Source organism: Pseudomonas sp. HLS-6 (genome assembly GCF_002753995.1).
Lineage (GTDB): Bacteria > Pseudomonadota > Gammaproteobacteria > Pseudomonadales > Pseudomonadaceae > Aquipseudomonas > Aquipseudomonas defluvii.
Map to the genome: position 1 here is coordinate 4,700,858 of NZ_CP024478.1, position 229,445 is coordinate 4,930,302.

The window sequence follows — 229,445 nt, forward strand, 5'->3', positions numbered from 1 at the left end:
GCCCCAAGAGCACAGGCAGGGAAGTGTTTAACCTTCCATGGCTCAAGCACCACCTCAGCTCACAACCCATCCACAACGATGCCGACGTACAGGCCACACTGCTGGAGTTGACCGCACAAAGCATCATCAACTCACTGCAGGCAGCCCAACCGGGGACACAGGTACTGTTGGTATGCGGGGGCGGCGCGCACAACGACGTGCTGATACAGCGCTTGGCCAAGTTGCTTCCCGGTGCGCGGGTCAGCAGCACTGACGCTTGCGGCGTCGATCCGGACTGGGTAGAGGCGATGGCATTCGCCTGGTTGGCTCATTGCTGCCTGGAAGGCATTGCGGGCAATCGCCCCAGCGTCACCGGCGCCCGCGGCCCTCGGGTACTTGGCGCCATCTACTCTGCCTGAAGCGCAAAGCAAAACGCCGCGCAAGTGCGCGGCGTTAGCAGTAGACACCCGGCCTTAGATCGAAAACGAAGAACCGCAACCACAGGTGGTGGTAGCGTTAGGGTTCTTGATCACGAAACGCGAGCCTTCCAAACCTTCCTGGTAATCCACTTCGGCACCTGCCAGGTACTGGAAGCTCATCGGATCGACAACCAAGGCAACGCCTTCGCGCTCCACGACAGTATCGTCTTCGGCAACGTCTTCATCAAAGGTGAAACCATACTGAAAGCCGGAGCAACCGCCGCCCGTTACGAACACTCGCAACTTCAGACGATCATTACCCTCTTCATCGACCAGGGTCTTCACCTTGTGCGCGGCGCCCTGCGTGAATTGCAAGGCCGTAGGGGTGAAGGATTCGACGCTCATGCTGACTATCTCCCGGCGCTGTGCCGCCATAATGCGTGATGACAGGCATTATCCGCTTCTCCGAGAAAATTGGTCAAGAATTGAAGCAGACCCACGCCACACGTGAAACGACACTGCAAGCGTCTCCCACGTGTGGTTTCCCGCACTTTAAAGGTGATTAAGGCAACAGCCCCGCATGAGACAGACCCATGCGCTCGTCCAGGCCAAAAAGGATGTTCAGGTTCTGTACCGCCTGACCCGACGCGCCCTTGACCAGGTTATCGATGACCGAGAGCACTACGACCAGGTCACCACCTTGTGGCCGATGAACCGCAATACGGCAAACGTTGGCACCCCGCACGCTACGGGTTTCCGGGTGGCTGCCGGCTGGCATGACATCGACAAACGGCTCATCTGCATAACGTTTTTCGAACAGCGCTTGCAGGTCAACCGAGGTATCGGCAACGGTGGCGTACAGGGTCGAGTGGATACCCCGGATCATTGGCGTCAGATGCGGCACAAAGGTCAGACCGACATCACCACCGGCAGCACGGCGCAAGCCTTGGCTAATTTCTGGGAGGTGACGGTGCCCTTTGACCGCGTATGCCTTCATGCTTTCACCGGCTTCGCAGAACAGCGACCCTACGCTGGCGCCACGGCCAGCACCACTGACACCGGACTTGCAGTCGGCGATCAGGCGCGAGGTATCAGCAATGCCGGCCTCAAGCAGTGGCAGGAATCCCAATTGGGTAGCGGTTGGATAGCAACCTGGGACGGCAATCAGGCGAGCCTGGCGAATCTGCTCACGGTTGACCTCGGGTAAGCCATAGACCGCATCCTTGAGCAGTTCAGGTGCACCGTGTGGCTGGCCATACCACTTGGCCCACTCGTCAGCATCCTGCAAACGGAAGTCCGCAGAGAGGTCGATCACCTTGGTACCGGCTGCCAGGAGCTCCCCAGCCAGCGCATGGGCTACACCATGTGGCGTGGCAAAGAAGACCACGTCGCATGCTGCCAATGCCTTGCTGTCGGGCACGCTGAAGGCAAGGCCATCGTAGTGGCCGCGCAGGTTCGGGTACATGTCGGCGACGGCCAGCCCTGCTTCTGATCGCGATGTGATCACCGCCACCTCTGCCTGTGGATGCTGTGCCAACAGACGCAGCAGCTCGACACCAGTGTAACCCGTGCCGCCGACGATACCGACCTTGACCATAACGCGTGCCCCTTCTGAACGAACCGACTGTAGAGTGTAAAGCCAGCGATAATATGGGGCTGTCGCTTTGGTAACAACCGTTGAGATGACGGGGGCCACCCACAGCCACTACTATCCGACCACCGTGAACCCTGAAGGAACTGCAAAACATGCTTTATCTATGGATCAAGGCCCTACACATCGTCAGCGTGGTGTGCTGGTTTGCCGGGCTGTTCTATTTGCCCCGGCTCTTCGTCTATCACGCCCAGAGCCAGGACAGCATCAGCCAGGAACGTTTCGTGACCATGGAGCGCAAGCTGTACCGGGGCATCATGGGGCCGGCGATGATCGCCACTTTCATCTTTGGCATCTGGCTGCTTAGCTTGAACCCCGGCTTCATGAGCCAAGGCTGGATGCACGCCAAGCTGACACTTATCGTGCTGTTGACCGGCTACCACCATATGTGCGGCGCCCAGCTGAAACGCTTTGCACGTGGAGAAAACACTCGCAGCCACGTCTACTACCGCTGGTTCAATGAGGTGCCCGTGCTGATTCTGCTGGGTATCGTCATCCTGGTGGTGGTCAAACCGTTCTAAGCCGAACCTCGTCGGCTACTACCCGCACTGCAGGCGCAACGCCTGTACGTAGCGGTAGTGGCTGCGCCGACCCCAACCTGTAAACTACGCGCCTTGAACAACGCCCCCCCTGATTGGAGAACTGCATGACCCGTTACGCCATGATCACCGGTGCCTCCAGCGGCCTCGGCCTGGCACTGGCCGAAGCACTGGCCAGGCGGGGGCGCAACCTGATTCTGGTGGCACGACAACGCGACCTGCTTGAACCTGTCGCCATCGAACTGACTCAACGTTTCGGTGTAGAAGTTCTTTTCCGCGCCTGCGATCTCGGCGAGCCGCTGCGTCTGTCTGGCTTTCTACTTGAGCTCGAAGAAGGCGAACGGCAAATCGATCTGCTGGTGAACTGTGCGGGCATCCGCTCCTATGGTCCGTTCCTCGCTCAGGAATGGGCAGACGAGCAGGACCTGATCGAAGTGAACATTCTCGCCCTTACCCGCCTTTGCCACGCGCTGGGTAACGCCATGGCGGTTCAGGGCGGAGGGCAGATCCTCAACGTTGCCTCCCTCGCGGCGTTTGCGCCTGGCCCCTGGATGAGCAGCTATGCCGCAAGCAAGGCGTATGTTCTGCACTTCTCCGAAGGGCTACGCGAAGAACTCAAGCGCACCGGCATCAAGGTTTCAGTCCTCTGCCCCGGCCCGGTGCGCTCGTCCAGACGCCGTATTCCACGCCTGGACAACAGCAAGCGCTGCCTGAGCGCCGAGGAAGTGGCGCTGTATACCGTTCGAGCGCTGGAAAAAAACCGCGCTTTGATCCTTCCCGGTCGGCGCAATCGCTGGCTTGCATTCAGCCCGCGAATGCTCTCGCGCTGGCTCACACGCAAGCTGGCCGGTGCCATCAACCAACGCTATCGCCCAAGCAGAATCGAATAGAGGCTGGGCGGCAGGCCCTGCGCTGAGTACACTCAGGCCAGACTACCACCATGGAGCAAGCGTTGTGGAGACTCTCTTCACCAAGATCATCAACCGGGAGATCCCGGCCAAGATCATCTACGAGGACGACCAGGTTCTGGCCTTCCACGATATCGCACCACAGGCCCCCGTACACTTTCTGGTTATCCCGAAAAAGCCTATCCGTACCCTCAATGACCTGACCGAAGAAGACAAAGGCCTGGCTGGCCATATCCTCTTCACCGCTCAGCGCCTGGCCAAAGAGCTGGGCTGCGAAGACGGTTTTCGCGTGGTCATGAACTGCAATGAGCTGGGCGGTCAGACCGTCTACCACATCCATATGCACGTGCTCGGTCAACGCCAGATGCACTGGCCGCCGGGCTGATCCAACGCAAGCCGTGTCATCTGGATTGGGGTAAACTATCGGGCACATTCTTGCGGAGGTGCCCGATGGCTACCGAACGTCACTACTCGCCGCTCGACCGCTTGTTGCTGCAGGCCGACACTGCCATGCGCACCTTGCTGCCCTTCAGCGGCCAACCTTCCCGCCCGTCTCCGGCGATCATCCAGCCCGACAGTGACATGGACGACGAACAAACGCGCCATGTAGCGGGCCTGATGCGCATCAACCATACCGGCGAGGTCTGTGCTCAAGCGCTGTATCAAGGCCAGGCACTGACGGCAAAGCTGCCGCAGGTACGCAAGGCAATGGAACATGCAGCCGAAGAAGAAATCGATCACCTGGCCTGGTGCGAACAGCGCATTCGCCAACTTGGCAGCCACCCCAGTGTGCTAAACCCGTTGTTCTATGGCATGTCATTCGGCATCGGCGCAGTGGCCGGGCTGATCAGCGACAAAGTCAGCCTGGGGTTCGTCGCAGCTACCGAGCATCAAGTGTGCAAGCACCTGGATGAGCACCTGGAGCAAATTCCAGCCGAAGATGAGAAATCACGGGCTATCCTCGAGCAGATGCGCATCGATGAAGCACACCACGCCGAGTCCGCACTGGACGCTGGGGGCTTCCGCTTCCCTGCGCCGATCAAGTTCGGGATGAGCCTTATGGCAAAGGTCATGACTAAAAGCACCTACCGTATGTGACCATCATGGCTGACCGCTTCGATGCTCAAGATCTTGCCCGTGCCGTAGCTGCGGGGATTCTCCAGCCAGGCCAGGATCAGGCCCTGCTGGACTTTCTCAAGCAGCAACCGCAAGAGCGTGCCAGCTTCCAACTGGCGCATGTCGCCTATTACTTTGGCGCACTACTGATCATGGGCGCCATGGGCTGGCTATTGACCGAAGCCTGGATGAGTATCGGTGACAGCGCCCTGCTGCTGGTCGCACTGAGCTACATCGCCCTGCTCACCCTGGCCGGCAAGGCCATGCACCGCAGTGGGCAGGTAATCCCTGGTGGGCTGCTCGCTGCCGTGGCGGTGAGCATTGTGCCGTTGGCAGTGTTCGCACTCGAACGCCTTAGCGGTTTCTGGCCCATGGACGACAGCCAAGGTGACTACCAGAACTACTACCGTTATGTACAAGGTGGGTGGTTGTTGATGGAAGTTGCGGCAGTGGTTGCCGGCCTGCTGATGCTGCGCCTGGTGCCCTTCCCGTTTATTGTGATGCCAATGGCGATCGCCCTCTGGTTCATGTCAATGGACCTGACCGAGTGGGTCTACGGTGACGGATTCAGTTGGGATCAGCGTCGAGAAGTCTCGCTGTGGTTCGGCCTCGGTTTGCTGCTGGTATGCGTCTGGATTGATGGGCGCAGCCGCCAGGACTATGCCTTCTGGGGCTATCTGGCCGGGCTCGCAGCCTTCTGGGGCGGTTTGACATTGATGGACAGCGGCAGCGAATGGGGCAAGGCCATGTACTGCCTGATCAACCTTGGCTTGATGGCCGTGGCTCTTTTGCTGCGCCGCCCCGTGTTCATGGTGTTCGGGGCACTGGGTGTGGCGGCTTACCTGGGGTACCTGTCCTATGATGTGTTCGCTGACTCACTGCTGTTCCCGCTGGTACTGAGCCTGATCGGGATCGCGATTATTGGCCTTGGCGTGTTCTACCAGAAACACCGCGAGCGCTTGAGTACCGCCCTACGTACCCTGCTGCCAACTGCCATCGTGGATTTTCTGCCCGGATTGCGCCGCTAAATGCAGCGCAACAACCGGAGCAACTGACGAAAATAAAAAAGGGGCCCTCGCAAGGGCCCCTTTTTTTGCCTGGAAATTTACGCTGGCATGTTGCGAGCGTAAAAGATTTCCAGCATTTCGTGTTTTACACGCTCAGTCACCTGCGCGCGCTGTTCTGCAGACAAGTTGTTGGTCGCGTCGCCGAACAGGTAGTTGTCCAGTTCGAAGTCCTTGAGCAGCATCTTGGTGTGGAACAGGTTCTCCTGATACACATTGACGTCCGTCAACTGGTAAGCGGACTTGGTATCTTCAGAGAGGTAGTTCTGGATCGAGTTGATCTCGTGATCGATGAAGTGCTTCTTCCCTTCGATGTCACGGGTGAAACCGCGCACACGGTAATCCACAGTCACGATGTCCGAATCGAACTGGTGAATCAGGTAGTTGAGCGCCTTGAGCGGTGAAATAACCCCGCAGGTCGACACATCGATATCCACACGGAAGGTAGCGATGCCATCCACCGGATGAATTTCCGGGTAGGTGTGAACAGTGATATGGCTCTTGTCGAGGTGGGCCAGAATGGTATCTGGCAATGGGCCCGGCGACTCTTCGATCTGGCTGTCGGTCGGGGTGACCGGTTGTTCAGAGATCAGAATGGTCACGCTGGCGCCTTGTGGCTCGTAATCCTGACGGGCAATGTTCAGGATATTGGCACCAATGATATCAACCACATCGGTGAGAATCTGCGTCAGGCGTTCGGCGTCGTACTCTTGGTTGATGTACTCGACGTAGGCCTGCAGGTCCTGAGGGGACTCTGCATAGCAGATATCATAGATGTTGAAGCTCAAGGTCTTTGTCAGGTTGTTGAACCCGTGGAGCTTGAGTTTGCTTTTCACCGTTGAAAACTCTCTATATGTGTGCGGCCCGGCCGCGTGATCAAGCATGCCCGTCAGATGCGAACGACGCACCTGCGTAGGACGGTTAACACCTCTTCGCGATGGCGATTTTGGTTGTCTGGTCGGAGCAGGTCCGAGACAGGGCCAAAGCCCTGAAAAAGGGGCGCATTATGCAGACCTGAAGCCCGGTCTGCCAGAGTGTGCGCCGCTTTTATGATAGTTGAATGTCGACTCAACCCAGCTCGACGATTTCATAGGCGTGAGTAATCTCGACACCCGCACGCCCCAGCATGATCGAAGCCGAGCAATACTTCTCGGCAGACAGCTCAACCGCACGTTTGACCTGAGCCTCTTTCAAACCACGGCCCTTGACCACAAAGCGCAGATGTATCTTGGTGAATACCTTGGGGTCTTCACTCGCACGCTCAGCCTCCAGGAACGCTTCACAGCTTTCTACTGCCTGCCGCGACTTCTTCAAGATGCTGACCACATCGAAGTTGCTGCAACCGCCCAGACCCAGCAGCAGCATCTCCATCGGCCGAACGCCCAGATTACGCCCGCCACTCTCCGGCGGACCATCCATGACCACCACATGGCCACTGCCTGACTCGCCGAGAAACATGGCTTCGCCAGCCCACTGGATACGCGCCTTCATACCTGGACTCCATTAAACATGAAAAAGGCTGCCAGCTTAGACCCTGCGGGCACGTCGGAAAAGCTAAGCGTTCAAGGAAATGTGCCGATACAGGAACACGCGTCTGATAAGCTGACGCCAAATCACTGGCGCAAAAGCCAGGCTACTTACAAAAGTGTCCACGCATCGCTTCTTTCCGGAATTCAGCCATGGTTGCCTTGAACCTCCCAGCCAAGATCAAGAACATCGACAAGTTGCTTGCTCATTGTCAGCGTCGGCATTTCACCGCCAAGAGCAACATCATTTGCGCGGGCGACGAGGCTCATACCCTGTGGTACATCGTCAAGGGTTCGGTGACCATCCTGATCGAGGATGATGAAGGCCATGAGATGATCATCGCCTACCTCAACAGTGGCGACTTCTTTGGTGAACTTGGGCTCTTTGAACCCGAGGGCAAAGAACAGCAACGCAGTGCCTGGGTACGCGCCAAAAGCGAATGTGAAGTGGCCGAAATCACCTATGAGAAATTTCGCGAGCTGGCCCGCCAGGACCCGGACATTCTCTACGCGCTCGGCAGCCAGATGGCACAACGCCTGCGTAACACGACTCGCAAGGTAGGCGACCTGGCCTTTTTCGACGTCACCGGACGCGTAGCCCGCTGCCTGCTGGAGCTATGCAAGCAACCCGACGCAATGACCCACCCGGACGGTATGCAGATCAAGATAACCCGCCAGGAAATCGGCCGGATCGTCGGATGCTCACGGGAGATGGTCGGCCGCGTGCTAAAGGATCTTGAAGAACGCAGCCTGGTTCAGGTCAAGGGCAAGACCATGGTGGTCTACGGTACCCGCTAGTCTTTCGCGATACCCGCAAGCACCGCGCCATAGGCCTGCGCCAACTGTGTAAACAGTGGGGCCTCGGGTACCACTTCGTGCAGGGCAATGTGGCTATCGGCCAGACAACGTTGCTCCAGCTCGCAACACTCATTGAACCGGTTCACTGCGGCGACCATCGTTTCGCGCTCGTTATCCAGCAGCAGTGCACCGTGCACCAGCACGACAGGCCGCTTGCCATTGAGCCCCTGACGCCAGCGCTGAGCCGTACCGACCAGTTTGCGACCATTAAGGTTGACGTTGTAACGACCATCGCAGAACGCCCCCTCGATCTCTCCGACCGAAGCAACCCCGCCCCACTCACGCAGGGCCTCGCACAAGGGTTGGCAAAGTCGCTCATAGGCGCTTTCGATCCGCCCATGATCACCCTCACTGCGCGGCGCAACATAGACCAGGGCAATGTTGATGACCGCTGGTGATTGCGGTACAGGCTCGCCGCCAGTCTCTCGCAACAATATCGGCCAGCCGGCAATCGCCAGTTCCGCACAGGCCGCCTCGAAGCCCTCCAGGCGACTCATGCGCCGAGGCATGACCAAGGCCCGGTCAGTCGGGCGCCAGAACAACACACCATGGTCTTGCTCACCTCGACACACAGCGGCCAGCAAATCCTGCTCGGCACGCAGGCCAGCTTCAACGGTCACGGCAACAGGTTGATCGTTCATCGCATTAACCTTGTCGATACAAAAAAGCCGGCATCGCCGGCTTCAGGGGTTGATCAGTCCAGACCTGGAACCTGGTTCTGTGGCACACGCTCAGGAAAGAACAGACGCTGCAGTTCATAACCTGGATTGTCCGCGCGCATGAACGCTTCGCCGACCAGGAAGGAATACACCTCATTGACTTCCATCAGCTCGACGTCGGCACGGGTCAGAATGCCGCTTTCAGTAATTGCCAGACGATCACGCGGAATGCGTGGCAACAGGTCGAGCGTCGTTTCCAGGCTCACCTCAAAGGTGTGCAGGTTACGGTTGTTGACACCAACCAGCGGGGTATCAAGGACGCTCAATGCCCGATCGAGCTCATCACCATCATGCACTTCGACCAATACATCGAGGCCGACACCTTTGGCAGTGGCCGCCAGCTCAGCCATCTTCACGTCGTCCAACGCGGAAACGATCAGCAGTACGCAGTCAGCACCCAGGGCTCGCGCTTCGACGATCTGGTAAGGATCGATCATGAAATCCTTGCGGATAACGGGCAAGGCACAAGCCGCTCGGGCCTGCTGCAAATACACATCAGCGCCCTGGAAGTAGTCGATGTCGGTCAGTACCGACAGGCAGGTTGCCCCACCCTTCTGGTAACTGACCGCGATGTCGGCCGGAACGAAGTGCTCGCGAATGACACCCTTGCTCGGCGAAGCTTTCTTGATTTCAGCAATAACCGCTGGCTGCTTGCGTGCCGCCTGCTCGATCAGCGCCTTGGCAAAACCACGAGGCGCATCGGCGCTGGCCGCCAGACGCTCAAGTTCGGCCAGGCTCACCCGGGCACTGCGCTCAGCGACTTCTTCGACCTTGCGCGCGAGGATTTTTTCCAGAACCGTCGGCACACTCATCCTTCATTCTCCTGCTTGAATACAGCGGTAAACGCACCCAGCTCCTCAAGTTTTTCGCGGGCAAGACCGGTGTGCAGCGCATCATGTGCCAACGCGACGCCCTCTTTGAGCGAAGAGGCGTGGTCTGCGGCGTACAGTGCTGCGCCCGCATTAAGCACGATCATTTCTGCAGCCTTCTGACCGTTTTCAGTCTTGCGTCGGCCCAAGGCATCGCGAATCAGCTCCAGCGAAGCCGCCGGGCTTTCAACCGACAGCCCATGCAGACTCTGGCTTTTCATGCCAAGGTCTTCAGGCTCGACCCAATACTCGGTAATCTGGTCGTTCTTCAATTCCGCCACAAAGGTCGGCGCGGCCAGGCTGAACTCGTCCAGACCGTCCTTTGAATGCACCACCAGTACATGTTTGCTGCCCAAGCGTTGCAGCACTTCGGCCAACGGCCGGCACAGCGCTTGACTAAACACACCGACCACCTGGTGCTTCACGCCGGCAGGATTCGTCAGCGGGCCAATCATGTTGAACAGGGTGCGCAACCCCAGATCACGGCGAGGGCCGGCAGCGTGCTTCATTGCCCCATGGTGCGACTGGGCAAACATGAAGCCGATACCAACGCTGTCAATGCAACGAGCCACTTGAACCGGGGTCAGGTTCAGGTAGATACCGGCGGCCTCAAGCAGGTCGGCACTGCCACTCTTGCCCGAAACGGCACGGTTACCATGCTTGGCAACCGTGCAACCCGCCGCTGCCACCACAAATGACGAGGCAGTAGAGACATTAAAGATGTTCGCGCCGTCGCCGCCGGTGCCGACGACATCGACAACACCGGCAAGGGTGTTGAGTTCAACTTTATCCGCCAGCTCACGCATCGCCGAGACGGCACCGACGATTTCGTCAATGCTCTCGCTCTTCATGCGCAGCCCCATCATGAAAGCGCCGATCTGCGCTTCGGTGCATTGGCCGGTCATGATCTGACGCATGACGTCGCGCATTTCATCGGTGGAGAGGTCCAACTGACTGACGATACGGGCCAGCGCGCTCTTGATATCCATGTTCGATCCTTAGCGGTGGCCGCCGCTCTGCTTGAGGAAGTTGGCGAACAGCTCGTGGCCCTGTTCAGTGAGGATCGACTCAGGGTGGAACTGCACCCCTTCGATGTTCAGCGTCTTGTGCCGCAGGCCCATGATTTCATCGACAGAACCATCTGCCAGCGCAGTCCAGGCGGTGACCTCAAGACACTCCGGCAAGGTTTCGCGCTTGACCACCAGCGAGTGGTAGCGGGTTACGGTGAGCGGATTGTTCAGGCCCGCAAATACGCCGAGGTCGCGGTGGAACACAGGGCTGGTTTTGCCGTGCATCACCTGACGGGCACGCACCACGTCCCCGCCAAAGGCCTGGCCGATGGACTGGTGGCCCAGGCAGACACCGAGAATGGGCAGTTTCCCGGCAAAATACTTGATTGCCTCCAGCGACACACCCGCTTCAGTTGGGGTGCAAGGGCCGGGGGAAACAACGATGCGTTCAGGCTTGAGCGCCTCGATCTGGGCGATGGTCAGTTCGTCATTGCGAATGACCTTGACCTCTGCACCCAACTCGCCAAGGTACTGCACGACGTTGTAGGTGAAGGAGTCGTAGTTGTCGATCATCAGTAACATCTGGTCAACCTCTTGAGTCTGCTGACTCTGAATACCTGTCTTGCGCCGAAAAGGCGCCATCTTCACTGGCGTGGCGTCTGCTCGGCCAAGGCTACGGCCCGGAACATCGCGCGGCGCTTGTTGATGGTTTCTTCCCACTCCAGCGCGGGCACCGAGTCGGCGACGATGCCGCCACCGGCCTGGACATGCAACTCGCCGTCCTTGATCACCGCCGTGCGGATCGCGATGGCGGTATCCATGTTGCCGTTCCAGGCGAGGTAACCGACCGCACCGCCATACACGCCGCGCTTTACCGGCTCCAGCTCATCGATGATCTCCATCGCACGGATCTTCGGCGCACCCGACAAGGTACCCGCCGGAAGAATCGCGCGTAGCGCATCCATAGCCGAAAGACCTTCCTTCAGTTGACCAGTAACGTTAGAGACAATATGCATCACATTGGAGTAGCGCTCGATCACCATTTTCTCGGTGACCTTGACCGAGCCGGTTTCGGATACCCGACCGGTGTCGTTACGCCCCAGATCAATCAGCATCAGGTGCTCGGCGATTTCCTTGTCATCGGACAGCAGGTCTTCTTCCAGGGCACGGTCGGCTTCTTCGGTTGCACCGCGTGGACGAGTACCGGCGATTGGACGTACGGTGACCAGGTTGTCCTCGACGCGCACCAGTACTTCCGGCGAACTGCCAACGACGTGGAAGTCGCCAAAGTTGAAGAAGTACATGTACGGCGTCGGGTTGAAGCAGCGCAGCGCACGGTACAGGTCGATAGGCGCGGCACTGAAATCAATGGACATACGCTGCGACGGCACAACCTGCATGCAGTCGCCCGCCAGGATGTACTCCTTGATGGTATCGACAGCACGCTCGTAGTCGTCCTGCGTGAAACTGGAGCGGAATGCGGGCTCGGCAGCCTGCAACCCCTTGAAATCCAGGCCACGGCGCGGCGTGATCGGCTGACGCAGTTGCTCGAGTAATTGCTCGAGGCGCGCCTGACCTTCTTCGTAGGCGTTTTCCTGCGCCGGGTCGACCAGCACGATTGCATGGATCTTGCTGGCCAGGTTGTCGAACACCACGACGGCATCAGAAACCATCAGCAAAATATCCGGCACACCCAACGGGTCTGGATTCGGGCATTTGCCCAGGCGCTTTTCCACATAGCGCACGCAGTCATAGCCAAAGTACCCCACCAGACCGCCGTCGAAACGCGGCAGACCAGCGATCGTTGGCACCTTGTAGCGATCTTTGAAGGCCTCGACGAATGCCAACGGATCGTCGACATCATGCTGCTCGACTTCTACACCGTCATGGCTGATGCGAACCTGATAGTCATGCACACGCAACACCGTGCGGCACGGCAAGCCAATGATGGAATAACGCCCCCATTTTTCCCCGCCCTGCACGGATTCGAGCAGGTAGGAGTTGGGCTGGTCGGCCAGCTTCAGGTAAATGGACAGCGGCGTATCGAAGTCGGCCAGGGTTTCGCAGGCAAGCGGAATGCGGTTGTAGCCGGCTGCGGCCAGGCGCAGGAATTCTTCGCGGGTCATGATAGCCTCGTGGCAAGGAGCTATGGGTCGGGCAAGCAAACGTGCCGGGTCAAGCCGGCTAGATAGAAGTCAGGCGCGCCAACGCCAACGGGCCAGTGCCTTGATGACTTTCATCCAGAGTTTGCAGGTGACCACCACGATGGAATCTCTATCAGGGGGGGATTGAACGTCCGACATTAGCTCAGTGTCTGCTTCTAAGCAACCAGGCAAGAGTGCACGAAGGTCATCAATCACCAATGTGGGTGACTCCTCGGCTATCGGACGACCATGGTTATAGCCATAGCTGAGTGCAACACACTTGACGCCAGCAGCCTTCGCCGCCAGCACATCGCTGCGCGAATCACCGACAAACAGCGCGTTTTCTGGCGGCACATTCGCCATTTTCATAACGAACATCAGCGCTGCCGGGTCTGGCTTCTGCTGCGGCAAGGTATCGCCGCCGATGATCCAGCGAAAATAACGGCCGATTTTCATCTGGTCCAGTAACGGGCCAACAAAGCGTTCAGGCTTGTTGGTGATCAGAGCCATTTCCACGCCCTGCTTGCGCAACCAACGCAGCGTATCCTTCACGCCAGGGTAAACCGCCGACAGCGCATGGTTTTCAGCATAGGCCTGCATGAAAATCTCCAGGCCCTTCTCCGCCTCGTCTTCATCGACGGCGGAGTGATCCAGGCCACCGGCCAAGGCGCGGCGTACCAGTACCGCAGCGCCGTTACCGACCCATTGGCGTACAGCCTCAAGGCCAACCGGACGACGGCCCATTTCGAGCAGCATCTGGTCCACAGCGACCGCCAGGTCCGGTACGGAGTCGATCAGCGTGCCATCCAGATCGAACATTACCAGCCTGGGAAGGCTGCCCGGGAACAGCTGCTCGAAACCACTCATGGCCGTGCCAAAGCCAGTTCAGCATGCATTTTGGCGATGACTTCGCGGTAGTCCGGCGCATTGAAGATCGCAGAGCCCGCAACAAAGGTGTCAGCGCCAGCAGCAGCGATCTCGCGGATGTTGTTGACGTTGACGCCGCCATCGATTTCCAGACGGATATCGCGACCACTGGCCTGGATCAGCGCGCGAGCCTCACGCAGCTTGTCGAGGGTGCCGGGAATGAACTTCTGCCCACCAAAGCCTGGGTTAACGCTCATCAACAGGACCATGTCGACCTTGTCCATGACGTACTTCAAGGCATCGAGCGATGTTGCCGGGTTGAACACCAGGCCCGCCTTGCAGCCACCATCACGGATCAGTTGCAGCGAGCGGTCGATGTGCTGGGAAGCTTCTGGGTGGAAAGTGATGTACGTCGCACCGGCTTCAATGAAATCGCCAATGATGCGATCTACCGGGCTGACCATCAGGTGCACGTCGATCGGCGCGGTGACGCCATACTTGCGCAGCGCACTGCAGACCATCGGGCCGATAGTCAGGTTGGGGACGTAGTGGTTATCCATGACATCGAAGTGAACGATGTCGGCTCCGGCCTCCAGCACATTGTCGACTTCCTCGCCCAGGCGAGCGAAATCGGCAGAGAGAATGGAGGGGGCAATAGCGTAGGGCTGCATGGCGCACCTGTAGGGCAGAAATCACGGTGGTGCGCATTGTAGCTCAAGCGACCGGCCAAGGGCTGACCGGTATCAATCACAGCGACAAACAGGTACCAAGGCGTGCCCCCCAGGTTTTGCACCTGAGGGGCACAGGCATCAAGCCGGCTGCTGGGTGCGCAGTTTTTCGCTACGCCCACGCAACCATTCCAGGGTCAGCAGCAGGAGCACCGAGAATGCAATCAGCAAGGTCGCGGCCGCCGCAATGGTCGGGCTCAGGTTCTCACGGATACCGCTGAACATTTGCCGTGGCAAGGTCGCCTGCTGCGGGCCAGCAAGGAACAGGGTGACCACCACTTCGTCGAACGAGGTCGCAAAGGCGAACAAGGCTCCGGAAATGACGCCAGGTGCAATCAATGGCAGGGTCACACGGCGGAACGCTGTCAATGGCGATGCACCCAGGCTGGCCGCTGCACGCACCAGGTTATGGTTGAAGCCCTGCAGGGTTGCCGAAACCGTGATGATCACAAACGGCACACCCAGCACGGCATGCACCAGGATCAGCGAAATGAAGCTGTTTCCCATGCCCAGCGGTGCGAAGAACAGGTAGCTGGCCACACCGATGATCACCACCGGCACCACCATCGGCGAAATCACCAATGCCATCACCAGCGATTTACCAGGGAAGTCGCCACGGGTCAGGCCAATCGAGGCCAACGTACCGAAGACCATTGCCAGCACCATGGCCGCTGGCGCAACGATGATGCTGTTCTTCAGTGCGCGCATCCACTCCGCCGAAGCGAAGAAGTCCTGATACCAGTGCAGCGAGAAGCCCTGCAGCGGGTAGACCAGAAAACTGCCCGAGTTGAATGACAGTGGAATGATGACCAGCACCGGCAACACCAGGAACAGCAGGATCAGCCCGCAGAGGATACGCAAGCTGTAGAACCAGACCCGCTCGATAGGCGACATGTAAGGACTCAACATGGAAAGGCTCCTCAGCTCAGACGACGGCGGCTTGAACCGACCAGCCAGCTATAGATCAAGTACAACAGCACGGTGGCAAGCAACAGCAAACCGCCCAGCGCCGTGGCCATACCCCAGTTGATACTGGTGTTGGTGTAGAAGGCGACGAAGTAGCTGACCATCTGGTCGTTCGGGCTACCCAGCAACGCCGGGGTGATGTAGTAACCGATCGCCAGGATGAACACCAACAGGCAGCCTGCGCCAACGCCCGCATAGGTTTGTGGGAAGTACACCCGCCAGAAGCTGGCGAAAGGATGGCAACCCAGCGAGATGGCTGCACGCATGTAAGTCGGCGAAATGCCCTTCATCACGCTGTAAATCGGCAGGATCATGAACGGCAGCAGGATATGCACCATGGAGATATACACACCGGTCCGGTTGAACACCAACTCCAGTGGTTTGTCGATGATGCCGATCGCCATCAGTGCGCTGTTGATCAAACCACCAGACTGCAACAGCACGATCCAGGCGGCAACACGCACCAGGATCGAGGTCCAGAACGGCAACAGCACCAGGATCATCAGCAGGTTGCTCTGGCGGGTTGGCAGGTTGGCAAGCAGATACGCCAACGGATAGGCCAACAGCAGACAGATGCCAGTGATGACGAAGCCCATCCACAGGGTACGGGCGAAAATGTCCAGGTAGATCGCCTGGTCAGGGGTAGCCGGGGCCAGCTCGCCCAGATCGTCGATACGATGGTCCAGGGAAGCCAACAGGTAGAACGGGGTGATACTACTGGTGTTACGGCGAATCGCCTGCCAGTAGGCGGGGTCGCCCCAACGCTCGTCCAACTCCTGCAGCGCTTCTTTATAAGAAGCCGGCTCGGCCTTGAACGGAAGGGCACGGGCAGTCTTGGCCAACAGGCTACGGTAGCCAGCCAGCTCCATGTTCAAACGCTTGGACAGGTCGCCCAAGGTCTGGTTCTTGCGCGATTCGGCGAGATCGTCGGCCAATGCCTTGTACACCGGCTCGGCCGGCAGGCTCTTGCCATCCCACTCGCTGACCGCAACGACGGTACGCGGCAAGCCGCTGACCACCTCAGGGTTACCGACACTCTTGTACAACAGCGCAGCGATAGGCACCAGAAACACCAGCAGCAGAAACACTGCCAGAGGTGCGATCAATGCCTGCGCCTTCCAGCGGTTGACCCGCTCGGCATGCGCCAGGCGACGCTTGAGGGAAGGACCGGTGCCTTCGTTCAGGGGCACTGCGATGGCCATAGCGAACTCCGAAAAACTTGATCAAAAGGCGCGTCACCGGAAGGGTGACGCGCCATCAGCACGGCTTACTTGGCTGCCCACGCGTTGAAGCGTTGCTCCAGTTGCTCGCTATTGTCGGCCCAGAACGCCACGTCGATTTGCACCTGATTGGCGATGTTTTCCGGGGTGGTCGGCATGTCTTTCTTGATGCTGTCAGACAACAGGGCGACAGCTTTCGAATTCGCCGGACCGTAAGCGATGTTTTCGGAGTAGGTCTTCTGCTGCTCTGGCTTGACCGAATAGGCGATGAACTTCTTCGCCTCTTCAAGGTTTTTGGCACCCTTTGGAATGGCCCAAGCGTCGAAGTCGTAGATACCGCCGTTCCACACCACCTTCAGGTTGCTTTCTTTCTGAACGGCGGCGATACGACCGTTGTAGGCCGAGCTCATGACCACGTCACCCGAGGCCAGGTACTGCGGTGGTTGAGCACCGGCTTCCCACCACTGGATGCTTGGCTTGAGTTCATCAAGCTTCTTGAAGGCGCGATCCTGGCCTTCCTTGGTCGCCAGCACTTTGTAGACTTCCTTCGGCGCGACACCGTCGGCCATCAAGGCGAATTCCAAGGTGTACTTGGCGCCCTTGCGCAGGCCACGCTTGCCCGGGAATTTCTTGGTATCCCAGAAATCGGCCCAGCTGGTTGGCGCAGATTTCAGTTTGTCGGCGTTGTAGGCCATCACCGTGGACCACACGAAGAAACCTACACCGCACGGCTGAATGGCACCGGGAACATAGTCGGACTCATCACCGAACAGCGCCGGGTCGAGCTCCTCGAACATGCCTTCGTCGCAACCACGCGCCAGCTCTGGCGATTCGACTTCGACCAGGTTCCAGGACACGCTTTTGGTGTCGACCATGGCTTTGACCTTGGCCATCTCGCCGTTGTACTCACCCGCAACAATCTTGCCGTTGCCAGCCTTTTCCCAAGGCTCGTAGAACGCCTTGGTCTGGGCTGCCTTATTCGCGCCCCCAAAGGAAATCACAGTCAGATCGGCCGCCGCCATGGCCTGGGTTGCTGCGAACAGGCCCAAAGAAAGGGCGGTCAACTTCAAGTGCTTGAGCATTATTATTCTCTCCACAGTGCAGGGTTGGTGAAGCAAACCTCAATGGGCTTCCAGGATCGGATCGAGCGCGCGACCGTGCTCGACCTCCCAGCCCAGCGGTACCACATCGCCCACAGCCAGGGCTGGGTCGAGTTCGGCAATCGGCTGCTTCACGAAGAAATCGGCCTTGCCGCAGACTTCCAGGCGCACCCTTACGTGGTCACCCAGGTAGACGAATTCGGCCACGCGGCCGGAGAAACGGTTGACGCAATGTTCGCTATGGCCGTTGAGGCGCACGCGCTCAGGGCGAATCGAAAGGGTTACAGGCTCGCCCGGCTGACCGACGTTGACCGCCAGCGCCTCAATCTTCTCGCCACGCGCCAGTTGCACCTGGCAACGGTCACCGCTCTGGCTGAGCAAACGGCCATTGATACGGTTGTTCTCACCGATGAAGTTGGCAACGAAGGTGTTCTTCGGCTCTTCGTAGAGGGTGCGTGGGTCGGCGATCTGCTGAATCTCGCCTTGATGGAACACCGCCACCCGATCCGACATGGTCAAGGCTTCACCTTGGTCGTGGGTCACATACACCACGGTCACGCCAAGGCGTTGGTGCAGGTGTTTGATTTCCATCTGCATGTGTTCACGCAGCTGCTTGTCCAGCGCGCCGAGCGGTTCGTCCATCAGAACCAGCTGTGGCTCGAACACCAGCGCCCGGGCCAAGGCCACACGCTGCTGCTGACCACCGGAGAGCTGGCCCGGATAACGCTGGGCGAAGGCATCGAGCTGAACCATGTTCAGCACCCGCTTGACCCGCTCACTGATGTCGGTCTTGCTCAGGCCGCGCACGGTCAGCGGGAACGCCAGGTTCTCGGCAACGGTCATGTGCGGGAACAGTGCATAGTTCTGGAACACCATGCCGATGTCACGTTTATGCGGCGGTACATTATTGATCGAGCGACCCGCCAGTTGGATCTCGCCAGCGGTCGGGGTCTCAAAGCCAGCCAACATCATCAGGCTGGTAGTCTTGCCCGAGCCCGAAGGCCCCAACAAGGTGAGAAACTCGCCTTTGCGAATGTCCAGATTGAGGTCTTTGACGATTAGCGACTCGCCATCGTAGCTCTTCTGCACACCACGGAAGCTGACCAGCACTTCGCCGGTTGCAGCGCTCGAATTCACCTCACTCATACCCGTACCTTTTTGTTGGATGACTGCCGTAGCACAAGCCTAGTGAAGGCAAAAGGCAGCGCAAATCGGGGGTGGAGAGAGATTGACATCAGCCGGGTGGAAGGGTTGTTGTAGGGATTGCCCTACAAGGATGGCGTTTTTAGATATCCGCCGACGCTACTGGAGCCCCCCAACCAATGCCACCCCCGGCAGGACAGCGTGGGAAGGGCCCGATGGGCCGACGCAGGGTGTCGCATTCAGAACAGTCAGAGCAGCTTGTGCTCCATGGCGTACTTCACCAGCTCAGCCAGCGAGTTGACGTTGAGCTTCTGCATCAGCCGCGCCTTGTGCGTGCTGATGGTCTTGTTGCTCAGGGCCAGTTGCTGGGCAATGTCGTTGACATTGGCACCTTGGGCCAGACGCTCGAAGACCGAAAACTCACGTTCGGATAGCAGCGAGTGCAGGGGGCGAGCGTCCGTCAGGCCTACCTCAAAGACCATTCGGTCTGCCAGATCCGGATCAATGTAACGCCCCCCTGAAGACACCCGGCGAATCGCCGTCAGCAACAAGGCAGGGTCACTGTCCTTGGTTGCATAGCCGGCGGCGCCAATCTTAAGCGCCCGTGCAGCCATCTGTGCTTCGTCATGCATCGACAGCACCAGGATCGACGGCGGGTTGTTCAGCGCCCGGATACGCGGGATCGCCTCAAGACCATTGACGCCTGGCATCGAGATGTCCAGTAACACCACTTCGCACTCGGTATGACGCAAGGTATCGAGTAGCTGCTCGCCATTGGCGGCCTCGCCCACCACCTGCATGTCCTTGGCCAGGCCGATCAATTGTTTGATGCCTTCGCGCACAATGGTGTGGTCTTCAGCAACCAGTACTCGTATCACGGCCCTGCTCCTGTGTTAATCCAAGGGAATCCGCACGCTCAGGCTGGTGCCCTCGCCCGGTTCACTGTTGAGTGTCATGGTGCCGCCCAGCATCAGCACCCGCTCGCGCATACCAACCAGCCCGAAGGAACTCGGGCGACTATCGTGCATGGCGAAACCAATACCGTCATCACTGATGGTCAGGCATAGCTGCTGCTCATCTTCGGTCAGGCTTATCTCTACAGTATGCGCCTGGGCGTGGCGCATCACATTGGTCAACGCCTCCTGCAAGATACGGAACAACCCTATGGCCTTGGCATCGCTCAAAGGCGGCAGGTTTTCCGGCACCTCCACCAGGCAAGGAATCTGCGTACGCGCCTCAAAGCGACGCGCCTGCCATTCGATTGCCGATGCGATCCCGGCGTCGAGGATCGGCGGGCGCAATGCCGTCGCTACATCGCGCACCAGTTGAAAGAGCTGGGCAATCAGGCGTTTCATGCTCGCCAAGCGTTCATTCAAGCCGGGGTCGAGGTCGGCATAAGCAAGCTCGCACATCGATGTCTCCAGTTTCAGTACGGTGAGCATTTGGCCCAGTTCGTCATGCACCTCGCGGGCGATGCGGGCCTTCTCTTCCTCCCGGACGCTTTCCAGGTGCGCCGACAGCTCACGCAATTGCTCCTGCGAGCGCGCCAACTCCAGTTCGATCACCTTGCTCTGGGTGATGTCCCACACGATGCCGTCCCAGACCACACGCCCATCGCCCAGTGCCCGCGCGGTGGCCTTGATGTCGGCCCAGCGTATGTCGCCCTGACGCGTAACGATTCGCCCCTGCCAGGCCCAGTCACTGTCAGTCTCAAGTGCTCGGTCCTGGACCTGATGATAATGGGCACGGTCATCCGGATGAACCAGGCTGCGCAAGCCCATATGCGGGCGCTGGATTTCAGCCGGCGTATAGCCAACGAGTGCCTCACTGCCCTCACTGATGTAGGGGAACTCCAAGAGACCAACAGGCGGATCCCGCTCCAGGCGAAACACCAGGCCCGGGACGTTGGCGGCAATCCCCTTGAGCCGTGCCTCGCTTTCCTGTTGCGCCGCCAATGCACGGCGACGCTCGGTGACATCGGTCAGGAACACCACCAGGTACTCGGCATCACGAAAACGCAGGAAGCTCAGCGAAACATCCACCGGCAACAGTCGGCCATCAGCGCGCAGGCATTCGGTTTCAAAGCGTTGCGCCGCTTCGTCACAGGAACGCGCACGCTTCCACAGCGTCAACCAGCGATCCATGTGCAGATTGGGCTCGAAGTCGATCAATGGGCGTTCCACCACCTGCCCCGGCGCATAACCGAGCATCGCTTCAGCCGCGCGGTTGGCATAACGTACATGGCTGTCCCAGTTGACCCACAGAATGCCGACGGTACTTTGATCAATCGAAAACTGGCTCAAACGCAGCGCCTGTTCTCGCGCCAAACGCTGGGCAATATTGTCGCGCGCGGCGAGCAGGCTATGTTCCAGCGCATGCTGTTGACGCCGCTGCCAGAGCACGATGGCCATGGCGCTCAGCAGCAACGCCAGCAGCAGCAGGCTCAGGTTTTGCCAGAAACCCGGCGACTCGCTCAGGCGCGGGTACTTGGGCTGCAGCCAACGGTTGTGCAGTTTCTCGAGGTCTTTGGGCGGAATCGCCTGCAGCCCCCGCTCAAGTATTTCCGCCAACTGCGGCCAGTCACGTCGCGAGCCGATACGCAGCAACTGCGGCAAGCCAATATCACCGACCACCGCCAGCTCGCTGAATTCGTTCTCGCGAGACAGACGGCTGAGCTGGGCTTCATCCACCACCGCGTAGCGTGCCTGTTCAGTGAGCAACAGCTGTAAAGCCTGGCGCTCCAGTGGTACACCTTGCACATTCAAATTGGGATAGGTGCTGCGCAAATAATCGGCCACCGCACTAGGCATGCGCACAGCCACGCGGTCCGTACTGCTGAGCTTTTCCAGATCCACCGCTACGGCACCATTACGCGGGCCGACAATCAACTGCGGCACACGCATGTACGGGTCGCTGAACAACCATAAGCGCAAGCCCGCTGGCGTTTGGGTCAAGCCGGGGGCCATATCGATTTCGCCGCCCACCAGCGCGTGCTCAAGCGCCGACTGGTCAGGATAGTTACGCCATGTCAGGTCCAGCCCCAAGCGCTTGCCAAGCCAGTTCATCAACTCGACATTAACCCCCGAAAGCTGCTGAAGCCTGCGGTCGAACTGAGCATAAGGGGCTTGCAGTACCAAACCCACACGCAGGCTGCGATGTTCGTCCAGCCACTGCTGTTGAGCCGGATCCAGCTGCAGCGGCGGCGTTGTCGATGCCGGTGCGGCCCACACGATAAAGGGCAGACAAAAACAGCCGATAAACCACAAGCAGCGCAAACGCTTCATCTTGAATCTCGTCATAGAACGGACGGCCTCAGAGCATGGCCGTCCCGGACAAATACCTTTAGGCTGCCGGTAATAATCTGGCCTGGATAGATCCATGTTCCCACTGAATCGCACAACGCTTCCTGCGTTATGCCTGTCCTTGATACTACCTTGTACCCTACACGCCGCAGATGGCGAAACGCCAGAGCCGGCGAAAGAGGCACAGCCCGCGCCTGTGCAGCGCCAAGCCCTGAATGAACGCAGCCAGGACGATGCCTTGGCACTTGAGCGCCAAGCCCCAAAAGAAGAACAACAAACCCTGCAAGCCGGCAGCGAGAGCTTTCTGGCCCTCTGGAAGCCCGCCAATAGCGGCGACCCGGAAGGAGCATTGATCATTCTTGCGGGTGTCGGCGAAACCGCAGACTGGCCAAAGGCTGTTGGCCCACTACGGCGCAAATTTCCGGATGCCGGTTGGCACAGCCTTAGCCTGAGCCTGCCCGACCTGCTGGCTGACAGCCCGAAACCCCGGGCCGAACCACCGGCCAAGCCCGCAGAGCCCAGCGCAGAAGGCCAGCAGGCACCGGCCAAAGACACACCTGCCGACGCCAATGCCAGCGTTGAACAAGCCACGGCCGCCGAAGGCGAAAGTGCCGATAACAGCGAACCGGCACAAACGCCGGAAGCTCAAAGCAACGCCGATGCCGAACGGATTTTTGCTCGCCTGGATGCGGCCGTCGCTTACGCGCAGCAACAGAATTCCCGTAGCGTTGTACTGCTCGGACATGGCACGGGGGCCTACTGGGCTGCTCGCTACCTGAATGAACGCCAACCGGCGCAGGTACAAAAACTTGTGATGGTCGAAGCACAAACACCGGCCACTGCGGACCAGAACCTGACGGCCCTGGCACCGGGGCTGAAGCTGCCGACGGCCGATTTCTACTACAACCAGCCACGAGCCCGAAAGGCGGCCGAGCAGCGACTACAAGCCAGCAAACGGCTAAAAGGCAGCAACTACCACCAAGTGGTCCTCACTGCCATGCCCGGTAACCGCAACGCCGAACAGGAAAACCTGTTTCGCCGGGTCCGTGGCTGGTTGAGCCCCAGCCAGGACAACTAAAATCCCTGCCGCGTGCGGATGACCGAGTAAGCCTGATGCAGATCACGGGTGTACTCGGTCGCCTCCCGCACACGCTCAGGGCTCGCGCCACTACCCACTAATTTGTCGGGGTGGTGACGGCTCAACAAGCGCCGATAAGCACGCTTGATCTGCTCAGGCGCTGCGCCCACCTCGACACCCAGCAACTTCAGCGCATCCGGATACGCCAGGGTGGCACTGCCCAGCGCGGCTTTCTGAGGTTCATAGTCCTGCGTCAAGGCCTTCACCTTGGCGGCTGACCAGCCCAACGCCTGCCCCCATTGCACAATCAACTCACGTTCATGAGGGCTCGCCCGGCCATCGGCCCAGACCATCCGCAGACACGCACGCAAAACCCCTTCGGCAGCATGCGGTTGCTGTTTGAGGCGACGCAGATAGCGCCCGAGCCGCTCCCGTCCGTTCTTGCCCCGGTTGAACGCCGCAATCGCCCGGCGCCGCGCCGGATCGCTCATTTCCAGGCGCTGCATTTCCTGCCGTGCCTGCTGAATGTGCCCCTCCACCACTCGGCCGTCACTCTTGGCCAACCGCCCCAACAGCAGGAACAACACCTCATCGTCACGCAACACGGGGCGACCACCCAAGCGCTCACGCACGTGCGCCCAGCTATGCAACTGCAGACGGCGGTCCATCGCCTGACCAAGTAACGCCCCCAGCAAGGCCCCAGGAATGCTGGCAATGGCGAAACCCGCCCCAGCACCAATCACTGTGCTCGGCCACAACATCTCAGCGGCGCTCGCCAGTCATGATGCGTTCGACATCGGCAAGACGCTCAAGCGTGCCCACATCCACCCAATGGCCAGCGAAGTGCTCGCCGCTCACCTGCCCCGTTGTCATCGCCTGGCGCAACAGCGGCGCCAGTTTGAAGGCGCCTGGCTGGCAGTCGGCAAAAAGTGCCGGATCAAGCACGGCAATACCGCTGTAGGTCAGGGTGTCAGCCCCCGCCTCGGCGTCGAGCACCCGGCCATCGACCAAACGAAAATCACCCTTGCCGTGATGCCCGGGGTTATCCACCAGCACCAAATGCGCCAAACCCGCCAAGGGCTGACGCAAGCGGGAGAAGTCAAACTCGGTCCAGATATCGCCGTTAACCAGCGCAAACGGCGCATCACCCAGTAGTGGCAACGCCTTGTAGATACCCCCGCCGGTTTCCAGTGGTTCACCTTCCGCCGAGTACTGAATGCTAAGCCCCCACTGCGCACCGTCACCCAGGTAGTCTTCAATCTGCTGGCCAAGCCAGGCGTGATTGATCACGACATCCTTGAACCCGGCGGCAGCCAGTGCCTTCAGGTGATACTCGATCAACGGCACCCCCGCCACTGGCACCAAGGGCTTTGGGGTATGCAGCGTCAGCGGCCGCATGCGCTCGCCTTTTCCCGCAGCCAGGATCATTGCCTTCATGACCGCACTCCGGCTGCCTGCTGCAACTGCGTGATCAACTCACCGAGTTCAGCAAGCTCCGGACGACGGGCAACCACTGCATCTATATAAGCAAAGAAACGCGGCACATCACCCAGGTAGCGTGGTTTGCCATCGCGGTGGCAGATCCGCGCGAAAATGCCGATCACCTTCAGGTGGCGCTGCACGCCCATCAGGTCACTGGCACGGTGGAAACTGTCAAAGTCGCCTTGCACAGGGATGCCCCGGGCTTGCGCACGCTGCCAGTAATCACGCAACCAACCGGCTACGCGGGCCTCTGGCCAGCTCAGAAACGCATCTTTGAACAGGCAGGTGATGTCATAGGTGACCGGGCCATACACGGCATCCTGAAAATCCAGCACGCCCGGGTTCGGGGTACTGAGCATCAGGTTGCGCGGCATATAGTCGCGGTGCACCAGTACCTTAGGCTGATCCAGCGCACTGTCGATCAATAGACCGCTCACACGCTGCCAGGCCGCGTGTTGCGCCTCGCTGAAGGCAAGCCCCAGTTCCCGCCCCACGTACCACTCAGGGAACAACTCCAGTTCGCGGCGCAGCAGCGCGACGTCATAGCTGGGCAATGGCGCCGTCATGGGTAACCGCTGGAACGCTAACAGTGCGTCAACCGCATCATTGAACAAGGTGTCGGCATTGTCGACATCAATGACATCCAGGTAAGTCTGCTTGCCCATATCACTGAGCAGCAGAAAGCCACGCTGCAGATCCTGCGCATAAATGTTCGGGACATGGATGCCGGCACTGGCCAGCAAATGATCGATATCCACGAAGGGCTTGCAGTTTTCCTGGGGCGGCGGTGCGTCCATGACGATAAAACTGCGGCCATTGGCTTCCCAGCGAAAGTAGCGGCGGAAGCTGGCATCGCTGCTGGCGGCAGTCAGGCTGCCTTGCGGCACCTCGCCCCAGCCCTGGGCCTGGAACAGATTTGCCAGTTGTTCATCGAGCCAGACATTCAAGTGTTGCAGGCGTACATCGTGATCGGGCATTACAAGGGTCTCCGACGGCCCTAGCCGTCAAGCGGGTCATGCTTTATTATCCAGCATCTTTTTCAGACCATCGAGAGGCGTGCGGCCCCACACGCGGGCAGATGGCACGCAGGAAGCCCGGACTAATAAGATGGCATTGAAATCCCCCGCGTTTCGTAAAAAATTCCCGTTGCTGGTTACCGGCGGCTTGCTGGCCATGCAACCTCTGGCGACGTCGTATGTGGTCGCCGCAGAACAGTTCGACTGTCAAGTGTCTGCTGCCGGCGGTTGGGACTGCAAGCCCAAGACCACTACTGCCAACTTGCCTCCACGTCCTGTGCACCCAGGCGCCGCCGTCAGCTCGACCGACGAAACCTCGGCACCCGCTGCCGAAGCGGCTGAAGAGCCGGGCAAAGGCCCGATGCTCGTCACTGAAAGCAAAGGCCGTGTACTGAAATCGCGTAGCGCCGATTACAGCCATCTTGACTGGGTACCCCGTGACAAGCTGACCCCTGCACAACTGGCCGAGACCGGCCCGTATTGTGGTGGCGCCTATGTCGAGCCAACCCGCCCCGGCATGAACGACAGCACCCCGAAAGACGAAGCACCGACCTTCATTGGTGCCAAGGTTTCGCGCTATCAGCAGGAGCAGCAGATCGCTCAGCTCGCCGGTGACGTGGTGATGCGCCAGGGCAGCATGCAGGTCGAGGCCGATGAAGCCAACCTGTACCAGGCTGAAAACCGTGGTGAACTCAAAGGCAACGTGAAGATTCGCGACAACGGCTCGCTGGTGGTTGGCGATCACGCCGATATTCAGCTCGACACGGGCGAAGCCAAGGTCGACAACGCCGAATACGTGATGCACAAGTCGCACATCCGCGGTAACGCCCTGTATGCCAAGCGCGCCGAAAACGCCATCATCCGGCTGAAAGACGGTACCTACACCACCTGTGAGCCGAACAGCAACGCCTGGCAGCTCAAGGGCAACAACATCACGCTGAACCCGGCCACCGGTTTCGGCACCGCGACCAACGTCACCCTGCGGGTCAAGGATTTCCCGGTGTTCTATACACCGTACATCTACTTCCCGATCGACGACCGTCGCCAATCCGGCTTCCTGCCACCGTCGTTCAGCACCAGCAGCGACAGCGGCTTCACGCTGGTCACCCCGTACTACTTCAACCTGGCGCCGAACTACGATGCCACGTTGTACCCGCGCTACATGGCCAAGCGCGGCCTGTTGATGGAAGGCGAGTTCCGCTACCTGACCGAGTCCAGCGAAGGCCAATTCGGCGGCGCCTGGTTGAACGACAAGGAAGACGAACGCAAGCTGCAGTCCGACTACAAGGACCAGCGCTGGATGATCAACTGGCAGCACAAAGGCGGCCTTGACTCGCGCCTGATGACTGAAGTCGACTACACCGACATCAGCGATCCGTACTACTTCCAGGATCTGGAAACCGACCAGATTGGCGTTGAAAGCCGCGACTACGTGAACCAGCAGGGTGCACTCACCTACCGTGCCGAGGATTACACGGCGCGGTTGAACGTGCAGGCCTACGAGCTGGCGACGATCACCCGGATCACGCCGTACGACAGGTTGCCGCAAATCACCTTCAACGGGAAGCTGCCATACCATCCAGGCGGGTTGGACCTTTCCTACAAGACCGAGTTCGCACGCTTTGAGCGCGACCTGCGCACAGGCAACTTCATTGATGAAAATGGAAACTCCGACCCTTGGTATGACACTCGCGTTTCGGGCCTGGCACGTGCCAATGGTGACCGAATCAACCTGGCGCCACGAATCAGCCTGCCACTGGAAACAGGTTATGGTTTCCTGAAGCCATCGCTGACCTACGTCTACACCGACTACAGTCTGGACTTGGATCAACAAGGGAAGAACACGCTGGCCGATGGCGAGACCTTCAAAAGCTCGCAGAACCGTGGCGTCCCGATCTTCAGCGTGGATAGCGGCCTGTACTTCGACCGCAATACCCAATGGTTCGGCAAAAACTACCGCCAGACCCTGGAACCGCGACTGTTCTACCTGTATGTACCTTACAAAGATCAGACTGATATCCCAGTCTTTGACACTAGCGAAGGCACCTTCAACTATTCTTCACTCTTCCGTGAAAACCGCTTCAGTGGCTCCGACCGCATCGGCGACGAGAACAAGCTGTCGCTTGGCGTGACCAACCGCTGGATTGAAGATAACGGTTTCGAGCGGCAACGCTTCAGCATTGGCCAGGCCTTGTACTTCAAGGACCGCAAAGTCCAGTTGCCGCGTATTGACTGGCGTGATCGCGAAGATGCCCAAGCGAACGTTTCGCCCTACGCCCTGGAATACCAGTACCGCTTCAACCGTGACTGGCGCCTGAACTCCGACTTCAACTGGGATCCGGACAGCCGCAGCACCCGTTCGGGCAGTGCGATGTTCCACTACCAGCCTGAAGACAACGTCAACAAAGTGGTCAACCTCGGCTACCGCTACCGTAACGATACCGTCCGCTATGACCAGACCACTGGTAAATGGCAGGTGGGCGGCGGCGACTATGGCACACCGGGCAGCCCGAACTACGTCAAGGACTACTACAAGATCCAGCAGCATGACTTCTCTGTCATCTGGCCGGTTGTTCCCCAGTGGAATGCCATCGCTCGCTGGCAGCATGACTACAACCGCAACCGTACCCTGGAAGCCTTCGGTGGTTTCGAGTACGACAACTGCTGCTGGAAACTGCGTCTGATCAACCGCTACTGGATCGACTACGACGAGTTCAGCCAGGACGCACCAAGCAACGAAAAAGGCGACCACGGCATCTTCCTGCAGATCGTACTCAAAGGTCTCGGTGGCGTAGTGGGCAACAAGGTCGAGACGTTCCTCGACGAAGGCATTCAAGGTTATCGTACACGTGAAGACCAAGCTTATTGATTGTCTGCGCCCGCTGATGCTGGGCGCTGTATTGCTGAGTTCCGCAGTGCATGCCGCGGTACAGGAACTGGACCGCGTGGTGGCCATCGTCGATAACGACGTGGTCATGCAAAGCCAGCTGGACCAACGTGTGCACGAGGTGCAGCAAACCATCGCCAAGCGCGGTTCTGGCGTTCCGCCAGCCAGCGCCCTGGAGCCGCAGGTACTGGAACGCCTGATCGTCGAGAACCTGCAATTGCAGATCGGCGACCGTTCCGGCATCCGCATCACCGATGAAGAGCTGAACCAGGCCATTGGCACCATTGCCCAGCGCAATGGCATGAGCATCGATCAGTTCCGCGCAGCCCTGGCCCGCGACGGCCTCTCCTATGAGGACGCCCGCGAGCAGGTTCGCCGCGAGATGATCATCAGCCGCGTGCGTCAACGCCGTGTAGCCGAGCGCATTCAAGTGTCGGAGCAGGAAGTGAAGAACTTCCTCGCCTCCGACCTGGGCAAGATGCAACTCTCTGAAGAGTTCCGCCTGGCGAACATCCTGATCCCGACCCCGGAAAGCGCCAACTCGGCTGCAATCCAGGCTGCTGCCAAGCAAGCCGGCGAGGTGTACCAGCAGCTCAAGCAGGGTGCCGACTTCGGCCAACTGGCTATCGCCCGCTCCGCCAGCGAAACGGCACTGGAAGGTGGTGAGATGGGCTGGCGCAAAGCCGCTCAACTGCCGCCACCGTTCGACCGCCTGCTGAGTTCCCTGTCGGTCGGTGATGTTACCGAGCCAGTGCGTACGCCAGGGGGCTTCATCATCCTCAAGCTGCTGGACAAGCGTGGTGGCCAAACCCAGGTTCGTGACGAAGTCCATGTTCGTCACATCCTGATCAAGCCAAGCGAGATCCGCAGCGAAGCCGCAACCAAGCAGTTGGTGGAAAAGCTCTACGACCGGATCAAGGCCGGGGAAGACTTCGCTGAACTGGCCAAGAGCTTCTCGGAAGACCCAGGCTCGGCGCTCAATGGTGGCGACCTGAACTGGATCGACCCGAACGCGCTGGTGCCGGAGTTCCGCGAAGTCATGGCAAGCAGCCAGCAAGGTGTAGTGTCCAAGCCCTTCAAGACCCAATACGGCTGGCACGTACTTGAAGTGCTGGGTCGCCGCGCCACCGACAGCACGACTCAAGCCCGCGAACAACAAGCGTTGACCGTACTGCGCAACCGCAAGTACGACGAGGAGCTGCAGACCTGGCTGCGTCAGATTCGTGACGAAGCCTACGTTGAAATCAAGCTCCCCGGCGCGGCCCAGGCCGCCCAGTGAAACGCCAACGTTTCGCCCTGACACCCGGCGAGCCGGCCGGCATAGGTCCAGACCTGTGCCTGCTGCTCGCTGCACACGCCCAGCCTTACCCTCTGATCGCCATTACCAACCGTGACCTGCTCGCCGAGCGGGCCGCGCAGTTGGGCGTGGCCGTCACACTGCTGCCCGTGTCTGCCGATGCGTTCCCGGATACACCTGCCGACGCAGGCAGCCTGTATGTCTGGGATACACCGCTGCAAACCGCTGTGGTGCCTGGGCAACTGGATAAAGCCAACGCCGCCTTCGTGCTGGAAACCCTCACCCGTGCGGGCCAAGGCTGCCTGGATGGCCATTTCGCGGGCATGATCACCGCGCCGGTGCACAAAGGCGTGATCAACGAGAGCGGTATCGCCTTCTCCGGCCACACCGAGTTTCTTGCTGACCTCACCCACACCCAGCAGGTGGTAATGATGCTGGCGACACGCGGCCTGCGTGTTGCGCTGGTGACCACTCACCTGCCCTTGCGCGACGTGGCCGACGCCATCACCGAGGAGCGGCTGGAGCGCGTCACGCGTATCCTGCATGCCGACCTGGTGAACAAGTTTGGCATCGCCAACCCGCGCATCCTGGTCTGCGGCCTCAACCCGCATGCCGGTGAAGGCGGCCATCTGGGCCGCGAAGAAATCGACATTATCGAACCGACATTGGCGCGCCTGCGCAGCGAAGGCATGGACCTGCGCGGCCCACTGCCCGCCGATACCCTGTTTACCCCCAAATATCTGGAGCACTGCGATGCAGTGCTGGCGATGTACCACGACCAAGGCCTGCCCGTACTCAAGTACAAAGGGTTTGGCGCTGCAGTGAACGTGACCCTGGGCCTGCCGATCATCCGCACTTCGGTTGATCATGGCACCGCCCTGGACCTTGCCGGAACCGGCAAGATCGACACCGGCAGCCTGCAGGTCGCCCTGGAAACCGCCTATCAGATGGCCGAGACCCGTTTATGAGTGAGCAATACCAACACCGGGCGCGCAAGCGCTTCGGCCAGAACTTCCTGCATGACGCAGGCGTTATCGACCGTATCCTGCGTGCCATTCACGCTCGCCCAGGCGAGCGCATGCTGGAAATCGGCCCCGGCCAGGGTGCACTGACCGCAGGCCTGCTGGGCAGTGGCGCAGAGCTGGACGTGGTGGAACTGGACAAGGACCTGATCCCGATCCTCAACCACCAGTTCGCGGGCCGTGACAACTTTCGCCTGCACCAGGGCGACGCCCTGAAGTTCGACTTCACCAGCCTGGGGGCCGCCCCACACAGCCTGCGTGTCGTCGGCAACCTGCCGTACAACATCTCCACCCCGCTGATTTTCCACCTGCTGGATAACGCCGGGCTGATCCGTGACATGCACTTCATGCTGCAGAAGGAAGTGGTCGAGCGCCTAGCCGCAGGGCCTGGTGGTGGCGACTGGGGACGTCTGTCGATCATGGTTCAGTACCATTGCAAGGTCGAGCACCTGTTCAACGTCGGGCCTGGCGCCTTCAACCCGCCTCCCAAGGTTGATTCAGCCATCGTCCGCCTGGTGCCTCACGAAACCCTGCCGCACCCAGCCAAAGACCACCGGCTGCTTGAGCGCATTGTTCGTGAAGCCTTCAACCAGCGCCGCAAGACCTTGCGCAACACCCTCAAGGCGCTGCTCAGCAGCGAGGCGATCGAGGCGGCCAATGTCGATGGCAGCCTGCGTCCGGAGCAACTCGATCTCGCCGCCTTTGTCCGCCTGGCCGACAAACTGGCCGAGCAGAGCGGCGCCGAATAAGCCTCCCGCCGGTCAACCGTGCATTCACGGCTGGCCGGCCGCCCCGCCTTTGGCCTAGACTGAAGCAATTGCAGCATTCGCGTTTGCTTAAGGCCCTTTGCATGTCTGATCCTCGCTACCAGATCGACGTCAGCGTCGTCACCCGATTCCTTCCCGAGCAGTCCCAACCCGACAACGACCGTTATGCCTTCGCCTACACCATCACGGTGCAGAACAACGGCCAGTTGCCCGCCAAGCTGATGTCCCGGCATTGGCTGATCACCAACGGCGATGGCGAAGTCGAAGAAGTACGCGGTGCTGGCGTGGTTGGCCAGCAACCGCTGATCGAGCCCGGAGCCAGCCATACCTACAGCAGCGGCGCGGTCATCAGCACGCGTGTTGGCACCATGCAAGGCACCTACCAGATGTTTGCCGAAGACGGCAAACGCTTCGATGCGATCATCGCGCCATTCCGGCTTGCAGTGCCTGGGGCCCTACACTGATGGCGGTTTATGCCGTCGGCGACCTGCAAGGCTGCCTGCAACCCCTCAAATGCCTGCTGAAGCGCGTGGCGTTCAACCCTGCCGTCGATACGCTGTGGCTGGTCGGCGACCTGGTCAACCGTGGCCCGGAATCGCTGGAAACCCTGCGCTTCCTCTACGGCATGCGTGACTCACTGGTGTGCGTACTGGGCAACCATGACCTGCACCTGCTGGCGGCCGGGCACAATATCGAGCGTTTGAAAAAGAGTGACACCCTGCGCGAGATCATCGAAGCCCCAGACGCCAAAGACTTGCTCGACTGGCTACGCCAGCAAAAGCTGCTGCACTACGACGAGCAACGCGAAATCGCCCTGGTGCATGCTGGCATCCCGCCGCAGTGGAGCCTGAACAAGGCTCGGCGCCTGGCCGCGGAAGTCGAGGAAGTGCTGCGTGATGACACCCGTCTAAAGCCCTATCTGGACGGCATGTACGGCAATGAACCGAACAAGTGGGACAAGAGCCTCCACGGGGTGACGCGCTTGCGGGTTATCACCAACTACTTCACCCGCATGCGCTTCTGCACCAGCGACGGCAAGCTCGACCTCAAGGGCAAGGAAGGGGTCGATACCGCCCCGCCTGGCTATGCGCCCTGGTTCAGTCACAAGGAGCGACGCACCCACGGCCTGAAGATCATCTTCGGTCATTGGGCTGCGCTTGAAGGCCGGTGTGACGTACCCGGCCTGTACGCACTGGACACCGGCTGTGTCTGGGGCGGGTCCATGACCCTGATGAACGTCGACACCGGTGAGCGCTTCGAGTGCGAATGCAGCAGCGAAGGCAGTCTGCGCCCACAACCCTCAATGCCTGCAGCCTCTCAGATGGCTGATCACTCCTGAAGGAACCCCCATGAGCGAATTCAAACGCATCCCTCCCGAGCAAGCCCAAGCGCTGCGTGAGCAAGGTGCGGTCGTGGTCGACATTCGCGATCCACAGACCTACGCCGCCAGCCACATCACAGGTGCTCACCACCTGGATAACCAGTCGGTTGCCGACTTCATCCGCAATGCCGACCTCGATGCCCCGCTGGTGGTGGTCTGCTACCACGGTAATTCCAGCCAAAGCGCAGCGGCCTATCTGGTCAGCCAGGGCTTTTCCGACGTCTACAGCCTTGATGGCGGTTTCGAACTGTGGCGTAGCGTCTACCCCGAGCAAACCGCTCAAGGCGACGCCGAATAATTTTTTTCACGGTCCTCCAGCCCACGTCCCCTGTGGGCTGGCGCCAGATCTGACGAACGGTCGTGGCGAACTTATCACGCAACCACCCTTGACCTCCCCGATTCCGAACTATTCTTAGGCTCAGGCCATCCAAAAAGGGGAGAGCCGGTACACCGGCGTGCGGGTCATCGGTAGCGATTTTACAGGTGTTCTGGGGGGTATGAAGCAATCGGGCATCCGGTTGTTTGCCAGCATCAGCTGACTGATCCGGCGTCGGCTCCACGTATCGAGCGAGGTGACGTCATGAGTATTTTTAGCCACTTCCAACAACGTTTCGAGTCCACCCGTCAGGAAGAACTTTCGCTGCAAGAGTATCTAGAGCTCTGCAAGAAAGATCGCAGTGCCTATGCTTCGGCGGCCGAACGCCTGCTGATGGCTATTGGCGAACCAGAGCTGATCGACACTTCGCACAACTCGAGGCTGTCGCGGATTTTCTCCAACAAGGTCATACGGCGCTACCCGGCCTTTGAAGACTTCCACGGCATGGAAGAATGCATCGACCAGATCGTTTCCTACTTCCGCCACGCCGCTCAGGGCCTGGAAGAGAAGAAGCAGATTCTCTACCTGCTCGGTCCGGTCGGCGGCGGTAAATCGTCACTGGCAGAAAAGCTGAAGCAGTTGATGGAGAAAGTGCCCTTCTACGCCATCAAGGGCTCGCCCGTTTTCGAGTCTCCGCTGGGGCTGTTCAATGCCGCGGAAGACGGCAGCATCCTTGAGGAAGAGTACGGCATTCCACGGCGCTACCTGAATACCATCATGTCGCCATGGGCCACCAAACGCCTGTCCGAGTTCGGCGGCGACATCAGCAAGTTCAAGGTGGTCAAACTCTACCCCTCGATCCTCAACCAGATCGCGGTAGCCAAGACCGAGCCAGGCGATGAGAACAACCAGGACATCTCTGCACTGGTCGGTAAAGTCGATATCCGCAAGCTGGAGGAGTACCCACAGAACGACGCTGACGCCTACAGCTACTCGGGGGCATTGTGCCGGGCCAACCAGGGCCTGATGGAATTCGTCGAGATGTTCAAGGCGCCGATCAAGGTCCTGCACCCGTTGCTTACCGCAACCCAGGAAGGTAACTACAACAGTACCGAAGGCCTGGGCGCGATCCCCTACTCCGGGATCCTGTTGGCCCACTCCAACGAATCGGAATGGCACAGCTTCCGCAACAACAAGAACAACGAGGCGTTCATCGACCGGATCTACATCGTCAAGGTGCCGTACTGCCTGCGCGTCAGCGATGAGATCAAGATCTACGACAAACTCCTGTTCAACAGCTCCCTGGCCAAGGCCCATTGCGCGCCCGACACCCTGAAGATGCTTGCCCAGTTCACCGTATTGTCGCGCCTCAAGGAGCCAGAGAACTCCAACATCTACTCGAAGATGCGCGTCTATGACGGCGAAAACCTCAAGGACACCGATCCAAAGGCCAAGTCGATCCAGGAATACCGCGACGCGGCCGGGGTCGATGAAGGCATGAACGGCCTTTCAACCCGTTTTGCCTTCAAGATCTTGTCCAAGGTCTTCAACTTCGACCCGCACGAAATCGCCGCCAACCCGGTACACCTGCTGTATGTGCTGGAGCAGCAGATCGAACAGGAACAGTTCCCGGCTGAGGTGCGCGAGCGTTACCTGCGCTACCTGAAAGAGTACCTGGCGCCCCGCTACATCGAGTTCATCGGCAAGGAAATCCAGACCGCTTACCTGGAGTCCTACAGCGAGTACGGTCAAAACATCTTCGACCGCTACGTGCTCTACGCCGACTTCTGGATTCAGGACCAGGAGTACCGCGATCCGGAAACCGGCGAGATCCTCAACCGCATTGCCCTCAACGAGGAGCTGGAGAAGATCGAAAAACCGGCCGGTATCAGCAATCCGAAGGATTTCCGCAACGAGATCGTGAACTTCGTGCTGCGCGCCCGGGCCAACAACAACGGCAAGAACCCGACCTGGCTCAGCTACGAGAAGCTGCGTGTGGTCATCGAGAAGAAAATGTTCTCCAACACCGAGGACCTGCTGCCTGTCATCAGCTTCAACGCCAAAGCCAGCAAAGAGGATCAACAAAAGCACAACGACTTCGTCACACGGATGGTGGAACGCGGTTACACCGACAAGCAAGTCCGGCTGCTCTCCGAGTGGTACCTGCGGGTCAGAAAGTCACAATAACCCGCAACCGGAGCACCGGTTGTCGTTAGCCCAGAGCCTGTGTCAGCAATATCTGCTACACAGGCTTGAGGGAAGTTGTCGGAAAGCTGGCGGCGTGGTTCAGCCACACTCAGTGCGCACCCGAGCAGTCCGTTTCGGATGTTCTGGCCGATTGACCCGCCAAAGGTTTTCCAAGACGGCTTCATAAGGAGCAGTCATGAGCTATGTGATCGACCGACGTCTGAACGGCAAGAACAAGAGCACGGTTAACCGCCAGCGCTTCTTGCGGCGCTACCGCGACCACATCAAGAAAGCCGTCGAGGAGGCCGTAAGCCGCCGCTCCATTACCGATATGGAGCACGGCGAGCAGATCAGTATTCCCGGGCGCGATATTGACGAGCCGGTGCTGCACCATGGCCGCGGCGGCAAGCAGACCGTCGTCCACCCCGGCAACAAGGAGTTTACCGCTGGCGAACATATCGCCCGCCCTCAAGGCGGCGGTGGCGGCAGCGGACGCGGCAAGGCCGGTAACTCCGGCGAAGGCATGGACGAGTTCGTCTTCCAGATCACCCAGGAAGAGTTTCTCGAATTCATGTTCGAGGACCTCGAATTGCCCAACCTGGTCAAGCGTCACCTGGCCGGTACCGACACCTTCAAAACAGTACGCGCCGGTATCAGCAACGAAGGCAACCCGTCACGCATCAACATCATTCGCACATTGCGTTCTGCCCATGCACGGCGTATTGCCCTGTCTGGCAGCAGCCGCGCCAAACTGCGCGAGGCTCAGGAAGAACTTGCCCGACTGAAACAGGAAGAACCTGACAATTTCGGCGACATTCAAGCCATAGAAGCGGAAATAGAGCGGTTGAGTGCGCGCATTCATCGCGTCCCCTTCCTTGATACCTTCGACCTCAAGTACAACTTGCTGGTCAAACAGCCCAACCCAAGCTCAAAAGCCGTGATGTTCTGCCTGATGGACGTTTCCGGGTCCATGACCCAGGCGACCAAGGACATCGCCAAACGCTTTTTCATCCTCCTGTACCTGTTCCTCAAGCGTAACTACGACAAGATCGAAGTCGTGTTCATCCGCCACCACACCAGTGCCCGCGAAGTGGACGAGGAAGAGTTTTTCTATTCGCGGGAGACCGGCGGCACCATCGTTTCCAGCGCCCTGAAAATGATGCAGGAGATCATGGCCGAACGTTACCCGGCCAACGAGTGGAACATCTACGCCGCCCAGGCCTCGGACGGCGACAACTGGAATGATGACTCGCCGATCTGCCGCGAGATCCTCAGCAAGCAGATCATGCCCTTCGTGCAGTACTACACGTACGTCGAGATCACCCCACGCGAGCACCAGGCCCTGTGGTTCGAGTATGAGCGCATCGGCGAGTCCTTCCCCGACACATTCGCCCAGCAACAACTGGTATCGGCCGGTGATATCTATCCGGTCTTCCGTGAACTCTTCCAGCGCAGGTTAGTGACATGACCGCCAGAGAACAGAAGCGCCAACCCATTTCCACGGGGTCCGAATGGACGTTCGAACTCATCCAGGCCTATGACCGTGAGATCGGCCGCCTGGCAGAGCGCTATGCCCTGAACACTTACCCCAACCAGATCGAGGTGATCACCGCCGAGCAGATGATGGATGCCTATGCCTCGGTCGGCATGCCGCTGGGCTACCACCACTGGTCGTATGGCAAACACTTTCTCAGCACCGAGAAGTCCTACAGCCGCGGCCAGATGGGCCTGGCGTACGAGATCGTCATCAACTCCGACCCGTGCATCGCCTACTTGATGGAAGAAAACACCATCTGCATGCAGGCGCTGGTGGTGGCCCATGCCTGCTATGGCCACAACAGCTTTTTCAAGGGCAACTACCTGTTCCGCACCTGGACTGACGCCAGCTCGATCATCGACTACCTGGTGTTCGCCAAGCAGTACATCACCCAGTGCGAGGAGCGGCATGGCATTGATGCCGTGGAGGACCTGCTCGACTCCTGCCATGCCCTGATGAACTACGGTGTAGACCGTTACAAGCGCCCCTACCCGATCTCTGCTGAAGAAGAACGGCGTCGGCAAAAGGACCGTGAAGAACACCTGCAGAAACAGATCAACGACCTGTGGCGCACCATACCCAAGAACAGCGACAAGAACAGCGACAGAGACAACGCACGCTTCCCGGCCGAGCCACAGGAGAACATCCTGTATTTTATCGAGAAGCATGCACCGCTGCTTGAGCCCTGGCAGCGTGAAGTGGTGCGCATCGTGCGCAAGATCGCCCAGTACTTCTACCCACAACGGCAAACCCAGGTGATGAACGAAGGCTGGGCAACCTTCTGGCACTACACCCTGATGAACGACCTGTACGACGAAGGGCTGGTGACCGACGGCTTCATGATGGAGTTCCTCCAGTCGCACACCAGCGTGGTGTTCCAGCCAGGTTTCGACAGCCCCTACTACAGCGGCATCAACCCTTATGCCCTGGGCTTTGCCATGTACCGCGATATTCGCCGCATGTGCGAAAACCCCACGGAAGAAGACCGTCGCTGGTTCCCCGACATCGCAGGTGGCGACTGGCTCTCGACCATCAAGTTCGCCATGAGCAGCTTCAAGGACGAGAGCTTCATCCTGCAGTACCTGTCGCCCAAGGTCATCCGCGACCTCAAGCTGTTCAGCATCCTCGACGATGACCAACGCGACGACCTGCTGGTGCCCGCGATCCACGACGAAGCCGGCTACCGGACCATTCGTGAGACCCTGGCCGCCCAATACAACCTGGGCAACCGCGAGCCCAACGTGCAGATCTGGAGCATTGACCGGCGGGGCGACCGCTCGCTGACCCTGCGCCATCAGCAGCACGACCGAAAACCCCTGGGGGACTCCACCGAAGAAGTACTCAAGCACCTGCACCGTCTCTGGGGCTTCGATATCCACCTGGAAACCCTGCAGGGCGACCAGATCGTCAAAACCCACCATGTGCCGCCCAAAGGCGAACACTCGGACGGCGATTACGGTCGCCTCGACCTGGCCGTCGTACACCTGTAGCGAAGCCAGCCTCCGTTGCTGCCGGACAGGGTATCCTGTGGCATCAACGGAGGTTTTTTAATGCACATCTACAAGGTCGGCGGCGCGGTACGTGACCGCCTGCTCAACAGGCCCGTAACAGATATCGACTGGGTGGTAGTGGGCGCGACAGTCGAGCAGATGCAAGCCTTGGGCTATCGCCCGGTCGGCGCCGACTTTCCGGTTTTCCTGCATCCACGCAGCGGCGAGGAATATGCGCTGGCACGCACGGAGCGCAAGAGCGGGCGTGGCTATGGCGGGTTCACCTTTCACGCAAGCCCCGAGGTCACCCTTGAAGAAGACCTCATCCGCCGCGACCTGACCATCAATGCCATCGCCGAAGACGAACACGGCCAGGTGTTTGACCCCTACAACGGCATCCGCGATCTCGAAGCACGCATCTTACGCCATGTTTCCCCGGCGTTCGCCGAAGATCCCCTGCGCGTATTACGGGTAGCCCGTTTCGCCGCGCGGTATGCCTACCTGGGCTTCACGGTGGCTCCGGAAACCCTTGAACTGATGCGCCAACTCAGCGCCTCCGGGGAACTCCAGGCCCTTACGGCAGAACGCAGCTGGAAGGAAATCTCTCGCGCACTTATGGAAGACCAGCCACAGGTCTTCATTGAGGTGCTCCGGGCGTGTGGTGCGCTGAAGGAGTTGCTGCCCGAGGTCGATGCGTTGTTCGGTGTACCGCAGCCGGCTGCACACCACCCGGAAATCGACACCGGCCTGCACACCCTCGCCGTGCTGGAACAGGCGGCCGTGCATCAACAGCCCCTCAGCGTGCGCTGGGCTTGCCTGCTGCACGACCTGGGCAAAGGCCTGACCCCTGAAGCGCAATGGCCACAGCACATTGCCCACGAGCATCGCGGGCGGCCCTTGATCAAAGCGGTCAACCAGCGTTTCAAGGTACCGCGAGACTGCCAGGAACTGGCAATACTGGTCGGCGAGTACCACACCCACAGCCACCGGGCCCTGGAGCTCAAGGCGTCGACCCTGCTGGAGCTGTTGCAGCGCTTCGATGTGTATCGCCGCCCAGAGCGTTTTGAGGCGTTCATCGCGGCCTGCGAAATGGACGCCCGTGGGCGCCTTGGGCTGGAACAGCGGGCCTACCCACAAGCGGACTACCTGCGTGGTGCGGCTGCGGCAGCACGCGCGGTCGCAGTCCAGCCATTGGTGCAGCAAGGCCTGACGGGGCAAGCCTTGGGTGATGCGCTTAAATCAGAGCGGCTGAAGGCGCTGAAGGCCTACAAGGACGCGGCCGCACACTAGCACGCCTCATCAGCCTTGGCGGCGCCTGCATCGCCGCCGAGGCTGTCCTGACGCGTCAGTTGCTGACCGCGCCACTCGAACGGTACAGGCGCCAACACCTGTTCGATATGCGAGTCGGCCCACAACTGAGCCATGGTCTTACCGACTTCCACATGAACCAGTTCAGGGGCAATCAGCGACAATGGCCAGAGCACGAAGGCATTTTTCAGAATTTCGGCACGCGGCAGCACCAGACCATCGAAATTACCGACCAGATCGCCGTACAGCAGTACATCGATATCCAGCGGCAGGCCTTTGCGCTCAGGCGCATAGCGACCGTTGTCGGCCTCAATGAACTTCAAGCGACGATCCAGCTCCGTCAGCGGCAAATCGGTCTTCGCTACCACCACCAGATTGAAGAACGGGCCACTCTTGATGCCCACCGCCTGGCTCTCGAACACCGCTGAACAGTGCATGTCCACAAGGAACGATGCCAGCGCATCAAGCCCTGCGGTCAAATGCCGTTCTCGCTCGGTATTGCTACCAAGCCCAAGGTAAACCGTGGTCAGAGACATCCGCGCTCAATCTCCACACCCACCCCGCTGGCTTCCGGGACGGCGCCGGGCTTGGTCAGCTTGAGGTGCAGCCAGGGAATCTGAAATTCGTCCATCAGCACCTTGGCCAAGCGCTCGGCAAAGGTTTCCACGAGTTGGAACTGTGCCTGCTCGGCAAAGGCCTGGATGCGCGCCGACACGCTGGCATAATCGAGGGCCAGCGTCAGGTCATCACCTGCGGCTGCCGGGCGATTGTCCCAGGCGAATCGCAGGTCCAGCCGCAAGCACTGGCGAATACCGCGCTCCCAATCGTAAGCACCGATGACGGTATCGACTTCCAGCCCTTCGATGAACACTCTGTCCAAGCACTTTTCTCCGCTGCACGACAAGGGCGCCTTGCGCCGTTAGAATCAGGGCGTCCTCGCCCGGAATAGTTAGCATGTTTTGGTTACTGGCATTGCTCGCCTACCTGCTCGGCTCGCTGTCCTTTGCCATCCTACTCAGCCGCCTGAACGGCTGCCCCGACCCGCGCATGAGCGGTTCAGGCAACGCCGGCGCGACCAACATGCTGCGCCTGGCGGGAAAAAAACTCGCCATCCTGACCCTGCTCGGCGATCTCTGCAAAGGCCTGCTGCCCGTACTGATCGCGCAAGCGCTGGGCCTTGGCCTGCAACAACAAGCCTGGATCGGCCTGTACGCCGTCATTGGCCACCTGTTCCCAGTGTACTTTCGCTTTCGTGGCGGCAAGGGCGTCGCCACTGCCGCCGGCATGCTCCTTGGCCTCTACCCGCCGGCTGCTCTGCTGGCCATCAGTGCCTGGCTGCTTACCTTCCGCCTGACCCGTACCAGCTCGCTGGCCGCGTTGATCGCCACACCGCTCACCCTGCCCTTGCTGGCCTGGCGCGAACCTGAGGCACTGCTGCCGATAAGCGTGCTGACGATACTGATCGTCTGGCGCCATCGCGGCAATCTACGCGACCTTTTCGCCGGGCGCGAACGACACTTCTGAACCTGAAACATGAATGGCTTTCAGCTTCAAAGCGCTGGCAACTGCTCCATCGGCCAGCGCGCCTGCACTGTAATTGCCAGGCTTTCGTGCTGCCCGGCGGCCAAACGCTGGCAGCCGGCATAGGCGATCATCGCCCCGTTATCGGTACAGAACGCTGGGCGCGCGTAATACACATTGCCTTTGAGCCCGGCCAGCATCTCTTCCAACGACGCACGCAAGGCCTTGTTCGCGCTCACTCCACCGGCAATCACCAGCCGCTTGAGGCCGGTTTGCTTCAAGGCACGCCGGCACTTGATGGTCAAAGTCTCCACCACTGCCTGCTGGAAGGCCAGCGAGATGTCGCAACGGGTTTGCTCACCGTCGTCCCCAGCGCGCTGACACTGCTGCCAGGTGTTGAGCGCAAAGGTTTTCAGGCCGCTGAAGCTGAAATCCAGGCCCGGACGATCGGTCATAGGCCGCGGGAACACGAAGCGTCCCGGTACGCCCTGAGCGGCAAGGCGGGCAATCTCTGGCCCGCCCGGATAGTTCAGACCGATCAGCTTGGCAGTCTTGTCGAACGCCTCACCTGCTGCGTCATCCAGGCTCTCGCCCAACAGTTCGTAGCGACCGATACCATCCACCCGGACCAGTTGGGTGTGGCCACCCGAAACCAGCAAGGCGACGAACGGGAACTCCGGCGGCTGGGCCTCCAGCATCGGCGCCAACAGATGGCCTTCCATATGGTGTACGCCCAACGCCGGGATGCCCCAGGCAAACGCGAGGGCCTGGGCGCAGGAGGCACCCACCAGCAACGCACCGACAAGCCCGGGGCCTGCCGTATACGCGATGGCATCGATCTCGGTCGCGACACAGTCGGCCTCGGCCAGCACCTGCCGGATCAACGGCAGCATGCGCTTGACGTGATCACGCGAGGCAAGCTCGGGCACCACCCCGCCGTAGACACGGTGAAGGTCGATTTGACTGAACAGCGCGTCGGCCAACAAACCGCGTTCACTGTCGTATAATGCGACGCCGGTTTCGTCGCAGGATGTTTCCAATCCCAGTACTAGCATGGGTCTATGCCTTGTATAGGCTGAATTCGAAGGCGCGCATGATAGTCCCCGTACCCGATGCCGACCAGCGGTTTTCGATCAGAGGCTTTGCATTCCGAGCGTCTAAGGGTTAACATCCGCAACCCTTAAAAACCGACGTTCTCCAGCGCACATTTTTGCCACGAGTACGTTGCCCCGGTACTAAATGAAGGTAGCTCTGGATGCCAGCCGTCAAAGTTAAAGAGAATGAACCCTTCGACGTAGCTCTGCGTCGTTTCAAGCGCTCCTGCGAAAAAGCCGGTGTACTGGCTGAAGTTCGTAGCCGCGAATTTTACGAGAAGCCGACTTCCGAGCGTAAGCGCAAGGCTGCTGCTGCAGTTAAGCGTCACGCCAAGAAAGTCCAGCGCGAGCAGCGCCGCGCCGTTCGTCTGTACTAATACAGACGTTCGACCACGCTTCTGCCTAACCCGGTCTAAACGCCGGGTTGTCGGCAGATGATGTTTTACTCAGGCCTAAACACCTGAGCTGCAGAAACCGCTCGTCGGTTGAAGCAGGCCTTCCAATCGTCAGAACTGGCATCACGCCAGCTGTGCACGTCAACACTGACGAGTCCTCACGGGCTGCAGGCGAGCACACTCTTCCACACTTGTGTTATGAACATTCGACCACGCTCGAATGCGCAGCCGTTCCCGCAGCATTAGCGATTACACTGGTTTATCGCCTGATGATGAGAGTGCCATGGCCGGGCTGATACCCCAAAGTTTCATTGACGACCTCCTCAACCGCACCGATATCGTCGATGTGGTGAGCTCACGCGTCCAACTGAAAAAAGCCGGCAAGAACCTCACCGCCTGCTGCCCGTTCCATAAAGAGAAGACCCCTTCTTTCAGCGTCAGCCCCGACAAGCAGTTCTACTACTGCTTTGGCTGCGGCGCTGGTGGCAACGCCCTGGGCTTCATCATGGACCACGACAACCTGGACTTTCCCCAGGCTGTCGAGGAACTGGCCAAAGCGGCCGGCATGGAAGTGCCACGCGAAGAAGGCCAGCGCGGGCACAAGCCCCGGCAACCGACCGATTCACCGCTCTATCCACTGCTGGAAGCCGCCGCGGAGTACTACCGCCAGGCCCTGAAAAGCCACCCGACGCGCAAATCAGCAGTCGAATACCTCAAAGGGCGTGGCCTGTCCGGTGAAATTGCCCGCGACTTCGGCCTGGGCTTCGCCCCGCCCGGCTGGGACAACCTGTTCAAGCACCTCAGCAGCGATACACTGCAGCAAAAAGCCATGATCGACGCCGGGCTGTTGATCGAAAACGTCGAAACCGGCAAACGCTATGACCGCTTCCGCGATCGCGTCATGTTCCCGATCCGCGATAGCCGGGGCCGCGTCATCGCCTTTGGTGGCCGCGTGCTGGGGGACGACAAGCCCAAGTACCTGAACTCCCCGGAGACGCCTGTATTCCACAAGGGCCAGGAGCTGTACGGGCTCTACGAAGCGCGCAAGTTCAACCGCAATCTCGATGAAATTATCGTCGTAGAAGGCTACATGGACGTCATCGCCCTGGCCCAGCAAGGCCTGCGCAATGCCGTAGCCACCCTGGGCACAGCCACCAGCGAAGAACACCTCAAGCGCCTGTTCCGCGTGGTGCCCAGCGTGCTGTTCTGCTTCGACGGCGACCAGGCTGGCCGCAATGCCGCCTGGCGCGCACTGGAAGCCGCCCTGCCGAGCCTGCAGGATGGTCGCAAGGCACGCTTCCTGTTCCTGCCCGAAGGTGAAGACCCTGACACCCTGATTCGCGCCGAAGGCACAGACGCCTTCCGCGCACGGATCAACCAGCACGCTCAACCGCTTGCCGATTACTTTTTTCAACGACTGACCGAAGAGGCCGACCCGCGCTCGCTCGAAGGCAAGGCCCACATGGCCACCCTCGCCGCACCGCTGATCGACAAAGTGCCCGGTGCAAACCTGCGCGCCCTGATGCGTAATCGGCTGAAGGAAATTACCGGCCTCAATAGCGAGCAGGTCGAGCAGCTGTCGCAAAGTGCGCCCACCGAAGCGCCGCCCAGCTACGACACGGGCATCGACTACGGTGCGATGCCCGACTACACACCCGATTACAATGATTTTCATCAGCCCGAATACACGCCGCCACAGCAGCAGTGGACACCGAACAAGGGTGGCCAGAAAAAGAAGTGGGACGGCAAGCCATGGGACAAGAAAGGCAAGCCATGGGAGCGCAATGGCCGCAATCAAGAGGCGCCACCACGGGTACCGACCGCCGTCGAGCCACCCACGCTGAGCGCCCTGCGTACACTGCTGCACCACCCGCGACTGGCCAAAAAAGTCGAGGACGCCAGCCACTTCGCTGCCGAAGAGCACCATTACGCTCAGCTACTGGTGGCGCTGCTTGAGGCCTTGCAGAAAAATCCTGAGCTACGCTCATTACAGCTGATCGCACGCTGGCACGGCACTGAACAAGGCCGCTTGCTGCGAGCGCTGGCAGAAAAGGAATGGTTGATCGATGCCGACAACCTTGAACAACAGTTTTTCGACACTATAACTAGCTTGTCCGCTCGCCAACGCGAGCGCAGCCTGGAACATTTGCTCAGGAAAGCACGTCAAAGTGAACTGAGCGCAGAGGAAAAAAATCAGCTGCGCGACCTGTTAAGCCGTAATGTTCCCGCACAAAACCCGACCTCAACTGGCGCGTGAGGTCCATGCTCGGGTATAATCCTCGGCTTGTTTTTTTGCCCGCCAAGACCTTCAGTGGATAGGGTGTTATGTCCGGAAAAGCGCAACAGCAGTCTCGCATCAAAGAGTTGATCACCCGCGGTCGTGAGCAGGGCTACCTGACTTACGCGGAGGTCAACGACCACCTGCCAGAGGATATTTCAGATCCGGAGCAGGTGGAAGACATCATCCGCATGATCAACGACATGGGGATCAACGTATTCGAGAGTGCTCCGGATGCGGATGCCCTTTTGTTGGCCGAAGCCGATACCGACGAAGCCGCCGCCGAGGAAGCGGCCGCCGCGTTGGCAGCTGTGGAAACCGACATTGGTCGCACTACCGACCCAGTGCGCATGTACATGCGCGAAATGGGTACGGTTGAGCTGCTGACCCGTGAAGGCGAAATCGAAATCGCCAAGCGCATCGAGGAAGGCATCCGTGAAGTCATGGGTGCGATTGCCCACTTCCCGGGTACTGTCGACTACATCCTCAGCGAATACGACCGTGTAACCGCCGAAGGCGGCCGTCTGTCCGACGTGCTCAGTGGCTACATCGACCCGGATGACGGCATCGCCGCGCCGGCCGAAATGCCGCCACCGGTCGACACCAAAGCCGCTCCGGCTGCGGTCGCTGATGACGACGAGGAAGAGGCTGCCGAAGCCTCCGACGACGAGGAAGAGACCGAAAGCGGTCCGGATCCGGAAGTGGCTCGCCAGCGTTTCGGCGCAGTGGCCGAACAGCTCGAAGCAACGGTCAAGGTGCTGAAAAAGCACGGTCGCAACAGCAAGCAAGGCATCGCCGAACTGCTGCAACTGGCCGAGCTGTTCATGCCGATCAAACTGGTTCCAAAACAGTTTGAAGTACTGGTCGAGCGTGTACGTAGCGCCCTGGAACGCCTGCGGGCCCAGGAACGCGCAATCATGCAGCTGTGCGTACGTGATGCACGTATGCCACGTGCCGACTTCCTGCGCATGTTCCCAAGCAACGAAGTCGACCTGACCTGGAGCGGCGATCTTGCCAAGCGCAGCACCAAGTGGGCTGAAGCATTGGGCCGCCTGGACGCCGACATCGTGCGTTGCCAGCAGAAGCTGGTAGACCTGGAAGCAGAAACCGGTCTGACGATTGCCGAAATCAAGGACATCAACCGTCGCATGTCGATCGGTGAGGCCAAGGCCCGCCGCGCGAAAAAGGAAATGGTCGAGGCCAACCTGCGTCTGGTGATCTCCATTGCCAAGAAGTACACCAACCGTGGCCTGCAGTTCCTCGATCTGATCCAGGAAGGCAACATCGGCTTGATGAAGGCGGTGGACAAGTTCGAATACCGTCGCGGCTACAAGTTCTCGACCTACGCCACCTGGTGGATCCGTCAGGCGATTACCCGTTCCATTGCCGACCAGGCTCGCACCATCCGTATCCCGGTACACATGATCGAAACGATCAACAAGCTCAACCGTATTTCCCGGCAGATGCTGCAGGAAATGGGGCGCGAGCCGACGCCGGAGGAATTGGGTGAGCGCATGGAAATGCCTGAGGACAAGATCCGCAAGGTATTGAAGATCGCCAAAGAGCCGATCTCCATGGAAACCCCGATCGGTGACGACGAAGACTCGCATCTGGGCGACTTCATCGAGGACTCGACCATGCAGTCGCCAATTGATGTGGCCACTGTCGAAAGCCTCAAGGAAGCAACCCGTGACGTGCTCTCCGGCCTGACTGCACGCGAAGCCAAAGTGCTGCGCATGCGTTTCGGTATCGACATGAACACCGACCACACCCTCGAAGAGGTCGGCAAGCAGTTCGACGTGACCCGTGAGCGGATCCGTCAGATTGAAGCCAAGGCACTGCGTAAGCTGCGCCACCCGACGCGAAGCGAGCATCTGCGCTCCTTCCTCGACGAGTGATGACAAACCCCGGCCCTCGCGCCGGGGTTTTTCTTTTCATGGCATCTGCATTTAAGACTTTCGCCACTATCCCCTAGGCAAAAGCGCCGTCTACACTCGAATCAGACTACCTGTGTGACGAGGCCGCTATGCTCAGATTGCCGGCCATCCTGTTGCTGCTCCAGCTTCTCTGGAGTGCAACGGCCGGCGCCTTGACCCTGACAGACGAAGAACAAGCCTGGCTCAGTGCGCACCCGCAACTGCGCCTAGGCGTCGATGCTTCCTGGCCACCCTTTGAATACCGGGACCAGGAGGGTCGCTACCAGGGACTGGCCGCCGACTACATCACCTTGCTCGAGGATCGCCTGGGGGTCGCATTCAAACCGATCGAACCGATCAGTTGGACTGCAGTACTGGAGGAGGCTCGAAACGGCAAACTGGATCTGTTGCCAGGCATCATGTCGACGCCTGAACGACAAAGCTACCTGTCCTTTACGCGTCCCTACCTGGATTTTCCGATTGTCATTCTTGCCCATCAGGGCGGCGCGCAACCCCACGACCTGAAAGACCTCTATGGCCTGAAAGTCGCCGTGGTTGAGAACTACGCCCCCCACGAACTGTTACGCACCCATCACCCCGACCTCAATCTGGTCGCCCTGCCCAACGTCAGCTCGACCTTGCAAGCCCTGGCGACAGACCAGGTCGATGCGGTGGTCGGCGACCTGGCATCTAGTATCTGGAGCCTGCGCCAGCAGAAGCTGGAAGGCTTGTATGTCAGCGGGGAAACCCCCTATCGCTATCAACTGGCAATGGCCGTGCCCCGCGAGGAAAAAATACTCGTCGCAATCCTCGACAAAGTCCTGGCCGACATGAGCCCGGGCGAGATCAGCAATATCCAGGAGCGCTGGGTCGGCAAGGTGTTGGATCGCCGCACAGGCTGGTACGACCTGCTGATGTATGGCTTGCCAGGGATCCTGGTGCTGCTCACCATCCTGGCGGTGGTCATCTGGAGCAACCGCCGACTCAGCTCCGAGATTTCCAGACGCATCGCCCTTGAACAGGAGTTGCGTAGCAGCGAATACCACTACCGCGGCTTGATCGAGAGCCTTTCGGCCATCGCCTGGGAAGCCGACACCGAAGATTTCACCTACAGCTACGTCTCGCCCCATGCCGAAAACCTGCTGGGCTATCCACTCAGCGACTGGCTCAAGCCCGGCTTCTGGAACAGCATTCTGCACCCCGACGACGCGCTTTGGGCACAGGCCTACTGTGACAGCGAAACCGCTGCAGGACGCGATCACAGCCTCGACTACCGGGTGATCACTGCCGACGGGCGTAGCCTGTGGGTGCGCGACATCGTCAGCCTGATCGAACACGGGCACAAGCCGGTCATGCGCGGCTTGATGATAGACATCAGTGAAGCCAAGAATACCGAACTGGCCCTGCGCCTTTCTGAGCAAAAGTTCGCCTCAGTGTTCCAGCAGTGCCCAGACATCCTGGTTATCGCCCGCCTCAGCGACGGCTGCCTGCTTGAAGTCAACGAAGCCTTCGAGGAGCAGCTTGGCCTGAGCCCGGCACACGTCATCGGCAAGACCGCCACCGAGTTGAACATCTGGGGCATCGAAGGCATAGGCCCCAAATTACTGCGGCGCCTGCAGGCCGGAAAGGTGCGCAATCTTGAGATGCTGTTCAAACGTCGCAATGGCCAGGTGTTTACCGGGCTGACCTCGGTCGAGGCCTTCCAGCTGGATAGCACGCCTGCCCTGGTGGTGGCCGTACGCGACATCAGCCAACTCAAGGAAGCCCAGGATCAGTTGCAAACATCCGAAGAGAAGTTCGCCAAGGCTTTCCATGCCTCACCCGACGGGCTTCTTCTGTCGCGCCAGCGAGACGGCAGGCTGATTGAAGTCAACGAAGGGTTCTGCCGCCTGACAGGCTATGACCTGAGCGTGACGCTGGACCGCACATCGATTGACCTGGGCATCTGGGTTGACCTCAATGAACGCAAACGCCTGCTGGAACTGCTGGAAAGGGACGGCTTCGTGCGCGACTACACCTGCCATATTCGCCGCAGCGACGGGCAGATTCGCCTGTGTGAGCTCTCAGCGCGGCCACTGCCCATCGCCGGCGAAGAGTGCATGCTGACCATCGCGCGCGATATTACCGAGCGCCACCTGATGCAGGAAAAACTGCAACTGGCTGCCACTGTCTTCGAGAATACGGCCGAGGGCGTGCTGATCACCGATACCGAGCAGCGTATCAGTGCGGTCAACCGGGCTTTCAGCGAGATCACCGGCTACAGCGAATTCGAGGCGCTGGGCCAGACACCGCGCCTGCTCGCGTCTGGCCAGCACGACAGCGCCTTCTACGCGGCCATGTGGCACCAACTGACCGCCGAAGGCCACTGGCAAGGCGAAATTCAGAACCGCCGCAAGAACGGCGAAGTGTACCCAGGCTGGCTGACCATCAGTGCCGTACGTAATAGCGGCCGGGAAATCACCCACTTCGTGGCAGTGTTCGCCGACATCTCCAGCATCAAACATGCCCAGGCCAAGCTCGACTATCAGGCGCACCATGATCCACTGACCGGCCTGCCCAACCGTACCCTGTTTGAAAGCCGGCTACAGGCTGCCCTGAGTTGCACACAAACCTCCAAGGCTCAGGGCGCGGTGCTGTTTCTCGACCTGGACCGCTTCAAGCACATCAACGACAGCCTTGGTCACCCGGTCGGCGACCTGCTACTCAAAGGCATCGCCCATCGCCTGAAGGAGCAAGTGCGGGATATCGACACCGTCGCCCGCCTGGGCGGTGACGAGTTCATCATCCTGCTTCCCGGCCTGCACCAACCCAGCGACGCCGAACACATCGCCGCCAAGCTACTGAATTGCTTCAGTGCACCCTTCCAGGCGGGCGAACATGAGTTTTTTACCAGCGCCAGCATCGGTACCAGCCTTTATCCACAGGACGGCAGTGACGTTGCATCACTTATCCGAAACGCCGACGCCGCGATGTACCGTTCCAAAGCCAAGGGCCGCAACCGCGTCGAATCCTACACACGCGACCTGACCGCACAGGCCAGCGCGCGCGTTGCCTTGGAGCATGAACTGCGCAGAGCCATTGAGCGCGACGAACTGAGCCTGTACTACCAGCCTAAGTTCAGCCTGAAAACCCAAAGCCTGATTGGTGCCGAAGCCCTGATTCGCTGGAGCAACCCCACCTTTGGTGATGTTCCGCCCGAACACTTCATTGCGTTGGCAGAAGAGAACGGCATGATTCTGCAACTGGGCGACTGGGTGCTGGAACATGCCTGCCGACAAATGCAGCAATGGAAAGAGACCTACCTCGCCTTCGGCCCACTGTCGATCAACCTGGCGGGGGCCCAGTTACGTCAGCCCAGCCTGGTCAAACGTATTGAACAGTTGCTCAATACCTACCACCTCAGCGCGGGCGACCTGCAGTTGGAGATCACTGAGAACTTCATCATGAGCCAGGCCGAAGAGGCCCTGGCGATTCTGCACCAACTCAAACGCCTGGGCGTACAGTTGGCTATCGACGACTTCGGCACCGGCTACTCATCGCTCAGTTACCTCAAGCGCCTGCCGCTGGACATCCTCAAGATCGATCAGTCATTCATCCGCGGCCTACCGGACGACCCGCATGACGCAGCGATTGCCCGCGCCATTATCGCCCTGGGCCGCAGCATGCAACTGACCATCATTGCCGAGGGCGTAGAGAACCTTGCCCAACAACGCTTCCTCGCGGCCGAGGGCTGCGAACAGATCCAAGGCTACATCGTCAGCTTGCCATTACCACCCGAAGAGTTTGCCGCGACCTTTCTTCGTATAGCAGTTTCAGATCTTTCGGATGGCACAGCCTGGAAACCCTCGTTATAATCCGCGACCACTGAGGGCCTATAGCTCAGTTGGTTAGAGCAGGGGACTCATAATCCCTTGGTCGCAGGTTCGAGTCCTGCTGGGCCCACCACGTTCAAAGCCGCGCACTGCGCGGCTTTTTCGTATCTGCCCTAAAAAGCTCACGTCACGCCTGTCCGCAAACAGCACTGCCTCATTGTTGGACAGTGAGCCGAATAGCCGACACAATCGGCTCACACCATGAGCCGAATAAGCTCATGCCTGTGATGCAAGCACCGCGTAAATGCGGGCACCCCGCCGAATCCATCGCAGGCAAGCCTGCATCCCACAGAGGATGCAAGTGCCGTTAACCTGGCACCAAGGCCTTTCAGCCAGCCCAATAGCCCTGACCCAGGGCCTGTATCCGAGATACCCCATGCCTGAAACACGCGCTGCAGCCCTCGACGAAATCGACCGTCAACTCATCGCCCTGTTGCAGATCAACGCCCGTGAAGGCGTGGCCACGCTGGCCCGGCAGTTGGGCATCGCTCGTACTACCGTCACCTCACGGCTGGCTCGCCTTGAGAAAACCAAGGTAATCACTGGCTACGGTGTTCGCCTCGGGCAGCGAGTGATTGATGGCGGCTTGCAGGCGTATGTCGGGATTACCGTGCAGCCACGCTCCGGCAAGGATGTGGTGCGGCGGCTCAGTGCCATGGGCCAGATCCAGCAGTTATGTGCGGTGAGTGGCGAGTTTGACTATGTGGCCTGGCTGCGCAGCGACTCACCGGAGCAACTGGACCAGTTGCTCGATCAAATCGGCAACGTCGAAGGTGTGGAGAAAACCACCACCTCGATCATCCTCAGCAGCAAGGTGGATCGCGGGCAGCCGATTTGACCGCCTCGGCCGGCATGGCATGAGCCACGCCGGCGCCCACACAGATCGTCACTTTGTAGCGTATCGTCGTCTAAATGACATAAATAAGAGCATAACGACGACACTCTGCATCTTAATAACGAAATCCACACCCTCTAAAATGACCGCCAGGCAGTTTCCTATACTCAAGCTCCGCACTCCGCGCAGCCCTGGCAAGGTCAATCATGAACAAGAACAATCGCCACCCCGCCGATGGAAAAAAACCCGTCACTATTTTCGGCCCGGACTTCCCTTTCGCCTTTGACGACTGGATCGAACACCCCGCAGGCCTCGGCAGCATCCCGGCCGAGCGACAGGGTGAGGAAGTAGCGATTGTCGGTGCCGGGATCGCCGGCCTGGTGGCCGCGTACGAGTTGATGAAGCTGGGCCTGAAACCGGTCGTTTACGAAGCCTCGAGGATGGGCGGCCGCCTGCGCTCGCAAGCCTTTGAAGGCACTGACGGGATCATTGCAGAACTGGGGGGAATGCGTTTTCCAGTGTCCTCCACGGCGTTCTATCACTATGTGGACAAGCTCGGCCTTGAGACCAAGCCCTTCCCCAACCCGCTGACCCCGGCGTCCGGCAGCACCGTGATCGATCTGGAAGGCCAGACCCATTACGCTGAAAAACTCTCCGATTTGCCCAAGCTGTTCCAGGAAGTGGCCGATGCCTGGGCCGACGCCCTGGAAAGCGGCGCGCGCTTTGGGGATATCCAGCAAGCCATCCGTGACCGTGATGTTCCGCGCCTCAAAGAGCTGTGGAACACGCTGGTGCCGCTCTGGGACGACCGCACCTTTTACGATTTCGTTGCGACCTCAAAGTCGTTCGCCAAGCTCAGCTTCCTGCACCGAGAAGTCTTTGGTCAGGTGGGTTTCGGCACGGGCGGCTGGGACTCGGACTTCCCCAACTCGATGCTGGAAATCTTCCGTGTGGTAATGACCAACTGCGACGATCACCAGCACTTGATCGTCGGTGGCGTCGTGCAGGTGCCGCAGGGCATCTGGCGCCATGTTCCTGAGCGTTGTGCCCACTGGCCCGCAGGTACCAGCCTGAGCTCACTGCACCGAGGCGCGCCGCGGCCGGGCGTCAAACGTATTGCCCGGGCCAGCGACGGTCGCCTGGCGGTGACTGACAACTGGGGAGATACCCGTCACTACGCCGCAGTACTGACCACCTGCCAGAGCTGGTTGCTGACTACGCAAATCGAATGCGAGGAGTCGCTGTTCTCGCAGAAGATGTGGATGGCCCTGGACCGCACACGCTACATGCAGTCGTCGAAGACCTTCGTCATGGTCGACCGCCCCTTCTGGAAGGACAAGGACCCGGAAACCGGTCGCGACCTGATGAGCATGACCCTGACCGACCGCCTCACCCGTGGTACTTACCTGTTCGACAACGGCGACGACAAGCCGGGGGTAATCTGCCTGTCCTATTCATGGATGAGCGATGCCCTGAAAATGCTGCCTCAACCCGTGGAAAAACGGGTGAAACTGGCACTGGATGCGCTGAAGAAGATCTACCCGAAAGTGGACATCGCCGGGCACATCATCGGCGATCCGATTACGGTTTCCTGGGAAGCCGATCCGCACTTCCTGGGTGCGTTCAAAGGCGCTCTGCCCGGCCACTACCGCTACAACCAGCGGATGTACGCGCACTTCATGCAGCAGGACATGCCAGCCGAGCAGCGCGGTATGTTCATCGCCGGTGATGACGTTTCCTGGACCCCCGCCTGGGTTGAAGGGGCGGTACAAACGTCGCTCAATGCGGTGTGGGGTATCATGACCCACTTCGGTGGCCATACCCACCCGAACAACCCAGGCCCAGGCGACGTGTTCAATGAAATTGGCCCAATCGCCCTGGCCGACTGACGAGAGAACCGCCATGCGTATCGCCGTGTATCAGGGTGCGCCGCTGCCAGTGGACGTGCCCGGCAACCTGGAGCGCTTGCATCAGCAAGCGCAGGCCGCTGCTGCCCGGGGCGCCGAACTGCTGGTGTGCCCGGAGATGTTCCTGACGGGCTATAACATCGGCGCCGACGCTGTAGCACGGCTGGCCGAGGCCGAGGACGGCCCCTCGGCCATGGCCGTGGTGGAAATCGCCCAAAGCAACCGCATCGCCATCGCCTATGGCTACCCTGAGCGGGCCGATGATGGTCGGCTGTACAACGCAGTACAGCTGATCGACGCCCACGGCAGCAGCCTGTGCAACTACCGCAAGACGCACCTGTTCGGCGGCCTTGACCGGGCGATGTTCAGCCCGGGCCCGGACCACTTCCCGGTGGTTCAGCTCAACGGCTGGAAGCTTGGTCTGTTGATCTGCTACGACATCGAGTTCCCGGAGAACGCCCGACGTCTGGCCCTGGCCGGCGCCGAACTGATACTGGTGCCGACCGCGAACATGGTGCCCTACGACTTTGTCGCCCAGGTCACCGTGCGCGCCCGCGCCTACGAAAACCAGTGTTATCTGGTTTACGCCAACTACTGCGGTGCCGAGGACGCGATCCAGTACTGCGGGCAAAGCAGTATCGTCGGCCCGGATGGCAGCATCCTGGCCATGGCTGGACGCGAGGCCTGTTTGCTGGTCAGTGATCTGGATCGCCAACAGGTCGTACAGGGCCGGGCCAACACCCCCTATTTGCACGACCTGCGCCCCGAGCTGTACGGCGACCCGCGCAAAGGCTGAGTTATCCGCTAGTATGACGGTTCGCGTTTTGCTGGAGCCGTCATGCCTGCCACGTTTGCACACCATACCTTGGCCAACGGCCTGCAGCTCACACTGCGCCATGCGCCACACCTGAAGCGCTGCGCCGCCGCAGTGCATGTCGCTGCCGGTAGCCACGATGCTCCAACGGCATGGCCGGGGCTGGCGCACTTCCTTGAACACCTGTTTTTTCTCGGCAACAGCCGCTTCCCGGCTGAAGACGGCCTCATGCGCTATGTGCAACGCCACGGTGGCCAGGTCAATGCAAGCACGCGGGAACGGGCCACTGAGTTTTTTTTCGAAGTCCCGGTCGCGGCATTCAGCGGTGCCCTGGAGCGGCTGTGCGACATGCTTGCCCAGCCCCGCCTGGACGACCACGCCGCGCAGTTGCGCGAACGCGAAGTGTTGCACGCCGAGTTCATTGCCTGGTCCCGCGACCGCGCCTCGCAGGCACAATTCACCCTGCTTCAGTGCGTATCGGCAGGCCATCCACTGCGCGCCTTCCATGCCGGTAACCGCTACAGCCTGGGTGTACAGCAGGCCGCCTTTCAACGGGCACTGCAGGACTTCCACAAACGCTACTACCAGGCAGGGCAAATAACCTTGAGCCTGGCCGGGCCACAACCACTGACCGAGTTGTTGGCAATGGCCGAAGCCTGTAGCCAGGCCTTCGATCCCGGGCTGAAGACAGCCCAGGCACCCGTCACACCTCTGCAACTGTGCGGCGCACCGGCCCAACCGGCAGGCCTGCTGAACCTGTTGTTCGCCTGTGAACGCTTGCCTACCGGTAGCGAGGACGCAATCGCATTCCTCAGCACGTGGCTGACGGACAGCCAACCCGGCAGCCTGCTCGCACTGTTGCGCGAAAAAGGCTGGATAACGGGCCTCAGTTTCAAAACGCTGTATCAGTATGAGCAGCAGGCCCTGCTGCATGGGCAGTTCACCCTGACGGATGAGCAGCATCGCAGTGACGTTGAACGGCTGTTTTTTGATTGGCTGGCTTTTTTCAACAGCGCCGACCGGACGCCGCTGCTGGAGGAGTACGCCCGACTCCTGGCCTGCCAGCAAGGGCGTGCCGGCGCCCTGCAACTGGCACGTCAAGACAGCACGGGCAACCCACCCGGGACACCGGACAGTGCAGCGCTGAGCGCCCTGCTCAACCCGCTACTGGCTCGCACATGCCCGCGTCTCGAAACCGTCATGCCCTGGCAGCTGCCCGAGCCCAACCCATTCCTGGTGAACGCTGATGCCGCGACTCGGGCGTCGTCGGGCACCCCCCACATGGTCTACAACCCCGTCCTGCCAAGCACACGCCAGACCGGCATCCTGTACCTGCGCTGGCAACTCGACTCACGCAGCCACGATGACCTCTACGCACGGCTCAACGGTGCCTTGCAAAGGCTCATCGAACGGGCGGCACAAGCCTGTGTAGAACTGGAATTCAGCGCCTGCGCACACTACTGGCAGTTGCGCTGCGCTGGCGCACCCAGTGCCGTCAATGCTGTTGTCACGCAAGCCCTGGCGGTGCTGCGCAGCCCTCCAGCGAGTACCTGGCAGACGGCCACGACCCCAGCCCGGGAACCGACACTGATACCCATCCGCCAACTGCTACGGCAATTGCCGGAGGTTGTTCTGGGGGGAGGGAACACAACCCCGCAGGTGCAAACAGCCACCGACGCAGAGCTTCAGGCCGTGTGGAGCAGCGCACGCTGGCAAGGGCTGGCCACCGGCTTTGCGGCAACCGAACGGCAACCACTGGCGATTCCCGGCAGTGCTGGCAGCCACACCACGCCGCGCCTCATTCGCGGCAGGCAGTGGTACCACTCGACGGATGACAGCGCAGAGCAAGCCCTGTTGTTGTTCTGCCCGGTGGCCGATGAGGCTGCAGGACGCCTGCTGGCACACCTGATCCAGGGGCCTTTCTACCAGCGTCTGCGGGTCGAGCTGCAATTGGGTTATGCCGTGTTCAGTGCCTTCCGTCAGGTTCAAGGCCATGCTGGCCTGCTGTTCGGCGTGCAGTCACCGTCGGTCAGCAATAGGCAAATCCTCATGCACATCAACACCTTCATTGATGGGCCAGGAGTCTGGCTCAACACTCACGCCAGCGAACTGGAAGCACAACGTCAGGCCCTGGCGGCGCAGTTCGCTGAACCGAGCATGAGCAACAGCGATGTGGCCGAGTGGGCCTGGCAAGCGCAACTGGCCGGGCATCCCCAGCAGACACTGAAGCCGTTGCAGGCACGCATCAGGGCTGTAGACCTGGCAACACTCGAAGCCGCCGCCGAGGCGGTGCGCCGGGTTAACCAGGGTTGGCTATGCTTGGCCAACGGCCCAGCGCCGTCCGCCGCCTGGCAGGATGCATGCTGATTTTTACGCCCGCGGTAACGGCATTTATCTAAGATTTAACCTTTCAGCTCCGTATTTTTTAGTAAGATAGCGCAATCTTGGCCACCGAATCCCCTTCATTGCGAGGGTGGACTAAATAAGTAGCCACCAACCCCCAGACCTATCCGGAAGGAGTAATCCCATGTGGACCAAACCTGCATACACTGATCTGCGTATCGGCTTTGAAGTGACCATGTACTTCGCAAACCGCTGAGTTTGCTGTCAGTACAACGCCTCGGTCAGCCGGGGCGTTTTCATTTTCAGACGCAGCAGGAGTGGCCATGTACATCCAGATTCTCGGTTCCGCCGCCGGTGGCGGTTTTCCCCAGTGGAACTGCAACTGTGACAACTGCAAGGGCTTTCGCGATGGCACCCTGCGCGCCACGGCGCGAACCCAGTCGTCGATCGCCTTGTCCGATGACGGCGTCCACTGGGTACTCTGCAATGCTTCGCCTGACATCCGCGCCCAACTGCAAAGCTTTACCCCGATGCAGCCGGCCCGGGCACTGCGCGACACGGGCATCAACGCGATCGTCCTGCTCGACAGCCAGATTGATCACACCACGGGCCTGCTCAGCCTGCGCGAAGGCTGCCCCCATCAGGTCTGGTGCACCGACATGGTCCATCAGGACCTGAGCACCGGCTTTCCGCTGTTCAATATGCTCAGCCACTGGAACGGTGGGCTGGTCTGGAACCGTATCGAACTGGAAGGCAGCTTCGTTATAGACGCCTGCCCTAACCTGCGCTTCAGCCCGTTCCCGCTGCGCAGCGCCGCACCGCCTTACTCGCCACACCGCTTCGACCCACACCCAGGTGACAACCTCGGGCTGATGGTAGAAGACCTGCGCACTGGCGGTACCTTGTTCTATGCCCCAGGCCTTGGGCAAGTCGATGACGGGCTGATGGAGAAGATGGCCAGCGCCGACTGCCTGCTGGTCGACGGAACCCTATGGGACGATGATGAGATGCAGCGACGTGGTGTCGGCACCCGTACAGGCCGGGAAATGGGCCACCTGGCCCAGAACGGCCCAGGTGGCATGCTTGAAGTGCTGGAACACCTGCCGACGCAGCGCAAGGTGCTTATCCACATCAACAATACCAACCCGATCCTGGATGAAGACTCGGCCGAACGCGCTGAACTGAACCGCCGCGGTGTCGAAGTCGCCTTCGACGGCATGAGCATCGAGTTGTAGGAGCTGACATGAACGACGCCAAAGCGCTGTCCCCCGCCGAGTTTGAACAAGCCCTGCGGGCCAAGGGTGCCTACTACCACATTCATCACCCTTATCACGTGGCCATGTATGAAGGCCGGGCCAGCCGCGAGCAGATCCAGGGCTGGGTTGCCAACCGCTTCTACTATCAGGTGAATATCCCGATGAAGGATGCCGCGATCCTGGCCAACTGCCCGGACCGCGAGATCCGCCGCGAGTGGATTCAACGCCTGCTCGACCATGACGGCGCACCTGGTGAAGATGGCGGTATCGAAGCCTGGCTGCGCCTGGGCCAGGCCGTTGGCCTTGATCCCGAGCAACTGCGCTCTCAAGAGCTGGTGCTGCCCGGTGTACGCTTTGCGGTGGACGCCTATGTCAACTTTGCCCGACGAGCCTGCTGGCAGGAAGCCGCCAGCAGCTCCCTGACCGAACTGTTCGCGCCACAGATCCATCAGTCGCGCCTGGACAGCTGGCCGCAACACTACCCGTGGATCGACCCTGCCGGTTACGCGTACTTCCGAACACGCCTGAGCCAGGCCCGTCGCGATGTCGAACATGGCCTGAGTATCACCTTGCAGCACTACACTACAGTGGAAGGCCAACAGCGCATGCTGGAGATTCTCCAGTTCAAGCTGGACATTCTCTGGAGCATGCTCGATGCCATGAGCATGGCCTACGAACTGAACCGCCCGCCCTATCACACCGTCACCCGTGAACGGGTCTGGCACAAGGGGATTGCCCTATGAGCTTCGATCGCAACCTGACCCCGCGCTGGCGCCCGGGTTACCGCTTCCAGTTCGAGCCGGCACAGAAAGCCCATGTGCTGCTCTACCCGGAGGGCATGATCAAGCTCAACGAAAGCGCCTCGGCCATCGGCCGGTTGATTGATGGTCAGCGCACGGTCGCCGCGATCATCGCCCACCTGGACGAGCAGTTTCCCGGCGTACCCGAACTTGGGGATGACATCGAGCAATTCATGGAGGTCGCCCGTGTCGAACACTGGATCGAGCTTGCCTGAGGTACCCGCTACCCCTGAGGTCGGTCTGCCGCTGTGGTTGCTGGCCGAGCTGACCTACCGTTGCCCACTGCAGTGCCCGTACTGCTCCAACCCACTGGACTTCGCTGCCCAGGGCCAGGAGCTGAACACCGAGCAATGGTTCAAGGTGATGCGTGAAGCGCGGGAAATGGGCGCCGCGCAACTGGGCTTCTCCGGTGGCGAACCGCTGGTTCGTCAGGACCTCGCCGAACTGATCGGCGAAGGCCGCCGCCTGGGCTACTACACCAACCTGATCACCTCGGGTATCGGCCTGACCGAACAGAAGATTGCCGACTTCAAGCACGCCGGGCTGGACCATATCCAGATCAGCTTCCAGGCCAGCGACGAAGAGGTGAACAACCTGTTGGCCGGCTCGAAGAAAGCCTTTGCGCAGAAGCTGGAAATGGCCCGCGCGGTAAAAGCCCACGGTTACCCGATGGTGCTGAACTTCGTGACCCACCGGCACAACATCGACAGGATCGACCGCATCATCGAGCTGTGCATTGCCCTGGAAGCGGACTTCGTCGAGCTTGCCACCTGCCAGTTCTATGGCTGGGCGCACTTGAACCGGGTCGGCCTGCTGCCGACCCGCGCCCAACTGGAGCGCGCCGAACGCATCACCAACGAGTACCGCGAAACGCTCAAGGCTGCCGGCAACCCCTGCAAACTGATCTTCGTCACCCCGGACTACTACGAGGAGCGCCCGAAAGCCTGCATGAACGGCTGGGGCAGCGTATTCCTCACCGTCACCCCGGACGGCACTGCACTGCCCTGCCACGGCGCACGGCAACTGCCCGTGCAGTTTCCCAACGTGCGCGAACACAGCATGCAGCACATCTGGTACGACTCGTTCGGCTTCAACCGCTACCGCGGTTATGACTGGATGCCTGAGCCGTGCCGCTCCTGCGACGAGAAAGAAAAAGACTTCGGCGGCTGCCGCTGCCAGGCCTTCATGCTCACCGGCGACGCCAGCAAGGCTGACCCGGTCTGCGCCAAATCGGCCGACCACGGGATCATCCTCAACGCCCGGAAAGACGCTGAACACGCCAACCTCTCCATCGACCAGATGACGTTCCGCAATGATCGAAACTCCCGTGTCATCGCTCGCGGCTGATCGCTTCAGCGCCGAACAGGCGGTTGCCGCAGGCGCCGACTATGCCGAACTCAAGGTCGGCCCGCACGGGTTGTTCTGGAATGCCTTTCGTCCCCAGGACGGTGCTTGCCGGATCTGGCATTGGCACAAGGGCCGCAGCCGCTGCCTGACGCCCGATGGTTTCAGCGTACGCAGCCGGGTCTACGAGTATGGCGGCGGTGCATTCTGCCTCACGGCCAACGGCCTGGTGTTCGTCAACGAAACAGACCAGCAGCTGTATCGGCAAAGCCTCGATGGCAGCCAGCCGCAGCCGCTGACCCACGGCCATCGTCGTTACGGTGATTTGTGCTGGGCAGACGGCAAGGTCGTGGCCGTTGAGGAAACGCACACGCCGGATCAGGTCGAACACCGCTTGGTCGCCATTGGCCGGGGCTCACGGGAGGTACTGGCCGAAGGTGCGGACTTCTATGCATCTGCGACCGTAAGCGAGGATGGGGCCCGCCTGGCCTGGATCGAGTGGAACCGCCCCGACCAACCCTGGACCGCCACCCGCCTGCTGTGCTGCCAGCGTCAGGCCGATGGCCGCTGGAGCCCGGCGCAGTGCATTGCGGGTGACGGCGACGAACAGGAATCCCTGCAGCAACCGCGCTTCGACAGCAATGGCCGCCTGTATTGCCTGTCAGACCGTGAAGGTTTCTGGCAGCCCTGGGGTGAAACCGAACAGGGTTGGCAGGCACTCCCCGCCACGGCGGCCGACCACGCTGGCGCCCCTTGGCAACTGGGCGCCAGCACCTGGCGCCCCCTGGACCGTGGACGTTATCTGGCCAGTTGGTTCGAAGACGGTTTCAGCCGCCTGGGCGTGCGCCATCTCGACGGCACGCTAGAAGACTTCAGCGGCGCGTTCACTCGTTTTCGCTGCCTGGACCTGGACAACACCTACCTGTATGCCATCGCGTCGTCGGCCACCCACCCACCGGCTGTCATCGCCATCCACCGCCGGACGCACCATGTTCAGGTGTTGAGTGGCGGCGTACTTCCGTTACCGGCCGAACGCATCAGCCGGCCGCAAACCCTCCGTTACCCCAGCGGTGACGGTATTGCCCATGGTTTTTTCTACCCGGCCATGAACGGGACGTCGCGCCCACCGCTGGTGGTGTTCATCCACGGTGGCCCGACATCCGCATGCTACCCGGTGCTCGACCCGCGTGTTCAATACTGGACCCAACGCGGCTTTGCCGTCGCCGACCTCAACTATCGAGGCAGCAGTGGCTATGGCCGGGCCTATCGTCAGGCGCTGTGCGGGCGCTGGGGCGAAGTCGACGTGGAAGATGCCTGTGCCGTAGTCAGCTACCTGGCCGGGCAAGGCCTGGTGGACCCAACCCAGGCCTTTATCCGAGGCGGTAGCGCCGGCGGTTACACCACCCTGTGTGCGCTGGCCTTTCACAACGTGTTCCGTGCTGGCGCGAGCCTCTACGGGGTCAGTGATCCGCTGGCCCTGACCCGCGCCACGCACAAGTTTGAAGGCGACTACCTCGACTGGCTGATCGGCGACCCCGTGCGGGACATCGAGCGCTACCGACAGCGCACACCGCTGCTGCATGCAGCACAAATCAAAGTGCCAGTGATCTTCTTCCAGGGCGAACTGGATGCGGTGGTGGTCCCCGAGCAAACGCGCAGCATGCTCGACGCCCTGAAACGCCGTGGTATTCACGCCGAAGGGCACTTCTATGCCAATGAACGCCACGGCTTTCGAACCGCAGCCAACCTCGCCCATGCGCTGGAGGAGGAATGGAAGTTCTACCGCAAAGTCCTCAGCGCACCTTAGGACCCCAGGCGTGCCTTTGAGCAACTGACGGCAGATAAAAAAACGCCCCGAGCCAAAATGATCAGGCCCAGGGCGATGCGCAGGAACGCGAGACGGTTCGTAAAATTCGTTAGTGCAGAACGTTGCCAGAAAGGATCAGGTGGTCCAGTTGGTCGGCTACCAGCACTTGTTTGCCAGCGCTCAAGGCTTTTTCCAGCAGGCGTCGCTCGGCGTCACGCCAAGGCTCCTGCGGTTGCTCGGGCCCCAGGTCGATCAATAGATCGAAACTGTCCAGCCGTGGCATGCGGGCATGGGCATAGAGGTGGCAGATATGCACCGCTTCGGCGTTTTGCAGCAGCCAGCGGTTCAGTGGCCCATGACGCTGGGCGGGCGAATGTTGCAGGACAAGTACACGCATCTCAGGCACTAGCCTCGCGACGACGGTTCAGTTGCGCGGTATGGACCCGGGCGAATGCCCGTGCCAGGCGCAACAGCATTTCATCAATGTTGCCTTTGCTCACGGTCAACGCCGGCGAAAAACGCAGCACGTTCGCCTGCGGTGCGTTCAACAGCAGGCCTTCCTGCAGCGCAGCCTTGACCACCGCAGCCGCCGAGTCATCCGCCAGCTCCAGCCCCCAGAGCAAGCCCTGGCCGCGCACTTCACCCTGGCCGTAGCGTGCAGTCAGGCGCCCCAAACCATCGCGCAGGTGCCGTCCGGCCTCCTGCACATGGTCGAAGAACCCCGACTCCAATACCGTTTGCAGCACCGCCAGGCCAGCAGCGCTCATCAGCGCATTGCCATGATGGCTTCCCTCCAGCTCGCCCGGCTCGGCGCAACAGGCCGTGCCACGTGCCAGCAACGCGGCCAGCGGCACGCCACCGCCCAAGCCTTTGCCCAGGGTCAGAATATCGGCGCGTACGCCGTAGGTTTGCTCGGCAAGCAAAGCACCGCAGCGACCGATACCGGTTTGAACCTCATCAAGGATCAGCAGGATGCCCAGCTCGCGGCACAGACGCTCGACACCCTGCAAGTAGTCCTGGGTCGCCGGAATGACGCCAGCCTCGCCCTGGATAGGCTCCAGCATGATCGCAACCGTACGCGAGTCGACGGCGGCATGCAGGGCTGCAAGGTCGTTGTAGGGCACCTTGCTGAAACCTGGCACGCCAGGCTCGCAGCGGTTGCACGGCGACGGGTCGGAGGCCGACAACGCACCCAACGTACGCCCATGGCAGCTCTGGCTGGCCGTGATGATGTGGTAGGCACCGTTACGATGCAGTTGGCCCCACTTGCGTGCCAGTTTGATCGCACCTTCGCAGGCTTCGGCGCCACTGTTGAGCAGATAGGCCTGATCACTGCCGGTGCTTTCACACAGGCGATTGACCAGTTGCAACAAGCCACGGTTATGAAACCCTGCCCCCGGATTGATCAGCGCCTGAGCCTGGGCACCCAATGCCTGAACCAGTGCTTTGGGGCTATGCCCAAGGCTGTTGACCGCACAGCCCTGAGTAAAATCGAGGTACGCCCGCCCATCACTGTCCCACAGCCAGGAACCCTGACCCCGGACGAAGACTTGTGCCGGGCGCTCTGCCACTGGCATCAGGCATTCACGCGACAATGACTCGACCGGTGCAGTGGTCACCGGAGCAGGCTCGTGCTCCTCAAGGGGGGCCGGCGAACGACGCAGGTTGAACAGGTTCATGCGCGCAACCCTTCCAGTGGCAAGCCGAGCAGACGCGATGTCCAGTCTTCGACCTGGCCGGTACGTAGACGCCTCATCGCGATGTCGCGCCAGCGTGACGACAGGGCCGGACAATCCACCAGCTTTTTCAAACCTGCATGCTCCAGGGGTTCACGGAAAAAAGCATGTAACGCCCAGGCTACGGTGAGGCCTGGGTAGCTACGCTGAATCAACTCAAAAGGATCTTCGGCGCTGACAAAACCCGGCTTGAGCACCCGGTAGAACCAGCCGCAACGGCCCGTTTGCTGAGCCTGTTCAGGCAAGTCCAGCAGGCCCCAGCGGTGGCTGAGCCGATAACAGGGCGAGCGCGGCTGGCTGATCTGCAACAGCGCGCCCCCCCATCGAAACATGTCGCCCAGGCAAACGGATTCTTCGCTCATGCCGTGGGTCGACAGGTTTTCGCCAAATGCCGGTGCACACCAGTCGATCTGTGGATAACGTTTGCGCCAATAGGCGTAGTGCTCGGCGGGGTAGTGATGCAAGGCCCGTTCAGGGCCGGTATGGAAGCGTGGGTCGCCGTGTTCATCGCTGCCCAGTCCCTGTGGCCACAACCACAGCCTTCTTGCAACCTGTTCCTTATCAATGTCGGTCAATAAGCCATGACCGATGTTTTTAGCCTTGCCTATGTAAACACCATCCACATACACGGTATTCATCGCGCCCTATGGCCCTGTAAACCTTGTGAATACGGGATAGACTAGGCTTCTTGCAGGCTAACAGCCATTTCGTTTTTCGAGCTTTTTTGATAAGTATCTCTTATGGATTTTCGCCAACTGCGTTATTTCGTCGCGGTCTACGAAGAAGGTCATGTCGGCCGGGCTGCCGAACGCCTGTCACTGTCCCAGCCGGCGCTGTCGCAACAGATCCGCCAACTCGAACACAGCCTGGATGTCAGCCTGTTCGAACGCGGCAACAAGCGACTGCTGCCGACCCTGGCAGCACACACCCTGTACAACCACGCACTGTCCCTGCTCGACGGCCTGCAACGGGCGAGTGACGCCCTGCGTAACTTCAAGGGGCAGTCATTGCGTACCTTGGCCATCGGGGTACTGCAGACCGTACGCCCAAGCCTGGTACCACAGCTGCTCGACCGGGTACGCAAGGCGCAGCCACACCTGGTGGTACAGATCTACGAACTGTCAGGTATGGAAATCGAGCGACGCCTGCTAAACGGCACACTGGATATCGGCATCAGCTACCTGCCGCCGCGCCAGCCGGGCCTGCACGGCTTGATGCTCTATGAAGACGAACTGCAATTGGTGATCCCCAATACCCACCCGTTGCGCGAATTCAAGAAAGTCTCGCTGAAACAGGCCGCCGAGTTACCGATGCTGCTGCTGGGCGAAGAGTTTCAGGTGCGGCAGATCTGGCAGTCGCAGCTGGCCAACCTTGGCCGGCGCCCGCAGGTTCAGGCGGAAATGAACAACATGGGCGGGATTCTAGACAGCCTGCCACACACGTCGCTGGCTACCGTCTTGCCCGGCCGGGCCCAAGAGGTGACGGATGATCAGGAACTGCTCTGGAAGCCGTTGAGCGAGCCACGGGTGCCGCTGAAAGTGGGCTTGGTGTTCCGGGATGCGCAGCGCCAGCAAGCCTCGATCGAGTTGCTGCGTACGCTACTGGAAGAAGAGATCGACCCACGGCACATCGGCGTATCGCCGCTGGACGTGCTGGGCTGATTTAATTGCGGGCATAAGAAAACCCCGCCGAGGCGGGGTTTGCAGACTGTTTCCCTGACATCCATTTCACCCGCCATCCTGGCAGGAATCCTGCGTGTCCCTGTTCTGTACATTGCGCGTCCTGCGCGACGTCCATGTGGTAAAGATTAGCGATGGATCCAATCTTTAGATAGAGGCGAAAAGTCACCACGTCGTGTAAGCCTTTTCCTACACGACGCAGCGAAGCTTAAAACTGCTCGGCATTGAGCAGATAAAGCGACTCGCTACCGGCCTTCACGGCTGCGCTCAACGAGTGGATGCGTGGCAGCAATCGGGCAAAGTAGAACCGTGCGGTCCCCAGTTTGCTGGCATAGAAATCGTCCTGCCCCTGCTTGGCCAGCGCCGTACGTGCCATCAGCGCCCACATGTAGGCATAAGCGACGTAACCGAAGGTCTGCAGGTACTCCACCGACGCGGCACCGATCTCGTTCGGGTTGCTCTTGGCGCGGTCCAGTACCCAGGCGGTCAGTTCGTCGAGGCAACCCAAGGCTGCTGCCAGCGGTTTACTGAATTCGTCCAGCCCGGCGTCTGCCGAGGCGATGAACTGGCGGACCTCATCCGCGAACAACGCGTAATACGCCCCGCCGCTGCCCACGACCTTGCGCCCGATCAGGTCCAGCGCCTGAATGCCGTTGGTGCCCTCGTAGATCTGCGTGATGCGCACATCGCGCACCAGTTGCTCCTGGCCCCACTCTCGGATATAGCCGTGGCCACCGAACACCTGCTGACCATGCACCGTCGTTTCCAGGCCGAGGTCCGTGAGGAACGCCTTGGCCACCGGCGTCAGCAAGGCCACCAGGTCCTCGGCACGCTTGCGCACAACCGGGTCTTCGCTGTACTTGGCAGTATCCAGTTGCATCGCCACATAACTGGAGAAGGCGCGGCCACCCTCGTTAAAGGCCTTCATGGTCAGCAGCATGCGCCGCACATCAGGGTGAACGATGATTGGGTCTGCGACCTTATCTTTCGCTTGCGGACCGGTCGGCGCACGGCTCTGCAGACGGTCGCGGGCGTATTCGATCGCGTTCTGATAAGAACGCTCTGCCGATGCCAGGCCCTGAATACCGACGCCCAGGCGCTCGTAATTCATCATGGTGAACATGGCGGCCAGGCCCTTGTTGGGCTCACCGACCAGGTACCCTACCGCGTCGTCAAAGTTCATCACGCAGGTGGCAGAAGCCTGAATGCCCATCTTGTGCTCGATGGAGCCGCAATTGACCGGGTTGCGTGCGCCGAGGCTGCCGTCGGCATTGACCAGGAACTTGGGCACCAGAAACAACGAAATGCCTTTCGGCCCAGCCGGTGCGTCCGGCAGTTTAGCCAACACCAGGTGGATGATGTTCTCGGTCAGGTCGTGCTCGCCGCCCGTGATGAAGATCTTCGTACCACTGACCCTGTAACTGCCATCGGCCTGAGGTTCTGCACGGGTGCGGATGATGCCCAGGTCAGTGCCGGCATGGGGCTCGGTCAGGCACATCGAGCCGGCCCAGACGCCGGCATACATGTTTGGCAGGTAGGTTGCCTTGAGTGCTTCACTGGCGTGGGCATTGATCGACAGACAGGCACCGGCAGTCAGCATTGGGTACAGGCCGAAGGACAGGCTGGAAGCGTTGACCATCTCTTCGACCTGGGCAGAAATCACCTTGGGCATGCCCATGCCGCCGAATGCGGGATCACCGCCTACGCCCACCCAACCACCTTCGGCATAGGTGCGATACGCATCGATAAAACCTGCTGGTGTAGTGACGACGCCATTATCCCAACGGCAGCCCTCTTCGTCGGCACCACGGTTCAGCGGCGCGATGCTTTTGCTGGTGACCTTGCCGGCCTCCTCGAGAACGGCCATGGCCGTCTCTTCGTCAACGATATCGGCCAGGCCGGGCAGTTGAGCCCAGAGCCTGGCAACCTCGAAGACTTCATTGAGGACGAAGCGCATATCGCGCAAGGGCGCTTTATAGTCAGCCATGGCAACCTCTCACAGAACCAGTCAGGGGCAGTCCCGAGGGACCGATACTCAGTTAGAAAACCAGTGTACCTGAACAACTTTTGCGAGACATAGGGCCATCTTTTGACCGGATAGTCATATCCGGTCACGCCGTACGAACGGCCCCTCGCTTGTTTTGCAAACCGTAGGCGACCACGCAGTTACGGCCCGCGCCTTTGGCGCTGTAGAGCGCCTGGTCGGCCGATTTGAGCACTTCGTCAGGCGAGCGATGCTCCATCTGACGCTCGGCGACACCGATACTGATGGTCACCGACACACTGGCGGCCGCAGCAGCACCACGGCGCTGGCGCCCCTGAGTATCGTCCTGCGGGCGGCTATCCGGATTACGCAGCAAGATATTGTAGTTGGCGATCACCTCGCGCACGGCTTCCAGGTGTGGCATGCACTCCTCGATGCTCTTGCCGGCAAATACCAGGCAAAACTCCTCCCCGCCATAGCGGTAGGCACGACCACCACCAGTGACCTTGGACAACTTGCTGGCCACCAGACGCAGCACCTGGTCCCCGACATCGTGACCGTGGGTGTCGTTGAATTTCTTGAAGTGGTCGACGTCTGTCATCGCCAGCACATAGGTACGGCCCAACCGCTGCATCCGCTCATTCAATGCGCGACGCCCCGGTAGCCCGGTCAACTCGTCGCGGAAGGCCATCTGATAGGCTTCATGGGACACCGCTGCGGCAATCATCAACATCACCTGACTGCACATGATGTTGAGGGTAAACGGCAAGATGAACGTCTTTGGCAGCATCCAGAAAATGCCGATCAGGCCAATGATCTGCGCCGCATGCAGCGGTCGTGGCTGACGCAGGTACTGCACCACCAGCAAGCCGAAGGCGATCAGGAACACCGGGTACGCCATCTGGATCAGGCTCATCCATTGGCCATGCAACGATGGCCAACGAATCTCCGCCAGCCACGCCAGCAAGGGCTGCGGGAAGCTCTGCTCAAGCCCCAGGGCGACACTGCCAAAAGCCAGCAACACGGCAAAGCGCGCCACCATATCCTGGAACAGGTGCGTACGCTCCTGCCAGGCGCCAAACAGCCCGAACAGCAAGGGCAGTAACAGGCACACTAAATGGAAGACAACGGCCGCATCCTCACGGACCCGCCCATTGTCTCGATAAAAGTCAGTCTGAGTATCCAGCAGGAAGTAGGCGATATAGACCGTGACCATCAGAAACAGCTCACGCTGACGTCGGTAAACCGCGCAGTAGGCACCGCCAAGCAGCAACACCAAGGTTGGCAGCACATTGAACAGCGATGTGAAGAAAACACTCAGGTCCCGCACATAGGCCGCCGCCAGTCCGCAGAGCAGAAGGAACAGTGATGGCAGAAAGTGACTGAGGCGTACAGCAGATAAACGAAACAAGGGAATCTCCGACCCGGCAGATCAACAATGGCATTGTGCCTCTAGTGCATCGGCAACGCACATGAATAGATGAATGTTTACCTGCACTTTCATTTAACGGCAGCGCGAGATGGGGTTTAAGGCTTCCCTCCTGTTCGTCCACACAAAAAAAACCGCCTGCCGGTCAGGGCAGGCGGTTTTTCAGTTCAGCCACTCACTCAGTAAGCGAGGCCGAAATCTTCCTCTTTCATGTCCATCAGGTTATTGGCACCTGACAGCATGGCTTCAACATGAGCACGGGTACGCGGCAGGATGCGCTGGAAGTAGAAGCGCGCAGTTTGCAGCTTGGCGGTGTAGAACGCAGTTTCGCTGGTACCAGCGGCCAGTTTCTCAGCAGCCAAGCGCGCCATGTCAGCCCAGAAGTAAGCCAGGCAGGCATAACCGGAGTACATGACGTAGTCCACCGAAGCGGCACCAACTTCTTCACGGTCTTTCATGGCGGCCATCCCGACTTTCATGGTCAGCTCACCCCACTCCTTGTTCAGCTTGGCCAGCGGTTCAACGAACTCCTTGACCGCATCGTTGCCCTCCTGGCCCTGGCAGAACTTGTGGACGATCTTGGTGAAGCCCTTCAGGGCCTCGCCTTGAGTCATCAGCACTTTACGGCCCAGCAGGTCCAACGCCTGGATACCCGTGGTGCCCTCGTACAGCATGGAGATACGGCTGTCGCGCACGTTCTGCTCCATGCCCCACTCGGCGATGAAACCGTGACCGCCGTAGATCTGCACGCCATGGTTGGCGGCTTCAAAACCGACTTCGGTCATGAAAGCCTTGGCGATCGGGGTCATGAAAGCCAGCAGCGCGTCGGCTTTCTTCCTTTCTTCCTCGTCCTGACTGTACTTGACGATATCGACCTGTTTGGCGGTGAAGTAGACCATCGCCCGGTTACCTTCGGCGAAAGCCTTCATGGTCAGCAGCATACGCCGCACGTCCGGGTGAACGATGATCGGGTCAGCGGCTTTATCCGGTGCTTTCGGCCCGGTCAGCGAACGCATCTGCAGGCGGTCGCGTGCGTACTTAAGGCCACCCTGGAAGGCCACTTCAGCGTGAGCCAGGCCTTGCAGCGCAGTCCCCAGACGTGCGGTGTTCATGAAGGTGAACATGCAGTTCAGGCCCTTGTTGGCCGGGCCGATCAGGTAGCCGGTCGCGGCGTCGAAGTTCATCACGCAGGTGGCGTTGCCGTGGATACCCATCTTGTGTTCGATGGAACCACAGGCCACGGCATTGCGTTCGCCCACACCACCATCAGCGGTAGGCAGGAACTTCGGCACGATGAACAGCGAGATGCCTTTGGTGCCAGCAGGGGCGTCGGGCAAGCGTGCCAGAACGATATGGACGATGTTATCGGCCATGTCGTGCTCACCGGCGGAGATGAAAATCTTGGTGCCGGTGACTTTGTAGGAGCCATCAGCCTGAGGCTCGGCCTTGGTGCGCAGCATGCCCAGATCGGTGCCGCAGTGCGGCTCGGTCAGGCACATGGTGCCGGTCCACTCACCGGAAACCAGCTTGGTCAGGTAGGTGTGTTGCTGCTCGGGCGTGCCGTGCTCGGAGATCGTGTTCATCGCGCCATGAGACAAGCCAGGGTACATGCCCCAGGACCAGTTGGACTCACCGACCATTTCGCTGATCGCCAGGCCCAGCGACTCAGGCAAGCCCTGACCACCATGCTCGACGTCATGGGCCAGGCTCGGCCAGCCACCTTCGACAAACTGCTGGTAGGCCTCTTTGAAGCCGGTCGGGGTTTTCACGCCCGACTCACTCCAGGTACAGCCTTCCAGATCACCCACACGGTTCAGTGGGGCCAGTACCTGTTCACAAAACTTGGCGCCTTCCTCAAGGATGGCATTCACCATGTCTGGAGTGGCGTCCTGGCAAGCCGGCAGGCTCTGATAGTGCGCTTCGTAGCCGAGCAACTCGTCACGAACAAAGCGAATATCACGCAAGGGGGCTTTGTAATCAGGCATAGCGATAAACCTCTGCTGATGGATCCTGGATAGGGAGACCGTGACACACCGACCAGCTCTTGGCGACTTTCGGTCAAACAGTTGTTTGAAACATACGTTTACGCCAATGGGTTGTCAAGCATCGTCCAGAGGGCAATTGCGCCATCTCAAACCGCTGCATGGCCCTCATCACACCGGCTACACGCGCACGAACGAGCGCCTGGCGACAAGGCCAAGGCGCTGATACATAAAGCGTAGTAGAGGGGGCGAACGCAGATAGACCGGGGGGCGGTCAGGCGTAGGTATCGATCAGGGTGCCGAGCATTTCGTCGGAAGCTTTGGCCACTTTGACACCGAGTTCAACCTGGAACTTGCCCAGGGCCAATTCGACGGTGCTGGTGGCGAGGTCTTGTTGCTGGCTGCGATCAACCGAACGCAGACGCTCAGCCTGATAGTCGCTGGACTGGCTGGTGGCGGCACGCTCGACGGTGGTATTGGCGATCTGGCTGGCTGCCTGATCGACACGGTTCTGCCCCGTCTGAATAGCCCCCAGACCGGCATAGAACGCTGAGTTGCCTGAGATTTCCATTTCGACACTCCATGACGCTAACTGCAGATACCGCCTATTGAAGCAGACCTCAAGGAAAAAGGCCCGTCAAAAACACTAATAGCACATTGCCCTTCAATAGCCTGTAGTCAGTCCAGCAGATCCAGTTGCAGGAATTCAGCCACGGCGTCAGCCGTGACGCTCTTGAGTTTAGGGACGCGCCCCAGGCAGGGTGCCGGCAACCGCTCCGCCAGGGTTGCAAGGTTCTCTTCCAGTCGCGATGTGCGCGGGTCGACAACGTTGGCCACCCAGCCGGCCAACTGCAGGCCATCGCGCGCGATGGCTTCAGCACTGAGCAGGGCGTGATTGATGCACCCCAGGCGCACGCCAACCACCAGAATCACCGGCAGTTGCAGGGCAATGGCCAGATCAGAAAGGTTGGCCTGATCAGACAGCGGCACCCGCCAACCGCCAGCCCCTTCAATCAGGGTGAAGTCTGCCCGTTGCGCCAACACGTGACGCATCGGCGCGAGCAACCCCTGAACCGTCAATGCCACGCCCGCCTCACGCGCCGCCAGATGCGGTGCGATGGCCGGCTCAAAGGCGAAAGGGTTGACCTGCTCGTAGGGCAATACAATCGAACTTTGCGCCATCAGCGCCAGGGCGTCGGCATTGCGCAAACCCTTGGCGCTGACCTCACAGCCCGAAGCGACCGGCTTGGCACCCAGCGTGCTGAGCCCCGCCTGGCGGGCAGCCTGAAGCAAGCCAGCGGCGATCGTAGTCTTGCCGACGTCGGTATCGGTACCCGCGATGAAATAGGCTGCGTTCATTTCACACTCCACTTTCCAGAGGCTTTTGCAGCACCCCGTAGACCACCTGATAGGTCGCCGGCAGGCCTTGGGGCTGACGGAACCGCTCGTATGCCTGCAGCAAGCCCTGCATGCGCGCGCGCCCTGTCAAGCCGGTGGGCCGGCCCGGGTTGAGATTGTGTGCGCCCAAGGCCTTGAGCTCATGGGTCAGGCTGCGCACATCCGGGTAGTGCAGAACATGCGGACGGCGCTCCAACGCCAGCACCGGCATGCCACTGGCCAGGCACAGGCGCTGATAGTCCTCAAATGGCCGAAAGCGGTTGACGTGAACCAGCCCGTCCACCGCCTGCCAACTGTCGCGCAGCTCCTGGAGCGTACCGACACACAGGCTGGCAAACGCCAGCACACCGCCCGGCTGCAACACCCGTCGGGCCTCACTGAGCACGCCTGCAAAGTCACCACACCACTGCACCGCCAGGCTGGAGAAGATCAGCCCGACGCTGGCCTCGCGCAGCGGCAAACGCTCGGCATCGCCAGCAACATGGTAGTGCGCACCGCCCTGTTCGCGGGCATGACGAAGCATGCCTTCGGCAATGTCTACCGCCAGGCCGACACGTTGCGGATAACGCTGTTCCAGCATCCGGCTGAAGTAACCCGTGCCACTGCCCAGGTCGAGCCAGTTCGAAGGCTGTAACGACGCAGGCAACTGTTCCAGCAAGGCGCTCCCCACATCGCGCTGCAACTGCGCAACGCTGTCATAACTGACTGCGGCGCGGGAAAACGACGCGGCTACCTGGCGTTTGTCAGGCAAGGCACCGGGCAAGGCCGGCCGGGATAGATCAGTCATCACCGCTCTCGTGCAGAAAAGCCTTTATCGCACAGGCCAACTCGTGGGGTGTCTCCACCAGGAAGCCGTGCGCGCTGTCTTCGATCAAACCGACTTCAACGTCGGGTAACACATTCAGCAGCTCGCGCGCAGCTTCAGCCGGCACCAGTGCATCGCTCCCGGCAAACAGGTGCAACTGCGGCCCGCCAAACGACTGCAATGCTGTACGGGTGTCCAACTGCGCCAGCAGTTCCAGGCCAGTCACCAGAAACTCCTCACGCGTCTGCGGCATACCGGCCGTCAACAGCCGCGCCAGCGTGCGTGGTTCCTCTGCACCCTGGCTGCACAGCGAGACAAAGCGTTTAAGGGTCACCTGAGGGTGATGGCGGCAGCCGTCGAGAAACGTCTCAAAGGTGGCGGGCGCCATCCCGTGCGGCCAATCCGGGCGAGCGACAAAACTGAGGTTGCTGGCCAGGGTCAGTACGCCGCAGCACTCATCACCACGACGAGCGGCCAGTTCAGCCGCCAGCATTCCACCCAGCGACCAGCCACCCAGCCAGGTGTTACGTGGCAGGCTACGGTCCAGGGCCGAAAGCCACGCGTGCGGATCACTGGTGTCGAGTTGCGGTAACGCATGCACCTCAACCTTGAGCGCCGGGTCCAACGCGCGCAGAGCCGCAGCCAACGGCTCCAGCGCCGCGGTTCCCAGGCCCCAGCCTGGCAGCAGTATCAGACGGTCACGCATCGACAGGCTCCAACAACGGATAACACTCGGCCAATGCATTCAACAATAGCTGCACCTGTGCCTGACTGTGGGCCGCTGTCAGGGTAACGCGCAACCGCGCACCGCCTGCAGGGACCGTCGGTGGTCGAATGGCAGTGACCAGCAGGCCGCGCTCACGCAACAACTGCGACAACCGAACCGCCCGAGCACTGTCGCCTATCACGATCGGCTGGATCGGGGTAAAGCTGTCCATCAGCGTCAAGCCGATCTGCTCGGCGCCACTGCGGAATTGTTGGATCAATGCCGCCAGGTGCTCTCGACGCCACGTTTCAGTACGCAGCAGTTCCAGGCTTTTCAAGGTGGCGCAGGCCAGCGCCGGAGGCTGACTGGTGGTGTAGATATAAGGGCGGGCGAACTGGATCAGGCACTCGATCAGCTCTTCACTGCCCGCAACAAATGCTCCCCCGGTGCCGAAGGCCTTGCCGAGGGTACCGACCAGCACCGGGACATCATCCAGGCCCAGGCCAAAATGCTCGACAACGCCACCGCCCTGACGCCCCAGGGTACCGAAACCATGTGCATCGTCGACCATCAACCAGGCACCGCGCGCTTTCGCCGCCTTGGCCAGCGCGGGCAGGTCAGCCACATCGCCGTCCATGCTGAACACCCCGTCAGTGACCACCAGGGTGTCGCCCTGGGCTTTCTCAAGACGGCTGGTCAGGCTCAGGGGGTCGTTATGCAGGTAGCGATTGAAACGCGCACCACTGAGCAGCCCGGCATCAAGCAACGATGCGTGGTTGAGGCGGTCCTGCAGCACCGTATCACCCTGCCCGACCAATGCCGTCACAGCGCCCAGATTGGCCATGTAGCCGGTGGTGAAGAGCAACGCCCTCGGGCGCCCGGTGAACTCGGCCAAGGCCTCTTCCAGCGCGTGATGCGGGCCGCTATGACCGATCACCAGGTGCGAAGCACCGCCACCGACACCCCAGCGCTCGGCACCGTCACGCCAGGCAGCAATCACATCGGGGTGATTGGCCAGGCCCAGATAGTCGTTGCTGCAAAAGGCCAACAGCGGTTGACCGTCGACCACCACGCTGGGGCCTTGCGGGCTCTCCAGCAACGGTCGCTGCCGGTACAGGGACGCGGCGCGCCGTTCTTCCAGGCGCGCACGAAGATCGAAGCTCATCCGCACCTCAAACCGAGGCGGCGTTGTAGAACAACTCGCTGCTCTTCTGCTCGATCAGGGCCTGCTCGATAGCCGCCTGATGAACTTCATCGGCATGCTCCTCGCGGGCCTCGGGCTGGATACCAAGGCGTGCAAACAGTTGCATGTCCTTGTCGGCCTGCGGGTTGGCAGTGGTCAGCAGCTTCTCGCCGTAGAAAATCGAGTTGGCGCCGGCGAAGAAGGCCAGTGCCTGCATTTCTTCGTTCATGGCTTCACGGCCAGCCGACAGACGAACATGGGACTTGGGCATCAGGATGCGGGCAACGGCGAGCATGCGGATAAAGTCGAACGGATCGACAGCCTCGGCATTCTCCAGCGGCGTACCGGCGACCTTCACCAGCATGTTGATCGGTACCGACTCCGGGTGCTCTGGCAGGTTGGCCAGTTGAATCAGCAGGCCGGCGCGGTCGTCCAGCGACTCGCCCATGCCGAGGATGCCGCCCGAACAGATCTTCATCCCCGCATCGCGCACATATGCCAGGGTTTCCAGGCGCTCGCCATAGGTACGGGTAGTGATGATGTTGCCGTAGAACTCCGGCGAGGTATCGAGGTTGTGGTTGTAGTAGTCCAGCCCGGCTTCGGCCAGGGCCTGGGTCTGCTCACGGTCGAGCTTGCCCAGGGTCATGCAGGTTTCCAGGCCCATGGCCTTGACCCCTTTGACCATCTCCAGCACATACGGCATGTCCTTGGCCGACGGGTGTTTCCAGGCGGCGCCCATGCAGAACCGGGTAGAGCCGATAGCCTTGGCCCGCGCGGCTTCCTCCAGCACCTTCTGCACTTCCATCAGCTTCTGCTTGTCCAGGCCGGTGTTGTAGTGACCGGACTGTGGACAATATTTGCAATCTTCCGGGCAAGCACCGGTCTTGATCGACAGCAGGGTCGAGACCTGAACACGGTTAGCGTTGAAGTGCGCGCGGTGTACGGTCTGCGCCTGGAACAGCAAGTCATTGAACGGCTGCTGGAACAGGGCTTTAACCTCAGCCAGGGTCCAGTCGTGACGAAGAGTTGCAGTTGTGCTGGCGCTCATGGGCGATTCCTTGTTTAGGCTTGACTGGCGCCGGGACAGGAAAGCCCGCCAGCGCATCACGGAGTGTTTGCATGATTAAGGAAGCCCCATGCACTGTCAACCGAAGCTTAAACAGCTGGTTTACAAGTGGTTAAATAATAACCACAACTGTTTGTTATGCGATGAACCTGCCCACGCCCCCATCCCCATCTGCGTCGCCTGCGAGGCTGAGCTGCCCTGGCTTGATGAACGATGCCGGGTGTGCGCCTTGCCCTTGCCGATGACAGGACTGGTCTGCGGGCAATGCAATCGCCGCCGCCCGGCTTTCCAGCAGGTTGAAGCCCCTTGGCACTATGGGTTTCCAGTGGATGCACTGATCACCCGCTTCAAATACCACCGGCAATGGCCGCTGGGGCGACTGCTCGCCGAACTGCTCGGCAACTGGCTGGCCTACCGTTTCGCCGAAGGCCTGGCGCAGCCAACGCTTCTGTTACCTGTACCGATGGCCACACGCCGGTTGCGTCAGCGCGGCTACAACCAAGCGGGAATGCTGGCCAAGTGGCTCGGCACACAACTGGACATTACCTGCGATGAACACCTGCTGGTGCGCACGCTCGATACCCCTGCGCAACAGGGCCTGAACGCCCGGACCCGCAAACGCAACCTGCGCCAGGCGTTCGCAGTGACCGATGTGAAGGCCGTGGCCGGCCGTCACCTGGCCTTGGTCGATGATGTACTGACCACCGGTGCCACCGCCCAGGCCTTGGCGAGCCAGCTGCTCAAGGCGGGGGCTCGACGGGTTGATGTGTACTGCCTGGCGCGCACGCCAAAACCGGGCAGCGCTTGACTTGGCACAAGCGGGCGGGCACTTTCGCAGCGATCACCGCCACCCTGCGTAGCCATTCATGTCCCTGCCCGCCCTGCTCAACCAGCACCTCGTCAAACGCCCGCAACGTATCGCCCTGCTGCAGCACATCGCCGAGCAAGGCTCGATCACGCGGGCGGCAAAAAGCGCCGGCATCAGCTACAAGGCCGCCTGGGATGCCATCGACGAGCTGAACAATCTGGCTGGCACGCCACTGGTCGAACGCAGCGTCGGCGGCCGGGGAGGTGGCGGCGCGAAACTCACCGAGGAAGGCGCTCGGGTGCTGCGCCTGTATCAACGCCTGCAAGCCTTGCAGGCGCAAATTCTCGAAGCCACCGAAGACGCTGCTGATCTCGACCTGCTCGGTCGGCTGATGCTGCGCACCAGCGCACGCAACCAACTGTACGGCAAGGTACGCACAATAGAGGCTCAAGGTCGCAATGACCTGATCGAGCTGGCACTGGCCGACAACCTGAGCCTCAGCGCACAGATCACCCATGACAGCACGCTGCGCCTGGAGCTGGCCCCTGGGGCCACTGTCGTTGCGCTGATCAAGGCTGGCTGGCTGGAGTTGTTGGCGGCCAATGCCCAGCCTGAAGCTGGCTACAACTGCCTGCTGGCGACCGTCGAGGAGCGCCTCGACGATGCCGGAGGGCCCAGCGAAGTGCGCCTGGTGCTGAGCAACGGCCAGACCCTCTGCGCCCTCGCAGAAGCCGAGTGGCTGAATGAGTTGCACGCAACGCCTGGAAGCCTGTTACAGGTTCAGTTCCCGCCGGCCTGTGTACTGCTGGGAACCCCAGTCTAAAATTCGACACATTACCGTCATACAGGCTGACTAAGGTGACTGCCAAAACAGCAGGAAGCCGATCATGACCCTTTTAGACGAAAACCAGCCTACCGATCTCGAACAGATGGTCGGCCTCAGCCGACGCCGCTTCATCGGTGCCGGCGCCCTGTGTGGCGCCGCATTGTTCCTTGGCGGCGGCCTGATGAGCCGCAGCACACTGGCGCAGAGCGTCAAGGCCGCCAACGACAGCCTGCTGGGTTTTCCGACGATCCCTGCCGCAACCACCGACAGCATCAGCCTGCCGCCCGGCTACAACGCCTCGGTACTGATCAGTTGGGGCCAGCCGCTGCACACCGACAGCCCGGCGTTCGACGCCTCGGGCAATGGCAGCGCCAAAGCGCAGGAACTGCAGTTTGGCGACAATAACGATGGCATGAGCCTGTTCCCCTTTCCTGGCGATGAAAACCGGGCGTTGATGGCCATCAACAACGAGTACACCAACTACCGCTACCTGTTCCCTCACGGTGGCCAGCCAACCTCCGCCGAAGATGTGCATAAGGCCCAGGCTGCCGAAGGCGTGTCGGTGATTGAGGTGCAACGCAGCAATGGCCAGTGGCAGTTCGTCCAGGGCTCGCCCTACAACCGCAGGATTCACGGCAATACGCCAATCCGCATGAGCGGCCCGGCCAGCGGCGATGCCTGGCTCAAGACCGCTGCCGACAACAGTGGCGGCAAGGTACTGGGCACCTTCCAGAACTGCGCCAACGGCAAGACGCCATGGGGCACCTACCTGACCTGCGAAGAAAACTTCACCGACTGCTTCGGCAGCAGCAACCCGCAACAGGCATTCGATCCGGGCCAGAAACGCTACGGTGCTTCGGTCGCCAGCAAGGACATCGGCTGGCACCTGCACGATCCGCGCTTCGACCTGGCGAAAAACCCCAATGAACTCAACCGGCATGGCTGGGTCGTCGAAATTGACCCCTTCGACCCACATTCAACGCCGGTCAAGCGCACAGCCCTGGGCCGCTTCAAACATGAAAATGCGGCACTAGGCGAAACCCGCGACGGCCGGGCGGTGGTCTACATGGGCGACGACGAACGTGGGGAATTCATCTACAAATTCATCAGCCGCGACCCCATCGACCACAAGAACCCCACTGCCAACCGTAACCTGCTCGACCACGGCACCCTGTATGTCGCCCGCTTCGACAACGGCGACGGCAACCCCGACCAGCCGAAAGGCAAGGGCCAGTGGCTGGAGCTGACCCACGGCAAGAACGGCCTGAACGCCGCCAATGGCTTCGCCAATCAGGCTCAGGTGCTGATCCATGCGCGCCTGGCGGCCAGCCTGCTTGGCGCCACACGCATGGACCGCCCGGAATGGATTGTGGTCAGCCCCAAGGATGGTCAGGTCTATTGCACCTTGACCAACAACGTCAAACGCGGCGAAGAAGGCCAACCCGTAAACGGACCGAACCCCCGTGAGAAAAACATCTACGGGCAGATACTGCGCTGGCGCGAAAGCGCTGACGACCAGGGTGCGATGACCTTCGACTGGGACCTGTTCCTGATTGCCGGCAACCCTGGCGTTCATCCCGGCGACGCGAAAGCCGGCTCCGCCAACATCACCCCGCAGAACATGTTCAACAGCCCGGACGGGCTGGGTTTCGATGCCGACGGACGGCTGTGGATTCTCACCGATGGCGACTACAGCAATAGCGGTGATTTTACCGGCATGGGCAACAACCAGATGCTCTGCGCCAACCCGACGACCGGCGAGATCCGGCGCTTCATGGTCGGCCCGGTGGGCTGTGAAGTCACCGGTATTGCCTTCGCGCCAGACCAGCGCACGCTGTTCGTAGGTATCCAGCACCCAGGCGAAAGTGGCGGCTCGACCTTCCCCGAGCACCTGCCCAACGGCAAGCCGCGTTCATCCGTCATGGCGATCCGCCGGGACGACGGCGGCATCATCGGCGCCTGAGGCGAACCGCAACACAGCCCCTGCAACTCGGCGCGCGCAGGGGCATGTAGCGCACCCCAACGAGATGCATCGCATCCGGCGGATTGCGCTACCATGCCAGGCATGATGCGGCTGCCTGCCGCACGGCAGGAGCGCGTATGTCACACCCCTTCGATACCCTCACCCCCGACCTGGTGCTGGACGCTGTGGAAAGCATCGGTTTTCTCAGCGATGCCCGGGTATTGGCCCTCAACAGTTACGAGAACCGCGTCTATCAAGTCGGCATCGTAGACGCCGAACCGTTGATCGCCAAGTTCTACCGGCCCGGACGCTGGAGCAACGAGGCCATTCTCGAAGAGCACGCCTTCACCGCCGAACTGGCCGATTGCGACGTGCCGGTGGTCGCGCCACTGGTTCACAACGGCGCCACCCTGTTCGAACACGCCGGTTTTCGCTTCACCCTGTTCCCACGGCGTGGCGGGCGGGCGCCCGAACCAGGCAATCTGGACCAACTCTATCGCCTCGGCCAACTGCTGGGGCGCTTGCACGCCGTAGGCGCTACCCGTCCGTTTCTGCACCGTGAAACCCTGGCGGTGGATAACTTCGGCCATGCTTCGCTCGCCACCCTGCTGGAAGGCAACTTCGTCCCCAAAAGCCTGCTGCCCGCCTATGAGTCGGTCGCACGTGACCTGCTCATGCGCGTCGAGGCCATCTACGCGCAAACGCCGCACACGCTCATCCGCCTGCATGGCGACTGCCACCCCGGCAACATGATGTGCCGGGATGAGGTGTTCCATATCGTCGATCTGGATGACTGCCGCATGGGCCCGGCGGTTCAAGACCTGTGGATGATGCTTGCCGGCAGTCGGCAGGAGCGCCTGGGGCAACTGGCTGAACTGATGGACGGCTACAACGAGTTCCACGACTTCGACCCGAGGGAACTGGCCCTGATCGAACCGCTGCGCGCCTTGCGCCAGCTGCACTACAGCGCTTGGCTGGCCCGGCGCTGGGACGACCCGGCCTTCCCGCGTAGTTTCCCCTGGTTCGGTCAGGAGCGTTACTGGGGCGACCAGATCCTTGCACTACGTGAACAACGGGCCGCACTGGATGAAGAACCGCTGAAATTGTTCTGAAACCTGAAGCAGTCTGTCTACAATGGCGACTGCTTTTAGTTAGCTGCCTAAGCAAGGAATCTGCATGCACGCCGTCAACCCGCGCCGCGGGTACATCCTGGGCCTGACCGCCTACATCATCTGGGGCCTGTTCCCCCTCTATTTCAAAGCCCTGCAAGCCGTTCCGGCCGTCGAAATCATTGTTCACCGGGTGCTCTGGTCGGCCTTGTTCGGCTCACTGTTGCTGCTGGTCTGGAAACACCCCGGCTGGTGGCGCGAGCTACGCGAAAACCCTGGCCGGCTGGCGACCCTGGCCCTGAGCGGCGCGCTGATCGCCGGCAACTGGCTGACCTATGTCTGGGCCGTGAACAACGACCGCATGCTTGAGGCTAGCCTGGGCTACTACATCAATCCGCTGGTCAACGTTCTGCTGGGTATGCTTCTACTGGGCGAGCGCCTGCGCCGCCTGCAATGGCTCGCCGTAGGCCTGGCAGCATTCGGGGTGGCGCAACAGGTATGGCAAGTCGGCAGCCTGCCGTGGATTTCACTGGTACTGGCACTGAGCTTCGGTTTCTACGGCCTGATCCGCAAAAGGGCGCCCGTTGCGGCACTGCCCGGGCTGGTGGTGGAGACCTGGATGCTAGTACCGCTGGCACTCGGCTGGCTGCTGCTCAACCCGCACGCCAACAGCGCACAGGCCAGCTTCTACGGCAGCAGCGAAGCCCTCTGGCTGATTGCGGCCGGGCCGGTCACGCTGGTGCCGCTGGTGTGCTTCAACGCCGCCGCGCGCCACCTGCCCTACACCACCCTGGGCTTCCTGCAGTACCTGGCGCCGACGCTGGTCCTGCTGCAGGCGGTATGGCTGTTTGGCGAACACCTGTCGAGCAGCACGCTAGTAGCGTTCATCTTCATTTGGGCCGGCCTGGCGCTGTACAGCGTCGACAGCTGGCTACGCCTGCGCAAAAATAGCTGATCAAAAAACATACAGATCGCTGCAGGCCACACAGCACGTGGCCTGCAGCAACCTCTCCCAAGGTTATCCACAAGCTGATCCCCGTGCTTTGTGCACAAGCCCTTGAATCTGCTCATTTTTTGCTCAAACCTCCACAGGCCGCAGCCGGCTTGGCGCTGCCAGGAGGCTCCCCAGGTTATCCACAGGGGCATCCCCGGTAAAACGGGATAACTACTCTTCCGGTCGTAACGTGAGCTCTACCATCAGATCGTCTGCCAGTTCTTCCAGGTGCTTCTGTAGCTGTTCGAGCGGCAAGGTCAGCGGCAGCGCCAACAACGCTTCAGCATAAAACAGCGGCTCGCTGCTCATGGGGGCCGGTCGCACATCCGTGTTCAAGCGCTCAACGTTGATCCCCAGCTCGGCCAACAAACGCGTGATATCGCGCACGATGCCTGGCCGGTCGTTGCCAACCAGCTCCATCGCGATAGGCTTCCAGGTGCACGAAGGTTCGATGCCGCTTTCGGCGATCAGCACGCGAATACCCTGGCTGGCCAGCGCTTGCAAGGCTTCGACCAACTCATCATAGGACTCCGCCGGAACAGCCACGCGCAAAATCCCGGCAAACTGGCCGGCCATCCGCGACATCCGGCTCTCGAGCCAGTTGCCGTTATGCTCGGCAATGCATTCTGCGATGCGCTCCACCTGTCCCGCCTTGTCGGCGGCAATCACTGTCAATACGAGATGATTCACGCGGCAGCCCTCTGCGTTTAACGGTTCGATTCGCCCGAATTGCCAAGGCGCCGGGAAAGTATAGGCAAGGCGCGGCAACCTGCCGCAGCCGTCCCAAAAGACAAATCGTGTACTGTTTTAAGATTTATCTGGAACAATCTCTCTGTTTTTTGAGAACATGTTGTCTTCCAGCGTGACCCCATGCGACCAAACGGTCGCAGAACGACGTATTTAGTCTAATTTTCACAACCGCCGCGCATCATGTAGTATGCCGCAGCGCGGACTACAAAACGTTGATTCGATGTCTGCCAAGGCGCCTGTGAAAATACGCAACCGCCCGCCAGCACGCCTGGCAGGCTGCACCCAGCCGCCCTCCGGGCAAGTTCTGGTGCCGTGTTTAGAGAAGCGCTACAGGCTTTAAATAGAAGAGCTGAATAGCTGAGCAGAGTGAGGCAAGCAATGACTGAACACGTTCAAGTCGGTGGCCTTCAGGTCGCCAAAGTCCTGTTCGACTTCGTGAACAACGAAGCCATTCCTGGAACCGGTATCAACGCCGAACAGTTCTGGGTGGGTGCGGAAAAGATCATCAACGACCTCGCTCCAAAGAACAAAGCCCTCCTGGCCAAGCGTGACGACCTGCAGGCGAAGATCGACGCCTGGCACCAGGCACGCAAAGGCCAGGCACACGATGCTGCGGCCTACAAAGCCTTCCTTCAGGAAATCGGCTACCTGCTGCCAGAAGCGGCAGATTTCCAGATTTCCACCGAAAACGTCGATGACGAAATCGCTCGCATGGCCGGCCCACAACTGGTGGTTCCGGTCATGAATGCGCGCTTTGCCCTGAACGCATCCAACGCCCGCTGGGGCTCGCTGTACGACGCCCTGTATGGCACCGACGCCATCAGCGAAGCGGGCGGCGCGGAAAAAGGCAAAGGCTACAACAAGGTCCGTGGCGACAAGGTCATTGCCTTCGCCCGCGCCTTCCTCGATGAGTCCGCGCCACTGGCAGCCGGCTCCCATGTCGACGCCACCGCCTACCGTATCGAAAACGGAAAACTGGTAGTCGCCCTCAAGGGTGGCAGCAAAAGTGGCCTGCGCGATGATGCACAACTGATTGGCTTCCAGGGCGATGCGGCGAAACCGACCTCCATCCTGCTCAAGCACAACGGCCTGCACTTCGAGATCCAGATCGACGCCAACACCCCTGTCGGCCAAACCGACGCAGCGGGTGTAAAAGACATCCTGGTCGAAGCCGCCCTGACCACCATCATGGACTGCGAAGACTCCGTCGCTGCGGTCGATGCCGACGACAAAGTGGTGATCTACCGCAACTGGCTCGGCCTGATGAAAGGCGACCTGTCTGAAAGCGTCAGCAAAGGTGGCCAGAGCTTCACCCGCACCATGAACCCGGACCGCGAGTACAGCACGCCTCAGGGTGGCACGTTGAGCCTGCACGGTCGTTCGCTGCTGTTTGTACGTAACGTTGGTCACCTGATGACCATCGACGCCATTCTCGACAAAGACGGCAACGAAGTACCAGAGGGCATCCTCGACGGCCTGATCACCAACCTGGCGGCGGTGCACAACCTCAACGGCAACACCTCCCGCAAGAACAGCCGCACTGGCTCTGTGTATATCGTGAAGCCGAAAATGCATGGCCCTGAAGAAGCCGCATTTACCAATGAACTGTTCGGTCGCATCGAAGACGTTCTAGGCTTGAAACGTAATACGCTGAAAGTCGGCATCATGGACGAGGAGCGTCGTACCACGGTCAACCTGAAGGCCTGCATCCAGGCTGCCAGCGAGCGTGTAGTGTTCATCAACACCGGTTTCCTTGATCGCACCGGCGACGAAATCCACACCTCCATGGAGGCTGGCGCCATGGTGCGCAAAGGCGCCATGAAAACCGAGAAGTGGATCGGCGCTTACGAGAACTCCAACGTCGACATCGGTCTGGCCACTGGCCTGTCAGGTCGCGCACAGATCGGTAAAGGCATGTGGGCCATGCCGGACCTGATGGCCGACATGCTCCAGCAGAAGATCGCTCACCCGATGGCGGGTGCCAACACTGCCTGGGTGCCGTCGCCAACGGCTGCTGCGCTGCACGCGCTGCATTATCATAAGGTCGACGTCTTCGCCCGCCAGGCGGAACTGGCCAAGCGTGCACCGGCTTCGGTCGACGACATCCTGACCATCCCGCTCGCCGCCAATACCAACTGGTCCGACGAAGAGATCCGTAACGAGCTGGACAACAACGCCCAGGGCATCCTCGGTTATGTTGTGCGCTGGATCGACCAAGGCGTTGGCTGCTCGAAAGTGCCGGACATCAACGATGTCGGCCTGATGGAAGACCGCGCCACCCTGCGGATTTCCAGCCAACTGCTGGCCAACTGGTTGCGTCACGGTATCGTCAGCGAAGCCCAGGTCATGGAGAGCCTCAAGCGCATGGCCCCCGTGGTTGACCGGCAGAACGCCAACGACCCGCTGTACCGCCCACTGGCACCAGACTTCGACAACAACATCGCCTTCCAGGCGGCAGTCGAACTGGTGGTAGAAGGTACCAAGCAGCCGAACGGCTACACCGAGCCGGTCCTGCACCGTCGTCGGCGCGAGTTCAAGGCGCGTAACGGCCTGTAACGCCATCGCCAGCACTGTCTCCCACCGGGGGGCGGTGCTGGCGGCGACGCACGCCGCCTCACGCTCAATTCACGCCCAACTCCCGCCGCACCAGCGCCAGCAACGCCTCCATATCGGTCGGCCCGAGCAGAAAATCCACTACGCCCAGGCGCATTGCCGAGATCGCATCCTGCACATCAGCCTCGTCCGAGGTAATCACGATGGGCAAAGCCGCCCGTTCCGTCCCCCGAATCAACCGAATCAACCCCAGGCCATCGACCGGGGCCATATGCAGGCCCGTGATCAACAGGCCGATTGTCCGATCCTTCTTCAGCCGCTGAAGTACCGCTTGGCCGTCATCCAGCACCAGGCACTGCACGCCATGGCTGGAGAGCTGCGCAGCCAGCAGGTCAGCGGCATTGCGCGGGTCATCGACAATCAATACTGTCAGGGCTGCCGGTGCCTGCATGACCGCACTTAGCGCCTCGCGCTCGGCGTCACTCAAGATACTTTCATGATCGGTCATCACGGCTCCATGCACGTAGAAAATTGCCCACTGGAACAAGTTCAGACTGCATTCGGACGCCTTGCAACCTGCCTTTCATCACTTAATGGATGGCCTGCAGCCCGCTCCTGACGCCAATCAACCTGCCTATGCCGCGTTTTTTAGACTTACGTCCAATGGGCACTGCCGGGCCTGCGACCGACCATGGAGGCAGACAAGAACAATCTTCGGCGCTGCGCCGCCGAGCCCAGAGATGTGGTCGAACACATGAGTAAAATGGACGCCTTCGCCCAAGCCGGCAAGACGGCAGTCATGCAGAACATTCAGGGAACCATGCAGTTCCTGCAGCGTTTCCCTCCGTTCAACCAGATGGAGAACGCCCATCTGGCCTATCTGGTTGAACAGTGCCAGTTGCGTTTCTATGCTGCCGACGAAAGTATCATCAAGCCCGCCGATGGGCCTGTGGAGCATTTCTACATCGTCAAACAGGGGCGTGTGGTCGGCGAACGCCCGCACACCGCCAAACGCGGCACTGAAACCACCTTTGAAATCACCAGTGGCGAGTGCTTCCCACTGGCGGCGCTGCTGGGTGAGCGTGCGACCCGTACCGAGCATCTGGCCGCCGAGGACACCTTCTGCCTGCGGTTACCGAAAGCTGCGTTCATTCGTCTGTTCACGCTGTCTGACGTGTTCCGGGACTTCGCCCTGCGTGGGGTCAGCAGCCTGCTGGATCAGGTCAACCAGCAAGTCCAGCGCAAGGCCGTCGAAACACTGGGCACTCAGTACTCGCTGAACACCCGCCTGGGTGAGCTGGCAATGCGTCACCCGGTGGTCTGCGGCCCCGAGACAGCGCTGCGCGAAGCAGTACGGCTGATGCATGAACAACAGGTTGGCAGCATCGTCATCGTCGACCCCCAGCGTGCACCGATTGGCATCTTCACCCTGCGCGACCTTCGCCAGGTGGTGGCCGACGCCAGCGCCGACTTCGCCACGCCGATCGAACAGCACATGACCCACGCGCCGTTCTTCCTCAGCCCCGAGGCCAGTGCCTTCGATGCGGCCATTGCAATGACCGAGCGGCACATCGCCCATGTTTGCCTGGTGGAAGACAAACGCCTGTGTGGCGTGGTGTCCGAACGTGACCTGTTCTCCCTGCAACGGGTGGACCTGGTGCACCTGGCCCGCACCATCCGCAATGCACCACGCATCGAGAACCTGGTATCGATGCGCGGCGAGATCGGTCAACTGGTCGAGCGCATGCTGGCCCACGGCGCATCCTCGACCCAGATTACCCAGATCATCACCTTGCTCAACGACCATACGGTCTGCCGCGTCATCGAGTTGGCGCTTCAGGACAAAGGCGATCCGGGTGTGCCGTTCAGTTGGCTGTGTTTTGGTAGCGAAGGGCGACGCGAGCAAACCCTGCATACCGACCAGGACAACGGCATTCTCTTCGAGGCACGCGATGCGGCCCAGGCCGAAGAGATCCGCAGCAAGCTGTTGCCGCTGGCACTGCACATCAACCAAGGCCTGGCCCAATGTGGATTCACCCTGTGCAAAGGCAACATCATGGCCAGCAATCCACAGCTGTGCCTCTCACGCGCCGAGTGGGCCCGCCGCTTCGCCGCCTTCATTCGTGAAGCCACGCCGGAGAACCTGCTGGCTTCAAGCATCTACTTTGACCTTCGGGTGGTCTGGGGCGACGAAAGCGCCTGCGAGCAACTGCGTCAGGGCATTCTTGAGCAGGTAGCCGACAACCGTCTGTTCCAACGCATGATGGCCGAAAACGCCTTGCGTCAGCGCCCACCGGTTGGCCGTTTCCGGGACTTCGTCCTGACGCGCCAGGGCGACGACAAGGCCGCAACACTCGACCTTAAGGTTCAGGGCCTGACACCGTTCGTCGACGGCGCACGCCTGCTCGCGCTGGCCAATGGCATCGGCGCCAACAACACCCTGGAGCGCCTGCGCCAACTGGTTGCCAAGGACGTCATCGACCCGCTGGACGGTGCGGCCTATGAAGAGGCCTACCACTTCATTCAGCAAACCCGGATGCAGCAACACCAGTTGCAAACCCGGCATCACCTGCCCTACTCCAACCGCGTCGACCCGGACAGCCTGAACCATCTGGACCGACGCATCCTGCGTGAATCCCTGCGCCAGGCCCAGCGCCTGCAAGCCAGCCTGACCCTGCGGTACCAGTTATGAGTCTGTTTGCCTGGCTGCGTCCCCGCCAGCCCAACCTTAACGAACAACAAGCGCAGCGCCTGGCACAATTGCCTGGCGCTGCCGCCCTCGACGAGCGCCCGCTAGACGAACAACGCTGGGTTGTTCTCGACCTGGAGACCAGTGGGTTGAACGTCAACCGTGATCAGGTACTGTCAATTGGTGCGGTAGTCATTGAGGACGGCGCCATCGACTTCAGCCAACAGTTTGAGCGCACCCTGCACCGACACGACCACAAACTCAGCCCCAGCGTGCTTATCCATGGCCTTGGCCCCAGCGCCATTGCTGCCGGTTGCGACCCCGCGCAAGCCTTGCTTGACCTGATGGAGTTTGTTGGCGAAAGCCCGATACTGGCCTTTCATGCACCCTTTGATCAGCGCATGCTCAGCCGCGCCCTTAAAGACAGCTTGGGTTACCGCCTGCAACACCCTTTCATCGATGTGGCCGAACTGGCACCCCAGCTCAACCCCAACGCCACCTTGCGTGAAGCCGGGCTTGATGACTGGACCTACTACTTCGGCCTTGAGGCCAGCGAACGCCACCATGCCAGTGCCGACGCCATGGTCACTGCCGAACTGGCCCTGATCCTGTTCAACCAGGCAAAACGGCAACACATCGACAGCCCCCTGGCGCTTGAACAGCGGCTAAACGGCTGGCGCCGGCGTCAGCAGCAGCGTCAGCTCTTCTAAGCGATCACACTGACGCTCAGGCAAGCGTCGGCAGTTCCCGATCCAGCCGCTGGTACAGGGCGCTGTCCGTGGGCCAGTTGCGCAGCAACCGCGCCCGGTCACGGGCAAATGCCGGGGCGAAGCTGAGCTGGGTCGCATGGTGGCTCATCGCATCCAGGTCGATCAGCGCCCAACGACCATCCTGCCAGAACAGGTTATGCCCTTTCAGGTCACCATGGCTGATGCGCTCATGGATCAAGCGCTCCAACAACTGCTGCAGAGCCTGCAACTGCTCCTGAGGCACGTCGCCGCTCTCGACATACGGCGCAAAGCACTCGACCAGGTCAGGCCCGTCCATGTACTCGGTCACCAGGTAAGCACGACCACGCAAGCCGCAGGTCCGCCGTTCCAGTACCGCCAGCGGCTTCGGCGTGGCGATGTCCAGAAACGCCAGGCGATGCCCTTCAATCCATGAATGCCAGGCACGACTCGGACGCCAGAAGCGCTTGAACCAGTGAGCGGCATTCTTGATGTTGTAGCGCTTGATCACCAGATGGCGGCCATCGACCTCGACCCGAGCGACACTGGCGGCCCCTCCGGTCTTGTACATATGCCCTTGTTCAATCAACGTATCGGCCTGCTCCAGCACAGCGCTCATCGCGGCCAACTCATCGCGGCGCACGGCCCGCAACCCGGAAAGCCCGCGCTCGACGCTAAACAGCGTGCATTCACGGCCGGCCTTGTCCAGGTAGTCCTTCAGCCGCCAGGCACGCACCTTGTCGGTCTGTTTCTGCAGCGCTTCCAGTACCAGCGCATGTTCACCATTGGCCAACAGGTAATGAACCAACAGTTCTTCGATGTACGGTTCAAGACGCTTGGGCAACTGCGCAAACAACACCCCAAGGTTCTGCAGCACCCGATCACGCGACAGCGGTTGGCCTGGGGTTTCGGCCTTTATACCGGCCCCGTCGATCAGGTACAGCTGACCGTTGTGACGCAACAGGTTGTCCAAGTGCAGGTCTTCCTGCCAAAGGCCCTTGGCGTGCATCTGCGCCACCGCAGCCAATGCCTCGCCCAGCACCTGCTGCTGCTCGTCTGCCAGCAACGGCAGGTTCTCCACTTCGGCCCAGGCGTCGGCCAGGCTGAGGGCACCCTCAAGAAACTCGAACAGCAGCCAGCCGCCCTCGCCCTCGCGCAGGCCATCTGCCAAAAGCCGCGGCGTGGTCAGCCCTTGCCCGGCAAGCAAGCGCACGCCCTCCAGCTCACGCTGAAAGTGCCGCGCAGCGCTGTTGCCCACCAGCAGCTTGGCCAGTACGGGCTTGCCACGCCAGACCCCGGCACCGACATAGCGTTGCCCAGGCAGCACCCGCAACAGCGTGAGCAGTTGCAGATCGGCAGCACCGGCTGCATCGGCCAGGGAAATGCTCAGTGGCAGCGTCGGGCGACGTCCGGCGCTCTTGAGTTCAGACAATTGCATCAGCGAGCCTCTTTAATACAGCGGCGGCGCGTCAGGCGCTCCAACCAATTATCGACCAAAGCGCTATCTGCTGGCTGTTTCAGATAAGCCGCCAGCAGCACACGCACATCGCCTTCGCTCCAGGCCTGGGCACGCCGCAGCAATGGTTCCAGGTCTTTCAGCCGGTCGCGCATGCCAAACAACAACGGTCGCGTTTTCTCCAGGTCAATCAGCCGTGCCTGCCAGCCATCACGGCGCTCACGCAGAAAAATATGCTTGGGATAGAAGCAGCAATGCACCTGACCGGCACGGTGCAGCTTACGCGCGGCTCGTCCACACACCTGAAGAATGCCCTGACGCTTCGACGCCGACAGCTGCGGCCACTTTTCCAGCAGGCTTTCCAGGTCGCTCCAGTCGTCCAGTGCACGAGTCATCAGAATAGCTCGACGCTCACCGCAAATACGCCGCTCACCGTAGTAGACCGCCTGCAACGCGGGGATACTCAGGGCCTGGTAACGGCTGATATTGCGAAACTCGCGGGCAAACGTCGGCTCACCGAATGGCCGGTGCAAGGTGCGAGTCAGGTAGTTGCTCTGACGCTTCAGGTAGTAGCCCTTCCCCTCAAGCTCCAAGCGGTAAACGCTGCTCCAGCCACCACGCCCGGTATTGGGCTCATCGACCGCATCGAGCTGCAGTGCCCAAAGTTGGTCGAAATCGCTCAGGCCATGACGGGCGAGCAATGCCAACTCGCCACTGGCCAGAAAATCGCTCATTCACGTCCCTCAAAAAACCTTACAACATGCCGAATGCGCCGCTTGTCCGCCGCATCGAGCCGCTTGCACCCACGGTACTGCAGGTAGAAGCGCAATCTTTGGGTAGCCGACAACTGATACTTGGCCACTTTATCCAGGCATGCCAAATCCTTTGTAATCCGGTAGCGCAGCATAAAGCCCCACCAGAAGTCGCCCGTCGGGCAGTCGATCAGGAACAACGTGCCCTGATCATCGACCAGCAGGTTGCGCCACTTAAGGTCGTTGTGGGTAAAACGCTGGTCATGCATGCAGCGGGTATGCCGCGCCAGCTGTTGACTCAGATGGTCAACCCAGGCGCGGTCACGCAAGCGCGGGTCACGGCGTTCCGCCAGCGCCGACAAGTCTTCGGTATGCGGCAACTCGCGGGTAATCATCGCCCCGCGGCTAAAACTCAGGCCGTTGCGCTCCAAGCCCCAGGCGATCACTTCGGCGGTAGGGATGTTCCACTTTGCAAACTGCCTGAGGTTCTGCCATTCCGCTTTGATCCGTGGGCGCCCGAGGTAACGGCGCAGGCCTTTGCCAGCACCGACATAGCGTTTGACGTAATAGTTGATTCCGTCGCGCTGAAACCGGATCACCTCGCTCAACAGATCGTGCGTCAAGCGCTCACCCTGAAGCGCGAAGACCGCATCGATACTGCCAAAATCGGCTGCGAGTGCCGCATAGGCAGGGTCAAGTGTCCAACCCGTCATCAGAGCGCATCCCCATACCGTTGCTTGCGCGCATAGAGCTTCTGGGCCTTGCCCTCCAGCCAGCGCAACAAGGCTGCTTCATCAGCCAGAACCTGACGCAATGGCTGCTGAAAATAGCCGCGCAGGAAGCGCAGCTTGTCGCGCGGAGTCAGGCCGATGTCCAGAGCCGAGAAATACAGCGCTGCCAGGTCTTTGTCGCGCCAGCGCCGGGAGATCTGCGCGCGGGTTTGAGCGCGGTGCAGGTCGATCACCGAAAGCTTGAAGTCATCCGCCGTCACTGGACGGTCGGTGTGCAGCAGGAAGTGGCAGATGTAGCAGTCACGGTGATTGACCCCTGCGCGGTGCATGGTACCGGTCATGCGCGCCACTTCCGCAATCAACGCCCTTTTCAGGCGCGGCTCTGGTGGCTGCTGGGTCCAGTTCAGGCTGAAATCTTCCAGGCTGACCGTGGGCGCCAGTTCCTCCGTCACGATGAACGAGTGCTGGGTCGCAGGGTTGCTGCCACGCTCACCATAGGCCACTGCGGTCATGGTGGGGACGCCGACCTGGTGCAGGCGCTCAATGGCGCGCCATTCCTGGCCAGCACCGAGCACCGGCAGCTTGGCCGTGAACAGGTTCTTGAAGATCTCACCCCAGCCAATGCCACGGTGAATCTTGACGAAATAACCCCGCCCCTCGACCTCGGTGCGCAGGGTACGGCGGCCTTCCAGCTCGCGGTACACCTGGCCTTGCAAGGCTTCAACAGCCTCGAAGGCATCGCACCCGGCCCACAGGCGCTTGAAGGGTTCAGCCAGTTTCAGCTTCATGCGCGCTCCTGCGCCAGAATCACATCGGCGGCATGCTCGGGCATGCTGTACAAGTCGGCACTGTCGGCAAACGCCAAACCATTACGCGCCCAGGCGGCGCGAGCGGTGTTGTCTTCAAGCATGCGTTGCAGGTACTGGTTAAGCTGCTCCTGCTCGAAGGGTTCATCGAGCACCAGGCCGCTGTCAGCCTCGGCAATGTAATGGGCATAACCACAGACCGCCGAGACCAGCACCGGCAAACTCGCCACCAAGGCCTCCAGCAACACCGTCCCGGTGTTCTCGTTGTAGGCCGGGTGAATCAACAGGTCGGCACCGAGCAGGAAGCGCGGAATATCGCTGCGCCCCTTGAGGAACTGCACGTGATCACCCAGGCCCAGCGCCGTACTCTGCAGTTGGAACACCTTGGGGTCGTCCTGACCGATCACCATCAGCCGGGTACGTTTGCGCAAGTCCGAAGGCAGTGCCGCCAGGGCTTTCAGGCTGCGATCGACGCCTTTGGTCTTGAAACCCGAACCGATCTGCACCAGCAACAGCTCATCGTCCGACAGCTTGAACTCGCGGCGAAACGCCGCACGAATCTCTGCGGCGTTGGCCGGCGCCCGGCGATCCTGGGAGATGCCCGGCGGCAGCAAGTGGAAACGTTGCAGCGGCGTGCCGTAGTGTTTGATGAACAGTGGTTGTTGCACTTCGGAGATCATCAAGATTTCAGTCTTGGACTCTGGCGCAAATACCGCCCGCTCGTACTCGGCAAAATGCCGGTAGCGGCCCCAACGCCGGTACAGCGAGTTACGCAGGGTCTGCGCCTTGTCCTCGAAGCAGCCGTCAGCCGCATAGTAAACGTCCAGGCCGGGCATCTTGTTGAAACCGATCAAGCGATCGACCGGGCGTTTGGCCAGGTCGGCCGCCATCCAGGCACTGAGCTTTTCATTGCGTCGGTGGTTGAACAGCGCCTTGACCGGCGCCACCAACACTTCAAAGCCCGGAGGTACATCGCCCTCCCAGATCAACGTGTAGACACGGATCTGGTGCCCGCGACGCTGGCACTCCAACGCAATGCGCATGAAGTCGCGTTGCAGGCCACCGAACGGGAAATACTTGTAGAGCACAAAAGCCAGTTGCATCAACGAACATCCTCAGCCAGCAGCAGCGCGCTCAGTCGGCCCGCGACGTGCTCGGGATTCAAGCGAGTGAAACACAACGGCCACTCGCGTTTGAGATCGAACCGACGCTGATCGTCAGCGCTCGGTTTGTAGGTGCATTTCTTCTGCAGGCAGGGCGCACAGGGGAAATTGCTCCCCAGGTGTATCTGCGCCTTGCCATAGGCACCGGTGAGCCCGGGGTTGGTCGGCCCGAACAAGGACAGGGTTGGCACATCCAGCGCTGCCGCCAGGTGCCCGAGGCCGGTATCTACCGCAACACAGGCCCTGGCCGACGCCAGCACCCGGGCGACACCGGCCAGATTCAGTTTCGGCAAGACCTTGGCATTGCTCAGCCCTTGGGCAATACGCTCGGCGCGCGCACGCTCGGCCGGGTTCCCCCACGGCAGACGCACCTCGACACGCAGGCGGCCCATGCGCTCGGCCAGCTCCCGCCAGTAGGCCTCAGGCCAGTGCTTGGTGTCCCAGGTGGTGCCATGCAGAAACACCACGAACGGTGCCGCGATGCCTTCCTGCAAGCGGGCACGATCAAGGCCGTAGTCACCCAAACCGGAAGGCAGGTCGTAGCCCAGCGACAAGGCGAACAGCTGACGCACCCGCTCGACCGCGTGCTGGCCATTGGCAACCGACAGTCGACGGTCATAGAACCGGCTCGACAGGCCTTCGCGGGCCGAATAGCGGTCAAGGCCAGCTACCGGTGCCTTGACGTAGCGGGTCAACCAGGCGCTCTTGACCAAGCCTTGAGCATCGATCACCAGGTCGTACTGGCGTTCACGCAGACGCTGCTTGAACTGGCGCCATTCGCCGCTCTTGAAGGTCTGCCAGAGGTTCTTGCGCCAGCGGCGAATAGCCACCGGAATGACCTTGTCCACCGCAGGATGCCAACTGGGGATCTCGGCGAAACCTTCTTCGACCACCCAGTCGAAGCGGATGCCGGGAATCGCCCGGGACGCATCGGTCAGCGCCGGCAACGCGTGAATCACGTCACCCAGAGAAGACGTCTTGATCAGCAATACCCGCACTTAGTCGACCTCGGCCATGACATCAATCAACGTCGGGCCGTTCAACCGCTGCAGCGCGGCAGCCACGGCATCCGGCTCCAGCTGGCGCAGGCAATTGTAGTGGCCAAAGCGGCAGGTCCGCTCGAAACACGGGCTGCACTCAAGGCCCAGGCGAACGATTTCCACCTGATCGGCCAACGGCGGGGTGAAGCCCGGCGAGGTCGAGCCATAAACCGCCACCAGCGGACGGTTAAGGGCCGCAGCCACATGCATCAGGCCAGAGTCGTTGGACACCACCGCGTCACTGCAGGACAGCAGGTCGATCGCCTCGGCCAGGGAGGTTTCGCCACTGAGGTTGGTCGACTCCTCGCGCAGCCCAGGGATCAGCCGCTCACGGATCGACTCGCCCACTGCATGGTCGTTCTTCGAGCCAAACAGCCACACCTGCCAGCCTTCACGGATCTTGATTTCAGCAACCTTGGCGTAATGCTCGGACGGCCAACGCTTGGCCTCACCAAACTCGGCGCCAGGGCACAAGGCCAATACCGGGCGATCCAGGCTCAGGCCGAACTTGGCCAGCGCGGCCTCTCGGCTTTCGGCCTCGATGCGCAGGTTCGGACGCGGGTAGGGTTGGGGTAGCTCGGCACCGGCCGGATACGCCAGGGCCATGAAGCGCTCGATCATCAACGGATAGCGTGCCTTGTCGAGCGTGCGCACATCATTGAGCAGACCGTAGCGGAACTCGCCACGCCAGCCGGTACGCCGAGCGATGCCGGCAAAGAACGGCACCAGTGCCGACTTCATCGAATTGGGCAACAGAATCGCCTGATCGTACTCGCCAGCCAGGGATTTACCGATACGCCGACGGGTCGCCAACTCCAGCACGCCGTGGCCGAGCGGAAAGCTCAAGGCCTTGCGCACTTCAGGCATACGCTCAAGGATCGGCCGGCTCCATTCAGGTGCCAGCACATCGATCACACACTCGGGGTGATGCTGCTTCAGGCAATGGAACAGGGTCTGTGCCATTACCATGTCGCCCACCCAGCTGGGCCCAATGATCAAAATTCTCATGCTTTATCCAGAAACGATCAGGGAGGCTGCAGCCTGTTCATCAACAGCCTGGCCTCCCCTCTTTATAATCAGGCTTGATCCGACCAGTGTACGCCATGTGGTCGCAGCAGGCCTTCCATCGCCTGAATCAACGGCTCGAACCCCTCACTTCAGACCCAACTCAGCCCAGATACGCCGCACCTCGCGCCGCTCGCTGACGAACTGCCCGGCATCGATGACCCCGGCCTGTTTCTGCAAGGCCTGGCGATGTGCGGCCGAGCGGAATGCCTTGTAGACCTCACGCAGCAGCACCGCATCGCTGACCGGCATCAGCCCGGCTTCCTCAAGCCCTTCAAGGATGCGGATGTTATCGGTGTAACGCAGCAAGGCCGGATGCTTGTCAGACCAGGCCAAAGCGGCGTATTGCACCATAAATTCGATATCGACGATACCACCGGCGTCCTGCTTGATATCGAAGGGCATACCGGCGTCATAGGCATTGGCCGCCGTACCGGCAGCCGTCGCCTTGGTTCCGAGGTTGTCGCGCATCTTGGCGCGCATCTCACTCACTTCGGTCTGCAGTTTACCCAAGTCGCGGCTCTGACCGAGGATACGGGCACGTACGCCCTCGAACGCTGCGCCGACCTGCGGGCACCCGACCAACACACGGGCACGCACCAGCGCCTGATGCTCCCAGGTCCAGGCCTCGTTCTGCTGATAACGCTCGAACGCGCCCAGCGAACTGACCAACAGCCCCGAGGCGCCGGACGGGCGCAAGCGCATGTCGACATCGTACAACTGGCCGGAGTTGGTCTGAGTGGTCAGCAAGTGGATGATCCGTTGCCCCAGACGCGTGAAAAACTGCGCGCTGTCGATCGGTTTGGCACCGTCGGTTTCGGCTTGCGGGTCGCCGTCATGGATAAACACCAGGTCCAGGTCCGAGCCGTGGCCCAACTCGATACCGCCCACCTTGCCGTAGCCCACAATAATGAAGCCCGGATCGCAGAGGCTACCGTCACTGCGTTTAGGCTGACCATGACGGGCCACCGTCTGGCGCCAGGCCAAGGCCAGCACCTGATCGAGGATCGCTTCAGCCAACCAGGTCAGGTAGTCACTGACCTTCATCAACGGCAGGTTGCCGGCAATTTCCGACGCAGCAACACGCAGGCTGTGCGCCAGCTTGAAGTGCCGCAGCGCCTCCATTTGCTGCTCCAGGTCATCCTCGGGAATACGCGTCAGCCGCTCACGCAGCTCGGCAGCCAGCTCCGGCGCATGAGGCGGGCTGAACAGGCGACCTTCATTGAGCAGCTCATCAAGCAACAGCGGGAAGCGCGCAATCTGCTCGGCAATCCAGGGGCTGGCGGCACAGAGGGTCAGCAAGCGCCGCAAGGCGCCTGGGTTTTCAGTCAGTAGAACCAGATAGGCGGAACGCCGCGCCACCGCCTCGACGAGCGGCAATACCCGCTCCAGTACCAGATCGGGATCAGCATGCTCCACCGCTTGCGCCAGCAGGCGTGGAATAAAGGCATCCAGGCGCTCACGACCCAGGCGTTGCATGGCACGCAACTGTGGGCTCGCGCGCAGGCCAGCCAGTTGTTTCAGGGCCTTGGGCCCGTCGACAAACCCGGCGTCCTGCAACTGACGACAGGCGGCCTCCTCATCCTGTACCTCTTCCCACAACGGCAGCCATTCGCCTCCGACCACCTCTTCACCGGCTTCGCTGTCCTCGTCGGGGTCGGCAATGACCTGGCGGAAATGCCAGTCGATGCGCCCACGCCAGTACATCAACTGTTCATGGAACGCCGCCCAGTCGGCAAAGCCAAGCATAAAGGCGATCCGGGCACGGTCCAGCTCACTGTCAGGCAGCATTTGTGTCTGGCGGTCGGCAATCGCCTGAATGGCATGCTCGGTATAACGCAGGAACTCATAGCCCTCGCGCAGTTCGGCAACCACCGCAGGCGGCAGGTAGCCCTGCCCTTCAAGGGTTGCCAGCACCTTGAGCAGCGGCCGCTGCTGCAGGCTCAGGTCACGCCCGCCGTGAATCAACTGGAACGCCTGGGCGATAAATTCGACCTCGCGGATACCGCCAGCCCCCAGCTTTATATTGTCGGCCATGCCCTTGCGCCGGACTTCCTGCTGGATCAACTGCTTCATGGTGCGCAGCGCTTCGATCGCCGAGAAGTCCAGGTAACGCCGGTAAACGAATGGCCGCAGCATTTCCTGCAACTGCGCGCCAGTGGTCTGATCGCCAGCCACTACCCGCGCCTTGATCATCGCGTAGCGTTCCCAGTCTCGACCCTGGTCCTGGTAGTACTGCTCAAGGGCATTGAAGCTGAGCACCAACGCGCCAGCCGAGCCATAAGGGCGCAAACGCATGTCGACTCGGAATACGAAACCGTCGACGGTGACCGGGTCCAGCGCCTTGATCAGGCGTTGACCAAGGCGGGTAAAGAACTCCTGATTATCCAGCGAACGTTTGACCCCTTCGGTTTCCCCGCCTTCCGGGTAGGCGAAGATCAGGTCGATATCCGAAGACAGGTTCAGCTCGACCGCGCCGAGCTTGCCCATGCCAAGCACCACCATGTGCTGCGGCTCGCCGCTACGGTGGCCGATGGGTGTGCCGAACTGCTGGCACTGACGCGGGTACAGCCATTGATAGGCCTGATCGATGGCCGCATCGGCCAGGTCGGAAAGGTCACGGCACGTCTGCACCAGATCGGCCTGGCGATTCAGATCACGCCATATGATCCGTACCTGCTGGCGCGTGCGCTGTCGGCGCAGGTTGCGCGCCAACTCGTCTTCCGTCGTGGCCGCCTGGGCCGCTGCAGCCACCTGGGCGCACAACTCACCGGCAGCGAACGGGCGGTCCAGTTCGCCACTGGCCAGCAGGTCCAGGAGCATCTGCGGGTCTCGCAGCACCTGTTGCAGTACAAAGTCACTGGCCGCGCAAACCCGGTCAAACTGCTGCCAGCGTTCTGGGCTCCAGTCGTCCAGTTGCAGGCCAGCGTCTGCGACCGCACTGCGCAGCGACTGTTTATTGCGCTCGACCAGCGGCGCGAAGGAAGCGGGCAACTCGGCCAGCGAAGGCAAGCTCATGGTCTATCCTTGAACGGCGTGAAAAAGTGGTGGGCTGCAAGGCACGTAAAACAAGGCCTCGGACAGACTGTCGTACAAAAGTTATAAATAGCTGAAAAAACCGATTTCTTGGTAGAAAACATCGCAGCAAACCCTTTGATGACGGAGCTTTTACCACCCGTATCGATTTTTCCCACAACCCGAGCAGAGGCCACGAGCCATTTTTCTGTAGTTTTACTACTATCATTTCGCCTCAAAAGCATGAAATGCCGATTGATTTGTAGTAAAACTACACAGCGCCGGGACCCTATCCGGTAATCCAAGAATTCATGTCGCCTGCCCACAAGGCCAGGCGCCAAAAAACTCAGGCCACCGATTCTGGTAGCCTTTCCGCCCTGGAGCAAGCCATGCAAGACCTCGATCCCGTCGAAACCCAGGAATGGCTGGACGCCCTGGAGTCGGTTCTCGACAAAGAAGGCGAAGACCGCGCTCACTACCTGATGACCCGTATGGGCGAGCTGGCAACCCGCAGTGGTTCGCAGCTGCCATATGCCATCACCACGCCATACCGCAATACCATTCCCGTCACCCACGAAGCACGTATGCCTGGCGACCTGTTCATGGAACGCCGCATTCGCTCGCTGGTGCGCTGGAACGCGCTGGCCATGGTAATGCGTACCAACCTGAAAGACTCGGATCTGGGCGGCCACATCTCCAGCTTCGCCTCCAGTGCCACCCTGTATGACATTGGCTTCAACTACTTCTTCCAGGCCCCGACCGATGAACACGGCGGCGACCTGATCTTCTTCCAGGGCCACGCCTCGCCGGGCGTCTACGCCCGCGCGTTCATGGAAGGCCGCATCAGCGAAGATCAGATGAACAACTTCCGCCAGGAAGTCGATGGCAATGGCCTGTCGTCGTACCCGCACCCATGGCTGATGCCTGACTTCTGGCAGTTCCCGACCGTTTCGATGGGCCTGGGCCCAATCCAGGCGATCTACCAGGCACGCTTCATGAAGTACCTGGAAAGCCGTGGCTACATCCCTGAAGGCAAGCAGAAGGTCTGGTGCTTCATGGGTGACGGCGAGTGCGACGAGCCGGAATCCCTGGGCGCAATCGCCCTGGCCGGCCGCGAGAAGCTGGACAACCTGATCTTCGTCATCAACTGCAACCTGCAGCGCCTCGACGGCCCGGTTCGCGGCAACGGCAAGATCATCCAGGAACTCGAAGGCGTGTTCCGTGGCGGTGGCTGGAACGTCAACAAAGTCGTCTGGGGCCGTTTCTGGGACCCACTGCTGGCCAAGGACACCCACGGTATCCTGCAGCGCCGCATGGACGAAGTCATCGACGGCGAGTACCAGAACTACAAGGCCAAGGACGGCGCGTTCGTCCGTGAGCACTTCTTCAACACCCCAGAACTCAAGGCCATGGTCGAAGACCTGTCCGACGACGAGATCTGGAAGCTCAACCGTGGTGGCCACGACCCGTACAAGGTCTACGCGGCCTACCATCAGGCGGTCAACCACAAAGACCAGCCGACTGTCATCCTGGCCAAGACCATCAAGGGTTACGGTACCGGTGCAGGCGAAGCCAAGAACACCGCGCACAACACCAAGAAGGTCGACATCGACAGCCTGCGGCTGTTCCGCGACCGCTTCGACATCCCGGTCAAGGATGACGAGCTGGAAAACCTGCCGTTCTTCAAACCGGAAGAAGGCAGCGCCGAAGCCCGTTACCTGAGCGAGCGCCGTGCCGCCCTGGGTGGCTTCGTGCCTCAGCGTCGCGCCAAGAGCTTCAGCATCCCGACTCCGCCACTGGAAACCCTCAAGGCAATCCTGGACGGCTCGGGCGACCGTGAAATCTCCACCACCATGGCCTTCGTGCGGATCCTCGCGCAACTGGTCAAGGACAAGGAAGTCGGCCAGCGCATCGTACCGATCATCCCGGACGAAGCCCGTACCTTCGGTATGGAAGGCATGTTCCGTCAGTTGGGCATCTACTCCTCGGTCGGCCAGCTCTACGAGCCAGTCGATAAAGACCAGGTGATGTTCTACCGCGAAGACAAGAAGGGCCAGATCCTCGAGGAAGGCATCAACGAAGCGGGCGCCATGTCCTCCTTCATCGCTGCCGGCACCTCGTACAGCTGCCACAACCAGCCGATGCTGCCGTTCTACATCTTCTACTCGATGTTCGGCTTCCAACGTATCGGCGACCTGGCCTGGGCCGCTGGCGACAGCCGCACCCGTGGCTTCCTGATCGGCGGTACCGCCGGTCGCACCACGCTCAACGGCGAAGGCCTGCAGCACGAAGACGGTCACAGCCACATGCTGGCTGGCACCATCCCGAACTGCCGCACCTACGACCCGACCTATGGCTATGAACTGGCGGTAATCATCCGCGAGGGCATGCGCCAGATGATGGAAGAGCAGCAGGACATCTTCTACTACATCACCGTGATGAACGAAGCCTACACCCAGCCAGCCATGCCGGCCGGTGTCGAGGAAGGCATCATCAAGGGCATGTACCTGCTCGAGGAAGACACCCGCGAAGCGGCGCACCACGTTCAACTGATGGGCTCCGGCACCATCCTGCGTGAAGTCCGCGAAGCGGCGAAGATCCTGCGTGAAGAGTTCAACGTCGGCGCTGATGTCTGGAGCGTTACTAGCTTCAACGAACTGCGTCGCGACGGCCTGGCCGTAGAGCGCAGCAACCGCCTGCACCCTGGCCAGAAGCCGAAGACTACCTACGTCGAAGAGTGCCTGGCTGGCCGTAAGGGCCCGGTCATTGCCTCCACCGACTACATGAAACTGTTCGCCGAGCAGATTCGTCAGTGGGTACCGAGCAAAGAATTCAAAGTCCTGGGTACTGATGGCTTCGGTCGCAGCGACAGCCGCAAGAAACTGCGTCACTTCTTCGAAGTCGACCGCAACTTCGTAGTGCTGGCTGCCCTGGAAGCCTTGGCCGACCGTGGCGATATCGAACCGAAAGTGGTGGCTGAAGCCATCGCCCGTTTCGGCATCGACCCGGAAAAACGCAACCCACTGGACTGCTGAGGAGTATTTCTAAGTGAGCGAACTCATTCGCGTACCTGACATCGGCAGCGGTGAAGGTGAAATCATTGAGCTGTTCGTCAAAGTTGGCGACCGCATTGAAGCCGACCAGAGCCTGCTGACCCTGGAGTCCGACAAGGCCTCCATGGAGATCCCGGCTCCGAAAGCCGGCGTGATCAAGGCCTTGAAGGTCAAGCTGGGTGATCGCCTGAAAGAAGGCGACGAACTGATGGAACTGGAAGTCGAGGGCGCCGCTGCGGCGCCTGAGGCTCCGGCCGCAGCACCTGCAGCCGCCCCGGCACCTGCTGCAGCGCCAGTCGCCGCAGCCGCGCCAGCAGCTGCCCCTGCGGCGGCCACTGTTCAGGACATCCATGTTCCAGACATCGGCTCCTCGGGCAAGGCCAAGATCATCGAAGTACTGGTCAAGGTCGGCGACAGCGTCACAGCTGACCAGTCGCTGATCACCCTGGAATCGGACAAGGCAAGCATGGAGATTCCATCGCCTGCAGCTGGCGTGGTCGAAGCGATCATCGCCAAGCTGGACGACGAAGTCGGCACTGGCGACCTGATCCTGAAGCTGAAGGTTGCAGGCGCAGCTGCGGCTGCCGCCCCGGCACCGGCCGCAGCACCCGCCAAGGCCGAAGCGGCTCCAGCTGCAGCACCTGCTGCAGCGCCAGCAGCGGCGGCCAAGGTCGAGGTGGCACCTGTCGCCGCTCCGGCTGCCAACAACGGCGCCAAGGTTCACGCCGGCCCTGCCGTGCGTCAACTGGCCCGCGAATTCGGCGTCGAGCTGAACGCTGTTTCGGCCAGCGGCCCGCACGGTCGTGTCCTCAAGGAAGACGTGCAGGCGTACGTCAAGGCCATGATGCAGAAGGCCAAGGAAGCGCCTGCCGCCGGTGCAACCGGTGGTGCAGGCATCCCGCCGATCCCGGAAGTCGACTTCAGCCGTTTCGGCGAAGTCGAGGAAGTGGCGATGACGCGCCTGATGCAGGTTGGTGCCACCAACCTGCACCGCAGCTGGCTGAACGTGCCTCATGTTACCCAGTTCGACTCGGCCGACATCACCGAACTGGAAGCCTTCCGCGTTGCGCAGAAAGCCGTCGCCGAGAAAGCGGGCGTCAAGCTGACCGTGCTGCCACTGCTGCTCAAAGCCTGTGCACACCTGCTCAAGGAACTGCCAGACTTCAACAGCTCGCTGGCACCAAGCGGCAAGGCCATCCTGCGCAAGAAATACGTGAACATCGGCTTCGCCGTGGACACCCCGGATGGTCTGCTGGTTCCGGTCATCAAGAACGTCGACCAGAAGAGCCTGCTGCAACTGGCTGGTGAGGCTGCGGCCCTGGCTGAAAAAGCCAGGACCAAGAAGCTCTCGGCTGATGACATGCAGGGCGCCTGCTTCACCATCTCCAGCCTCGGACACATTGGCGGCACCGGCTTCACGCCGATCGTCAACGCGCCGGAAGTGGCGATCCTCGGTGTCTCCAAGGCCACCATCCAGCCAGTCTGGGATGGCAAAGCCTTCCAGCCGAAGCTGATGCTGCCGCTGTCGCTGTCCTACGATCACCGCGTGATCAACGGCGCCGCAGCAGCACGCTTCACCAAGCGTCTGAGCGACCTGCTGGCCGACATCCGCACCATGCTGCTGTAATCGCTACACCCTGTCTCCCTCTGCCGGGGGAGACAGACCCTTTTTCGAGCTGCCACGCTCGTACCTCAACCCCGCCAATTTGGCGGGGCTTTTTTTGCCTGTTACTTGTGTGTTGCAGCCGTAATGGCCGAGTGCTCGTAGAGCTGTCCAGGCCACAGCCCCCATGCCCCTCGCCCCAACGCCCCCTCGCTTCAGAAACTGTCGATACGGCCGATAACCTGAAAAGTCGTAACCACGTGTTGCGCTTGTCAGCCAGCACGGCATGATGCAACCTTGCGGCACGCATTTTTCCACGAGTTCCAGGCCACTGCGCATTCGTACTTTTGAAGCGAGCTCTCCATGAAAAGCCAACCCGATGCCGCCAGCCGTATGGTGGCCGAGGTAGTGACGCAATTGCCCGTGCCTTCGCGGCTCGGCATGCTGCGTTTCGAGCGGCTGAATGAAGCCAGTTGGGCCATGCTGTTTCTCGACCCGAGCTGTGAACGCCAGTTCGGCATGCCTGCCGTCGACCTCTGCGCCCTGATCGGGTCGCCTTACGCGAGCCTGATGGAGCCTGAGGCGCGCTACAAACTGCACGACGCCATTGAGCTGCAACTGAGCCAGCGCAACCATTACCTGGTGCGCTACACGCTGCACACAAGCGTAGGGCCGCTGCACCTGCTGGAAGTCGGCGAAGCGTACAAACAGCACAATCGGCACCTGTTGCGCGGCTACTTGCTGGTAATCGACGGGCAGCCTGGCGATAGCCCAGAGCTTTCGCCCAGCGAACTGGAAACCCGTAACAACCGCCTGCAGATCGCCCTGCAACTCAACCAGCAAGCGCAACAGGAACAGCTCGAGCATCTGGAGCGGGTGCGCGCCCAGCAGGACCTGATCCTGCGCCTGGCACGACAGCGTTACAGCGCCGGCAACTCGCTGCAGGAGGCCGCCGAACTGATCACCCGCAGCGCCTGCGAGATCTACAAGGTCGACTGCGCAAGCATCTGGAACCTGGAAGACCAGCGCCTGGAGCCTATCTCGGCCTACTACCGCGATACCCAGGAATACCGCCTGCCCGAAGCGTTCGACGCCAGCCAGTTCCCCAACTACCTGGAAGCCCTGCACACCAGCCGTGCCATCGACGCCCACAATGCCAACCACGATCCGCGCACCCGCGAGCTGGTTGATCACCTGCGCCAGCACAACATCAGCGCCATGCTCGATGCCAGTATCCGCATCGACGGGCAGGTGGTCGGTGTGCTGTGCCTGGAGCATAGAGGCTCGACACGCACCTGGCAGTCGGACGAACTCGCCTTTGCTGGCGAGTTGGCCGACCAGTTCGCCCAGGTCATCAACAACCACAACCGCCGCACGGCCACCAGTGCCCTGCACCTGTTCCAGCGCGCCGTGGAGCAAAGCGCCAACGCCTTCCTGCTGGTCAACCGCGATGGCGTGGTCGAGTACGTAAACCCAAGCTTCACGGCGATCACCCAGTACAGCGCCGAAGAGGTCCATGGCCACCGCCTGTCAGAGCTGCCGGCCCTGGAAAACCTCAACGACCTGCTCTTCGATGCGCCCTCCAGCCTGGCCATGAACAACAGTTGGCAAGGCGAGTTCAAAAGCCGGCGCAAGAACCTTGAGCCGTACTGGGGACAGTTGTCGATCTCCAAGGTCTATGGCGATAACCGCGAACTGACCCACTACATCGGCATCTACGAAGACATCACCCAAACCAAGCTGGCCCAACAGCGTATCGAACGCCTGGCCTACACCGACAACCTGACCACCCTGGGCAACCGGCCCTCATTTATCCGAAACCTGGACGAGCGATTTAACTGCGACAGCGACCGCAAGATCAGCCTGTTGCTGGTGGACATCGACAACTTCAAGCGGATCAATGACAGCCTTGGTCATCAGACCGGCGACAAACTGCTGATCAGCCTGGCCCGACGCCTGCGCAACAGCCTGAGCCCCGGTGGCAGCTTGGCGCGGTTTGCCAGTAACGAATTTGCCGTACTGCTCGACGATACCGACATGGAGGGTGGCCAGCAGGTTGCGCAACAGTTGCTCAAGACCCTCGACAAGCCACTGTTTGTCGATAACCAGTTGATCAACGTCACCGCCTCGGTCGGCCTGGCCTGCGCACCGCTGCACGGGCGCGACCCGCAAACCCTGATGAAGAATGCCGGGCTTGCGCTGCACAAGGCCAAAGCCAACGGCAAGCATCAGGTCCAGGTCTTCACCGAAGCGCTCAACGCCGAAGCCAGCTACAAACTGTTTGTCGAGAACAACCTGCGCCGGGCGCTGACCCAGAACGAACTGGAAGTGTTCTACCAGCCTAAGGTCTGCCTGCGCAGCGGTCGCCTGCTGGGCATGGAGGCGCTGCTGCGCTGGAACCATCCGGAAAAGGGCATGATTCGCCCAGACCAGTTCATCAGCGTCGCCGAGGAAACCGGCCTGATCATTCCAATCGGCAAGTGGATCGCACGTCAGGCCTGCCGCATGAGCCAGGAGCTGGCAAGCGAAGGCCTGGGCAACCTGCAAGTGGCCATCAACCTGTCACCCAAGCAGTTCTCCGACCCGGACCTGGTCGCCTCGATTGCCAAAATCCTCAAAGAGGAAGCCCTGCCGCCGCACCTCCTGGAACTGGAGTTGACCGAAGGCCTGTTGCTTGAAGCCACCGAAGACACTCACCGCCAACTCGACGAGCTCAAGCAGTTGGGCCTGACCCTGGCCATGGACGACTTCGGTACCGGCTACTCGTCACTGAGCTACCTGAAGAAGTTCCCGATCGACATCATCAAGATCGACCGCAGCTTCATCAACGAAATTCCCGACAACCAGGACGACATGGAGATCACCTCAGCCGTGGTCGCCATGGCCCACAACCTCAAGCTCAAGGTGGTTGCCGAAGGCATCGAGACCGCTGAGCAATTGGCATTTCTGCGCAGGCACCGTTGCGATGTCGGCCAGGGTTACCTGTTTGACCGGCCCATCTCCGGCCACGAGCTGCTGGATAAACTCAAGCGCTACCCACGCGGCCCAATCGCCTGACAGCCGTGTAACACTCGGGCACACTACAGGTCTAAGCCTTATCGACGCCGCCTCGCGGCCGTCCCATCTGACATAGAGGAGTGGGTTCATGGTCTTGCGCTCTGAAATCCTGACAAACAAAAGCACGCTACCGACTGAAAAGCAGGCCCTGCCGGGCCGCGAACAACACGTGACCTTACCCGAGTATCACTTCGTCAACGGCAATCCACTGCTGGGGCCGTTCACGGGCAATGTGGAATTCGCCATTTTCGGCCTGGGTTGCTTCTGGGGGGCAGAACGCCGTTTCTGGCAACGCGAAGGCGTGGTCAGCACAGTGGTAGGTTACGCGGGTGGCTTCACACCGAACCCGACCTACGAGGAAGTCTGCTCTGGCCTGACCGGCCACACTGAAGTGGTGCTGGTTGTCTACGAGCCGGAAAAGGTCAGCTACCAGGAACTGCTAACGATGTTCTGGGAACTGCATGACCCAACACAGGGGATGCGCCAGGGCAATGACATTGGCACGCAGTATCGCTCGGTGATCTATACCACCACCCCTAGCCAGCTGGAACAGGCCCTGGCCAGCAAGCACGTGTACCAGGCCGAACTGACCAAGGCCGGTCGGGGCACCATCACCACTGAAATCGCCGAGCACTCGATCGTGTACTTCGCCGAAGCCTACCACCAGCAGTACCTGGCCAAGAACCCGAATGGCTACTGCGGCATCGGCGGTACAGGCATCTGCATGCCGCCCAGCCTGCAAAACAACTGAGGAACTGACATGTCCGCACCGAGCATGACGCTGTTTTACTCGCCGTTCTCGCCGTTCGTCCGCAAGATCATGGTCTTGCTGCACGAAACCGGGCAACTGGACCGGGTCGCGCTGCAGAGCGTCAACATCAGCCCGACCCAGCCCGACGCGACGCTGAACCAAGGCAACCCGGCCGGGAAAATCCCGGCCCTGCGCCTGGCGGACGGCTCGGTGCTGCATGACAGCCGGGTGATCTTCGAGTACCTCGACCTGCAGCATGTCGGCAACCCACTGATCCCACGTGAGGGCTCCGCACGCTGGCAGCGCCTGACCGTTGCCTCACTGGCTGACGCGATTGCCGAGGCAGCCGTGCTGACCCGCTACGAGACCTTCCTGCGTCCGGAAGAAAAGCGCTGGGATGCCTGGGTCGATGCACAACAGGAGAAGATCCGGCGCGGCCTGGCCCAACTGGAACAGGCGCACATCGCTGAACTCAGCGCGGCATTCGACGTCGCAGCCATTGGTGTCGCCTGTGCCTTGGGTTACCTCGACCTGCGCATGCCACAGTTCGGCTGGCGCAGTGCTCAACCTAAACTGGCGGCCTGGTACGCTGACGTCAGCCAGCGGCCATCACTCCGGGCCACTGAACCACCCAAGGCCTGATCGGCGGCCTGCCCGCGATACCTGTGGGAGCCGGGCTTGCCCACGATCCCCCCCCCCCGATCCCATCGCAGGCAAGCCAGCTCCAACAAAGCCCACGCCAGCCTGTAGGAGCCGGGCTTGCCCGCGATGCAAACACCGCGAACTCACGGGCACCCCACCGACGCCATCGCAGGCAAGCCAGCTCCAACAGATCCCGCGCCAGCCTGTAGGAGCCGGGCTTGCCCGCGATGCAAACGCCGCGAACTCGCGATCACCCCACCGACGCCATCGCAGGCAAGCCAGCTCCAACAAAGCCCACACCAGCCTGTAGGAGCCGGGCTTGCCCGCGATGCAAACGCCGCGAACTCGCGATCACCCCACCGACGTCATCGCAGGCAAGCCTGCTCCAACAGATCCTGCGCCAGCCTGTAGGAGCCGGGCTTGCCCGCGATGCAGACGCCGCGCACTCACGGGCACCCCACCGACGCCATCGCAGGCAAGTCAGCTCCAACAGATCCCGCGCCAACCTGTAGGAGCCGGGCTTGCCCGCGATGCAGACGCCGCGCACTCACGGGCACCCCACCGACGCCATCGCAGGCAAGCCAGCTCCAACAGATCCCGCGCCAGCCTGTAGGAGCCGGGCTTGCCCGCGATGCAAACGCCGCGAACTCACGGACACCGCGCCGATCCCATCGCAGGCAAGCCAGCTCCAACAAGGGCTGAACAGCCTGGCGATATTTATCGCCAGCGCCGCCCCTGCACAACGCTCCTCGCGTAAACCGCTCATTACAGCTTGCCCTGCCCTACCCGGTACCAGTCCAGGCGCCGGGTCAGGATCATGAATACACCCAGCAAGCCGAACAGCAGCAACGATCCCATCAGCAAGGCGTAGTCCTCTGCGCTGAGCAAGCCATAGAGCATGCCGTACAGTACCGCCAGGCCACCGCTGAAGCTCAGCGCTCGGCCCAGGCTGTGCAACACATGACTCAGGTAGAAACCAATCAGCAACACGCAAGCACTGGCCGAAATCGCATAGGCCGGGCCGAAGCCAACGTGCTCGGACAGCGACAGCAACAGCAGGTAGAAAAACGCCAGGGCAACACCCACCAGCAAGTACTGGATCGGGTGAACACTGAGGCTTTTCAACACTTCGAAGAGGAAGAAGCCGGCAAAGGTCAGGGCAATGAACAACAACGCATATTTGATCGCCCGCTCACTCTTGAGGTACTGATCCACCGGGTCGATAAAGCTCACGCCAAAGGCGCGTTCCTTGAACTCCAGGCAAGACTCGTTGTTCACACACTGGCTCAAGGCGTCTTCCATGTTGGTGGAGAAGAACGAGGTTTTCCAATTGGCAGTGAAGCTCTGGCTGTCGATCAGGCGACTGCTCGGCAGGTAGTTACCGACAAAACTGGGGTGCGGCCAGTTAGCCGCCATGGTCACATTGCTGCTACGCCCCACCGGCAACACTTGCAGTTTCCCGGTACCTTGCAGGCTCACATCAAAGGCGTAATCCAGAACGGTCTCGTTGCGGCTGTCCAGCGCGGGCAGTGCCACATGCACCCCGGCACCCAACCAGCTCAGGCCCGTGCCCGGCTGGAAATCCATCGACTGGCCGTTCAGGTCCAGCTTCAGGCCTTTCTCGATGCCGCGGATGTCGCTGATCGCCACCGCCAGGAACGGCGCATCGAAGGTGTAGTCCTCAAAATCATTGCCTAAACCCAGCTTCACCGGTATCTGGAACTGGCCGTTGATGCGGTTTTCGGCGTGGTACAGGCGCGCTTCGTAGATGCCGCGTGAACGCAGCTCAGTGTCGATCCTGGCGTTCAGGTCGAAGGTCTCCGGCAAGAAATACAAGTGGCCGTTGACCGTTTTCACGTCCTGATAGAGTGCGCCACCCCCTTCCGGGGTTTTCCACTGCCGCTCGATCTTGCGGTACGGCACCACCAGCAATGGGCCGCTGAGCGTCTGGCTGAAGCTGGAGCTCTGGGCAATGTCCTGCACCACACCGTCGCGCAGCGACTGGCGCTCCTGGATCAGCCCACCAATCATCAGCAACGGTACCAGCAACAACACAATCAAAAAGGCGATAGCGCCCAGTTTCAGGCTTAGGTTTCGGTTCATGCTCAAGGCTCCGGTTTCGATGCCACAGAGTGTGTGTCAGCGTTATGGAGCCTTGAGGGAGCGAATATGGAGACTTTGTGTAGATGCGGTGAAGCCTCAGTTGAATCGGTTGGCCGGTAGCCACAGGCGAACCCGCACACCACCCTCGACATTGCCGACGTCCAGCGAACCGCCGTGCAGTTGCAGCACCTCTTCGACAAAGTTCAGCCCAAGCCCGGTGCTCTTGCGCCCTGTACGCGGGCGCGGCAAGGAATAGAAGCGCTCACTGAGCCGCCCCAGCGCATAGTCGGGAATCGCCTCGCCCTGGTTGAACAGGCTCAGCGCAACACGCTGCCCGTCCCGTTCCAGCTCGAACAGCAGCATCCCGTCTGGAGGGGTGAAGTCCAGCGCGTTATCCAGCAAGTTGGCAATCGCCTGGTGCATCAGGAACGGCTCGCAGAGCAGCTGGAGTTCATGCGGCAAACGCTGCCGCACCTGCAGGCCGGCACTTTCGATACGGGCACTGTGGGCCAGCAACAGGTCGTCGACCATCTGCGCCAGTGGCACCCACTCTTGCGCATCAAGGCTCTGCAACTGCTCCACCTGCGCGAGGTTGAGCAGGCGCTCGATCAGTTGCTGCATCCGCGCGCTTTCGCTTTCTATGTTGCCGGCAAAGCGTTGCCGCTGAGCCTCCGGCATTGGCCCCTGAAGCAACTCGCTGGCACCGCGAATGGCCGCCAGCGGGCTTTTCAGCTCATGGGTCAGGGTGTGCACATAGCGCTCGACATAGGCTTTGCCTTCAAGCTGGGTACGCATTCGCTCCACAGCCCCGGCCAACTGTGCCAACTCGCCACCACGGTAATGTGGCAGCTCCGCACGCTCGCCCTCACTGACTGCCAGGGCATAACGGGTCAGGCGCTGCAATGAGGTCGCCAACCACCAGGACAACCCGGCCCCCACCAGCAAACCGAGGGCGATCAGACCGACACCGAGGTACAGCAAACGGCGTTCGGAGCGGTCGATATAGGGCTGCAGCGAGCTGTTGGGCTTGGCCACCGTGACCACACCGATGATCGTGCCGTTATCCAGAATCGGCGCACCGACATGCATCACCGAGGACGCCGGATCGTCAGGGTCGCTGCGGGTCGAGCGGGCGCCGTACTGCCCACGCAGGGTCAGGTAGACGTCGTTCCAGCGCGAGTAGTCCTGGCCCACTGCCAGGTCGCTGGAATCAAGCAGAACGATACCCTTGGCATCGGTCACGTAGATGCGGTGGTTGACCTCGGTCTTGGGCAGCCCCCAGATCTGCGCTCGCGGCTGCCGCTGGCCATAGGCCTGGAGCACCTGCGGCAACTGGCTCTGGCCCAAGGTGCCGGCCTTGACGTCCGCGCGCAGGATCTCGGCCAGCAGGTTGGCGGTGTCCACCAGGGTTTCCTCGGCAGACTGGCGCACACCAGGGCGAATTTCCTCGCGCACGGTGTTGATCAGAAAGTAGCCCGTCAGGCCGACAAACAGGAAGTAGACCAGAAAAATCCGTATCCCCAGGCGCATCAGCTATGGCTCGGGCTATAGCTGTAGCCCAGCCCGCGGTGGGTCTGGATCGGCTCTGCCTCGCCGGCCACCTGACGCAGCTTGGCGCGTACGCTCTTGATATGGGTATCGATACTGCGTTCATACCCGGCATCGGCCGGCACCCCGACCGCATCGAGCAACTGCTCACGGCTGAACACCCGCTCCGGTTGCTCCAGCAGGCACTGCAACAGACGAAACTCGTGCCGGGTCAGGCCCAACGGCTGACCACGGTAATTGATCTGCATACGCACGGTGTCGAGCACAAAGGGCTCAAGGCTGCCCAACGCCTCGGTACGCGGCGCCATGCGCTTGAGAATCGCCCGAACCCGGGCCGCGACTTCACGCGGGCTGAAGGGTTTGACCACATAATCGTCGGCACCGATCTCCAGGCCCACCACGCGGTCGATCTCACCGTCACGGGCACTGAGGAACATCACCGGCACCTCGCTGAAGCGACGTAACTGGCGGCAGGTTTCAAAGCCACTGATATCCGGCAGGCCAATATCGAGAATCACCAGATCAGCCGGACGCAGACGCTGCTGCTCCAGTGCCGCGTTGCCCAGCGTCACCCACTCAGTGCTGTGGCCTTCACCCTGCAGGGCGTAGATCAGGGTATCGGCAATGGCCGCTTCGTCTTCGACAATCAAGATATGGGGCATGGCATCCAGGCCTGGCGGTAATCGGTCGCCACTTGTAAGAGATTCAGGTGTGGCTGACAAGGCCCAGAAACTCTATACCTCCACAAAGGCCAGCGTTGCCGGCGATAGGGTCGCGGTGGTGTCAGCCATTAACCCGGCGCCCCTATCGTCGGCAAGGCCGACCTGTACAAGGCTAGACCATCAGCATGCAGGCTTACCCGCCGTGAAGCGTCGCGCCGGGTTCACGGCCGCGCCAAACTCGCGCAGAGCCTTGGCGCCGATCAGCAACGGGTAGTTGAAACTGCTGCGGTCGGCCAGGTTCACTTCAACGGTGCGCTTGGTATCGCCAAGGCACAGCTCCAGATCAATCACCGGGCGCTTGGTCACGTCGGCACCTTCGCCTCCATCATCCTCTTCATCCGCACGGTTCTTGATCTTGCTGATACGCGCCAGCTTGTGCTCGTAGACCTTACCGTCTGAATCCTTGGTGGCCAGGCGAAAACGCACCCAATCTTCACCGTCGCGCTGGAAACGCTCGATGTCCTTGGCCGACAACGACGCCGTCAATGCCCCGGTGTCCATCTTGGCCTTGAGGGTTTCGCCGATCTCCGGCAAGGCGATGTATTCATAACGGCCATACAGGGTCGGCTCGGCGGCCATCACCGGCAGGGCCAACAGGGAAAGCAATGCGAGTAAGGGTTTCACCGGGTTGGCTTCCTTGAGAAAAGACAGTGATTAGACTACAGAGGCAGCATAGGTTCGGTGTCACAGGGTATTAAAGACAATGTGAAACATTTGTCTGCCAAGGGCGGGCCGCCGTATTTGGCGTAAACCCCGCCGCTGCTTATCATTACCGACCGCTTACCCAAGAATAAGAGTTCTTTATGCGCCGCCTGCTGACCGGCAGTCTCGTGACCTTGCTGCTATTGCTCAACACCCTGGCACTGATTGGCCCGCTCACCGTATTTGCCCTGCTCAAGCTGGTGCTCCCCGGCCACTACCGCGACTACGCCTCCACGGCGGTGAAGTGGATTGCCGAAACCTGGGCCGAAATCGACAAACTGATCTTCGCGCTGTGCATCCCCACCCAATGGGACGTGCGAGGTGCCGCCGACCTGCGCCTGGACACCTCGTACCTGGCCGTCAGCAACCATCAGACCTGGGTCGATATTCCGGCGTTGATCCAGGCCTTGAACCGGCGCATTCCGTTCTTCAAGTTCTTCCTGAAGAAGGAGCTGATCTGGGTGCCACTGCTGGGCCTGGCCTGGTGGGCGCTGGACTACCCGTTCATGAAGCGCTACAGCAAGGCGTTTCTCGCCAAGCACCCGCACCTCAAGGGGCATGACCTGGAAATCACCAAGGCCGCCTGCGAGCTGTTCAAGCGCCAGCCGGTCACCGTGGTCAATTACCTGGAAGGCACCCGCTTCAGCGAGGCCAAGCGCCTCGAACAGCACTCCCCCTACCGCCACTTGCTCAAGCCCAAGGCCGGTGGTGTTGCGTTCGTGCTGGCTGCACTGGGCGAGCAACTCGACGCCCTGCTCGACGTCACGCTGGTCTACCCCGGTGACAAAGCGCCAGGTTTCTGGGACCTGCTTAGCGGTTCAGTGCCCAAGGTGATCATTGATATCCAGGTGCGCGAACTCGACCCGGCCCTGTGGGCTGGCGACTACGAGAGCGACCCGGCGTTCCGTCAGACCGTGCAGGACTGGGTCAACCAGCTCTGGCACGACAAGGACGCCCGCATCGAGGCCCTGCGCGCCGAGCTGCGCTGATTCAACCGATAATCGCATGGGGCAGGAAGCGGCTACTGTCCTTGGTGATCAGCGAATTGTCCTCGCGAATGCCGATACCGGCCGGTAGATCACCGACCATCCAGCTGCCGATTACCGTGTAGTTGTCGCCAAAACGTGGCAACGCCTGGAACTGCTGGATGATGCTTGGCCCACCGCCGTAAGGGCCATCTTCGACGATACGCTGCCCCTGGCCGGTATGAATCTCCACGTTCGCCCCCTCACGGGAAAAGAACGGCTTGCGCACCCAGCCCTTTTCCAGGGGCTGGGCCGGTGTCGGCTCGATAAACGCCGGCAACAGGTTCGGATGGCCCTCGTGACGCTCCCAGAGCAACGCCAGCATGCCCTTGTTGGAGAGGATCGCTTTCCAGGGCGGCTCAACGAACAAGGTGCCGCTGCCAGCAATCGCCGGGCCGAACGGGTCATTGAAGATCTCTTCCCAAGGGTAGAGCTTGAACAGGCTTGGAATCGGCGCACCGACCGGATCGACAAACTGCCCGCCCCGGCTCAGGCCGATGTCTTCCATGTCGACCAGACGCGCATCGAGCCCGGCACCCGCGGCGATGTCGCGCAGGTATTCCACCGTGCCACGGTCTTCCACCGAACCCTTCACCGAAGCGAAATAGAACGGTGTAGCAAAGCGGTTGGCCATCATGACCTGGGTCAGCTTCTCTTCCAGGCTGTTGAATTGGTCGGCATCGCCCGGCAACACACCACGGCGCATCTGCTCTTCCAACCAGAGGTACTGGAAGAAACTCGCTTCGTACAATGAGGTGGGCGTGTCGTAGTTGGCCTCCAGCAATTTGGCCGGGCCAGAACCGTCATAGCAGAGGTCCATGCGCCCGTAGAAATGCGGGTGCCCGTCACGCCAGGAACGGCGAATCAGCTCATGGTAGGCCGTCGGGATCGCCAGGCGGTCGAGCAAGGCGTCGCTCTCCACCACCTCGGCCACCAGCGCCATGCACAGCTCATGCAGCACGCGGGTCGGCTCCTCCAGGTCATCCTCGATCTGCCGCAGGCTGAACTGGTAATAGGCGCTTTCATCCCAATACGGTTCGCCATCGAAGGTATGGAAGTTGAAACCAAAATGCTCGGCGGTGGCTTTCCAGCCCGGGCGCGGGGCAACCGCTATACGTTTCATCTGCGCACCTCAGGAGCTAAAGCCACCACGCGCCGAGGCACGCGATACAAAGCCATTGTGACTGCCGATGGCGAATGGCCGGGACGATTGCGCCAATGCTGTCGGGTGCAGCGCGCTGCCAGCCGGCACCGTCGCAGGGTGAGTACCGTCCAGCGCATGCGGCAAGGAACTGAAGGGCGTCGACGTCGGGTGGTTCGGATCAAGCCCGGCGTACTGGTTGCCTGCCGCGACCTGCTCGGTCAACGAGGTAACCTTGAACGCATTGCGGCCATCACGCTCGTGGTAGATCGCCTCAGTGGAATAATGCGGCTCGGTGTCGGTGTAGTCGTAGAACCGGCTGCCGCCCGTCGACGTCGACCAGGCGCCTGAGGTGTCGTCATTACCATCGGCATACACCTGCCGGTCGACGGTCAAGGCGAACCCTTCCATCCGTGGCACGAAATTGCCGGCAAAGTTGCGCGTATCGCATTCCTGGAAAACCACCTCGCAAGCCTCAAGGCTCACGAAGCGCGGCGCATTGGCGTAATGGTGCTGCTGTGCGCCCAACCAGGCCTGCAGACAGACCTGACGGTTGATCCCGGCCATGGCGCAATGGTCGACGTCCTGAAAGCGCTTTACCTCGCTGACCACGCGGGTCGGTCGTTCGCCACAGGCAGACAGCACCAGCGGCAGACTGCCCAGCGCAATCAGCCGTACTCGTTTACTGCGTTTCATCGCGGTGCTCCCTGATCAGGCGGCGGGGGTCATGCAGGCAGCATTGAGCAACCCGATACTGATCGAGACCGCAGCCAACAGGATGGCCGAGGCCATCTCCTGACGGGCGATGCGCTCGGCCATGCCTTTGACACAGCGGTTCACCACCACGAATGCCAACAGTTGCACCACCGCCGCGATCAGCGCCCAGAGCAGGAAGTCCAGCAGCGAAATGGAATGAGAGACAGCACTGGCCACCGGAATGGCAAAGCCCACCAGCGCACCGGCCAGGGCAACAGCGGCAGGCGTGTTGCCTTCGCGAATCAGGCGCAGTTCGTTATAGGGCGTAAGACGGGTATAGATCAGCGCATAGAGCGCGAACAGCGCAGCGGCGCCACCCATGTAGACGACGAAACCGAGCACGGCCTCAGCCGGCAAGGACATCTTCAGAGCATCCATGAACATTGCAGTTTCCTATCCTTGTAAAACGGCTCGGGAGGCTACCACAGCCCCCCTCACGCGCAAACCGCGCCAGCCGGTCAGGCTGAAGGCAGTGCCGCCTGGCTACCCCAGATGGTGCCCAGGTTCTGCAACAACGAATTGGCCACGCCTTGCTGGCCAAGGAACTGCAGCAAAAGCGGGGCAAACTGGCCGATCAGGCCGGTGTCCATGCCCAACAGGCTGAAGGCGTTGTTCAGGTCGTTGGTGTCTTTCACATTGCCCAAGGCATTGCTCAGCGCCGATTGCTGACCGTCGCTCTTGCCCATCAGCGCGATCAAGCCATTCAAGCCACCCAGCGCGTTGTCACCGGTGAGCAGATTGAGCCCCGGGACCGCTTGGGTCAGCTGCGAGAACTCGTCACCACTCAACTGGTTCTTCGCCAGGCCAAGCAACGCGCCCGTGCCACCCACGGCTTGTTCGGGGGTGATGTTCAACTGGCTGCCCAGGGTGTTGAGCAGGTTCGCCGACGCTGGCGCAGCAATGACGGCAGGGCCTTCGCTGTCTGTGCCTTGCATGGCCGAGACGGCATTGGCGGCATCGCTGAGGTTAAAGGCAAAGACCGGGCTGGCGGCCAGGGTCATCAGGGTTACCAGGGCAAAGCGCTTCATCAAATGACCTCTTGAGCCTTAACGGCGGGAAACGGTCATTTGACTGGCCTGCCTCAGGATTGTTCCGTGCTGACTGACCGCCAGTGGTCGGGTGTTTTCAGCCTGAGCGTTCGCTCAGGGCGCGCGCCTCGATCCCGTCGAGCAAGGCGTCGACCAGGCCCTTGGCCATTTCTACCGAATGCATCGTGGACCAGAGAAAGCCCTTGGCCGACTCGTCGGCGGTGTCGCTGGCCTGATGGGCCGTGTCGTAGGCGCCGCGCAAGAACAGAGAGACATGCACCAGCGCATCATGGGGTTCGATACCGGGGCGCACGAGAAACATCGGATCGTGGCCGGCACCACAGAGGCCGAAGAGCGTGCTGGCGGTTGGGGCAAGGGTTTCGTGGGGTGGATCTGGAACGATTTTCTTCATGGAAAGCTCCCATTACGGTTGAGCTGGACACATCCCGTTTCCACACGAAGAGGTGGCAGCTGTACGCGGGGTGGAAAACCAGGGTAATGGGTAACCCGGCAGACCCGAAGGTCTCCCACGTACAGCCGCCATAACGACAGCCACCACATTACCGGTCCGGGTTTCCACGCCCGTTCGCCGAATTGTCAGCGACACGGGCAGCGTAGGTGGGCAACATTTCCAAGACAAGCCAATGGGTGCCGACAGCGTTCGTAGGATATTTCCTAGAACAGGTTATCTGCCAGCAATTTCATGTCATCAGGCGCTATCGCAACGTTCATGCTGTACCTAAGGGAGGCTTGCCTGCGATGGTTTCGTGGGGTGGATCTGGAACGATTTCCTTCATGGAAAGCTCCTGATGCAGGTGTAGCTGCACCCTTCCGTTTCCACACGAAGAGGTGGCAGCTGTACGCGGGGTGGAAAACCGGATGCATCAGGTAACCCCGGCAGACCCGAAGGTCTCCCGCGCACAGCCGCCATAACGACAGCCGCCACATTACCGGTCCAGGTTTCCACGCCCGTTCGCCGAGTTGTCAGCGACTCGGGCAGCGTAGGTGGGCAACATTTCCAAGACAAGCCAATGGGTGCTGACAGCGCTCGTAGGATGTTTCCTAGAACAGGTTATCTACCAGCAATTTCATGTCTTCAGGCGCTATCGCAGGCAAGCCTGCCACAGGCTGCCCGCTCTTTGTTGGAGCTGGCTTGCCTGCGATGACGTCGGTGGGGTGTCAATGCGTTCGCGGTGTCTGCATCGCGGGCAAGCCCGGCTCCTACAGGCTGGCGCGGGCTCTGTTGGAGCTGGCTTGCCTGCGATGACGTCGGTGGAGTGATCGCGAATTCGCGGCGTTTGCATCGCGGGCAAGCCCGGCTCCTACAGGTTGCGCGGGCTTTGTTGGAGCTGGCTTGCCTGCGATGGCGTCGGTGGGGTGATCGCGAGTTCGCGGCGTCTGCTTCGCGGGCAAGCCCGGCTCCTACAGTTGGAGCTGGCTTGCCTGCGATGGCGTCGGTGGGGTGTCAGCTGAAGCCAACCCCCGCTAAAAAGCGGGGGTGGCAGGGGGAATGATCAGGCGGCGCTGAACAGTTTGTGCGGGTCGATCACGAATTTCTTCGGCACGCCGGCATCGAACTCGCCATAACCTTCTGGCGCCTGATCCAGGCTGATGACTTGTACGCCCACCACTTCAGCGATGTTGATGCGGTCCCACATGATGGCCTGCATCAAGGCGCGGTTGTACTTCATCACCGGGGTCTGGCCGGTGTGGAAGCTATGGGACTTGGCCCAACCAAGGCCGAAGCGAATGCTCAGGCTGCCGATTTTCGCGGCGGCATCCACGGCGCCCGGGTCTTCGGTGACGTAGAGGCCAGGGATACCGATCTTGCCGGCTACCCGCACCACACCCATCAACGAGTTCAGCACCGTGGCCGGCGCTTCGTGCTGGGCACCAGCATGGCCATGGCCCCGGGCCTCGAAGCCCACCGCATCCACCGCACAGTCAACTTCTGGCTCACCCAGCAGGTTGGCGATCTGTTCGTGCAGCGGGGTGTCCTGGGACAGGTCGGCGATCTCGAAACCCTGAGCCTTGGCATGTGCCAGACGTACCGGGTTCACGTCACCGACAATCACCACGGCCGCACCCAACAGGCGCGCCGAGGCTGCAGCTGCCAGGCCGACCGGGCCGGCACCGGCGATATACACCGAACTGCCCGGCCCAACGCCTGCGGTGACCGCACCGTGGTAACCGGTTGGCAGGATGTCCGAAAGGCAGGTCAGGTCGCGGATTTTCTCCATGGCCTTGTCACGGTTCGGTAGTTTCAGCAGGTTGAAGTCGGCATAAGGCACCAGCACGTATTCGGCCTGGCCGCCGGTCCAGTCGCCCATGTCCACGTAACCGTACGCACCGCCCGCCCGTGCCGGGTTGACCGTCAGGCAGACGCCGGTGTGCTGTTCCTTGCAGGAGCGGCAGCGACCGCAAGCAACGTTGAACGGTACCGAGACCAGGTCACCGATTTGCAGGTTTTCGACATCACGGCCCTTCTCGATCACCTCGCCGGTGATTTCATGGCCCAGAACCAGGCCGACCTGGGCGGTGGTACGGCCACGCACCATGTGCTGGTCGGAGCCGCAGATATTGGTCGACACTACCCGCAGGATGACACCGTGCTCGATCTTGCGGCCTCGCGGGTCCTGCATTTTTGGATAGGGGATTGTTTGTACCTCGACTTTACCGGCGCCGAGATACACCACACCACGATTACCAGACATGCTTTCACCTCGCTGATTGTTTTTATGTAGCGGTGCAAAGTGCGCTACCCGGAGGCAGCGCTGAGTTACTGGATTTCTTTATTGGCAAGCGTGCTCGTCAGAGCACTACCGTGCGGTTGGCGTTCAAAAACACCCGCCGCTCAATGTGGTAACCCACCGCCCTGGCCAGGGTCAGGCATTCGATGTCGCGGCCTTTGGCGATGAGGTCTTCGGGATAATGGCTGTGATCGACCGCTTCGACGCCCTGGGCAATGATCGGGCCTTCGTCGAGGTCGTTGTTGATGTAATGCGCCGTGGCGCCCACCAGTTTCACCCCCTTGTTGTAGGCCTGGTGATACGGCTTGGCGCCTTTGAAACCGGGCAGCAGGGAGTGGTGGATATTGATCGCCCAGCCGTCGAGCTTGCGACACAACTCTGGCGACAGCACCTGCATGTAGCGGGCAAGGATCACCAGCTCTGCACCGGACGCCTCGATCACATCCAATACCTTGCGCTCTTGCACCGGTTTGTCATGGGGATCGAGGGCAAAGTGGTAGAACGGAATACGGTGCCACTGGGCCAACGGCTCCAGGTCCGGGTGGTTGGAAATCACCGCCACCACGTCCATGGACAGCTGCCCTATACGCTGGCGATAGAGCAAGTCGTTCAGGCAATGGTCGGCCTTGGAGACCATGATCACGACCTTGGGCCGGTGGTTCGGCGCCGTCAGCTCGAAGACCATGCCAAAGGCCTCACCGCGCTCGGTCAGGCCTGCGCGGAAAGCCGCTTCGTCAAAGTCATCAGGCTGGCGGAACTCCACGCGAATGAAAAACCGCCCGGACAACCGGTCATCGAACGAGTGGTGTTCGGTGACGTAGCAGCGCTGCTCGTAGAGGTAACGCGTCACCGCATCCACAGTGCCGAGCATGCTCGGGCAGTCGGCGGTGAGAATCCAGGTATCCGGGGCTCGGCTCATGCTAACGCTCCTGTCGGGTTCAGGCCTGGATGCTCAAGCCATATTCTGCGGCGGCGTCCTGCAACCACAGCCACCAGTAATCGGAGAAACTGCGACGGATCAGCAGTTCCCAGGTGTCTTCGCTGCTGCGACGGATGACCAGTTGCGACTTGGCGAACACCGTACTAACCGCTTTGCCGACCGGAAAATTGTTCGGGTGCACGTCGTAGCTGGTGGACTTCATCAGCACTTCACGCACGTTCGGGCCGCTCAGTTCCAGCAGGGTCTGGCCACCGCTGACGTTGACCACCTGAATGTGCTGGTCCTTGAGGGCGTCGCGCAGTTTCTGCTCGACGGCGAACTCCTGGCCACCGGGGACGATCAACAGCCACTCATCCGGGCCAAGCCACTGCAGCGACATGTCGCCGTTGGCGACCACGGTCAGGGCCACGGGCAACTCAAGGCCGATGGCCTTGAACACACCACCGGCGAAGGCCGGGTCGTGGCCGTTGCCACGAATAGTCAGGTGGCCCAGCAACTTCTTCTCGCGCAGGGTGACACCGGCGTTCTTGCGCCCCTTGCCAACCAGGCTCGGCAAGTCGGCGTGGGCCAGCGGCGATTCCGCCTTGGCGGCGTTGCCTGGGTGTTGCTGGTAAACGTTGATTGCGCTCATTTCAAACCTGCCTGAAATATCAAATGCTGTAGGGCGATCCGTGTGGGGCCGGCCGCGCCGGCGCCACACGTGCGCGTCAATCCTTAAACGTTCTGCCGTTCGCCTTGCGGGTCGAAGAACACCGCTGAACAGATCTCCGCTTCGATCACGCTGCCATCGGCCTGCGGCGAGAACACGCGCTCGCCCATGCGCTTGAGGCCACCCTTGACCACACCCATCGCGAACGAATAGCCCAGCGAGTTGGCGGCGTAGCTGGAGGTCACGTGGCCGACCATGTCCATCGGGATCGGTTGCTTCGGATCGAACACCAGTTGCGCACCCTCAGGCAGCCACTGGGTCGGATTGACCGGTTTGAGGCCGACCAGCTGTTTACGGTTTTCCCGTACGCAATCTTCACGGTTCATGCCACGACGGCCGATCCAGGAGAACGGCTTGGTCCGCCCGACGCACCAGCCCATGTTCAGGTCGTCCGGGGTCATCGAGCCGTCAGTGTCCTGGCCGACAATGATGAAGCCCTTCTCGGCCCGCAGTACGTGCATGGTTTCAGTGCCGTACGGGGTCAGGTTGTACGGCTTGCCCGCTTCGACGATCTGCTCCAGCACACCCATGGCGTAGTTGGCCTGGATGTTGATTTCGTACGACAGCTCACCGGTAAAGGAGATCCGGAAGACCCGCGCCGGTACCCCGCCCACCTTGCCTTCCTTCCAGCTCATGAACGGGAAGGCGTCTTTGTCCAGGTCGATATCGGTGACCTGCGACAGCAGTTTGCGGCTGTTCGGCCCGGACAGGGTCAGGGTCGCCCAGTGGTCGGTGACCGAGGTGAAGTACACCTTCAGGTCTGGCCATTCGGTTTGCTGATAGATCTCCAGCCACTGCAGTACGCGTGCCGCGCCGCCGGTGGTGGTGGTCATCAGGAAGTGGTTCTCACCCAGGCACGCCGTGACACCGTCGTCGAAGACCATGCCGTCTTCTTTGCACATCAGGCCGTAACGGGCCTTGCCCACGTCCAGCTTGGTCCAGGCGTTGGTGTAGATGCGGTTGAGGAACTCACGGGCATCCGGGCCCTGGATATCGATCTTGCCCAGGGTCGAGGCGTCGAGCAGGCCGACGCTGTCACGCACCGCCTTGCACTCACGGGCAACGGCGGCATGGATATCTTCGCCTTTGCGCGGGAAGTACCACGGCCGTTTCCACTGGCCGACGTCTTCAAACTCGGCACCGTTTTTCACGTGCCAGGCATGCAGCGCGGTGAAGCGCACCGGTTCGAACAGGTGACCGCAATGCCGGCCCGCCACTGCACCGAAGGTGATCGGCGTGTAGTTCGGGCGGAACATGGTGGTGCCCATTTGCGCCACACCAATGCCCAGCGAACGGGCGGCGATGGCCAGGCCGTTGATGTTGCCGAGCTTGCCCTGGTCGGTACCAAAGCCCAGCGCGGTATAGCGTTTAACGTGCTCGACCGACTCAAAGCCTTCGCGGGTGGCCAACTCGATAGCCGCAGCCGTCACGTCGTTCTGTTGGTCGACGAACTGCTTCGGTGCCCGTGCCGTGGATTTGTCATGCGGCACCTGGAACAACGCCACAGTGGCTTCTTCATGGCGCGCCAGCACCTTGGGCAGTACGCCGGTGACCGCCTTGAAACCGGCTTCGGTTGCAGCCCGTACACCGCCTTCAAAACCATCGGCCAGGGTATCGCCGAGGCTGTAGACACCGTTCACGCCGCCGACGCAGACGCGTCTCTGCGGGGCATCGCCCGGCACGAAGCCGAGGATGTCTTCACGCCAGACCGGCTTGCCACCCAGGTGCGAAGCCAGGTGAACCACCGGGCTGTAGCCGCCCGAACTGGCCACCAGATCGCACTCCAGCCACTCGCCTGGGCTGGTCACTGCGTGGGCTTTCAGGTCGATGGCTGCCACGCGGGCGGCTGTCACATGCTTGCTGCCACGCGCTTCGATCACCGCGCTGGAGGTCAGAATGCGAATGCCTTTGGCGCGGGCTTCTTCGACCAGCGAACCACGCGGGTTATGCCGCGCATCGGCAATGGCGACGACCTTGAGGCCGGCGTCGAACCAATCCAGCGCAACGCGATAAGCGTGGTCGTTGTTGGTCGAAAGCACCAGTTTCTTGCCCGGTGCTACGCCGTAGCGGCGTACGTAAGTCGATACTGCGCCAGCCAGCATGTTGCCCGGCACATCGTTGTTGCCATACACCAGCGGACGCTCGTGGGCGCCAGTGGCCAGCACCACCTGCCGTGCACGCACGCGGTGGATACGCTGACGCACCTGCCCCAGTGGTGCGCGATCGCCCAGGTGGTCGGTCAGGCGCTCGTGGATGGTCAGGAAGTTGTGGTCGTGGTAGCCGTTCACGGTGGCCCGTGGCAGCAAGGTCACTTCGCGCATGCCCTTGAGTTCGGCCACGGCGGCCGCCACCCACTCCGCGGCAGGCTTGCCGTCGAGGCTTTCACGGGTGTCGAGCAAGCTGCCGCCAAACTCTTCCTGCTCATCGGCAAGGATCACCCGGGCGCCGCTGCGGCCAGCCGCCAAGGCCGCTGCCAGGCCAGCCGGGCCGCCGCCAACCACCAGCACGTCACAGTGCTGGTTCATGTAATCGTAGGTGTCCGGGTCGTTTTCCAGCGGCGAACGGCCCAGGCCGGCCGCTTTGCGGATGTACTTCTCGTAGGTCATCCAGAACGACTGCGGGTACATGAAGGTCTTGTAGTAGAAGCCCGGTGGCATAAGCTTGCCACCGACCTTGCCCAGGATCCCCATCACGTCGTTGTTCACGCTCGGCCAGCCATTGGTGCTGGTGGCCACCAGGCCGGCATACAGTGCCTGCTGGGTAGCGCGCACGTTCGGCACCTGGGTGGCTTCGGTAGCGCCGATCTGCAGGATCGCGTTCGGCTCTTCGGCACCGGCGGCGATGATCCCGCGAGGGCGCGAGTACTTGAAGCTGCGCCCGACGATGTCCACACCGTTGGCCAGCAACGCGGCCGCCAGGGTGTCACCGGCATAGCCCTGATAGCTCTGGCCGTTGAAGGTGAAGTTCAAGACTTTGCTGCGGTCGATACGACCGCCGTTGGACAGGCGATTGACCTGGCTCATACCTTTTCTCCCTGACCACTGACTGCCAACTGCGGGCTGGTGTTTTTGCCGGTCACTTGTGGCTTGGCGCCAATTGGATAGGTTTCCAGAATTTCGTAGGTCACCGTGTCACGGGTGGCATTGAAGTACTGGCGGCAACCGGCGGCGTGAATCCACAGTTCGTGGTGCAGGCCGCGTGGGTTGTCGCGGAAGAACATGTAGGTGCCCCATTCCTCATCGGTGCAGGCATCCGGGTCGAGCGGGCGCGGGATGTGCGCCTGGCCAGCGGCGTGGAATTCCTCTTCGGAGCGCAGCTCGCCACAGTGGGGACAGAAGATGTGCAACATGGTCAGGTTCTCCTGTTAGTGGGCGACAGCGGCAGCGCCGTGTTCGTCGATCAGTGCGCCGTTGTAGAAACGGTCGATGGAAAAAGGCGCAGCCAGCGGGTGCATTTCACCCTTGGCCAGGCTGGCGGCAAAGACGTTGCCTGAACCCGGCGTGGCCTTGAAGCCACCGGTGCCCCAACCGCAGTTGAAGAACAGGTTCTTGACCGGGGTCTTGGAAATGATCGGGCAGGCATCCGGCGAGGTATCGACGATGCCGCCCCACTGCCGGTTCATGCGCACACGGGACAGGATCGGGAACATCTCGACGATGGCCTGCAGGGTGTGTTCGATCACCGGGTACGAGCCGCGCTGGCCGTAGCCAACCCAACCGTCGATACCGGCACCGATCACCAGGTCGCCCTTGTCCGACTGGCTGATGTAGCCGTGCACGGCGTTGGACATGATCACACTGTCGATGATCGGTTTGATCGGCTCGGACACCAGTGCTTGCAGCGGGTGCGACTCCAGCGGCAGGCGGAAGCCGGCGAGCTTGGCCATGTGCCCGGAGTTGCCGGCAGTGACCACACCGACCCGCTTCGCGCCAATGAAGCCCTTGCTGGTTTCAACCCCGATGACCACGCCATTTTCCTTACGGAAACCGGTGACTTCGGTTTGCTGAATCAGGTCCACGCCCAAGGCATCGGCAGCGCGGGCAAAGCCCCAGGCCACGGCGTCGTGACGGGCAACGCCGCCGCGGCGCTGCACGGTGGCACCGATGATCGGGTAGCGGGTGTTCTTCGAGCAGTCCAGGTACGGAATCTCGTCGGCCACTTGCTGGGCGTTGAGCAGTTCGCCGTCCACACCGTTGAGCCGGTTGGCACTGACCCGACGCTCCGAATCACGCATGTCCTGCAGGGTGTGGCACAGGTTGTAGACCCCGCGCTGGGAGAACATCACGTTGTAGTTGATGTCTTGCGACAGGCCTTCCCAGAGTTTCATGGCGTGTTCGTAGAGGTGCGCCGACTCGTCCCACAGGTAGTTGGAACGCACGATGGTGGTGTTACGGGCGGTGTTGCCACCGCCCAACCAGCCCTTCTCGACCACCGCAACGTTGGTGATGCCGTGTTCTTTGGCCAGGTAGTAGGCCGTGGCCAGGCCATGCCCGCCGCCGCCGACGATCACCACGTCGTAGACCTTTTTCGGGGTCGGCGTGCGCCACATGCGCTGCCAGTTTTCATGGTGGCTCAGCGAGTGCTTGAAAAGGCCGAAGCCCGAGTAGCGTTGCATAGTCAGTTACTCCTCAACCACTCAGCGGTAAACCGGAAAGTCTGCACACAGTGCCGACACGTTTCTCGCCACATCGGCCTCGACATCGGCATCGCCCAGGTTGTCGAGAATGTCGCAGATCCAGCCGGCCAGTGCGGTGCACTGGCTGACCTTGAAGCCGCGCGTGGTCACCGCCGGGGTGCCAATGCGCAGGCCGGACGTGACGAACGGCGACTGTGGGTCATTCGGTACGGCGTTCTTGTTCACCGTGATATGGGCACGGCCCAGGGCAGCATCGGCCTCTTTGCCGGTCAGGCCCTGACGGATCAGGCTGACCAGGAACAGGTGGTTATCGGTGCCGCCGGACACTACATCGTAGCCGCGGTCGATGAACACGCCAGCCATGGCCTGGGCGTTGTCGATCACTTGCTGCTGATACGCCTTGAAGCTCGGTTCCAGGGCTTCCTTGAAGCACACGGCCTTGGCCGCGATGACGTGCATCAGGGGCCCGCCCTGGCCGCCGGGGAACACCGCCGCGTTGAGTTTCTTCTCCAGCTCTTCGTTGGCCTTGGCCAGAATCAGGCCGCCACGTGGGCCGCGCAGGGTCTTGTGGGTGGTGGTGGTGACCACGTCGGCGTACGGCAGCGGGTTCGGGTACAGCCCGGCCGCGACCAGACCGGCCACGTGCGCCATGTCGACGAACAGGTAAGCGCCCACTTTGTCAGCGATCTGACGGAAGCGTGGGAAATCGAGGGTTTTCGAGTAGGCCGAAAAACCGGCGATGATCATTTTCGGCTTGTGTTCCAACGCCAGGCGCTCGACTTCGTCGTAGTCGATCAGGCCGGTGGCAGTGTCAATGCCGTATTGCACCGCGTTGTAGAGCTTGCCGGAGAAGCTGACCTTGGCGCCGTGGGTCAGGTGGCCGCCGTGGGCCAGGCTCATGCCCAACACCGTGTCACCGGCCTGCAGCAGGGCGAGGAACACCGCCGCGTTGGCCTGGCTGCCGGAGTGCGGCTGAACGTTGGCGTAGTCGGCACCGAACAGTTGCTTGGCACGGTCAATCGCCAGTTGTTCGACCTTGTCCACGTGCTCACAACCGCCGTAGTAACGCTTGCCCGGATAGCCTTCGGCGTACTTGTTGGTCAGGCCGCTGCCCTGGGCCTGCATCACGCGCTTGCTGGTGTAGTTCTCCGAGGCGATCAGTTCGATGTGATCTTCCTGACGCTGCTCTTCGGCATTCATCGCCGCCAGCAGTGCATCGTCATAACCCTGGATCTGGTCTTGCTTGCTGAACATCGCATCTCTCCCGGCAGCGGCATGGGCTTTCATTAGGTGGGCGGCATGACATGGACAGCGCCCTTTGGATTCGATGGTATGACCGACGCAGACAGCCCAGATGCCTATGGGCGCCACGCAAAGGTGCGTTTACGACATAACCTCGTAAGCGTCAGCCCGACAGGCAGGATAAAACCCGCGAAAAACCTTACAGCAGATGGCCCCATCGCTTGCAGGGCTGCTGGCTATACAGCAGCAGACACTTCACCGAATCTTGGTTTAGAGTGCTTGCCTGCGTCGTTTTCAGGACAGAACCATGACCGATCAAAGCCAACAATTCGCCAGCGACAACTATTCCGGTATCTGCCCCGAAGCCTGGGCCGCCATGGAAAAAGCCAACCACGGCCACGAACGTGCCTATGGCGACGACCAATGGACCGCACGGGCAGCCGATCACTTTCGCAAGCTGTTTGAAACCGACTGCGAAGTGTTCTTTGCCTTCAACGGCACTGCCGCCAACTCGCTGGCGCTGTCGTCGTTGTGCCAGAGCTACCACAGCGTGATCTGCTCGGAGACCGCCCACGTCGAAACCGACGAATGCGGCGCACCGGAGTTTTTCTCCAACGGTTCCAAGCTGCTGACCGCCCGCAGCGAAGGCGGCAAGCTGACCCCGGCCTCGATCCGCGAAGTCGCGCTCAAGCGCCAGGACATCCACTACCCCAAACCCCGGGTAGTGACCATCACCCAGGCTACCGAGGTGGGCAGCGTCTACCGCCCGGATGAACTCAAGGCGATCAGCGCCACCTGCAAGGAACTGGGCCTGAACCTGCACATGGACGGTGCTCGTTTCAGCAACGCCTGCGCCTTCCTCGGCTGCACGCCGGCCGAGCTGACCTGGAAGGCCGGTATCGACGTGCTGTGCTTTGGCGGCACCAAAAACGGCATGGCGGTGGGTGAGGCGATCCTGTTCTTCAACCGTAAACTGGCCGAGGACTTCGACTACCGTTGCAAGCAGGCCGGGCAACTGGCGTCGAAAATGCGCTTCCTCTCCGCACCCTGGGTCGGCCTGCTGGAGGACGGCGCCTGGCTGCGCCACGCCGCCCATGCCAACCACTGCGCACAATTGCTCAGCTCGCTGGTCGCGGACATCCCCGGCGTAGAACTGATGTTCCCGGTGGAGGCCAACGGCGTATTCCTGCAGATGTCGGAACCCGCCCTGGAAGCATTGCGCAACAAGGGCTGGCGTTTTTACACCTTCATCGGCAGCGGCGGCGCCCGGTTCATGTGCTCCTGGGACACCGAAGAAGCCCGGGTACGCGAACTGGCGGCAGATATCCGCGCCGTGATGAGCGCCTGACACCATCAGCGACTACAGGCGAAACCCGCCCATCTGCCGCGCCAGGTCGTCAGCCAGCTCGCGCAGGGCCTGACACTCGTCCCGGCAGCCGCGCACTTCTGCGGCGGTTTGCCGGGCCAGGTCTGAGATACCCTGCACCGTGCGGTTGATCTCCTCGGTCACTGCCGACTGCTGCTCAGTCGCCGTGGCGACCTGGTGGTTCATGTCGCTGATATGCTCCACCTGATCCGTAATGGTCCCCAGCGATGCCCCAGTGCGCTGGCTCGACGCCACACCGGCACCGGTTGCCACCTGCCCGGCCTGCATTGAGGCCACGGCATTGCCCGTGCCCTGCTTGAGCCGTTGAATCATCTGCTGGATTTCACCCGTAGACACCTGGGTACGCTGGGCCAATGTGCGCACTTCATCGGCCACCACGGCGAAACCACGACCCATTTCCCCGGCCCGCGCCGCTTCGATGGCCGCATTCAGCGCCAACAGGTTAGTCTGTTCGGAAATACTGCGGATCACCGCCAATACCTCGTCGATCGAGGCGACTTCTGCAGCCAACTCGCCAACCGCACCGGCGGCCGAGCCGATGTCGTTGGACATGCCTTCAATCTGGCTAATCGAGCGCTGCACCACCTCACGGGCGTGTTCGGCTTCATTGCGGGCAGCCTGCGATGCCTGGGCCGCATTACCGGCATTTTGCGCAATGTCCTGCACGGTCAAGCCCATCTCATGTACCGCAGTGGCAACCGTTTCGGTCATTTCCTGCTGCCGCACAGAGCGATCAGCAGTGTTGTCCACCACCTGAGTCACCTGTTCCACCGCACGGTGCAAACGCTCAGTGGTGCCCAACACCTGGCCGATCAGTTCTCGCTGGCTGTCGATAAAGCGGTTGAAGCCACGCGCCAGATCACCCAACTCATCGCTACGGCCCTCATCCAGCCGACGGCTGAGGTCGCCACCGCCACTGCCGATTGCCACCAGTGCAGCGGTTACCTGGCGGATCGGCTTGACCAGACCACGCGCCAGCCAGACCACCAGCAGCAATGACAACAGCGCCACGGCCAGGCCAATCAGGCTGGTCAACCAGACCGTCTCATGCACCTGGGCATAAATTTGCGACTCGGGCACTTCCGCCACCAGCGTCCAGTTCAGGTCGCGCAGCGGCAGGCTAAGTGCCAGGAAGGTTTCGCCATCACGCTGAAAACGCGTACTGACCACCCGCTCCTGCCGCACCAAGGCGGTTTTCGCCGCCGCTTCACCCAACTGCTCACTGAGTTGGCGTTTACCGCTGAACTCGGCCTGTGGATGCACCTGGATCAAGCCATCGCCACGCACCAGGAACACCCGTCCTCGCGCCCCGAAACTGAAGTTGTGGATCAACTCGGACAGCTCATGCAAACGCAGGCCCAGCCCGGCAATGCCAACCAGTTTGCCGTCCTTCTCTACCCGGTAGTCGATAAACAACGCCACTTCACCGGAGCTGCCATCGACGTCAATGTTGAGCATCCGTTCATCACCACTGTCGATGAAGCGGAAGAACCAGCTATCGGCCGGGTTGTCGCGACGCAGGGTACGGTCCAGGCCCTTCTCGTTGTAGTAATGATTGGAGACCGTAGAGGCAAACAGTGCCGTGAACGCGTTGTTGCGCTGGCGCAGTGCATCCAGGTACTCGGTAAAGTGCGCACGTTGGCTGGCGTCCTCGCCCTCGGCCAGCCAGTCACGCAGCAAGGTATTACTGGCGATGTCCGCCGCCGTCAGCGGCTGTCCGAGCATCCGCTCGATGTCGTTACGAATCGCCTCGATGCTCGCTGGCAGTGCCGTCTCGACCAGATAACGCTCCGTCAGCCGGTTAACCGCCAGCGTATAGATCGCGACCACCACCAGAATGCTCGCCAACAAGGCCGCACCCATGCTTGCAATCAACTTCCACTGAATACTGCGCCGCCAGAACTGCATGGAATTCCCCCGAGCAAATGACCCTGTACTGCAACAGGCAGGTCAACTGTATACACTTTGGTATCCAATTATTCCATTAGCGCGAGACAATACCCAACCGAGCAGGTGTCGGTTTTGCTTATGTAGAGGGCTCAGGACGGGGGCTAGAACGCGTTGCAGGTCACTACGCGCCCAGCGCCGGCAAAGCCGGCGCGCTCAGGCGCGCAGTACGTCGGAGGAATGGGCGATCAGTTGTTGCCGATAGTCCGGGCGATGACGTCGACCGTGGCGTTGACTTGCTCTTGATAACGGTCGAGGGCTTCCTGATGCTTGTGCTGCAGTTCGATCTGCTGCGAGCACAGGTTCAGCGCCGCCAGCACCAACAGCTTGTCGCCAATCAGGGCTGGGTACTTGCGTTTGGTGTCACCCAACGAAGCCTTGAGCATTTGCACCGCCTTGAGCAAGGTCTGCTCTTCGCCTTCAGGTGCCTTGATCGAATAATCGGTGCCCAGGATCGAGATAACATTGATCGACTGCGCGGTCGTTTTCATGCGTTGACTGCGCCACCACCGGCACGCTCAACCAGCGCCTGGATACGCGCGGCCGTAGCGCCCTGCTTCTCTTCCTGCTCCAGCAGGCTCAGTTGCAGGCTGTCGTTTTCATCCTTGGCATGAACCAGTTCGGCTTCCAGCTTGGCAGTGCGCTCAGCCAGTTCCTGATTCTTCTGTACCAGGTCGTTGACCAGTTGTTCCAATTGACTCAGGGAAGTTTCCAACATAATGCCTTCTCGGGGGTTTTTGCAGGGGGCGCACACGATAAAGAAAACTCACCGCACTCGCCAGGGATATTGGGCCAGAGGCCCCGCTTTGATGTTGATTGACACACATTGGACAACTCGGTTCCCTGGCAACCCCACCATTGCCCAGATGAAATTTCATTCACAACCGCTACTTTCGGCCGAAGTGCCTCAAGTCTTGTCCGATTCGACCGATAGGCACAGTACGTCAAAATGCGTCGCATGGATCGCGTGCCCTTTCTCCTTCGGATAACGACCATGTCCCTACGCAATATGAACATCGCGCCGCGCGCACTGCTGGGTTTTGCCTTGATCGGTGCGCTGATGCTGGCGCTCGGTATTTTCGCGCTCAACCAGATGAGTGTGATCCGCCAGGCAGGTGTGGTCATTGAGCAAAACAGCATCCCCAGCATCAAGAACCTGGGCGAGCTCAACCAACTCACCCTGCGCCTGCGCAGCCTGGCTTATCGCTTGCTGGTTAACCGCGAGCCCGCAGAGCTACGCGACACGCTGGCACTGATGGACAAGCGCAACGCGCAGATTGATGAGGTGCGTAAAACCTACGAGCCGCTGATCGCCGATCAGAACGAACGCGCAACCTACAATCAGTACGTGCAGTTACTGAGCCAGTACCGTCAACTGGAAGCGCGCATGAAGAACCACGCCCAGTCCGGCCAGCTGGACGAACTGCGCACCCTGCTGAACCGCGAGTTGCTGGACAACTCCGAGCAGATCAACACGCTCATGGAAAATCTGGTAAAGATCAACACAGAGCAAACCCGTAACACTAACCAGGTGGCCGCCGAACAGTACTCCACGGCATTCACCCTGGTCATCGCGCTGCTGGTGGTCGCGACCGTACTGACCTTCGTCTGCGCCTTGCTGCTGACCCGAAGCATCGTCAAACCGATCAACGATGCACTGCACGCCGCCGAACAGATCGCCGAAGGCAACCTGACCCGACCGATCCAGACCCAAGGCCGGGATGAGGCCGCGCGCCTGCTGCAAGCCATGGCCAAGATGCAGAACAAACTGCGTGACACACTGCACCAGATCTCCGGCTCAGCGAACCAACTGGCGTCGGCAGCCGAAGAACTGAACAGCGTCACCGAAGAAAGCGCCCGTGGCCTGCAACAGCAGAACAACGAAATCGAGCAAGCGGCCACGGCAGTCACCGAGATGACCAGCGCGGTGGAAGAAGTGGCGCGCAACGCCGTCAGCACCTCGGAAGCCTCGAAGGACGCCACCCGCTCGGCCGGCGATGGCCGTGATCTGGTGATGGAGACCGTCAGTGCCATCGAGCGCATGAGCGCTGATGTACAAGGCACTGCCGAGTTGGTCAGCAACCTGGCAGAGGAATCACGAGACATCGGCAAAGTGTTGGACGTGATTCGTGGCCTGGCCGACCAGACCAACCTGCTGGCCCTGAACGCCGCCATCGAGGCCGCGCGGGCCGGCGAGGCTGGCCGTGGCTTTGCCGTGGTTGCAGACGAAGTGCGCGCCCTGGCGCACCGCACCCAGCAGTCGACCAGCGAAATCGAACGCATGATCGGCAGCATTCAGGGCGGTACCGAGCAAGCGGTCAACTCGATGCGCAACAGCACCGAGCGCGCCGAGTCGACCCTGAACATCGCCCGTGGTGCAGGCCTGGCCCTGGACACCATCACCGGTGCCGTGGCGCAGATCAACGAACGCAACCTGGTGATCGCCAGCGCCGCCGAAGAACAGGCGCAGGTGGCCCGCGAGGTCGACCGCAACCTGGTCAACATCAATGACCTGTCGGTGCAGTCGGCCACCGGAGCCCACCAGACCAGCGCAGCCAGTGCCGAACTGTCACGCCTGGCAGTCGACCTGAACAGCCTGGTCGCCCGTTTCAGCGTTTAACCTGCTCCTTCATGAGTCTGCCGCGGTTGTGAGGGGCGGACTCATGAGGCGGTGTTTTCCTGGGCTCGGCGGTAAGCTTCGGCCCGGCGGTAAGCTCAATGGGCTTGAGCGCTTCCCATTGGCTAATGGGGCCGTTGGCGCTACTCCCTCCGTACTTGGCCGCCAACTTGTCCACCGCATTCAAGGCGGTGGTCACCGCGCCCTCCGCCCAACCGCCAGTCCACGACACATCATCCCCGGCGAGGATAAAGCCATAGGGGTTGGCACCACCGACACCCTGCATGAACTGGCTGAACAACAGGCGCTGATACTCGTACTGCCCTGGCAGGTTCATCTTGAAGGCACCGAGAAAGTGCGGCTGATCTTCCCAGTTCAACTCGACGAAAGGGTCCTGCGTGGCAAACCTGGATGCCACGTTCAACCCCGGATACACCACATCCAGTAGTGTCGTGCACAGCTCGACATGCCCAGACACCGGTGCAGCGAGGTCACCCAGAAATTTCAGGCTGTCATCGTTCCAGGTGTACGAGAGGAACATCCCACTGCCCTTGTAGGTACCGGTGCTCTGGCCATAGTCCACCAGGTAGGTGCCACGGGTCAGCCGGTCGGACAAGGTAATACTCATCAACTGTTTACCGTCTTCGCCACGCGTCTTCCAGAACGCTTCCTGGGTACCCGCAAAGATCTTCGCCGACTGCATGTAGTGGGTATACATCACCGCTTCCCACTGGGCTTTGCTCAGCAACGTGTTCATATCCGCGAACAACTGTGGGCCGCCCATGTAGCGCAATTTGTCGAGGATACGCACATGGGGTGTATAGATAACGCTGGAAAACTCCAGGGACTGTTCCTGCCCGGTAACCAGGTCATGGAAGTAAACCCGAAACTGATCATCCGCCTGGCGGACGATATGCCGTACCTCCTGTTGCAACGGGTTGGCGAACACGGCTTTAGAACGGCCCTCAACCGTAGTGCCTGCGGCCCAATGCACCATCGCATCACCAAAGGTGCTTGGCGAGGTGTTCCATAGCCGTGTCGGTAACGTCGAAGCACCGTCATACATGAGCCGATGATTGGTATCGAGCCCGGTGTACAACACCCGCAATACTTCCAGAAAACTGTTGGGGTAGTCGGTGTTCCACCCGCCCGTACCGAAACCGATCTGGCCAAACAGGTTGATCTCCTCGGGGGTCCATTTGGCTTGCTCGACCATGGCCGCGTGGAAACTGAGGTTATCCCAGCCATTTTCCAAAACAGTATTCCAGATCGACTTGATCAGGCTCTGATTGATCGTACCCGTAGACATTGCCTGTTCCATTTCGCCAAAGCGAATAGGCTCTTGCTGCAGAAAAACATCGAAAAACTTATCTTCTAAGTTCGTATACGCTGGAGGCCTCGGGAAGTTGTTTGTACCTTCTTCGTAGTAAACCTTCTCGCCCTGATAATCGACCACCGTACTGACTGCAGCCACAGTACCCGGGTTGGGAAATTCGGTACTGTTGTCGGCCATGCCCACTTTTTCGAAATAATGATAAAGCGCCTTCCCCGACAGCGGAAAACGCATGGCGCCCAACTCACAGATCACACTACTCTCGTTGTTTTCCGTGCCCACCACTTTCGAATAGAGGCGCCCACCCACGCGACCACTGGCGTCTACCACCACCGGGTGCAGGCCCATGCGCAGCGCCTCGTAGGCGGCTGTCAGCCCGGCAATGCCGGCCCCCACCACCAGTACCTGCTTGCCATAGTGGCTCGGGGCAATACTGCCCAGTGGCTGTTGGCCGGCCTGTGCCAGGTACTCACCGTAGTCGAAGGGAAAATCCGGGATCAAGGCACGCACTTCGTTTGCCTGAAGGCGTTTTGATTGTGTTCTGCGGGTACGCGAGGGAATTGCAGACATAGCGGGCGACTCCTCAACAGTGATCTTTCAACAAAAGCCTGCTGAACTAAATCACACGCCCACTACCACAACGAAATACTGATTCGAGATCAGCATCTACACAACTAGACTGTCAAAACTGATAGTTGACTTCACCCACACAATAAATGCCCTGCCTGAACAATGTTCAAACAGGGCAGCTATTTAATACTCGATACGTACATCCCCCTTCGGCACACTGCAGCACGACAGAATGTAACCCTCGGCCACGTCATCATCGGTGATACCGCCGTTGTGCTCCATCTCCACTTCGCCGCCCAGCTTGAGCACCTTGCAGGTACCGCAGATGCCCATGCCGCAGGCCTTGGGGATCATCAGGCCGAGCTTGGCCGCCGCCGCATGAACCGTCTCGCCGGGCGCGACACGAATGCTCTTGCCCGTGGCGGTGAACTCCACCTGATGCAGGTCGGCGTTGTCCACCTCGGCCGCTTCGGCGGCCTGTTCGGCGTGTTCCACGGCATCGGCCTTGACCTCGGCCGGGGTCGCGCCAAATGACTCCTCGTGGTAACGACGCATGTCGTAGCCGCTGGCTTCGAGCAAGCGCTTGACCGCGTTCATGTAAGGGGTCGGGCCGCAGCAGAAGATCTCCCGCTCCATGAAGTCCGGGGCGATCAGTTCCAGCAGTTTGTGGTTCAGGTAACCCCGGTAACCCGCCCAAGGTTCGCCCAGGCCGTGCTTCTCGCAAATGATATGCAGGCTGAAGTTGTCGATCCGCGAGGCCATCTGCTCCAGTTCGCGGTGGTAGATGATGTCTTTCGGCGAACGGGCGCTGTGGACAAACACCATGTCGACATTGCCGTTGGTGTCGTAGAACCAGCGGGCCATCGACATTACCGGGGTGATGCCCACGCCACCGCTGAGGTAGAGCACTTTGGGGCTGGGGAAATCAATTGCATTGAACAAGCCGACCGGCCCATGCACCGCCAGCTCCTGACCTTCGTGCAGGGTGTCGTGCAGCCAGTTCGACACTTTGCCGCCCGGCACCCGCTTGATGGTCACGGAAAAGCTGTAGGGCACCGAGGGCGAGCTGGAAATGGTGTAGGAGCGCATGATCGGCTGCCCTTCGATTTCCAGCTCCAGGGTGACGAATTGCCCGGGCTTGAAGAAGAACATGATCGGCTGGTCGGCCATGAAACAAAAGGTGCGCACATCCCAGGTTTCCTGGATCACCTTGACGCAACGGACGATATGGCGGCCGTTGGCCCAGGTCTGGGTAGTCACCGGATTGAGAAAGGGATTGGACATGCTCATCTCCACGGCCGACTGTGGCCTGATGGTAGTGATTCTGCTCAAGCTGCAACCGGCGCACATTCCTATCCGCGACATTGACGTGCTTATCGCGACCAGCCCCCACCGACAAGGGCTGGCGCGTCGGAAACGGATTCGACCATGTCGTCCAGGGATATGGTTCATGTCGGCGGCGAACGCACACTCCACCTCAAAGAATGCTGCTTCAGCCTTGCGTCGCCATAACAACGATTAGCCACTTCCACCGGCCACACGCTTGGCCATGAGGACCTACACGATGGACGTCACCGCAACCCTGAGCCTGGGCGATCCACTGGAACCTGCACGCAAGGCAACTGCCGACATGCTGCAGAACCGCGAGCGGACCTTCTCGCTGCCCCAACCGTTCTACAACGACGAGCGCCTGTTCCAGATCGACATGCAGGAGATCTTCCACAAGGAATGGCTGATCGCCGGCATGACGTGTGAAATCCCGGCCAAGGGCAACTTCCTCACCCTGGAGATCGGCAAGAACCCGATCATGGTAGTACGGGGTGCCGAAGGTCAGGTACATGCCTTCCATAACGTCTGCCGCCACCGTGGCTCGCGCCTGTGCACCAGCGACAAAGGCAAAGTGGCCAAACTGGTGTGCCCTTACCACCAGTGGACGTACGAGCTGGACGGTCGCCTGCTGTTCGCCGGTACCGAAATGGGTGCCGACTTCGACATGAAGCAATACGGCCTGAAGCCTGTGCATGTGAAAACCGCCGGCGGCTACATCTTCGTCAGCCTGGCGGAGCACCCACCGGCCATCGACGACTTCCTCTCCACCCTGGCCCATTACATGGAGCCTTACGACATGGAGAACACCAAGGTGGCGGTGCAAACCACCTTGATGGAAAAGGCCAACTGGAAGCTGGTGCTGGAAAACAACCGCGAGTGCTACCACTGCAACGGTTCGCACCCTGAACTGCTCAAAACGCTCCTGGAATGGGACGACGTCACCGATCCACGCGCCGACCAGGCCTTCAAGGACCACGTTGCCGCCTCTGCCGCAGCCTGGGATGCCGAGCAGATCCCGTATGCCCACGCCAGCTTCGGCCTGCGTAACCGTATTGTGCGCATGCCGCTGCTCAAAGGCACCGTATCGATGACCATGGACGGCAAGCAAGGCTGCCAGAAACTGATGGGTCGCATCAAAAACCCGGACCTGGGCTCGATGCGCATCCTGCACCTGCCGCACTCCTGGAACCACTGCATGGGCGACCACATGATCGTCTTCACGGTATGGCCGATCAGTGCACAGGAAACCATGGTCACCACCAAATGGCTGGTACACAAGGACGCCGTCGAAGGCGTCGACTATGACCCGCAGCGCATGCGTGAAGTGTGGGACGCCACCAACGACCAGGACCGTCGCCTGGCCGAAGAAAACCAGCGTGGCATCAACTCTACGGCCTACCAACCAGGGCCGTACTCCAAGACCTATGAGTTTGGCGTGGTCAACTTCATCGACTGGTACAGCGAGCGCATGCTGAACAACCTCGGTGCCGCACCGGCCCCCTACCTCAAGGGTGTAGCCGCACAGTAAGCGTCGCCCCCTCCCCCATCGCCGGCAAGCGCGTTTCCTACACCTCGGTAGGCGCCTTGCCGGTGATCCAGGCGCCATGCCATCCTGCCTGTACAAAATCTAACCAAACAGCGCGTTGCCCAACAAACACAGGGCCTGCGACACTTCGCGAACACTTTATCCACAAGGCAACCCACAGTTAATGTGGGCAACCCCTGTGGAAAACTGAGCCTGCGGCCAGTTCAATGACCCAACCCCCTATTGATCACTTTTTGACCAAACCTCTGAACACCTCTAAAACCGTGGCCTGCAGAAGAAGGCGAACACCTTACCCACAGAGCAGCCAACAGACTTTGTGCGCAACTGTGCAAAGCTGAAAAAGCCATGTGGATAAACCCGCAAGGCCCCGATTTATCGGCGTTTTCCCGATCATCGCCAGTGCTTTTTGGTGTGTTTGTATGTTTTTTGATCAAATCCTTGAACGCCTTGTATTCCGTGGCCTGTAGCCATGGGCGAACAGATTATCCACAGAAGCGCCAACAAGGATTGTGGGCAATATGCGTGCGAACGGTGCTTCATTCACAGGGGGAACGGCTGGAAAAACCCCAGGTACGACTGGTCAAAATCTGATCAAACGACTACAGGCCACGTAATACGTGGCCTGTAGTCATAGGCAAACACTTTATCCACAGAACCGCCAACAGACTTTGTGAGCAACTGTCAGCGCAGCACACCTTCTTCGATCAACAGCTTCAGAATGGCCTCGGCACCCGCTTGCGGAGTGAGGTCCTTGAGTACCTGGCCACCGCCGCCGCTGGCCTTGGCGGTAGCGGCTTTCATGCGGTCGGCACCACTCTTGGCCTTGATCACTTTCAGGCGCTTGGGACGCGGCTTGGCGGGCTGCAGTTCTGCGCCGGTGAGTAACGTGTCTTCAACGATCGCCACATGGCGTGCCGCCAATACCCCGCGCCGCGCCGGGCCAAACGCGCTCTGGCGTGGTTTGGGCGCAGCGTTATCCACAGTGGCCAACATCGGCAGGCGCACCTTCAGCCGGCGCCGCTGGCCACGCGGCAGGGCCTGCAGCACCTGTGCAACGCCGTTGTGGATAGATTCCACCTCAGCCAGCCCCACCACCAGCGGCCAGCCCAGGCGCTCGGCCAGGAGGAACGGCAGCATGCCCGAGCCTTCGCCGGTTTCTGCCTGGCTACCGGTCAGTACCAGTTGTGCTCCGGCATCGCGCAGGTAGTCCCCCAGGACAACGAGCGCATCGCTGCCAGCCGGTTGTTCGAGTACGTCCAGTTGCGCCAGCCCCATGCCCAGGTAGCTGCGCAGTGCCGGCTCCTGCGGGTCGCCGGCATGCAGCACCTGCAAGTTATCCCCAGCCAGTTGCAAGCCCAATTCGACTGCACGGGCATCCTGTTCAGCACGCCGGGCCCGACCCGAGGTCGGGTGGGCGCCAATCGAAACCAGGCTGATGACCTTAGTGTTCATAGCTATCCCCTGCTCTACGCGGCATCGCGCTTGGCTTCGTTGCGGTAGTTATCCACAGCGGCAATCAGCGCCTTGAGGATCGCTGCGCTGTCGCCGATCACCGAGAGATCGGCCCGTTTGATCATGTCGCAACCCGGGTCGAGGTTGACCGCCACCACCTTGTCGCAGGCCCCAATGCCCTGCAGGTGCTGGATCGCCCCCGAGATACCCACAGCCAGGTAGACCCGCGCCGTGACCCAGGTACCGGTCGCGCCGACCTGACGGTTACGCGGCATGAAGCCATCGTCCACCGCCACCCGCGAAGCGCCTTCGGTGGCGCCCAGCGCAACGGTAGCGCGGTGGAACAGGTCCCAGTCCTTGACGCCATTGCCGCCAGAGACGATGAACTCGGCCTCGGCCATGGCAATCGCCGCCGGGTCGACGGCCACCGGGCCGAGGTCTTCAATGCGTGCCAGGCTACGGACCACGGCTGTGGATAAGGTCACCGGCAGCACTTCGTGGCGGGTTTCACTGACCGGCTCGGCGCATTCGGCCGAGGCCAGAATCAGCCGCGGCAGGTCACGAATCAGGTCTTGCTGGCCCGCCCCCGCACGGCCGCTGCACAGGCCATCCTTGACTTGCCAGACGCGGGTTGCCGGCCGCTCGCCCAATGCTGCAGCAAAGCGCCGCCCCAACTCAGCGCCACCGGTGCGGCTGTCAGGCAGCAGCCAGTGGCGTGGGTTGAACTGGTTATCCACAGCGCGCAGGCCCTGGACCCGTTGCTCCGGTGCATAACCGTCAAAGGCATCACCTTCGATCACCAACAGGCGGTCAACACCGGCCGTGTCGAATTTGCTTTCCTTGTGCTCGCCAAACAGCACCGCCAGTACCGCACCGTCACTGCCAGCCAAGCCACGGGCGAGCCCCAACAGGTCGCGGTCGTGACTGCTCAGGCGACCACCGACCATGTCCGGCACCACGGCAATGTAGAAGGCAGGCGCGGCCAGTTGATGCAGCGGCAGCTGCACCTCGACCGCTGCACTGCGCTTGTTGCTGCTGCCCTGCTGGGCGCCACTGCGGTCGATTCGCTTGATGCCGTTAGGGCCAATGAAACCGACAGCATGAGGGTTCTTGCGGATCAGGCCGTTCGGGCCCATCCACGTCGTTTGTTGTGTCTGCATGGCCGCATGCAACGGGTGCAGGCGGTTGCGGGCGATCCACTCAGCGCGAGGGTCGCGGCGAATAATGTCGCTCATCAATGCACCTCCGCAGCGCTACGTTTGGCGGCTGCCGACTTATTCACAGGCACTTCGTCTTCAAGCAAGGCATCGGCGACCAGTTCTGCCAGGTCCTTGATCAATGGGCGTGGCTCAACCACCCCTTCGAGCATGGCCGTGCATTGTGGACAACCTACCGCCACCAACTCGGCACCGGTTTCGCGGATATCTTCCATACGCATGTCGGGAATACGCTGCTTGCCCGGGATGTCGGTGATCGGCGCACCGCCGCCACCGCCACAGCAACGGGACCGGAAGCCCGAACGCTGCATTTCCTTGACCTCGATACCCAGCGCACGCAAAACCTCACGCGGCGCCTCGTACTCGCCGTTGTAGCGGCCCAGGTAGCACGGGTCGTGATAGGTGACACTGCTGCCCTTGTGCTGGCCGAGATTGAGCGCACCGGCGCCAATCAGCTCGGCAATGTAGGTGCTGTGATGCTGTACCAGGTACTCGCCGCCAAAGGCCGCGTATTCGTTCTTCAGCACGTGGAAGCTGTGCGGATCGCAGGTGACGATACGCTTGAAGCTGTATTTGCCCAGGGTCTGAATGTTGCGCTTGGCCAACGCCTGGAACGTCGCCTCGTCGCCCAGGCGACGGGCCACGTCACCGCTGTCACGCTCTTCCAGGCCCAGCACGGCGAAGTCCACGGCGGCCGCCTTGAGCACTTTGACGAACGCACGCAGGGTGCGCTGATTGCGCATGTCGAAGGCGCCGTCACCGACCCAGAACAGCACGTCTGCAGTTTTCTTCTCGGCCAGCACCTCAAGGTTCAGGTCGGCGGCCCAGTTCATCCGCCCACCCGGTGCAAAGCCCCCCGGGTTGTCGGTGGCGATCAGGTTTTCCAGCACTTCGGCGCCCTTGTTCGGGGTCGCGCCTTTCTCCAGTGTCAGGTGCCGGCGCATGTCGACGATGGCATCGACGTGCTCGATCATCATCGGGCACTCTTCCACGCAGGCGCGGCAGGTGGTGCACGACCAAAGAGTTTCGGCATCGACCAGACCATTGACGATCGGTTGATGCGGGTTGCCGCCGTGCTCACCAATCGGCTTGCCCGGATAGGGGCTGCCGGCGAACTTCGCATCGGTACCACCGGCCAGGCCGACGACCATGTCCTGAATCAGTTTCTTCGGGTTCAGCGGCTGGCCCGCGGCAAACGCCGGGCAGGCCGCTTCACACTTGCCGCACTGCACGCAGGCGTCAAAACCCAGCAGTTGGTTCCAGGTGAAATCCTTGGGCTTTTCTACGCCCAATGGCGCGTTGCGGTCCTCCAGGTCCAGCGGTTTGAGCCCGGTGGAGCGACCGCCACCGAAACGCTCGGCACGGCGGTGCCAGGCCAGGTGCAGGGCACCGGCGAAGGCGTGTTTCATTGGCCCGCCCCAGGTCATGCCGAAAAACAGCTCGGACACACCCCAGAGCACACCAACACCGAGCAAGGCCACCAGCAACCAGCCGCCAAAGCCCTCCGGCAGAATGCCGGCCACCGGCAAGGTGGCGAGGAAGAAGCTTGCAGCGAACACCAGCAGGCTTTTCGGCAGGCGCATCCACGGGCCTTTGGACAACCGCGCAGGCGGGTTCAGGCGGCGCTTGTAGACGAACAGCGCACCGCCAAACATCAGCACCGTGGCCAGCAGCAAGGCATAGCCGAGAATGCGGTTATGCAAGCCAAAACCGTGCACCAGGATCGCCAGCACCGCCGCCAGCACAAAGCCGCCCGCAGTCGCCACGTGGGTGTTGGCCATGTACTTGTCACGCGCGACCACATGGTGCAGATCGACCATGTAGCGGCGCGGCATGGCCAGCAATCCGCCGAGCAGGTCGACCTTGGACGGGCGGCCACGCCGCCACATGCGCACCCGGCGCAAGGCGCCGAGCACCGCCAGGCCAATGGCAGCGAACAGCAGGATGGGTAGAAGGGTGTTCAACATGGGAGGCTCCCACAACAGCGGTTGCAAGGGGTTCAGGCCCTTGGAATCCTGCACCGGCCCTGTGGGAGCGGGCGTGCCCGCGAATGCGTCAGATCAGACAACGGTGTTGTTCGTGCTGGCGCTTTCGCGAGCTTGCCCGCTCCCACTAGGGCCGATGTGTGCCGACTGAGCGATCAGAAGTCCTTGCACAGGCGCAAGGCGTCGTAGATTGCTGCGTGCGTGTTGCGCTGAGCGACACAGTCACCGATGCGATAGAGCAGGTAACCTTCGCCCGGCTGGCTGAGAATCGGCTGCGGCTGGATCGCGAACAGGGCTTCGATGTCGATCTGACCCTTGTTGCGCGAGCCTTCCTTCAGTGCGTAGTAGAGTGCTTCGTCCGGACGCACGCCGTTCTCGATCACCACCTGGTCGACCACCCGCTCTTCCTTGGCACCGGTGTATTCGTTCTCCAGCACCGCCACCAGCTTGTCGCCCTCGCGGTAGACCTTTTCCAGCATGAGGTCGCCGGTCATGATCACTTCTTTCGGGTACATGCTGCGGTAGTAGGTCGGGAACGACGTACCGCCAATGGCCACACCCGGCTTGATGTCGTCGGTGACGATCTCGACCTGGCTGCCCTTGTCGGCGATGAAGTCGGCCACCGACATCCCGGTGAATTCACAGATAGTGTCGTACACCAGCACGTTCTTGCCCGGCGCAACCTTGCCGTCCAGCACGTCCCAACTGCTGACCACCAGCCCTTCGGCAGCGCCCCAGTGTTCGTTCTGCTCCAGGAACGGATGCCCGCCCACGGCCAGCACGACCACATCGGGGCGCAGGTCGAGGATGCTCGCCGCGTCGGCGGCGGTGCCCAAGCGCAGGTCAACCTTCAACCGCGCCAGCTCCAGTTGGTACCAGCGGGTGATACCGGCGATCTGGTCACGTTGCGGTGCCTTGGACGCCGTCGTGATCTGCCCGCCAATGGCGTCCTTTTTCTCGAACAGGGTAACGTCATGGCCACGTTCGGCAGCCACGCGAGCAGCCTCCATCCCGGCGGGGCCTGCACCAACCACTACCACCTTGCGTTTCGGCCCGGTGGACTTCTCGATGATGTGCGGCACGCCCATGTATTCACGGGAGGTCGCGGCGTTCTGGATGCACAGCACATCCAGGCCTTGGTACTGGCGGTCGATGCAGTAGTTGGCACCGACGCATTGCTTGATCTGGTCAACCTGGCCCATCTTGATCTTGGCGATCAGGTGCGGGTCGGCGATGTGCGCACGGGTCATGCCGACCATGTCGACATAGCCACCTTCCAGAATGCGTGTGGCCTGGTTCGGGTCCTTGATGTTCTGTGCGTGCAGCACCGGAACCTTGACCACTTCCTTGATACCCGCCGCCAGGTGCAGGAACGGCTCTGGCGGATAGCTCATGTTCGGAATCACGTTGGCCAGGGTGTTGTGGGTGTCACACCCGGAGCCGATCACACCAAAGAAATCGACCATGCCGGTGGCATCGTAGTACTTGGCGATTTCCTTCATGTCTTCATGGCTGAGGCCATCGGGGTGGAACTCATCCCCGCAGATACGCATGCCGACGCAGAAGTCCGGGCCGACTTCAGCCCGCACAGCCTTGAGCACTTCCAGGCCGAAACGCATGCGCTTCTCGAATGTACCGCCCCATTCGTCGGTACGCTTGTTGACCCGTGGGCTCCAGAACTGGTCGATCATGTGCTGGTGCACTGCCGACAGCTCAACGCCGTCCAGGCCACCTTCTTTAGCCCGGCGCGCGGCCTGGGCATAGTTGCCGATCACCCGCCAGATTTCTTCCGGCTCGATGGTCTTGCAGGTAGCACGGTGTACCGGCTCACGGATACCCGACGGCGACATCAGAGTTGGCCAGTGTTCACCGTCCCAGCGCGAGCGACGGCCCATGTGGGTAATCTGGATCATGATCTTGGCGCCATGCTTGTGCATGGCATCGGCCAGGTTCTGGAAATGCGGGATGATCCGGTCGGTGGCCAGGTTGACCGATTTCCACCAGCCCTGCGGGCTGTCGATGGCCACCACCGAGGAGCCCCCACAAATGGCCAGGCCGATACCGCCCTTGGCTTTCTCTTCGTAGTACTTCACGTAGCGTTCGGTGGTCATGCCGCCGTCGGTGGCATAAACCTCGGCGTGCGCGGTGCTGAGTACGCGGTTACGGATGGTCAGTTTGCCGATCTGGATCGGCTGGAACATTGCTTCGAAAGCCATGGCGGGATCCTCGACTTACAGCGGCTTGACGATGAACAGGCCGTCGTCGTGGCCTTCTTCCGAACCACCGTAGACCTGCTCGGCCACGGTACGGATCGAACTGCCACGCGCTGCCAGGATCTGGTCCATGGCACCGGCAAACCAGCCGGTGAACATGTAGTCGACCTTGCGCCCGACCTTGCCGTACACATAAACGAAGGCAGAGTGCTCCAGCTTGACGCTGGCGGTGCCTTTTTCCAGGTCGATGTCCTGGATCTTGAACAGGCCCCAGCCGCGCTGGGACAGGCGCTTCATGTAGTGCTCAAACACTGCGACACCTTCCAGGCCATGGCACTCGGCTTCCTTTTCACACCAGTGCCAGGCGGACTTGTAACCGGCCTTGTAGAGGATCTCGGCATAGGCGTCAGCGCCGAGCACTTCCTCGATGCCCATGTGGTTGTTGACGAAGAAATGCCGCGGCACGTACAGCATCGGCAGGGCGTCGGAGGTCCAGACACCGGTCTCGCTGTCGACTTCGATAGGCAATTGCGGGGCGATCTTGGCCATGGAAACTCAACTCCAGAAAATTTGGTTGGCAGCCCCTGCTCAGCTGGCAGGGGTTAGAGAGACTTGGTTTGGAGGCTTACTCGCCCCACACATCGCGCAGCACGTTGACCCAGTTTTCGCCCATGATCTTGCGCACCACGCGTTCACTGTGGCCGCGCTTGAGCAGCGTCTCAGTAAGGTTGGGGAACTCGCCTACGGTACGAATGCCCAGCGGGTTGACGATCTTGCCGAAGTTGGTCAGGCGGCGGGCGTAGCCCTTGTCATGGGTCAGCCACTCGAAGAACTCCTGGCCGTGGCCCTGGGTGAAATCGGTACCGATACCGATCGCGTCTTCGCCGACGATGTTCATGGTGTACTCGATGGCCTCGGCGTAGTCGTCGATGGTCGAGTCAATGCCTTTGGCCAGGAACGGCGCGAACATGGTCACGCCGACAAAGCCGCCATGGTCGGCGATGAATTTCAGTTCTTCATCGGATTTGTTGCGCGGGTGCTGCTTCAGGCCGGACGGCAAGCAGTGGGAGTAGCACACCGGTTTTTTCGATTCGAGGATGACTTCCTCACTGGTCTTGGAGCCCACGTGAGAGAGGTCACACATGATGCCGACGCGGTTCATCTCGGCCACCACTTCGCGGCCGAAGCCCGACAGCCCGCCGTCACGCTCATAGCAGCCGGTACCGACCAGGTTCTGGGTGTTGTAGCACATCTGCACCACACCGACGCCGAGCTGCTTGAACACCTCGACATAGCCCAACTGGTCTTCAAAGGCATGGGCGTTCTGGAAACCGAAGATGATCCCGGTCTTGCCCTGTTCCTTGGCCCGACGAATGTCGGCGGTGGTCTTCACCGGAATCACCAGGTCGCTGTTTTCGCGGATCAGCTTCTGGCTGGCAGCAATGTTGTTGACGGTCGCCTGGAAACCCTCCCACACCGACACGGTGCAGTTGGCAGCGGTCAGGCCACCTTTGCGCATGTCCTCGAACAGCTCGCGGTTCCATTTGGCAATGATCAGCCCGTCGATAACGATGCTGTCTGCGTGTAATTCGGCTGGGCTCATCAGGCGGTCCCCTTTTCTCGATGCCTGCGCCGAATCGTCTGCCGGCGCTTTGGGGCCAGCATATGCCTGGGGCCGGAAGGGCCTCGGTGCAAAAACGACAGGGGTATTGCCGAAAGCGTCAAAGGGCGACAAAGCGCCCCTTCGCGGCCCTGCCCTGATGGCTGTAATGGGCGCCTGCGGCGCTGTTATTTGTCTCGCGGCTGAGCGAGAATCGGCACTTCTGTTCCAAACACCGGCTTGGGGGATGTCGTAGATGAAACCAATGGTATGGCTGGCCCTGGCGGCCCTGAGCTTCGGCGCCCAGGCGGCGGAAGAAGAGAGCACGCCCTGTGACAACGTCGAAACCAGCCAGCAGAGCTACGACTGCGCGGTCTATAACCGCCAGACCGCCGAGCGCGAGCTGAATGCAGCCTTTGCCGACCTGCTTGATCGCATCAAGGAGCAGTACGCCGGCCAGCCGGCGCAGATCACTGAACTGAGCGCCCGCCTGAAAAACGCCGAGCAACTCTGGAGCAAGGCCCGCGATGCCGATTGCGCCGTGGAAACCTTCGCCGAGAAGCCCGGCAGCAAGGACTTCGAAACCGCGCAGAACACCTGCCTGGCCCAACGCAGCGATGATCGCTCCGAGTACCTGCAGTCACTGGGCCTGCAATAACCCCACCCTGAGGTACGAATGAACGTTTGCGGAATCGAAATCAAGGGCAGCGAAGCCCTGCTCGCGGTGGCCACGCTTGAAGCTGGCCTGCCCGTGCACCAGCCTCTGGCGACCAAGAAAATCGCCCTGGAGGATGACGACGAGGCCGCCAACGTCAAAGCCTTCGCCAGCCAGGCCAGGCAGTTCGTTGCCGACCACGACATCACCCACCTGGCAATCAAGAAACGCAGCAAGAAAGGTGAGTTCGCGGGTGGCCCGACCACCTTCAAGATCGAAGGCATCCTGCAACTGCTGGACACCTGCGAGGTGCAGTTGCTGTCACCACAGACGGTCAGCGCCCACAGCAAGAAACACGCGTTGGAATTGCCCAGCTCGCTGAACAAGTACCAGCACGAAGCCTACAAATGCGCCTGCGCGGTGCTGCTCAAGGCCGGTCGCTAACGCGGGCGATGCCTGCGCACACCGCCACAAACTTCAAGGCAAAAAAAACCCCGGCAAGCCGTGACAAGCCGGGGTCAAAAGCGAGCAATGACGCGCTACATCTGGAGGGTGACCAAACCGTCCATACTGAAACCTGGCCCCAGTGTGCCGCCTCCCCTGCCCTTTGATTTAGCCGAAAACGACCTGTTCATAGGTATGACGGCCATTGCGACACGCTGCCCTTGCTCCGCTGATTGGCGAACACCAGAATCGACCCACGATCCCTCCCGTCGACAAGGACAACAGCCATGATGCATGCGGATTTGATTGATCAGGATGACCTGCTGGGCCAACTGCGCGCACTGGGTTTTGAAATGCCTGCCGGTGCAACTGCCGAGCAAGCGTGCGAGTGTGCGGTGCGAGGCTTGAGTGAGCCTCGGGCCAAGGCACTGCGCGGTATGGTCGAGCAGATGTACACCAGCAGCGCGACCATCCTGCCGGCTGTGCGCCAGGCCATCGAAAAGCAGCTGTTGCCGGCGCTGGCACAGTTCAACAGCAACCGTAGCTGACACCTTTTCGCGGGCAAACCCGCTCTCGCATGGGAGCGGGCTTGCCCGCGAAAAGGCCGGAAGCGCTTTCGGCTACAGGCGTACGCTGGCGAAAGTCGATTCGTTGCGCGCCTGGCTGAGTGCCGACATCGGCCCTGCCAGTGGCGACAGCACCAGTGCCTGTGGAATCGGCATCATTGCCACCTGCTGGGCGGTGTTGGAGCCCACACGCTCATCACGCGGCGGAATACCGAAGTACTCGCGGTAGCACTTGGAGAAGTGCGGCGTGGAGACGAAACCACACACCGACGCCACTTCGATGATCGACATCGGCGTCTGCTTGAGCAGTTGCCGGGCACGGATCAACCGCAGCTTCAGGTAATAACGCGATGGCGAGCAGTGCAGGTACTTCTGGAACAGGCGCTCCAGCTGTCGCCGCGATACCGCGACATACACCGCCAGTTCATCGAGGTCGATCGGCTCTTCCAGGTTGGCTTCCATCAGCGCGACAATTTCCTGCAGCTTCGGCTGGTTGGTGCCAAGCATGTGCTTGAGTGGCACACGCTGATGATCCTGCTCGTTACGAATACGCTCGTAGACAAACATTTCCGAGATCGCCGCTGACAGTTCACGACCATGATCACGGCTGATCAGGTGCAGCATCATGTCCAACGGCGCAGTGCCACCGGAACTGGTGAAACGGTTACGGTCGAGGGTAAACAGTCGGGTGCTCATGCTGACGCGAGGGAAGGCTTCCTGCATGGCTGCCAGGCATTCCCAGTGCACGCTGCAATCAAAGCCATCAAGCAGGCCCGCACAGGCCAGTGCCCAGCTGCCGGTGCACACTGCACCCAACCGGCGCGACTGCCGCGCCTGGCTTTGCAGCCAGGTAACGTGTTCACGGGTAACGGTGCGCTGAATGCCAATACCACCGCAGACAATCACGGTGTCCATTGCAGGCGCTTTGTGCATTGAGGCGTCCGGAGTGATCTGCAAGCCGTCGCTGGCCCACACTTGCCCGCCATCCACGCTCAAGGTAGTCCACCGATACAGTTCACGGCCGGACAACTGGTTGGCCATGCGCAGTGGCTCCACGGCCGAGGCCAGGGAGATCAGCGTGAAATTGTCCAACAGCAGAAAGCCGATGGATTGTGGTGTGCGGGTTTGGGGTTGGGCCCCGGAGTTGTACGGCGTCATCGCGGTCTCTCCTCACACAATGCAGGTTGCGCCTCAGGCACGGTTTTTTTGTCAGGGCCCCATCTCGAATGCAGGGCTTTGCACAACACAACGCAAATGCCATGCCTGAAATTGAATAGCTATTCAATAAAACCTGAAAACGACGTCGCAATGCGTCTATACGGCCTGTGTTCAGCGCAGGATTTATAAACGCAAAGTGCCGGACTAGCGCATCTCTGTAGGAAAAGTGAGCAGTACGGTAGCACTTGTGTGAAGGATGCTTAGAAGCGACATCGGCGATGTGTCACCACAGGCGCAGTGACACTCGGAAGGGAGGACCGGGATACAGCGGTGTCGACGCTGCGCCAAAAAGCAGCGCGCCGACACCGGCATGGGCGAAAACGGCGCAGCCGTGTTCAACACTCGATGGCGCTGACCGCAAGGCCACCGCGTGAGGTTTCCTTGTACTTGTCGTGCATGTCGGCGCCGGTATCGCGCATGGTGCGGATCACCCGATCGAGGGAGATGAAATGCTCACCATCGCCACGCAAGGCCATCTGCGCCGCATTGATCGCCTTGACCGCAGCAATCGCGTTGCGCTCGATGCAAGGCACCTGCACCAGGCCGCCAACCGGGTCGCAGGTCAGCCCGAGGTTATGCTCAAGACCAATCTCGGCAGCATTCTCCAACTGCGCGGGGGTCGCCCCGAGCACTTCCGCCAAGCCGGCAGCCGCCATGGCGCAGGCTGAACCGACCTCACCCTGGCAGCCCACTTCAGCGCCCGAGATCGAGGCGTTCTTCTTGCACAGGATGCCCACCGCCGCCGCGCCCAGAAAGAAGTCGACCACGCAGGCTTCACTGACCTCTTCGCTGAAACGCATGTAGTAGTGCAGCACCGCCGGGATGATCCCCGCCGCACCGTTGGTGGGCGCAGTGACCATGCGCCCGCCAGCAGCATTCTCTTCATTCACCGCCAGTGCATAAAGGTTCACCCATTCCATGGCACTGAGGGTCGAGCCAATCACATTGGGCTTGTTCAGCTCCTGCAGGCTACGGTGCAACTTGGCAGCACGACGCTTCACATTCAGCCCGCCCGGCAGTATGCCTTCGTATTTCAGGCCGTTTTCCACACAGTCCTGCATGGCCCGCCAGAGCTTCATCAAGCCAGCCCGAATCTCCTCTTCGCTGCGCCAGACTTTTTCGTTTTCCAGCATCAATTGCGACACGCGCAGGTCGTTTTGCTTGCACAGCTCAAGCAGCTCCACCGCACTGTTGAAATCGTAGGGCAATACCGTGGTGTCGGCGTCTAGCACGCCGCTGGCAGCCTGGGCGGCATCGACTACAAAGCCACCACCCACCGAGTAGTAGGTGTCCCGGTGCAACTCACCCTCCGCACCTTCTGCAATCAGGGTCATGGCGTTCGGGTGATACGGCAGGTTCTCCTCCAGCAAGCGCATGTCGCGCGCCCAGACGAACTCGATTGGCAGTCGGCCGTCCAGCAGCAAGGTGTCTGTTTCGCGCAATACCGCAATGCGCAGGCCGATTTGTGAGGGGTCTATCGCGTCTGGCCATTCGCCCATCAAGCCCATGATCACGGCGTTGTCACTGCCATGGCCGATGCCGGTGGCCGACAGCGAACCGTACAGGCGCACTTCGACACGCCGGACCTGCGCCAGCTCGCCACGTTCGCGCAGCCCCTGGACGAACAATGCGGCCGCTCGCATGGGCCCTACGGTGTGGGAACTGGACGGCCCGACACCGATTTTGAACAGGTCAAACACACTGATAGCCATGGCCGCGAACCTCCTGAATGAGCACACGCCCGCCGCCACAAGCCGCGGGTGGCGGAGCTGCTACGCTGAAGCTGCAATCCGCCGGAATGCGCGCATCATCAGGCTTTTATCAGCAGCTCTGACGTCTGCAACCGACCCACTCTTGTCCAGCAACGCCGCTCGCCGTTGGCCGCTGGATTACGCCGTTTTTATGCGGTGCAGATCGCCGTAAAGGGCCGTTACGGGGAGGAAAAACACTGTAAACGACCTCACCTGCACTGGATGCGACCCTGCCTGTACTGGATACGACGCACCCTGTAGGCGTTTGTTTTTGGCTGTTAGATGATCAATCTCGACTCGATTGCACGGCACCCGTCCCGCTGTCGCCCGACCGTCCGGCCCACCCGAGTAGATCACTCACAACGCGTGGCGGTCCTGCGGGACACCCGACAAGAAAACACCTAGGAGTCCACTCATGAAAGGTTCACCCTCGCTGTTGTTGGCCGCTCTGCTGAGTCTGCCGGTGCTGGCCCAGGCTGCAGAACCCGAAGCCTGTCGTACTGTCAACTTCTCCGATGTCGGCTGGACTGACATCACCGTGACCACGGCGGTCACCAGCGCCGTACTTGAGTCGCTGGGCTACAAGACCCGCACCACCATGATTTCGGTACCAGTGACCTACAAGTCGCTGGCCGACGGCAAGAACATGGACGTGTTCCTTGGCAACTGGATGCCGACCATGGAAAACGACATCAAGCCGTACCGCGATGCCGGCACCGTGGAGACTGTTCGGGCCAACCTGGAGAACGCCAAGTACACCCTGGCCGTGCCTCAGGCGCTGTATGACAAGGGTCTGAAAGACTTTGCCGACATTGCCAAGTTCAAGAAGGAGCTGGACGGCAAGATCTACGGCATCGAGCCAGGCAACGACGGCAACCGCACCATCCAGAGCATGATCGACAAGAACGCCTTCGGCTTGAAAGACGCCGGCTTCAAGGTGGTCGAGTCGAGCGAGGCCGGGATGCTCTCGCAAGTGGACCGCGCCCAGCGTCGCGGCACCGACGTGGTGTTCCTCGGCTGGGAACCGCACCCCATGAACAAGCGTTTCAAGATGCAGTACTTGAGCGGTGGGGATGATTTCTTCGGCCCGGATTTCGGCAAGGCAACTGTCCTGACCAACACCCGCAAGGGCTACGTTCAGGAGTGCAGCAACGTCGGCCAACTGCTGAAAAACCTGTACTTCACCCTGGACATGGAAAGCACCCTGATGGGTAACGTCCTGGACGACAAGATGAAACCCGACGCCGCAGCCAAGGCCTGGCTGAAGAAAAACCCGCAGGCGCTCGACACCTGGCTGGTCGGCGTCACCACCGTTGACGGCAAACCCGGCCTGGAAGCCGCCAAGGCCAAACTGACGCAGTAAGCACCACCTGCGGCGGGCTAGCCCCGCCGCAGGCTGTCTTCAATTCTTTGCAGGTGGACGCTCGCTATCATGCTGATCGATCATAAACTCCCACTGGGCCAGTACATCTCGGCATTCGTCGAATGGTTGACGCAACACGGCGCCAACTTCTTCGATGCTTTCGCCTCCGCACTGGAACTCATGATTCATGGCGTTACCGGCGCCCTGACCTGGTTCAACCCCTTCATTCTGATCGGTCTGTTTGCCTTGATCGCTCACCTGATCCAGCGCAAATGGGCACTGACAGCGTTCGTCGCCCTGTCGTTCCTGTTGATCCTGAACCTGGGCTACTGGCAGGAAACCATGGAAACCCTGGCCCAGGTGCTGTTCGCCACCCTGGTCTGCGTGCTTATCGGTGTGCCACTGGGCATCGTCGCTGCGCACAAACCGATGTTCTACACCATGATGCGACCGGTACTCGACCTGATGCAGACCGTGCCGACCTTCGTTTACCTGATCCCTACCCTGACCCTCTTCGGGCTGGGTGTGGTGCCCGGGCTGATCTCGACGGTGGTGTTCGCCATCGCCGCGCCGATCCGCCTCACCTACCTGGGCATCTGCGACGTGCCTCAGGAGCTGCTGGATGCCGGCAAGGCCTTCGGCTGCTCACGTCGCCAATTGCTCTCGCGTATCGAACTGCCCCACGCCATGCCAAGCATCGCTGCCGGCATCACCCAATGCATCATGCTGTCGCTGTCGATGGTGGTGATTGCGGCGCTGGTGGGAGCCGATGGCCTGGGCAAACCCGTGGTCAATGCACTGAACACTGCCGATATCGCCCTGGGCTTCGAAGCAGGCCTGGCGATCGTACTGCTGGCGATCATGCTCGACCGTATCTGCAAACAACCCGAAGTACCGGTAAGGGGTGAAGCATGAGCATCATTCGCTTCGACGAGGTAGACGTTATCTTCTCCAAATCACCGCGTGAGGCCCTGAGCCTGCTGGACCAAGGCTTCACGCGCGAACAGATCCTGAAGAAGACCGGCCTGGTGGTCGGCGTGGAAAAAGCCAGCCTGGAGATCAACAAAGGCGAGATCTGCGTGCTGATGGGCCTGTCCGGCTCAGGCAAGTCGAGCTTGCTGCGCTGCATCAACGGCCTGAACACAGTCAGCCGTGGCAAGCTGTTCGTTGAACACGAAGGCTCGCAGATCAACATCGCTTCCTGCACCCCGGCTGAACTGAAGATGATGCGCACCAAGCGCATTGCCATGGTGTTCCAGAAATTCGCCCTGATGCCTTGGCTGACCGTGCGCGAAAACATCAGCTTCGGCCTGGAAATGCAGGGCCGCCCTGCCGATGAACGACGCCGGCTGGTGGATGAAAAGCTGGAACTGGTCGGCCTCACCCAGTGGCGCAACAAGAAGCCCGACGAGCTCTCTGGCGGCATGCAGCAGCGGGTCGGCCTGGCCCGCGCGCTGGCCATGGACGCCGACATCCTGCTGATGGACGAACCGTTCTCGGCCCTTGACCCGCTGATCCGCCAAGGCCTGCAGGACGAGTTGCTGGAACTGCAGCGCAAGCTGAGCAAGACCATCGTATTCGTCAGCCACGACCTGGATGAGGCCCTGAAGCTGGGCAGCCGCATCGCCATCATGAAAGACGGCCGGATCATCCAGTACAGCAAGCCCGAGGAGATCGTCCTCAACCCGGCCGACGACTACGTGCGTACCTTCGTCGCCCACACCAACCCGCTTAACGTACTCTGCGGCCGCAGCCTGATGCGTACCCTGGACAAGTGCAAGCGGATCAACGGTTCGGTCTGCATTGACCCCAGTGTCGACTCGTGGCTGGACCTGGCTGAAGGCAACACCATCAAAGGTGCACGCCAGGGCGTCAACGGGCTGGACTTGCAGAACTGGAGGCCGGGAGAGGCTGTGGAACAGCTGGGTCGCCGGCCGACCCTGGTCAACGCCGGTATCGGTATGCGCGAAGCACTGCAGATTCGTTACCAGACCGGCAACAAGCTGGTCCTGCAGGAAGGCAACCGCGTGGTGGGTATCCTCGGCGACAGCGAGTTGTATCACGCCCTGCTGGGCAAAACCCTGGGGTGAAAGCTATCGCGGGCAAGCCCCCCAGCTTGCCCGCGATGGAGGACTGTCAGCGAACGACAATCCCCTGCTTGGCCATAAAAGCCTTGGCTTCCGGCACGGTGTACTCACCGAAGTGGAAGATACTCGCAGCCAGCACAGCGCTGGCGTGGCCTTCAAGAATGCCGTCAGCCAGGTGCTGCAGGTTACCGACACCGCCCGAGGCGATCACCGGAATACCCAAGGCATCGCTGATGGCCCGGGTAACCCCCAGGTCAAAACCGCTCTTCATGCCGTCCTGGTCCATGCTGGTCAGAAGAATCTCACCGGCACCCAGGCCTTCCATCTTCTTCGCCCACTCCACCGCATCCAGCCCGGTAGGCTTGCGCCCGCCGTGGGTGAAGATCTCCCAGCGCGGGGCTTCGCCCGGTGCCGAGACCTTCTTGGCGTCGATGGCGACAACGATGCACTGCGAACCGAAATGCGCGGCAGCCTCGCCGACGAACTCGGGGTTGAACACCGCCGCCGTGTTGATCGAAACCTTGTCGGCACCGGCATTGAGCAGGTTGCGGATGTCCTGCACCGTGCGCACGCCGCCACCGACAGTCAGCGGGATGAACACCTGGCTGGCCATGCGCTCGACAGTGTGCAGGGTGGTGTCACGGCCATCGACGCTGGCCGTGATATCGAGGAAGGTGATTTCGTCGGCGCCTTGCTCATCGTAGCGCCGAGCGATTTCCACCGGGTCACCGGCATCGCGGATGTTCTCGAACTTGACGCCCTTGACCACACGACCGTTGTCGACGTCCAGGCAAGGGATGATGCGTTTGGCCAGCGCCATGGCGTTCTCCTCAGCCTTGGTAGCTGTCGCAGAAGGCTTGCGCCTCGGCGACATCCAGGGTGCCTTCATAGATCGCCCGGCCGGTGATGGCGCCGATGATCCCCGGAGCCTTGGCATCGAGCAGGGCCTTGATGTCACCCAGGTTGTGGATGCCACCGGAGGCGATCACCGGGATCTTGGTGGCTGCGGCCAGGGCGGCGGTGAACGGTACGTTGCAGCCCTGCATCATGCCGTCTTTGGCGATGTCGGTGTAGACGATGGCCGAGACGCCGTCGGCTTCGAAACGCTTGGCCAGGTCGATCACCTGCACCGAGCTGACTTCAGCCCAGCCGTCGGTGGCGACGAAGCCATCCTTGGCGTCCAGGCCAACGATGACCTTGCCCGGGAAAGCGCGGCAGGCTTCGGCCACGAATTCAGGCTCTTTGACGGCCTTGGTGCCGATGATCACGTAGCTCACGCCCGCCTTGACGTAGTGCTCGATGGTTTCCAGCGAACGAATGCCGCCGCCGATCTGGATCGGCAGGTTCGGGTAGCGCTTGGCGATCGCGGTGACCACTTCGCCGTTGACCGGCTGGCCCTCGAAAGCACCGTTCAGATCGACCAGATGCAGGCGCCGGCAGCCACCCTCAACCCATTTGGCGGCCATGCTCACCGGGTCATCGGAAAACACCGTGGAATCTTCCATGCGGCCTTGGCGCAGACGTACGCAAGCACCGTCCTTGAGATCGATAGCGGGAATAATCAGCATCTGGAAAACCTGTCTAATCGGTAAACAGCGATGCTCGGGAAGTCAGTTCTTCTCGAGCGCCCACAGGTCGCTTTCGATGCTCTCGAACCGCTCCTTGAGGTGCAGCTGAACATCGGCAATCGCCCTGTTGTAGTAGTGTGGCGCAATCTCTTTGCTGAACAGGTCCAGGACCTCAGCCACCTCGAAAGAGCCCAATTGCAGCTCGAAACGGTCTTCGAGAAAGCGCTTGAGTACGTCCAACGCTTCGCGCTCCTGTTCGGGCGCCAGCGTCAGGATCGGGGCCTTGTTCCTGGCCTTGCTCATTACCAGCGCCCGTCCCAGGCCGCGAAGTTCTGCAGCAGTTGCAGGCCATGGGTATGGCTTTTCTCCGGATGGAACTGCACGGCGAAACGTGAACCATCGGCCAGCGCTGCGGCGAAATCGACGCCGTAGTGACCACGACCGACTACCTGCACAGCCTTGCCGGCCGTGACGTAGTAGCTGTGGACAAAGTAAAACCGCGCCAGGTCCGGAATGTTGTGCCACAGCGGGTGGTCGATCGTCTGCTCGACTTCGTTCCAACCCATGTGCGGCACTTTCAGGTGTTCGCCGTCTTCGTGCAGGTCCTTGCCGAAAAAGCGCACATTGCCCGGGAACATGCCAATGCAGTCAACGCCGTCGTTCTCTTCGCTGTGCTCCAGCAGGGCTTGCATGCCCACGCAGATGCCAAGGAAGGGACGGTCCTGGCTGACTTCCTGCACCAGGCTGTCGAAGCCCAGGCGGCGGATCTCGGCCATGCAGTCGCGAATCGCGCCTACGCCGGGAAACACCACACGGTCAGCCTCACGGATGACCGCAGCGTCGCTGGTGATCAGTACCTTGCCAGCGCCAACGTGCTCCAGGGCCTTGGCCACCGAGTGCAGGTTGCCCATGCCATAGTCGATAACGGCAACGGTCTGCATTACAGGCAACCCTTGGTGGAAGGCATCTGGCCAGCCATGCGCTCGTCCAGCTCGATCGCCATGCGCAGGGCACGGCCGAAGGCCTTGAACACGGTCTCGATCTGGTGGTGGGTGTTGTGCCCACGCAGGTTGTCGATGTGCAGCGTGACGTTGGCGTGGTTGACGAAGCCCTGGAAGAACTCCTGGAACAGGTCGACATCGAAGCCACCGACCGACGCACGGGTGTACGGCACGTGCATCTGCAGGCCTGGGCGACCCGAGAAGTCGATGACCACACGCGACAGGGCTTCATCGAGCGGCACGTAGGCGTGGCCGTAACGACGGATACCTTTCTTGTCGCCGATTGCCTGGCTGAATGCCTGGCCCAGGGTGATACCGACGTCCTCGACCGTATGGTGGTCGTCGATATGCAGGTCGCCCTTGCACTCGATGTCCAGGTCGATCAGCCCATGTCGGGCAATCTGGTCGAGCATATGTTCCAAGAAGGGGACACCGATATCGAATCGGGCCTTGCCACTGCCATCCAGGTTGATCGAGGCCTTGATCTGGGTTTCCAGAGTATTGCGCTCGACGGAAGCCTTACGTTCGACCATCACCTGCTCCGCGAAATCATTGGGCGAAAAAGGCGACCATTATAGGCCCAGATACGCTCGGCTTGAAACGAACATGACGCATGGCAGGGAATTTCTGCCTGCCTTGCAGGGAGCTTGATCGCCGACAAGGCCGGCACCCACCGGTCATTGTGCATGCCCGAAGGTGCCGGCCCTGCTGGCGAGCGGCTTAATGGAACAACGCGGCGGTCTTCTGCAGCGTCGCCCAGACGCCCCAGGCCAGCGGAATACCGACGACCAGCCAGGCCAACAGCACCAGCGGCATACTCGCCGGTGAGGCGTGCCATTCCAGTGCCTTGGCGCTGGTGATGACGTGAGCCTGCGAGCGCTTTTCCTCGGCGGCCAATTGCTCGTCGGTCATGAAGTGCTTGTCGGCTACCGGGCGCACGAGGGCATTGCAGATGAAGCCCAGTACCAGCAAGCCGGCCAGGATGTACAAGGTGATGTCATAGGCGGCTGCCCGCTCGACCCCGATGCTCAACTGGTACTCACGCAAGTAGTTGACCAGCACCGGCCCCAGCACACCCGCCGCCGCCCAGGCGGTCAGCAGACGACCATGGATTGCGCCGACCATATGCGTGCCGAACAGGTCGGCAAGGTAGGCCGGCACCGTGGCAAAGCCACCGCCGTACATGGAGAGGATGATGCAGAACGCCGCCACGAACAGCACCACATTGCCCAGGTGGCCCATGTTCGGTACCAGCGCATACAGGGCGAAGCCCAGCGCGAAAAAGGCAAAGTAGGTGTTCTTGCGGCCAATGTAGTCGGAGAACGAGGCCCAGAAGAACCGTCCGCCAATGTTGAACAGGCTGAGCAAGCCGGTGAAACCGGCGGCAATTGCGGCGATCTGGCTCAACTGCGCAGTGTTCAGCTCGCTGAAGCGCAGGTCGTTACCCAGCAACTTCCCGGCAAACACCTCCTGCAGCAGCGGCGAAGCCATGCCGAGGATACCGATACCCGCCGAGACGTTCAGGCACAGCACCAGCCAGACCAAGGCAAACTGTGGGGTTTTCCAGGCCACGCTGACATGCACATGGCGATGGGTAATCATCGTATTGCTGGCTTTTTTCTGCGGTGCGACCCAGCCCTCGGGCTTCCAGCCAGTAGGCGGTACGCGGTACGCCAACGCGCCGCCGATCATGAAAACGAAGTAAATCGCAGCCATCACCACAAAGCTCTGCCACACGCCGACCCCTTCAGGGCTGGCGAAATGGTTCATCAGTGCCGCCGCCAGCGGGGCACCAACCATGGCCCCGCCACCAAAGCCCATGATCGCCATACCGGTGGCCATGCCGCGTTTGTCTGGGAACCACTTGATCAAGGTCGACACCGGCGAGATGTACCCCAGCCCCAGGCCAATACCGCCAATCACCCCGGACCCCAGCCACATCAGCCACAGTTGGTGGGTGTACACACCCAACGCCGAAATCAGCAGGCCGCCGCACCAGCACAGCGCTGACACCACACCGGCCTTGCGTGGCCCGGCGTGCTCAAGCCAACCGCCCCAGATCTCAGCCGAACAGCCGAGAAAAATGAAAAACAGCGTGTAGATCCAGCCCAGCATCGAGATCGGCCAGTCACAGCTCGAGGAAAACGCCTGAGCCAGAAAACCCATGTCTGCCGAGCAGGCAACCGGCGCACTGATACCAATGGCCTTGGACAGCGGCAACCAGAACACCGAAAAGCCGTAGGCCATGCCGATACACAGGTGGATCGCCAAGGCTGCCGGCGGCACCAGCCAGCGGTTGAAGCCCGGCTGGGCGATGATGCGCTCCTTGGACAAAAAGCTCGGTGCAGGAACAATCGCACCTGCCGTAATGCTGCTCATTTATTGTTTTCCCTTATCGATCTGGACGGTTCGCAGGCCCCACATCCGCCCTCGACCTTGGCGCACGCGGGTAGCGAACGTTCTAGCGGCAGGCAATCAGTAAAATGCGGCAAAACGCTACACAGGCACCTGAAAACCGCGAAAGGGTACCATTTGCCGGGCTCACTGAAAGCAATCTGATATCGTCCTTTTTTAGTTAACTGACCTGTCACGAGGAACCTACATGCCTGTCGTTGTCGAAGCCGTGCGTACACCGAGCCAACAAGACCGGCTGGACCTGGCGAAGATCTACGCCGATGCACCTGCCGATCTGTTTGCCCCTGGCGAAACCGCCGAAGCCTGGTTGGCCGCAGCCTTGGCCGACGGCAGCCTGATCGCAGCGCGGTTCAACGATCGTCTGCTAGGCGCTGCCCGCCTTACGCGTCAGCATGACGCCTGGCGCCTGTCGCACTTGTGCGTGCGCAGCGTGACGCGTCGACGCGGGGTGGGCCTGCGATTGGTCAGCGAAGCACAGCGTATGGCCCGCGAAGCCGGGCAAACTCTGCGCTTGCAGGCCACGACCAAGTGCGCGGCCATTCAGGCGCTGGCAAGCCAACTGGACCTGCCGCTGGAGCTGTCCGCAACCGTATAACGCTAGGGAACGCACTTAAACCGGCAACCAAATGCGCAGCGCTATACTCTGCGGCTGAATTTTCTAAAAATCGGACTACAAGGACTCGCCCATGAAAGCGTTCGGCAAAATCCTGGGGCTGGTAATTCTCGGGTTGTTGCTGATCATTGTGGCTCTGGGCTTCGCCCTGACCCACCTCTTCGATCCCAACGACTACAAAGACGAGATTCGCCAGCTGGCTCGCGACAAGGCCAACATTGAGCTGACCCTCAACGGCGACATCGGCTGGAGCCTGTTCCCCTGGCTGGGCCTGGAACTGCACGACGCCAGCATCGCGACCCTGAACACCCCGAAAACCCCGTTCGCCGACCTGAAGATGCTTGGCCTTTCCGTGCGCGTGCTGCCCCTGCTGCGCCGCGAAGTGCAAATGAGCGATGTCCGGGTCGAAGGGTTGAACCTGACCCTGGCCCGTGACAAAAACGGCCACGGCAACTGGGAAGATTTCGGCAAGCCGTTGCCAAGCACCACCCCCGCCACAACCACGACGCCCGCTACCACGGCCACACCGGCACCGGCCGAAACCAGCCACCCCGCCACGGCCAACGAGCGCCCGGTCAAGCTGGACATCGACAGCCTCACCGTAAACAACGCCCGAGTGCAGTACAGCGATGCACGCAACGGCCAGACCTTCAATGCAGACAGCATCCAACTGAGCACGGGGGCGGTGCATGAAGGGGTCGACATCCCGCTGAAACTCACCGCATTCCTCAGCGTCGGCCAGCCAGTGCTGCGCGCCCGCACCGAGCTCAACGGTGAACTGCGCTTTGACCGCGCCCTCAAGCGCTACCAGCTCGAAGACATGAAACTCACCGGTGAAGCCTCCGGCGAGCCGCTGCAGGGCAAGACCATGACCTTCGCCGCCCAGGGCCAATTGCTGGTTGACCTGGCCGCCAATGTCGCCGAATGGAACAGCCTGAAGGTGTCTGCCAACCAACTGCGCGCCCTCGGCGAGCTGAACCTGCGCGACCTGGACAAGGCACCGAAAATCACTGGCGGCCTGTCCATCGCCCAGCTCAACCTGCGGACCTTCCTCGACAGCATCGGCTACCCCCTGCCAGCGATGACCGACACCACCGCCCTGAGCAAATTCGAACTGGTCAGCCGCCTGCAAGGCAGCAGCACCAGCCTGGCCCTGGAAGACCTGACGGTAAAACTCGACGACAGCACCTTCAGCGGTCGGGTAGCCATCGACGACTTCGCCAAACAGGCCCTGCGCCTGCAGCTCAAGGCCGACAAGTTCGATGCGGACCGCTACCTGCCGGCTAAAAGCGAAACCGCCGCCAGTGCCAGCGCCGCACGCAAGGCCGAGGTCAAAGGCAAGGAAGCCGGCGCACTCGCCGGTGGAGGCACCACGCCGTTGCCGGACGCGCCGACTCAAGTGGCCTGGAGCAGTGACACCCTGCTGCCCGTGGAGCGCCTGCGCCAACTCGACCTGCAAGCCGACCTGAACTTCGGACTGCTGACCCTGAAAAAACTGCCGATCGAAGATGCCAGCCTCAAAGCTAGCGGCCAGGGCGGCTTGCTCACCCTGGAAACCCTGCGCGGCGGCCTGTACAACGGCGACTTCGAGAGCAAGGGCAAGCTCGACGTGCGCCCGGCGATCCCGCAAATCGGCCTGAACACGCAGATCAACCGGGTACCCGTGGAACACTTCATCAAGGGCGAGGACGACAGCTCGCCGCTCAAGGGCCTGCTCGACCTCACGAGCGACCTGACCGCCAGCGGCAACAGCCAGAAAGCGCTGATCGACACCCTCAACGGCAACGCCAGCTTCGCCATCAACAACGGCGTGCTGGTCAATGCCAACCTTGAACAACAACTCTGCCAAGGGATCGCCACACTCAACCGCAAGGCATTGAGTGGCGAGCCTCGCGGCAAGGACACCCCATTCGAGGAACTCAAAGGCAGCCTGGTACTGCGCAATGGCGTGGCCAGCAACCCGGACCTGAAAGTGCGGATTCCTGGCCTGACCGTCAACGGTGCCGGCGACCTCGACCTGCGGGTGTTGGGCATGGACTACCGCGTTGGCGTGATCATCGAAGGTGACAAGCGCGACATGCCCGACCCGGCCTGCCAGGTCAATTCACGCTACGTCGGCCTTGAGTGGCCACTGCATTGCCGTGGCCCGCTGGAGCTGGGCGCCAAGGCCTGCCGTGTCGACAAGGACGGCCTGGGCAAGGTGGCGGCGAAGCTGGCCGGTGACAAACTCAGCGAAAAGATCAACGAAAAGTTAGGCGATAAGGTATCTCCAGAATTGAAAGACGCACTCAAGGGGCTGTTCAAGCAATGAGTCCCGAGCAGTTCTCCAGTGCCGTACTGGAGTGGTACGACCAACACGGCCGCCACGACCTGCCCTGGCAACAGGACATCACCCCCTATCGGGTGTGGGTGTCGGAAATCATGCTGCAGCAGACCCAGGTGAGCACCGTGCTCAACTACTTCGGGCGCTTCATGGACGCTCTGCCGACCGTTGAAGCGCTGGCCGCAGCAGAGGAAGACGAAGTGCTGCACCTGTGGACGGGCCTGGGCTACTACACCCGCGCCCGCAACCTGCAGAAGACCGCGAAGATCGTTGTCGAGCAGTACGCCGGCGAGTTTCCCCGAGACGTGGAAAAACTCACCGACTTGCCCGGTATCGGCCTGTCCACGGCCGGTGCCATCGCCAGCATCAGCATGGGCCTGCGCGCGCCGATCCTCGACGGCAACGTGAAACGGGTACTGGCCCGCTACAGCGCCCAGGAGGGCTACCCCGGCGAGCCGAAGGTAGCCAAGGCGCTGTGGGCCACCGCCGAGCGTTTTACCCCGCATAGCCGGGTGAACCACTACACCCAGGCGATGATGGACCTGGGCGCCACCCTGTGTACCCGCAGCAAGCCCAGTTGCCTGCTCTGCCCGCTCAAACGCGGCTGTGAAGCGCACCTGCTCGGCCAGGAAACCCGCTACCCGCTGCCCAAGCCGCGCAAAGCCCTGCCACAGCGCAGTACGCTGATGCCCCTGCTGGCCAACCGTGAAGGCGCGATCCTGCTTTATCGCCGGCCTTCCAGCGGCCTCTGGGGCGGGCTCTGGAGCCTGCCTGAGCTCGATACCCTGACCGACCTTGAGCACCTTGCCGAACAGCACCAGTTGACCCTGGACAGCCGTCAGGCACTGAGCGGCCTGACCCACACCTTCAGCCACTTCCAGTTGGCCATCGAACCCTGGCTGGTACGCGTCGACAGCAGGGGCGAGCACGTGGCCGAGGCCGACTGGCTCTGGTATAACCTCGCCACCCCGCCGCGCCTGGGCCTTGCCGCCCCGGTGAAAAAGCTGCTCAAACGCGCAGCCGATGCCTTGAATTCAGGAGAGTCGTCATGACCCGTACCGTAATGTGCCGCAAGTACAAAGAAGAACTGCCAGGCCTGGAGCGCCAACCCTACCCAGGCGCCAAGGGCGAAGACATCTTCAACCACATCTCGCAGAAAGCCTGGGCCGACTGGCAGAAACACCAGACCATGCTGATCAACGAGAAGCGCCTGAACATGATGAACGCCGAAGACCGCAAGTACCTGCAGGGCGAGATGGACAAGTTCTTCTCCGGCGAGGACTACGCCAAGGCCGAAGGCTACGTTCCACCGGCCGAATAACCCCGTAAAATCGTAAGCGACGGTATTAATTAAAAAATTTTTCAAAACTTGCTTGACCTAAGTCCGAAAAAGCCTTTTAATGCGCCCCGTTGCCCAGATAGCTCAGTCGGTAGAGCAGGGGATTGAAAATCCCCGTGTCGGCGGTTCGATTCCGTCTCTGGGCACCATCATTCAGTTCAGATGGTGCCAGCATCATCTGAAACATCAAAAAACCCGCCTAGTGCGGGTTTTTTATTTTCCGGTGTTCAATCACCTCGCGGCAAAGCGACGCCCTATTGATGAGAGTCAATGTGCCATCACTTTTGGATCCCTAAAATGCTTTTAGACATCCGAGAGAGAACACAGGTCTCCCATGAGCGAAGAATCAACCGCCCACCCCCTTCCCAACGCCTTGCCTGAAAGCACCACGCCAACCGCAACGCTCAGCACCAGCAAAAGCGCCCCGCGCAAAGCCACTGCACCACGCACCCGCCGAGCACGCAGCACCAGCAAACCGGTCGCCGTGAAAAATCTTGAAGCCGAAATCAGCACGGCCAGCCAGCAGCCCATGGCCCTGCAAGTAATTTCCGCGCCCCATGGCTCGAACGAAGACAGCTCCTCGGCGAAGCTGCCGGCCCGCTACCCATACCGCAACCGCATGCGCCGCCTCGAATACGAAAAGGCCAAGCACGAGTTGCAGATCGAACTGCTCAAGGTGCAAAACTGGGTCAAGGAAACCGGGCAACGGATCGTCGTGCTTTTTGAAGGCCGTGATGCGGCGGGCAAAGGCGGCACCATCAAACGCTTCATGGAGCACCTGAACCCGCGTGGTGCGCGAATCGTCGCCCTGGAGAAGCCTTCCGAACAGGAAAAAGGCCAGTGGTACTTCCAGCGCTACATCCAGCACCTGCCCACGGCGGGTGAAATGGTCTTCTTCGACCGCTCCTGGTACAACCGCGCCGGCGTCGAGCGGGTGATGGAATTCTGCACACCGCTGCAGTACCTGGAATTCATGCGCCAGGCGCCAGACCTTGAGCGCATGCTCTGCAACAGCGGCATCCTGCTGTTCAAGTACTGGTTCTCGGTGGACCGCGAAGAACAATTGCGACGCTTCATCTCGCGCCGCGACGACCCACTCAAGCACTGGAAACTCTCGCCCATCGACATCAAGTCGCTGGACCGCTGGGACGACTACACCGCGGCCAAGGAAGCCATGTTCTTCCACACCGACACTGCCGATGCCCCTTGGACCGTGATCAAGTCGGATGACAAGAAGCGCGCGCGCCTCAACTGCATTCGCCACTTCCTGCACTCACTCGACTACCCGGGCAAGAACCTGAAAGTCGCCCATCAGCCGGACCCACTACTGGTCGACCGTGCTTCACGGGTGATCGAGGAAGACGAAAGAGCGACCACCGAACACCGGATTGAGCCGAGCACCCAGCCGCTGTCATTGCCCGCCTGAGCCACCTGCCGCCCACCACAACGCACCAGACGCAGCTTGGGTTTCCTGACCAACTGCGTTTCAATAGCCGGACGCATCAGCTTATCTCAAGGATTTCATCGATGGCCTCCAGCAGCAAACAACAGAAACGCGCCAAACGCGCCGCCAACAAGGCCCGGGAAAACCGAATGGTGCGCAGTGGGCAGGCGGTCAAGAGCTCGTCGGACGCCTCCAGCGTGGGTGTTGAGCAGGTATTCAACAAGGCCATGAACTCGGGCAGCTACAACGCCCTGTTCGAAAAAATGAAACAAGCCCAGGCGCAAGACAACGGCCTGCAGGCAATGATCGCGGTGTTCCTCGTCGATCCGTTGCTGGCCCTGGTGCTCAAGGGGCACAAGGAAGAGCAATCGACCGACTACATCGTCATGGTCTTCTGCGCCTACCGCAAATGGCTCGACGACGCCGACGAAGCCACCGCCATGGCCTGGCTGGAGAGCGACGAATTCCAGGAAGCCTATGTCGCCGCCTCGGAAGCCGTCTCGAAAGTACAAAAGCGCCCGGCATAACAGGGCTGCAGCTCATCCTGTAGGAGCCGGGCTTGCCTGCGATAGGGTCAGTGGAGTGTCAGTAAGTTCGCGGTGCCTGCATCGCGGGCAAGACCCGCTCCTACCAAACCCGTGGAATGCAGGCTTGCCCGCGATAGGGTCAGTGGGGTGTCAGTGAGTTCGCGGTGCCTGCATCGCGGGCAAGACCCGCTCCCACAGTAGCAAAAAGGCCGCTCCCATTCGGGTAGCGGCCTTTTTGCTCAACAGCCGTGTATCAGTTGTTCAGTACGGCGGCACGCCCAGCGGCCAGGGCCTTGTGCTTGCGCGCCGTCAGCAGGCCCGCAGCGACCACGGCGATGGTCAGCAGGCCAGTCGCGATGATCTCCACCCGATGGTCCGGGCGAATCAGCATGACCGTCAGGATGCCAACGATGAACAGGATGGTCGCCCAGGTCAGGCCCGGGAACAGCCACATCTTGAAGACGATCTTCTCACCACGGGCCATGCGCTGACGACGCATGCGCAGTTGCGAGATGGCAATCACCAGGTACACCAGCAGCGCAATAGCGCCAGAGCTGGCCAGCAGGAACTCGAACACCGCCGCCGGCGCGACATAGTTGGCGAACACGGCCAGGAACGCGGCAGCAGTCGACAACAGCACCGCCCAGTGCGGCGTACCGCTGGCGTTGGTGCGCTGGGCAATTGCCGGGGCGTCACCACGCTTGCCGAGGGAGAACAGCATGCGCGAGGAGGTGTACAGCGCCGAGTTCAGGCAACTGGTTACTGCAATCAGCACGACGATGTCGACGATCACCTTGGCATTCGGCACGCCGATCAGGTTCAGCACCGTCTGGTACGAACCGACTTCTGCCAGCGGGCCATGGTTCCACGGCACCAGCGCCACGACGATAAATATCGACACGAGGTAGAACAGGCAAATCCGCCAGATGACCGAGTTGGTCGCCTTGGTGATCTGCTTGCACGGGTCTTTCGATTCGGCCGCTGCAATGGTGACAATCTCAGTACCCATGAACGAGAACATGGTGGTCAGCATGGCCGCCAGCACCGCCCCCATCCCGTTAGGCATGAAGCCCTGGGTATCGAACAGGTGGCTGACACCGCTGACCTGGCTGTTCGGCATGAAACCGAAGATCGCCGCCAGCCCGAGAATGATGAAGCCGATGATCGCCACCACCTTCATCAAAGCGAACCAGAACTCGAACTCACCGTAGTTCTTCACGCTGAACAGGTTGGTTGCGGTCAGCAACAGGGTAATGATCAGGGTAAAGGCCCAAATGGCAATATCAGGGAACCAGGCGTGCAGGATGGTCGCGGCGGCGTTGGCCTCCAACGGGATCACCAACACCCAGAACCACCAGTACAACCAGCCGATGGTGAAACCGGCCCAGTGGCCGATGGCCTTGTCGGCGTAGGTGGAGAAAGAACCGGTATCCGGCGACGCCACGGCCATTTCGGCCAACATGCGCATCACCAACACCACCAGCGTACCGGCAGCGGCATAGGCCAGCAGCACGGCAGGGCCGGCTTCGGCGATGGCATGGCCAGAGCCGACGAACAAACCGGCACCGATTACACCCGCAATGGACAGCATGGTGACATGCCGTTGCTTGAGCCCCTGAGCGAGGTCATTGGAATTGTGCGTACCGCTCATAACACTACCTATAGCGAGGAATGGGCGCTCTAATCCTGAATCACACCCTTCGTAAAGAAAGACTGATACGTCCTGTTACCCATGCCTTGAGCAAGAACTGCGCCAAATTTTTTCAGCAGTTGCTCCGCATTCAGCACAACCCTCTACAACGAGCCTTGCGGGCCTTTTGGCCAAAGGCTGGCCAAAAGGCCATTATTCAAGGGCATCGCACCTCAGATTACCGAAATACTCAGTTACACATACATGCAGGTGCACCGAAATCGGCCGGTGGTAACACCCCTGCACATTTTTTGCGCAATAAAAGTGCAACCCGGCAGTGCAACCCACAGGCAGCCCAGAGGGCACAGGACTAAATACGGCTTCCCAGTACCGGCCAAAACTGGCACCATCGCGCCTTTTTTCATCAAGGCTCCGGCCCTGGAAATGGGAGCAGGCGGACATTGGCGCGACAGTCCGCTGCAACGATGCGACACCTGCCCTCACCCCAGCCGATTGCCCCGCCCGACGCTGTTGGCGGCCGTCAGAACGCTATGCTAGCGTGGCGCCAAGCCAGGAAGGCCTACAACAGCAGGAGCGCATCAGAACTCATGAGGACCGCACATGGCCCAGGCCACGCCCGCGCTTGAAATCCGCAACCTGCACAAACGCTACGGTGACGTGGAGATACTCAAGGGTATTTCGCTGACCGCACGCGACGGCGACGTGATCTCGATTCTGGGGTCTTCGGGTTCAGGCAAGTCCACCCTGCTGCGCTGCATCAACCTGCTGGAAAACCCGCATCAAGGCCAAATCCTCGTCGCGGGTGAAGAGCTGCGCCTGAAGGCCGCGAAAAACGGCGAGCTGGTCGCCGCCGACAACAAGCAGATCAATCGCCTGCGCAGCGAGATCGGCTTCGTCTTCCAGAACTTCAACCTCTGGCCGCACATGACCATCCTCGACAACATCATCGAGGCGCCCCGTCGCGTGCTGGGCCAGAGCAAGGCCGAAGCCATCGAGACCGCCGAAGCACTGCTGGACAAGGTCGGCATTCACCACAAGCGCCACGCCTACCCCGCCGAGTTGTCTGGCGGGCAACAACAGCGGGCCGCCATCGCCCGGACTCTGGCCATGCAACCGAAGGTCATCCTGTTTGACGAGCCCACCTCGGCACTGGACCCGGAAATGGTCCAGGAAGTGCTCAACGTGATCCGTGCGCTGGCCGAAGAAGGTCGAACCATGCTACTGGTTACTCACGAAATGGGCTTTGCCCGCCAGGTGTCCAGCGAAGTGATCTTCCTGCACCAAGGCCTGATCGAAGAGCAAGGATCGCCGCAGCAGGTTTTTGAAAACCCGAACTCGGCGCGCTGCAAACAATTCATGTCCAGCAACCGCTAACGGAGCAACACGCATGCAGAGCTATAAGAAATTCCTCCTGGCCGCTGCCGCCACGCTGGTGTTTTCGGCCAATGCCATGGCTGCCGAAAAACTGAAGATGGGCATCGAGGCGGCCTACCCGCCGTTCAACAACAAGGATGCCAGCGGCCAGGTCGTCGGCTTCGACAAAGACATCGGCGACGCCCTGTGCGCCAAGATGAAAGTCGAATGCGACGTCGTCACCTCGGACTGGGACGGCATCATCCCGGCCCTGAACGCCAAGAAGTTCGACTTCCTGATCTCCTCGCTGTCGATCACCGACGAACGCAAGCAGGCCGTTGACTTCACCGACCGCTACTACTCGAACAAACTGCAGTTCATCGCCCCGAAAAACGTCGACTTCAAAACCGACAAGGCCTCGCTCAAAGGCAAGGTGATCGGTACCCAGCGCGCCACCCTCGCCGGCACCTGGCTGGAAGACAACTACGGCAGCGACGTCGACATCAAGCTCTACGACACCCAGGAAAACGCCTACCTGGACCTGACCTCCGGCCGGGTCGACGCGATCCTCGCCGACAAGTACGTCAACTATGACTGGCTGAAAACCGACGCTGGCAAGAACTACGAGTTCAAGGGCGACCCGGTGGTCGAGAGTGACGAAGTCGGTATCGCCGTGCGTAAAGGCGACCCACTGCGTGAGAAGCTGAATGCTGCGCTGAAAGAAATCATCGCCGACGGCACGTACAAGAAGATCAACGACAAGTACTTCCCGTTCAGTATCTACTGATCCGCCCGACCGGCACCGCCCTGGCGGCGGTGCCCGTCCCTTGAACAAACCTGCCCATGAATATCGACCTCTACGGATTCGGCCCGGCACTTGCTGCCGGTACCTTGATGACCGTCAAACTGGCGTTGTGTGCCCTGGCACTGGGGCTGGTCCTGGGCCTGCTCGGCGCCCTGGCCAAAACCTCGCCGTACAAACCCCTGCAATGGCTCGGTGGTTTCTACTCCACCCTGGTACGTGGCGTACCTGAACTGCTGTGGGTACTGTTGATCTACTTCGGCACCGTCAGCCTGATGAACCGGCTGGGCGAAGCCCTGAACATCCCCAGCCTGGAGCTCAACGCCTTCGCCGCTGGCGTCATCGCCCTGGGCCTGTGCTTCGGCGCCTATGCCACGGAAGTCTTCCGTGGTGCGATCCTGGCCATTCCCAAGGGCCACCGTGAAGCGGGCCTGGCCCTGGGCCTGTCCAAGGGTCGGATCTTCTCGAAACTGATCCTGCCGCAGATGTGGCGCATCGCCCTGCCCGGCCTGGGCAACCTGTTCATGATCCTGATGAAAGACACCGCGCTGGTCTCGGTAATCGGCCTGGAAGAAATCATGCGTCACTCGCAGATCGCCGTGACGGTCAGTAAACAGCCATTCACCTTCTATATGGTTGCCGCCTTCATCTACCTGGGCCTGACCATCATCGCCATGACCGGCATGCACTTCATGGAAAAACGCGCCGCACGCGGCTTCGCGAGGGCCAACCAATGAACTGGGAAGTCATCATCAAGTGGCTGCCACGCCTGGCCCAAGGCGCCACGCTCACCCTGGAACTGGTCGCCATCGCGGTGATCGCCGGGCTGATCCTGGCCATCCCGCTGGGTATCGCCCGCTCGTCGCGGCACTGGTATGTACGTGCCGTACCCTTCAGCTACATCTTCTTCTTCCGTGGCACCCCGCTGCTGGTGCAGCTGTTCCTGGTCTACTACGGCCTGGCCCAGTTCGACGCCGTGCGCAGCAGCGCCCTGTGGCCGTACCTGCGTGACCCGTTCTGGTGTACGGTGCTGACCATGACCCTGCACACCGCCGCCTACATCGCCGAGATCCTGCGCGGTGCGCTGCAGGCCATCCCACGGGGCGAGATCGAAGCGGCACGGGCGCTGGGCATGTCCAAGGCCAAGGCGCTGTTCTACATCATGCTGCCGCGTGCCGCACGGATCGGCCTGCCGGCCTACAGCAACGAAGTGATCCTGATGCTCAAGGCCAGCGCCCTGGCCAGTACCGTCACCCTGCTGGAACTCACCGGCATGGCGCGCACCATCATCGCCCGCACCTACCTGCCGGTAGAGATCTTCTTCGCGGCCGGGCTGTTCTACCTGCTGATCTCCTTCCTGCTGGTAAACGGCTTCAAGCTGCTCGAACGCTGGCTGCGAGTCGATGCCTGCCAAGGCCGCTGAACCGGCAAGCGGGGCCGCCTCCGGCCCCGCTGCTGCCCTGGCTGACGCACACCTGCTCAGCCGCTTCCAGGCCCTTGACCACTTCCTGCTGCAACACCAGGCACTCTGGCGCCCGCGCCCGTTCACCGAACGCCAACTGCCGTGGGAAACCGAGCACCCGGCCCTGGCCCAGTGGCTGCGCCAACGCACACTGAGCGACGCCGAGGCCGCCCACAACCACCCGGAAACACTCGACGCACCGGCGCCTTATCCACAGCTGGCGGCACAGGCCGCGCAACTGGCGGCGGTCGGCGAACTGCCCGTAATCGCCATCACCCCGGCCCCGCCGCGGCTGAACGTCGACGTGCCGGGGCGCAAATGGCAGCAGATCGAAGCCTTCGCCAGCCACCTGGGCTTTACCCACACCCCGCGCCACTGGCTCGACTGGTGCGCCGGCAAAGGCCACCTGGGCCGCCGCCTGCTGCACAACGACCAGCACCTGACCTGCCTGGAATACGACCCAGCCCTGATACAGGCCGGCCAAGCGCTTAGCCAACACCACGGCCTGAACGCCGAACACCGCCTGCAGGATGTGCTGGCCGACAACACCGACCAGCAACTCAGCCCACAGCACACCCCTGTGGCCCTGCATGCCTGCGGCGACCTGCACGTACGCTTGATACAACTGGCCAGCGCCCGTGGCTGCAACCAACTGGCCATTGCCCCGTGCTGCTACAACCGCACCCAAGGCCCGCTCTACCAACCCCTGTCGAGTGCAGCCCAGGCCTCGGCGCTGCAACTGAGCCTCGACGACCTCGGCCTGCCGCTGAGCGAAACCGTCACCGCTGGCGCCCGGGTACGCCGCCAACGCGACCTGTCCATGGCCCGCCGCCTCGGCTTCGACCTGCTACAACGCCAACAGCGCGGCATCGACGCCTACCTGCCCACCCCGTCACTGCCCAGCAGTTGGCTAGACAAGCCCTTTGCCGACTACTGCCGCGACCTCGCCGCCCTCAAAAACCTGCCCCTGCACGGCAACCCCGACTGGGATGCGCTGGAAGCCGCAGGCCAGGCAAGACTGGCCGAAGTGCGCAACCTGGAACTGCTGCGCAACCTGTTCCGGCGGCCGTTGGAACTGTGGCTGGTGCTCGACCGCGCCCTCTACCTGCAAGCCCAGGGCTACCGCGTGCAGCTCGGACAGTTCTGCGACTACGCCCTCACCCCGCGCAACCTGATGCTACTGGCCGAACGCAACCAGCGGCAGTGAACAGCCTGTGGATAACTCTGTTGATGGTTTTCCCAAAAACCCCTCAAAAGCCTTGGATCCAAGTCAAAACAGCGCCTGGTCATTTTTTAGTCACACATTTTAAGCGAGAAAAAACAGCCATTTGCGCAAACACAAACGACTGTTTTAAAGGACAGGAACGCGACAGTAACGTGACATAGCGATTGTGAATAAGGCTTTCAGCCCCGCCAGATCACACGCCAAAACCGCCAAAAACCGCCGCCGTTGCAGGGCAAAAACGGGCGGCAGAGAATGAAAGGAAAAAACCTACGCAATAAGTGCTACAGAAGTGGTTTACATAACCAAACCGATGGCTATAATAGCGCCCCTAAGCCGGTATAGCTCAGATGGTAGAGCAACTGACTTGTAATCAGTAGGTCCCGGGTTCGATTCCTGGTGCCGGCACCATACAAAACAAGGGCTTGCAGCGATGCAGGCCCTTTGTTTTTGCCTCACACGTAACAAGCGACGTAACAAGCGCTGAACCGAGTGCCAGTGGGCACGTAGCGGATAGGCCCAAAGCTCAATAGCGGAAGGGTGAGCAGTAGCAGTGTCGCGGTGTGATAGCCCGAGTTTTTAGAAGCCCTTGCAGTGTGAGCGCGTCATACGAAACGCCCCCTATGCGAAGCGGAAAAAAATTAGGGCTGACCCCTCAAAAGCTTGTCAGATTTGTCAGATTAATATTCTTACCATTGTCTAACCCTTCTAACTCAAGGCTTACAGCGTTTTGAGGTACTGTCAGAAAGGTGTCAGCGGTCTGTCAAAACCTGACAAAGTACCAGTGTCAGATTTCAGTTTCTCAAGCAATTGATTTATAAGGCTTTTTTATTTTGCATGGCAGTTCTGACGCGAACATCCAACCCAGTTGTCAGATCGAAAACCCAGTAAATACGCGGCCTCCAGAGGTTTTCCTGACAGATATCCATGATCTGACAGGATTTTGAGGGTCAGCATGAAAAACCTTTCATGGGGCACCCTGAAGCTATCCTTCAGAATGCCCAGCGAAGCGAATGGATCAAGAGAATGAGCATGCGCAAGCCATCGTCCCGAGCAGCGGTACCCGTCATCGAAATCATCAAGGTAGGCGCGGCTTGGGAGGTTCATTGGGACTATCAAGAAGCGCCCGAGAGCTCGATCCTGTTCAAGCGCCGGGAATACCTGAGCGGGTACATCGACGGCACCATGGACGACATTGGCATCCACCCCGATCACGTCTGCTGTGCAAGCGGGCTCACCGGATCCGTTAAGCGCCTGACGCACGACCAGGCCATACGATTGCGAGACGCCCTAGATCGCCTGCTTATCCCGATCGTGACCAACGAATTCAATCGCCTGAAGAACATGGGCGACCTTCCACACCTTCGGCTGGTGACTCCAGACCAGGAGTGAAACGCGCTGCAATGCCGTCAGAACGCTGAACCCCTGCCGTTCGGGAGCTCCAGCCCGATACAAGCGCAGCACCTGTTGCGATCGGCGCGCATGAAACTGACCGTGTCCGAAAATGAAAAACCCGGAAAACAGGGATTTTTTCGACACGGCCCCGCGTAATCCCTGGGCTCCAGCCAAGCCGCCCGTTCATCGGCTCAGTAGCCAGAGAGCCGCCCACGGTTGCACAACCTTTCAATTTCTTTCACAGCGTGCAATTGCCAATGGCCTGCCAGAGCCCGCACACGGCCTGGCCTGCAGCCTGCTTTGCACTACCCCGCTGGTTTGCACTATTTCGCGACGAAAAGCCCGTCGGCGGGAGGGGGATAAGTGCTTTTTCAGATGTTTTTTTCTTGGCCGAGAACTTTTTGCGAAACGGGATCTGTTGTGCGTTTTCGATGATCTAAAAAAACCGCCTCGAGGCGGTTTAGTAAGGTGGCTATGGCTAAGCGATGTAGCTATTCCTGTAGGTCAACTATGGTGATAAGCCCGGCCTTTTCGAACGCGTCCTTCTGCTCATCCCAGACCCGCTCGACGCCCTGGACCTCGCGCACGTCAATAGTCACGCTTTTGCCGTCGAGCGTCTCCAGAGTCGCGCCTCCGTAGTAGTAAGACCGACGATTTTCGGTTCGAGTGCCTCCGCTTGTGTTCCGGACAACCCCTATGATGATTCGACCGTCGACCAGTTCTACTTTGGCAATGGTTGCCATGACTATCTGCGGCAAGAATGTGGCGATCCTTTGCAGTTCGTCTCTTTGGTTTGTAAGCGTCAGCATTGGCGGCTCCTTTGTTTGGATGGGTTATAGACGCACAGCGGCCCCGTGAAGGGGCCGACTGGGTCAACCCTATCTATGGGGCCGAAGGGAAAAATTCCAACATCAGAGCGTGATTGGTTTGAGCTTCGCAGCCAACTGACTGGCAATTGTGGCTTTCGCGGTAAAGGCCGTAGCGTCTGCCGGGCTCGGTGTTGGCCCTGGTACGTGGGTGTGTGCGGCCAATTGCGTGTTCATCTGCTGCAGTAGATCGAGCGCATCACACAGCACCCGCAGTACGTTCACCCCTTCGGACCCCACCCATGTCTTCGGCGCCTGCAGACGTTGGCTGATCCCGGCCACGCTCTTGCGTAGTCCCTGGATCTTCTCCTGCATGTCGCCACCCACCGTGGCGTTGTGCTTTTGAGCCACCACCAGGTTCAGGTCGCGACCGGTGGCCAGGTGCAGGTCGTCCACGGCCGCCAGGCTCGCGGATCCGCCCGACAGCAGTTTGAGCGCGCCCAGCGCCTCAATCGTCTTAATGCCGCCCACTGACTCAGTCGAATGATCGTCTACCGTCCTGGTGTGATTCTGGAAGCTCTCGGTGTTGTCCAGGGCTTCGACTTCGCGCTCGATCGCCTTGTCCCGGATCTTGCCGTCCGTTTGACGCAGCCAGTTGCCATCGGCGTCGACCCGCTGCTGGCAGGCCTCGCTGTGCTGCCAGACCTGGTCGCCCTTCGGCACCCGGGGCAGGCTCAGACCGTGCGGCAGGATCTGGGTGATAAAGGGTTTGCTGGGCAGGCCATAGGCGAAGCTGACCACCACGGTGGTGCCCTCCTCCGGAAAGCCGAACATGCCAGCCTCTTGCCCGCCCATCGGCACCGGCAACGGCAGGCTGGTCAGGACCGGCAGTGCTGGATCCGGCTCGCCATCGGGCAGCAGCACTTCAACGTCGACGCCAAAGCGCGGCCGGAAGTCATCGCACAGACCAGGTGCTGCAGGCGCATCGGGGACGGCGACCACACGGCCAAAGCGTGGCAGGTGGTAACCGCCGCTCAGTTCAGGGAATTGCCGATCTACTGCGCGGCGAATTGCGTCTTCCATCGGATGGCCATCTGGTTGCCGGCGAGTGTCACGGAGGTGATCCGATCGCCTTGGTTGATTGATGCACCTGGACGCAAACCGGGAAGGGCCGCGACCATTGCGCTTTGATTGCTCTGGTAGCCGTCGAACAGTTCGACCGGCAGCTGCAGCGGTTCGCGGGTGCCGAAGAAGCTGTCGGCCCAACTGCCCACAAACACTTCCCCATCGCCCTGCTGTTGCCACATGAAGTCGGGAATGCTGAACACCGTGGCCAGGCTGTCCATCGCCTGATACCCGGCGGCCAGACTGTAGAAGAACGGCGCCTTGACCTTGGCGTAAGGCTTGTCCGGAACACGGAAGCGCAGCCCGGTTTTAGTGCTGACCTCGGCCAGCACCGCCTGCAGGTCCACATGGCGCAAGTTGAGCGGCAGCGGGTTGGCCAGTATCGCGGCCAGCTCGCGACAGAACAGCACCTGTTCCGTGCTCGAGGACGTGGTTGATCGCTCGACGTAACCAATGAAATGGCGCTGCAACGGGCTGTCGTTGTAACCGACATCCAGCATCACCAGGCCTTTCAAGGCGGTGTCGGCCTTGATGGTGAACGTCGCACGGCCGGGGCTTTTCAGATCAAGCCGCACGTCGTCGTTGATCAGCGGGTATGCGGTGCCGTTGATGGTCAGCACCTTGTGCAGCTTCATGCTCATGTCGTCGCGCCGCCCAGGTAATTGTCGAGTTTCTTCAGCGTGGCTTCAAAGCCCGACAGCTCTTCGGTTTTGCCGCTGGAGTCCCCGCCAGTGGCCGTGCCATCGCCGGCCACGGCTTGCCCTGGTGCGGATTGCTTGGCCACGCCGTTACCGGCACGGCGACTTTCTACCCGTTCGGGGTTGGAGAGTTTTTCGGACAAGGTGAATTGGACCAGCCAAGCCGCCAGAGAGTCGTCCTCCCGGGCGCTGACGCCTTCCGAGAACTCGACCTCGCGGATTCCGAACGCGGCGGCGGTGTCGTTGACGATGCGGTACTTTTTGAGCTGGCCACCACTGGCCGTGGACTCCGCCAGGCGCATCAGCGTGCGCAGCTGATCCTTGTCGACAAAGGGGATCATCAACGTCACCGCCAGGGTTTTGGGTTTGAATCCCTTGTGGCCCTTGTCGGTGCTGCTGGTCTGCCCCGACATGTCATCGCTCTCGATCCGCAGGTTGGCGGTGATCTTCATCTTCTTGCCCAGAACCTGTTCGCCGTCGAGTAATAGGGTCATAGGCCCACCAATTCGCGAACAAAGCTCAACCCTTCCAGCGATCCGACCAGCAGCACGCCAGCGGACAGCACCCATTCGTGGCCCGGGGCTTCGCCCTCGAGCAGCGATCGGCGTAGCTCGTTGACGTCGCCGGGACCGATCAGCCGCGCGCGCATACTGGTGTCGGCAGAGCCACCGGCCAGTAACGCCTTGAGGTCGTTCAATTGTTGATCGCGGCCTTGCTGTTGCGCGGCCTTGCGCGTGGCCAGCGCGGCGAGATCGCCCATCGGCGAGCTGTCCGCTGCGTAGCTCTCCAGCAGCGCCAGTTGGCCGGACATGGATTGCTTCGCGGCCTTGACCACAGTGCAGCGCTCGAGCGGTAGCGATTGCCAGCGCGGCAGCGGGCCAGAACTTGGGATCTCCCACTTTTCCGTCTCCAGTGTCGACAGGTGCCCGGCCCGGCGCTCGGTGCGCACCAGGTCAGGGATCGGCAGCAAGGCGTTGAAGCGCGACAGGGTGTTTGCCAACTGGTCGTAATTCGTGCAAAGGAACAACACCGACAGCACGTACTGTGGCCCGGTCGGGCGTCCGGTGTCGGTGGCGTCGACTAATTTGCTCGCCAACTGCTGCAGCAGGTTGGGTGCCGACAAAAAGCGCTGATGGCCACGCCCCTGGCCGATGCCGCTTTGAAATGGCGTCACCACCAGACACGCAGGTGCTTCGCCCATCTGCCCGGCCAAGGCCGCACGTCCGACCGCAATCGCGCCTTGGGCAGCGAAACCCACTGGCCCCGGGTTGGTGCTGGTCAAGCCATCGAGCCCGGTCAGACGTAGCGCGGTGCTGGCCAGCTCGACGCCGGCCAGATCCTTGGCGGCCGAGAGTTCGCCCATCCATTGGGTGGCCTGTTCTGGCCAACGCATAGTCACCGGTGCCCAGGTCATGGCTGCACAACCTCCCAGGTCACCGCCTCGAGCGCGGCCAATTCTTCGCTGGCCAGCGCCTGGTCCAGTTGCTGTTTGAGCTGGTTGGCCTTCTGCAACAGCTGCAGCTTGAACAAGGTGAAGTCGTCGCCGACCTGGCGAATCTGGGCGAAAGTGTGCAGCCTGAAGTCCTTAGCACCTGACTCATCGCGGCAGGCATAAAGGGTGTCCTGCCCCGCAAGAATGACGCCTGTCAGGTTCAGTTGATCTTCGAGCTGACTGGTGTAGTGGTGGGACGTGCCTAGTGCATCAGATGTGAAGCCTGCTGTTATGGCAGCTTTGCAGGCACTGTTGATTGCAGCGTACTGCTGCCTGTGAATACCCTCGTTCCGTTCGGCTTCACTGGGTTGCGGTATGTTTAATAGAGTCGGTAGCCCATCTAAACCGTGCCCGCGGATCTGACCAGGGCCAGCATGGGCGATTACAGAAAGATACCGTTCTTCTGGAATCGGCACTGCATCATCAGGCAGTTCGAGACCATGGATTTCTTTGATATAGGTGCAGCCAGTAGATGGACTGTAATAGCGCATATTTTATATCCCTAGCGGCCAGCCGCAATCCAGTAAATGTCAAAGTTCGTGATCCCGTTAGTGGTTGTGCCATTCCCGGCACGTCGATGGAAGGTCGCCTGGGTTTTAGACGTATTGCCGCTGCTCGGCGAAACGTCCCATCCGATGGGGTCCCCCACAACCGGAAGCGCAAGCTCAAATAGCTTCAAGGACGGGAAGGCAATGGGGAACGCTACGGTGATCGGCCCTGACGCCTGGTTTCCTGCCCGGCCCCACTGAACTATCCAGCCGCCCATCCAGCTAGGAAAAGCGATGTAGCCGTTTGGCTCGAGGCTGAATGAAACTCCCCACCGCAACTTTTTCGGAGTGACATAGGTCGCATCATCCGCTCCGGTGTTGGTTTGTGACTGGCTGGCCACCTTCGCGCCGCCGGCTATTGTTTCGGTGGCTTGAGTAGCTGCAGCGTTCAACGTCACGTCTGTGGATCCGTCAAAATCTACATAGCCGGTCATGGCCCCGCTCAATGTAATTTTGCGGGCAGTGGCGAACTTGGCGCATTTCCCCACCACCGTGGCCCCGGACACGATATTGGCGATCGCCGTCCAGATCAGCGCGACCGCCGACTTCACGGCCTTGGTACTGGCTAGGATCAAGCTGCTGTTGGTTTCCGAATCGTCGCTGATCGCGTTTGGTAGGTTCCCCAGTTCGACGTCATCCTTGGTCGTCGCCCGAGCGCGCAACTGGTCATAGTCACCTACACGGGCGGCAAAATGGGTCACCAGCGGCCCTGGGATCTCTTCCACCGATCGACGATCGATCAGCGTATTGGCGTTGGTCAGATCCGCGATGGCCACGCAGTAATGCCACACGCCGGCACTGTCGATATAGTTGGTTTTGTCCGCAGCGAACACAACCTGCCAGCGGGCCACCACATCGCTAAGTTCGCGCTGCAGGGAAACGTCCAACCAGGCCTTGGTGGGGAATGCTGGCGGTACAACCGGCAGCGGCGTCGACTGAACTAGGCGAATACCCCCGACATACGCCTGACCAGGCTTTATCTGGTATACGCTGCCGACCTTCTCCAGCTGCAGCGAGCTGCCAAAGAAACACGCTTCCCCAAAGATATTGTGGTTACTCAGCCGCGCGCGCTCATCGATGCCGGCCAAACGCACGGTGAAGTCGTGCTGCCAAGTGCTGGCGTCAATGCTGATGCCGGTCAGCGCCTGGGCACCGTCGAACTTCACCAGGAAGTTGCGGGTCAGGTTGTTGCCGATCTGCAGCGGCAGGATGTTCCGACGTTTCTGCTGCAATGGCACATAGGCCACCGCAAACAGCACCCCCTCGATCGTCTCCAAACCTACCCAGTTAAAGTCCCAATCGCCCACGTCTGAGCCGATCTGCGCGCTGTACACAACTTGGTTGGGGCTTACATAGCCGGAGTTTTCGTCGGGGATCTGGTGAACGTGGACAATCTGCGCGGCAGCAGGCTTAGCCGCTGCTCGATTCACCGGGTCACTGGGGTTAATGCCTGGCACGTTGGCAAAGATGAATCGAGCGACTTTCAGCCCTTCATGAGCGGCTTGCTTGTTGGCGATCAGGCTTTCACCTGCAAGGGTAATACTGGCTCCCATGTGGGGCTCCTAAAGGCTGGCAACCAGCGTCTGCTGGTCGTCGTTGAAGTCCACCACAGCGACATTCATCGTCACTGGGGTGATAGTTACAAAGTCGTAGCGGCGGCAGGTGCGCCCGTACTGCTGGATCAGCACACGCAGCAACTCAGGATTCTGAGAAAGCTGAGAGTCGGAGAAGCGCAGCAGCACAACGTCCCAATCCCGATCGGGCATGCGCTCATCGATCTCGACATAGCCGACACCGAGGCGCACCAGGATGCGTTTCATGCCGGCCGTGCTGCCCGCGTCCACGGCGTTGATAAAGGCGTGTTTGACCCGAAGTCGGTAGAGGCTTTCGGGCTCGCCCTTGAAGCGGGTGATATCGCGCTGCCAGGCCAGCAGGTCCAGCACCACCAGGTGGCAGCTGTCGGCATCCATCTGCAGCAACGGCCAGCGCAACCAGCCTTCGACGTTTTCCCACCAGCCCTGGGCGGCGTCCTTGAGCTTGGTCAGTTCGGTACCGGCCAGCCAGAACTTCAGATCGAGCTTAATCATGCAGCACCACCTGCAGGCTCAGGATTCGAGGAATGTTCAGCTCGGCCAGAATGTCGTCGTTGGTGAAGTGCAGCGACTCAATGCCGGCGAATTGCTGGTGCAGCTCCTCGACTAGGCGGCTGAAGGAAAATCGCGACTGCGGATAAGTCAGGGTGGGCTGGTAGTCGCTGGCGGTGCTCTCGCGGAACGCGGCCCGGATGAACTGGCTCGCTTCGTCCTCCAGCTTTTGCCGCTGTTCGGCCGTGAGGGTTGATCGCGGCCAGATCTCCACCTGCAGCGCATGGAAGGTTTCCGGCATTACCATCACCAGCAGGTCATCACCGTGACCATGGTTGCCCAGGTCACGAATGTGGGCGTTGATTTGCTCTAGGTAAGTCGCCGCCGGCACGTCCGCATCGAACAGCACAAAGGCGTTGGCACTGCCCGGCCCGCGTGGGGCGCCATGTTCGAAATACACGCCATCCGGACGCACGCCCGGGAAGGCTGAAATCATCGCCCGGTACACGGCGTCGGTGTGCCATTGGTTTACCGCCGAGAACTGGTTACGCACGCGCAGACGCAGCTCATCGTTGGGTTCCTTGTCCGCCCCGGGCGTGGTCAACCAGCCGTCGGCGTTGGCCACCAGGGCAATGCCTGGGATCGGCACCGGCAAAACGGCGTAGTACCCAGGCGCCAGGTTAAACCCGCTACCCACATCGACCGCTTCGACCGGGATCAGCAACTGCATGGCGCCATCGGTGAAGGTGCCGACCGCTGTCGTCACCAGCTGGTAAACGTGGCCATTGATCGCGGCTGACTGCACCACCGTGCCCTTTGCGACCTCGAGGACGCCGCCGGCGGCGACACGGGTGAACAGCAAGACCCCCTTGGCCTTGGTCGCGCCCTTGCGCTCGACGTTCACGCCCCAGGCCAGCATGTCCAGCCAGGCATCCACGGCGGTTTTGACGAAGAAGTTCGGCAGTACCGTGGCAATGAAGAAGTCCAGGATCCACACCACCGGCTTGGTCACCAACGCGGTGACCACACGCCAGAACGGTGACCAGGTGCTGGTGTTGCTCAGTTTGCTGCCCTGGGCGACCACTTCCGCTTCCCACGCCTGGCGCAGGCCTTCTTCCGTGGTCGGGATGCCGGCGTCAGTTAACGCTTGCTTGAAATCCACATCACTCACAGCGTCACCTCGATACTGCCGAATTTCAGGGTTGTGGCCGTCACCAGGTATTGCCCGGGCTCGAGCTGGGTGATCTGCGCCGTTCCCGGTACCAGACGTTCGTCCGCCTCCACCAGCAGCTCCAACTGCTGTATGCAGTCGCGCTGTTTCAAGCTGTTGCGCTCGGCGACCAGGGTCACCAGCAAACCGCTGTCACGGATCATGTGAGCGATGTCCTGGGCGATGCTGGCTCGGTCATCGATCAGCACCGGTTGACGGGACGGATCCAGCACCAGGTCGTTGTCGACAATCAGCAGGTCGATGTATTCGCTCATCCGCCCACCGCCATGCTCACCATGTTTTCCATTTCCAGCGGGGTCATTGGCTTACTGGTGTGAATGTTCACGTTTTCCACGCGGTTGCCCTTGTTTTGGGTCTGACTGTTGTTGTTCTGGATGCTGCGCAGCAATCCACCTTGGGGCACGGCCGTGGGCCCCATCGGCGACAGACCGCCCGAGGTGCCTCCGTTCATACGTTGGCGAGCTTGTTCGGCCTGTTCGGTCGACGCGGGGGCCATGACCAGGGGTGGCACAACAGACAATGCAGGGCGCGCCGCCAAAGGCATTTGGGCCGCCTGCAGCGCCCGATCAACCGCCGGCGTGCTCGGTACCGGCGCTTCGATGCCGGGGACCTTGGGGGCCTTGGGGGCCTTGGGGGCCTTGGGCATCTCGCCAAAGGCCGCATCGATCTGCACGCCGGGAATCTTGTTCAACATCGTGATCAGGCTGTTAATCGCGTCCTTGAAGATCGCGACGATGCCGTCCCAGGCCGCACTGGCCATGCCGGTCCAGCCGCCGATCGAGCCGAACCAGTCCGACAGCGCCTGCAGCTGGCCCGCGATCCACTGGAACGCGGCAGTGTTCATCAGCGCTGCGGTCCATTGGTCCCAATAGACGATGGCGGCAACCACAATCGCGACCAGGGCAACGATTCCGACAATAACCAGCAGCACCGGGTTGGCCAGCATGGCGGCGTTGACCAGCCAGATCGCACCCTGCCACAGCAACATGCCGACCCTGACCAAACCCATCCAGGTGTAGAGCAACGCCAAGCCCACGACGAAGCCTGCGACCAACACCGTCTGCAGCAGGAACATGGCGATGCTGCGAAAACCTGTCCAGTTCAGGAGCTTCCAGACGGTGACCAGCGACAGCCAAACCATCTTGCTCATGCCCACCACCAGAGTCATCGCGGCCATGGCGGCGGTCAGGCCGAGTATCACCAGCACGGTAAAGCCGATCACACGGGTGATGTTCGGGAACAACTGGGTCCAACGGGTCAGTGTTCCGGCGATGCCAACCAGCTTGTCCATCAGCGGGGTCAGCATTGGGATCAGCGCCTGGCCGAAGGCAATGCGCAGCGCTTGGACGGCCGCGCCGAACTGTTGCCACGGGTCGACCATGGCTTTGGCCATCTTCTCGGCGCTCTCCAAGCCGCGGACTTTGCCCAACTGGTCGAGGCCGTTTTTGAAGCGGTCGGTGTCCTTGGCCAGGGCATTGATCACCCGCGCCCCTTCGCCGCCGAACGCCTCGGTCAACTTGGCGCCGGCAGCGGCGCTGGTCAGGTCGCCGAACTTACCTTCGAGCTTGGCCAGAATGTCGGTCATCGGCATCAGTTGGCCGTTCTGCTCGGTGAATTTGAGCTTGAGCTTTTCGGACGCCGCACCGATGTTCTCGAAAAACGACTTGTACAGGCCGCCAGCGTCGCCGCCTTCCATGGTGCTGCTCAGCGTACCGATCACCGCGAACTGCTCGGCGATATCGACGCCGGCGGTGGTGGCGAGCTGGCCCACTTCCTTGAACGCATCCTTGAGCTGCGCGCCGTCCGTGCGGAACAACTGCGCCGCCAGTGCCGTCTGGCCGCCCAATTTCTCAACCCACTGGCTTTTGCCCATGGCGTCGGCCGAGGTTTTGAACAGGTTGTACATGGTGCCGACGTAGGCCCCCATGGTCTCGGCGTCGGACTTGGTGGCCTTGGCCAGCAGGTTGCTGGTGTTGGTGAAGGTGGCCAGCTGGTCACCGGACAACCCCTTGATCGCGCCCGAGATGCTGTAAGCCGAGGCCACGAAGTCGCGGGCGTTCTCGCCGTAGTTCACGGAGAACTCCAGCGACTTTTTGTTCAGGGCATTCAATGCATCTTCAGCCACGCCCAGCGAGCGGACTTCGCCTAGGGCGCGGTTCATCTCCAACGCCGGTTCCAGCGATTCGGAAATGGCCACGCCTGCGCCCACCATGCCGGCTAGGCCTGCGCCCATCTTCATGATGTTCTGCTGGCCTTGGGTGGCCAGGTCGGAAAAGCTGGTTTTCACCTTGCCCAGGGGCGCGCTGACCTTGTCGGTCAGACTCAGGATGAAAGCCAGTCGGGCGCTGCGGTCAGCCATGGATTGTTATCCGTTGAAGGCATGGGATATGCCGTCAGCGACGGCAAAACTCATACGTTTCCAGTGTTCTTCTTCCAGCCACTTGGCCGTGCCCATGTTCTCGATGGTGGGCTCGGCGCCGGGCAGCCAGCGGCGAGTCAGGGCCATAAGCTGGCCCAGCCCGTCGTCGGTTAAGCCGTCAGCGTGGCTGAGGACTTTTTTACGATGATGTCGATGTCCGGCGAGTACTCCTCGAGCAGCGCGCCGGCGATGGTCATGGTGGTCACCGGGTTTTCCAGCAGCGACTTGAGATCAGCTTTGCCTTCCGGCTTGACGGTGCTCATCAGCAGGTTGTGCGCCGGCGCGACCTTGTTCGCTTGAGTGGTGGCGTTGAAGTACTTGGTCACGTCCTGGGGCGTCAGGTGGAAGGTGAATTCCTTGTCGCCCATTTCCAGGGTGATATCGCGTTTTACGTCAGTCATGCGTTGGCTCTCTTGTTGAGGTTGCGAAAATAGGTGTCGAGGTGGTTTTCCAAGCGGGTTTCCAGCCGGGAAATGACCTTGTCGAATTGCTCGTTGCTCACGTAGTTCTGGGCCATATACAGGCGCAGCTCCAGGTGCTCGCGCCGCGCCGCGCTGACCTGCTTGAACAGGTAAACCTGAAAGCCCAGCACGCCGGTCAGGGCGAGTTCAGTCAGCACCAGCAAGACGCTGACGGTCAGCGGGTTCAACTCCATGTCATGCGCTCCAGTTGCCACGGCCGCCGATGCGGACCGCGCTGTACATCAGCCAGGCCAAAGGCTTGTGCATGCCCTCTTCCTGCAGGGCCTGGTAAAACACCAGGTCGGCTTCGGCTTTGGTGAATTTGCGGGTCAGGTTGGTGTAGATGTAGTCATGCACCACGGCGGGCCGGCGGGCCATTTCATCGTCACGCGGTACCAGCCACCACACCGGGCGCGGCACGCTGGCCAGATCCGTGCGATAGCCTGCTGGCACTGTCACCGGCCGGCCGTTCGCAGTCACAAAGAACAGCGGTCGGACCAGATCCCACAGCGGCGAACCGTTCACAGCCTTAACGATCAGGTCGCTTCTAAAGGGCATCGGCGGCGCACTCCACGCGGATTTTGTTCGGTGCAGCGCTGACGTCGATCACCTCTCGAAGCGCAACACGCAGACGCTCCGGCGCCATGCAGTAGGCCCCGGCAATGGTCGCGACTTCCTCGCCATACGAACGGTCAAAGGCAATGGCGATGTTTTCCAGCTGGCTGCCAAACAGTGCAGCGCCCAGGGCAACAAGGGCATGGGTTTGATACCGGCGCATTCAGTAGCTCCAGATCGCAGGGCTGGGGAATCGGCCACCGGCCGGCGCCATGCCCAGGTGAAGGAAACGAGCATTGCCGCGCTGGCTGATGCCGAACCGGGTAAATTTCAGGTTCATCGCCAGGCGCAGGATCTCCACGGCATCTTCCCCACGACAGCGCACATCAACGGCCAGACCGGTGCAGTGCTCACCTGGTGCAGGCTTGCTCACTTCCACCGGGTGTTTCGGGCAGCGGTAGGCACTGCTCAGTGCCATCGGCCGGCCAAACTGCTGACGCAGGGTCACCAGCTCGGCCATGAATGCCGGATCCATCTCGGCGCCGGTGCTGTTGCACTTGCCGCATTTGCAGCGCAATTCAGCCGCGGCAAAGTGCGGCCAGGTGATGATGCTCATCGGCGTTTTCCTTGTTCAGAAAGGGACTCACAGGGCGTGCAGCGGACGATTCCACCCAGGGCACGGCGCTTTTCGAGGATCGGCTCTTCGCAAACCAGGCAGTGGGTCCGGCTCGGTCCGGACGGGCGCGGGCTGGCGAGCTGGGCCGCAATGGCTTTGTCGCGCTCGCGCTGCTCTTGCGCCTGAGCGCGATCGAACCAGTCCACCATCAGGTCAGGCCTTCGATTTCAGCGGCACTCAGGTACGGCACGCCGTTGATCTTGATGAAGTCCGGACTGGTGACGTCGAACGGGATCTTGTGCTTGTTCTTCTCGCCACCTTTCTGGTCGAGGCTCAACAAACTGGAGATCCGCACCTTGCAGCCAAACGCTTCGATGCGCAGTTCCTCGTCGCCGGCCTTGGCGAAAAATACGATGTCGAACGGTTCCAGCTCGCGGAAGCTGCCGGCGCTCTTGGCCTGCTCGATCAGCAGGTTGAAGTTGGTCGTGTCCAGCTCCAGTTCGCCGGCAGCGGCCACGTCACCGTCAACGTGACCGTTCGGCACGCCCTTGCTCTGCGCCACGGTGCTGTTGTCCGTAATGTCCAGGGTGCCGCTCTCGACGTGAACGAGCAGATCGCCTAGGTTCACGTCGAAGTTCTTGCCGCCAATCTTTGCAGCCATGCGGGGTTACTCCGTTTCGGTGGTCGAAAGGTCGAGCGCGATGTTGGCGGTCAGGTCTTTCGGGCAATTGAGGGGCTTGACCTTGATGAAGGCTTCCACGGCGGTTTTGCTCTTCCAGGTCAGCACGATGTCGCCGTCCTTGGGCTGTTCGATTTCGCCGGGAAACACCTGGCCCGCAAAAGTGGTGGACTTGGCCATCGCCCGCAGCGGGGCCATCAGCGCGTTCATGTTCACCACCATGCTGTTGGCCGAACTGTTCAGTCGCCGGTCAGCGACACGGGCAATCAGCAGTGGACGCACCTGGCGCGCCGCCTTGTCGACGATGCGCAGGTACTCGACCACCTGAAAGTCGCTGGCGGGCACGTCGAGCATGTTGCCGTCGCCCCAGTACACGCCTGGATAGTCGGGGTAGGTCTGGGTCACGGAGAGTCGCGCAGTATCCAGTTCGGCGCGTGTGGCCGACGGCAACGGCACGTCATCAGCGTCGGCCGGGACCGGGCCGAGGCCGAGTACCGCACCGGTGGCCACACGCATGGGGCTGTCGGCCACGCTGACGGCGGCATTAGCCAGGCGACCGGCTAACACGCCCAGATCATTGCCGTGCAGTTGCGGCACGCACAGGACGCGGGGCGCGGCCAAGTCTTGGGTAATGGCTTTCTGGGTGACCAGGTATTGCGCCCAAGTCTGCAAATCGGTGATACCCACAGACGCCGCCATGAAAAAGACGCGACGACCGTAGGTGTTGCCCAGGGCGATCGCGGCATCATGCATGGCCGACAGCTCGGCAGCAGTCTCAACCGGCGTGGTGATCACCACAGCTTCGAACGAATGGCCCTGCTGTTGCGATACGGTCAGGGCATCCTGCCAATCCCCTTCGGCCGCAATCGGCGCGGCCACGCAGGCCCAGCGATCGCCACCGTTCAGGCGGGCGGCAGTGATCTGTGTTTTCAGGTCACTGGGTGGAATGCCCAGCATCACGTCCAGGTCGCTGTCCGTGTTCAGGGAGATCAATTGCCCGATGCTTTTTGCACCAGGGCCGATGAAAAGGAAGTGGCGTTCGATCGCAGTCACAGCGCCTTGGCTGAGATTGAGATTGTTGACGCTGACTTTGCCAAGTGCCATGTGTGCCTCGTTAGCGGGGAGCGTTAAGGATTTGTTGCAGCACCAGGTTCACCAGCGCACTGGTTTCTGACTCGGTGCCAGGGCCGAGAAACTGGCGCTTGGGGAGTTTGATTTCCCAGCTTTGCGCACCAGAGGACTCGGCTTGTTCGTCGTCCAGGATGCGGATCAGCAGACCCGCCTTGGCGTAGTTCACATGCTCTTTAATCCACGCCACTGACGGGCGTGTGAGCGTCTTTTTGCCCGCCTGACGGACCTTGAAACCGAGACGACGCAAACGCTTGGCCTGCTTTTCGGTCGCGGCCAGGCCTTCGGGAACCTTGTTCCACTGGCGCATCTGCGCGGCGGTACGTCGTTCGGACACGCCGTTGTGTTGCTGCGTTGCCACCCAACGGGTCAGCGCGTTACGCCAGCCCAGTTCGGCTTCGTCAGCATTGACGCGGGTGACCTCGAGCAGCTTGCCCAGGCCGGCTTCCATCTTCTTTTTGCCCTTGCCGGAGCCCTTGCGTGCCTCGAACGGTGAGCCGTCCAGGTTCTGCTGGTTGCGGATCCGCTGGCGGCTCAGGCTGCGCACGCGCTTGCTGACGTTGTTCAGCAGCCGGCGGCGCAACTGAGGCGGCAGATTGAGCAGCGCGAGCTGTTCCTCCGCCCCGAGCAGGCCACGCACGTCCAGGTCGAAAGTGCTACGCGCCATCGCCGGCCACCTCGCCTTCCTCGGCCACCCACAGCTCGAACGGCACGAATGCCCAGGTCTTGCCGAACGCCGCGATCTCGCCGTCAGGATCCTCGGTCAGGTACTGCGGTTCGCTGAACTGCAGCTTGATGTCGACGTCGGCCAGGTCGTTGTCGAGCATGGTGATGTCGAACACGGTCGCGGGCAGTCCGTCGCGGTCCTCGTCGTTGTTCTCCAGCCAACTGCCGACCAAGGCCATCAGGCGGGCCGGGTTATCGGCGAAGCGCTCGAGCACGATCGTGGCGCTGTAGTTCATGTCGCCCATGTGCATGCCCTTGGTGTCGGGCTTCCACACCAGTTCCAGGTTGACCTGGTCGGTCCAGCTGTCGAGCTGTTCGGGGGCAACCAACTGGCGTTCGATGAGGTAGGCCGTCAAAGCCTGCAGCTTGATCACAGCAGCGCCGCCGTAATACGGCCACGGCCCTGCAGCGACCGAACGGCCTGCTGGCTGAACTCTAGGTACTTTTCACCGCGCTCCGGGGCGTCCTTGCCGGTGTTCTCGGCGACTTCCCTGCGGGTGACCGTGGCGAACTGGGTCAGCAGGCTCGCCTTGGCTCGGGTGTAGACGGCGCGCTTGTACAGCGACACCTGAAAGGTGCGCTCCGGCAGGACGGTGCTGTCTGCGGACTCAACGTTTGACACTCCTGCGTCCTGCCAGCGCGCTTTCAGCTTGGCCAGGTCGAGGTTAACCTCGTGCATGGCCGTAACGAGATCAGTGGTCAGCATGTCCAGGGCGTACTCGCCAGGAAGCCGGTAGCCCTGCTGGAACTCGGACATCAACAAATCGGGCCAGAACCCGTCGTTGATGATGGTCCGTTCCATTAGGCTGATGGTCTTGCCGGAAAATCCACTCATGCTGACCACTCAAATAGGGCAGGTTGCTGCTGCGGTGAAGGTCGGGGTCATGAATGACTCGGCCTTGCCGTAACAACTCCCTGCGGGGGGGGAAGACGGTTACTCGGTGGCGGCGTTATCGCTGCCGTCGGGGGCTGTGCTGCTCGGCTCCTGCTTTTCAGGTGCCTGCAGGACCTCATCGAGCCGGGTGGCAATCTGGGCCGCTACCTGCCCGCCCAGGGCGGTCGCCTTGGCCAGCGCCTTGCGAGCTCCCGCCAGGCGCGTGCCCACACCGATGCTTTCGTACAGAGCCTCGGCTCGTTCGAAGTGCACGATGGCGGAGGCCCAATCTTTGCGGTCCATGGCCAGTAGGCCGAGCTGTTTGTGGTAGCGAGACGGAATCCGTTCGAACAGAGCCCACTCACCATCCACACGGGGCAGCAGGTTGCTGACGTAGGGTTCAGGGCTGCGGCCGGCCTTGTATTCGGCCTCTGCCCACTCGATCACCTCATCCGCAACGAACGTGGGAATGTCGCGGTTGAAGCGTTCCGGCAGCGCCTGGCCTTGGGACATGGCGAAGTCGGCCAGCTCCAGACCCAGCTCGAACTGGCTGGTGTCGAACAACCACACCATGACGTACATCAGAACCTGGTTTGGGAAGTTCAGGCCGGACTCACGATAGCGACCGACGTACTCCAGGTACTTGGGCAGCAGCTCTTCACGCTTGATAACCTGCCGTTGCTCGATGCTGTTGAAGCCTGACAAGCGCTCGAGGTCGACCAGCAGGGCGTCCTCCATCAGCTTGTAGTGCTTCTGAGCATTCGCTGGGCTGGTCATGGCCGCCGCCGGGGAATACACCGACGGTTTGGCACTGGCAGCCGAAGCTGCCAAGCCCTGTTCGAGGGTGCGGCGCTTGTGCGCCAGTGCCAGGCTCATCAGATCACCTCGACGTTTTCAGTGAGGGCGAATTTCTCCAGCTGCTCGATCACATAGCCCTCGTTGCGGCTGTTGTAATCCTCGACGCGGGAGCGTTTCGGGTTGTCGATGGTCTGCTTCCGCCAGCTGCTGTCCTGGTAGTAGATCGACAGGTTGTCGAAGCTGGTGACCAGCACGGCGTTCGCAGGGAAATGCGGCACGCTGAATGCCGGCAGACCGCCATAGGTGGCGATGACCTGCTGGCTCTCGATGCGCTCCTTCTCAGTCGGAGTGCCCGCTTGGCTGGCATACAGCTTGGCCTTGTCTGCGGCCAGCAGGTCGCTGCCGATGATTGCCACCAGGTCGCCGCCGTCACGGACACGCTCGTCAACCATCTGCTTGGTGTCGTGCACCAGCTCGTCGAGGTTGGCGTAGTCGCCGCCGGCGCCCAGGGTGACCTTGCCAGCTACCTTGCCTTCTTTCAGGACCTGCGCCGGGATCTTCTCGCGCGCCTGTTGCAGCCAACCCTTGTTCACGTCTTGGAGCAGCGGATACTGAGTGGGATCGGACTGCGGGGCAGCATGAGTGCCGTGGAAGCCGATCATGATGCGGTCCAGGGCAATCTGCTTCTGCACCGCGGCCGAGTACTTCTGATGGAACTCGGGGAACTTCGCCCAGGCGTCAATTTTGGCGTAAGCCAGGCTCACGTCCGATTCGGTAGACACCAGCTCATAGGTGTCATCATCCAACGCCGAGGCATCCTTCGCCTCGCGGTCGGTGGTCTTGGTGTTGGTGCGACCGGTCACAGGGCCCGAGGTGCCCAGGAACACCTTCTGGCCTTTGATCTCGGACACGCCGATGACGTTGATGCGCTCGAGGAAGTCAGCCTTCGCGGTGATGGCGTCGTTCAGTTCCTGGGCAATGGACGGCTCTACGCTGAACATGCGGGTGACCGCATCCACACCGTAAGTTTCGGCCATGGCCACCTGCATCGCAGCGTACATCTGCGCGCCGTAGGAGCTCAGGTTATAGGCCATGTCAGAGGACTCGCTTCTTGTCAGTGTTAGCGCCGGTGGTGCGTGGCACGTTGCGGCCCTGCGGGGTGTTCATCAGCTGGTTGAACTGCTTTTCCAGCTTCTGGATGCTGGCATGCAGGGCTTTGTTGCCGCCGCCGCGGCGGCTGAGCTGCTTCTCGTCTTCGGCAGTCGAGACGATGGCATCGACAGCAGACTGAACGTCGTCGATCGGCTCAACGTCCGGCTCTGGCGCGACCTCCGCGAAACTGTCGACGATGGTCTGGAGGCCTGCGGTGACGATCATCTGCTGCTCGATCAGGGCCTGAATGGCCTTGGCGGTAGCTTCATCCATTGGGGGTTTGCTCTCGGTGGGGGTGTCGTCGGCTGCTTCACCCACCGATTCTTCGGTGGCAAAGCGTTTGAAAAGGTTGGTGAACAGACGCAGGAGCTTGCTTTCGTCGCTATTGCCGCCCTTGTCATCGCGCAGGGTGCCCAGCTCGACCGGAACGCTGTAGTACGCGGCCTTGCTGGTACGCTTGGAGAAATACAGCTCCTGCGTGCCGAGGCTGGCAGGCGAGTCGGTGACAGCTAGGCCGGTGAGATAGGCCTTGCCAGATGCGGCGAAATTGGGGGTGATCTCGATGCTGGAGAACAGCTTTTCGCCCTGGTCGTTGAGCCACAGCAGACGATCGTTTGGCTTGAGCTGCGCTTCCAGGGCTACCTGACCTTCCTTGAGGTCGTCGGCCTGCTCCACCAGGCGAACCGCGAAAACGGTACCGTGAGAGCCGTACCAGCGCTCGTGCTCGCACCAGATCACCGCGGTGTATTCCGCGGGGTTGTACGTCTCGGCGATATCACGCAGTTCCTGGGGAAGGATTTCGCGGCCATCTACAGTGGGGCCGCTTTTGGCTACGCGCTTCCAGTACGAAACGAGGGAACGTGGCATAGGATCCTGGTGAGTTCATGGCTTTGAGGCCCCCACCATATGGACCCAGCCATCCCCCAACAAACGGTTTAACTGCGCGCTTCTCCTATTTGCACGATCTAGGACAAAGCCGGAAATTAACAGGAAGTTAGCAGCCTATTCGCCGCATAGACTGCGGACCATGCACTACTCGAACGAAGTCAAAGAAGCCGCCAAACGCCTGTTCCTGCGTCGCTGCAAAGCGAAGGAAATCCAGGCGCAGCTCGGGCTGCCCAATGTCCGCATCGTCTACTACTGGATCCGGCAGGGCGGGTGGGAAGACATGCTCACCGACGAGGAGCCACTGACTGCCGTCAGCCGGCGAATCACACTGCTGCTGGAAAAGCCCGATAGTTTGAGCAAGGGCGAGCTGGACGAACTGGACCGCCTCACTACCTTGCGCGAGCGCCTGGCCAAGCAGTGTTCAAAGGCAGCCGTCGTTACGCATCAGTCAGAGTCAGCCGGCAACCCTGCGGACGAGCAGCCGCGGCGTGATCGCGGTGAGCGTGGCAAGCGCCGGCGCGGTGAGGGAGGTGAAGGGAAAAAGCCGAAGGCCCCGAAGAACGACGTCACCGGGCTGACCGAAGTCGACTTCCTGGATAAGTTCATCAGCAAGATGTACGGCTACCAGAAGGAGCTGTTCGCGGCGAAGCAGAACCCGCTCACTGCCCGGATCCGCAACATCCTGAAATCGCGCCAGGTAGGCCTGACCTACTACTTTGCCGGCGAGGCCTTCATGGATGCCGTGCTCACCGGCGACAACCAGGTGTTCCTGTCGGCCAGCCGTGCCCAGTCCGAGATTTTCCGCAGCTACATCGTGGCGTTCGCCCAGGAGTGGTTCGGCCTCGAGCTTACCGGCAACCCGATCGTGCTCAGTAAGGACGGCAAGCCTTGGGCCGAGCTGCGCTTCCTCAGCACCAACAGCAGCACAGCCCAGGGCCATCATGGCCACGTCTATGTCGACGAGTACTTCTGGATCAAGGACTTCGACAAGCTCAACAAGGTGGCCTCAGCGATGGCCACCCACAAGAAGTGGCGCAAAACCTACTTTTCGACCCCGAGCGCCGTCACCCACCAGGCTTACCCGTTCTGGACCGGGGAGTCGTTCCGCAACCGGAAGAAAAAGCGCGGCACGCCTGCGGTGGCGGAATGGCCAGCCGCGGTTAGCTACGGCGCCGGCGCGCTATGCCCGGACGGCCAGTGGCGCAAGACGATCACCATCCTCGACGCGATCAACAGCGGCTGCGACCTGTTCGACCTCGAGCAGCTGCAGCTGGAGTACGACGACGACGCGTTCGAACAGCTGTTCATGTGCAAATTCATCGACAGCTCGCAAGGTGCGTTCCACCTGGCCGATCTGGAGCGCTGCTACAGCGACTTGTCACTGTGGACGGACTACGACCCCGATGCAGCCAGGCCCTACGGCAACAGCCCCGTCTGGATCGGCTATGACCCCAGTCGGACACGAGACGACGCCACCTGTGTGGTCATCGCCCCGCCGCTCGAGCAAGGCGCCAAGTTCCGCATCCTGGAAAAGCACAGCTGGCGGGGGCAGTCGTTCTCGCACCAGGCGAACCAGGTCAAGAAGCTCACCGAGCGGTTCAACGTCCAGCACATCGGCATCGACACCACCGGGATCGGCTACGGCGTGTTCGACCTGGTGCGCGACTTCTACCCGCGGGCCCAGGCGATCCACTACAGCCTCGAGACCAAGAACGCTCTGGTGCTCAAGGCTCAGGACACCATCCAGCACGCCCGCATCGAGTGGGATGCAGGCAGCAGCGACATTGCCCAGGCGTTCCTGACAATCAAGCGCGGCACAACGGGCAGCGGCCAGATCACATACAGCGCATCGCGCACCGAAGCCACCGGTCACGCCGACGTGGCCTGGGCAATCATGCACGCCCTCTACAACGAACCCCTCAACACCAACCGTCAGCGGCGCAGCCGCTACGTCACCAGCGGACCAGGAACCCATGCCTCCACGCCACGCAAAGCAACAACCGGCCAAGCAACCCGTGCGAGCCTTCACGTTCGGCGCGCCCGAGGCCGTGCTGACCGACAACATCGGCAACTACCTGGGGGTGTTCCCCAGCAGCGACGGCACGGTCTACACGCCGCCGGCGTCGCGTGTGGGGCTGGCCAAGCTGCTGCGCGCCAACGCTCACCACGGCGCGATCCCGCCGTTCAAGCGCAACCTGCTGCTGCGTGAGTTCATCCCATCGCGAGGTTTCAGCCTTCAGGCCATGAGCCGATCGGCACTGGACTACATGGTCTTCGGTGAAACCTATCTGCTGCGTAAATGCAACGCCTTCGGCCAGGTGCTCGAGCTGGAGCACCTGCCGGCGATCAACATGCGTGTGAAGGTGAAGGGCGGCTACGCCATGCTCATGCCGGACGGTACCCGTTTGGACTTTGACCAGGACGAGGTGGAACACATCTTCAACTACGACGTGGAGCAGAACATCTACGGGATCCCCGACTACCTGGGCGGGCTGCAGGCGCTGCTGCTCAACGAGGCCGCCACGCTGTTCCGCCGGCGCTACTACAACAACGGCGCCCACGTCGGTTACATCTTCTACTCGAACGATCCGAACATGAGTCAGGCGGACGAGGAAGCGCTGCAGGCGCAGATCGCCGGGAGCAAGGGTGTAGGTAACTTCCGCAGCATGTTCGTGAACATCCCTGGCGGCGCCGAGAAGGCGATCCAGATCATCCCAGTTGGCGATTTCCAGGCGAAGGACGAACTGGAGAAGGTGAAGAACATCACCCGTAACGATGTCATCGCCGCATGGCGCATGAACCCGGCCCTGGCCGGCATCATCCCCGAGAACAGCGCAGGCTTCGGCGACATCGAAAAGATCGATCGCGTCTACACCAACAACGAGATCAGGCCCATCTGCCAGATGTTCAACCAGGTCAACGACACGCTGCGCGAAGATAGGCGAATCAACTGGAAAGAAGCGCCAGAAACCGAAGAAACCACTACATCTAGTAACGCTTCATAGGTGATTCAACTAGAGATTGACGGCATAATGATGGCGCATCTGAACCCTGGGGAGGGACACCATGCGAGTCAACTGCACGACTTGTGGCCATAAAGGCCGGATCAGTTCGCGGGAAGAGGTTACCCGCGCCTACGCCAAGCTGTACTGCCAGTGCCTGGACGCTAAGTGCGGCCACACATGGGTATCGGAGCTGACGTTTTCACACACGCTGCGGCCATCTGCGCAGCAACTGGATACGCTGATCCTGGACCGCTTCAAGAGCCTTCCAGCGGATAAGCAAAGGGAGTTGTTCGAACACATGAGCAGGCCAGCGGCCTGACTAGAACCGCCGGCCGATTGGTCGGCGGTTTTGTTTTGGATGACTCAGGAATCCGAGTCGTCTGGGTTCGTGGCCAACTGTTCGATCAGTCGGCGCACCTGGTGCCGCTCTCGATCGCTCATCTGACGAAATCGACCTATCAGGCGGCGCTCATTCTCGCTTAGCGAGAGCCATTGAGTCTCGACCTGGTCAACTCGTTTCTGCACAGCTACTGCCGTATCCAACATGCGCTAACTCCTTGATATGCAATGTGGGAACGGCTTTATCGGGGCGGTGCAGGGCCTTTACAGCGGAGTACGACCAATGTCAGTAGATGTCCTACACAGCGTCATCGAACATGGCTTTCAGGAAGCGGCGAAGTGCTCGCTGATCCTGATCGGGTATAGCGCGGTACTGTTCCAGGAGCGAAGCCTCTTCGCCAGTCAACCCAGCAGCCAAGGTATGCGAAGCGGTGACTATGTAGGTCGCATCAACACCGATCGCCTCAAGAGCGGACAAGTACTTCAAGTCCATCGAACTTGAACCTGTGCCGAGCTCGTACTTCTTCTGAGTTCCGCGGCTCACGCCAACACGAACACCGAACTCCTCTTGCGATAGTCCCAAACGCTCACGCTCTTCCCTAAGCCTATTGCCCACTCCATCAGCGATTAGCATTTTTTTGACCATCGCACCTTGACTTGAACATTTTTCTGACCAAGAATCACCACAGACGAACACAAACAAACAGGAACAAACACTATGCCCGCGCCAGTTACGCCTGAGCAAGCCCGCGCTTCGCTTGATCGAAAGGGGATGAGCATTGCCAAGTTCAGTCGGATTCATGGTTTGAACAAAAATTTGGTCAGCGGCCTTTTGACAGGCCGCATCAAGGGACTTCGTGGGGAGGCACACCGTGCAGCGGTACTGCTAGGTATCAAAGACGGCGTGATCGAAGAATAAGGCCACTGGCTATCAGGGAAAATCAGAACATGAATCGTTCAGTTCTCAAGACAAGGAAAGACGTGGTCAGCGCGATCATTCGCGCCTACCCAGGCGGTCGGGCCCAAGCAGCTGCTCACCTCGCCCTCGAGCTCAAAAAGTTCGACAACCACGCCTACGAAAACAACAACGCCCGTCCGCTCAACGAGGTGCAGCTGCGCCAACTCGAAGCCACCGCCGGCACCACCTTTCTGCCGGAGTTCATCGCTTCCCTATATGGCGGCATCTTCGTCAAGGTCGCCGATGTCGACGTTCTGGACAACGTGGAGCTCTACACCATGTCGATGGTCGCCTCAGCCAAGCGAGGTGCTGTGGACCTGGAGATCGCCAAGGCCTTGGCGGATGGCTCTATCTCGCAAGCCGAGGCCGAGGAAATCATCCGCGCCCATGAGGCCCACATGTCCGCCCGCCACACCGAGGTATTGTCGGCAATCGCGCTGCACCGTGCCCGTTCGGGGGTGGCAGCATGAGCACTACGCGCCCCGACTACCAGGACGTGCTGAAGTTCTCCGCACTGCACTACCTGAAGCGGCACCAAGCCGAACACCTGAGCGGCGACGACCGTCTGTTCGTCCGCGCTGTATGCCACTTGGTGGCGGACCACAACGTATCCGACCCAACGGCTGAAAGAGCCGTATACCTGGCCATGAACGACCTTGGCCTTGGCGTAGCTGATCGCTCGCCTACCCGCGCAGCGCGCACCTAATCCCTAATCCCATCGCCCCACCCGCTTGCTGTGGGTTTGGGTGAGTTGCGTCCGAAGTCGAGGTTTTCATGGAGAACAAGGTGGTAATCCAGGCGGAAATGAGCCCCCAACAGTCAAACGCCCTGCTGGCTTCACTCAAGTCGGAATACAGCGCTGCGCTGAACGAGCACTGGTGGGCAGATACCTACCGCTATGTTCCGGATCAGGACAGGCACACCGCAATCGTCCTGAAAAACCCTGTCATGGGCGCGCAACGTCGGCTGATCGGCGCGCTGGCCTATAGCCTCAAAACTGCGAAGTAACCGTCATGATGAATGAAGATATCCGCTCCCAAGTGCTGCAACGGCTGGAAAGTGATTTCGGGCTCAAACTCCGTGCTGGCACCAACTACATGCGCGGCGGCGTCTGCCCGGCCTGCGGGAAGAAGGAGCTGTACGCACGCCACGACAACCCGTGGCAGATCCGCTGCGGTCGTCCAGAGCGCTGCGGCCACATCGAACACGTCAAAGAGATCTATGACGACCTGTTCGAGGATTGGAGCAAGCGCGCACCGGCTACGGATAACGACCCGACCGCCACCGCTCGTTCGTACCTGGAATTTGCCCGCGGCTTGAACGCTGGGAAGATGACCGGCTGGTTCACCCAGGAGAACTACGTCAACCACGAGACAAACGAATCCAGTGCCACGATTCGATTCGCCTTGCCGAACGATGGCTATTGGGAACGCCTGATCGATCGCCCTGCCCGTTTCGGCAAGATGAAGGCCCGTTTCAAGCCGAAGTACAGCTCTCAAGGTCAGTGGTGGTGCCCGCCCAGCGTCGAACTGGCCACCGTCAAAGAGCTGTGGATAGTTGAGGGAATCTTCGACGCCATTGCCCTGGTGCAGAACGACATCGATGCGGTGTCGGCCATGTCGAGTGTGAATTTCCCGATCGAGGCGCTGAAGCAGCTGCTCGAGCAGCGTCCGGGCAACCTGCCCACCCTGGTCTGGGCCTTGGACAATGAGCCAACAGCTCGCGGCTATCTGCAGCGCTGGGCGAAGCAGGCCACCGAGATGGGCTTCAAGTGCAAAGCTGCACTCATTCCCCAGCGGGACAAGAAGGTCGACTGGAACGACCTGCATCAGCGCTGGCAGTTCGAGGAGGAAGGCCAGACCCGAAACCACAAGCGCAAGCGCGATCTGGCAGCTGCGCGTCATGAAGGCGACCTGCTGCTTGCCGCTTCACCTCGTGAAAAGGCACTGCTGATGTATATGTGGGATGAGGGTTTCCCCGAGTTCGCTTTCGACTTCGGCAACCAGACGTACTGGGCCAAGTTCGACCTGTCGAAGCTCGAGGAGGAACAGAAGCAGCTGGAAAACAGCGAAGACCAAGACGATCAGCAGCTCAACGACAAGGCCGCACGCCGCAAGGTGCTGCAAAACGTCTGCGGCCTGAAACTGCTGGCCAACTGCCGATTCCATGCGTTGTACAAGCAGGTGAGCGACGTCACCAACGAGGCGTGGTTCTACTTCCAGGTGGCCGGCTCGCACGATGACGATGGTGAGAACTTCACGTTCACGCCGAAGCAGATCTCCTCGAGCAGCGAGTTCAAGACCCGTCTGATGTATTCCGGCGCGACCTGGCTCGGCACTCAGAAGCACCTGGACCAGATCATCATCCGGCAAACCGAACGTCTGAAAACCGTCGAGACCATCGACTTTCTGGGCTACAGCCGTGATCACAAGGCCTACATCTTCAATGACATCGCCATCCACGGCGGGTCTGTCTACAAGGCCAACGACGAGGACTACTTCGAATTCGGCAAGCAACGCGTCAAGTGCTTGATGAAGTCGGTGAAGCTCAAGGCCGCGTTGGACTCCAAGGGCTACCGTGAGGATTGGCTAGAGAACCTTTGGACCTGCTTCGGTGAGAACGGGGTCCTGGCCCTGACGTACTGGTTCGGCTCGCTGTTTGCCGAGCAGATCCGTGCAGAGCATGAGAGCTTCCCGTTCCTGGAAATGTCGGGGGAGCCCGATTCGGGCAAAACCACGCTGATCAAGTTCCTGTGGAAGCTGTTTGGTCGGCTGTATGAGGGCTTCGACCCTGCCAAGAGCTCGTTCTCTGGCTTGAGCCGTGCCATGGGTCAGGTGGCCAACTTGCCCCTGGTGCTGCTCGAAGCCGACCGGAACACCAACGAAGACAACGCCAAGGCCTTCGAATGGGACCAGTTTAAGGACTTCTACGGCGGCGGCACCCTGCGTACCCGGGGCGTCAAGTCCAACAGCAACGACACTTACGAGCCGCCGTTCCGCGCCTCGATCGTGATCGCGCAGAACGCCATCGTGACCGGCCACGAGGCCATCATCAGCCGTATCTTCCGGCTGCCGTTCCTCAAGCCGACGATCACCGACGAAAGCCGCCGGGCCGCTGACGCGATCGTGCAGACCGAGCTGGAGCACGTCAGTCATTTCATGGTGAAGGCCATGCGGGCCGAGCCGAAGATCCTCAAGCGCTTTGCCGAGCTGTACCCCAAGTACCGCGCTGAGCTGTGGGCCCACCGCAAGCTGACCTCTGATCGGGTAATCAAGAACCACGCCATGATGCTGGCCCTGGTTGACTGCCTGCAGCTGGTGATCGCGATCCCGGACCACATGGTCCAGGCGTGCCGCAAATACGTCCTGAAAGCGGCCAGCGAACGTCAGGCGGCGATCACCACCGACCCGAAGGAAGTGAACGAGTTCTGGCAGGTGTACGACTACTTGGAATCGCTGCCCGAGGCGCCGCTGGTCAACCACAGCAAAAAGCCTGGGGAGATCGCTATCAACCTCAACCAGTTTGCCGAAGTCGCCCTGGAGCATCGACAGCGCCTGCCCGAGCTCGCGACGTTGCGCCGGCTGCTCAAGGACTGCCGTGCCCACCAGTGCCTGGCGGAACAGAAACGGGTGGAAAGCTTCATCCGGTGCCGTCAGCAGACCATGGCACCGACCGCACACATCCCATCGACCGTTCGCTGCTTCATCTTCCGGGAGTAATCACCATGGAAATTCAAGTTATCAACAGATCCAGGGAGGCCGAATCCCCGGATCTTATGGCGAGGCTCAACCCACCAGGTGGTGGCCTGCCGATCGTCCACGCCGAAGCCTATGCCGCTGAGGGTTTGCAGGGAATTCTGGAAGTGCTCGCCGCTCGTGGCGAGCGCGAAATTATGGTTTTGGACTGCTCGCGGGCACATGTTCAGGCAGTCCTCGAATGGAGCTCCTGCCATGACGAAGAGCAGTTCGAAGACTTGGAGATCTATCTGGTGCGCCGAGCGTAGCGGTCGCACTTGGGGAAGGGCCGGCGAAAGCCGGTAAACGAAGGGTGCCGAGGAGATTTCAGCTCCCCGGCACCGACCACCACAGAGGGATGAAAGATGGAATCAAACACCCAAAGCAGCAGTACCGCGAAGCCTACCACAACCGCGACTGGCCATAGTCCGCGCTTGCTGGCCATCGGCGTAATCGGCGCCGCCTTGGTCGACCACCAGGTCCACCGCTCGGCCACTACCCGTGCCCGCCTTGAGGGTGCCGCAGACATGGCCAAGCGCCTGGGGGTGCTCGATGGAGCAGAAGCCCAGCTCGTCGCCACCCTACTCGCCCGCTATGAGGCAGGCCAACCACGCGGGGCTTTTGCTCCAGGAACTCAAGCATGAGCCAACAAACACGCCCGCGCCTGGCCAGCCACGCGCTGGACCTGCCGAACCACTGCGACATCTGCAACCGGGCCCGCTCCAGCGGCAACCACCAGGCCTGCAGCAAGGCCCGCCAAACACGTCAGTCCGCCTACTGGGATGCCTACATGACCAACGTTGAGGCGAAACGAATGCAGAAAGCGAACCGAAACTCCGGCCACAAAACCGACACCCGTCGCACCGTAACCGCTTCAGGAGCTCAAGCATGACCACGCCAAACATCAAGCGCTTCAAAGTCAAAGACACCTGGAAAGACTACGAGGTAACCCTCGAGGTGAACCTTGATCGACTCACACCCGAGCGTGCAGAACTTATCAACAGCTTCTGGACCAGCGCCGAAGACCGCTTGGCCGAAGAGGACGACGACGTTGTCCGCACCGTCATTCGCCTGGCCGGCCTCGAGGTGATCTGCGAAATGCTCGAGGACGGCGGTGCGGACTTTTCCAGTGACTCCAACAGCTATCCCGCTCGAAGCTCGACCTGGGCCCTTCAGAACAAAGAAGGCTGGGGCGGCAAAATTGTGGGGGACGAATTTGGATGGTGCGGTATCCGCGTCGTAGCGGCTGATGTCCAGTTGCCCGGCTTTGAAGATGTGGCCTTGTCGGAGGAAGAATCGTGAGTGAACAGGCAAAACGTTACGACACGCTTGTGATCGAGAACTCCACCAGCTCGACGGTGCCCAGGGAGGCCGCAGGAGGCCGCGTAGTGTCCTGGGCGTCCGGCCATGCAATCGCTGAATCCAACGCTTATGAAGCATTTGTCGCTGACTTGATCGACGGTGCGTTCCTCGATCTAGAGGAGGCTCTGGAAGCCGCTCAGGAGGCATGGGTTAAGGCTGAGCGGCAACGGGAGCAGGGTTATGACTGATCTCGTTATCAGCGTTCGCCTGAGCGCCGGCACCTACACCGCCCGAGCCCGGGGCGAGAACGCCACCGCCAGCAGCACCATCAGCGCCGAGGCAGCGGCACGCGCCTTGGCCAGTAAGCTCGGGGCCCTGATGGCACAGCCGGATCTGTTCGCAGCCAACCGCTGCAGCACCGACCCACACGTTCAATTCACCGCACAGCGCAGCATCTGAGGGACACGTCAAGATGAATGATTTTGCTCAATGGCTTGGCTATGGCGTGATGCTTTGCGCCGCTGTAGCCGCGCTCGCCGTAATCCTGTTCGTGCTGGCCTACGTCTGCGTGCGCATCGTGAACAAGTGGTTCAAGGCAATGATGTACGCCTACGACCTCAACACCCTACGCAAGGCCATGCGTCAGCTTGAGGCGGAAGGGAAGGTGAAGCGCAAGGAGCTGGTTCGTGACTGATCAATACATCTACGAAGTGCATCACCTGGTGCGCGACAACGACATGAGTATCTGCTGTCGGTGTCCGCATTGCCAGCAAGTGATCGGCATCCAGAGCGATGAGTTTGATGACGTGCGGGGCGAGCAATACCAGTGCCGCTGTGGTGGTTGGTTCGAAGTCAGCTACAACGCCAGGGCATTGAAGCACGATGCAGAGCTACCTCCCAACAGGGGTATCCCAGACAACTACGACACGTAACAACTCCAGAACACCTGCCCACAACTTCTAATAACTACCCCGCCGGCGTTGAACCACAATGCCGGCGGGCGCTTTTGCGAGACACAACATGGGGAATGTAACCAGCGACGTTCTTAGCTTTGAGGATCTCCAGCGGATCACCGGCTACCAGCGTCGTTCGGACGTGGAGAGAACCCTGCTCGAGCAGGGCATTCGCATGTTCCGTGGCAAGGCCGGACCCTGGACTACTATTGACTTAATCAACCGTGCCGGCGGCGTAGCCCCAGGACGACAGGATCGCTACAACGCCGATATCCTATGAAGAAAGCCCGCAAGCGGAAGCACAATCCGCACATCCCAGCCCATATCGATCAAGCCGCGCTCCCCGCGGCTATTTACTTTGACCACCGAGGCTCAGGGATCTGGTACACCTCTCACCGTGATGAAAACGGTAAGCAACGCCGGCGCAACGTTGCGCCGGCCGACGCAACAATGGTCGAACTCCACCGCATCATGGACGAGGTGAGCAACACCGATCGCGACACCTTGCGCTACCTCTGCCAGCAGTTCCATGAAAGCCCCAAGTTCAAGGGGCTTTCCCAACGTACCCAAGACGACTACTCCTATTGCCGCGATGTCCTGGTCAACCAGGACACCAAGATGGGTAAGCCCCTGGGTGACTTGGCTGTCCGTCGCTTCTCCCCCGCCTTGGTGCAACGCCTGGTCGACAAGATCGCCGGAGAGGGCACGCCCTCGAAAGCTGCCCACGTACTGCGTTACCTACGCCGTGTGCTGCAGTGGGGCAGAAACCGTGGGTACCTGGACACCAACCCCGCCCTGGGGATTGAAGCCCCGACCGAACGTAAGCAGCGCCGATTGCCGGCGGTAGCGGTGATGGAAACCTTGATCGATCGGGCCAAGGCCCTGGGGCGTCTGCATCGAAATGAGCCAGGCAGCTGCCCTCTGTACCTGAGCATCGTGATGGAGCTGGCCTACCTGTGCCGTCTCCGCGGCATCGAGGTCGTTACCCTCACCGACGCGAACGAGCTCGAGGAAGGCGTACAGACCAACCGGCGCAAGGGTAGCCGCGACAACATCGTGCGCTGGACCCCTCGCCTGCGAGCTGCTTGGGACGAAGCTAAGGCCTACCGATCGAAGATCTGGACGAGCCGTAGCTTCCCCACACCAATCCATCCCGAGCGGCGCCCGCTAATCGTGAGCAACCATGGCATGGCCCTGAGCAAGTCGGGGCTGGATACGGCATGGCAGCGCTTCATGACGAAGGCGATCGAAGCCGGTGTGCTCCTCGAGGAGCAACGTTACGGACTCCACGATCTCAAGCGACGCGGCATCACCGACACCCCCGGCACTCGGGCGGACAAGCAGCAAGCCAGCGGTCACCGTGATGAGTCCATGCTCGACATCTATGACCTCAGCCTTCCCCTGGTAGACCCCTCCGATACGCCAAAACCCCCTCGCACCATCGCGTAACAAGCACATGCAACCACCTGAAAACACTGGGCTTTCGGGCATCAGCACGTAACAAGGAAGTGACCTAAGTCATTGATTTCATTGTTGTGTGCAGGTGACTTGTAATCAGTAGGTCCCGGGTTCGATTCCTGGTGCCGGCACCATACGCAGTACCAAAGAAGGCTCACCGAAAGGTGGGCCTTTTTTGTTTCTGGCGATTGTCCGTGCGAAATCCTTTCAGGCAGCCATCCTCTGAAGCCTTGCCTGCAATGCACAGTGATTCGATCAAATGCACTGCCCTGCACAGATCCCTGGACTGCCCACCAAGGGTTGGATTTGTGTCCAATTTCTCGGGGGCAGTCCACCCTGTAGGAGCGGGCTTGCCCGCGATAGCAATCTCAACACACCACACAACTCAGACCCCGCCACAGTAAAAAGGCTACCCAAACAGCAGCCTGTTCAGTGAGCTGTCATACCGTGGCGGTTATCCACATAAGCGATTGGCATCCTGCAGGTCGCTCGGTCACGCCAAGAATGGTAGCGACCTCTTCTCTTATATGAACGGTGCGACAACTCCCCTCGTGACAAACACCAAAGTCACCCACACCAGCACTGCAGATGATGGTGCCACAGCCCCCGGAATGGACTGCACCTGACTGAAAGTCAGGCATGCCCCAGTCATCGCACCACTGCGTTCACCCGGCTCAGGATCTCGCGGCACTGGTCTCGTCAGCCAATGCAGCCTCCACCCGCCCGCCGGCAGCGGTGCTCAGGAGGCCAGATCATGAGATGCCCTTGCTCCCGGAATGCGATTCCCGGTCGTAAGGCGCCGCCAGTCCCGCGTAGTGGACATTCCCCACAGGTCGCAGGGGCCTTGATCCCTGATAACACTCAGCATTCTTGGCGGGATTACGTGGGGAACGATCTATAGAAGCGCGCCGCTGATCGGTGGCAAGTCTTGTGTCTAGTGGCAAAGAGGAGGCTGGGAGGCGTCAACGATAAGCGGCAAAGTAGTCGGCTAAACCTTTTGAACACATCAAAAATGTACGTAAGCGGGCTTAACACGGTTAGTTCTAAACCGCGAAAGAGCAAAATCGCTTTTTCAGTGCGAGTCAAACCATGACGGTATTGCGCGATGATGAGTAGTTAAATATGCTTCACCCAATACCATCAGGAATGCAACGTAGCGGAGTGAACTCCTAGATCACATAATGAGTGATGACAAGCCTGCGCTAGAATCAGGCCACTCACTCAACTACCTAACAAAATAGCAATATGAAAAATCAAAATTTACCAACAGTTTAGCGCCCGCCTTGAGCGCCTTACCAATACCGTTATGATAATTGCCATCGCAAGCTAAACTGACAAAAGAGAAAGCTATGCTGAATCAGAATTTTTCACCTGATAATCTCAAAAAATTTCTCCATAGCAGACGTGACCAGCGAAAATTAAAAACACAAAACTCTTTTGAAAGCGAACAGAAAATCCTAACCGACCTGAGCTACACGGTGGATAGCCGGGATTTTAAATTCGAGAGCATCACCAAAGCTCAAGTTAAAAGCAAACCGATAGTTCGCATCAGAAGTATAAAAGAAATATTAATCCTTAGGAAATTGAACGACAACTTAAAGCGCATTTATGGCGCAAAGCAATCTAATCGCAGAGAAATCACCAAACAAGTCTACATACTACTCCAAGAAATAAACCCCATATACATAATAAGATTAGACATCAGAAGTTTTTATGAAAGTATAAACTTAGAAACTGTTCTTGAACCAGTTCTCGAAGAAACACTCCTATCTCCAACCTCAAAAAAAATAGTCAAAGCAATTCTAAATGACCCGTCAATTCCTACCCACATCCCCAGAGGGCTAAATATAAGCTCTACGCTAACAGAAATATATATGCGCGAATTCGACAGCGCAATCAGGAGTCTTAATGGCGTTTACTATTATGCCAGATATGTAGATGATATAATTATCTTTGCATACAAAGACATAATAAATGGAAGCGAGCGGGCAATTCAAAAAGCTCTTCCGACAGGACTTAGAACTCATACCAAAAAAAGCAAATTCCACCCAATTATTTGTAGGTGCATATTAAATTGCGCATGCAATAATAACTGCAAATGCAGAGCGTCATGCACTTGCGAGCCAGAAGAGAAAAAAATATAACCTTAGACTATCTTGGATATAATTTTACCTTTTCCGACATCCCCAAAAATCCAAAAATCCAAAAAAAGAAGATAGGAAAAAACCAAAAAAAATCACCGTAACCTTAGCAGAAAGAAAAATAAATCGTATTAAGACGAGGACAATTCTCGCACTTCTTGATCATTGCAAGAAACCGAATTTTCAATTACTAAAAGACAGGATTCACTTCCTAACAGGGAATTGTGAATTCAGCATCAAAGGTGACTTTAAAATCAGGAGCGGTATATTTTATAACTATCCACTTCTAAGTGCTGATGATCCAGCACTACTAGATCTCACAAACTTCCTAAGAAAAGCAGTCCACAGCAAGAAAGGTTCATTGGGAAGAGCGCTATCGAAATCTCTATCTAGCGCTGAACGCTCTCAGCTAGGGAGACTTTCATTCCGATCCGGGTTCAAAAATAAAATTACCTATAAAGCTAGTGAAGAAAAGCTGAGTGCCATAAAGGAGTGCTGGAAAAATGCCTAAAACCAGGATAAACAAGGGAGATTTCAATAGAGTTTTACTTACTGAGACAACGCCATATGAAGTCCCTGTGACTTTTAATAACGAAGGCTTTTATGAACATATTAAAACTGGAGATGCAAATACAAAAAACTTGCTCACATCGATAAGGAGTAACAGTTGGAAAATTCCCCTCCCATACAAAATCAAAAAAGATACGCTTGGAGCCCGCAGTCTCAGTCTTCCGCACCCAACATCGCAGATGGACTATATAGAGTTCTACAAAGACTACGACGTATTAATTACCTCTCTGTGTTCGAGAAACAAAATCTCTCTCAGGGCGCCGGTGAAAATAGCAGGCTTTTTCTATGACATTGATAGCAAATATAAGAACGTAGACATCAACCCAGAAGCCAAGGAGATACATGACGGATCTGACAATTTAAACACCCCTCATGCAAGTTCCTATTTCGCTTACAACAAATACAACTTTCTTTATAAATTTTACGAATCTTACGAATACCATAGAATCGAGAAGAAATTTAACTTCTTGATGCGATTTGACATTTCAAAATGCTTCGATTCGATTTACACTCACTCGATAGCATGGGCGGTTAAAAATAAGGGTTTCGCCAAAGACAACCATAACGGAGTATCGTTTGAAAATAAATTTGATGAAATAATTAGGAACTCCAATCACGGAGAAACAAATGGAATAATTATCGGGCCCGAAACCTCAAGAATATTTTCTGAGATCATACTACAGCGTATTGATATAGACACTATATCTACCCTGTCGCAAGATGACCTAATTCTGGGGCGCGATTACACCGTCAAGAGATATGTTGATGATTATTTTGTTTTCTCAAAAAAAGAAGACACTTGCAAAAAGATTTTTAAGAAATTTAAAGAAAATCTAGAATCATATAAGCTGCACATCAATGAAAGCAAAACCAGCCTTCACTCTACGCCGTTCATGACGTCACTCACTATCGCGAAAAGTGAAACCAGAACATTCATTAATGACTTCATTGATCAACACATAGTAAAAACAGACGAGGAAACATACGCTGTAGTTTGCAAAGGCTCACCATCAAAAAAAGCCAATCGCTTAATCCAAGAGTTCAAACAAATCTTATTTGCCAATGTCACTGATTACTCTGGCGTCGCTGGCATTGCGTTAAGTCGAATCTGCAAAAAAATTAGCACACTGAGAAACATAGCTGTCGCGGGCGATACTGACCGGGAAAGCATTTTTAACTTAATTTACATATTACTTGAGCTTTGCTTCTTTATTCTTTCCATGACACCGAGAGTGAGAGTAACGTATCTAGTTATTCAAATATCCTCGATTTGCCTTGATATTTCCAAGCACCTTTCTTACGATCACGAAAACAACATAAAGAAAAAGATACTCGATGAAAGCATCTTATTCTTGGACTTGATGATTTACGATGAAAAGGACGACTGCAAAGTTGAATCTCTAAACATTGTAACTTTACTCTCCACCTTGGGCGACGAATATCTACTGCCGCCTCAAAAGCTAAAATCTTTATATGACAAAATAAGCTCAGAGCATAATACTTGCTATTTTGAAATCATTACATTTTTGCATTATATTAAGCGCAACGCTGGATATAACACCCTCAAAGAAGAAATTCTAGAAAAAATTGAAATTGTCATATCGCGTGACCGCCGCGCAGTTGAATCGAACACCATTCATTTGCTACTAGACTGCATGTCGTGCCCATACATCGCAGACAAATTCAAGAAAAAATTGCTTCAAATCGTTCTAGATCAGTATGACATCCCCAACAAAAACAAAATTAATGAATTTCTTAAGTCAGTATCAAAAGCTTGGTTCACCAACTGGGATAGCAAAATAAACCTACAGAGAGCAATCGACAAAAAAGGCTTGAAATTCACTTACTAATCGAAGTACAATTTAAGCGCTTGAGCGAGTGCCACTCAATACAGGACAATGAGGCAAGAAATTGCAGTTACACAGAGTCTTGAGCAATTAATTTTGCACACACACATAGCCTTCTCAAGTAAAAGTTGGCTGCGGTCAGTCTGTACGCAGCCAATTTTTTTATTTCTACAGTTCCCTCTCGCAATAACAATCCCGGTCAAAGGTTCGCTCTGATTCGAAGCTTTTTAGCATTAACCATCTACGCTGAGTTATTCGGTGGCAATAAATATAGTCCGCTTATACAATCGAACTCGAATTATAAAGATAGTTTTAGGGATAGAGCATTTCATTCAGCGTATTTAAATCTTTTAAATTCAACTACTTATTACTCGATTCGACTCCTGGCGCCACCATACGCAGTACCAAAGAAGGCTCACCGCAAAGTGGACCTTTTTGTTTCGGGCAGTTGTTCGTGCGAAGTCCTTTCATACAGCCATCCGCCAAAGCCCCCCCCCCCGGAACCGCCTACCTTCACCCTACCCGCCACAAAACCGGTGAAGCCTTTCCCGCGATGCACACTGATTCGCTCGTAGGCCGCGCAAGACGCAAGGCAGCAAACCGCCTGATCAAGACAGTTGCGCCCCCTGCAAGAGCAGGCCTGCGATAGCAATCTCAACACACCGCACAACTACCAGCCTGTACATTAATTCCCATATCGCGTTTGGCTCCCGAAGGGATGTTGATCGAGGCTGATATGGTGGCTTCGTACCAGCTAAAGCAAGAGCGATGCTCACTGGCGGCGCATCGAGCAGTATTCCAGGAATACCTTGGTAAGCGCCGTGACGATTTCTGGGTCTGCATCTGGTGCCGAGAACAACCGAAATTCGGCATTGGGTAACGGTGGTAATCCGTACTCAGCGCTCAGGACTGAGATTCCCGCAACCAGCTGGCTTAGCGGCATCGGGGCTATGGCTATTCCGGACAATACAGCCGAGCGCAGGGCATTCGTGCTGGTGCATAGCATCGACGTGCGTTGAGCGATGCCCGCGTGTGCAAGATGCAGCAAAGCCGCCTCTCGATAAGCACAAGGTTCAGGAAACAGTGCCAGCGGGAGCGGCTCGCTGATTGGGGTGAGTGGCTGCGCAGCGGTCGCCCAAATGAGCGGTTCGCTCCACAACAGGATCCCTGAGCTATCGGTCTCACACAAAGACCCGACCACTAAATCCAACTCTCCTTGCTTCATCAAGCCGACCAGCGTGCCGGGGATGTTGATCTGAAACTCAATCTCCATACCTGGGTAACCTAGTGCGAGGTTCTGCAGTTCACGCAGCAGCCTGGTCTCCACAAGGTCTTCCGCAAGCCCCACCCTGATACGCCCCTGGAAAGGGGCTCGCGTCATTTCAGCCCATGCCTCTCGATTGAGAGCAAGGATGATCCTGGCGTGGCGCATCAGACGGTCGCCCTCCAGTGTCAGTTCCTGCGACCGGGTTGTCCTCTTGAGCAGAGGTTTGCCGACCTGCTCTTCCAAGCGGCGCAGATGCCCACTGACAGCAGGTTGGGTGAGATGGAGTTTTTCTGCAGCGCGACCAAAACCTTGCTCTTCAACTACGGCAACAAAAGTCTTTAGTAGAAGCGGATCAAACATATCTCAATCCATGATAAATAGCGTGTGATTTCTCAATTTATATTTCTTTTAAAGATATGTTGCAATGCCTCGCACACCTACCACGACACGAGACTGCAATGGCCAAGCTCCTTCATATCGAATGCTCCCCCCGCAAAGATCGCTCAGCGTCCATAGAAGTCGCCCAGCGTTTCATTTCGCGACTCTTGGGCTCTCATCCCGATCTGGAAGTGACAACGCTAGACCTGTGGCAGATATCACTGCCGGAGTTTTCTGATGAGGTGATGGATGCCAAGTACTCTGGATTGAATGGATTGGAGTTGACTGCGACTCAGGTGGTTGCCTGGAATGAACTGAAGGCATTGGCAAATTACCTGCACGAAGCCGACGTGCTCGTGCTGTCTGTGCCGCTGTGGAACTTCAGCATTCCCTACAAGCTAAAGCACTTCATTGACGTGGTATCGCAGAAAGACGTGCTGTTTAGTTTCAATCCGAAAACCGGGCTTGAAGGCATGTTGCGAGATAAAAAAGCAGTTGTCGTCTATGCCCGAGGTATGGATTTCTCTGCCGCTTCGCTGACACCCGCTCAACATTTCGACTTTCAAAAGCCTTATGTTGAAGCGTGGTTACGGTTTATTGGCATCACCGACGTAGAGTCAATCATCGTCGAAAAAACGGTTCTAGGATCGGAAGTAGACAGTACCTCTCGCCATGAAGCCAAGATGCGCGCAAATGCTTTGGCGGACGCCCTAAGCGTTTCGGACATAAACTTTCAGCCTGCGAACTCTGTTGCATGAAGATCAAGTACATCTTCCCGATCCTCCATGAGGAACCATAAAAAAGGCCAGCACTGGGCTGACCTTTTTAAACATTGCTATTGGGCTTAATAGCATTATTAGCCCCTCAGCTCCTCTAGAAGTGAGTGGCCGGCCCAAGTGATTCTGATATTGCCTTCAGAAACCAGATAGCCGCTGTCAAGCAGCAAAAGCTTTGCAGACTCAAGCTCTCCTTCACTGCATCCCCGCGTACACATTTCGCTGAGCTGCATCGAACTCATTCCCCCGACAAAGGTGTCCTCCTCAACCATAGTCAGCACTTTCAAAACGGCTTCTTTATTCCTTTTCATTTTCAATCCTTTGATATGTGTTTGATGGAGGCCAGAGCGTAACCAATTGAACGAGCCCCATGAAAGAGAGGACACCGTTCCCCCCCAGGAAGGGCTTGAAGTAGCAGCGTGTTTCGGGTCGAGTTCAACGCCCGCCGAATGTTGAGGGTGGCCAATTGATTCAGAACAACCAGAACGGCCTTGTGCAGGCTTCGGCTTCTGAAGTACGCCTATCAGATGTCGACGCTTGATACGGGCAACTCAAGCGCCGACAACGCCATCGGTTACCGGCGGTTCAGGGCTTGGGTTTCAATGCCATCGAGCACCGCATCGACCAGCCCTTTGGCCATTTCTGCGGAGTGCAGGGTGGACCATAGCAAGCCCTTTTTGGGGATGTCGTCGATGTGTTCACAGGCCTGTTGGGCCGTGTCGTAGATGCCCTGGAGCAGCAGGGAGACGTGGACCAGCGCGTCTTCGGCATCGATGCCGGAGCGTACGGTGAACAAGGGTGCATGGCCGGCGTCGCAGCAACCAAATGCGGTGGTCGCGGTTTTGCCAAGAAGGGATTGCGGGGGATCGGGAACGATTTTTGTCATGGTGAACTTCTCTTTTTCTTTTAGTTGAGCCGTCACCGCTTGCGACCAAACAAGTTGGGTGGCAGCTGTACGCAGGTTGGTCGACCAGGAAAAAAGACAAACCCGGCAGGCACGAATGCCTCCCACGCACAGCCGCCATAGAACTACGTTACGGACGAGGAGCTCGTCAGTATTCGTATATGGGACCTGATTTGAATTTTTTTCCGACAGGCGACCAAGCCTGATCACTGATGTTCAGCGACCCACGAAGCCTAACGCCCAAGGTGCAATGAGGCAAGGCGAAGATCGAAGGGTGGCCGCCATGCGCAGGTTGGTCGACCGGGACAGTAGGCACCCGGCAGGGCCAAAGCCCTCATGCGCACAGCCGCCATAGCCAGGCAATACTCGCGCAAAACCACCCGCGCTCAGTAGCACCCAGCTGTTTCATTTTGTGGGCGAGATTCAGACCCAGTCGTCCCAGGCCACGGCATGGGTGGCGAGGTAGTGTTTGACCGCCGTGCCCACGGTCGGGAAGAAAGCGTCTTCCCCCAGTTGCGCGAACAGGCCGAATCGTTTGAGTTTGTCTTTGACCGGGTCTTTCATTTCGGCGATGCGCAGTTCGATGCCCGCTTCATGCAGGGTGCCCATCAGTTCGGCCAGCATGTCGGCCGAGGTGACGTCGACGCTGGTCACCGGTTCTGCCGCCACCACCAGCCAGCGCACGGGCGTTGGCGAGGCGGCCACGGCATCCAGTACGCGGTCCTGGAATTGTTCGGCGTTGGCAAAGAACAACGGGGCATCCCAGCGGAACAGCACCAGGCCAGGCACCTGCCGCGCCTCGGGGTAACGCTTGATGTCGTGGTAGCCCTGTATGCCCTTGGCACGGCCCAGCACGGCGGAATATGGCCGCCAGCCGTCCCAGAGGAATTCGATCACGGCAATTACGATGGCCAGGCCAATACCTTGGATGGCACCGAACATCACCACCCCGACCGTACAGGCGATAGACAGCCAGCATTCCCAGCGCTGGATACGGTAGATGCGCCGCAGGTCGGTGACTTCGATCAGGCCGATGGCCGAGGCAATCACCACCGCAGCCAAGGCGCTGGTGGGCAGGTTTTTCAGCAGGTCGGGGGCGACCATCAGCAAGCCGGCTACGGTGAGCGCGCCGACGACGCCGGTCAGTTGGGTTTTCGCACCAGCGGCTTCGGCCACGGGTGTACGCGATGAGCTGCTGCTGATCGGGAAGCCCTGGAAGAACCCGGCGGCCAGGTTGGCGATGCCCAGCCCGACCATTTCCTGGTTCGGGTCGACGTAGCTGCGGGTTCGTGCGGCATACACCCGCGACAGTACGCTGGTGTCGGCGAACGAGACCATTGCCACCGCGCAGCCACCGATCAGTACCGGGACGATGTCCTCGCGGGTAATCCACGGGATGGCGAAGGCCGGCAGGCCTTGCGGGAGGGAGCCGAGCACCTCGACGCCTGCGCCTTCGGCCAGGCCCAGCAGGCTGACCGCGATGGTTGCGCCAACCACCGCGATAAGGATGCTCGGCACACGGCCGTTGCCCTTGAACAGCAGGATAACCGCCAGCGTCGCGGCACCGACGGCAAAGCTGGCCCAGTGGATGTTGCCCTCGAACACCCCCATGATCACCGCCCACTGGTTGCTCAGCGGGCCGTCGGATTCAATCGAGAAGCCGAACAACTTGGGCTGTTGGCTGATCAATACCGTCAGCGCAATGCCGTTCATGTAGCCGTAGCGAATGGGTTTGGAGAGCAGTTCGGTGATGAAGCCCAAACGGGCCACCCCGGCCAGGATGCACACCGCGCCGGAGACGACGGCCATCATGCCGGCGAGGGCAACGGCACGCATCGGGTCACCACCGTACAGGGGCAGCACCACCGCCAGTATCACCGCCACCAGCGAGGAATCGGGGCCGAGCACAAGGATGCGGCTGGGGCCAAACAGGGCGTAGGCCAGCAGTGGCACGATGGTGGCGTAGAGGCCGTAGATGCCGGGGATGCCCGAGGCGACCGCGTAGGCGATGCCCACCGGCACCAGCATGGCGGTCAGCACCAGCCCGGCCATGATGTCATGGCGTAGCCAGGCCAGCTGATACTCGCGCAGCATACGCAGCCCCGGCATCCAGCGCGCCCAACCGGCCTGGTCGGTCAGCTTGACGCGACGGTGAATTCGACCGGGCTCAGGGCGAGGGGACGACGATTCGGAATTGCTCATTAAGACCCCAGCAGCTAAAGACCTGCAATTCCGTGGTTAACGGCTCAGAGAAGTTTAGTTAGCGTGCACGCTGGTGTCTTGATAGCAGCAAAGTCGGGAGTACGCCATGGGTATTGCGCGGCAGCGCCCCCTATACCCGGAAGTGGTCCATCAGGGTTTGTTGCTGGTTGGCCAGACGGTTCAGTGCCTGGCTCACCTGGGCCGACTCATCGGCCTGCCCGGACAGTGACTCGGTCACGTCACGGATGGTTGCGACGTTGCGGTTGATTTCTTCAGCGACCGAGCTTTGCTCTTCGGCCGCGCTGGCGATCTGCAGGTTCATGTCGCTGATGACGGTGACGGCATCGCCAATACGCCGCAGGGCGGTAACGGCCTGTTCGACCTGGGCAACGCTGCCCTGGGCCTGTTGATGGCTGCTGTGCATTGAGGCAACGACATCTCGGGTGCCGGTTTGCAGGCCTTCGATCACCTGGCGGATCTCCTCCACTGACTCCTGAGTGCGCCTGGCCAGGCTGCGTACTTCGTCAGCGACCACGGCAAAGCCACGGCCCGCCTCACCGGCCCGGGCGGCTTCGATGGCAGCGTTGAGCGCCAGCAGGTTGGTTTGTTCGGCGATGCCGCGAATCACTTCGAGCACCGAGCCGATCTGTTCGCTGCTGCTGGACAGGCCTTCCACCTGGCTCATGGCGAGGGTCATGTCGCGAGCCAGGTCGTCGATGGCGCGGGTGGTCTGGTTGATCACGCCGAGGCCTTCGCGGGTGGCTTGGTCTGCGCCGCGTGCGGCTTCTGCGGCCTGGGCGGCGCTGCGGGCAACATCATGGGCCGTGGCGCTCATTTCGTGGGACGCGGTGGCCACCTGGTCGACTTCACGGTACTGCTGTTGCATACCGGCGCTGGTCTGGCTGGCGATGGCGGCGGACTGGTCGGCGGTGCCGCGCGCGTCCTGCACCGAGCTTTTCACATCGGCAATGATCGGCCGCAGTTTATCGAGGAAGCGGTTGAACCAACCGGCCAGTTCGCCCAACTCGTCGTGTTTGTCGTAGGCGAGGCGCCGGGTCAGGTCGCCCTCGCCGCTGGCGATGTCGCGCAGCATGGCGGCGACACCCAGGATAGGCCGGGTGACGCCGCGTGCGGTCAGCCACACCAGTAACAGCCCGGCCACGGCAGCCAGCAGGCCGAACAGCAGCTCCAGCCAGGTGCCTTCGGCGCTGCGGCGGTCGAGGTCCTGCTGCAGGGTTCGCGCCGGGGCCAGCAGGGCTTCCATGGGTACATCAAGCAGCACAGACCAGGGCTGCGCGTCCGGTATGGGTTGCAGTGGCGCCAGCACCTGCAAGCGACCGGCCTGTTGCTGCGCGTGGGCCTGGCCCTGGCGTTGCAGGGCCAGCAGCTCGCTGCCGTGTTCCGGGTAGGCCTGGCTCAGCGTCTGGCCCAGCCGGGTTACATCCGGGCTATGCCCGGCGAGCAACCCGCCGGCGCTGACGATGCTGACCGCGCCTTTGCCCTGGTACAGCCGCTGGCTGCTGGCTTCAACCAGTTGCTGCAAGTTGGCCAGGCTGATGTCCATGCCCAGCACCGCCAGCAGTTTGCCGTTGTCGATCACCGGGAAGGTCAGCGAGGTGATGAGCGTCTTCTGCCCCGAGGCGTCGTCGAAATAAGGGTTGAGCAGGCAGGGTTTAAGGGTCTGTTTCGGGCAGTTGAACCAGGTGTTGAACGGGGTGCCATCGAGCATGGTGGTGCTGTCGGCGATCAGCGCTTCGCTGACCGTCAAGGTGCTCAACTCGCCGTTACGCTGCGCCCAGTAGCTGGAGAAGCGCCCCTGCTCGTTGCTGCCCCGGGCGCCCTGCCCGCTGAAACGGGCATCGTTGCCATCCAGCGCATTGGGCTCGAACACCAGGTACAGGCTGAGCAGTTGCGGATTGGCCTGCAAGGCCTCTTTCACCTGCTGGTGCAGCGACTCGCGCAGGGCTTCAGGGGCAAGCTGGGCCTTCTGCAGTTGGCGTTGTTGCTGCAGTACCTGGCGGCTGAGGTTTACGCCGTCCTGATAGGCCGCGAGGAAAAAGCGCTGCAAGGTCAGCGCCTGTACCCGGCCCTCGCCTTCCATGCGCTCGCGGGCCGAGGTTTCGAGCATCTGTGCGCTGCTGGCCTTGACCAGCTCGGTGCTCGCACTCATGCGATAGAGCGAGATGCCAATCAGCACCGCGACGATGGTCAACAGGCACAGCCCGGTGAGCAGGGTAATTTTCCACTGGATGGACAGACGGTTCAGCAGCATCGCACGTGATCCTTACGCCGGGGGCGACTGGCACGCCTGCGCAGGCGTATTTGTTAGAGCCTTTACACATTGCGTGCCACCTGCCAACGCGCGCTGAAAACAGCCTGATGTCCAGCATTTACGGGGGGTAATGGCCGGCCAAGGCGAAGGTATGCACACGCCCCACTGTTACAGCCTGAGACAGCGACTGTCGCATCGGCAAGATCCCGAGACACTGCGCAGGGGGCTGAGCGTTGATGCAAAACACCTTGTTTTCCATGGTCTTACAGCGCCTGGCGAACATTGGCATGGCGGTTGCGCACGGGCCTGCACAACAAAAACCATAGGAGCAGCCCCCCGATGACCACGCAAACGTCCACTCCCCTGCGAACGCGCCTTGCCCTGGCACTGGCCGCCAGCGGCGTATTTGCCAGCCTGCCAGCGCCAGCCTACGAACTGTACAACCAGGGCGGCAGCGTACTGAACGCCGACCTGGAGGCGGTGTTCGGCATCATGCACAGCGAGGAAAGCTATGCCACTGCTGGCAACCGCAGCGCTGGCAGTTCGGCCTGGCGCGAGGGCTACATCAAGTACGGCCTGAGCGGCAGCCAGACGCTGGCCGACGCTGGCAGCCTGTACGGCAAGTTCAACCTGGTGAGCTCGGGTACCTGGGGTGACGGTGATGCGGCAGGCTTCACCCTCGGCAGCGAACGCCGCACAGCCGTGGAAGACGCCTACCTGGGCTGGCGTTCCGGGGCGCTGCTGCCACTGTTTGGTGAGGACGGCGTGGACATTTCCGCCGGCCGCCAACTGGTCAAACTCGGCGACGGCTTCCTGCTCAACGGCGACTCGGTGAACGTCGGCGATGCCGACCTCGGTGCCGACTTCGACCGGGGCGGCGCCTATTACCTGGCCGGGCGCAAGGCCTTCGACCAGACCGCGGTTGTGCATGTGGGCGGCACGCAAGGCTGGCGCAGTGATCTGGTGTGGCTGAAGTCAGACAACCGTGCCCAGGCCGAAACCGAGCTGGCGGCGGCCACCCTGGAGCATGTGGGCGCAGCCGGTACGCTGGGGCTGACCTGGATTCACGGGCTGGACGTCAACGAGCGCTTCGCCACCGCCGCCCAGCTTGAACGCAAGGACATGGACACCGTCAGCGTGCGCGGCATCGGCGGGCTGGGGGTTGAAAACCTCAACCTGGCGTTCGAGTACGCCACCCAAGACCGTGACAGCGGGCGCGAGAACGCCTGGTACCTGGAGGGCGCCTGGACCTTCGCCGATGTGCCGTGGAAACCTACGGCCACCTACCGCTACAGCCGCTTCTCCGAGGCCTTCGACCCGCTGTTCTACGGTTTCAGCCGTGGCTACGGCACCTGGTATCAAGGTGAAGTGGCGGCCAACTATGCCGGGCCGTTCAACAGTAATACCGCCGTGCATCATGTCGGCCTGAAAGCGACGCCACGGGACGACCTGACGCTGGGCGCGCTGTTCTTCGACTTCGACACCCTCGACCGCGATCTTGGCAACCTCAGCGGCCAGGAACTGGACCTGTACCTGGAGTGGACGGTCAACGAGCACCTGATCATCAGCCCGCTGGTGGGCCTGTACAAACCTGAGCGCAGTGCCAGCGAAGGCGGGTTGCAGTTGGGCAACGACGACACCAACACCTACCTGCAACTGACCGTGGCGACGTTCTTCTAGCGCCCGGTGCGTGGCCGTGGCCTGGTTCACCCGGGCCACTGGCTGGCGTACCATGGGTGCTTGTTCAAACTCACACGGATGTGCAATGAAACGCTTCCTATGCCTTGGCGCAATGCTCGCCGGGCTGCTTGCCTTCGCCCTGCAACACACCGCCAGCGCGGCGGGGTTTGACTGCAACAAGGCTGTCACCCTGCAGGAACAGGCCATCTGCAATACACCGTCGCTGTCCGCCAAGGACGAGCAGTTGAATGCCCTGTTCCGCCCGCTGAAAAAGCATCAGGTTTTCCGCCAACTGGGGGCCACCTGGCTGTATGAGGTGCGCAACGCGTGCCAGACGATCGGTTGCCTGGAGGCCGCCTACGACCAACAGATCAAGCGGCTGACCCCGCAGCAGCCGCCCAGGGTCGATGTTCACGCGCTGTCGCCACTGCCCGAGGGGCAGGTGTATACGCAAGTAGACGATGAGCCGTGGCAGCGCTACGTGCTGGCCGAGCTGCCGCAGGCGCCCGCGCACGTCTTCAAGCACATTGTCGACGCCGCCGTGGTCGACGGTGTGCTGCATGTCATTCTCTATGTCAGCAACAGCAACGACCGCGACAACCTGTACCTCAGCGAGCGCTTCAACCACCAGACCTACGGCACCCTTTACGAATACACCGATACCCGCCCGGGCTGGCACCCGATCGCCACCCACATTGCCTTCCAAGGCTGGGAAAAAACCGGTTTCTACGATCAGGGCAAGCGCTACGCCGGGGTGGTCGACGGGGTGTTCTATTATCGCCAGCAAGAAGACAAAGGCCTGCAACAGGCCATGGCGTATACCTTGGGGTCGGGTGCGGCACCGCAGCCGACCGCGCAGACGTTCCAGGTGCCGTCCAGTACCGCACAGTTCGCCAAGGCCCGTATCCTGGGCGATATCAACGGCAACAACAGCAACCTGACCCTGTCGTATGACGAGCGGGTTGACCGCCACAAGACCGAGCGCGTGATGGCCAACGACGCCACCGACTGGAGCCTGGTGAACCCGACCTGGAGCGAGCGCCGGGCCGTGTTGTACTTCGACAACAGCGGTGCCATGGCCTGTGTCTGGCGGGTGGACCTGGTCAACAAGGTGTTGTCCAAGATCGTCCCTGAGCATGAAGCGGTTTCGGCGCGGCCCGTGGAGCTGCTTGGCCAGGAAGCACTTGTCTACCTTGAGGAAAACCGTTTGGGTTTCGCCATCGCCCCGGTTCAGTAAGGGGGTAAACCGGCTTGCCTGCGCCAAGGCCCATGACGGCTGGCCGCTTGCAAGCCCCTGCCCCTTAAAAGTGTTTTACCGAAATCGCAGGTTTTCTCCCGAAGCGCTTTCCCTATCCTAGGCAAGACGTACTCATCAGCGGAAGATCCATGAAACCGTCGCTCTACAGCCGTTATGCCTGCCTGGCAGGCTGTCTGCTTTTCACTGTCGCAAGCCTGCCTTTTCTCTCTGCCCACGCGGGCCTCTGGCCCCTGACACTGATCACCGCCCTGCTCAGCCTGGTTGGCCTCAATGACCTGCGCCAGAGCCATCACGCGGTGCGACGCAACTACCCGATCCTGGGCAACATCCGTTACCTGATCGAAACCATCCGCCCGGAAATTCGCCAGTACCTGCTTGAAGGCGACGACGACAAGCTGCCGTTCTCCCGGGCCCAGCGCTCGCTAGTGTACGCACGGGCCAAGAACGAGAGCGCCGAGAAAGCCTTCGGTACGCTGAACGATGTGTACAAGCCGGGCTTCGAGTTCATCAGCCATTCGATGCTGCCCGTGGAAACCCCCGACCCGGCATCATTCCGCGTGGCCATCGGCGGGCCGCAGTGCCGCCAGCCGTACTCGGCCTCGATCTTCAACATTTCCGCGATGAGCTTTGGTGCACTCAGCGCCAACGCCATCGGCGCGCTGAACAAGGGCGCCAAACTCGGCCGCTTTGCCCATGACACTGGCGAGGGCAGCATCAGCCCCTATCACCGTGAGCACGGCGGTGACCTGATCTGGGAAATTGGCAGCGGCTACTTTGGTTGCCGCACCGCCGACGGCCATTTCGACCCTGAACGCTTCGCCGAACAGGCCTGCTCGGCTCAGGTGAAGATGATCGAGGTCAAACTCAGCCAGGGCGCGAAGCCGGGCCACGGCGGGATTCTGCCGGGGCACAAGGTCAGCGCTGAAATCGCCGAAACACGCGGCGTGAACGTGGGTGAAGACTGCGTCTCCCCTGCTGCTCACACCGCGTTCCGCAGCCCGGTGGAGTTGCTGCAGTTCATTGGCCAACTGCGCGAACTGTCCGGTGGCAAACCGGTCGGCTTCAAGTTCTGCCTGGGCCATCCCTGGGAGTTCATGGGTATCGCCAAGGCCATGCTGGCCACCGGCATTCTCCCGGACTTCATTGTCGTCGACGGCAAGGAAGGCGGCACCGGTGCGGCCCCACGGGAATTCAGCGACAACATCGGCGTGCCAATGCGTGAAGGCCTGATGTTCGTACACAACACGCTGGTGGGCCTGAACCTGCGCGACAAGATTCGCATCGGTGCCGCCGGCAAGATTGTCAGTGCCTTCGACATTGCCAGTGTGCTGGCCATCGGTGCCGACTGGGTCAACTCGGCACGCGGTTTCATGTTCGCCATCGGCTGCATCCAGTCGCAAAGCTGCCACACCAACAAGTGCCCGACCGGGGTTGCCACCCAAGACCCGCTACGCCAGCGGGCGCTGGTGGTGCCGGAAAAAGCCGAACGGGTGTACAGCTTCCACCGCAACACGCTGCACGCACTGGCCGAGATGCTCGCTGCCGCAGGCCTGGAGCACCCTGAAGAACTCAAGCCCAAGCACCTGGCGCGACGCATCAGCCCCAGCGAAGTACGCCTGTTTTCGCAGTTGCACGTGTTCCTCAAGCCTGGCGAATTGCTCAGCGGCTCGATTGAAAGCGATTTTTATGCGCGGATGTGGCGGATGGCCCGCAGTGACAGCTTCGCCGCAGACACCGGCGAGGTGGTGGAGATCCGGGCGGCCCGGAACCGCAGAGAAACAACCCCGGCCTAGGCCGGGGTTGTGGGAGACGCCAATCAGAAGATGCTGATCGGGTACTCGACAAATACGCGGACTTCGTTGCCGTCGTCGTTGTAGTCGATAGCGCGCAGGTTGTTCGAGGTGCGCAGGAACGAGCTGCGCAGCTTGACCGACAGGTCCTTGGCAGGGCCGGCCTGTACGACGTACTTGAACTGGTTGAAGATTTCGCGCTCGGTGCCTTCGCCCAGGCCGTGGGTGTTGATGTTGTCACCACGCACGTAGGCCACTTTGTAGGTCAGGCCCGGTACGCCGAAGGCACCAAAGTCCAGACCATAGCCCAACTGCCAGGAACGCTCGTCTTCAGCGTTGAAGTCAGACCAGTAGGAGTTGGCCAGATAGATGGTCGAACCACCGTCACCCACGCCACCAGCGTTCTGGTAGTAGCCATAGTTGTAGCCGGTGTCACCGGTGCTGCGCTGGTGCGCCAGGGTGATCGAGTGCGGGCCGAAGGCATAGGTTGCCGCCAGGCTCCAGATGGTGTTGTCACGACCGTTCAGGTCTGCCTTCTCGACATACTGGCGGTCCATCTTCGACTTGTAGCCGTTGAAGTCCAGGGTCAGGGAGCGCTCGGCGGCGATTGGCATCACGTAGTTGATACCCAGGTACTGCTTCTTCATGACGTCTTCGACGTCAGAGCCGTACAGGGAAGCCGACAGGTTGTTGGTGAACTTGTAGCTACCACCGAAGACGTTGATCGACTTCAGGCCGCTGTCACGCTGTTCGGCGCTCTTGCGTGCTTCCTGAGTGAAACGACCCGCGTTCAGCTCCAGGCCTTCGATCTCCTTGGAGGTGACCAGGGTACCGGTGAAGCTTTCTGGCAGCAGGCGCGAATCGTCGTACTGCAGCACGGGCAGTGTCGGCATCTGGTCGCCATACTTCAGTACGGTGTTGGAGACGCGGAACTTGACCGCTGCACCACCGCGAGCGATGTCGTGCTGGGCGTTGCCGCTGTCGCCACGCTTGAAGAAGTCGATACCGGCGCCGCCATTGTGACCGCTACCGCCGTCCAGGCGCACCGCGTACAGACCGAAAGCATCAACGCCGACACCTACGGTGCCTTGGGTGAAGCCGGAGGAGAAGTTGGCAATGACGCCTTGACCCCATTGGATCTGATCATGTGTGTCGTGCTTCTTGTCACGATTCATGTAGGCGTTACGCAGCAGCACATTCATGCTGCTGTCTTCTACGAAACCGTTGGCATTGGCCTGGTCATTGGCCATGGCCTGAGTCGCGGACAACAAACCCAGAGCGATCAGGCTGATCCTGGTTTTCAACATTTTATTTTCCTTATTACAAAAACAAAGACGCACTGCGACCGGCACCAGGAACCACGCCCCTGCGTGGGTTGACGCTCGCGGGTCTGAAAACAAAAAAGCCCCCTGCGCATAGGCACAGCGGGCCATCTATTCTGGGTACAAGGTGAATGGGCCTACAGGCGAGGGCCGAATCCTAGCGGTCAGCAGTTCTGTGTGTCAAAAATTCGTGAACGGCACGGATCAGCGGTCGATCGTGCAATTTTGAGAATGGCGGGGCATGCAGCACTGTGGGGTGACACAAAGAGCAGGACAGGAGAAAACGCATCGCCGGCAAGGCAGACCTTGCCGGCGATCGCTCAGTCAGTGGTGCCAGACCCCGAGCAGCGCATCGAGCTCTGCTTCACTGATCAACCCCACCGGGTACCGCTCAACCAACAACCGACGTCGCGGATCGGTCTTCCTGACTCGATTATTTGCATTGTTTTTCAACCACTGTGCCAGTGCCTTGATCGATTCGTTATTAACGATGGACAGGCCTGAAGCTGGCTCACTGACTACATTCATATCGACACGTACTCCCCAGGGTCGTGAGCCATTAACCTACGTTAACTTTGTGACAGAACTGCGTGCTCTATCCGCTTGAAATACAATGCAAAACAAATACAAGAGCTGTGCCAGATCGAGCTCCGATCGTCGAATGACGCGCAAAAAAAAGCCCGTCGTGCGACGGGCTTTTTTACTTAAATGGTTCAGCGTTTGACCGGTGCCGGCTGCTGTTGGGTCAAGCAATGGATGTTGCCGCCACCGAGCAACAGCTCGCGCCCTGGCACCATGACTACCTCACGATCCGCGAACAGCGTCTGCAAAATCGCTCTAGCCTCGGCATCTGCCGGATCATCGAAGCTTGGCGCGATGATCGCACCATTGACGATCAGGAAGTTGACATAGGAGCCGGCAAGGCGAACCGACGGGTTGCGCTCCTGGCTACCGGCGACCGGATCGACACCCGCACATTCCTCCTCGGTCGCGTACAGCGGCCCGGGGATCGGCATTTTATGCACCACAAAGGTGCGCCCTTTGGCATCGCGCTGACGCTCCAACACCTCAAGCGCCGCACGGCAACGTGCAAAGTTGGGGTCGTTGGAATCATCGGTCCAGGCCAGTAACACTTCACCAGGGCGCACGTAACAGCAAAAGTTGTCCACGTGCCCATCGGTTTCGTCGTTATACAGGCCATCAGGCAGCCAGACGATGGTCTCCACCGCCAGGTGATCGCGCAGGATCGCCTCTATTTGCTCACGGTTCAGGTGCGGGTTGCGGTTGTGATTGAGCAGGCATTCTTCTGTGGTGATCAGCGTGCCTTCGCCGTCGACGTGAATCGAGCCACCTTCCAGCACGAAGCCTTCGGTCTGGTAGCGTGTACAGCGCTCGATCTGCAGGATCTTGCCAGCCACTTGTTCATCACGGTTCCACGGTGCGTACAGGCCGCCCTCAAAACCACCCCAGGCATTGAAGCCCCAATCGACGCCGCGGACTTCACCCGCGTCGTTGATCACAAAGGTCGGGCCAGTGTCACGCACCCAGGCATCGTCATTGCTGATTTCCACCACGCGGATGTTCGGGGTGTCCAGCAGGCGGGCACAGGCATGTTCGTATTGGGCGGCCGACACGCCGATGGTCACCGGCTCGAAGCGGGCAATGGCCTTGGCCACGGCAACATGCGCGGCCTGCGCCGGCTTGCCGCCCAGGCGCCAGTTGTCCGGGCGCTCCGGCCACACCATCCAGACCTGCGATTGTGGCGCCCACTCGGCAGGCATGTGAAAGCCATCGGCGCGTGGGGTAGTGGTCAGGGTTGTCATAGTTGAACCTTTGCAAGAACTGCCGCAGAACGGGCCTGCGGCACGATAAATGGGTGATCAGGATTCCAGCGAACCGTCGAGGGTCTTCAGCGTACCGTACAGGTCCGGCCGACGGTCACGGAAGGTGCCCCAGGCGCTGCGCACATGCTCCAGCTTGTCCAGGTCGAAAGTATGCACCAGCACGCCTTCTTCGGTTTCATTCAGTTCTTCAACCTTTTCGCCAAACGGGTTGGCGATGAACGACGAGCCGTAGAACGTGATGTCGTAGCCGTCCTGCTCTTCCTTGCCGATACGGTTGCTGGCGACCAGCGGCATCAGGTTGGCGCCGGCATGGCCTTGCTGCACGCGCTGCCAGTGATCACGCGAGGTGATGCTGGCGTCATGCGGTTCGCTGCCAATGGCGGTCGGGTAGAACAGAATTTCCGCGCCTTGCAGGGCCATGCTGCGTGCGCACTCGGGGAACCACTGGTCCCAGCAGATACCGACGCCGATCTTGGCATAACGGGTGTTCCAGACCTTGAAGCCGGTATCACCCGGGTTGAAGTAGTACTTTTCGTGATAGCCCGGGCCATCCGGGATATGGCTCTTGCGGTAGATGCCCAGGTTGCGGCCATCGGCATCGATGATCGCAATGCTGTTGAAACGCGCCCGCCCGGCCAGTTCGTAGAAGCTGATCGGCAGCACCACTTGCAGTTCCTTGGCCAGCTTCTGGAAATGGACGATAGCGGCGTTGGTTTCAACCGGGGTCGCCAGTTGCAGGTAGTCGGCGTTGGGCTTCTGGCAGAAGTACGGGGTCTCGAACAGTTCCTGGATCAGGATGATCTGCGCGCCCTTGGCGGCGGCTTCGCGCACCAGCTTCTCGGCTGTGGCGATGTTGGCGTCGCGATCCCAGGAACAGGCCATCTGGGTGGCGGCGACGGTAACGATGCGGCTCATGAAAACGTCCTCGAAGGGTTGCTGGGCAAGTAATGAGGACTTTATAGCCGATAAAAATCGGCTTTGGAAGGCGATAAATCAAAATAAAAGGGTGAGTATTGCCATTTAAATCGATAACAATCGATTTAAATCAGTGTTTTCCATGTTGATCACATTGTAGAAAAACCTGCCCCCCCTTGGAGGAGCAGGCAAGCCTGCGAAGGGCTGCAGCGCAGCCCCAATGCGGGTTTAGAGGTCTTCTGCCAACACCTTCGCCACGCTGTCGACGAAGAAATCGACGCTTTCACGGGTGGTGCACATCGGCGGTTTGATCTTGAGGATGTTCAGGTAGTCACCGGTTGGCTGCATGAAGATCCCCAGTTCGCGCAAGCGCTCGCACAGCGCCGCGGTTTCTTCGGTGGCCGGCTCCAGTGTGCTGCGGTCGCGCACCAGTTCCAGGCCCAGGTAGAAACCGGAACCGTGCACGGCGCCCACAAGCGGATGTTTATCGACCAATGCCTGCAGCCGCGCCTTGAAGTGCCCACCGACGGTACGCGCGTTGTCCCACAGGCCTTCTTCGCCCATGACATCGAGCACGGCCATGCCGATCCGGCAACTGACCGGGCTGCCGCCAGCAGACGAGAAGAAGTAGCCCTCGGCCTCCAGTGCCTCGGCGATTTCCCGACGGGTGATGACCGCGCCCAGTGGGTGGCCGTTACCCATGCCCTTGGCCATGGTGATGATGTCCGGCACCACGCCCTGTTGCTCGAAGCCCCAGAAATAATCGCCAAGGCGGCCATAGCCAACCTGCACCTCGTCGGCGATACAGGCCCCGCCCAAGGCCCTAACCTTGCCGTAGACCTGTTGCAGGTAACCCGGCGGCAAGGCGATACCGCCGGCGTTGCCGTACACCGGTTCACAGATGAAACCAGCCACCTGGCGCTTCTGCGCGGTCAGGCGGTCGAGGGTGGCATCGACATCACGAACATAGTCGGCAGTGCTCTCAGCGCCCCGGTAGGCACCACGGTAGGTGTTCGGCGCCATCACCGGGTGTACCCAGTCTGGACGGGTGGTCAGGGCTTGCGGGTTGTCGGCAATGGAGGTGGAAATCGCATCGGTGGCCACCGACCAGCCGTGGTAGGCCTCCAATACGCTGAGCATGTCGCGGCCACCGCTGTAGGCCCAGGCCAGGCGGATCGCCAGGTCGTTGGCTTCGGTGCCGCTGTTGACTAGAAACACCCGGTCCATGCCTTCGGGCGCCAGTTCCAGCAGGCGCTCGGAGAACTCGGCAATGGCCGCGTAGTGGAAGCGTGAGTTGGTATTGAGCAACGACCATTGCCGCGCCGACTCGGCGACCATCCGTGGGTGGCCATGACCGAGCACCGCAACGTTGTTGAGCATGTCCAGGTAGGAGCGGCCCTGCATGTCGATCAGGTAGTTGCGCCAGCCACGCTCGATCTGCGGTGGCTGCTGGTAATAGTGCTTCTGCGAACGGGCGAAACTGGCGTCACGCCGCTCAAGCAGTGCCTGGGCATCGGCCAGTGGTTCAGCGTCGCAGGCAAACCCTAGCAACGGCTGCGGCGAGGGGCATAGCGCCAGCCAGGCCTGCGCACGTGAAGGCGTGGCGAACAGTGGCGGGCATAACCCCGGTACGCGGCACAGTTGCAGCATCAGGCCGACACTGCTCTGCCCCAGCGGCTCGCCCTGCTTGAGCGCCAGGCCATCGGCCGGGGCATCGACCACGCCCCACAACCACAGGCTGACCTGCTCACCCTGCAGGCAACCACCGCCCGCCACCGCGTGCCAGACACCGGCAAACGGCGCCTGCAGGGCCGTACCCGAGGGAACCTGCAGCTCGACATGCAAGGCGCAGGTTTCGGGTTCCTGCGGGTTATCGATATGGGTACGCGACAACCGGTATTGGCCGTGCAGCGCGCAGGCCAGCCCGCTCTGGGCGCGCAACAGCTGCTGGTCGATGCCCGGCTGCTGCCAGTTACCGGCCTGGAAATGTTCGCTGAGTACCCCGAGGTCGACGCGGGCGACAGGCTGGCCGTTCAGGCTGGGCATTAACAGCGTGGTGTTGACCAACCCCAGCGGGGCCAGATCATGACCCGCGGCCTGCAGGATCGCCGTTTCCATCAAGGCGAACGGCACGCTGGTCGCGACCTCGAAGATTTCCCACTCGTGGGCCAGGTTGTCCCGGCTGTAGGCATTGCCCGGATCGACGCTGACCTGCTGCTCTCCGCTCAGCACCAGCACGGCGGCACGGGCCACGATCATCGGCCACAGGGCCTTGAGCTCGGCCTCAGTCAGCGGGTTGACGACCTGATACGCCTGAATGGCGGGCAGGATACGCAACGGGTCGCCTTCGGCGTGGTGCAACAGCGCCGCGCAAGTCACCGAGAGGTCGGCAATCCGCCAGGTATGCAGCAAGTCGCCAAAGTCGATCACCCCCTGCAACTGCCAGTGGCGCTGGGCATCGCGCTGCCACACGGTGTTGTCGTCGGTGATGTCCAGGTGCACGGCCTGCTGCGGCAGGTGTTCGATCAGCGGGGCCAGGTACTGCCAGGCCTCCGTAGCTGCCGCCTGCACGCGCGCCTTGCGCGGCCCTTCGACGAGTACCGGCAATAGATGTTCGATCAGCGCCGGTGCATGCCGTGGGTCCCACTGCAGGGTACGTTCCAGGCCTGGGTGGCTGAAGTCGGCCAAGGCATGGTCGATGCGCGCACAGAACTCGCCCAGCTCAGCCATCAGCCGTGGTTCAAGGCGCTTGAGGCGGGTCAGCGACTGGCCTTCTATGTACTCAAGCAGGCGTGCGCGCAGGGGCTGGCCATTCAGGCTCAGTGCCAACAGGTGCTCGCCGGAACGCGCTGGCACCACGCCAGGCACCGGCAGCCAGCGCTCACGCAGGTAACCGAGGGCGGCATGCTGGGCCTGAAGCTCGACCGGCGAATAATCACCGTGGCAGATCTTCAACACGTAACGACCCTGAGGGCTGTCGAGGCGAAAATTCAGGTCTTGTTGACTGCCCAGCGACTGTAACGTGCCGGTAAGCCCATAATGTTCCTGCAGCAACTGCAGGGCCTGTGATTCGCTGACATCCGGGCGCGGTAAGCTGGATCGGTGGATAAGGGTAGTAAGCGGCATGGGGCAAGCCTCGTTTTTTTGCTGCTTATATCGCCACCGCTTCTGCCGATAAGCAAGGGAGGTGGAAAAAAAGGCCGTACCGGGTATCGTTTTCTCCGACGCCGACAGTCGCCGTACGCTGCTTGCACCCACCCGCGCCTTTACACAGGCTAGGCAGCACCCGATCAATACCCGTTTAGTCAGGAAAGGCCACTCGACATGCGTATTCTTGTTACCGGCGGTGCCGGATTCATCGGTTCGGCGCTGATTCGCCACCTGATCGAGACCACCGCACATGACGTGCTCAACCTCGACAAGCTCACCTATGCCGGCAATCTGGAGTCGCTGAGCAGCATCGCGACCAATACCCGCTATGAGTTCGTGCAGGCCGACATCGCTGACCGCGCCAAGGTCGACGCCGTACTGGAACGTTTTGCTCCGCACGCGATCATGCACCTGGCCGCCGAATCGCATGTGGACCGCTCCATCGACGGCCCCGCCGCGTTCATCGAAACCAACATAGTCGGCACCTACAGCCTGCTGGAAGCCGCCCGTGCTTACTGGGCAAAGCTGCCCGCCGCCGAGCGTGAAGCCTTCCGCTTCCATCATGTGTCCACCGACGAGGTGTATGGCGATCTGCATGGGGTGGACGACCTGTTCACGGAAACCACGCCGTACGCCCCCAGTTCGCCCTACTCGGCCAGCAAGGCGGCCTCGGACCATCTGGTACGTGCCTGGCACCGAACCTACGGCTTGCCAGTACTGCTCAGCAACTGCTCGAACAACTATGGGCCGTTCCAGTTCCCGGAAAAGCTCATTCCGCTGACGATCCTCAACGCCTTGGCGGGCAAACCGCTGCCGGTCTACGGCAACGGCCTGCAAGTGCGTGACTGGCTGTTCGTCGAGGACCATGCCCGCGCCCTGCTGCAGGTGCTGTGCGCCGGTCAGGTCGGTGAGACGTACAACATCGGCGGGCACAATGAACAGAAGAATATCGATGTGGTGCGCAGCATCTGCGCCCTGCTTGAAGAACTGGCACCCGATCATCCGGCCGGGGTAAACCACTACACCGACCTGATCAGCTTCGTCCAGGACCGTCCCGGGCACGATCAGCGCTACGCCATCGACGCCAGCAAAATCCAGCGTGAGCTGGGCTGGACCCCGGCTGAAACCTTCCAGAGCGGGCTGCGCAAGACCGTGCAGTGGTACCTGGATAACAGTGAGTGGTGCCAACATGTTCAGGATGGCAGCTATCAAGGCCAGCGCCTGGGCAACAGCGATTTCAAGGACCTGATTGCATGACCAAAGGTATCGTTCTGGCGGGCGGCTCCGGCACTCGCCTGCACCCCATTACCCTGGGGCTTTCCAAACAACTGCTACCGGTCTACGACAAGCCGATGATCTACTACCCGATCTCGGTACTGATGCTGGCCGGTATCCGCGAAATCCTGATCATTTCCACCCCGCAGGACCTGCCGCAGTACCGTCAACTGCTCGGTGACGGCAGCCAGTTCGGCGTCCAGTTCAGCTATGCCGAACAGCCCTCGCCGGACGGCCTGGCCCAAGCCTTCCTGATTGGCGAAGCGTTCATTGGCAACGACTCGGTGTGCCTGATCCTCGGCGACAACATTTTCCACGGCCAGCGGTTTACCGAACAACTGCAACGCGCCGCCAGCCACAGCAGCGGTGCAACGGTGTTTGGTTACTGGGTCAAAGACCCGGAGCGCTTCGGCGTGATCGAGTACAACGAACAGGGCCAGGCCCTGTCGATCGAGGAAAAGCCGACGCAGCCCAAGTCCAGCTATGCCGTGACTGGCCTGTACTTCTACGATAACGACGTGATCGAGA

At 60.4% G+C, this 229,445-nt stretch carries 214 protein-coding genes, 3 tRNA genes and 2 pseudogenes (2 of these 219 running past the window's edge); 100 read left to right on the top strand and 119 right to left on the bottom strand.

All coding sequences use genetic code 11. From position 1 onward, the window contains the following. Positions 1–398, top strand: the 3' end of a protein-coding gene (locus tag CS390_RS22185; RefSeq protein ID WP_099775977.1) for an anhydro-N-acetylmuramic acid kinase. It extends 700 nt beyond the left edge of the window; only the last 398 of its 1,098 coding nucleotides appear in the window; its start codon lies beyond the left edge, outside the window; its stop codon occupies positions 396–398. Between the two features lie 54 nt (positions 399–452). Here the strand turns inward: CS390_RS22185 and erpA are convergent, their stop codons facing one another. Further along, positions 453–803: an iron-sulfur cluster insertion protein ErpA gene (erpA, locus tag CS390_RS22190; RefSeq protein ID WP_065759005.1), complete on the bottom strand. Its 351-nt coding sequence runs from the start codon at positions 801–803 to the stop codon at positions 453–455. 157 nt (positions 804–960) lie between these two features. Then, positions 961–1,995: an N-acetyl-gamma-glutamyl-phosphate reductase gene (gene argC / locus CS390_RS22195; RefSeq protein ID WP_065759006.1), complete on the bottom strand. Its 1,035-nt coding sequence runs from the start codon at positions 1,993–1,995 to the stop codon at positions 961–963. A gap of 149 nt (positions 1,996–2,144) precedes the next feature. Between argC and hemJ the strand changes: the two genes are divergently transcribed. The 5 genes from hemJ to CS390_RS22220 all read left to right on the top strand — a co-directional run bounded on the left by hemJ (position 2,145) and on the right by CS390_RS22220 (position 5,640). Then, on the top strand, positions 2,145–2,570 hold the full coding sequence (gene hemJ / locus CS390_RS22200) for a protoporphyrinogen oxidase HemJ (protein ID WP_065759007.1): 426 nt from the start codon (positions 2,145–2,147) through the stop codon (positions 2,568–2,570). A 125-nt stretch (positions 2,571–2,695) separates the two neighbouring features. Next, the gene (locus CS390_RS22205) at positions 2,696–3,478 is read left to right on the top strand and encodes an SDR family oxidoreductase (protein ID WP_065759008.1); all 783 of its coding nucleotides are present in this window, start codon (positions 2,696–2,698) and stop codon (positions 3,476–3,478) included. A 64-nt stretch (positions 3,479–3,542) separates the two neighbouring features. Continuing rightward, positions 3,543–3,881, top strand: a complete 339-nt coding sequence (locus CS390_RS22210) for a histidine triad nucleotide-binding protein (RefSeq protein ID WP_028942126.1) — start codon at positions 3,543–3,545, stop codon at positions 3,879–3,881. Positions 3,882–3,946: 65 nt separating this feature from the next. Then, the gene (gene coq7 / locus CS390_RS22215) at positions 3,947–4,594 is read left to right on the top strand and encodes a 2-polyprenyl-3-methyl-6-methoxy-1,4-benzoquinone monooxygenase (RefSeq protein ID WP_099775979.1); all 648 of its coding nucleotides are present in this window, start codon (positions 3,947–3,949) and stop codon (positions 4,592–4,594) included. Positions 4,595–4,599: 5 nt separating this feature from the next. After that, positions 4,600–5,640: a DUF2157 domain-containing protein gene (locus tag CS390_RS22220; protein ID WP_065759049.1), complete on the top strand. Its 1,041-nt coding sequence runs from the start codon at positions 4,600–4,602 to the stop codon at positions 5,638–5,640. Between the two features lie 77 nt (positions 5,641–5,717). Here the strand turns inward: CS390_RS22220 and speD are convergent, their stop codons facing one another. Both speD and CS390_RS22230 read right to left on the bottom strand, forming a co-directional pair. Then, a complete protein-coding gene (gene speD / locus CS390_RS22225) occupies positions 5,718–6,512 on the bottom strand; it encodes an adenosylmethionine decarboxylase (RefSeq protein WP_065759010.1) in 795 nt (264 codons plus the stop codon). Positions 6,513–6,744: 232 nt separating this feature from the next. Next, on the bottom strand, positions 6,745–7,167 hold the full coding sequence (locus CS390_RS22230) for an OsmC family protein (protein WP_065759011.1): 423 nt from the start codon (positions 7,165–7,167) through the stop codon (positions 6,745–6,747). A gap of 188 nt (positions 7,168–7,355) precedes the next feature. Between CS390_RS22230 and crp the strand changes: the two genes are divergently transcribed. After that, positions 7,356–8,000: a cAMP-activated global transcriptional regulator CRP gene (gene crp, locus CS390_RS22235; protein WP_065759012.1), complete on the top strand. Its 645-nt coding sequence runs from the start codon at positions 7,356–7,358 to the stop codon at positions 7,998–8,000. Here crp and CS390_RS22240 read toward each other — a convergent pair. The 13 genes from CS390_RS22240 to CS390_RS22300 all read right to left on the bottom strand — a co-directional run bounded on the left by CS390_RS22240 (position 7,997) and on the right by CS390_RS22300 (position 22,110). Further along, complete coding sequence (locus CS390_RS22240) at positions 7,997–8,701, bottom strand: lipoate--protein ligase family protein (protein ID WP_065759013.1); 705 nt, start codon at positions 8,699–8,701, stop codon at positions 7,997–7,999. The genes crp and CS390_RS22240 overlap by 4 nt on opposite strands. 53 nt (positions 8,702–8,754) lie before the next feature. Then, the gene (trpC, locus tag CS390_RS22245; protein ID WP_065759014.1) at positions 8,755–9,591 is read right to left on the bottom strand and encodes an indole-3-glycerol phosphate synthase TrpC; all 837 of its coding nucleotides are present in this window, start codon (positions 9,589–9,591) and stop codon (positions 8,755–8,757) included. Continuing rightward, positions 9,588–10,637, bottom strand: a complete 1,050-nt coding sequence (gene trpD, locus CS390_RS22250) for an anthranilate phosphoribosyltransferase (RefSeq protein WP_065759015.1) — start codon at positions 10,635–10,637, stop codon at positions 9,588–9,590. The genes trpC and trpD overlap by 4 nt, the downstream gene beginning before the upstream one ends. 9 nt (positions 10,638–10,646) lie before the next feature. Next, the gene (locus CS390_RS22255) at positions 10,647–11,240 is read right to left on the bottom strand and encodes an aminodeoxychorismate/anthranilate synthase component II (protein ID WP_065759050.1); all 594 of its coding nucleotides are present in this window, start codon (positions 11,238–11,240) and stop codon (positions 10,647–10,649) included. A 62-nt stretch (positions 11,241–11,302) separates the two neighbouring features. Beyond that, positions 11,303–12,784: an anthranilate synthase component I gene (gene trpE, locus CS390_RS22260; protein ID WP_065759016.1), complete on the bottom strand. Its 1,482-nt coding sequence runs from the start codon at positions 12,782–12,784 to the stop codon at positions 11,303–11,305. 69 nt (positions 12,785–12,853) lie between these two features. After that, a complete protein-coding gene (locus CS390_RS22265) occupies positions 12,854–13,669 on the bottom strand; it encodes a phosphoglycolate phosphatase (RefSeq protein WP_065759017.1) in 816 nt (271 codons plus the stop codon). Then, positions 13,666–14,340 carry a ribulose-phosphate 3-epimerase gene (gene rpe / locus CS390_RS22270; protein WP_065759018.1) on the bottom strand — a complete coding sequence of 225 codons (675 nt, stop codon included), beginning with the start codon at positions 14,338–14,340 and terminating at the stop codon, positions 13,666–13,668. The genes CS390_RS22265 and rpe overlap by 4 nt, the downstream gene beginning before the upstream one ends. Positions 14,341–14,478: 138 nt before the next feature. Beyond that, complete coding sequence (locus tag CS390_RS22275; RefSeq protein WP_065759019.1) at positions 14,479–15,306, bottom strand: ABC transporter permease; 828 nt, start codon at positions 15,304–15,306, stop codon at positions 14,479–14,481. Between the two features lie 11 nt (positions 15,307–15,317). Next, entirely contained in the window at positions 15,318–16,565 is a 1,248-nt protein-coding gene (locus CS390_RS22280; RefSeq protein ID WP_065759020.1) for an ABC transporter permease, read from the bottom strand. 65 nt (positions 16,566–16,630) lie between these two features. Next, positions 16,631–17,665 (bottom strand): ABC transporter substrate-binding protein, encoded by a 1,035-nt coding sequence (locus CS390_RS22285; RefSeq protein ID WP_065759021.1) that lies wholly within the window; start codon positions 17,663–17,665, stop codon positions 16,631–16,633. Between the two features lie 39 nt (positions 17,666–17,704). Continuing rightward, the gene (locus tag CS390_RS22290) at positions 17,705–18,829 is read right to left on the bottom strand and encodes an ABC transporter ATP-binding protein (protein ID WP_065759022.1); all 1,125 of its coding nucleotides are present in this window, start codon (positions 18,827–18,829) and stop codon (positions 17,705–17,707) included. A gap of 245 nt (positions 18,830–19,074) precedes the next feature. Further along, positions 19,075–19,704: a response regulator transcription factor gene (locus CS390_RS22295; protein ID WP_065759023.1), complete on the bottom strand. Its 630-nt coding sequence runs from the start codon at positions 19,702–19,704 to the stop codon at positions 19,075–19,077. 15 nt (positions 19,705–19,719) lie between these two features. Continuing rightward, the gene (locus CS390_RS22300; RefSeq protein WP_065759024.1) at positions 19,720–22,110 is read right to left on the bottom strand and encodes a PAS domain S-box protein; all 2,391 of its coding nucleotides are present in this window, start codon (positions 22,108–22,110) and stop codon (positions 19,720–19,722) included. A 94-nt stretch (positions 22,111–22,204) separates the two neighbouring features. On the opposite strand from CS390_RS22300, the gene CS390_RS22305 reads away from it, so the two are divergent. After that, positions 22,205–23,206, top strand: coding sequence for an alpha/beta hydrolase family protein (locus CS390_RS22305; protein ID WP_099775980.1), 1,002 nt, complete (start codon positions 22,205–22,207; stop codon positions 23,204–23,206). On the opposite strand, the gene CS390_RS22310 is transcribed toward CS390_RS22305, so the two are convergent. Genes CS390_RS22310 through CS390_RS22320 form a run of 3 tightly spaced genes read right to left on the bottom strand, consistent with a single transcriptional unit; the run spans position 23,203 to position 25,665 of the window. Further along, entirely contained in the window at positions 23,203–23,967 is a 765-nt protein-coding gene (locus tag CS390_RS22310) for a TerB family tellurite resistance protein (protein WP_099775982.1), read from the bottom strand. The two genes, CS390_RS22305 and CS390_RS22310, sit on opposite strands and share 4 nt — an antisense overlap. Position 23,968: 1 nt before the next feature. Next, positions 23,969–24,643: an N-acetylmuramate alpha-1-phosphate uridylyltransferase MurU gene (murU, locus tag CS390_RS22315; RefSeq protein ID WP_065759027.1), complete on the bottom strand. Its 675-nt coding sequence runs from the start codon at positions 24,641–24,643 to the stop codon at positions 23,969–23,971. Continuing rightward, positions 24,640–25,665: an aminoglycoside phosphotransferase family protein gene (locus CS390_RS22320; protein ID WP_099775984.1), complete on the bottom strand. Its 1,026-nt coding sequence runs from the start codon at positions 25,663–25,665 to the stop codon at positions 24,640–24,642. Before CS390_RS22320 ends, murU begins: the two co-directional genes overlap by 4 nt. Before the next feature lie 130 nt (positions 25,666–25,795). On the opposite strand from CS390_RS22320, the gene CS390_RS22325 reads away from it, so the two are divergent. The 11 genes from CS390_RS22325 to CS390_RS22375 all read left to right on the top strand — a co-directional run bounded on the left by CS390_RS22325 (position 25,796) and on the right by CS390_RS22375 (position 39,878). Beyond that, positions 25,796–28,573, top strand: a complete 2,778-nt coding sequence (locus CS390_RS22325; RefSeq protein ID WP_099775986.1) for an LPS-assembly protein LptD — start codon at positions 25,796–25,798, stop codon at positions 28,571–28,573. Then, positions 28,554–29,870 (top strand): peptidylprolyl isomerase SurA, encoded by a 1,317-nt coding sequence (surA, locus tag CS390_RS22330; RefSeq protein WP_065759030.1) that lies wholly within the window; start codon positions 28,554–28,556, stop codon positions 29,868–29,870. Before CS390_RS22325 ends, surA begins: the two co-directional genes overlap by 20 nt. After that, on the top strand, positions 29,867–30,856 hold the full coding sequence (pdxA, locus tag CS390_RS22335) for a 4-hydroxythreonine-4-phosphate dehydrogenase PdxA (RefSeq protein ID WP_065759031.1): 990 nt from the start codon (positions 29,867–29,869) through the stop codon (positions 30,854–30,856). Before surA ends, pdxA begins: the two co-directional genes overlap by 4 nt. Next, positions 30,853–31,659, top strand: a complete 807-nt coding sequence (rsmA, locus tag CS390_RS22340; RefSeq protein ID WP_099775988.1) for a 16S rRNA (adenine(1518)-N(6)/adenine(1519)-N(6))-dimethyltransferase RsmA — start codon at positions 30,853–30,855, stop codon at positions 31,657–31,659. Before pdxA ends, rsmA begins: the two co-directional genes overlap by 4 nt. Positions 31,660–31,760: 101 nt before the next feature. Next, the gene (apaG, locus tag CS390_RS22345) at positions 31,761–32,141 is read left to right on the top strand and encodes a Co2+/Mg2+ efflux protein ApaG (protein WP_099775990.1); all 381 of its coding nucleotides are present in this window, start codon (positions 31,761–31,763) and stop codon (positions 32,139–32,141) included. After that, on the top strand, positions 32,141–33,016 hold the full coding sequence (locus CS390_RS22350) for a symmetrical bis(5'-nucleosyl)-tetraphosphatase (RefSeq protein WP_099775992.1): 876 nt from the start codon (positions 32,141–32,143) through the stop codon (positions 33,014–33,016). The genes apaG and CS390_RS22350 overlap by 1 nt, the downstream gene beginning before the upstream one ends. A gap of 10 nt (positions 33,017–33,026) precedes the next feature. Then, entirely contained in the window at positions 33,027–33,356 is a 330-nt protein-coding gene (glpE, locus tag CS390_RS22355) for a thiosulfate sulfurtransferase GlpE (RefSeq protein ID WP_065759035.1), read from the top strand. Between the two features lie 282 nt (positions 33,357–33,638). Further along, complete coding sequence (locus CS390_RS22360; protein ID WP_065759036.1) at positions 33,639–35,561, top strand: PrkA family serine protein kinase; 1,923 nt, start codon at positions 33,639–33,641, stop codon at positions 35,559–35,561. A 196-nt stretch (positions 35,562–35,757) separates the two neighbouring features. After that, a complete protein-coding gene (locus CS390_RS22365) occupies positions 35,758–37,029 on the top strand; it encodes a YeaH/YhbH family protein (protein WP_065759037.1) in 1,272 nt (423 codons plus the stop codon). Next, the gene (locus tag CS390_RS22370) at positions 37,026–38,588 is read left to right on the top strand and encodes a SpoVR family protein (protein WP_099775994.1); all 1,563 of its coding nucleotides are present in this window, start codon (positions 37,026–37,028) and stop codon (positions 38,586–38,588) included. The genes CS390_RS22365 and CS390_RS22370 overlap by 4 nt, the downstream gene beginning before the upstream one ends. A gap of 60 nt (positions 38,589–38,648) precedes the next feature. Continuing rightward, complete coding sequence (locus tag CS390_RS22375) at positions 38,649–39,878, top strand: multifunctional CCA addition/repair protein (protein ID WP_099775996.1); 1,230 nt, start codon at positions 38,649–38,651, stop codon at positions 39,876–39,878. Here the strand turns inward: CS390_RS22375 and folK are convergent. Next, positions 39,875–40,432 (bottom strand): 2-amino-4-hydroxy-6-hydroxymethyldihydropteridine diphosphokinase, encoded by a 558-nt coding sequence (gene folK / locus CS390_RS22380; protein ID WP_099775997.1) that lies wholly within the window; start codon positions 40,430–40,432, stop codon positions 39,875–39,877. The genes CS390_RS22375 and folK overlap by 4 nt on opposite strands. Continuing rightward, the gene (gene folB, locus CS390_RS22385; RefSeq protein ID WP_065759041.1) at positions 40,423–40,776 is read right to left on the bottom strand and encodes a dihydroneopterin aldolase; all 354 of its coding nucleotides are present in this window, start codon (positions 40,774–40,776) and stop codon (positions 40,423–40,425) included. Before folB ends, folK begins: the two co-directional genes overlap by 10 nt. Before the next feature lie 74 nt (positions 40,777–40,850). Here folB and plsY point away from each other — a divergent pair, with 74 nt between their 5' ends. After that, the gene (gene plsY / locus CS390_RS22390) at positions 40,851–41,420 is read left to right on the top strand and encodes a glycerol-3-phosphate 1-O-acyltransferase PlsY (RefSeq protein ID WP_065759042.1); all 570 of its coding nucleotides are present in this window, start codon (positions 40,851–40,853) and stop codon (positions 41,418–41,420) included. Positions 41,421–41,446: 26 nt separating this feature from the next. On the opposite strand, the gene tsaD is transcribed toward plsY, so the two are convergent. Next, positions 41,447–42,472 (bottom strand): tRNA (adenosine(37)-N6)-threonylcarbamoyltransferase complex transferase subunit TsaD, encoded by a 1,026-nt coding sequence (tsaD, locus tag CS390_RS22395; RefSeq protein ID WP_065759043.1) that lies wholly within the window; start codon positions 42,470–42,472, stop codon positions 41,447–41,449. Positions 42,473–42,672: 200 nt separating this feature from the next. Between tsaD and rpsU the strand changes: the two genes are divergently transcribed. The 15 genes from rpsU to CS390_RS22470 all read left to right on the top strand — a co-directional run bounded on the left by rpsU (position 42,673) and on the right by CS390_RS22470 (position 62,078). Next, positions 42,673–42,888: a 30S ribosomal protein S21 gene (gene rpsU / locus CS390_RS22400; RefSeq protein ID WP_002551877.1), complete on the top strand. Its 216-nt coding sequence runs from the start codon at positions 42,673–42,675 to the stop codon at positions 42,886–42,888. Positions 42,889–43,189: 301 nt separating this feature from the next. Then, positions 43,190–45,163, top strand: coding sequence for a DNA primase (dnaG, locus tag CS390_RS22405; protein ID WP_099775999.1), 1,974 nt, complete (start codon positions 43,190–43,192; stop codon positions 45,161–45,163). 68 nt (positions 45,164–45,231) lie between these two features. Next, complete coding sequence (gene rpoD, locus CS390_RS22410) at positions 45,232–47,082, top strand: RNA polymerase sigma factor RpoD (RefSeq protein ID WP_065759045.1); 1,851 nt, start codon at positions 45,232–45,234, stop codon at positions 47,080–47,082. A gap of 128 nt (positions 47,083–47,210) precedes the next feature. Then, entirely contained in the window at positions 47,211–50,954 is a 3,744-nt protein-coding gene (locus CS390_RS22415; RefSeq protein WP_065759046.1) for a bifunctional diguanylate cyclase/phosphodiesterase, read from the top strand. Between the two features lie 14 nt (positions 50,955–50,968). Beyond that, positions 50,969–51,045, top strand: a tRNA-Ile gene (locus CS390_RS22420). A gap of 303 nt (positions 51,046–51,348) precedes the next feature. Beyond that, positions 51,349–51,810, top strand: coding sequence for an Lrp/AsnC family transcriptional regulator (locus CS390_RS22425; protein WP_099776001.1), 462 nt, complete (start codon positions 51,349–51,351; stop codon positions 51,808–51,810). Between the two features lie 203 nt (positions 51,811–52,013). After that, a complete protein-coding gene (locus CS390_RS22430; RefSeq protein ID WP_099776003.1) occupies positions 52,014–53,696 on the top strand; it encodes an NAD(P)/FAD-dependent oxidoreductase in 1,683 nt (560 codons plus the stop codon). A gap of 13 nt (positions 53,697–53,709) precedes the next feature. Continuing rightward, the gene (locus CS390_RS22435; RefSeq protein WP_099776005.1) at positions 53,710–54,510 is read left to right on the top strand and encodes a carbon-nitrogen hydrolase family protein; all 801 of its coding nucleotides are present in this window, start codon (positions 53,710–53,712) and stop codon (positions 54,508–54,510) included. Between the two features lie 42 nt (positions 54,511–54,552). Further along, the gene (pqqF, locus tag CS390_RS22440; RefSeq protein WP_099776007.1) at positions 54,553–56,895 is read left to right on the top strand and encodes a pyrroloquinoline quinone biosynthesis protein PqqF; all 2,343 of its coding nucleotides are present in this window, start codon (positions 54,553–54,555) and stop codon (positions 56,893–56,895) included. A 160-nt stretch (positions 56,896–57,055) separates the two neighbouring features. Then, positions 57,056–57,127 (top strand): pyrroloquinoline quinone precursor peptide PqqA, encoded by a 72-nt coding sequence (pqqA, locus tag CS390_RS22445; protein WP_003243383.1) that lies wholly within the window; start codon positions 57,056–57,058, stop codon positions 57,125–57,127. 67 nt (positions 57,128–57,194) lie between these two features. Further along, complete coding sequence (gene pqqB, locus CS390_RS22450) at positions 57,195–58,106, top strand: pyrroloquinoline quinone biosynthesis protein PqqB (RefSeq protein WP_099776009.1); 912 nt, start codon at positions 57,195–57,197, stop codon at positions 58,104–58,106. An 8-nt stretch (positions 58,107–58,114) separates the two neighbouring features. Beyond that, the gene (gene pqqC, locus CS390_RS22455) at positions 58,115–58,870 is read left to right on the top strand and encodes a pyrroloquinoline-quinone synthase PqqC (protein WP_065761431.1); all 756 of its coding nucleotides are present in this window, start codon (positions 58,115–58,117) and stop codon (positions 58,868–58,870) included. Beyond that, on the top strand, positions 58,867–59,142 hold the full coding sequence (gene pqqD / locus CS390_RS22460; protein WP_065761430.1) for a pyrroloquinoline quinone biosynthesis peptide chaperone PqqD: 276 nt from the start codon (positions 58,867–58,869) through the stop codon (positions 59,140–59,142). Before pqqC ends, pqqD begins: the two co-directional genes overlap by 4 nt. Next, positions 59,114–60,274 (top strand): pyrroloquinoline quinone biosynthesis protein PqqE, encoded by a 1,161-nt coding sequence (pqqE, locus tag CS390_RS22465; RefSeq protein WP_065761429.1) that lies wholly within the window; start codon positions 59,114–59,116, stop codon positions 60,272–60,274. The genes pqqD and pqqE overlap by 29 nt, the downstream gene beginning before the upstream one ends. After that, on the top strand, positions 60,240–62,078 hold the full coding sequence (locus CS390_RS22470; RefSeq protein ID WP_099776011.1) for a S9 family peptidase: 1,839 nt from the start codon (positions 60,240–60,242) through the stop codon (positions 62,076–62,078). The genes pqqE and CS390_RS22470 overlap by 35 nt, the downstream gene beginning before the upstream one ends. Positions 62,079–62,187: 109 nt before the next feature. Here the strand turns inward: CS390_RS22470 and CS390_RS22475 are convergent, their stop codons facing one another. Genes CS390_RS22475 through CS390_RS22485 form a run of 3 tightly spaced genes read right to left on the bottom strand, consistent with a single transcriptional unit; the run spans position 62,188 to position 64,452 of the window. Next, positions 62,188–62,475: a hypothetical protein gene (locus CS390_RS22475; RefSeq protein WP_256587535.1), complete on the bottom strand. Its 288-nt coding sequence runs from the start codon at positions 62,473–62,475 to the stop codon at positions 62,188–62,190. Position 62,476: 1 nt separating this feature from the next. After that, on the bottom strand, positions 62,477–63,757 hold the full coding sequence (locus tag CS390_RS22480; RefSeq protein ID WP_099776013.1) for an aspartate aminotransferase family protein: 1,281 nt from the start codon (positions 63,755–63,757) through the stop codon (positions 62,477–62,479). After that, a complete protein-coding gene (locus CS390_RS22485; RefSeq protein ID WP_065761425.1) occupies positions 63,754–64,452 on the bottom strand; it encodes an MOSC domain-containing protein in 699 nt (232 codons plus the stop codon). The genes CS390_RS22480 and CS390_RS22485 overlap by 4 nt, the downstream gene beginning before the upstream one ends. 102 nt (positions 64,453–64,554) lie before the next feature. Here CS390_RS22485 and CS390_RS22490 point away from each other — a divergent pair, with 102 nt between their 5' ends. Then, entirely contained in the window at positions 64,555–65,475 is a 921-nt protein-coding gene (locus CS390_RS22490; protein WP_099776015.1) for a LysR substrate-binding domain-containing protein, read from the top strand. A gap of 226 nt (positions 65,476–65,701) precedes the next feature. Here CS390_RS22490 and CS390_RS22495 read toward each other — a convergent pair whose 3' ends face one another. From CS390_RS22495 to bioB, 9 genes are all read right to left on the bottom strand, one after another. Beyond that, positions 65,702–67,480 (bottom strand): acyl-CoA dehydrogenase C-terminal domain-containing protein, encoded by a 1,779-nt coding sequence (locus tag CS390_RS22495; protein WP_065761423.1) that lies wholly within the window; start codon positions 67,478–67,480, stop codon positions 65,702–65,704. Between the two features lie 124 nt (positions 67,481–67,604). Continuing rightward, entirely contained in the window at positions 67,605–68,888 is a 1,284-nt protein-coding gene (locus tag CS390_RS22500; protein WP_065761422.1) for a diguanylate cyclase, read from the bottom strand. 197 nt (positions 68,889–69,085) lie between these two features. Further along, the gene (locus CS390_RS22505) at positions 69,086–70,891 is read right to left on the bottom strand and encodes a phenylacyl-CoA dehydrogenase (RefSeq protein WP_099776017.1); all 1,806 of its coding nucleotides are present in this window, start codon (positions 70,889–70,891) and stop codon (positions 69,086–69,088) included. A 271-nt stretch (positions 70,892–71,162) separates the two neighbouring features. Then, positions 71,163–71,459: a pyrroloquinoline quinone biosynthesis protein PqqE gene (locus CS390_RS22510; protein WP_065761529.1), complete on the bottom strand. Its 297-nt coding sequence runs from the start codon at positions 71,457–71,459 to the stop codon at positions 71,163–71,165. A 107-nt stretch (positions 71,460–71,566) separates the two neighbouring features. Next, positions 71,567–72,247: a dethiobiotin synthase gene (bioD, locus tag CS390_RS22515; RefSeq protein ID WP_099776019.1), complete on the bottom strand. Its 681-nt coding sequence runs from the start codon at positions 72,245–72,247 to the stop codon at positions 71,567–71,569. A 1-nt stretch (position 72,248) separates the two neighbouring features. Continuing rightward, entirely contained in the window at positions 72,249–73,073 is an 825-nt protein-coding gene (gene bioC / locus CS390_RS22520; protein WP_065761527.1) for a malonyl-ACP O-methyltransferase BioC, read from the bottom strand. After that, positions 73,066–73,797, bottom strand: coding sequence for an alpha/beta fold hydrolase (locus CS390_RS22525; protein ID WP_099776020.1), 732 nt, complete (start codon positions 73,795–73,797; stop codon positions 73,066–73,068). Before CS390_RS22525 ends, bioC begins: the two co-directional genes overlap by 8 nt. Continuing rightward, entirely contained in the window at positions 73,790–74,962 is a 1,173-nt protein-coding gene (gene bioF / locus CS390_RS22530) for an 8-amino-7-oxononanoate synthase (RefSeq protein WP_099776022.1), read from the bottom strand. Before bioF ends, CS390_RS22525 begins: the two co-directional genes overlap by 8 nt. A 7-nt stretch (positions 74,963–74,969) precedes the next feature. After that, positions 74,970–76,028, bottom strand: coding sequence for a biotin synthase BioB (bioB, locus tag CS390_RS22535; protein WP_065761524.1), 1,059 nt, complete (start codon positions 76,026–76,028; stop codon positions 74,970–74,972). 88 nt (positions 76,029–76,116) lie between these two features. Here bioB and CS390_RS22540 point away from each other — a divergent pair, with 88 nt between their 5' ends. From CS390_RS22540 to rarD, 5 genes are all read left to right on the top strand, one after another. Further along, a complete protein-coding gene (locus tag CS390_RS22540) occupies positions 76,117–76,854 on the top strand; it encodes a ComF family protein (RefSeq protein ID WP_065761523.1) in 738 nt (245 codons plus the stop codon). Between the two features lie 58 nt (positions 76,855–76,912). Beyond that, a complete protein-coding gene (locus tag CS390_RS22545) occupies positions 76,913–77,677 on the top strand; it encodes a TOBE domain-containing protein (RefSeq protein WP_065761522.1) in 765 nt (254 codons plus the stop codon). A 64-nt stretch (positions 77,678–77,741) separates the two neighbouring features. Continuing rightward, positions 77,742–79,643 (top strand): PhoX family phosphatase, encoded by a 1,902-nt coding sequence (locus tag CS390_RS22550; RefSeq protein ID WP_099776024.1) that lies wholly within the window; start codon positions 77,742–77,744, stop codon positions 79,641–79,643. 137 nt (positions 79,644–79,780) lie between these two features. Continuing rightward, positions 79,781–80,755 carry a serine/threonine protein kinase gene (locus tag CS390_RS22555; RefSeq protein ID WP_099776026.1) on the top strand — a complete coding sequence of 325 codons (975 nt, stop codon included), beginning with the start codon at positions 79,781–79,783 and terminating at the stop codon, positions 80,753–80,755. 64 nt (positions 80,756–80,819) lie between these two features. Next, the gene (gene rarD, locus CS390_RS22560) at positions 80,820–81,707 is read left to right on the top strand and encodes an EamA family transporter RarD (protein ID WP_065761519.1); all 888 of its coding nucleotides are present in this window, start codon (positions 80,820–80,822) and stop codon (positions 81,705–81,707) included. 210 nt (positions 81,708–81,917) lie between these two features. Here rarD and CS390_RS22565 read toward each other — a convergent pair whose 3' ends face one another. Then, complete coding sequence (locus tag CS390_RS22565; RefSeq protein WP_065760752.1) at positions 81,918–82,436, bottom strand: glycine cleavage system protein R; 519 nt, start codon at positions 82,434–82,436, stop codon at positions 81,918–81,920. A 438-nt stretch (positions 82,437–82,874) separates the two neighbouring features. Between CS390_RS22565 and CS390_RS22570 the strand changes: the two genes are divergently transcribed. Continuing rightward, positions 82,875–85,052 carry a malate synthase G gene (locus CS390_RS22570; protein ID WP_099776028.1) on the top strand — a complete coding sequence of 726 codons (2,178 nt, stop codon included), beginning with the start codon at positions 82,875–82,877 and terminating at the stop codon, positions 85,050–85,052. A gap of 64 nt (positions 85,053–85,116) precedes the next feature. Here CS390_RS22570 and CS390_RS22575 read toward each other — a convergent pair whose 3' ends face one another. After that, positions 85,117–85,557 (bottom strand): response regulator, encoded by a 441-nt coding sequence (locus CS390_RS22575; RefSeq protein ID WP_099776030.1) that lies wholly within the window; start codon positions 85,555–85,557, stop codon positions 85,117–85,119. Between the two features lie 246 nt (positions 85,558–85,803). Between CS390_RS22575 and CS390_RS22580 the strand changes: the two genes are divergently transcribed. Both CS390_RS22580 and CS390_RS22585 read left to right on the top strand, forming a co-directional pair. Beyond that, the gene (locus CS390_RS22580) at positions 85,804–87,741 is read left to right on the top strand and encodes a DUF294 nucleotidyltransferase-like domain-containing protein (RefSeq protein ID WP_065760770.1); all 1,938 of its coding nucleotides are present in this window, start codon (positions 85,804–85,806) and stop codon (positions 87,739–87,741) included. Beyond that, a complete protein-coding gene (locus tag CS390_RS22585; RefSeq protein ID WP_099776032.1) occupies positions 87,738–88,448 on the top strand; it encodes a PolC-type DNA polymerase III in 711 nt (236 codons plus the stop codon). The genes CS390_RS22580 and CS390_RS22585 overlap by 4 nt, the downstream gene beginning before the upstream one ends. 16 nt (positions 88,449–88,464) lie before the next feature. Here CS390_RS22585 and CS390_RS22590 read toward each other — a convergent pair whose 3' ends face one another. From CS390_RS22590 to glnE, 8 genes are all read right to left on the bottom strand, one after another. Beyond that, positions 88,465–89,904, bottom strand: coding sequence for a lipopolysaccharide kinase InaA family protein (locus tag CS390_RS22590; RefSeq protein ID WP_099776034.1), 1,440 nt, complete (start codon positions 89,902–89,904; stop codon positions 88,465–88,467). After that, positions 89,904–90,656, bottom strand: a complete 753-nt coding sequence (locus CS390_RS22595; protein WP_065760757.1) for a lipopolysaccharide kinase InaA family protein — start codon at positions 90,654–90,656, stop codon at positions 89,904–89,906. The genes CS390_RS22590 and CS390_RS22595 overlap by 1 nt, the downstream gene beginning before the upstream one ends. Further along, the gene (locus tag CS390_RS22600) at positions 90,653–91,387 is read right to left on the bottom strand and encodes a lipopolysaccharide kinase InaA family protein (protein WP_099776037.1); all 735 of its coding nucleotides are present in this window, start codon (positions 91,385–91,387) and stop codon (positions 90,653–90,655) included. Before CS390_RS22600 ends, CS390_RS22595 begins: the two co-directional genes overlap by 4 nt. Then, a complete protein-coding gene (rfaP, locus tag CS390_RS22605; RefSeq protein WP_065760759.1) occupies positions 91,387–92,193 on the bottom strand; it encodes a lipopolysaccharide core heptose(I) kinase RfaP in 807 nt (268 codons plus the stop codon). Before rfaP ends, CS390_RS22600 begins: the two co-directional genes overlap by 1 nt. Continuing rightward, complete coding sequence (locus CS390_RS22610) at positions 92,190–93,314, bottom strand: glycosyltransferase family 4 protein (RefSeq protein ID WP_099776039.1); 1,125 nt, start codon at positions 93,312–93,314, stop codon at positions 92,190–92,192. Before CS390_RS22610 ends, rfaP begins: the two co-directional genes overlap by 4 nt. Beyond that, on the bottom strand, positions 93,314–94,372 hold the full coding sequence (gene waaC, locus CS390_RS22615; protein ID WP_065760761.1) for a lipopolysaccharide heptosyltransferase I: 1,059 nt from the start codon (positions 94,370–94,372) through the stop codon (positions 93,314–93,316). The genes CS390_RS22610 and waaC overlap by 1 nt, the downstream gene beginning before the upstream one ends. Continuing rightward, complete coding sequence (gene waaF / locus CS390_RS22620) at positions 94,373–95,422, bottom strand: lipopolysaccharide heptosyltransferase II (RefSeq protein ID WP_065760762.1); 1,050 nt, start codon at positions 95,420–95,422, stop codon at positions 94,373–94,375. Positions 95,423–95,566: 144 nt separating this feature from the next. Beyond that, positions 95,567–98,497 (bottom strand): bifunctional [glutamate--ammonia ligase]-adenylyl-L-tyrosine phosphorylase/[glutamate--ammonia-ligase] adenylyltransferase, encoded by a 2,931-nt coding sequence (gene glnE / locus CS390_RS22625; RefSeq protein WP_065760763.1) that lies wholly within the window; start codon positions 98,495–98,497, stop codon positions 95,567–95,569. A gap of 386 nt (positions 98,498–98,883) precedes the next feature. Between glnE and aceE the strand changes: the two genes are divergently transcribed. The 5 genes from aceE to CS390_RS22650 all read left to right on the top strand — a co-directional run bounded on the left by aceE (position 98,884) and on the right by CS390_RS22650 (position 107,600). Then, a complete protein-coding gene (gene aceE, locus CS390_RS22630) occupies positions 98,884–101,529 on the top strand; it encodes a pyruvate dehydrogenase (acetyl-transferring), homodimeric type (protein ID WP_065760764.1) in 2,646 nt (881 codons plus the stop codon). Between the two features lie 13 nt (positions 101,530–101,542). Then, a complete protein-coding gene (gene aceF, locus CS390_RS22635) occupies positions 101,543–103,174 on the top strand; it encodes a dihydrolipoyllysine-residue acetyltransferase (RefSeq protein WP_099776041.1) in 1,632 nt (543 codons plus the stop codon). Positions 103,175–103,513: 339 nt separating this feature from the next. Beyond that, positions 103,514–106,207: a bifunctional diguanylate cyclase/phosphodiesterase gene (locus CS390_RS22640; RefSeq protein ID WP_065760767.1), complete on the top strand. Its 2,694-nt coding sequence runs from the start codon at positions 103,514–103,516 to the stop codon at positions 106,205–106,207. Positions 106,208–106,295: 88 nt separating this feature from the next. Next, positions 106,296–106,958, top strand: a complete 663-nt coding sequence (msrA, locus tag CS390_RS22645; RefSeq protein WP_099776042.1) for a peptide-methionine (S)-S-oxide reductase MsrA — start codon at positions 106,296–106,298, stop codon at positions 106,956–106,958. Between the two features lie 9 nt (positions 106,959–106,967). Further along, positions 106,968–107,600, top strand: a complete 633-nt coding sequence (locus CS390_RS22650; RefSeq protein WP_065760769.1) for a glutathione S-transferase — start codon at positions 106,968–106,970, stop codon at positions 107,598–107,600. Between the two features lie 765 nt (positions 107,601–108,365). Here the strand turns inward: CS390_RS22650 and creD are convergent. The 4 genes from creD to CS390_RS22670 all read right to left on the bottom strand — a co-directional run bounded on the left by creD (position 108,366) and on the right by CS390_RS22670 (position 112,597). Beyond that, positions 108,366–109,703: a cell envelope integrity protein CreD gene (creD, locus tag CS390_RS22655; protein WP_099776044.1), complete on the bottom strand. Its 1,338-nt coding sequence runs from the start codon at positions 109,701–109,703 to the stop codon at positions 108,366–108,368. A 96-nt stretch (positions 109,704–109,799) separates the two neighbouring features. Then, on the bottom strand, positions 109,800–111,233 hold the full coding sequence (gene creC / locus CS390_RS22660) for a two-component system sensor histidine kinase CreC (protein WP_099776046.1): 1,434 nt from the start codon (positions 111,231–111,233) through the stop codon (positions 109,800–109,802). Further along, positions 111,233–111,913, bottom strand: coding sequence for a two-component system response regulator CreB (gene creB, locus CS390_RS22665; RefSeq protein WP_099776048.1), 681 nt, complete (start codon positions 111,911–111,913; stop codon positions 111,233–111,235). Before creB ends, creC begins: the two co-directional genes overlap by 1 nt. 180 nt (positions 111,914–112,093) lie before the next feature. Next, entirely contained in the window at positions 112,094–112,597 is a 504-nt protein-coding gene (locus CS390_RS22670; protein WP_099776050.1) for an ATP-dependent zinc protease, read from the bottom strand. Positions 112,598–112,776: 179 nt separating this feature from the next. On the opposite strand from CS390_RS22670, the gene CS390_RS22675 reads away from it, so the two are divergent. Then, a complete protein-coding gene (locus tag CS390_RS22675) occupies positions 112,777–113,664 on the top strand; it encodes an acyltransferase (protein ID WP_099776051.1) in 888 nt (295 codons plus the stop codon). A 1-nt stretch (position 113,665) separates the two neighbouring features. Here the strand turns inward: CS390_RS22675 and CS390_RS22680 are convergent, their stop codons facing one another. The 12 genes from CS390_RS22680 to glyA form a co-directional block, all read right to left on the bottom strand. After that, on the bottom strand, positions 113,666–114,823 hold the full coding sequence (locus CS390_RS22680; RefSeq protein WP_099776053.1) for a glutathionylspermidine synthase family protein: 1,158 nt from the start codon (positions 114,821–114,823) through the stop codon (positions 113,666–113,668). Positions 114,824–114,832: 9 nt separating this feature from the next. Further along, on the bottom strand, positions 114,833–115,537 hold the full coding sequence (locus CS390_RS22685; RefSeq protein WP_099776055.1) for a DUF1190 domain-containing protein: 705 nt from the start codon (positions 115,535–115,537) through the stop codon (positions 114,833–114,835). 15 nt (positions 115,538–115,552) lie between these two features. Next, positions 115,553–115,981, bottom strand: a complete 429-nt coding sequence (locus CS390_RS22690) for a DUF350 domain-containing protein (protein WP_099776057.1) — start codon at positions 115,979–115,981, stop codon at positions 115,553–115,555. Positions 115,982–116,055: 74 nt separating this feature from the next. Further along, the gene (locus CS390_RS22695) at positions 116,056–116,625 is read right to left on the bottom strand and encodes a DUF2780 domain-containing protein (RefSeq protein ID WP_099776059.1); all 570 of its coding nucleotides are present in this window, start codon (positions 116,623–116,625) and stop codon (positions 116,056–116,058) included. A 97-nt stretch (positions 116,626–116,722) separates the two neighbouring features. Next, positions 116,723–117,037, bottom strand: a complete 315-nt coding sequence (locus tag CS390_RS22700; RefSeq protein WP_065760141.1) for a DUF3077 domain-containing protein — start codon at positions 117,035–117,037, stop codon at positions 116,723–116,725. Between the two features lie 1,102 nt (positions 117,038–118,139). After that, entirely contained in the window at positions 118,140–119,339 is a 1,200-nt protein-coding gene (gene fdhA / locus CS390_RS22705; protein WP_099776060.1) for a formaldehyde dehydrogenase, glutathione-independent, read from the bottom strand. Between the two features lie 97 nt (positions 119,340–119,436). Then, positions 119,437–120,294 carry a formyltetrahydrofolate deformylase gene (gene purU, locus CS390_RS22710; protein ID WP_099776062.1) on the bottom strand — a complete coding sequence of 286 codons (858 nt, stop codon included), beginning with the start codon at positions 120,292–120,294 and terminating at the stop codon, positions 119,437–119,439. 19 nt (positions 120,295–120,313) lie between these two features. Next, positions 120,314–120,946, bottom strand: a complete 633-nt coding sequence (locus CS390_RS22715) for a sarcosine oxidase subunit gamma (RefSeq protein ID WP_099776064.1) — start codon at positions 120,944–120,946, stop codon at positions 120,314–120,316. An 83-nt stretch (positions 120,947–121,029) separates the two neighbouring features. Beyond that, entirely contained in the window at positions 121,030–124,047 is a 3,018-nt protein-coding gene (locus CS390_RS22720; protein WP_099776066.1) for a sarcosine oxidase subunit alpha, read from the bottom strand. Further along, positions 124,044–124,373, bottom strand: coding sequence for a sarcosine oxidase subunit delta (locus CS390_RS22725; RefSeq protein WP_099773991.1), 330 nt, complete (start codon positions 124,371–124,373; stop codon positions 124,044–124,046). The genes CS390_RS22720 and CS390_RS22725 overlap by 4 nt, the downstream gene beginning before the upstream one ends. A gap of 15 nt (positions 124,374–124,388) precedes the next feature. Continuing rightward, positions 124,389–125,639, bottom strand: coding sequence for a sarcosine oxidase subunit beta family protein (locus CS390_RS22730; RefSeq protein ID WP_099773990.1), 1,251 nt, complete (start codon positions 125,637–125,639; stop codon positions 124,389–124,391). A 21-nt stretch (positions 125,640–125,660) separates the two neighbouring features. Beyond that, positions 125,661–126,914, bottom strand: a complete 1,254-nt coding sequence (gene glyA, locus CS390_RS22735; protein ID WP_099776067.1) for a serine hydroxymethyltransferase — start codon at positions 126,912–126,914, stop codon at positions 125,661–125,663. Between the two features lie 295 nt (positions 126,915–127,209). On the opposite strand from glyA, the gene CS390_RS22740 reads away from it, so the two are divergent. After that, a complete protein-coding gene (locus CS390_RS22740; RefSeq protein ID WP_065760197.1) occupies positions 127,210–128,250 on the top strand; it encodes a low specificity L-threonine aldolase in 1,041 nt (346 codons plus the stop codon). Positions 128,251–128,262: 12 nt separating this feature from the next. On the opposite strand, the gene CS390_RS22745 is transcribed toward CS390_RS22740, so the two are convergent. From CS390_RS22745 to CS390_RS22755, 3 genes are all read right to left on the bottom strand, one after another. Then, positions 128,263–130,197 carry a methyl-accepting chemotaxis protein gene (locus CS390_RS22745; RefSeq protein ID WP_099776069.1) on the bottom strand — a complete coding sequence of 645 codons (1,935 nt, stop codon included), beginning with the start codon at positions 130,195–130,197 and terminating at the stop codon, positions 128,263–128,265. A gap of 227 nt (positions 130,198–130,424) precedes the next feature. Beyond that, positions 130,425–130,727 (bottom strand): cell division protein ZapA, encoded by a 303-nt coding sequence (locus CS390_RS22750; RefSeq protein WP_065760199.1) that lies wholly within the window; start codon positions 130,725–130,727, stop codon positions 130,425–130,427. Further along, positions 130,724–130,954 (bottom strand): hypothetical protein, encoded by a 231-nt coding sequence (locus CS390_RS22755; RefSeq protein ID WP_065760200.1) that lies wholly within the window; start codon positions 130,952–130,954, stop codon positions 130,724–130,726. The genes CS390_RS22750 and CS390_RS22755 overlap by 4 nt, the downstream gene beginning before the upstream one ends. Before the next feature lie 291 nt (positions 130,955–131,245). Here CS390_RS22755 and CS390_RS25770 point away from each other — a divergent pair. Both CS390_RS25770 and CS390_RS25775 read left to right on the top strand, forming a co-directional pair. Next, positions 131,246–132,001, top strand: a pseudogene (locus CS390_RS25770) (MCP four helix bundle domain-containing protein); the annotation flags it as partial. After that, positions 131,993–132,856 carry a methyl-accepting chemotaxis protein gene (locus tag CS390_RS25775; protein ID WP_371917198.1) on the top strand — a complete coding sequence of 288 codons (864 nt, stop codon included), beginning with the start codon at positions 131,993–131,995 and terminating at the stop codon, positions 132,854–132,856. The pseudogene CS390_RS25770 and the gene CS390_RS25775, both read left to right, overlap by 9 nt. Here the strand turns inward: CS390_RS25775 and CS390_RS22765 are convergent. Further along, on the bottom strand, positions 132,846–134,756 hold the full coding sequence (locus CS390_RS22765; protein ID WP_099776073.1) for an NAD(P)/FAD-dependent oxidoreductase: 1,911 nt from the start codon (positions 134,754–134,756) through the stop codon (positions 132,846–132,848). The genes CS390_RS25775 and CS390_RS22765 overlap by 11 nt on opposite strands. Before the next feature lie 183 nt (positions 134,757–134,939). After that, positions 134,940–136,040 carry a glycine-betaine demethylase subunit GbcB gene (gene gbcB, locus CS390_RS22770; RefSeq protein WP_099776075.1) on the bottom strand — a complete coding sequence of 367 codons (1,101 nt, stop codon included), beginning with the start codon at positions 136,038–136,040 and terminating at the stop codon, positions 134,940–134,942. A gap of 280 nt (positions 136,041–136,320) precedes the next feature. Between gbcB and gbcA the strand changes: the two genes are divergently transcribed. Beyond that, positions 136,321–137,613 (top strand): glycine-betaine demethylase subunit GbcA, encoded by a 1,293-nt coding sequence (gbcA, locus tag CS390_RS22780; RefSeq protein ID WP_065760204.1) that lies wholly within the window; start codon positions 136,321–136,323, stop codon positions 137,611–137,613. Between the two features lie 699 nt (positions 137,614–138,312). Here the strand turns inward: gbcA and CS390_RS22785 are convergent. The 6 genes from CS390_RS22785 to CS390_RS22810 all read right to left on the bottom strand — a co-directional run bounded on the left by CS390_RS22785 (position 138,313) and on the right by CS390_RS22810 (position 146,101). Beyond that, positions 138,313–139,083, bottom strand: a complete 771-nt coding sequence (locus tag CS390_RS22785; RefSeq protein ID WP_065760205.1) for an electron transfer flavoprotein subunit beta — start codon at positions 139,081–139,083, stop codon at positions 138,313–138,315. Between the two features lie 14 nt (positions 139,084–139,097). Beyond that, entirely contained in the window at positions 139,098–140,318 is a 1,221-nt protein-coding gene (locus tag CS390_RS22790; protein ID WP_065760206.1) for an electron transfer flavoprotein subunit alpha/FixB family protein, read from the bottom strand. After that, positions 140,318–142,267 (bottom strand): dimethylglycine demethylation protein DgcB, encoded by a 1,950-nt coding sequence (gene dgcB / locus CS390_RS22795; protein WP_099776077.1) that lies wholly within the window; start codon positions 142,265–142,267, stop codon positions 140,318–140,320. The genes CS390_RS22790 and dgcB overlap by 1 nt, the downstream gene beginning before the upstream one ends. Positions 142,268–142,440: 173 nt before the next feature. Continuing rightward, the gene (gene dgcA / locus CS390_RS22800; protein WP_099776079.1) at positions 142,441–144,501 is read right to left on the bottom strand and encodes a dimethylglycine demethylation protein DgcA; all 2,061 of its coding nucleotides are present in this window, start codon (positions 144,499–144,501) and stop codon (positions 142,441–142,443) included. A 15-nt stretch (positions 144,502–144,516) separates the two neighbouring features. After that, on the bottom strand, positions 144,517–145,047 hold the full coding sequence (locus CS390_RS22805; RefSeq protein WP_065760209.1) for a DUF5943 domain-containing protein: 531 nt from the start codon (positions 145,045–145,047) through the stop codon (positions 144,517–144,519). Positions 145,048–145,123: 76 nt separating this feature from the next. After that, positions 145,124–146,101, bottom strand: a complete 978-nt coding sequence (locus CS390_RS22810; RefSeq protein ID WP_065760210.1) for a dipeptidase — start codon at positions 146,099–146,101, stop codon at positions 145,124–145,126. 253 nt (positions 146,102–146,354) lie between these two features. Between CS390_RS22810 and CS390_RS22815 the strand changes: the two genes are divergently transcribed. The 3 genes from CS390_RS22815 (at position 146,355) to CS390_RS22825 (ending at position 147,745) form a co-directional block, all read left to right on the top strand. After that, complete coding sequence (locus tag CS390_RS22815) at positions 146,355–146,756, top strand: lysozyme inhibitor LprI family protein (protein WP_065760211.1); 402 nt, start codon at positions 146,355–146,357, stop codon at positions 146,754–146,756. 18 nt (positions 146,757–146,774) lie between these two features. Next, positions 146,775–147,197 (top strand): DUF3010 family protein, encoded by a 423-nt coding sequence (locus CS390_RS22820; RefSeq protein ID WP_099776081.1) that lies wholly within the window; start codon positions 146,775–146,777, stop codon positions 147,195–147,197. A 287-nt stretch (positions 147,198–147,484) separates the two neighbouring features. Beyond that, on the top strand, positions 147,485–147,745 hold the full coding sequence (locus CS390_RS22825; RefSeq protein ID WP_065760213.1) for a hypothetical protein: 261 nt from the start codon (positions 147,485–147,487) through the stop codon (positions 147,743–147,745). A 72-nt stretch (positions 147,746–147,817) separates the two neighbouring features. On the opposite strand, the gene CS390_RS22830 is transcribed toward CS390_RS22825, so the two are convergent. Together CS390_RS22830 and CS390_RS22835 are read right to left on the bottom strand one after the other, a co-directional pair. Continuing rightward, entirely contained in the window at positions 147,818–148,921 is a 1,104-nt protein-coding gene (locus tag CS390_RS22830) for a GlxA family transcriptional regulator (RefSeq protein WP_065760214.1), read from the bottom strand. A gap of 395 nt (positions 148,922–149,316) precedes the next feature. Then, on the bottom strand, positions 149,317–150,693 hold the full coding sequence (locus CS390_RS22835) for an L-serine ammonia-lyase (protein ID WP_099776082.1): 1,377 nt from the start codon (positions 150,691–150,693) through the stop codon (positions 149,317–149,319). A 454-nt stretch (positions 150,694–151,147) separates the two neighbouring features. Here CS390_RS22835 and CS390_RS22840 point away from each other — a divergent pair, with 454 nt between their 5' ends. The 3 genes from CS390_RS22840 to choV all read left to right on the top strand — a co-directional run bounded on the left by CS390_RS22840 (position 151,148) and on the right by choV (position 154,185). Further along, positions 151,148–152,095 (top strand): choline ABC transporter substrate-binding protein, encoded by a 948-nt coding sequence (locus CS390_RS22840; protein WP_099776084.1) that lies wholly within the window; start codon positions 151,148–151,150, stop codon positions 152,093–152,095. Positions 152,096–152,161: 66 nt separating this feature from the next. Next, entirely contained in the window at positions 152,162–153,010 is an 849-nt protein-coding gene (choW, locus tag CS390_RS22845; protein WP_177442455.1) for a choline ABC transporter permease subunit, read from the top strand. Next, positions 153,007–154,185, top strand: a complete 1,179-nt coding sequence (choV, locus tag CS390_RS22850; RefSeq protein WP_065760218.1) for a choline ABC transporter ATP-binding protein — start codon at positions 153,007–153,009, stop codon at positions 154,183–154,185. Before choW ends, choV begins: the two co-directional genes overlap by 4 nt. Positions 154,186–154,231: 46 nt before the next feature. Here choV and hisF read toward each other — a convergent pair whose 3' ends face one another. From hisF to CS390_RS22880, 6 genes are all read right to left on the bottom strand, one after another. After that, on the bottom strand, positions 154,232–155,002 hold the full coding sequence (hisF, locus tag CS390_RS22855) for an imidazole glycerol phosphate synthase subunit HisF (RefSeq protein ID WP_065760219.1): 771 nt from the start codon (positions 155,000–155,002) through the stop codon (positions 154,232–154,234). Positions 155,003–155,012: 10 nt separating this feature from the next. Further along, positions 155,013–155,750, bottom strand: coding sequence for a 1-(5-phosphoribosyl)-5-[(5-phosphoribosylamino)methylideneamino]imidazole-4-carboxamide isomerase (hisA, locus tag CS390_RS22860; RefSeq protein WP_007921811.1), 738 nt, complete (start codon positions 155,748–155,750; stop codon positions 155,013–155,015). Positions 155,751–155,792: 42 nt separating this feature from the next. Beyond that, a complete protein-coding gene (locus CS390_RS22865; RefSeq protein WP_065760220.1) occupies positions 155,793–156,053 on the bottom strand; it encodes a DUF2164 domain-containing protein in 261 nt (86 codons plus the stop codon). After that, on the bottom strand, positions 156,053–156,691 hold the full coding sequence (gene hisH, locus CS390_RS22870) for an imidazole glycerol phosphate synthase subunit HisH (protein WP_065760221.1): 639 nt from the start codon (positions 156,689–156,691) through the stop codon (positions 156,053–156,055). Before hisH ends, CS390_RS22865 begins: the two co-directional genes overlap by 1 nt. Next, positions 156,691–157,284: an imidazoleglycerol-phosphate dehydratase HisB gene (hisB, locus tag CS390_RS22875; RefSeq protein ID WP_010221320.1), complete on the bottom strand. Its 594-nt coding sequence runs from the start codon at positions 157,282–157,284 to the stop codon at positions 156,691–156,693. Before hisB ends, hisH begins: the two co-directional genes overlap by 1 nt. Positions 157,285–157,471: 187 nt before the next feature. Then, a complete protein-coding gene (locus CS390_RS22880) occupies positions 157,472–159,130 on the bottom strand; it encodes an OFA family MFS transporter (RefSeq protein ID WP_099776088.1) in 1,659 nt (552 codons plus the stop codon). Between the two features lie 223 nt (positions 159,131–159,353). Here CS390_RS22880 and panM point away from each other — a divergent pair, with 223 nt between their 5' ends. The 7 genes from panM (at position 159,354) to CS390_RS22915 (ending at position 165,412) form a co-directional block, all read left to right on the top strand. Next, positions 159,354–159,761 (top strand): aspartate 1-decarboxylase autocleavage activator PanM, encoded by a 408-nt coding sequence (gene panM, locus CS390_RS22885; protein ID WP_099776090.1) that lies wholly within the window; start codon positions 159,354–159,356, stop codon positions 159,759–159,761. Positions 159,762–159,852: 91 nt separating this feature from the next. Continuing rightward, positions 159,853–162,090, top strand: a complete 2,238-nt coding sequence (locus tag CS390_RS22890) for an AsmA family protein (RefSeq protein WP_099776092.1) — start codon at positions 159,853–159,855, stop codon at positions 162,088–162,090. Next, complete coding sequence (gene mutY, locus CS390_RS22895) at positions 162,087–163,154, top strand: A/G-specific adenine glycosylase (protein WP_065760225.1); 1,068 nt, start codon at positions 162,087–162,089, stop codon at positions 163,152–163,154. Before CS390_RS22890 ends, mutY begins: the two co-directional genes overlap by 4 nt. After that, entirely contained in the window at positions 163,151–163,423 is a 273-nt protein-coding gene (locus CS390_RS22900; RefSeq protein ID WP_065760226.1) for an oxidative damage protection protein, read from the top strand. The genes mutY and CS390_RS22900 overlap by 4 nt, the downstream gene beginning before the upstream one ends. 91 nt (positions 163,424–163,514) lie before the next feature. Beyond that, positions 163,515–163,590: transfer RNA gene (locus CS390_RS22905), tRNA-Phe, on the top strand. Positions 163,591–163,970: 380 nt separating this feature from the next. After that, positions 163,971–164,867 carry a polyphosphate kinase 2 gene (ppk2, locus tag CS390_RS22910; RefSeq protein ID WP_176717483.1) on the top strand — a complete coding sequence of 299 codons (897 nt, stop codon included), beginning with the start codon at positions 163,971–163,973 and terminating at the stop codon, positions 164,865–164,867. A gap of 101 nt (positions 164,868–164,968) precedes the next feature. Next, positions 164,969–165,412, top strand: a complete 444-nt coding sequence (locus tag CS390_RS22915; RefSeq protein WP_065761809.1) for a hypothetical protein — start codon at positions 164,969–164,971, stop codon at positions 165,410–165,412. Between the two features lie 253 nt (positions 165,413–165,665). Here the strand turns inward: CS390_RS22915 and gabP are convergent, their stop codons facing one another. Next, entirely contained in the window at positions 165,666–167,063 is a 1,398-nt protein-coding gene (gene gabP / locus CS390_RS22920; protein ID WP_099776096.1) for a GABA permease, read from the bottom strand. Positions 167,064–167,663: 600 nt separating this feature from the next. On the opposite strand from gabP, the gene CS390_RS22925 reads away from it, so the two are divergent. From CS390_RS22925 to CS390_RS22955, 7 genes are all read left to right on the top strand, one after another. After that, positions 167,664–168,437, top strand: a complete 774-nt coding sequence (locus CS390_RS22925) for an ABC transporter ATP-binding protein (protein ID WP_099776098.1) — start codon at positions 167,664–167,666, stop codon at positions 168,435–168,437. Positions 168,438–168,450: 13 nt separating this feature from the next. Then, entirely contained in the window at positions 168,451–169,203 is a 753-nt protein-coding gene (locus CS390_RS22930; RefSeq protein ID WP_065761806.1) for an ABC transporter substrate-binding protein, read from the top strand. A 56-nt stretch (positions 169,204–169,259) separates the two neighbouring features. Then, positions 169,260–169,955 carry an ABC transporter permease gene (locus CS390_RS22935; protein WP_099776100.1) on the top strand — a complete coding sequence of 232 codons (696 nt, stop codon included), beginning with the start codon at positions 169,260–169,262 and terminating at the stop codon, positions 169,953–169,955. Continuing rightward, positions 169,952–170,641 (top strand): ABC transporter permease, encoded by a 690-nt coding sequence (locus CS390_RS22940; protein ID WP_065761804.1) that lies wholly within the window; start codon positions 169,952–169,954, stop codon positions 170,639–170,641. Before CS390_RS22935 ends, CS390_RS22940 begins: the two co-directional genes overlap by 4 nt. Further along, positions 170,622–171,887: a methyltransferase gene (locus CS390_RS22945; RefSeq protein WP_099776102.1), complete on the top strand. Its 1,266-nt coding sequence runs from the start codon at positions 170,622–170,624 to the stop codon at positions 171,885–171,887. The genes CS390_RS22940 and CS390_RS22945 overlap by 20 nt, the downstream gene beginning before the upstream one ends. Before the next feature lie 350 nt (positions 171,888–172,237). Beyond that, a tRNA-Thr gene (locus CS390_RS22950) sits at positions 172,238–172,313 on the top strand. 615 nt (positions 172,314–172,928) lie between these two features. Beyond that, positions 172,929–173,294 (top strand): hypothetical protein, encoded by a 366-nt coding sequence (locus CS390_RS22955; RefSeq protein ID WP_256587536.1) that lies wholly within the window; start codon positions 172,929–172,931, stop codon positions 173,292–173,294. A 494-nt stretch (positions 173,295–173,788) separates the two neighbouring features. Here CS390_RS22955 and CS390_RS22960 read toward each other — a convergent pair whose 3' ends face one another. From CS390_RS22960 to CS390_RS23080, 26 genes are all read right to left on the bottom strand, one after another. Beyond that, a complete protein-coding gene (locus CS390_RS22960) occupies positions 173,789–174,106 on the bottom strand; it encodes a hypothetical protein (RefSeq protein ID WP_099776104.1) in 318 nt (105 codons plus the stop codon). Positions 174,107–174,208: 102 nt separating this feature from the next. Beyond that, positions 174,209–175,186 (bottom strand): hypothetical protein, encoded by a 978-nt coding sequence (locus CS390_RS22965; RefSeq protein ID WP_099776106.1) that lies wholly within the window; start codon positions 175,184–175,186, stop codon positions 174,209–174,211. Further along, a complete protein-coding gene (locus CS390_RS22970) occupies positions 175,159–175,869 on the bottom strand; it encodes a hypothetical protein (protein ID WP_099776107.1) in 711 nt (236 codons plus the stop codon). Before CS390_RS22970 ends, CS390_RS22965 begins: the two co-directional genes overlap by 28 nt. After that, complete coding sequence (locus CS390_RS22975) at positions 175,866–176,420, bottom strand: DNA-binding protein (RefSeq protein WP_099776109.1); 555 nt, start codon at positions 176,418–176,420, stop codon at positions 175,866–175,868. Before CS390_RS22975 ends, CS390_RS22970 begins: the two co-directional genes overlap by 4 nt. Beyond that, positions 176,417–177,340 carry a hypothetical protein gene (locus CS390_RS22980; protein ID WP_099776111.1) on the bottom strand — a complete coding sequence of 308 codons (924 nt, stop codon included), beginning with the start codon at positions 177,338–177,340 and terminating at the stop codon, positions 176,417–176,419. The genes CS390_RS22975 and CS390_RS22980 overlap by 4 nt, the downstream gene beginning before the upstream one ends. After that, a complete protein-coding gene (locus tag CS390_RS22985) occupies positions 177,337–177,909 on the bottom strand; it encodes a hypothetical protein (RefSeq protein WP_099776113.1) in 573 nt (190 codons plus the stop codon). The genes CS390_RS22980 and CS390_RS22985 overlap by 4 nt, the downstream gene beginning before the upstream one ends. An 11-nt stretch (positions 177,910–177,920) precedes the next feature. After that, the gene (locus CS390_RS22990) at positions 177,921–179,519 is read right to left on the bottom strand and encodes a phage tail protein (protein WP_099776115.1); all 1,599 of its coding nucleotides are present in this window, start codon (positions 179,517–179,519) and stop codon (positions 177,921–177,923) included. Between the two features lie 9 nt (positions 179,520–179,528). After that, complete coding sequence (locus CS390_RS22995) at positions 179,529–180,053, bottom strand: phage tail protein (RefSeq protein WP_099776116.1); 525 nt, start codon at positions 180,051–180,053, stop codon at positions 179,529–179,531. Further along, on the bottom strand, positions 180,046–181,221 hold the full coding sequence (locus tag CS390_RS23000; protein ID WP_099776118.1) for a baseplate J/gp47 family protein: 1,176 nt from the start codon (positions 181,219–181,221) through the stop codon (positions 180,046–180,048). The genes CS390_RS22995 and CS390_RS23000 overlap by 8 nt, the downstream gene beginning before the upstream one ends. After that, complete coding sequence (locus tag CS390_RS23005) at positions 181,218–181,535, bottom strand: DUF2590 family protein (RefSeq protein ID WP_099776120.1); 318 nt, start codon at positions 181,533–181,535, stop codon at positions 181,218–181,220. Before CS390_RS23005 ends, CS390_RS23000 begins: the two co-directional genes overlap by 4 nt. Next, entirely contained in the window at positions 181,532–183,640 is a 2,109-nt protein-coding gene (locus CS390_RS23010; RefSeq protein ID WP_099776122.1) for a phage tail tape measure protein, read from the bottom strand. Before CS390_RS23010 ends, CS390_RS23005 begins: the two co-directional genes overlap by 4 nt. A 6-nt stretch (positions 183,641–183,646) precedes the next feature. After that, entirely contained in the window at positions 183,647–183,787 is a 141-nt protein-coding gene (locus tag CS390_RS25120) for a hypothetical protein (protein ID WP_177442428.1), read from the bottom strand. Positions 183,788–183,810: 23 nt separating this feature from the next. Beyond that, complete coding sequence (locus tag CS390_RS23015; RefSeq protein ID WP_099776123.1) at positions 183,811–184,101, bottom strand: putative phage tail assembly chaperone; 291 nt, start codon at positions 184,099–184,101, stop codon at positions 183,811–183,813. After that, positions 184,098–184,355, bottom strand: a complete 258-nt coding sequence (locus CS390_RS23020; RefSeq protein ID WP_099776125.1) for a hypothetical protein — start codon at positions 184,353–184,355, stop codon at positions 184,098–184,100. The genes CS390_RS23015 and CS390_RS23020 overlap by 4 nt, the downstream gene beginning before the upstream one ends. A 1-nt stretch (position 184,356) precedes the next feature. Then, positions 184,357–184,719, bottom strand: coding sequence for a DUF1353 domain-containing protein (locus CS390_RS23025; RefSeq protein ID WP_099776127.1), 363 nt, complete (start codon positions 184,717–184,719; stop codon positions 184,357–184,359). Next, positions 184,709–184,939 (bottom strand): hypothetical protein, encoded by a 231-nt coding sequence (locus tag CS390_RS23030; protein ID WP_099776129.1) that lies wholly within the window; start codon positions 184,937–184,939, stop codon positions 184,709–184,711. Before CS390_RS23030 ends, CS390_RS23025 begins: the two co-directional genes overlap by 11 nt. Beyond that, the gene (locus tag CS390_RS23035) at positions 184,940–185,332 is read right to left on the bottom strand and encodes a D-Ala-D-Ala carboxypeptidase family metallohydrolase (protein ID WP_099776131.1); all 393 of its coding nucleotides are present in this window, start codon (positions 185,330–185,332) and stop codon (positions 184,940–184,942) included. Next, positions 185,329–185,541: a TraR/DksA C4-type zinc finger protein gene (locus CS390_RS23040; protein ID WP_099776133.1), complete on the bottom strand. Its 213-nt coding sequence runs from the start codon at positions 185,539–185,541 to the stop codon at positions 185,329–185,331. Before CS390_RS23040 ends, CS390_RS23035 begins: the two co-directional genes overlap by 4 nt. Continuing rightward, positions 185,541–185,993: a phage protein gene (locus CS390_RS23045; protein ID WP_099776135.1), complete on the bottom strand. Its 453-nt coding sequence runs from the start codon at positions 185,991–185,993 to the stop codon at positions 185,541–185,543. The genes CS390_RS23040 and CS390_RS23045 overlap by 1 nt, the downstream gene beginning before the upstream one ends. Positions 185,994–185,999: 6 nt before the next feature. Beyond that, positions 186,000–187,115, bottom strand: coding sequence for a DUF2586 domain-containing protein (locus CS390_RS23050; RefSeq protein WP_099776137.1), 1,116 nt, complete (start codon positions 187,113–187,115; stop codon positions 186,000–186,002). Positions 187,116–187,125: 10 nt separating this feature from the next. Next, positions 187,126–187,806, bottom strand: coding sequence for a phage virion morphogenesis protein (locus CS390_RS23055; protein ID WP_099776138.1), 681 nt, complete (start codon positions 187,804–187,806; stop codon positions 187,126–187,128). Beyond that, the gene (locus CS390_RS23060; protein WP_099776140.1) at positions 187,796–188,239 is read right to left on the bottom strand and encodes a phage tail protein; all 444 of its coding nucleotides are present in this window, start codon (positions 188,237–188,239) and stop codon (positions 187,796–187,798) included. The genes CS390_RS23055 and CS390_RS23060 overlap by 11 nt, the downstream gene beginning before the upstream one ends. Continuing rightward, positions 188,236–188,700, bottom strand: a complete 465-nt coding sequence (locus tag CS390_RS23065) for a head completion/stabilization protein (RefSeq protein ID WP_099776142.1) — start codon at positions 188,698–188,700, stop codon at positions 188,236–188,238. Before CS390_RS23065 ends, CS390_RS23060 begins: the two co-directional genes overlap by 4 nt. A gap of 99 nt (positions 188,701–188,799) precedes the next feature. Then, positions 188,800–189,615: a phage terminase small subunit gene (gene gpM / locus CS390_RS23070; RefSeq protein ID WP_099776144.1), complete on the bottom strand. Its 816-nt coding sequence runs from the start codon at positions 189,613–189,615 to the stop codon at positions 188,800–188,802. Further along, positions 189,615–190,631: a phage major capsid protein, P2 family gene (locus tag CS390_RS23075; RefSeq protein ID WP_099776146.1), complete on the bottom strand. Its 1,017-nt coding sequence runs from the start codon at positions 190,629–190,631 to the stop codon at positions 189,615–189,617. The genes gpM and CS390_RS23075 overlap by 1 nt, the downstream gene beginning before the upstream one ends. A gap of 1 nt (position 190,632) precedes the next feature. Continuing rightward, complete coding sequence (locus tag CS390_RS23080; protein WP_099776148.1) at positions 190,633–191,556, bottom strand: GPO family capsid scaffolding protein; 924 nt, start codon at positions 191,554–191,556, stop codon at positions 190,633–190,635. 160 nt (positions 191,557–191,716) lie between these two features. Between CS390_RS23080 and CS390_RS23085 the strand changes: the two genes are divergently transcribed. The 3 genes from CS390_RS23085 (at position 191,717) to CS390_RS23095 (ending at position 194,901) form a co-directional block, all read left to right on the top strand. Next, positions 191,717–193,786, top strand: coding sequence for a terminase large subunit domain-containing protein (locus tag CS390_RS23085; RefSeq protein ID WP_099776150.1), 2,070 nt, complete (start codon positions 191,717–191,719; stop codon positions 193,784–193,786). After that, positions 193,707–194,582 carry a phage portal protein gene (locus CS390_RS23090; RefSeq protein WP_099776151.1) on the top strand — a complete coding sequence of 292 codons (876 nt, stop codon included), beginning with the start codon at positions 193,707–193,709 and terminating at the stop codon, positions 194,580–194,582. The genes CS390_RS23085 and CS390_RS23090 overlap by 80 nt, the downstream gene beginning before the upstream one ends. Positions 194,583–194,643: 61 nt before the next feature. Continuing rightward, positions 194,644–194,901, top strand: coding sequence for an ogr/Delta-like zinc finger family protein (locus CS390_RS23095; RefSeq protein WP_004576330.1), 258 nt, complete (start codon positions 194,644–194,646; stop codon positions 194,899–194,901). A 318-nt stretch (positions 194,902–195,219) separates the two neighbouring features. Here CS390_RS23095 and CS390_RS23105 read toward each other — a convergent pair whose 3' ends face one another. Further along, a complete protein-coding gene (locus CS390_RS23105) occupies positions 195,220–195,555 on the bottom strand; it encodes a helix-turn-helix domain-containing protein (protein WP_099776803.1) in 336 nt (111 codons plus the stop codon). Positions 195,556–195,639: 84 nt separating this feature from the next. Between CS390_RS23105 and CS390_RS23110 the strand changes: the two genes are divergently transcribed. The 17 genes from CS390_RS23110 to drt3b all read left to right on the top strand — a co-directional run bounded on the left by CS390_RS23110 (position 195,640) and on the right by drt3b (position 207,887). After that, positions 195,640–195,840, top strand: coding sequence for a DNA-binding protein (locus tag CS390_RS23110; RefSeq protein WP_099776155.1), 201 nt, complete (start codon positions 195,640–195,642; stop codon positions 195,838–195,840). Between the two features lie 29 nt (positions 195,841–195,869). Beyond that, positions 195,870–196,349, top strand: a complete 480-nt coding sequence (locus CS390_RS23115; RefSeq protein WP_099776156.1) for a YmfL family putative regulatory protein — start codon at positions 195,870–195,872, stop codon at positions 196,347–196,349. Beyond that, complete coding sequence (locus CS390_RS23120) at positions 196,346–196,585, top strand: hypothetical protein (protein ID WP_099776158.1); 240 nt, start codon at positions 196,346–196,348, stop codon at positions 196,583–196,585. The genes CS390_RS23115 and CS390_RS23120 overlap by 4 nt, the downstream gene beginning before the upstream one ends. A gap of 68 nt (positions 196,586–196,653) precedes the next feature. Further along, positions 196,654–196,887, top strand: coding sequence for a hypothetical protein (locus tag CS390_RS23125; RefSeq protein WP_099776160.1), 234 nt, complete (start codon positions 196,654–196,656; stop codon positions 196,885–196,887). 8 nt (positions 196,888–196,895) lie between these two features. After that, on the top strand, positions 196,896–199,598 hold the full coding sequence (locus tag CS390_RS23130) for a toprim domain-containing protein (protein ID WP_099776805.1): 2,703 nt from the start codon (positions 196,896–196,898) through the stop codon (positions 199,596–199,598). A 5-nt stretch (positions 199,599–199,603) separates the two neighbouring features. After that, on the top strand, positions 199,604–199,882 hold the full coding sequence (locus tag CS390_RS23135; protein ID WP_099776162.1) for a hypothetical protein: 279 nt from the start codon (positions 199,604–199,606) through the stop codon (positions 199,880–199,882). Positions 199,883–199,978: 96 nt separating this feature from the next. Further along, the gene (locus tag CS390_RS23140; protein ID WP_099776163.1) at positions 199,979–200,257 is read left to right on the top strand and encodes a hypothetical protein; all 279 of its coding nucleotides are present in this window, start codon (positions 199,979–199,981) and stop codon (positions 200,255–200,257) included. After that, positions 200,254–200,505 (top strand): hypothetical protein, encoded by a 252-nt coding sequence (locus tag CS390_RS23145; RefSeq protein ID WP_256587537.1) that lies wholly within the window; start codon positions 200,254–200,256, stop codon positions 200,503–200,505. Before CS390_RS23140 ends, CS390_RS23145 begins: the two co-directional genes overlap by 4 nt. Continuing rightward, complete coding sequence (locus tag CS390_RS23150; RefSeq protein ID WP_099776165.1) at positions 200,502–200,915, top strand: DUF2528 family protein; 414 nt, start codon at positions 200,502–200,504, stop codon at positions 200,913–200,915. The genes CS390_RS23145 and CS390_RS23150 overlap by 4 nt, the downstream gene beginning before the upstream one ends. Then, positions 200,912–201,163, top strand: a complete 252-nt coding sequence (locus CS390_RS23155; protein ID WP_099776167.1) for a hypothetical protein — start codon at positions 200,912–200,914, stop codon at positions 201,161–201,163. The genes CS390_RS23150 and CS390_RS23155 overlap by 4 nt, the downstream gene beginning before the upstream one ends. Further along, entirely contained in the window at positions 201,156–201,374 is a 219-nt protein-coding gene (locus CS390_RS23160) for a hypothetical protein (RefSeq protein ID WP_099776169.1), read from the top strand. Before CS390_RS23155 ends, CS390_RS23160 begins: the two co-directional genes overlap by 8 nt. A gap of 13 nt (positions 201,375–201,387) precedes the next feature. Then, positions 201,388–201,609, top strand: a complete 222-nt coding sequence (locus CS390_RS23165) for a hypothetical protein (RefSeq protein WP_099776171.1) — start codon at positions 201,388–201,390, stop codon at positions 201,607–201,609. Beyond that, positions 201,602–201,847, top strand: a complete 246-nt coding sequence (locus CS390_RS23170; protein WP_099776173.1) for a hypothetical protein — start codon at positions 201,602–201,604, stop codon at positions 201,845–201,847. Before CS390_RS23165 ends, CS390_RS23170 begins: the two co-directional genes overlap by 8 nt. An 88-nt stretch (positions 201,848–201,935) precedes the next feature. Next, on the top strand, positions 201,936–202,148 hold the full coding sequence (locus CS390_RS25480) for a DUF4224 domain-containing protein (RefSeq protein WP_099776806.1): 213 nt from the start codon (positions 201,936–201,938) through the stop codon (positions 202,146–202,148). Further along, a complete protein-coding gene (xerC, locus tag CS390_RS23180) occupies positions 202,145–203,317 on the top strand; it encodes a tyrosine recombinase XerC (RefSeq protein WP_099776175.1) in 1,173 nt (390 codons plus the stop codon). The genes CS390_RS25480 and xerC overlap by 4 nt, the downstream gene beginning before the upstream one ends. Positions 203,318–204,675: 1,358 nt before the next feature. Further along, positions 204,676–205,470 carry an antiviral reverse transcriptase Drt3a gene (drt3a, locus tag CS390_RS23185; RefSeq protein WP_099776177.1) on the top strand — a complete coding sequence of 265 codons (795 nt, stop codon included), beginning with the start codon at positions 204,676–204,678 and terminating at the stop codon, positions 205,468–205,470. A gap of 500 nt (positions 205,471–205,970) precedes the next feature. Then, positions 205,971–207,887, top strand: a complete 1,917-nt coding sequence (drt3b, locus tag CS390_RS23190) for an antiviral reverse transcriptase Drt3b (protein ID WP_099776179.1) — start codon at positions 205,971–205,973, stop codon at positions 207,885–207,887. Positions 207,888–208,656: 769 nt separating this feature from the next. On the opposite strand, the gene CS390_RS23195 is transcribed toward drt3b, so the two are convergent. Then, positions 208,657–209,511 (bottom strand): LysR family transcriptional regulator, encoded by an 855-nt coding sequence (locus CS390_RS23195; protein ID WP_099776181.1) that lies wholly within the window; start codon positions 209,509–209,511, stop codon positions 208,657–208,659. Between the two features lie 98 nt (positions 209,512–209,609). Here CS390_RS23195 and CS390_RS23200 point away from each other — a divergent pair, with 98 nt between their 5' ends. Next, a complete protein-coding gene (locus CS390_RS23200; protein ID WP_099776183.1) occupies positions 209,610–210,287 on the top strand; it encodes an FMN-dependent NADH-azoreductase in 678 nt (225 codons plus the stop codon). A 98-nt stretch (positions 210,288–210,385) separates the two neighbouring features. Here the strand turns inward: CS390_RS23200 and CS390_RS23205 are convergent, their stop codons facing one another. From CS390_RS23205 to CS390_RS25785, 5 genes and pseudogenes are all read right to left on the bottom strand, one after another. After that, entirely contained in the window at positions 210,386–210,616 is a 231-nt protein-coding gene (locus CS390_RS23205; protein WP_099776185.1) for a hypothetical protein, read from the bottom strand. Between the two features lie 263 nt (positions 210,617–210,879). Next, positions 210,880–211,191 carry a DUF3077 domain-containing protein gene (locus CS390_RS23210; RefSeq protein WP_065761096.1) on the bottom strand — a complete coding sequence of 104 codons (312 nt, stop codon included), beginning with the start codon at positions 211,189–211,191 and terminating at the stop codon, positions 210,880–210,882. Between the two features lie 441 nt (positions 211,192–211,632). Further along, entirely contained in the window at positions 211,633–213,411 is a 1,779-nt protein-coding gene (locus CS390_RS23220) for a SulP family inorganic anion transporter (RefSeq protein ID WP_099776189.1), read from the bottom strand. 130 nt (positions 213,412–213,541) lie between these two features. Then, positions 213,542–214,297, bottom strand: coding sequence for a methyl-accepting chemotaxis protein (locus tag CS390_RS25780; protein WP_371918274.1), 756 nt, complete (start codon positions 214,295–214,297; stop codon positions 213,542–213,544). 150 nt (positions 214,298–214,447) lie between these two features. After that, positions 214,448–215,683: pseudogene (locus CS390_RS25785) on the bottom strand (cache domain-containing protein); the annotation flags it as partial. A gap of 339 nt (positions 215,684–216,022) precedes the next feature. Between CS390_RS25785 and CS390_RS23230 the strand changes: the two are divergent. The 3 genes from CS390_RS23230 (at position 216,023) to CS390_RS23240 (ending at position 220,414) form a co-directional block, all read left to right on the top strand. Beyond that, positions 216,023–217,363 (top strand): alginate export family protein, encoded by a 1,341-nt coding sequence (locus tag CS390_RS23230; protein ID WP_256587538.1) that lies wholly within the window; start codon positions 216,023–216,025, stop codon positions 217,361–217,363. A gap of 85 nt (positions 217,364–217,448) precedes the next feature. Beyond that, on the top strand, positions 217,449–218,600 hold the full coding sequence (locus tag CS390_RS23235; RefSeq protein WP_065761093.1) for a lysozyme inhibitor LprI family protein: 1,152 nt from the start codon (positions 217,449–217,451) through the stop codon (positions 218,598–218,600). 149 nt (positions 218,601–218,749) lie between these two features. Then, complete coding sequence (locus CS390_RS23240) at positions 218,750–220,414, top strand: FMN-binding glutamate synthase family protein (protein WP_065761092.1); 1,665 nt, start codon at positions 218,750–218,752, stop codon at positions 220,412–220,414. A gap of 23 nt (positions 220,415–220,437) precedes the next feature. On the opposite strand, the gene CS390_RS23245 is transcribed toward CS390_RS23240, so the two are convergent. The 5 genes from CS390_RS23245 to CS390_RS23265 all read right to left on the bottom strand — a co-directional run bounded on the left by CS390_RS23245 (position 220,438) and on the right by CS390_RS23265 (position 227,618). After that, complete coding sequence (locus tag CS390_RS23245; RefSeq protein WP_099776193.1) at positions 220,438–221,718, bottom strand: OprD family porin; 1,281 nt, start codon at positions 221,716–221,718, stop codon at positions 220,438–220,440. A 339-nt stretch (positions 221,719–222,057) separates the two neighbouring features. Continuing rightward, positions 222,058–222,261: a hypothetical protein gene (locus CS390_RS23250; protein WP_065762061.1), complete on the bottom strand. Its 204-nt coding sequence runs from the start codon at positions 222,259–222,261 to the stop codon at positions 222,058–222,060. Between the two features lie 185 nt (positions 222,262–222,446). Continuing rightward, a complete protein-coding gene (aguA, locus tag CS390_RS23255) occupies positions 222,447–223,556 on the bottom strand; it encodes an agmatine deiminase (RefSeq protein WP_099776195.1) in 1,110 nt (369 codons plus the stop codon). Positions 223,557–223,613: 57 nt separating this feature from the next. Next, positions 223,614–224,492, bottom strand: a complete 879-nt coding sequence (gene aguB, locus CS390_RS23260) for an N-carbamoylputrescine amidase (RefSeq protein ID WP_065761073.1) — start codon at positions 224,490–224,492, stop codon at positions 223,614–223,616. 228 nt (positions 224,493–224,720) lie between these two features. Further along, positions 224,721–227,618 carry an aminotransferase gene (locus CS390_RS23265; protein ID WP_099776196.1) on the bottom strand — a complete coding sequence of 966 codons (2,898 nt, stop codon included), beginning with the start codon at positions 227,616–227,618 and terminating at the stop codon, positions 224,721–224,723. Between the two features lie 198 nt (positions 227,619–227,816). Here CS390_RS23265 and rfbB point away from each other — a divergent pair, with 198 nt between their 5' ends. Both rfbB and rfbA read left to right on the top strand, forming a co-directional pair. Further along, positions 227,817–228,899 (top strand): dTDP-glucose 4,6-dehydratase, encoded by a 1,083-nt coding sequence (gene rfbB, locus CS390_RS23270; protein WP_099776198.1) that lies wholly within the window; start codon positions 227,817–227,819, stop codon positions 228,897–228,899. Next, positions 228,896–229,445 carry the 5' portion of a glucose-1-phosphate thymidylyltransferase RfbA gene (gene rfbA, locus CS390_RS23275; RefSeq protein WP_099776200.1) on the top strand. The gene runs 332 nt beyond the window's last position, so the window shows 550 of its 882 coding nt (coding positions 1–550); its start codon is at positions 228,896–228,898; its stop codon lies beyond the right edge, outside the window. Before rfbB ends, rfbA begins: the two co-directional genes overlap by 4 nt.

Excerpts from the sequence above, each read along its gene's own strand:
- murU (WP_065759027.1), bottom strand. The coding sequence starts at position 24,643 with ATGAAGGCAATGATCCTGGCTGCGGGAAAAGGCGAGCGCATGCGGCCG.
- hisH (WP_065760221.1), bottom strand. The coding sequence starts at position 156,691 with ATGCAGACCGTTGCCGTTATCGACTATGGCATGGGCAACCTGCACTCG.
- CS390_RS22555 (WP_099776026.1), top strand. The coding sequence starts at position 79,781 with ATGTCACACCCCTTCGATACCCTCACCCCCGACCTGGTGCTGGACGCT.
- CS390_RS22695 (WP_099776059.1), bottom strand. The coding sequence starts at position 116,625 with ATGAAGCGCTTTGCCCTGGTAACCCTGATGACCCTGGCCGCCAGCCCG.
- CS390_RS22785 (WP_065760205.1), bottom strand. The coding sequence starts at position 139,083 with ATGAACACTAAGGTCATCAGCCTGGTTTCGATTGGCGCCCACCCGACC.
- CS390_RS22480 (WP_099776013.1), bottom strand. The coding sequence starts at position 63,757 with ATGAACCTGTTCAACCTGCGTCGTTCGCCGGCCCCCCTTGAGGAGCAC.
- CS390_RS23125 (WP_099776160.1), top strand. The coding sequence starts at position 196,654 with ATGGAGAACAAGGTGGTAATCCAGGCGGAAATGAGCCCCCAACAGTCA.
- creD (WP_099776044.1), bottom strand. The coding sequence starts at position 109,703 with ATGAACCGAAACCTAAGCCTGAAACTGGGCGCTATCGCCTTTTTGATT.
- panM (WP_099776090.1), top strand. The coding sequence starts at position 159,354 with ATGCCTGTCGTTGTCGAAGCCGTGCGTACACCGAGCCAACAAGACCGG.
- gpM (WP_099776144.1), bottom strand. The coding sequence starts at position 189,615 with ATGAGCCTGGCACTGGCGCACAAGCGCCGCACCCTCGAACAGGGCTTG.
- CS390_RS22955 (WP_256587536.1), top strand. The coding sequence starts at position 172,929 with ATGAGCATGCGCAAGCCATCGTCCCGAGCAGCGGTACCCGTCATCGAA.
- CS390_RS22495 (WP_065761423.1), bottom strand. The coding sequence starts at position 67,480 with ATGGCTGACTATAAAGCGCCCTTGCGCGATATGCGCTTCGTCCTCAAT.
- CS390_RS22370 (WP_099775994.1), top strand. The coding sequence starts at position 37,026 with ATGACCGCCAGAGAACAGAAGCGCCAACCCATTTCCACGGGGTCCGAA.
- CS390_RS22685 (WP_099776055.1), bottom strand. The coding sequence starts at position 115,537 with ATGAAACGCAGTAAACGAGTACGGCTGATTGCGCTGGGCAGTCTGCCG.
- CS390_RS25780 (WP_371918274.1), bottom strand. The coding sequence starts at position 214,297 with ATGCAACAGCAGTACCGTGAAGTCGACCAGGTGGCCACCGCGTCCCAC.
- CS390_RS22945 (WP_099776102.1), top strand. The coding sequence starts at position 170,622 with ATGCCTGCCAAGGCCGCTGAACCGGCAAGCGGGGCCGCCTCCGGCCCC.
- pqqF (WP_099776007.1), top strand. The coding sequence starts at position 54,553 with ATGCCTGCCACGTTTGCACACCATACCTTGGCCAACGGCCTGCAGCTC.
- pqqC (WP_065761431.1), top strand. The coding sequence starts at position 58,115 with ATGAACGACGCCAAAGCGCTGTCCCCCGCCGAGTTTGAACAAGCCCTG.
- CS390_RS25120 (WP_177442428.1), bottom strand. The coding sequence starts at position 183,787 with ATGGCCCTGACTCGCCGCTGGCTGCCCGGCGCCGAGCCCACCATCGAG.
- aguA (WP_099776195.1), bottom strand. The coding sequence starts at position 223,556 with ATGACAACCCTGACCACTACCCCACGCGCCGATGGCTTTCACATGCCT.
- trpD (WP_065759015.1), bottom strand. The coding sequence starts at position 10,637 with ATGGATATCAAGAGCGCGCTGGCCCGTATCGTCAGTCAGTTGGACCTC.
- rpsU (WP_002551877.1), top strand. The coding sequence starts at position 42,673 with ATGCCAGCCGTCAAAGTTAAAGAGAATGAACCCTTCGACGTAGCTCTG.
- glpE (WP_065759035.1), top strand. The coding sequence starts at position 33,027 with ATGAGCGAATTCAAACGCATCCCTCCCGAGCAAGCCCAAGCGCTGCGT.
- tsaD (WP_065759043.1), bottom strand. The coding sequence starts at position 42,472 with ATGCTAGTACTGGGATTGGAAACATCCTGCGACGAAACCGGCGTCGCA.
- rpoD (WP_065759045.1), top strand. The coding sequence starts at position 45,232 with ATGTCCGGAAAAGCGCAACAGCAGTCTCGCATCAAAGAGTTGATCACC.
- hisF (WP_065760219.1), bottom strand. The coding sequence starts at position 155,002 with ATGGCGCTGGCCAAACGCATCATCCCTTGCCTGGACGTCGACAACGGT.
- CS390_RS22835 (WP_099776082.1), bottom strand. The coding sequence starts at position 150,693 with ATGGCTATCAGTGTGTTTGACCTGTTCAAAATCGGTGTCGGGCCGTCC.
- CS390_RS23150 (WP_099776165.1), top strand. The coding sequence starts at position 200,502 with ATGACCACGCCAAACATCAAGCGCTTCAAAGTCAAAGACACCTGGAAA.
- CS390_RS22575 (WP_099776030.1), bottom strand. The coding sequence starts at position 85,557 with ATGACCGATCATGAAAGTATCTTGAGTGACGCCGAGCGCGAGGCGCTA.
- mutY (WP_065760225.1), top strand. The coding sequence starts at position 162,087 with ATGAGTCCCGAGCAGTTCTCCAGTGCCGTACTGGAGTGGTACGACCAA.
- CS390_RS22890 (WP_099776092.1), top strand. The coding sequence starts at position 159,853 with ATGAAAGCGTTCGGCAAAATCCTGGGGCTGGTAATTCTCGGGTTGTTG.
- CS390_RS22415 (WP_065759046.1), top strand. The coding sequence starts at position 47,211 with ATGCTCAGATTGCCGGCCATCCTGTTGCTGCTCCAGCTTCTCTGGAGT.
- plsY (WP_065759042.1), top strand. The coding sequence starts at position 40,851 with ATGTTTTGGTTACTGGCATTGCTCGCCTACCTGCTCGGCTCGCTGTCC.
- CS390_RS22820 (WP_099776081.1), top strand. The coding sequence starts at position 146,775 with ATGAACGTTTGCGGAATCGAAATCAAGGGCAGCGAAGCCCTGCTCGCG.
- CS390_RS23235 (WP_065761093.1), top strand. The coding sequence starts at position 217,449 with ATGAAACGCTTCCTATGCCTTGGCGCAATGCTCGCCGGGCTGCTTGCC.
- CS390_RS23095 (WP_004576330.1), top strand. The coding sequence starts at position 194,644 with ATGCGAGTCAACTGCACGACTTGTGGCCATAAAGGCCGGATCAGTTCG.
- CS390_RS22745 (WP_099776069.1), bottom strand. The coding sequence starts at position 130,197 with ATGCAGTTCTGGCGGCGCAGTATTCAGTGGAAGTTGATTGCAAGCATG.
- CS390_RS23140 (WP_099776163.1), top strand. The coding sequence starts at position 199,979 with ATGGAATCAAACACCCAAAGCAGCAGTACCGCGAAGCCTACCACAACC.
- CS390_RS22675 (WP_099776051.1), top strand. The coding sequence starts at position 112,777 with ATGCGCCGCCTGCTGACCGGCAGTCTCGTGACCTTGCTGCTATTGCTC.
- CS390_RS22730 (WP_099773990.1), bottom strand. The coding sequence starts at position 125,639 with ATGCAACGCTACTCGGGCTTCGGCCTTTTCAAGCACTCGCTGAGCCAC.
- CS390_RS23105 (WP_099776803.1), bottom strand. The coding sequence starts at position 195,555 with ATGCTAATCGCTGATGGAGTGGGCAATAGGCTTAGGGAAGAGCGTGAG.
- CS390_RS23010 (WP_099776122.1), bottom strand. The coding sequence starts at position 183,640 with ATGGCTGACCGCAGCGCCCGACTGGCTTTCATCCTGAGTCTGACCGAC.
- trpE (WP_065759016.1), bottom strand. The coding sequence starts at position 12,784 with ATGACCCGCGAAGAATTCCTGCGCCTGGCCGCAGCCGGCTACAACCGC.
- CS390_RS22830 (WP_065760214.1), bottom strand. The coding sequence starts at position 148,921 with ATGACGCCGTACAACTCCGGGGCCCAACCCCAAACCCGCACACCACAA.
- CS390_RS22720 (WP_099776066.1), bottom strand. The coding sequence starts at position 124,047 with ATGAGCCAGGTCAATCGCCTGTCCAACGGCGGTCGTATCGACCGCAGC.
- CS390_RS23200 (WP_099776183.1), top strand. The coding sequence starts at position 209,610 with ATGGCCAAGCTCCTTCATATCGAATGCTCCCCCCGCAAAGATCGCTCA.
- CS390_RS23205 (WP_099776185.1), bottom strand. The coding sequence starts at position 210,616 with ATGAAAAGGAATAAAGAAGCCGTTTTGAAAGTGCTGACTATGGTTGAG.
- xerC (WP_099776175.1), top strand. The coding sequence starts at position 202,145 with ATGAAGAAAGCCCGCAAGCGGAAGCACAATCCGCACATCCCAGCCCAT.
- coq7 (WP_099775979.1), top strand. The coding sequence starts at position 3,947 with ATGGCTACCGAACGTCACTACTCGCCGCTCGACCGCTTGTTGCTGCAG.
- CS390_RS22975 (WP_099776109.1), bottom strand. The coding sequence starts at position 176,420 with ATGACCCTATTACTCGACGGCGAACAGGTTCTGGGCAAGAAGATGAAG.
- CS390_RS22930 (WP_065761806.1), top strand. The coding sequence starts at position 168,451 with ATGCAGAGCTATAAGAAATTCCTCCTGGCCGCTGCCGCCACGCTGGTG.
- hemJ (WP_065759007.1), top strand. The coding sequence starts at position 2,145 with ATGCTTTATCTATGGATCAAGGCCCTACACATCGTCAGCGTGGTGTGC.
- apaG (WP_099775990.1), top strand. The coding sequence starts at position 31,761 with ATGTCTGATCCTCGCTACCAGATCGACGTCAGCGTCGTCACCCGATTC.
- CS390_RS22430 (WP_099776003.1), top strand. The coding sequence starts at position 52,014 with ATGAACAAGAACAATCGCCACCCCGCCGATGGAAAAAAACCCGTCACT.
- hisB (WP_010221320.1), bottom strand. The coding sequence starts at position 157,284 with ATGGTCGAACGTAAGGCTTCCGTCGAGCGCAATACTCTGGAAACCCAG.
- erpA (WP_065759005.1), bottom strand. The coding sequence starts at position 803 with ATGAGCGTCGAATCCTTCACCCCTACGGCCTTGCAATTCACGCAGGGC.
- CS390_RS22280 (WP_065759020.1), bottom strand. The coding sequence starts at position 16,565 with ATGGCCATCGCAGTGCCCCTGAACGAAGGCACCGGTCCTTCCCTCAAG.
- CS390_RS22690 (WP_099776057.1), bottom strand. The coding sequence starts at position 115,981 with ATGTTCATGGATGCTCTGAAGATGTCCTTGCCGGCTGAGGCCGTGCTC.
- CS390_RS22810 (WP_065760210.1), bottom strand. The coding sequence starts at position 146,101 with ATGAGCCCAGCCGAATTACACGCAGACAGCATCGTTATCGACGGGCTG.
- pqqD (WP_065761430.1), top strand. The coding sequence starts at position 58,867 with ATGAGCTTCGATCGCAACCTGACCCCGCGCTGGCGCCCGGGTTACCGC.
- CS390_RS23045 (WP_099776135.1), bottom strand. The coding sequence starts at position 185,993 with ATGGCTGCAAAGATTGGCGGCAAGAACTTCGACGTGAACCTAGGCGAT.
- rfaP (WP_065760759.1), bottom strand. The coding sequence starts at position 92,193 with ATGAAGCTGAAACTGGCTGAACCCTTCAAGCGCCTGTGGGCCGGGTGC.
- CS390_RS23245 (WP_099776193.1), bottom strand. The coding sequence starts at position 221,718 with ATGTTGAAAACCAGGATCAGCCTGATCGCTCTGGGTTTGTTGTCCGCG.
- CS390_RS23110 (WP_099776155.1), top strand. The coding sequence starts at position 195,640 with ATGCCCGCGCCAGTTACGCCTGAGCAAGCCCGCGCTTCGCTTGATCGA.
- CS390_RS23250 (WP_065762061.1), bottom strand. The coding sequence starts at position 222,261 with ATGAATGTAGTCAGTGAGCCAGCTTCAGGCCTGTCCATCGTTAATAAC.
- CS390_RS22815 (WP_065760211.1), top strand. The coding sequence starts at position 146,355 with ATGAAACCAATGGTATGGCTGGCCCTGGCGGCCCTGAGCTTCGGCGCC.
- pqqB (WP_099776009.1), top strand. The coding sequence starts at position 57,195 with ATGTACATCCAGATTCTCGGTTCCGCCGCCGGTGGCGGTTTTCCCCAG.
- CS390_RS23030 (WP_099776129.1), bottom strand. The coding sequence starts at position 184,939 with ATGCGCCGGTATCAAACCCATGCCCTTGTTGCCCTGGGCGCTGCACTG.
- CS390_RS22825 (WP_065760213.1), top strand. The coding sequence starts at position 147,485 with ATGATGCATGCGGATTTGATTGATCAGGATGACCTGCTGGGCCAACTG.
- CS390_RS22960 (WP_099776104.1), bottom strand. The coding sequence starts at position 174,106 with ATGCTGACGCTTACAAACCAAAGAGACGAACTGCAAAGGATCGCCACA.
- choV (WP_065760218.1), top strand. The coding sequence starts at position 153,007 with ATGAGCATCATTCGCTTCGACGAGGTAGACGTTATCTTCTCCAAATCA.
- CS390_RS23065 (WP_099776142.1), bottom strand. The coding sequence starts at position 188,700 with ATGAGTGGATTTTCCGGCAAGACCATCAGCCTAATGGAACGGACCATC.
- CS390_RS22285 (WP_065759021.1), bottom strand. The coding sequence starts at position 17,665 with ATGCTCAAGCACTTGAAGTTGACCGCCCTTTCTTTGGGCCTGTTCGCA.
- CS390_RS22510 (WP_065761529.1), bottom strand. The coding sequence starts at position 71,459 with ATGGAAATCTCAGGCAACTCAGCGTTCTATGCCGGTCTGGGGGCTATT.
- rpe (WP_065759018.1), bottom strand. The coding sequence starts at position 14,340 with ATGCAGCCCTACGCTATTGCCCCCTCCATTCTCTCTGCCGATTTCGCT.
- CS390_RS22900 (WP_065760226.1), top strand. The coding sequence starts at position 163,151 with ATGACCCGTACCGTAATGTGCCGCAAGTACAAAGAAGAACTGCCAGGC.
- gabP (WP_099776096.1), bottom strand. The coding sequence starts at position 167,063 with ATGAGCGGTACGCACAATTCCAATGACCTCGCTCAGGGGCTCAAGCAA.
- CS390_RS22755 (WP_065760200.1), bottom strand. The coding sequence starts at position 130,954 with ATGTTGGAAACTTCCCTGAGTCAATTGGAACAACTGGTCAACGACCTG.
- CS390_RS22425 (WP_099776001.1), top strand. The coding sequence starts at position 51,349 with ATGCCTGAAACACGCGCTGCAGCCCTCGACGAAATCGACCGTCAACTC.
- hisA (WP_007921811.1), bottom strand. The coding sequence starts at position 155,750 with ATGCTGATTATTCCCGCTATCGATCTCAAGGACGGTGCTTGCGTACGT.
- CS390_RS23135 (WP_099776162.1), top strand. The coding sequence starts at position 199,604 with ATGGAAATTCAAGTTATCAACAGATCCAGGGAGGCCGAATCCCCGGAT.
- CS390_RS23020 (WP_099776125.1), bottom strand. The coding sequence starts at position 184,355 with ATGGAGTTGAACCCGCTGACCGTCAGCGTCTTGCTGGTGCTGACTGAA.
- CS390_RS23160 (WP_099776169.1), top strand. The coding sequence starts at position 201,156 with ATGACTGATCTCGTTATCAGCGTTCGCCTGAGCGCCGGCACCTACACC.
- CS390_RS22715 (WP_099776064.1), bottom strand. The coding sequence starts at position 120,946 with ATGAGCGCAATCAACGTTTACCAGCAACACCCAGGCAACGCCGCCAAG.
- CS390_RS22935 (WP_099776100.1), top strand. The coding sequence starts at position 169,260 with ATGAATATCGACCTCTACGGATTCGGCCCGGCACTTGCTGCCGGTACC.
- CS390_RS22805 (WP_065760209.1), bottom strand. The coding sequence starts at position 145,047 with ATGGCCAAGATCGCCCCGCAATTGCCTATCGAAGTCGACAGCGAGACC.
- CS390_RS22595 (WP_065760757.1), bottom strand. The coding sequence starts at position 90,656 with ATGAGCGATTTTCTGGCCAGTGGCGAGTTGGCATTGCTCGCCCGTCAT.
- CS390_RS22880 (WP_099776088.1), bottom strand. The coding sequence starts at position 159,130 with ATGAGCAGCATTACGGCAGGTGCGATTGTTCCTGCACCGAGCTTTTTG.
- purU (WP_099776062.1), bottom strand. The coding sequence starts at position 120,294 with ATGAGCCGAGCCCCGGATACCTGGATTCTCACCGCCGACTGCCCGAGC.
- CS390_RS23220 (WP_099776189.1), bottom strand. The coding sequence starts at position 213,411 with ATGAGCAATTCCGAATCGTCGTCCCCTCGCCCTGAGCCCGGTCGAATT.
- CS390_RS23075 (WP_099776146.1), bottom strand. The coding sequence starts at position 190,631 with ATGGCCTATAACCTGAGCTCCTACGGCGCGCAGATGTACGCTGCGATG.
- rarD (WP_065761519.1), top strand. The coding sequence starts at position 80,820 with ATGCACGCCGTCAACCCGCGCCGCGGGTACATCCTGGGCCTGACCGCC.
- CS390_RS22290 (WP_065759022.1), bottom strand. The coding sequence starts at position 18,829 with ATGAGTGAGGTGAATTCGAGCGCTGCAACCGGCGAAGTGCTGGTCAGC.
- CS390_RS23050 (WP_099776137.1), bottom strand. The coding sequence starts at position 187,115 with ATGGCACTTGGCAAAGTCAGCGTCAACAATCTCAATCTCAGCCAAGGC.
- aguB (WP_065761073.1), bottom strand. The coding sequence starts at position 224,492 with ATGAGCCGCATCGTTACCGTCGCCGCCACCCAGATGGCCTGTTCCTGG.
- argC (WP_065759006.1), bottom strand. The coding sequence starts at position 1,995 with ATGGTCAAGGTCGGTATCGTCGGCGGCACGGGTTACACTGGTGTCGAG.
- msrA (WP_099776042.1), top strand. The coding sequence starts at position 106,296 with ATGGTCTTGCGCTCTGAAATCCTGACAAACAAAAGCACGCTACCGACT.
- dnaG (WP_099775999.1), top strand. The coding sequence starts at position 43,190 with ATGGCCGGGCTGATACCCCAAAGTTTCATTGACGACCTCCTCAACCGC.
- bioD (WP_099776019.1), bottom strand. The coding sequence starts at position 72,247 with ATGAACGCAGCCTATTTCATCGCGGGTACCGATACCGACGTCGGCAAG.
- CS390_RS22265 (WP_065759017.1), bottom strand. The coding sequence starts at position 13,669 with ATGAGTGGTTTCGAGCAGCTGTTCCCGGGCAGCCTTCCCAGGCTGGTA.
- CS390_RS22310 (WP_099775982.1), bottom strand. The coding sequence starts at position 23,967 with ATGTTGTGGCCGAGCACAGTGATTGGTGCTGGGGCGGGTTTCGCCATT.
- dgcA (WP_099776079.1), bottom strand. The coding sequence starts at position 144,501 with ATGGCTTTCGAAGCAATGTTCCAGCCGATCCAGATCGGCAAACTGACC.
- CS390_RS22980 (WP_099776111.1), bottom strand. The coding sequence starts at position 177,340 with ATGACCTGGGCACCGGTGACTATGCGTTGGCCAGAACAGGCCACCCAA.
- CS390_RS23115 (WP_099776156.1), top strand. The coding sequence starts at position 195,870 with ATGAATCGTTCAGTTCTCAAGACAAGGAAAGACGTGGTCAGCGCGATC.
- CS390_RS22255 (WP_065759050.1), bottom strand. The coding sequence starts at position 11,240 with ATGTTACTGATGATCGACAACTACGACTCCTTCACCTACAACGTCGTG.
- CS390_RS23265 (WP_099776196.1), bottom strand. The coding sequence starts at position 227,618 with ATGCCGCTTACTACCCTTATCCACCGATCCAGCTTACCGCGCCCGGAT.
- CS390_RS23210 (WP_065761096.1), bottom strand. The coding sequence starts at position 211,191 with ATGACAAAAATCGTTCCCGATCCCCCGCAATCCCTTCTTGGCAAAACC.
- bioF (WP_099776022.1), bottom strand. The coding sequence starts at position 74,962 with ATGAGCTTCGATCTTCGTGCGCGCCTGGAAGAACGGCGCGCCGCGTCC.
- CS390_RS22865 (WP_065760220.1), bottom strand. The coding sequence starts at position 156,053 with ATGAGCAAGGCCAGGAACAAGGCCCCGATCCTGACGCTGGCGCCCGAA.
- fdhA (WP_099776060.1), bottom strand. The coding sequence starts at position 119,339 with ATGTCTGGTAATCGTGGTGTGGTGTATCTCGGCGCCGGTAAAGTCGAG.
- drt3b (WP_099776179.1), top strand. The coding sequence starts at position 205,971 with ATGCCTAAAACCAGGATAAACAAGGGAGATTTCAATAGAGTTTTACTT.
- CS390_RS25775 (WP_371917198.1), top strand. The coding sequence starts at position 131,993 with ATGCAGAACAAACTGCGTGACACACTGCACCAGATCTCCGGCTCAGCG.
- CS390_RS22990 (WP_099776115.1), bottom strand. The coding sequence starts at position 179,519 with ATGGGAGCCAGTATTACCCTTGCAGGTGAAAGCCTGATCGCCAACAAG.
- CS390_RS22765 (WP_099776073.1), bottom strand. The coding sequence starts at position 134,756 with ATGTCTGCAATTCCCTCGCGTACCCGCAGAACACAATCAAAACGCCTT.
- CS390_RS23240 (WP_065761092.1), top strand. The coding sequence starts at position 218,750 with ATGAAACCGTCGCTCTACAGCCGTTATGCCTGCCTGGCAGGCTGTCTG.
- CS390_RS22585 (WP_099776032.1), top strand. The coding sequence starts at position 87,738 with ATGAGTCTGTTTGCCTGGCTGCGTCCCCGCCAGCCCAACCTTAACGAA.
- CS390_RS25480 (WP_099776806.1), top strand. The coding sequence starts at position 201,936 with ATGGGGAATGTAACCAGCGACGTTCTTAGCTTTGAGGATCTCCAGCGG.
- CS390_RS22940 (WP_065761804.1), top strand. The coding sequence starts at position 169,952 with ATGAACTGGGAAGTCATCATCAAGTGGCTGCCACGCCTGGCCCAAGGC.
- waaF (WP_065760762.1), bottom strand. The coding sequence starts at position 95,422 with ATGAGAATTTTGATCATTGGGCCCAGCTGGGTGGGCGACATGGTAATG.
- CS390_RS22485 (WP_065761425.1), bottom strand. The coding sequence starts at position 64,452 with ATGAATACCGTGTATGTGGATGGTGTTTACATAGGCAAGGCTAAAAAC.
- glnE (WP_065760763.1), bottom strand. The coding sequence starts at position 98,497 with ATGAGCTTGCCTTCGCTGGCCGAGTTGCCCGCTTCCTTCGCGCCGCTG.
- CS390_RS22545 (WP_065761522.1), top strand. The coding sequence starts at position 76,913 with ATGTCCCTGCCCGCCCTGCTCAACCAGCACCTCGTCAAACGCCCGCAA.
- gbcA (WP_065760204.1), top strand. The coding sequence starts at position 136,321 with ATGGACGTCACCGCAACCCTGAGCCTGGGCGATCCACTGGAACCTGCA.
- trpC (WP_065759014.1), bottom strand. The coding sequence starts at position 9,591 with ATGAGTGTGCCGACGGTTCTGGAAAAAATCCTCGCGCGCAAGGTCGAA.
- rfbB (WP_099776198.1), top strand. The coding sequence starts at position 227,817 with ATGCGTATTCTTGTTACCGGCGGTGCCGGATTCATCGGTTCGGCGCTG.
- CS390_RS22350 (WP_099775992.1), top strand. The coding sequence starts at position 32,141 with ATGGCGGTTTATGCCGTCGGCGACCTGCAAGGCTGCCTGCAACCCCTC.
- rsmA (WP_099775988.1), top strand. The coding sequence starts at position 30,853 with ATGAGTGAGCAATACCAACACCGGGCGCGCAAGCGCTTCGGCCAGAAC.
- CS390_RS22700 (WP_065760141.1), bottom strand. The coding sequence starts at position 117,037 with ATGAAGAAAATCGTTCCAGATCCACCCCACGAAACCCTTGCCCCAACC.
- folK (WP_099775997.1), bottom strand. The coding sequence starts at position 40,432 with ATGTCTCTGACCACGGTTTACCTTGGGCTTGGTAGCAATACCGAGCGA.
- CS390_RS22325 (WP_099775986.1), top strand. The coding sequence starts at position 25,796 with ATGGCATTGAAATCCCCCGCGTTTCGTAAAAAATTCCCGTTGCTGGTT.
- CS390_RS22220 (WP_065759049.1), top strand. The coding sequence starts at position 4,600 with ATGGCTGACCGCTTCGATGCTCAAGATCTTGCCCGTGCCGTAGCTGCG.
- CS390_RS22435 (WP_099776005.1), top strand. The coding sequence starts at position 53,710 with ATGCGTATCGCCGTGTATCAGGGTGCGCCGCTGCCAGTGGACGTGCCC.
- CS390_RS23025 (WP_099776127.1), bottom strand. The coding sequence starts at position 184,719 with ATGCCCTTTAGAAGCGACCTGATCGTTAAGGCTGTGAACGGTTCGCCG.
- CS390_RS22365 (WP_065759037.1), top strand. The coding sequence starts at position 35,758 with ATGAGCTATGTGATCGACCGACGTCTGAACGGCAAGAACAAGAGCACG.
- CS390_RS22650 (WP_065760769.1), top strand. The coding sequence starts at position 106,968 with ATGTCCGCACCGAGCATGACGCTGTTTTACTCGCCGTTCTCGCCGTTC.
- CS390_RS22550 (WP_099776024.1), top strand. The coding sequence starts at position 77,742 with ATGACCCTTTTAGACGAAAACCAGCCTACCGATCTCGAACAGATGGTC.
- CS390_RS23165 (WP_099776171.1), top strand. The coding sequence starts at position 201,388 with ATGAATGATTTTGCTCAATGGCTTGGCTATGGCGTGATGCTTTGCGCC.
- CS390_RS23080 (WP_099776148.1), bottom strand. The coding sequence starts at position 191,556 with ATGCCACGTTCCCTCGTTTCGTACTGGAAGCGCGTAGCCAAAAGCGGC.
- CS390_RS23085 (WP_099776150.1), top strand. The coding sequence starts at position 191,717 with ATGCACTACTCGAACGAAGTCAAAGAAGCCGCCAAACGCCTGTTCCTG.
- CS390_RS22360 (WP_065759036.1), top strand. The coding sequence starts at position 33,639 with ATGAGTATTTTTAGCCACTTCCAACAACGTTTCGAGTCCACCCGTCAG.
- CS390_RS22610 (WP_099776039.1), bottom strand. The coding sequence starts at position 93,314 with ATGCAACTGGCTTTTGTGCTCTACAAGTATTTCCCGTTCGGTGGCCTG.
- CS390_RS22470 (WP_099776011.1), top strand. The coding sequence starts at position 60,240 with ATGATCGAAACTCCCGTGTCATCGCTCGCGGCTGATCGCTTCAGCGCC.
- CS390_RS23120 (WP_099776158.1), top strand. The coding sequence starts at position 196,346 with ATGAGCACTACGCGCCCCGACTACCAGGACGTGCTGAAGTTCTCCGCA.
- CS390_RS22205 (WP_065759008.1), top strand. The coding sequence starts at position 2,696 with ATGACCCGTTACGCCATGATCACCGGTGCCTCCAGCGGCCTCGGCCTG.
- CS390_RS22995 (WP_099776116.1), bottom strand. The coding sequence starts at position 180,053 with ATGATTAAGCTCGATCTGAAGTTCTGGCTGGCCGGTACCGAACTGACC.
- CS390_RS22580 (WP_065760770.1), top strand. The coding sequence starts at position 85,804 with ATGAGTAAAATGGACGCCTTCGCCCAAGCCGGCAAGACGGCAGTCATG.
- CS390_RS22680 (WP_099776053.1), bottom strand. The coding sequence starts at position 114,823 with ATGAAACGTATAGCGGTTGCCCCGCGCCCGGGCTGGAAAGCCACCGCC.
- drt3a (WP_099776177.1), top strand. The coding sequence starts at position 204,676 with ATGCTGAATCAGAATTTTTCACCTGATAATCTCAAAAAATTTCTCCAT.
- CS390_RS23040 (WP_099776133.1), bottom strand. The coding sequence starts at position 185,541 with ATGGTGGACTGGTTCGATCGCGCTCAGGCGCAAGAGCAGCGCGAGCGC.
- CS390_RS22840 (WP_099776084.1), top strand. The coding sequence starts at position 151,148 with ATGAAAGGTTCACCCTCGCTGTTGTTGGCCGCTCTGCTGAGTCTGCCG.
- CS390_RS22475 (WP_256587535.1), bottom strand. The coding sequence starts at position 62,475 with ATGCGTGTACTTGTCCTGCAACATTCGCCCGCCCAGCGTCATGGGCCA.
- CS390_RS22275 (WP_065759019.1), bottom strand. The coding sequence starts at position 15,306 with ATGTTGAGTCCTTACATGTCGCCTATCGAGCGGGTCTGGTTCTACAGC.
- CS390_RS23195 (WP_099776181.1), bottom strand. The coding sequence starts at position 209,511 with ATGTTTGATCCGCTTCTACTAAAGACTTTTGTTGCCGTAGTTGAAGAG.
- CS390_RS22740 (WP_065760197.1), top strand. The coding sequence starts at position 127,210 with ATGACCGATCAAAGCCAACAATTCGCCAGCGACAACTATTCCGGTATC.
- CS390_RS23230 (WP_256587538.1), top strand. The coding sequence starts at position 216,023 with ATGACCACGCAAACGTCCACTCCCCTGCGAACGCGCCTTGCCCTGGCA.
- glyA (WP_099776067.1), bottom strand. The coding sequence starts at position 126,914 with ATGTTCAGCAAGCAAGACCAGATCCAGGGTTATGACGATGCACTGCTG.
- CS390_RS23005 (WP_099776120.1), bottom strand. The coding sequence starts at position 181,535 with ATGAGCGAATACATCGACCTGCTGATTGTCGACAACGACCTGGTGCTG.
- CS390_RS22790 (WP_065760206.1), bottom strand. The coding sequence starts at position 140,318 with ATGAGCGACATTATTCGCCGCGACCCTCGCGCTGAGTGGATCGCCCGC.
- crp (WP_065759012.1), top strand. The coding sequence starts at position 7,356 with ATGGTTGCCTTGAACCTCCCAGCCAAGATCAAGAACATCGACAAGTTG.
- bioC (WP_065761527.1), bottom strand. The coding sequence starts at position 73,073 with ATGACTGATCTATCCCGGCCGGCCTTGCCCGGTGCCTTGCCTGACAAA.
- CS390_RS22915 (WP_065761809.1), top strand. The coding sequence starts at position 164,969 with ATGGCCTCCAGCAGCAAACAACAGAAACGCGCCAAACGCGCCGCCAAC.
- CS390_RS22985 (WP_099776113.1), bottom strand. The coding sequence starts at position 177,909 with ATGCGCTATTACAGTCCATCTACTGGCTGCACCTATATCAAAGAAATC.
- CS390_RS22230 (WP_065759011.1), bottom strand. The coding sequence starts at position 7,167 with ATGAAGGCGCGTATCCAGTGGGCTGGCGAAGCCATGTTTCTCGGCGAG.
- CS390_RS23055 (WP_099776138.1), bottom strand. The coding sequence starts at position 187,806 with ATGGCGCGTAGCACTTTCGACCTGGACGTGCGTGGCCTGCTCGGGGCG.
- CS390_RS22640 (WP_065760767.1), top strand. The coding sequence starts at position 103,514 with ATGAAAAGCCAACCCGATGCCGCCAGCCGTATGGTGGCCGAGGTAGTG.
- creB (WP_099776048.1), bottom strand. The coding sequence starts at position 111,913 with ATGCCCCATATCTTGATTGTCGAAGACGAAGCGGCCATTGCCGATACC.
- CS390_RS22925 (WP_099776098.1), top strand. The coding sequence starts at position 167,664 with ATGGCCCAGGCCACGCCCGCGCTTGAAATCCGCAACCTGCACAAACGC.
- ppk2 (WP_176717483.1), top strand. The coding sequence starts at position 163,971 with ATGGCCCTGCAAGTAATTTCCGCGCCCCATGGCTCGAACGAAGACAGC.
- CS390_RS23145 (WP_256587537.1), top strand. The coding sequence starts at position 200,254 with ATGAGCCAACAAACACGCCCGCGCCTGGCCAGCCACGCGCTGGACCTG.
- dgcB (WP_099776077.1), bottom strand. The coding sequence starts at position 142,267 with ATGTTGAACACCCTTCTACCCATCCTGCTGTTCGCTGCCATTGGCCTG.
- CS390_RS23035 (WP_099776131.1), bottom strand. The coding sequence starts at position 185,332 with ATGAGCATCATCACCTGGCCGCACTTTGCCGCGGCTGAATTGCGCTGC.
- CS390_RS22320 (WP_099775984.1), bottom strand. The coding sequence starts at position 25,665 with ATGCCCGATCACGATGTACGCCTGCAACACTTGAATGTCTGGCTCGAT.
- CS390_RS22525 (WP_099776020.1), bottom strand. The coding sequence starts at position 73,797 with ATGCGTGACCGTCTGATACTGCTGCCAGGCTGGGGCCTGGGAACCGCG.
- CS390_RS22375 (WP_099775996.1), top strand. The coding sequence starts at position 38,649 with ATGCACATCTACAAGGTCGGCGGCGCGGTACGTGACCGCCTGCTCAAC.
- CS390_RS22965 (WP_099776106.1), bottom strand. The coding sequence starts at position 175,186 with ATGGAAGACGCAATTCGCCGCGCAGTAGATCGGCAATTCCCTGAACTG.
- gbcB (WP_099776075.1), bottom strand. The coding sequence starts at position 136,040 with ATGTCCAATCCCTTTCTCAATCCGGTGACTACCCAGACCTGGGCCAAC.
- CS390_RS22305 (WP_099775980.1), top strand. The coding sequence starts at position 22,205 with ATGTTCCCACTGAATCGCACAACGCTTCCTGCGTTATGCCTGTCCTTG.
- CS390_RS22590 (WP_099776034.1), bottom strand. The coding sequence starts at position 89,904 with ATGCAATTGTCTGAACTCAAGAGCGCCGGACGTCGCCCGACGCTGCCA.
- CS390_RS22505 (WP_099776017.1), bottom strand. The coding sequence starts at position 70,891 with ATGCCTGATTACAAAGCCCCCTTGCGTGATATTCGCTTTGTTCGTGAC.
- creC (WP_099776046.1), bottom strand. The coding sequence starts at position 111,233 with ATGCGCCTGGGGATACGGATTTTTCTGGTCTACTTCCTGTTTGTCGGC.
- CS390_RS22570 (WP_099776028.1), top strand. The coding sequence starts at position 82,875 with ATGACTGAACACGTTCAAGTCGGTGGCCTTCAGGTCGCCAAAGTCCTG.
- CS390_RS22600 (WP_099776037.1), bottom strand. The coding sequence starts at position 91,387 with ATGACGGGTTGGACACTTGACCCTGCCTATGCGGCACTCGCAGCCGAT.
- CS390_RS23015 (WP_099776123.1), bottom strand. The coding sequence starts at position 184,101 with ATGACTGACGTAAAACGCGATATCACCCTGGAAATGGGCGACAAGGAA.
- CS390_RS23130 (WP_099776805.1), top strand. The coding sequence starts at position 196,896 with ATGAATGAAGATATCCGCTCCCAAGTGCTGCAACGGCTGGAAAGTGAT.
- CS390_RS22490 (WP_099776015.1), top strand. The coding sequence starts at position 64,555 with ATGGATTTTCGCCAACTGCGTTATTTCGTCGCGGTCTACGAAGAAGGT.
- CS390_RS22540 (WP_065761523.1), top strand. The coding sequence starts at position 76,117 with ATGCACTGTCAACCGAAGCTTAAACAGCTGGTTTACAAGTGGTTAAAT.
- CS390_RS22970 (WP_099776107.1), bottom strand. The coding sequence starts at position 175,869 with ATGAGCATGAAGCTGCACAAGGTGCTGACCATCAACGGCACCGCATAC.
- aceE (WP_065760764.1), top strand. The coding sequence starts at position 98,884 with ATGCAAGACCTCGATCCCGTCGAAACCCAGGAATGGCTGGACGCCCTG.
- bioB (WP_065761524.1), bottom strand. The coding sequence starts at position 76,028 with ATGAGCGCCAGCACAACTGCAACTCTTCGTCACGACTGGACCCTGGCT.
- CS390_RS22725 (WP_099773991.1), bottom strand. The coding sequence starts at position 124,373 with ATGTTGCACATCTTCTGTCCCCACTGTGGCGAGCTGCGCTCCGAAGAG.
- CS390_RS22240 (WP_065759013.1), bottom strand. The coding sequence starts at position 8,701 with ATGAACGATCAACCTGTTGCCGTGACCGTTGAAGCTGGCCTGCGTGCC.
- CS390_RS22300 (WP_065759024.1), bottom strand. The coding sequence starts at position 22,110 with ATGAAGCGTTTGCGCTGCTTGTGGTTTATCGGCTGTTTTTGTCTGCCC.
- CS390_RS22750 (WP_065760199.1), bottom strand. The coding sequence starts at position 130,727 with ATGAAAACGACCGCGCAGTCGATCAATGTTATCTCGATCCTGGGCACC.